The sequence below is a fragment of the Pseudomonas sp. AC169 genome, assembly GCF_979258515.1.
Genome location: NZ_OZ409866.1, coordinates 4,607,761 through 4,838,446, shown reverse-complemented (window position 1 = coordinate 4,838,446; position 230,686 = coordinate 4,607,761). Strand labels below are relative to the sequence as shown.

Sequence of the window (230,686 nt, the reverse complement as noted above, 5' to 3'; positions counted from 1 at the left end):
AGCCCCTCACCCTAGCCCTCTCCCAGAGGGAGAGGGGACCGATCTCGAGCGCTTTTATTGGTTGCGTATGACAGTGACGATGGCGGCGACTGAACCTCGTCGCTTGCAGGCCTTGTGCAAGGCAGTGACGATCTCGACGACTGAACCTGTTTTTCCGGCCCCCACCGATCGGCTCCCTCTCCCTCCGGGAGAGGGCTGGGGTGAGGGCAAGCGGACAACTCCAATGCAAGGGTTTACCCCCTCGACGATGCCATGACCACCCCAATCCCCTGCTACCACTGCGCCCTGCCCGTCCCTGCCGGCAGCCGCTTCACCGCCGTCGTACTCGGGCAATCCCGCGAATTCTGCTGCCCGGGCTGTCAGGCCGTGGCCGAAGCCATCGTCGCTGGTGGTCTGGAAAGCTATTACCAACACCGCAGCGAAGCCTCGGCCAACCCCGAAGCGCTGCCGGTGCAACTGACCGACGAACTCGCGCTGTACGACCGCGCCGATGTCCAGCAACCCTTCGTCCGCCACGAAGGCGAGCTGGCCGAAACCACCCTGTTGATGGAAGGCATCAGTTGCGCCGCCTGTGGCTGGCTGATCGAGAAACACTTGCGCACGTTGCCTGCGGTCGCCGAGGCGCGGCTGAACCTTTCCAACCATCGCTTGCACGTGAGCTGGGCCGACGGGCAATTGCCGCTGAGCCAGATCCTCGCCGAATTGCGCCACATCGGTTACGCCGCCCACCCGTATCAGGCCGATCGCGCCAGCGAACAACTGGCCAGCGAAAACCGCCTGGCCCTGCGCCAGCTCGGCGTCGCCGGGCTGCTGTGGTTCCAGGCGATGATGGCGACCATGGCCACCTGGCCCGAATTCAACATCGACCTCAGCCCCGAGCTGCACACGATCCTGCGCTGGATCGCGCTGTTCCTGACTACGCCGATCGTGTTCTACAGCTGCGCGCCGTTCTTCAAAGGCGCGATGCGCGACCTGCGCACACGCCACCTGACCATGGATGTCTCGGTGTCGCTGGCGATCGGCAGTGCCTACATCGCCGGGATCTGGACCTCGATCACCGGCGTTGGCGAGTTGTATTTCGATGCGGTCGGCATGTTCGCGCTGTTCCTGCTCGCCGGACGTTATCTGGAGCGCCGCGCCCGGGAGCGCACCGCTGCCGCGACAGCACAACTGGTCAACCTGCTTCCAGCTTCGTGCCTGCGACTGGATGCGAGCGGTCAGAGCGAACGCATCCTGCTCAGCGAATTGCGCCTGGGCGACAAGATTCTGGTGCAGGCCGGCTCGATTCTGCCGGCGGATGGCAAGATCATCGACGGCCAGTCGAGCATCGACGAATCGCTGCTGACCGGCGAATACCTGCCGCAACCGCGCACACTGGGCGATTCGGTGACCGCCGGCACGCTCAACGTCGAAGGCGCGTTGACCGTGGAAGTCCAGGCACTGGGCCAAGACACACGCTTGTCAGCCATCGTTCGCCTGCTCGACCGCGCCCAGGCGGAAAAACCGCGACTGGCGGAAATCGCCGACCGCGCCGCGCAATGGTTTCTGCTCCTGTCGCTGATCGCCGCAGCGGCCATCGGCCTGCTGTGGTGGGAGCTGGATTCGTCGCGAGCGTTCTGGATCGTCCTCGCCATGCTGGTTGCCACCTGCCCGTGCGCACTGTCGCTGGCGACGCCGACCGCCCTCACCGCCGCCACCGGCACCCTGCACAAACTCGGTTTGCTGCTGACCCGCGGCCATGTGCTGGAAGGTTTGAATCAGATCGACACGGTGATCTTCGACAAGACCGGTACGCTCACCGAAGGCCGATTGGTGCTGCGTTCGATTCGCCCACTCGGCGCGCACGACAGCGACCAATGCCTGAGCCTTGCCGCCGCGTTGGAAAATCGTTCGGAACACCCGATTGCCCGCGCTTTCGGTCGCGCGCCGCTGGCCGCCGAAGAAGTCCACAGCACGCCGGGGCTTGGTCTCGAAGGCTTGGTCAATGGGCAGCGTTTGCGTATCGGCCAGGCAGAGTTTGTCTGTGCCCTCAGCGGTGCGAACGTGCCCGGCATGCCGAACGAGGCCGGCCAATGGCTGCTGCTCGGCGATCCTCAAGGGCCGCTGGCGTGGTTCGTTCTCGACGACCGCTTGCGTGACGACGCCCCCGCGCTGCTCGCCGCGTGCAAGGCGCGGGGCTGGCGCACTTTGCTGTTGTCCGGCGACAGTTCGCCGATGGTCGCCAGCGTAGCGGCGGAACTGGGCATTGATGAGGCTCGTGGCGGCTTGCGCCCGGACGACAAGCTGCAAGTCCTGCAACAGCTGCACAAGGAAGGTCGCAAAGTGTTGATGCTCGGTGACGGCGTCAATGACGTGCCGGTGCTCGCGGCGGCCGACATCAGTGTCGCCATGGGTTCGGCCACCGATCTGGCGAAAACCAGCGCTGATGCGGTCTTGCTGTCCAACCGCCTCGACGCCTTGGTCCAAGCCTTCACATTGGCGCGGCGGACCCGGCGGGTAATCATCGAGAACCTGCTGTGGGCGGCGCTGTACAATGGCCTCATGTTGCCGTTCGCCGCCCTCGGCTGGATCACTCCGGTGTGGGCCGCCGTCGGCATGTCGATCAGTTCGTTGACCGTGGTGCTCAATGCCTTGCGCCTGACTCGTTTGCCGAGTCCGCCGCCCGCCAGCACACGATCGCAAACCCGCCCGTTGCCGGCCTGAGCCGCGCGGGCGCCTGGAGTACAGATGCCAGCTCTCTACGTGATGATCCCGGCCGCGCTGCTGATCGTGGCCATCGCCGTGTACATCTTTTTCTGGGCGGTGGACAGCGGTCAGTACGACGATCTCGACGGCCCGGCGCACAGCATCCTCTTCGATGATCAGGATCCGCAGCACACCGCTGCGGTCGACGAAGCCAACGCCAAAAAACCGGACGACAAGGCGCCACCCCATGCTTGAACTGGCGCCATTGCTGGTTTCGGCATTGATCCTCGGCCTGCTCGGCGGCGGCCATTGCCTGGGCATGTGCGGCGGCTTGATGGGCGCACTGACCCTGGCGATTCCCAAGGAGCAGCGCAGCCGACGCTTTCGCTTGCTGCTGGCGTACAACCTTGGGCGGATTCTCAGTTATGCCACCGCCGGATTGCTGATCGGCCTCGCTGGCTGGGCGGTGGCGAACAGTCCCGCGGCGTTGTTCATGCGCGTGCTGGCCGGGTTGCTGCTGATCGCCATGGGTTTGTATCTGGCCGGATGGTGGAGTGGTTTGACGCGCATTGAAAGTTTGGGGCGCGGTCTGTGGCGCTACATTCAACCCGTCGCCAATCGCTTGCTGCCGGTGTCGAGTCTGCCCCGCGCGTTATTGCTCGGCGCCTTGTGGGGCTGGCTGCCGTGCGGGCTGGTTTACAGCACGCTGCTGTGGAGCGCGAGTCAGGGCAATGCGCTGGACAGTGCGTTGTTGATGCTTGCGTTTGGGCTGGGCACATGGCCGGTATTACTCGCCACGGGACTTGCGGCAGAACGCGTCACCGCCATTTTGCGCAAACGCAGCGTGCGCATGGCCGGTGGGTTGCTGGTGATCCTGTTCGGGATATGGACCCTTCCTGGTCCACATCAGCATTGGTTGATGGGCCACTAAATCGGCGGCGCGGCCTTCGCGAGCAAGCTCGCTCCCACAGGGGATTTGAGGCGTACACAAAATCTGTGGGAGCGAGCTTGCTCGCGAAGAGGCCCGCATGATCAACACACCTTCTCCCCGGTTGATGCAAATCAAGTGCCCCATCGCCGCCTCCCGATAGACTCGCCACACTGCCAGCCTATCCGGGGGAATGCCCGCATGCTCGACGCCATTCGTTGGGACTCTGATCTGATCCGCCGCTACGACCTGGCGGGGCCGCGCTATACCTCTTATCCGACGGCTGTGCAATTCCACAGTCAGGTCGGCACCTTCGACCTGTTTCATGCCCTGCGCGACAGCCGCAAAGCCCTGCGCCCGTTGTCGCTGTACGTGCACGTGCCGTTCTGCGCGAACATTTGCTACTACTGCGCGTGCAACAAGGTCATCACCAAGGATCGCGGACGCGCCCTGCCCTACCTGCAGCGGCTGGAGCAGGAAATCCAGTTGATCGCCTGCCATCTCGACCCGGCCCAGAAAGTCGAGCAACTGCACTTTGGCGGTGGCACCCCGACTTTTCTCAGCCACGACGAACTGCGCCAGTTGATGGCGCATCTGCGTAAACACTTCAATCTGCTGGATGACGACTCCGGCGATTACGGAATCGAGATAGACCCGCGCGAAGCGGACTGGTCGACCATGGGCCTGCTGCGCGAACTCGGTTTCAACCGCGTCAGCATCGGCCTGCAAGACCTCGACCCGGCGGTGCAGCGCGCGGTCAATCGCCTGCAAAGTCTGGAAGAAACCCGCGCGGTGATCGATGCCGCGCGCACCCTGCAATTTCGCTCGATCAATATCGACTTGATCTACGGCTTGCCCAAGCAGACCCCGGAAAACTTCGCTCGCACGGTGGAGGAAGTCATCAGCCTGCAACCGGACCGGCTATCGGTGTTCAATTACGCGCACCTGCCAGAGCGTTTCATGCCGCAACGACGGATCAACGGCAATGAATTGCCTGCGCCCACGCAGAAACTGGAAATGCTCGAGCGCACGATCGAACAGCTCACCGCCGCCGGCTATCGCTACATCGGTATGGATCACTTCGCCCTGCCCGATGACGAGTTGGCGATTGCTCAGGAAGAAGAAACACTGCAACGCAACTTCCAGGGTTACACCACTCACGGCCATTGCGATTTGATTGGTCTGGGGGTGTCAGCCATCAGCCAGATCGGCGATCTGTACTGCCAGAACAGCAGCGATCTCAACGAGTACCAGAACACCCTCGCCGCCGCACAACTGGCGACCAGCCGGGGTCTGGTGTGCAACGCCGATGATCGCTTGCGCCGAGCGGTGATCCAGCAACTGATCTGCAATTTCAGCCTGGAATTCGCCGAGATCGAGCAGCAGTTCAATATCGATTTTCAGGGTTATTTCGGCGCGCTGTGGCCGCAATTGCAAGGCATGGCCAGCGATGGCCTGATTGAACTGGATCGCGAGCGAATCGTCGTGTTGCCGGCGGGTCGCCTGCTGGTGCGCTCAGTGTGCATGGTGTTCGATGCGTACCTGGAACAGCAGAACCGCCAGCGCTTTTCGCGGGTGATTTAGTTTTTCATCAGCAGCGAACCGACTTTCATATTCTGATCTGCGGTCAGGCCCGACTGCCCGACCACTTTGGACAAGGCAAGATTGGCCGTGATCAACCCGGTGTTCAACGCGGCGATGGCGCCGCGCAGGCTGGCAACCTTGATGATTTTTTCTTCGTTGGAAAGGCGCTTGTCGGCCATGACCGCTTCGATAAGCGCCTTTTTCTCGGCGATCTGTTTTTGCAGTTTGCGGATCATCTTCAGCAATTGCTGGATGTTCTCCGGCAACCCGCTGTCTTCGATGTCGCTGTTTTCGCCACCGACACTGGCGGATTTTTCGATCGATGCACCGGACAGCGACACTTTGACGCCCTCGACCAAGGTCGGGGTTGCCTCTTCGGTCGAGCCTGGTTCGCGTGCATTGGCCGACAACGTTTTAAACGTTTCCGGCATGGCCGCAACATCGCTGCTACCAGGGCCAAGCGTGCCAATGGCGGTCATCGAAGCGTTCCTTGTATGCGTTCTGATACCTGTTTATCGGCTGCTGGCGCTGCGGCTTTATGCCTGTGGGACAAAGTCGCCACAGGCTGGCCTGAATGTCCTCTCGTGGGTTACCCTTACGGCTTATGTGTGTTTTCCCACAAGGATTTAAGAAATGTCCGAGCCAGTCAAACTGCGCGCTCATAACCAGGCCCATTGCAAGGATTGCAGCCTGGCCCCTCTCTGCCTGCCACTTTCTCTGAATCTGGAAGACATGGATGCGCTGGACGAAATCGTTAAACGCGGCCGCCCGTTGAAAAAAGGCGAGTTCCTGTTCCGCCAGGGCGACACGTTCGATTCCGTTTATGCAGTACGCTCCGGCGCCCTGAAGACCTTCAGCCTGAGCGATAGCGGCGAAGAACAGCTCACCGGTTTTCACCTGCCGAGCGAACTGGTCGGCCTGTCCGGCATGGACACCGAGAAACACCCGGTCTCCGCCCAGGCGCTGGAAACCACCTCGGTCTGCGAAATCCCTTTTGAACGTCTCGACGAGCTGGCCCTGCAATTGCCGCAACTGCGGCGTCAGTTGATGCGCGTGATGAGCCGGGAAATCCGCGACGACCAGCAAATGATGTTGCTGCTGTCGAAGAAAACCGCCGACGAGCGCATCGCCACATTCCTGGTCAACCTTTCCGCACGCTTCCGCGCTCGCGGCTTCTCGGCCAATCAGTTCCGCCTGAGCATGTCGCGCAATGAAATCGGCAACTACCTCGGTCTGGCGGTAGAAACCGTGTCCCGCGTGTTCACCCGTTTCCAGCAGAACGAACTGATTGCCGCCGAGGGCAAAGAGATTCATATCCTCGACCCGATCCAGCTCTGTGCGCTGGCGGGTGGCTCGCTCGAAGGCTGATCTCGATCCGCGGTTGAGCGAAGCGTTTCAGCCGCGGGTATACTGCGCCGTTTGCAGCCCTGCCAGGACACCTCGACGATGGTCTTCGACTCCTTCGACATCAAATCCCTTATCCGCCCTGTGATCGACTTTCCGAAACCGGGCGTGATCTTTCGCGACATCACTCCGCTGTTCCAGTCGCCGACGGCCCTGCGCCTGGTGATGGACAGCTTCGCCCACCGCTATGTCGAAGCCGACTTCACCCACATCGGCGCGATGGATGCCCGTGGCTTCCTGATCGGTTCGGTGCTGGCTTATCAGTTGAACAAGCCGCTGGTGCTGTTCCGCAAGCAAGGCAAACTGCCGGCGGACGTGCTGGCCGAAGGTTACGCAACCGAGTACGGCGAAGCGTTCCTGGAAGTGCACGCCGACAGCCTGTGTGAAGGCGACTCGGTGGTGATGTTCGATGATTTGATCGCCACGGGCGGCACGCTGATTGCGGCGGCCAACCTGATTCGCCGCATGGGCGCGCGGGTGCATGAGGCGGCGGCGATTATTGATCTGCCGGAGCTGCAAGGTTCGCAGCGCCTTGAGGACATGGGCATCCCAACTTTCTGCCTGACGCAGTTTGCGTTGACCGATAAGTAAGTAGCGCCCTTCCGGACGCTTTCGCGAGCAAGCTCGCTCCCACAGGGGAACGCATTCCAACTGTGGGAGCGAGCTTGCTCGCGAAGGGGCCGGCAGCCTCACTGCAAAACTTAAAGCCCCATCTGCTTGCTGATGATCTCGTTCATCACCTCCCGCGTCCCGCCACCAATCGACAAGATGCGATTATCCCGATACAACCGCTCCACCAGACTCTCGCGCATGTAACCCAGCCCACCAAGAATCTGCACCGCCTCGGTGGTGATCCGGTCCGAGGTGTCCGTGGCAAAGTTCTTCGCCATGGAAATCTCCTTGATCACACTCTGCCCCGCCGCCATCTTCGCCGCTTGCCGGTAAGTGAACTCCCGCGATACCTCCAGTGCAGTCGCCATCTCGGCGAGCCGATGTTTGATCACCTGAAACTTGCCGATCGGTTTGCCAAACGCTTCACGCTCGCGCGCCCATTTCAGGCTTTGCTCCAGCGCAAGCTGTGAGGTCATGTTGGCCATCAGCGCCAGTGCCAGGCGTTCGCTCTGGAAATTGCCCATGATGCAGGCGAAGCCCATGTTCTCGGCACCGATCAGGTTGCCCACCGGCACGCGGCAATCGTCGAAGAACAATTCGGCGGTGTCCGACGCCCACCAGCCCATTTTTTTCAACTGACGGCCAACGGTGAAGCCCGGCGTGCCCTTCTCGATTAATAACAGACTGATGCCGGCGAAACCCGGCGCACCGGTGCGCACCGCGACGGTGTAGAAATCGGCGCGCACGCCGCTGGTGATAAAGGTTTTGCTGCCGCTGACCCGGTAGAAGTCGCCATCACGCACGGCACGGGTTTGCAGGTTGGCGACGTCGGAGCCGCCGCCGGGCTCGGTGACCGCCAGGGCGCTGATTTTCTCGCCGCTGAGCACCTGGGGCACAACACGATCACGCACTTCGGGACGCGCCCATTTGACGATGGGTGGCAGGCCGATATCCAGCGAGCCGAGCCCCGCCACCAGCCCGCCAGAGCCGCAACGCATCAACTCCTCACTGGCGGCGACCTTGGCGAACAGATCGCCTGCATGGCTGCCACCCAACGCCTCGGGGTAACCGATGCCGAGGATGCCCGCCGCGCCCGCCTTCAGGTACAGCTCACGGGGGAAGCTTTCGGCTTCTTCCCACTGATCGATGTCCGGCAGGATCTCGCGTTCGACGAAACGTCTGACGCTGTCGCGGACCAATTGGTGGCTGGGGTCGAAGTATTCCTGAAAGGCAGGCATGGGCGAGCTCCACGGAAGGGTTCGCCGAACTTAACCGAGCGCTTGCTTGGTTTTCAACTCAATTGTATGAATCAGACAGACCGAGGTGCGCCATTCGCGAGCAAGTTCGCTCCCACAGGGGATTTGTGAACGACACAAAACCAATGTGGGAGCGAGCCTGCTCGCGAAGGCGTCAGTTCAGACGCCGCAAACTCAGAGGGAGATCGGTTTGCGCCCGGCAAACGAATGCGCCAGCGTGCCACCATCGACCAGCTCCAGCTCACCACCCAGCGGCACGCCGTGAGCGATCCGTGAAGCGATCAATCCTTTGTTGTTCAGCAACTGCGCGATGTAGTGCGCCGTCGCCTCGCCTTCCACCGTCGGGTTGGTCGCAAGGATGACTTCGGTAAACGTACCCGCCTCTTCGATCCGCGCCATCAATTGCGGAATGCCGATCGCCTCAGGCCCCAGGCCATCGAGCGGCGACAAATGCCCTTTGAGCACGAAGTAGCGACCACGGAATCCAGTCTGCTCGACCGCATACACATCCATCGGCCCTTCCACCACGCACAGCAACGTGTCGTCGCGGCGGGTATCGGCGCATTGCGGGCACAGATCGTCTTCGGTCAGCGTGCGGCACTGGCGGCAGTGGCCGACGCCTTCCATGGCCTGGCTCAGGGCTTGGGCCAGACGCAAACCGCCGCTGCGGTCACGTTCGAGCAACTGCAACGCCATGCGCTGGGCGGTTTTCTGACCCACGCCCGGCAGAGTGCGCAGAGCGTCGATCAGTTGGCGAATCAAAGGGCTGAAGCTCATGGATAAACAGTCCGACAAAAACAACGAGACGCGGGTTATACCCGCGCCTCTGGCCAGCGTCAAATACTCAGTCCTGCGCGACCTTCACTACCAGTTTGCCGAAGTTGCGCCCCTCGAGCAGACCGATAAACGCCTCGGGCGCCTGCTCCAGGCCTTCGACCACGTCCTCGCGGAATTTCACCTTGCCATCGCGCACCCACGGCACCATGTGGCTGATGAATTCCGGCTGACGATCACCGTAATCGTCGAACACGATGAAGCCCTGAATGCGCACGCGCTTGGTCAATAGTGTGCGTTGCAGCATCGGCAGGCGATCCGGGCCTTTCGGCGCTTCGGAGGCGTTGTAACCGGCGATCAGACCGCACAGCGGGATACGTGCCTTGGGGTTGAGCAACGGCACCACGGCATCGAACACATGACCACCGACGTTTTCGTAATAGATGTCGATGCCATCGGGGCAGGCCTTGGCCAGTTGTTCAGCGAAATCCGCTGCCTTGTGATCGATGCAGGCGTCAAAACCCAGTTCTTCGACCACGTATTTGCACTTCTCCGCCCCGCCGGCCACGCCGACCGTGCGCAGGCCTTTGATCTTCGCCACTTGCCCGACCACCGAGCCGACCGCGCCGGAAGCCGCTGCAACAACGAGGGTCTCGCCTTCTTTCGGCTGACCAATGTCCATCAGGCCCATGTACGCGGTCATCCCCGGCATGCCCAACACGCCCAGCGCCATTGAAGGACTCGGCAGCCCCGCAGGGATCGGGATGATGTTGCGGCCATCGCTGATGCTGTGGCTCTGCCAACCGGTGGCGCCGACCACCAGATCACCTTGATGAAATTTCGGATGACGCGAATCCTCGACACGGCTGACAGCACCGCCGGTCATCACTTCGCCGATCTGCACCGGGGCAGCGTAGGACGGTGCGTCACTCATGCGTCCGCGCATGTAAGGGTCGAGGGACAGGTAGAGGGTTTTCAGCAGTATTTCGCCGTCCTGCAGATCCGGCAGCGCTTCGCGTTCGAGGCGGAAGTTTTCCGGGGTCGGCGCGCCAACCGGGCGTGAGGCGAGGACGAAACGTTGATTGAGGGTAAGAGGGTCGGACATGTCAGCGTCTCCTGTGAAGTGTGAATTCAGCGGGTATAGGGAGCAGACCGTTGAGGCATTTGGGCGTTCGATGTTTATTCAGGTCGCCGGGATTGATCGTTCCCATGCTCTGCGTGGGAATGCCTCAACGGGCGCTCCGCGTTCGGCTCTGTACTTGGGACGCGGAGCGTCCCGGGCTGCATTCCCACGCAGAGCGTGGGAATGATCGGCTAAGAGCCAGAAACAAAAATGCCAGGCGCAATGCCTGGCATTTTGTGTAGCTCATCTGCCGCCGATTGGCGAATCAGAATGGCAGTTTCATACCGGCTGGCAGGTTCATGCCGGCGGTCATGTTGCCCATCTTGTCCTGGCTGTTCTTTTCGATCTTGCGCACAGCGTCGTTGACGGCAGAGGCGATAACCGCTTCCAGCATCTCTTTGTCATCTTCGCTCATGCCTTCGACCAGGCTTGGGTCGATGCTCACGCTTTTGACGTCGTGACGACCGGTCATCACCACGGTGACCATATCGCCGCCGGCCTTACCGGTGACTTCGGCGTTGGCCAGTTCTTCCTGCATCTTGGCCATTTTTTCCTGCATCTGCTGCGCCTGCTTCATCAGGCCGGCCATGCCACCTTTCATCATGGGAATCACCTCAAAAGTACTTGGATCAAAACAGCGCCCGGCCAGCGCGGCCGGGCACCTTCAGTTATTAGCCTTGGGCGACCAAGGCGTCGACAGGTTCAATAGTATCGTGTCGCACCACCGCGCCGAACTGCTGAACCATCTGCTGGATGAACGGATCGCCGTGAATCGACTCCTCCGCCTCGCGCTGACGGTTGGCACGGCGACGGGACGCGGCTTGGGCCGGGGTTTCCTGCTCGGGCTTGATCAGCTCGATGGTCAGGCTCAGCGTGCGACCGTGGAACTGGTTCAACGCGTCGTTGAGACGACGCTGCTGCGTGGCGTTGAACAGCGCGCTGTGCGCCGGATCAAGGTGCATCAGCCAATGGTCGCCATCGACGGCGATCAATGTACAGTTGGCGGCGATACTGCCGGTCATGCCGGAGATCGGCAGTTTCGGGAACAGCTCCAGCCATTGCAATGCCAGACCTGTGGCCGGCGCGGCAGCAGGCTCTGGCTCGGGTTCCGGGGCAGGCTCGGCGGCGTGTTCGCTGGCCAGTTCATCGAGGTAGCTGTAGGCCGAATCCATGTCCGGCTCGATGTAATCCTCGTCCAGCGGCGGCTCGTCGTCGAGGTCCATGCCCGGGGTGGCGGCATCGACGTCGGCGACCGACGGCTCGGGAATCGGTGCGGCGGCCCATTCTGGAGCCTCCGGAACGACGCTGTCCGGAGTCGGCAGCGGCATCGGCGGCAACTCGGGTTGCTCGGCGGTGGTTTCCAGTACAGGTTCGACGGCGGGTTGCTGCGCAGGCTCGGGTTCGGCCTCCGGCTCTACCGGGTCGTTCCACGGCAGGTCGACGGCTGCTTCGGCGGCGACCGGCGCGGGTTCAGGTTCTGGCTCAGCAACGGCAGCAACCGGTGCAGGCTCGGGAGCCGGCGCAGGCGCAGCCACTGGCGCTGGCGCAACCGCCGCAGCGACTACCGGCGCAGGTTTAGGCGCGGCAGCCACGGAGTTTGCGGAATCAACTGTGGCCTGGCTGATCCCCACTGGCTTTAGCGGTTGCCTCGGGGCGTCCGCCGTATCGGCCGGCCGGAAGGCCAGCATCCGCAGCAGAACCATTTCGAAACCACCGCGTGGATCCGGCGCCAGCGGCAAATCGCGGCGGCCGATCAGGCCCATCTGGTAATAGAACTGCACGTCTTCGGCCGGCAAGGCCTGCGCCAGTGCCAACACGCGATCGCGGTCGCCATGCCCGTTGTCGACACCTTCCGGTAACGCCTGAGCGATGGCCACGCGGTGCAGCACGTTGAGAATTTCCGAGAGCACGCCGTTCCAGTCCGGGCCCTGCTCGGCCAGGTGCCGCACGGCTTCGAGCAACGCCTTGGCGTCACCTTCGATCAACGAATGCAGGACGTCATAGACCTGACCATGATCCAGCGTGCCAAGCATCGCTCGCACGTCGGTGGCCAGAACCTTGCCTTCACCGAAGGCTATCGCCTGATCGGTCAGGCTCATGGCGTCGCGCATCGAACCGTCAGCGGCGCGACCGAGCAGCCACAGTGCATCGTCTTCGAACGGCACGTTTTCGGCGGTCAATACGTGGGTCAAATGCTCGACCACACGCTCCGGCGTCATGTTCTTCAGCGAGAACTGCAGGCAACGCGACAAAATCGTTGCCGGAAGTTTCTGCGGGTCAGTGGTCGCGAGGATGAACTTGACGTACGGCGGCGGCTCTTCGAGGGTTTTCAGCAGCGCATTGAAGGAATGGCTGGAGAGCATGTGCACTTCGTCGATCAGGTAGACCTTGAAGCGCCCACGGCTCGGCGCGTACTGCACGTTGTCGAGCAATTCGCGGGTGTCTTCGACCTTGGTACGGCTCGCGGCGTCGATCTCGATCAGGTCGACGAAGCGCCCCTCATCGATTTCACGGCACACCGAACACTCGCCGCACGGGCTGGAAGTGATACCTGTCTCACAGTTCAGGCATTTGGCAATGATCCGCGCAATCGTAGTTTTACCCACCCCGCGCGTACCAGTGAACAGGTACGCGTGGTGCAGCCGCTGGCTGTCCAAGGCATTGATCAGAGCTTTGAGCACATGGGTCTGGCCGACCATTTCGCGGAACGAGCGCGGACGCCATTTACGTGCAAGAACCTGATAACTCATCGAAAACCGTCGCAGCGAAGGAAGCAGAAGCGGCTAATGCTAGCGGAGCAGGGGCAAAATTGCATCCGGTGTCCTCGTCTAATATGGCTAAGCTGCATCAGCAGAGGCTTTTATCGGCTCGGGATGGGGAATTACCGGAGCGTTTATGCGGTGGGCCGTGGGGGCGTTGCTGGGAATCAGCCTGAACGTGACGGCAGCGGAAACCCCGTTGCGCTTTGCCATGCCCGACAGTTGGGCCATGCCCATGGTGCAATACGAACGCGGTCGCCCGACGCAGGGCATCCTCTACGACCTGATGCTCAGTCTGGCTACGCAGGTCGGCGTTCCGGCCGAGTTTCACGTCCTGCCTCGCGCCCGGGTGCAGACGACGATGGAACACGGCGAGATCGACGTGCGCTGCTATGCCGCACAGTCGTGGCTGCCGAATCAGTCCGGGGATTACATCTGGAGTCTGCCGTTGTTCTTTCAGCGCGATCTATTGATCAGCCGCAAGGACCAGCCCGCCAGCGCCGACCCCGCGCATTTGCCCCACCAATCCATCGGTACCGTCCTCGGCTACACCTACCCGACCCTGCAACCGCTTTTTGATGCTGATCGACTGCAACGCGAAGATGCGCGCAATCAGGAGCAGGTGCTGGAGAAGCTACTGGCCGGACGATATCGCTATGCGGTGAGCAATCAGTGGACGCTGGACTGGTTTAACCAGCGCCTGCCCGCCGAACAGCAACTGCAAGGCGTGTCGGTGCTGCAGGAACAGAATGTCGGTTGTTATGTGAGGAATGACCCGAAGGTGCCGGTGCAGCGCATTTTGCGCACGTTGCTGCGGATGAAAATGTCGGGGGAGATTGATCAGATTATCCGGCTCTACACCGGCTCCCCTGAAGCCACCCCATAACCCCTGCGGGAGCGAGCCTGTTCGCGAAAGCGGTCTCACAGTCAACTTATCTCTGGCAGGTCTGACGCCTTCGCGAGCAGGCTCGCTCCCACAGTTAACTCAAGGCGCTGGGCAAATCGCAGGCACAAAAAAACCGCAGTGGGCGAAACCCATGCAGTTCTGGTTGAAGCGTTCGATTGTTCGTTAAGGTGGTAACCCCACCAGCCACACCCCGGCACACAATGTTCCCGCTGTGGCTGCTGCCTTCCGGCTCTGACCAGGTTCACGGGTAATCGTTGCGGGGGGACCGATGGGGTCACCATAACGACGCTTGCCTGTCGGCGAGCCGCGCCATTGTACCTATCTGAGACGAAGTTACAACCGTTGGTTGCAGATTAAAAATATGAACGGGTTCAAGGACATAAAGATCGCAGCCGACAGCAGCCTTTACAGGGCCAACACCTCATCTGCCTTGCCCCCCGCCTGCTGGATCACCAGATGAATGAAGTGCAGCTTGGCAATCGCCGGCGCCGGCAGTACGAACGGGTAGAAATCCGGCTGACCCATGCTCCGTGACAACTCATTGAGCATCCCCGCCAGTTCGATCCACGCGTTGACGAACGACAGGAACGCCTCGCCACCGGGATGCTCCGGGTCGTACAGCGTGCTGGCGGGAAACGGCTGGTAGTCGAAATCCATTTCCCGTGCGCTCATGCCGAAACCCAGCGCGGTGTCCACGGCGTCCATCATATGCAGGTAGTGCGCCCAGGTTTCCGCCCAGTCTTCCCACGGATGCATGGTTGCGTAGGCGCTGACGTAGTGCTGCGGCCAGTCCAGCGGTGCGCCTTGTTGATAATGGCGATCCAGCGCCTCGGCGTAACTGGCGCGTTCGTCGCCGAACAGGCTGCGGAATGAGCCGAGCCATGGACCATCGGCGATCAGGCGATCCCAGTAATAGTGGCCAACCTCATGACGAAAATGCCCGAGCAACGTGCGATAGGGCTCGTGCATTGCCGCCCTCACCTGCTCGCGGTGGGCGTCGTCGGCTTCTTTGATGTCGAGAGTGATCAGGCCGTTGGCGTGGCCGGTCATCGGCGCATTGCCTTCAAGGTCGACGCCGATGAAATCGAAAGCCAGCCCGGTGTCTTCATCGACGGTTTTCGGGATGACTGGCAAGCCGAGAGTGATCAGTTGCGCAACGAGTCGACGCTTGGCGATTTCGACTTTGCGCCAGCGTTCGGGGTTGTCCGGGTCGGACAGGTCGGGGATGGTGCGATTGAGGCTGCAAGCGACGCACAGGCTGTCGTGATCGTTGGCCGGCAGCAGCCAGTTGCACGCGGCGGCTGTGTCGAGGTTGGCGCAGCGGCGGAACAATCCCGAGTCGGGATCTGCGTCGAGCGTCCAGGTGCCCTCGTACGGCCCCGGCTGCAGCGAAGTCAGACGACTTTCTTCCGGTTGATAACCGAGCAAGGCATTACAAGCCAGGCACTGGCTGTTGCGAAAGAACAACGACTGGCCGCAGCGGCACGGCCAGACTTTGCTGTTGCGTGAGGATTCGCCCATGAACGGCGCGATGATGCGGGAACTGAGCTGCTCGAAAAAGCGGTGCATGGCGATCTCTCCCTGGGGCTTGCCAAGACTAGATCATTCTTGCGGGTTGATCGTTCCAACGCTCTGCGTGGGAATGCATCCAGTGACGCTCTGCGTCACAGCGGACGCGGAGCGTCCGGGGCGGCATTCCCACGCGGGAGCGTGGGAACGATCAGACGTTCAGGCCGTGGGTTTTCAGGAACGCGATGAACGCTTCTTCGTCCATCACCTTCACGCCCAGTTCATTGGCCTTGGTCAGTTTGGAACCGGCGCCGGGGCCTGCGACCACGCAATGGGTCTTCGCCGACACGGAGCCGGCAACCTTGGCGCCAAGGCTCTCCAGGTGTTCCTTGGCGACGTCACGGCTCATCAACTCGACCTTGCCGGTCAGCACCCAAGTCTCGCCAGACAGCGGCAAGCCTTCAACAACCTTCTTCTCGCTCTGCCAGTGCATGCCGAAATCACGCAGTTGCTTTTCGGATGCCTCAGCCAGTTGCCGGTTCTCAGGCAGCGCAAAAAATTCGCGAACCGAATTCGCCTGCTTCTCCGGCAACGCCTGACGCATGTCCAGCCAGTCGGCATTCATCACTGCTTCCAGCGAACCGAACTTATCCGCCAGTTTCTGTGCGCCACCGGGGCCGACCGAAGGAATGTGCAGCTTGTCGAGGAAGCCACCCAGCGTGGTGCTGGCAGCAAACTCGGCGCCCAGCTCACCCTGATCCTGAATCTGCAAACCATGGCCGAGCAATTCGGTAATCACCTGCTGGTTATGCGCATCTTCAAAGAAGCTGTGAATCTCGTGCGCCACTTCCAGCCCCACGTCCGGCAGGTAGGTCAGCACTTGCGGCAGCGCCTGCTGTACGCGCTCCAGCGAACCCAGCGAGCGCGCCAGCACCTTGGCGGTCTCTTCGCCGACATCAGGAATGCCCAGCGCATAGATGAAGCGCGCCAGCCCCGGTTTTTTGCTGTCTTCGATGGCCGCGAGCAGCTTGTTGCTCGACACCTCGGCAAAGCCTTCCAGATCGACAATGTCATCGAACTTCAGCGCATACAGATCCGCTGGCGAACTGACCAGTCCTTCGTCGACCAATTGCTCGACGCTCTTGTCACCCAGGCCTTCGATGTCCATCGCCCGGCGCGAAACGAAGTGAATGATCGCCTGCTTCAATTGCGCGCCACACGCCAGACGGCCGACGCAGCGATACACGGCGCCTTCGCTGACGGTTTCCTTGCCCTTGCTGCGTTTGATCAGTTGCGTGCGCTCGACGTGCGATCCGCAGACCGGGCAGCTCTCGGGGATTTGCACCGCGCGTGCATTTTCCGGACGGCGATCCATGACCACTTGCACCACTTGCGGAATCACATCACCGGCACGGCGGATGATCACTGTGTCGCCGATCATCAGACCCAGACGCGCGACTTCGTCCATGTTATGCAGCGTGGCATTGGCCACGGTGACGCCAGCAACCTTGACCGGTTTCAGCCGTGCGACCGGGGTAACAGCGCCGGTACGACCGACTTGAAACTCCACGTCGAGCAACTCGGTGAGCTCTTCCATCGCCGGGAATTTATGCGCGATCGCCCAACGCGGCTCACGGGCGCGGAAGCCCAGTTCGCGCTGATCGGCAATGCTGTTGACCTTGAACACCACGCCGTCGATTTCATACGTCAGCGAGTTACGGCGCGCGCCGATATCGCGGTAGTAATCCAGGCATTCGCCGATACCCTTGGCCAGTTTCAGTTCGTGGCTGATCGGCATACCCCACTTCTGCAACTGCTTGAGGTTACCGATGTGAGTGTCGGAAATATCGTGGGAGACCTGACCGATGCCGTAGCAGCAGAATTCCAGCGGACGGTTGGCGGTGATCTTCGAATCGAGCTGACGCAAGCTGCCGGCGGCGGCGTTGCGCGGGTTGGCGAAGGTCTTGCCGCCGACCTCCAGTTGCGAGGCGTTGAGACGCTCGAAGCCGGCCTTGGACATGAACACTTCACCGCGCACTTCCAAGGTCGCCGGCCAGCCTTCGCCGTGCAGTTTCAGGGGAATGTTGCGCACGGTGCGCACGTTGACGCTGATGTCTTCGCCGGTGGTGCCGTCGCCGCGCGTGGCGCCGCGCACCAATACGCCGTCCTGATACAGCAGACTGACCGCCAGGCCATCGAGCTTCGGCTCGCAGCTGTATTCCACCGCCGCACTGCCGCCGAACAGATCGCCGACCGGCAGATCCAGACCTTCGGTGACGCGGCGATCGAACTCGCGCATGTCGCTTTCTTCGAAGGCGTTACCGAGGCTGAGCATCGGCACTTCGTGACGCACCTGCGTGAACGCGGTCAGCGCCACGCTGCCGACGCGCTGGGTCGGCGAATCGCTGGTGATCAGTTCCGGGTTGGCCGCTTCCAGCGCCTTGAGCTCGTGGAACAACCGGTCGTACTCGGCGTCCGGAATGCTCGGCTCGTCGAGGACGTGATAACGGTAGTTGTGTTGATCGAGTTCAGCACGTAGCTCGAGAATTCGGTTTTTGGCGGCGGTCATGGGTGTTCTCTCATAAAGCAAAAGAGCAGCCGAGGCTGCTCAATCTATATTGCCGACTGCCTCTTGTGCCGAGGCAATCTTTTCAATCAACGCTTCTGGGTCAGGGCGCGGCGTTCGAATTCAACGATGCGCTGACGGTAGTGTTCGATGGTCTGCGCGGTCAAAACGCTGCGCTGGTCATCTTTCAGTTCGCCGTTCAGTTCCTGCGACAGCTTGCGGGCGGCCGCCACCATCACGTCGAAGGCTTGCTTCGGATGACGCGGGCCTGGCAGGCCAAGGAAGAAGCTCACCGCCGGGGTGCTGAAATGGTCGATGTCGTCCAGATCAAAGATGCCCGGCTTGACCGCATTGGCCATGGAGAACAGCACTTCACCGTTGCCGGCCATGCTTTCGTGACGATGGAAGATATCCATCTCGCCGAAACGCAGACCGCTTTCCAGAATGTTCTGCAACAGCGCCGGGCCTTTGAAGCCGGCAGCGTCGCGGCAGATCACGCTGATCACCAGCACTTCTTCAGCTTGCGGCTGGTCTTTGTCGACCACCGCTGGCGCAGGCTTGGTGTCTTCGGCGAAATCGTCATCACGGCTGCTGAAGCTCGGGCCGCCGTCCAGATCCAGGTCGAGGTTCAGGTCGCCCTGCGCCGGACCATTGCTGCCACGCTTGCCACGTTTCGAGCCGGATTCGCGAGGCTCGCGTGCTTCGCGGGCCGGCATGCTCACCGACGGCAGATCGTGTTCGTCCAGTTGCGGTTCTTTATGGGTGTCCAGCACGCGAGCCGGGCCCAACAGCTCCGCGCTGGTGTCCTCGTCCGGCAGGTTGGACAGACTTCGGTCAAGACGGAATTTCAGTTTTCCCTTGCCGCCGCGCATACGGCGCCAGCCATCGAAAAGAATACCGGCTATCACAATGATGCCGATGACGATCAGCCACTCGCGCAGACCGATTTCCATGTAATCCCGTGCCTCTATAAAAAATGCTGAAAAATAAGGGGTTTACATTGTGCAAACCGCTTTAAAACGTGGCGCCAACTCTATGTTCTGACAGGCGTTTTGCCCACGTATACGAAAAATTGACATTAAACTAGCACGACCAAAGACAACTTTACACCGTCTGTCGAAATCGCTGCGCAAATTGTGGGCTCGCTTCGCTCAGGCTTCGAGCCGTAAGCTCTAGCTTGTAGCTCAAAGCTTGTCGCTCAAAGCTGCGCCGCTAGGCGTCCACCATCGCCATCGCCTCCTCTACATCCACGGCTACCAGTCGCGAACAACCCGGTTCATGCATCGTCACACCCATCAACTGCTCGGCCATTTCCATGGCGATCTTGTTGTGGGTGATATAGATGAACTGCACGGTCTGCGACATCTCTTTGACCAAGCGTGCGTAGCGTCCAACGTTAGCGTCATCCAGTGGCGCGTCAACCTCATCGAGCATGCAGAACGGCGCCGGGTTCAACTTGAAGATGGCAAAAACCAGTGCCAGCGCGGTCAGGGCTTTTTCCCCACCGGAGAGCAAATGGATGGTGCTGTTCTTCTTCCCTGGCGGCTGCGCCATGATCGTTACCCCTGTATCGAGTAGATCTTCGCCCGTCAGTTCCAAATACGCCCGTCCACCACCGAAAACTTTTGGAAAAAGTGCCTGTAAACCGCCATTGATCTGATCAAAGGTATCTTTGAAGCGGTTACGGGTTTCCTTGTCGATCTTGCGAATGACGTTTTCCAGGGTCTCCAGCGCTTCGACCAGATCGGCATCCTGCGCATCCAGATAACGCTTGCGCTCGGACTGTTGCGTGTATTCATCGATGGCCGCGAGGTTGATCGCACCCAGGCGCTGAATCCGCGCATTGATGCGTTCGAGTTCTTCTTCGGCTTCGCGTTCACTGGCTTGCGCGGTTAATGTCGCAAGCACGCCGTTGAGATCGTAGCCGTCTTCGAGCAATTGATCCTGCAAGGCCTTGCGGCGCACGGTCAGGGCTTGCCATTCCATGCGCTGCTGTTCGAGTTGGCCGCGAATCAACTGCGATTGCTGCTCGGCCTGCGTCCGGCGTTTTTCCGCGTCGCGCAATTCCCGATCGGCATCTTCCAGAGCGATCTGCGCAGTCTTGAGTTCTTCGTCGACGGTCATGCGCTTGTCGAGCAACTCTTCGAGTTTCAGGCGCAGCTCTTCCAGCGGTGCCTCGCCCTCCTCCAGATTCAGGCTCAACTGTTCGCGTTTTTCCGTCAGGCGCTCGGCCTGCATTTCCAGACGCTCCAGGGCCTGACGCGTGGAGTCGTGCTGCGCGCGCAACGAGCCAAGGCGCACGGCCAATTGATGGGCGTGATCCTTGTGCTGCCGCGCCTCCTGGCGCACGCGGTCGAGGCGTTCGCGCAGACTGTCGCGCTGAGCCAACAGCAATTCGCGTTGCTCGGTGTCCAGCGCCATGGCATCCAGCGCGTCCTGCAATTGCATGCGCGCTTCGCCGATCTGTTCGTGCTCGAGTTCGCGTTGTTCGCCGAGTTCGACCAGCTCTTCATCGAGACGCGTGCGACGCAGAGTCAGCTGTTCGGCCTTGGCTTTGCCAGCGGACAACTGCGCTTTCAATTCGCCTTGCTGGCGCGCTTCGTCTTGCAGCAAGCGGCGCAAATGTTCGCGGCCGTTTTCCTGTTGGCGCTGTTGCGCGCGCAAGGTTTGCAAACGGGTTTCCATGGCCTCGACCGTGGCTTCTTTCTCTTCGCGCTCAAGGTGCAGCGCTTCGATTTCCTGACCACGGGCGAGCATGCCGCTTTCCGCTTCACTGGCCCGGCGCACACGTAAAAAGTGCCGACCGACCCAGTAACCGTCGCGACTGATCAGACTCTCACCGGCGCTCAACTGCCCGCGCAAGGCCAAGGCCTGCTCAAGGCTGTCGACCGGTTTGACCTGGCCGAGCCATGGCGACAGATCGATCTGCGCATCGACCTTGTCGAGCAAACTGCCGGCGACGCGCACGCCATCGCTGGCCGGGCTGAGCAGGCGCAAATCGCCCTGAGTAAAACCGGACAAATCAAAGCCGCTGAAATCGTCGACCAGCACCGCTTGCAGATCAGCGCCGAGCACGGTTTCCACCGCCAATTCCCAACCGGCCTCGACCTTCAGGCCTTCGGCCAGACGCGGACGCTCGGCGAGGTTGTGTTCCTTCAGCCATTCGGCGGTGCCGGTGCCCGGATCCAGCGCGGCTTGCTGCAGAGCTTCAAGGGAAGCCAGACGACCGTTGAGACGCTGCAAATCACCCTGTGCCTGTTGCTGTGCGGTCAGCGCTTGCTGCAATTCCTGGCGCAGTTGTTCAAGTTTTTCGACCTGCGCTTCTTCGCTGGTCTGCAAATCTTCGAGGGTCGCTTCGGACTCGGCGAGCTGCTCGTTGAGCTGCATGATCGCCGCGTCTTCCGGATCAGCCGAGAGCAACGCGCGCTCTTCGCCAAGACGCTTTTGCCGATCAGCGAGACGCTCCATGCTGGTTTCCAGCTGCTGGATGCGCGACTGCTGCACTTCGGCCTGACGGCGCGGTTCGGCGGCGGTCAGGTTGAAGGCGTCCCACTGCTCCTGCCAGCCGTGCATGACCGATTCTGAATCTTCCAGCGCAGCGGCGGCTTCTTCGGCGGCGGCGCTGGTGACTTCCTGCTCGGGGGTGAGCATGTCCAGCTCTTCGCCGAGGGTCAGCAGCAAGGTGCGGTCGTGACCCAGGTGCGATTCGGTTTCCAGACGGGCGCGTTCGGCTTCTTTCAGATCGTCCTGCAACTGCCGCAACCGTTGCTGGCCGTGCTGAATGCTCTGCTCGACCCGGGCGATGTCGCCGCCGACCGAATAGAAGCGCCCCTGCACCAGATTGAAGCGCTCGGACAGGTCATGGTGACCGTCGCGCAGGCGCTCGATGGCCGCGTCGGCATTACGTTGCTCGGCGACCAAGGCCTCGAAACTGATTTCCTGGGTGCCAATGATCGACTCGCGCTGGCCGACCTGATCATTCAGATCCTGCCAGCGCAGGGCCGACAGTTGCGCCTTGAGCTGACGCTCCTCGGCTTTGAATTCCTGATATTTCTTCGCCGCTTCGGCTTGGCGGTGCAGGCGTTCGAGTTGCCGTTCCAGCTCATCGCGCAGGTCAGTCAGACGCGCGAGGTTTTCATGAGTACGGCGGATACGGTTTTCGGTCTCGCGGCGGCGCTCTTTATATTTCGAGATGCCGGCCGCTTCTTCGATGAAGTTACGCAGGTCTTCGGGTTTGGATTCGATCAGCTTGGAGATCATCCCCTGCTCGATGATCGAATAGCTGCGCGGGCCGAGGCCGGTGCCGAGGAAAATATCGGTGATGTCGCGACGACGGCATTTGGTGCCGTTGAGGTAATAGGTGGTCTGGCTGTCGCGGGTGACTTTACGGCGAATCGAGATTTCCGCGTAGGCCGCGTATTCACCGAGCAAGGTGCCGTCGGAGTTGTCGAAGACCAGCTCGATGCTGGCCTGACTCACCGGTTTACGGCTGGTCGAGCCGTTGAAGATGACATCGGTCATCGACTCGCCACGGAGGTTCTTCGCCGAACTTTCGCCCATCACCCAGCGGACGGCGTCGATGATGTTCGACTTGCCGCAACCGTTCGGCCCGACGACCGCCGCCATGTTACTGGGGAAGTTCACCGTGGTCGGGTCGACGAAGGATTTGAATCCCGCCAGTTTGATGCACTTGAGCCGCACGCTTAGGCAACCGTCAGCGCGGAAACTACCAGATCGCAGCTGCGCTGGGCATAAGCCGTCAGCACGATGCGGATCTGCGGCAAATCACGGGCGAGCACAGCGGCCAGCAGGCGTTCGAACAGTTCGAGGAACTCGCTCATTGAGGCCTTGCGCTGTTCGAGGGCGAGGAAGTAGGCACGGCTCATCGCCGGTTGCAGGTTCTCGACAGTCTCCTGCAGGTACGGGTTGTTGGCGAACGGATAGGCGGCGCGCATCACGCTGAAGCTGTCGTCGACGAAGCTGCGGATGTCCTGACGCTCGAAACTCGCGGTCAGGCGCTGCTGGATCTGCACGAACGGCGCCATGTCCGACTGCACTTGCCAGCCATTGGCCACTGAATTGCCGAGCAGGATGTACAGCTCGCTCATCAGCGTGCACAGGCTCTGCACTTTGTGCGGCGTCAGCTCGGTGACGTGCGCGCCACGACGCGGCAGGATCGCGATCAGGTGGCGGCGCTCAAGGATCAGCAAGGCTTCGCGGACCGAACCGCGGCTGACGTTCAGCGCCAGCGTGACCTTCTGTTCCTGGATGCGCTCTCCTGGCTTCATTTCGCCGCGAATGATGCGTTCGGCGAGGTGGTGAGCGATTTGCTCGGCGAGGCTGTCCGGCGCCTTGAACGTCATGGTTGTCCTTCAAACTCTATCGATCTGCACAAGCGGCGCAGTGTAGCGCAAATGCACGGTCATGGCGGAGTGCCCACTCAGCGGTTTTTGGCACGATTCCCGCAAAAAAGCGAGGTGACCGATGAGGGTCAATACTGAATAGACACGTTGTTGATCGACGAAATGCTTTTTCCTGACCTTTAAGTCAGAAAACCATTGACCGAAAAGTCAGACCTGCTAAATTCGGCTCAAGTCGGTTAACAACAATAATGAGTCTGCGAGGCCTTCCGTGATCCAGTTTTTACTTAACCAGGAACTCCGTAGCGAGCACGCCCTGGACCCGAATCTGACTGTGCTCAATTACCTGCGTGAACACGTCGGTAAATCCGGCACCAAAGAAGGTTGCGCCAGCGGTGACTGCGGCGCCTGCACCGTGGTGGTCGGCGAGTTGCAGACGGATGACGCTGGCCGCGAACACATTCGCTATCGCAGCCTCAACTCGTGCCTGACCTTTGTTTCCTCGCTGCACGGCAAGCAATTGATCAGCGTCGAAGACCTCAAACATCAAGGCGAACTGCACAGCGTGCAGAAAGCCATGGTCGAGTGCCACGGCTCGCAGTGCGGTTTCTGCACCCCCGGTTTCGTCATGTCGCTGTTCGCCCTGCAAAAGAACAGCGATGCACCGGATCATGCCAAGGCTCACGAAGCACTGGCCGGCAATCTCTGCCGCTGCACCGGCTACCGCCCTATTCTGGCCGCCGCCGAGCAATCCTGCTGCGGCAAGCAACCGGATCAGTTCGACGCTCGCGAAGCGGACACCATCGCCCGCCTGAAAGCCATCGCCCCGACCGATATCGGCGAACTGAACAGCGGCGACAAGCGCTGTCTGGTGCCGCTGACCGTCGCCGATCTGGCCGACCTTTATGACGCTTATCCACAAGCGCGTCTGCTGGCTGGCGGTACCGATCTGGCGCTGGAAGTCACCCAGTTCCACCGCACCCTGCCGGTGATGATCTACGTCGGCAACGTCGCGGAAATGAAGCGCATCGAAACCTTCGATGACCGCATCGAAATCGGCGCCGCCACCGCCCTCTCCGACTGCTATGAAGCGTTGAACGCCGAGTACCCGGACTTCGGCGAACTGCTGCACCGCTTCGCCTCGCTGCAAATCCGCAACCAGGGCACCCTCGGCGGCAACATCGGCAACGCCTCGCCGATCGGTGACTCGCCACCGCTGCTGATCGCTCTCGGCGCGCAGGTGGTGCTGTGCAAAGGCGAAACTCGCCGCACCCTGAACCTCGACGATTACTTCATCGACTACAAAGTCACGGCCCGTCAGGAAAGTGAATTCATCGAGAAGATCATCGTGCCGCGCGCCAGCGCCGAGCAGTTGTTCCGCGCCTACAAAGTCTCCAAGCGTCTGGACGATGACATCTCCGCCGTCTGCGCCGCGTTTAACCTGCGCGTCGAAAACGGTGTGATCACCGATGCGCGCATGGCGTTTGGCGGCATGGCCGCGATCCCGAAACGCGCGGCCCATTGTGAAGCCGCACTGATCGGTTCGCCGTTCAACAACACCGTGGTCGAACGCGCCTGCGCCGCACTGGCGGAAGATTTCACCCCGCTCTCGGACTTCCGCGCCAGCAAGGAATATCGCCTGCTGAGCGCGCAGAACCTGCTGCGCAAATACTTCATCGAACTGCAAACACCGCACATCGAGACTCGGGTGACCGCTTATGTCTAACCATCACGGCGTAGAAAAAACCCAGGCTGAACTGGCTGAACTGTTCGCCAAGGATCTGACTTCCGGTGTCGGCCGCAGCGTCAAGCACGACAGCGCCGCCAAGCACGTGTCCGGTGAAGCGCAGTACATCGATGATCGCCTGGAATTCCCCAACCAGTTGCACTTGTATGCACGCATGTCGGACCGCGCCCACGCGAAAATCATCAGCATCGACACCTCGCCGTGCTACGCCTTCGAAGGCGTGCGCATCGCCATCACCCACGAAGACGTGCCGGGCCTGAAAGACATCGGCCCGTTGATGCCGGGCGACCCGTTGCTCGCCATCGATGACGTGCAGTTCGTCGGCCAACCAGTACTCGCCGTGGCCGCGAAAGATCTGGAAACCGCACGCAAAGCGGCGATGGCCGCGATCATCGAATACGAAGATCTCGAACCTGTGCTCGACGTGGTTGAAGCCCTGCGCAAACGCCACTTTGTGCTCGACAGTCACACCCACCAACGCGGCGATTCCGCCTCTGCGCTGGCCACGGCTGAACACCGAATCCAAGGCACGCTGCACATTGGCGGCCAGGAACACTTTTACCTGGAGACGCAGATCTCCTCGGTGATGCCGACTGAAGACGGCGGCATGATCGTCTACTGCTCGACGCAAAACCCGACCGAAGTGCAGAAACTGGTCGCCGAAGTGCTCGACGTGTCGATGAACAAAATCGTCGTCGACATGCGTCGCATGGGCGGTGGTTTCGGTGGCAAGGAAACTCAGGCAGCGAGCCCGGCGTGCCTGTGCGCGGTGGTTGCGCACCTCACCGGCCAGCCAACGAAGATGCGCCTGCCGCGCGTCGAAGACATGCTGATGACCGGCAAGCGTCACCCGTTCTACGTCGAATACGACGTCGGCTTCGACAGCACCGGACGCCTGCACGGGATCAACATGGACCTGGCCGGCAACTGCGGTTGCTCGCCGGACTTGTCCGCGTCGATCGTTGACCGGGCGATGTTCCACTCCGACAACTCGTATTACCTCGGCGATGCGACCATCAATGGTCACCGCTGCAAGACCAACACCGCGTCGAACACCGCTTACCGTGGTTTCGGTGGCCCGCAAGGCATGGTCGCGATCGAAGAAGTGATGGACGCGATAGCCCGTCACCTGCACCTCGATCCGCTGGCTGTGCGCAAGGCCAACTACTACGGCAAGACCGAACGCAACGTTACCCATTACTACCAGACTGTCGAGCACAACATGCTCGAGGAAATGACCGCCGAACTGGAAGAAAGCAGCCAGTATCACGAGCGTCGCGAAGCGATCCGTCGCTACAACGCCAACAGCCCGATCCTGAAAAAAGGCCTGGCGCTGACCCCGGTGAAATTCGGCATTTCCTTCACCGCCAGCTTCTTGAACCAGGCCGGCGCGCTGATCCACATCTACACCGACGGCAGCATCCACCTGAACCACGGCGGCACCGAAATGGGTCAGGGTTTGAACACCAAAGTCGCGCAGGTCGTGGCTGAGGTCTTCCAGGTTGAAATGGATCGCGTGCAGATCACCGCGACCAACACCGACAAGGTGCCAAACACCTCGCCGACCGCGGCCTCCAGCGGTGCTGACTTGAACGGTAAAGCGGCGCAGAACGCGGCGGAAATCATCAAGAAACGCCTGATCGAATTCGCTGCGCGTCACTTCAAAGTCACTGAGGAAGACGTTGAATTCCACAACGGCCACGTGCGGGTTCGCGACCACATCCTGACCTTTGAAGCGCTGATCCAGCAGGCGTATTTCAATCAGGTCTCGCTGTCGAGCACCGGCTTCTACAAGACTCCGAAAATCTACTACGACCGCAGCCAGGCCCGTGGTCGTCCGTTCTACTACTTCGCCTTCGGCGCGGCGTGCTGCGAAGTGATCGTCGACACCCTGACCGGCGAGTACAAGATGCTGCGCACTGACATTCTTCACGACGTCGGCGCCTCGCTGAACCCGTCCATCGACATCGGTCAGGTCGAGGGTGGTTTCATCCAGGGCATGGGCTGGCTGACCATGGAAGAGCTGGTCTGGAACAACAAAGGCAAGCTGATGACCAACGGCCCGGCCAGCTACAAGATCCCGGCCGTGGCGGACATGCCGCTGGATCTGCGGGTGAAACTGGTGGAAAACCGCAAGAACCCGGAAGACACCGTGTTCCATTCGAAGGCTGTCGGTGAACCGCCGTTCATGCTTGGGATTGCTTCGTGGTGCGCGATCAAGGATGCGGTGGCGAGCCTCGGTGATTACAAGCATCAGCCGCAGATCGATGCGCCGGCGACCCCGGAGCGGGTGTTGTGGGGGTGCGAGCAGATGCGGCAGTTGAAGGCGGTGAAAGCTGTCGAAGCTGAAACTGCGGTCGTTTGATGATCGTTCCCACGCTCTGCGTGGGAATGCAGCCCGCGACGCTCTGCGTCGCATCCTGAACAGCGGACGCGGAGCGTCCAGTGATGCATTCCCACGCAGAGCGTGGGAACGATCTGAGAGGTGTGTATGTACAACTGGATCGACGCCCTCGCCGACCTGCAAAACCAGGGCGAAGCCTGTGTGCTGGTAACGATCATCGAAGAACTCGGCTCGACGCCACGCAACGCCGGTTCGAAAATGGTCATCAGCGCTAACCAGAGTTTCGACACCATCGGTGGCGGGCATCTGGAATACAAAGCCATGCAGATCGCCCGCGAGATGCTCGCCAGCGGCAAGCAGGACACCCATCTGGAGCGCTTCAGCCTCGGCGCCAGCCTGGGCCAGTGCTGCGGCGGCGCCACCGTGTTGCTGTTCGAACCGATGGGCCAGGTGCAGGCGCAAATCGCCGTGTTCGGCGCCGGTCACGTCGGTCGCGCTTTGGTGCCATTGCTCGCCAGCCTGCCCTGCCGGGTGCGCTGGATCGATTCGCGCGAGGCCGAATTCCCCGAACAGATCCCCCATGGCGTGCGTAAAATCGTCGCCGAAGAGCCTGTGGATGAAATCGATGACTTGCCCGCTGGCAGTTATTGCATCGTCATGACCCACAACCATCAGCTCGACCTTGAACTCACTGCCGCGATTCTCAAGCGCAACGACTTCGCCTACTTCGGCCTGATTGGTTCAAAGACCAAACGCGCCAGGTTCGAACACCGCTTGCGTGATCGCGGCTTCGACAGCGGCGTCGTGCAACGCATGCGCTGCCCGATGGGCATAGGCGAAGTCAAAGGCAAACTGCCTGTGGAAATCGCCATCTCCATCGCTGGCGAAATCATCGCCACCTACAACGCCAACTTCGGCCAGCAGACTGCCAGCGCCGAACCGATTGCCAAACTGCTGCCGGTTTCGCGGCGCAGTCAGGCGACCAAACTCAAAGCCTCAAACTGATTAGAGAACCCTCATGCCTCTGACTCGCAAAGCCTACCGCGCCGCCATCCTGCACAGCATTGCCGACCCCGCCGAAGTCGGGATCGAAGCCTCCTACGAATATTTCGAGGATGGCCTGTTGGTGGTCGATGGCGGCAAGATCAGCGCCCTCGGCCACGCCAGCGAATTGTTGCCGACCCTGCCGGCGGACATCGAAATCGAGCATTACCAAGACGCGCTGATCACCCCGGGCTTCATCGACACCCATATTCACTTTCCGCAAACCGGCATGGTCGGCGCCTACGGTGAGCAACTGCTCGACTGGCTGAATACCTACACCTTCCCGTGCGAAAGCCAGTTCGGCGACAAGGCGCACGCCGACGAAGTCGCTGACATTTTCGTCAAGGAATTGCTGCGCAACGGCACCACCACCGCGCTGGTGTTCGGCAGCGTGCACCCGCAGTCGGTGAACTCGTTGTTCGAAGCCGCCGAGAAACTCGATCTGCGCATGATCGCCGGCAAGGTGATGATGGATCGCAACGCGCCGGATTATCTGACCGATACCGCCGAATCCAGCTACGTCGAAAGCAAAGCGCTGATCGAGCGCTGGCACGGCAAGGGTCGCTTGCACTACGCCGTCACCCCGCGTTTCGCACCGACCAGCACCCCGGAGCAACTGACCCTCGCCGGACAACTGCTGACTGAGTACCCGGATCTGTACATGCAGACCCACATCAGCGAGAACCTCAAGGAAATCGAGTGGGTCAAGGAGCTGTTCCCGGAGCGCAAGGGCTACCTCGACGTTTACGATCACTACCAACTGCTCGGCGAGCGCTCGGTGTTCGCTCACGGCGTGCACCTGTGCGACGACGAATGCGCGCGTCTGGCAGAAACCGGCTCGGCGATCTCGTTTTGCCCGACCTCGAACTTCTTCCTCGGTAGCGGCCTGTTCAATTTGCCGATGGCCGAGAAGCACAAGCTCAATGTCGGTCTGGGCACTGACGTTGGCGGCGGCACCAGTTTCTCGCTGCTGCAGACGCTGAACGAAGCTTACAAGGTGATGCAACTGCAAGGTGCGCGATTGAGCCCGTTCAAGTCGCTGTATCTGGCGACGCTGGGCGGTGCGCGGGCGCTGCGTCTGGAAGACAAGATCGGTAACCTGCAACCGGGTTCCGACGCCGACTTCCTGGTGTTGGATTACAACGCTACACCGCTGTTGAGCTACCGCTTGAAGCAGGCCAACAACATTGCCGAAACGCTGTTTGTGTTGATGACGCTGGGCGATGACCGCACGGTGCAGCAGACGTATGCGGCGGGTGCGCTGGTGCATCAGCGCTAATTTTCCCCCGCCCCATGATCGTTCCCACGCTCTGCGTGGGAATGCAGCCCGTGACGCTCCGCGTCACTGGACGCGGAGCGTCCCCAGAGGCGTTACCACGCAGAGCGGGGGAACGATCAGGCAGGCACAAAAAATCCCCCGCAACTTTTCAGCTGCGGGGGATTTTTCTATTGGTCAGTCAGAGCTTGGCCGCAGGACGCCCCGGCTTCTTGGTCTGCAACAAATGCGAGAACACCGCATGCAGGTCATCCGACGCGCCTTCCTCGTCGAGGTTGAGCTTGCTGTCGATGTGATCCATGTGGTGCATCATCAGATTCACCGCCAGCTCGCCGTCGCGTTTCTCGATCGCGTCGATCAACTGGGTGTGCTCGTCGTAAGAACAGTGCGAACGGTTGCCGCTTTCATACTGGGCAATGATCAGCGACGTCTGCGAAACCAGACTGCGCTGGAAGCTGATCAACGGGGCGTTCATCGCCGCTTCGGCCAGTTTCAGGTGGAATTCGCCCGACAGACGAATGCCGGCGCCGCGATCACCACGGGAGAAGCTGTCGCGTTCGTCGTTGACCATCTGGCGCAACTCGGCGATCTGCTCGGCCGTCGCGTGTTGCACCGCCAGCTCTGTGATTGCGCGTTCGACCAGACGACGGGCGAGAAACACCTGACGCGCCTCTTCAACACTTGGGCTGGCGACCACGGCGCCACGGTTCGGCCGCAACAGCACCACGCCTTCATGGGCCAGACGCGACAGCGCGCGGCGAATGATGGTGCGGCTAACCCCGAAGATTTCCCCCAGCGCTTCTTCGCTCAATTTTGTACCGGGCGCCAGACGCTGTTCGAGGATGGCCTCGAAGATATGCGCGTAGACAATATCGTCCTGGGTTCCGCTGCGGCCGGCTTTGCCTGCTCGCGGTTGTTTCTTGAGGGGTTGCAACTGTTCGTTCATGGGCACTCGAGTCGGGAGAACTGCGGCGAATAGACCGTGACTGTAATACGGCACAGTAGGTCGCTGGCAAGTATCGCGTAAAAAACAGCGCGATTGTACACAATGAAAGGTGGCAACACGACTGTACGGCTGTTTGTGACTTCGGCTGTATTGCAACGATCCGTTACGTTTGAGTTTAGGCTTGATCGCAGAATCCGCCGAATGACTGTGATCCCCTGTGGGAGCGAGCCTGCTCGCGAAAGCCATTTCACATTCAATATGAATGTTGACTGACACACCGCTTTCGCGAGCAGGCTCGCTCCCACATGGTTCTTTGTTGTGGCGGGGATCTTCATTGGTATAAGGAACACCGCCGTCATGAACGACGCCACCCACACTCAACTGCGCCCTCTGGCCGACACTTCGCCGTCGGCCATCGTCGCCGGGTTCATCGCGATGATGACCGGTTACACCAGCTCGCTGGTGCTGATGTTTCAGGCCGGGCAAGCGGCGGGCCTGACCAGCGGGCAGATTTCTTCGTGGATCTGGGCGATCTCGATCGGCATGGCCGTATGTTCGATCGGCCTGTCGCTGCGTTATCGCACGCCAATCACAATCGCCTGGTCGACACCGGGCGCAGCATTGCTGATCACCAGCCTCGGCGGCGTCAGTTATAGCGAGGCCATTGGCGCCTACATCACCTGCGCCGTGCTGGTGACCATTTGCGGGTTGACCGGCAGCTTCGAACGGCTGGTAAAAAAGATCCCGGCGTCACTGGCGGCGGCATTGCTGGCCGGCATTCTGTTCAAGATCGGCAGTGAAATCTTCGTTGCCGCACAGCACCGCACCGGGTTGGTGCTGGGGATGTTCTTCACTTATCTGCTGATCAAACGCCTGTCGCCACGTTATGCGGTGCTCGCCGCGCTGCTGATCGGCACCGCGCTGTCGGGTTTCATGGGTTTACTCGACTTCAGTGGCTTTCATCTGGAAGTGGCGACGCCGGTATGGACGACGCCGCACTTTTCGCTGGCGGCGACGATCAGCATTGGCATTCCATTGTTCGTGGTGGCGATGACCTCGCAGAACATGCCCGGCATCGCCGTGTTGCGCGCCGATGGCTACAACGTGCCGGCCTCGCCACTGATCACCACCACCGGCATCGCTTCGCTGTTGCTGGCGCCATTCGGTTCCCACGGCATCAACCTCGCGGCGATCAGCGCGGCGATCTGCACCGGGCCGCACGCCCATGAAGATCGCAACAAGCGCTACACCGCCGCGGTCTGGTGCGGGATTTTCTACGGGATTGCCGGGGTGTTCGGCGCCACGTTGGCGGCGTTGTTCGCCGCGCTGCCGAAGGAACTGGTGCTGTCGATTGCGGCGCTGGCGCTGTTTGGTTCGATCATCAATGGTTTGAGCATTGCCATGACCGAGGTGAAGGAACGGGAGGCGGCGTTGATTACCTTTATGGTCACGGCGTCGGGGCTGACGTTGTTTTCCATTGGTTCGGCTTTTTGGGGGATTGTTGCGGGGGTTTTGACGCTGGTGATTTTGAATTGGCGTAAAGCTTAAGGTCAAAAGCCCCTCACCCTAACCCTCTCCCGGAGGGAGAGGGGACTGACCGCGTTGGATGCGGGAGTTATAGCGACACGTGACCCCGAGTTGAACTCAGGTGTTGAACAGCTCGCAAATCGGCCCCCTCTCCCTTGGGAGAGGGCTGGGGTGAGGGGCAGCTCCACCGCAAATTCCAAACCGAACACCCAAACACCAGACGAAAAAAAACGGCGACCCTCAGGTCGCCGTTTTTTTCAGTATCACTTAGCCGCGTTGATCGGCTTTTCCGGATACCACACGTCCAGCAGCGGGCTGATTTCAGCCTTGGTCAGCTCGGAACGGTTTTTCAGCCAGGCTTCAACGGCAGCGCGCTGCTCTTCGTTGACCGAGCCACGCTTCTGCAGGCAAACCAGACCGAAGTCGTCGCCGCCAACATAACCCAGACCATTGGCTTCCATGGCTTCTTTGATGAAGGCTTCGAGGAAAGCGTCAATGGCTTCTTCGGACAAGTCTTCTTTGAAGTCCAGGTTCAGTTCGAAACCCAGCTCTTGAAATTCATCAACGCACAGTTTTTTGCGCAGACGCTGGGAACGGTTAGTCGCCATTGGAACAATCCTCTTAAGTAAATACGGCGGGCACTTTACCAGTTTAAGCAACCGATTGCCCGACTCTCTGGACACAGCGACCGACCGCCTGTAAAAAAATAACGTATTGGCCTGCCCGGACAAGGCACAACCTGTTACAGGTTGGGGCATAATGCCGACACTTTCGTGACCACTGAGGACCTTTTCATCCATGTCCTCGTCTTTTTTCCCCTCGGCTGTAGGGTTTTATTTCATATGATCAAATCGTTGCGTCCACTGTTTCTCGCCGGCCTTCTTCTGCCTTTGGCCCTGCCTGTTTCCGCTGCCACCATCAACACTTCCCTCACCCCGAATGTCGAAAAAGCCCTCAAGGCGAGCAAATTGCAGCCTAGCGCCCTGTCGCTGGTGATGGTGCCGCTGGACGGCCCGGGCACGCCGACCGTGTTCAACGCCGATGTGTCGGTCAACCCGGCCTCGACCATGAAACTGGTCACCACTTACGCGGCGCTGGAAATGCTCGGCCCCAATCATCAGTGGAAAACCGAGTTCTACACCGATGGCGACCTCAACGGCGGCATCCTCAACGGCAACCTCTACCTCAAGGGTGGCGGCGATCCGAAGCTGAACATGGAAAAACTCTGGCTGCTGATGCGCGACCTGCGGGCCAACGGCGTGACCCAAATTACCGGCGACCTGATACTCGACCGCAATTTCTTCGTGCAGCCGGTGCTGCCGGAATTCAACGATGACGGCAATGACGAGAACAAACCATTCCTGGTCAAACCCGACTCGCTGTTGGTCAACCTCAAGGCCCTGCGCTTTGTCGCCCGCAACGATAACGGCCGGGTGCTGATCTCGGTTGAACCGCCGATCGCCAGCGTAAAGATCGCCAACACTGTTAAAGCCCTGCCCTCCAAGCAATGCACCGGCGGCGTGCGCTACAACCCGGTGCCTGAGGCCGATGGCAGCGTGACCGTGACCGTGGCCGGTCAGTTGGGCGAAGGTTGCAGCTCGCAGACTTACCTGTCGCTGCTCGACCACGCGACCTACACCGCCGGCGCTGTACGCGCGATCTGGAAAGAACTCGGTGGCAGCATTCAGGGCAAGGACCGTCTGGCCTCGACCCCGAGCAACGCCAAACTGCTCGCGCGTGCCTACTCGCCGGATCTGGCGGAAATCATCCGCGACATCAACAAATACAGTAACAACACCATGGCCCAGCAGCTGTTCCTCAGCCTTGGCCAACGCTTCCGCAACGACGCCGACGGTGATGACGCCAAAGCGGCGCAACGTGTAGTGCGTCAGTGGATGGCGAAGAAAGGCATTACTGCGCCGCATCTGGTGATGGAGAACGGTTCCGGCCTGTCCCGCGCCGAACGGGTCAGCGCCCGCGAGATGGCGAGCATGCTGCAAGCGGCGTGGCACAGCCCGTATGCCGCCGAGTACATCAGCTCGCTGCCGATCGCCGGCACCGACGGCACCATGCGCAAGCGCCTGAAAACCACGGCGATGCGCGGTGAGGCGCACGTCAAGACAGGGACTTTGAACACTGTGCGGGCGATCGCCGGTTTCAGCCGTGATGTGAATGGCAACACCTGGGCGGTGGTGGCGATCCTCAACGACAAGGCGCCGTTTGGTGCATCGTCGGTGCTGGATCAGGTGCTGCTGGACCTCTACAAGCAGCCGAAACTGGCGCAGACCGCTTCGGTTCTGTAACGCGGTTCAAGCAACACCGCAAAAACCTGTGGAAGCGAGCTTGCTCGCGAAGGCGTCAGGTCAGTCAATAAATGTGCTGACTGATACACCGCCTTCGCGAGCAAGCTTGCTCCCACATTGGTTTGGTGCCAGGGTCTAGCTCATCTGCTCGACACGATCGCGCCCGCGCTGCTTCGCCATATACACGCCCGAATCCGCCCTGAGCAACAGCGCATCTGCGCCCTCCCCCGGTCGCCAACTGGCGATCCCGAAACTCGCGGTCACCACGCCGACCACATCCACCGGCGCACTGCGCAAGCCCTGCCACAGTTCAACCGCCAGCATGTACGCATGTTCGCCGTCGATGTCCGGGCACAGCACCATGAACTCCTCGCCACCCAACCGGCAGAACACATCGGTGCGCCGCAAACGATGGCCGATGCGTTCGCACACCGCTTGCAGCACCCGGTCGCCCACGGCATGGCCATACTGATCGTTGATGCGTTTGAAGTGGTCGATATCGAGCATGATCACCGACAGCTCGCCACCACCGCGCTCGACCCGGGCCATTTCCGTGGTCAGGCGTTCCTGGAAGTAGCGGCGGTTATGGATGCCTGTCAGCGAATCGGTCACCGACAGCGCGCGCAGTTCTTCTTCCACGCGTTTCAGGTCGGAAATATCCGAGATATAGCCATGCCACAGCACCCCGCCGCCCGGCAGTTCTTCCGGCGTCGCCTCGCCGCGTACCCAGCGCAGGCCGCGCTCGGGTAGCTGTACGCGATACTCCTCGCGCCACGGGCTGAGGCTGTCGGCCGAGGCGCGAATGGAAGAGCGCACACGCGTAACGTCTTGTGGATGAATGCGCGTGAAGATCGCCTCGGCGTTGAACAACAGCACGTCCGGCTCCAGCTCGTAGATCTCGCGGATGCCGTCGCTGGCGTAGATCACGCTGAAGCGCCCATCGAATTCCATCTTGAATTGATAAATGCCGCCGGGCACGTGGGCGCTGAGTTTCTTCAGCAACACATCCCGCGCCGCCAGCACCTCGTGCACGCGCTTGCGTTCGGTGATGTCGATGCAGATCGCCAGATGCCCGACCCACAATCCCTGTTCATCCAGTACCGGGGTGGCGAGCATGTTCACCGGAATATGACTGCCATCGCTGCGCACCAGCGTCCACTCGCGAGCCTCGTGGCCACCGACTTCGCCACCCTCGACCAGCATCGCGTGGCAGGTCGGGATGCTTTTGCCGTAGCGCGCACCCAACTCGGCAGCGCGGGCCGTGAGCTCACGGGGCAGGTGCAGGTTTTCCAGGGTCATGTGGCCGACGACATCGGCGCTGCTGTAGCCGAGCATTTGTTCGGCGCCGGGGTTGAAGGTATTGATCACCCCGCGCAGGTCGGTGGCGATGATCGCCACCTGCGTCGCCGCATTCAGCACGCCGCGTAACTGGCCGTGGGTGCCGCGCAGTTCCTGCTCGCTGGCATGAAGTTCCTGTGTGCGCAGTTCGACCATGCGCAAGGCGCGCTGGCGTTGACTGACCAACACGTAGAGCAAGGCGCTGAGCAGCAGACTGAGCAAGCCGCCCAGAACGATCACACTGCCGACCGACGAATGATTGGCCTGAACGAAGGCGTCGCTCGGCAGAATATCGACCTGATAGTCGTGATCGGCCATGCGCAACAACCGCGTGGCCGACAGATCGCTCGGCGCCGGCTCGTTGCTCGATTCGAACAACACTTCGTGCTGATCATTGGTCGACATGTCGAGAATACGCACCGATAGATAGTCATGAAAGGCGTCCGGCAAACCGTCGGCCAGTAACTGGCGCATGCTGATCACCGCCACCACGTAACCAAACGACTGCCGCTCGGCGCTGCGGCTCACTGGCGCCACCAGCAACACGCCGCGCGCGTAGGACGGCTCGATGCTGACCAGATGCATGGGTTGCGATACCGCCAGTCCGCCGAGCTTATCGGCACGCTCCAGGACGTCCCGGCGCAGGGGTTGCGCCAGCAGGTCATAACCTAACGGTGAGCCGAGTCGACTCTGCGTCTGGCTGTAGAGCACCGGCACGTATTCATCGCGCACGTCCGCCAGTTGCAGCTCGCCCTGCGCATTCAGCTCACGGATCGTGAAGTTGGTCAGGCCTTCGTCACGCACCCGCTGCTCGAACGCAGCGCGCTCGGCACCGCTGACCTTGAGGGCAAACGAATAGGCCTGAGTACGCATTAATAAGGGTTGGGTGTAACCGTCGAATTCGGCGCGGGACACCGATTCAGAGTTGGCGAAGAAGCGCCGCAGGCCATCGAGGCGTTGTTCCTGATCCTGAAAGCGTTCTTCGATGCGGGTGTAACGTTCGTTGGCCAGCAGTTGGAAACGCTGACGGATCTGTTGCTGGAACTGATTGAGGGTGGCCCAGGCGAGCAGCCCCGTGAGAATCCCGCCGGCGAGCAATACCAGCAGCGCGACCAGCCAGGCCGAGACGTCTTCACTGATGAAACCCAGAATCTTTGGGCGCACGGGGTGCAACGACATAAAGACAACTCACACTACGCCAGCATTTACGGGAAAACCCCATTGACCGTGTGTGAGTTATAGCTATTAGCCACTAATTTAGCTAGCGCGGGCAGATCCACGGAGCCTTTAAAAATCAAGGCTCTGTGGATCCAATTGCGCCAAGCGTCAACGAGCCGTGATTTTCCAGGCGCGGTGGATCTTGGTGTTACGGGCGAAATCCGGATCGATGGTCTGCGCGCTGATTTCCTCGACCGCGTAACGCTCAGCGAGGTTTTCTTCCAACTGGAACTTGCGGAAGTTGTTGGAGAAATACAGCACACCGCCAGTTGCCAGACGCGCCATGGCCAGGTCAATCAACTGCACCTGATCACGCTGCACGTCGAAGATGCCTTCCATGCGCTTGGAGTTGGAGAACGTCGGCGGATCGATGAAGATCAGGTCGTACTCGTCACGGCTGCTTTCCAGCCACGCCATCACATCGCCCTGCTCCAGACGGTTCTTGTCCGAGTAGCCGTTCAGCGACAGGTTGCGGCGTGCCCAGTCGAGGTAGGTTTTCGACAGGTCAACGCTGGTGGTGCTGCGCGCACCGCCCTTGGCCGCGTGCACACTGGCGGTCGCGGTGTAGCAGAACAGATTGAGGAAGCGCTTGCCGGCCGCCTCTTTCTGAATGCGCATGCGCATCGGGCGGTGATCGAGGAACAGACCGGTGTCGAGGTAATCGGTGAGGTTGACCAGCAACTTCACGCCGCCCTCGCTGACTTCATTGAACTTGCCTTGCGCAGCCTGACGCTCGTACTGCTTGGTGCCGCTCTGGCGCTCGCGGCGTTTGACCACCACGCGGCTCTTATCGACGTTGAGCGCCTGCGGAATGGCCGCCAGGGCATCGAACATGCGCGCCGAGGCTTTTTCCGGGTCGATGGATTTTGGCGCGGCGTATTCCTGAACGTGCACCCAATCGTGGTACAGATCGATCGCCATCGCGTATTCAGGCATATCGGCATCGTAGACGCGGTAGCAATCGATGCCTTCGCGCTTGACCCACTTGCCCATGGCCTTGAGGTTTTTTTGCAGGCGGTTGGCAAACATCTGCCCGCCTTCGCTCAAGCGCGGTTGCTCGATCACCGGTGCCGGGGCTGGCGTCGGTTTGATCGGGTTGCCATTCTTGTTGAACTTGCGTTCTTGCGGCTCGTCCGGGGTCTGGTCGTAAGCCGCTTGCTCGCGCTCGGCCTGACGCTGTTCCGGAGTGCGACGCTCGCCGGTGACGAACTGATCCGGCAGCACTTTGATCAACAGCAGTTTGCACGGCAGCGCGCCGTTCCAGAATGAATACTGTTTATGGCTGCGGATGCCCATGCGCTTGCCCAGATCCGGCGCGCCGGTGAACACCGCCGCTTCCCAGTTCAGGCAGGCCTGACGCAGACGCTCGCCGAGGTTCTGGTAGAGATACAACAGGCTGGCTTCGTCACCGAGACGCTCACCGTACGGCGGGTTGCAGATGACCAGACCTTTCTGGTTCTGGTCCGGACGCGGCTCGAAGGTCGCGACTTCGCCCTGGTAGATCTTGATCCACTCGCTCAGACCGGCACGCTCAACGTTGTTGCGGCCCGGTTGAATCAGCCGAGGATCAGCTTCGTAACCACGAATCCACAGCGGTGGCTTGGCCAGACCGGCAGCGGCACGCTCGACGGCTTCTTCGTGGAGTTTTTTCCACAGCGCCGGCACGTGACCCAGCCACGCGGTAAAGCCCCACTGCTCACGACGCAGGTTCGGTGCCATATCGGCGGCAATCATGCTGGCTTCGACGAGGAACGTACCAACACCGCACATCGGGTCAGCCAACGCGCCGCCTTCGGCGGCAATGCGCGGCCAGCCGGAACGGATCAGGATCGCCGCCGCAAGGTTTTCCTTCAGCGGCGCCGCGCCCTGCTGCAAGCGATAACCGCGCTGGTGCAGGCTGTGGCCGGAGAGGTCGAGGGAGAGAATCGCTTCGCCGCGATCCAGGCGCAGGTGAATGCGCAGGTCCGGGTTGAGCTTGTCGATCGATGGGCGGTCGCCCTGTGGGGTGCGCAGTTTGTCGACGATGGCGTCTTTGACTTTCAAGGCGCCGAAGTGGGTGTTGTCGATGCCTGAGCCATGACCACTGAATTCAACGGCAAGGGTGCCGTCGCTGAGCATGTGATCCTGCCAGTCGATGTCGAGCACGCCGTGGTACAGGTCTTCGGCGTCTTTCATCGGGAAGCGCTTGAGCACCAGCAATACGCGGTTGGCCAGACGCGACCAGAGGCACAGGCGATAAGCGGTTTCCATGGTCGCCATGCCACGCACGGCGGAAGTGTGCTCGCGCGCTTCTTCAAGGCCAAGCCCGACGGCTTCCTCGATGAGCAGGCCTTCAAGGCCTTTAGGGCAAGTGAGGAAGAGTTCGAAACGGTCGGACATGGTATTTCCAGAGCCTTTGGCTAGTGAATCGGCAACGCATTGCCGATCCGGTTTTCAATCAGGCGCTTTTCTAAAAGAACGCCCGCGTGGCACGAAGGTGTGCCGTTCCATCCCCGCTGCTCGGGTTAAAAGAGCTTAGATGCCGGGACAGATAAAAAAGTTGATGCAACAAAAAGTCTTAAAGCGACCCTTCGTCGCTTTATACCCCAGCGCAAACGTGGGTCATTCTCACTAAAGAATTAACCCCATCATCCAGCGCGGGGCCGATCATACCGGGGTTTGCTCAATAAACGTTCAATAAATACGCAGTTACTTATCGCTATAGCATCCTTTTCGTTACGTCCTTATGACAAAACGGTCATTCCATCGCTGTGACTCATTGGTTAGAACTGAGCACAGGTTGACGTCGCAACGGCGTCAACACCTTGGCTCGCCACGCCGGCAGCGAGCCGCACCATGGCAGGTTGTTTTCTGCCCGACCTCAGTTGAGGTCAACGCGACACAAACAGTCAACAAGTGAGGGAAACACCCTATGAGAAGACTTAAGCGTGATCCGTTGGAAAGAGCATTTTTGCGCGGATATCAATATGGCGTTGGTGGCAAATCCCGTGAGCTTTGCCCATTTACTCTACCGTCGGTACGTCAAGCCTGGATCAACGGCTGGCGAGAAGGACGCGGCGACAACTGGGACGGTATGACCGGCACTGCGGGAATCCACAGACTCAACGAACTTCACGCCGTCGGCTGACACAGGGCATTAATTCCGACACGACAATCTGAATTTGCAACGACTTACCATGCACGTCCTTCCCGGACGGCGGGCTACGGCCCAGGGGCTCCTTCGAGGAGCCCTTTTTTATGCCTGTCACATTATTTGTGCCTAAACAAAAACCCTGTGGGAGCGAGCCTGCTCGCGAAAGCGGTGTGTCAGTCACAGAAATATTGACTGAACTGGCGCCTTCGCGAGCAGGCTCACTCCCACAAGGGGTCAGCGCAGGGCGGCGATCGCGTCTACCGATTCACGAATCAGCGCCGGGCCCTTATAGATGAAGCCGGAGTAGATTTGCACCAGGCTCGCACCGGCGAGAATCTTCTCAGCCGCATGCTTGCCTTCGGTAATCCCGCCAGCCGCAATGATCGGCAACCGCCCCGCCAACTCACCGGCCAGCACTTTCACAGTATTGGTGCTCTTCTCCCGCACCGGCGCCCCCGACAAACCGCCCGCCTCGTCGCCATGCTCCATGCCTTCAACGCCAACACGACTCAGCGTGGTGTTGGTCGCGATCACCGCGTCCATGCCGGTTTCGATCAGCGCCTGGGCAACCTGCGCGGTTTCTTCATCGGTCATGTCCGGGGCAATCTTGATCGCCAGCGGCACATGCTTGCCATGACGTAACGCCAGTTCGGCACGGCGGGTAGCCAGATCCGCGAGCAACTGCTTGAGCGAATCACCAAATTGCAGGCTGCGCAGGCCCGGAGTGTTCGGCGAACTGACGTTGACCGTCACGTAGCTGGCGTGGGCGTACACCTTGTCCAGGCAGATCAGGTAATCGTCGACCGCGCGTTCAACCGGGGTATCGAAGTTCTTGCCGATGTTGATGCCCAGCACGCCTTTGTATTTCGCCGCAGCCACCCGCGCCAGCAGGTTATCGACACCGAGGTTGTTGAAACCCATGCGGTTGATGATCGCCTCGGCTTCCGGCAAACGGAAGATCCGTGGTTTCGGGTTGCCCGGCTGCGGACGCGGGGTCACGGTGCCGATTTCGACAAAACCGAAACCCAGTTGCGCAAAGCCATCGATGGCCGCGCCATTCTTGTCCAGCCCGGCCGCCAGCCCCACCGGGTTGGGGAATTCGAGGCCCATGACCGTCACCGGTTTCTTTGCCGGCGCCTTGCACAGCAAGCCGTTGAGGCCCAAACGCCCACCCGCGCCGATCAGATCCAGCGACAGATCGTGGGAGGTTTCCGGGGAAAGTTTGAACAACAGCTGACGGGCCAGGGTGTACATGGGCGGCGATGACTCGGGCGGCGAAAAGAGGCGGCGATTATAGCCGGGCATCGACCTGCCGCGCGAGGCGCACGCGCAAATCGCTGTCTCTGGCATATGCCTTGCACCCTCCTTGGCTATCAGCGCGCAGGCCAATGACGGCACGCGGGCAAGGACAATGGCGTCGTCCCGGGTTTTGCCTGTGCAAAGTCTGCGGCGGCGCTTTTTTTTGAGGTAACGCTGGATGAATGAACCTTCGGTAGGGCCACTGGCCTGGGTCAATGGCAGCGATGCCCCGGAAAAGACCGCGATCAACCTTGGCTTCATGGCGCTGAGCGATTGCGCCTCGGTCGTCGTCGCGGCCACGCAGGGCTTTGCTCAACCTTACGGGCTAACGCTGAATCTCAAGCGCCAGGCGTCGTGGGCGAATCTGCGCGACAAGCTGGTCAGCGGTGAACTCGATGCCGCGCACAGCCTGTACGGATTGATTTACGCCGTGCACTTGGGCATTGGCGGCGTCGCTCCGACCGATATGGCTGTGCTGATGGGCCTGAATCAAAACGGGCAAAGCCTCAATTTGTCCCACAGCCTGCAAAACCTCGGCGTGACCAGTCCTGAAGCGCTGGACCGCCACGTGCACCAAAGCCGCGCAAAACTGACCTTCGCGCAAACCTTTCCCACCGGCACTCACGCGATGTGGCTGTATTACTGGCTGGCGAGTCAGGGCATCCATCCGCTGCAGGACGTCGACAGTGTGGTGGTGCCGCCGCCGCAAATGGTCGCGCATCTGCAAGCCGGGCGTATTGATGGTTTTTGCGTCGGCGAACCGTGGGCCGCCAGCGCGGTGCAGCAGGACCTCGGTTTCACCCTCGCGACCAGCCAGACCATCTGGCCCGATCACCCGGAGAAAGTCCTTGGCTGCACCCGTGAATTTGTCGAGCAATACCCGAACACCGCACGGGCGCTGGTGATGGCGATCCTTGAAGCCAGCCGCTTTATCGAAGAGAGCCCGGAAAATCGTCGCAGCACCGCGCAATTGCTCAGTGCGCCGGAATATCTGGACGCGCCGCTGTCGTGCATCGAACCGCGTTTTCTCGGAGATTATGCCGATGGCCTCGGCAATCGCTGGCAGGATCCGCACGCGCTGCGTTTCCACGGCAACGGCGAGGTTAATCTGCCTTATCTGTCGGACGGCATGTGGTTCATGACCCAGTTCCGCCGCTGGGGCCTGCTGCGTGAAGATCCGGATTACCTCGCCGTCGCCCGCCAGGTTCAGCAACTGGATATCTACCGCGACGCCGCCACCGCTGTCGGCGTCGCCGCATGGGGCACCGACATGCGCAGCAGCCAGTTGCTTGACGGCAAGATCTGGGACGGCAGCGACCCGGCCGCTTACGCACGCAGTTTCAAGTTGCACGCGTTGAACGACGATGCTCCCCTTCTCGCCCGCCGCTGACAGGAGACCGCGAACATGTTGCGCATTCTGCTGATCAATGACACGGCGAAAAAAGTCGGTCGCCTGAAAGCTGCGCTGACCGAGGCCGGTTTCGAGGTGATCGACGAGTCCGGTTTGACCATCGACCTGCCCGCGCGCGTCGAAACGGTGCGCCCGGACGTGATTCTGATCGATACCGAGTCACCGAGCCGCGATGTCATGGAGCAAGTGGTGCTGGTCAGCCGCGACCAGCCACGGCCAATCGTGATGTTTACCGATGAGCATGATCCGGGAGTAATGCGTCAGGCGATCAAGTCCGGGGTCAGTGCCTACATCGTCGAAGGCATTCACGCACAGCGTTTGCAGCCAATTCTCGATGTGGCGATGGCCCGGTTCGAGAGTGATCAGGCGTTGCGTGCGCAGTTACAGGCGCGTGATCAGCAATTGGCTGAGCGCAAGCGCATTGAGCTGGCCAAGGGGTTATTGATGAAGATGAAGGATTGCAATGAGGAAGAGGCTTACACCTTGATGCGGCGCCAGGCGATGAGCCGGCAGCAGAAGCTGATTCAGGTGGCCGAACAAATCATAGCCATGAGTGAGTTGCTCGGCTGAATTCGCTGACCGCTTGAAAAGCCCCTCACCCTAGCCCTCTCCCAGAGGGAGAGGGGACCGACCGAGCTGTCTGACGTCAAACATCGACCTGAAAGACCGAGTCGATTATGGATTCACAGTAGAAAATCACAGGTCGGCGTACTTCTTTAGCATCCCCCAATCAGTCCCCTCTCCCTCTGGGAGAGGGTTAGGGTGAGGGGCTTTTGACTTTCCGGCTGTTGGCACAAATCTCGCTAAGTAAAACGCACAGGTAACCAACGGCGGTTGCCCCACCTACGACAAAGACGTCGCTCACCCGTTCGCCCAACCGGCGCATCAGGTAGCGGCGTTTTTGCGTTTTGGCCCCACAGCCCGGGGCCGGTGGTGCGGCCGTGGCGGCGCCCCACCTGCTGTTGCACGACTCCTTTCGAGACTCTTTTCAGCTGAGGTGCGCGATGAATTCAAGCTTCTGGAAATCCGGCCACACCCCGACATTGTTCGCGGCCTTCCTCTATTTCGACCTGAGCTTCATGGTCTGGTACCTGCTCGGCCCGCTGGCGGTGCAGATCGCTGCTGATTTGCACCTGACCACGCAACAACGCGGCCTCGTCGTTGCCACGCCGATCCTCGCCGGCGCCGTACTGCGCTTCGTGATGGGCATGCTCGCCGATCGTCTGTCGCCGAAAACCGCCGGGTTGATCGGTCAGGTCATTGTGATTTGCGCGCTGTTCGGCGCCTGGAAAATCGGCATTCATAGCTACGAGCAGGCATTGATCCTCGGCCTGTTCCTCGGCATGGCCGGCGCGTCGTTCGCCGTCGCCCTGCCCTTGGCTTCGCAATGGTATCCGCCGCAGCACCAGGGCAAAGCCATGGGCATTGCCGGTGCAGGCAACTCCGGCACCGTGTTCGCCGCGCTGCTGGCACCGGTGCTCGCCGCTGCGTTTGGCTGGAGCAATGTTTTCGGTTTCGCCCTGATTCCATTGATCCTGACGCTGGTGCTGTTTGCCTGGCTGGCCAAAAATGCGCCGCAGCGGCCGAAAGCCAAAGCCATGACCGACTACTTCAAAGCCCTGGGCGACCGCGACAGCTGGTGGTTCATGTTCTTCTACAGCGTCACCTTCGGCGGCTTTATCGGCCTGGCCAGCGCCCTGCCCGGCTACTTCAACGATCAGTACGGCTTGAGCCCGGTGACCGCTGGTTACTACACCGCCGCCTGCGTGTTCGGCGGCAGTCTGATGCGACCGCTGGGTGGCGCGCTGGCGGATCGTTTCGGTGGCATCCGCACGCTGCTGGCGATGTACACCGTTGCCGCCGTGTGCATCGCTGCTGTCGGTTTCAACCTGCCAAGTTCCTACGCGGCGCTGGCACTTTTCGTCTGCACCATGCTCGGTTTGGGGGCAGGCAACGGCGCGGTTTTCCAACTGGTGCCGCAGCGTTTTCGTCTGGAGATCGGCGTCATGACCGGACTGATCGGCATGGCCGGCGGCATCGGCGGTTTTGCCTTGGCCGCCGGCATGGGCGCGATCAAACAGAGCACCGGCAGCTATCAGTTGGCGCTGTGGTTGTTCGCCAGCCTAGGCGTGTTGGCATGGTTTGGCCTGCACGGCGTCAAGCGTCGCTGGAGAACCACCTGGGGTTCGGCGGCGGTGACAGCGGCGCGGGTCTGAACCGTCGATGGCACTGCAACTGAATTTTGCCGAAGCCAGCGCCACCGGTCCGCGCGCGGAAAATCAGGACGCTCTGCGTTCGGTGACACCGGCCCCGGCGCTGGCGGCGAGCAAAGGTTATCTGTTCGCCATCGCCGACGGCGTCAGCCAATGTGCCGATGGCGGACTGGCTGCGCGTTCGACCTTGCAGGCGCTGGCGCTCGACTATTACGCCACGCCGGAAACCTGGAGCGTGGCCCAGGCGCTGGATCGTCTGTTGCTCGCGCAAAACCGCTGGCTGCAGGCCAACGGCGGTGGGCAGCCATTGCTCACCACGGTCAGTGTTTTGGTCATGCGAGGGCGGCGTTTTACCCTCGCCCACGTCGGCGACTGCCGGGTGTATCGCTGGCACGGCGATAGTTTGCAGCGGGTCTCGGAAGATCACGTCTGGGATCAGCCGGGCATGCAGCATGTGCTCAAACGCGCGCTGGGGCTGGATCAGCATCTGGTGCTGGACTTCCTTGACGGTGAACTGCGCGACGGCGAGTGCTTTGTTTTGCTCAGTGACGGTGTCTGGTCGACGCTGGGCGATACCGCGATTGCGGCGATTCTGCGTGACCAGCCGGATCTGAGCAGTGCTGCGCAAACGCTGGTCAATGCCGCGCATATGGCAGGGAGTCAGGACAACGCCAGTGCATTGCTTGTGCGGGTCGATGCGGTGGGTGAAGCGAATATCGGCGATGCACTGATTCATTTGCAGCAATGGCCCCTGCCGCCAACGCTGAAACCCGGCCAATCCTTCGAAGGCTGGCAGGTGCAGGGGATTGTCGCTCAGAGCCAGCAATCGCTGCTGTATCGGGTTGTCGATGCACAGGGCCAGACGTGGTTACTGAAAACCCTAGCGTCGCGTTCCAGCGACGATTCCCACGCCGGACAAGCGCTGCTGTCTGAGGAATGGTTCCTCAAACGCGTGGCCGGCCGCCACTTTCCTGAAGTCCATGCCTGCCAGCAGCGTCAGCATTTGTACTACGTGATGCGGGAATATTCCGGGACAACGCTGGCGCAGCTGTTTCAACAGTCCGGCCCGTTGCCGTTGGCGCAGTGGCAGGACATCGCCGAGCGCCTGTTGCGCGCGGTCGGCCTGCTGCATCGGAGGCAGATTCTGCATCGCGACATCAAACCGGAGAACCTGCATTGGGGTGATGACGGCGAATTGCGCCTGCTGGATTTTGGTCTGGCGTACTGCCCGGGGCTGTCCGAAGACGCGCCGTCGACACTGCCCGGAACCCCCAGTTACATCGCCCCGGAAGCGTTTCGCGGCGATCCGCCGAGTGCGCAGCAGGATCTGTATGCGGTCAGTGTGACCCTGTATTTCCTGCTGACCGGGCATTTTCCCTATGGCGAGATCGAAGCGTTTCAGCGACCGCGCTTTGGTGTAGCGGTGAGTGCCAGCCGTTTTCGACCGGATCTGCCGGAATGGCTGGCGCAGAGTCTGGAGCGCGGGGTGGCGGCGGATCCGCAACAACGGTTTGAAACGGCGGAAGAATGGCTGTTGGTGTTGGAACAGGGCGAGCGTCGGAGTTTGAGTGTGCGACCCAGACCGTTGCTGGAGCGTGAGCCATTGAAGGTCTGGCGGACGATGGCATTGGTGGCTTTGCTTGGGAATCTGGTGCTGCTGGTTTTGTTGTTTCACAGTTGAACCGCATCGCGCCATTCACCACAAATCCATCTCCCTGAATGCCCCACGAACGAGCAACCCGCTTCGAATCAGTGCAAAAAAACCATCCTCAAAATCCGTCACCCCCAATAAACCCGCCACCGTCCCCACTTGGCACAACCACTGCATTACCCCATTCAACACACACATAAAGCCCAACCTTCAACGACGAAGGCTGCGCTTCCCGAGAGAACGGGACCAGGACAAAGGCGTCCTCGCTAGGCAACTAGCGGGACGCCTTTTTTTGTTTGCGCAAAATTTCTCGAGCAAGGCCTGACTGCCCAAAAGAGGCCAGCCGCAGCTCCCCGGAGAACCTGATGAAAAAACTCAAACTGGTGATGATCGGCAATGGCATGGCCGGGGTCCGCACCCTCGAAGAACTGCTCAAGCTGAGCAACGAGCTGTACGACATCACGGTCTTCGGCGCCGAACCGCACACCAACTACAACCGCATTCTGCTTTCACCGGTGCTGGCCGGTGAGCAGACCTTCGAGGAGATCGTGCTCAACGACCTCGACTGGTATCTGGAAAACAACATCAAATTGTTGCTTAACCGCAAAGTGGTGGAGATCGACCGGGTCAAACGTCGGGTGATCGCCGAGGACGGCACCGAGGCTGAATATGACCGTCTGCTGATTGCCACCGGTTCGACGCCGTTCATCCTGCCGATTCCCGGCAACACCTTGAACGGCGTGATCGGCTACCGCGATATCGCCGACACCCAGGCCATGATCGACACTGCGAAAACCCACAAGCACGCGGTGGTTATCGGCGGCGGCCTGCTCGGACTGGAAGCCGCCAACGGCCTGATGCTGCGCGGCATGCACGTGACCGTGGTGCACATCGGCGAATGGCTGCTGGAACGGCAACTCGACAAGACCAGCGGCCAACTGCTGCAAAGCGCCCTCGAATCCCGTGGCCTGCATTTCCGTTTGTGCGAACAGACCCAGGCCTTGCACGACGCTGGCAATGGTCGGGTCGGCTCAGTGCAGTTCAAGAACGGCGACATCATCCCTGCCGATCTGGTGGTGATGGCCGCCGGCATTCGTCCCAACACCGAGCTCGCGGAGAAGGCCGGCATCCCGTGCAATCGCGGAATTCTGGTCAACGACACCTTGCAAACCTACGACCCGCGCATCTACGCGATCGGCGAATGCGCCAGCCATCGCGGTATCGCTTACGGCCTGGTTGCGCCGCTGTTTGAACAAGCCAAGGTCTGCGCCAATCACCTCGCGCAACTGGGATTCGCCCGTTATCAGGGTTCGGTGACCTCGACCAAACTCAAAGTCACCGGCATCGACCTGTTTTCCGCCGGCGACTTCATGGGCGGCGAAGGCACGGAAACCATCACCCTCTCCGACCCGATCGGCGGCGTTTACAAAAAACTGGTGATCAAGGATGACGTGCTGGTCGGCGCCTGTCTGTACGGCGATACGGCAGACGGCGGTTGGTATTTCCGACAGATTCGTGAGAATCACGCCATCGGCGAGATCCGCGATCACCTGATGTTTGGCGAAAACGCCCTCGGCGACGTAGGACATCAGGGCCAGGACAAAGCCATGGTCATGGCCGACACCGCCGAAGTCTGCGGCTGCAACGGCGTGTGCAAAGGCACCATCGTCAAAGCCATTCAGGAACACGGCCTGTTCAGCGTCGACGAGGTGAAGAAACACACCAAAGCAGCCAGCTCCTGCGGCTCGTGCGCCGGGCTGGTCGAACAGATCCTGATCAACACCGTCGGCGGCGCGGCGGACGTCAAACCGAAAAGCGAAAAAGCCATCTGCGGCTGCAGCGATCTCAACCACGGGCAGATCCGTCAGGCTATTCGCGAACAGCATCTGCTGACCATCGCCGGCACCATGAGCTACCTCAACTGGCGCACGCCGAACGGCTGTGCAACGTGCCGCCCTGCTCTCAACTATTACCTGATTTCCACTTGGCCCGGCGAAGCCAAGGACGATCCGCAATCGCGCCTGATCAACGAACGCGCCCACGCCAACATCCAGAAGGACGGCACTTATTCGGTGGTGCCACGGATGTGGGGCGGCGTGACCAACCCGTCGGAACTGCGGCGGATTGCCGACGTGGCTGACAAATACAACGTGCCGATGGTCAAGGTCACCGGCGGGCAGCGCATCGATTTGCTCGGCATCAAGAAGCAGGACTTGCCCGGCGTGTGGAAAGATCTCGACATGCCCTCCGGCCACGCTTACGGCAAATCCATCCGCACTGTTAAAACCTGCGTCGGCAGTGAGTTCTGCCGCTTCGGCACGCAAAACTCGACACAACTGGGCATAGAACTTGAGCACGACTTGTTCAACATGTGGTCGCCGCACAAAGTGAAACTCGCTGTCTCCGGATGCCCACGCAACTGCTCGGAAGCGGGGATCAAAGACGTAGGAATCATCGGCGTCGACTCCGGTTGGGAGATGTACATCGGCGGTAACGGCGGGATCAAAACCGAAGTCGCCGAATTCTTCGTCAAGCTGAAAACCGCCGAAGAAGTCCGTGAATACAACGGCGCGTTCCTGCAGTTGTACCGCGAAGAAGCCTTCTACCTCGAGCGCACCGTGCACTACCTGCAGCGGGTCGGCATGGAGCACATCAAGAAAGCCGTGCTGGAAGACCCCGAGCGGCGCAAAGCGCTGAACGAACGCCTGCAATTCTCCCTGTCGTTCGAACAAGACCCGTGGAAAGAACGTCTGGCGCAGCCGCAACTGAAGAAAGAATTCGACGTCATTCCTGTGAAAAATCTGGAGGTGCCAGCATGAACTGGCTGGATATCTGTGCCCTCGACGAGATCAACGCCCTCGGTTCGCGGATCATTGCCGGGCCGAAAGGTGACATCGCGATTTTTCGCACAAGCGACGACGAAGTTTTCGCCCTCGACGACCGCTGCCCGCACAAGGGCGGACCGCTGTCGCAAGGTCTGATTTACGGCAAACGCGTCGCCTGCCCGCTGCACAACTGGCAGATCGACCTCGAATCTGGAGAAGCCCAAGCCCCGGACATCGGTTGCGCGCATCATCATCCGGCGCGGGTCGAGAACGGTCGCGTGCAACTGGCCCTGCGGGACGCGATCTGATGAACCGCCAGACGACCGCCTCGACCTGCTGTTATTGCGGTGTCGGCTGCGGCGTGCTGATCGAGCATGACGGCGAGCGCATCCTCGGCGTCAGTGGCGATCCGGCGCATCCGGCCAACTTCGGCAAACTGTGCAGCAAAGGCTCGACCCTGCACCTGACCGGCGACCTCGCGGCTCGCGCGCTGTATCCGGAACTGCGTCTGGGCAAAGGCCTGGCGCGCAGCCGCACGGACTGGGACACGGCAATGGAACACGCCGCCAACGTCTTCGCCGAGACCATTGCCGAGCACGGCCCGGACAGCGTGGCGTTCTATATCTCCGGGCAACTGCTGACCGAGGATTACTACGCCTTCAACAAACTGGCGCGGGCACTGGTCGGGACCAACAACATCGACAGCAATTCACGCCTGTGCATGTCCTCAGCCGTGGTCGGCTACAAGCGCAGCCTCGGCGTCGACGCCCCGCCGTGCAGCTATGAGGATCTGGAACTCAGCGATTGCGTGATGATTGTCGGCAGCAACATGGCCTACGCCCATCCGGTACTTTTTCGTCGGCTGGAAGAGGCAAAATCCCGCCGCCCACAGATGAAAGTCATCGTCATTGATCCGCGGCGCACCGACACCTGCGACCTCGCCGACCTGCATCTGGCGATTCTGCCCGGTACCGATGTCGCCTTGTTCCATGGGATTTTGCACCTGTTGTTGTGGGAAGACTGGATCGACCGCGACTTTGTCAAGGCGCACACCGATGGCCTCGCCGAACTGAAGAGTCTGGTGCGCGACTACACCCCGCAAATGGTTTCGCAACTGTGCGGGATCAGCGTCGAGCAATTGCAGCAGTGCGCCGAATGGGTCGGTACGTCGCCGAGTTTTCTGTCGCTGTGGTGCATGGGTCTGAACCAGTCCACCGCCGGCAGCGCGAAGAACAGTGCGTTGATAAACCTTCACCTGGCCACAGGGCAAATTGGCCGTCCGGGTGCAGGACCTTTCTCCCTCACCGGTCAGCCAAATGCCATGGGCGGACGGGAAACCGGCAGTTTGTCGAATCTGTTGCCCGGCCATCGCGACGCGGCCAACCCTGAGCATCGCGCGCAAGTGGCGGCTTATTGGGGTGTTGATCGGTTGCCGGAAAACACCGGGCTCAGTGCCATCGAACTTTTCGAGCAGGTGCGCAGTGGCCAGATCAAGGCATTGTGGATTGCCTGCACCAACCCTGCTCAATCGATGCCCGACCAACACTCGGTGCGAGCAGCACTGGAAGCGTGTCCGTTTGTGGTTTTGCAGGAAGCCTTTCGCATCACCGAAACCGCTGCGCACGCCGATCTGCTGTTGCCCGCCGCCAGTTGGGGCGAGAAAGAAGGTTCTGTGACCAACTCCGAGCGACGCATTTCCCACGTGCGCAAAGCCATTCTCCCACCCGGTGAAGCGCGGCCGGATTGGGCGATCACCGTGGAATTCGCACAACGCCTGGAGAAACGTCTGCGCCCCGGTGAACCGAGTCTGTTTGCGTTCACCCAACCTGCGCAGCTGTTCGATGAATTCAAAGGGCTGACGCGCGGGCGGGATCTGGATATGTCCGGGATCAGTCATGCGCTGATCGACGAGATCGGGCCACAGCAATGGCCCTTCCCTGTCGGTGCTCGCGAAGGAACACCACGACTTTACGAGGACGGTATTTTTCCTACGGTCACCGGGCGCGCGCAATTCATAGCCGAGCCGTACCGCGCCGCCAAAGAACAGCGCGACGCACGCTTTCCGCTGACGTTGATCACTGGCCGCCTGCGCGATCAATGGCACGGTATGAGCCGCACCGGCACGGCGGCGCAACTGTTCGGGCATGTCAGCGAAGCGGTGTTGAGTCTGCATCCAGACGAATTGCGCCGTCATCGCTTGCAGCCGGGCGATCTGGTCAATCTGAAAAGTCGTCGCGGCGCGGTGATCGTCGCAGTCGGCAGCGATGACAGCGTGCGTCCAGGGCAAGCGTTTCTACCGATGCACTGGGGCGACCGCTTTCTCAAGGGTGGCGTGAACACCCTGACCTTGCCGGCCTTTGATCCACTGTCGAAACAACCGGAACTCAAACACAGCGGTGTGCGCCTGGAGCCAGTCAATCTGCCGTGGCAGCTTTTCGCACTGATCGAAGGCGATGTTCAACGGCATTTCGAGACGCTTAGACCGCTCTGTGAGGCGTTTTCCTACGTAAGTCTCAGCCTTGTCGGACGTGAGCGATCGGCACTGCTGATACGCGCTGCGAGCAGTGAGGCACCCGATGCGCAATTGCTCAGTGAAATCGACCATTGCCTGTCGCTGATCGACGGCCCGGTTGTGGCCTATGACGACCCCCGCCGGGCCATCGGCAAGCGTGTGCGTATTGAAAATGGTCGGATCACTGCGATTCGCCTGGCTGGCGAGACTCTCGCCCAGCATTGGCTGCAAGGGTTGTGGCTGGAAGGCCGTGCGGACGAACAACTGCGGCGCTGGTTACTGGCACCGATGAGTGCGCCGCCGGGCAGTGCCGGGGCGCAGATTACTGCGGATAAAACCCTGTGCAACTGCAAAAACGTCAGCCTCAACGCGGTTTGCGCCGGTATTCGCCAGGGTCTGGATCTGCAAGGTTTGAAAAACAATTTGGGCTGCGGCACGCAATGCGGCTCGTGTGTCCCGGAAATAAAACGTTTGCTGGCTGCCGACGTGCAGCCAGCCGCCGTCATCTGATGAGGAAAACACCATGAATGCAAAAGTCTGGCTGGTGGGTGCAGGTCCTGGTGATCCCGAATTGCTGACCCTCAAAGCACTACGCGCCCTGCGTGAAGCCGATGTGGTGCTGATCGATGATCTGGTCAACGACGCGGTGCTGGAGCACTGTCCTGGCGCCCGCATCATTGCAGTGGGTAAACGCGGGGGTTGCCGCTCGACACCGCAGGCGTTTATTCATCGCCTGATGTTGCGTTATGCCCGTCAAGGCAAGTGTGTGGTGCGCCTCAAGGGCGGCGATCCGTGCATTTTCGGCCGGGGCGGTGAAGAGGCGCAGTGGCTGCGCGAGCGTGGGGTCGAGGTGGAGTTGGTCAACGGGATTACCGCCGGGCTCGCCGGGGCGACGCAGTGCGATATTCCACTGACGTTGCGTGGGGTCGCGCGTGGGGTGACGCTGGTGACGGCGCACACGCAGGACGACAGCCAACTGAACTGGCAGGCACTGGCGCAGGGCGGCACGACGCTGGTGGTTTATATGGGCGTGGCCAAGCTTGAGGAGATTCGCGATCAGCTGTTGGCAGGCGGGATGGCGGCGGATACGCCGGTGGCGATGATCGAGAATGCATCCCTACCCGAGCAGCGTGAATGTCGGAGTGATCTGCGGGGCATGGGTAACGATGCCTGTGCGTTTGGACTGAAAAGTCCGGCGATTCTGGTGATTGGCGCCGTGGCGGCCGTTGCAGCAGATCAAAAGATCGCAGCCTTCGGCAGTTCCTGCAAAGTGGCGGCTCGCGCCCGGTAAAGCCAAATCGCAGACAAAGAAAAGCCCGGCCTAAGCCGGGCTTTTCTCAGAGCGGCAGCTAATTACTTAGCTTGAGCTTCAACCTGCGCTTCTACGCGACGGTTAACAGCGCGGCCAGCGTCAGTTTTGTTGTCAGCAACTGGGCGGGATTCGCCGTAGCCAACAGACTGAACGCGGGACGATTCAACACCGTACTGGTTGGTCAGAACTTGCTTAACGGCGTTTGCACGACGCTCGGACAGTTTCTGGTTGTAAGCGTCAGGACCGACGGAGTCAGTGTGACCTTCAACAGTAGTGGTGGTGGATGGGTACTGCTTCATGAAGTCAGCCAGGTTTTTGATGTCGCCGTAGCTGTTTGGCTTCACAACCGACTTGTCGAAGTCGAACTTAACGTCCAGCTCAACACGAACAACTTCAGCAACTGCTGGGCAGCCATCAGCGTCAACAGTTACGTTGGCTGGGGTGTCCGGGCACTTGTCAACGTTGTCGCAAACGCCGTCGTTGTCGCTGTCGGAGCAGACTTCAGCTGGTGCTGGAACTGGAGCAGCAGCAGGCTTGGAGCCGCCACCGAAGTTCACACCGATACCAACGCTAGGAGCCCACTCGGTGTCGCCCTGGTCGATGTTGTACTGAGCTTCAACGCCGGCACGAGCGTAGAAGTTGTCGGTGAAGTACAGCTTGGCACCAGCGCCAACGTTGGCGAAGGTGGAGCGGTCACGACCGCCGGAACCGTTCTGACCGATGCTCTGATCGGAGAAACCAGCCGATACGTACGGACGCAGCATGTCGCCTGGGTTGTTGAAGTGGTACAGAGCGTCCAGAGCGGTGTTAGCGCCCTTGATGTTACGACCGTCGTCGGAACGCACGTTGTGCACTTCGTCGTAGCCCAGACGCAGTTCAACGTCGTCGGTCAGGAAGTAACCGATCGAACCGCCGAACAGGTTGCCGTTGTTCTTGAAGTTACGAGCGCTGTCGAATTGTTCTTTCTTTGCGAAGCCTTCGATTTCAACTGCGCCTTGGCCTTGTGCCAGAGCGCCGAACGAAGTGGCGGCAATCAGAGAACCAATGGCCAAGCCCAAGGTGTTTTTCAGTTTCATCCGTTAAATCCCCATCTGGTGATTGTGAAGCAGTCCCGCAAACCGGGGGACAACTCGGCGGCAAGTCTATCAGAACTTGCCTACACGTAAGAGATATTTGCGCTGAACTAAGTTTCAGCAATGCCTGCAAATTTCTCACGCAATTTATCTAGAGCACGTTTGTAACGCATTTTTGTCGCACTCAAACCCATGTGCATGATGTCTGCGATCTCCTGAAATTCCAGCTCTGCGACAAATCGAAGCACCAGAATTTCGCGGTCAATCGGGTTCACATACACCAGCCAGCGATCAAGCCCGCCCTTCTCCTCGGGTTTTGGCGCCTTTTCTTCGGACGCTTCCTCGAGGGGGTCAAGACTCAATGCGTCCATCAAGCGACGCTTTCGCCGTTCCTTCCGATACTGCGTAATACATTCGTTGTACGTGATGCTGTAGAGCCACGTTTTGAACTTCGATTTCCCCTCGAAGTTCTTCAGGCCATACAGCACCTTCAACATGACTTCCTGACAGACATCGTCTGCGTCGCGATCGTTCCCAAGATATCTCGCACAAACGTTAAATAATGTTCGCTGGTAACGCCGCATCAGTTCTTCATAGGCGCGCGTTACGTGAAAAAGCTCGGTATGCGAGCGCGCGACCAACTCCTCATCAGAGAGCTCGCGGGGGTCGTAGCGCGTGGATAGCGTTTGGGCTTTATTCAAAACAAGTCGTGCCGACAGTCAGGTCAATGTCCACCGCAACCAGCATCAGCTGGCATTTTGCGGCGGCATACATTAGCAGGGTTTGCCGGATTAGCGGCTACTCACATGCTGTTCCAGCAGGATCCGATTGGAGAGAGAGACTAGCTCACCCTCATCGGTCAGCAACGTGGTTTTAACCGTGCCGATCTCCTCGATCTGCCCTTCGACCTCGCCAACACGCACTTGTTGCCCAACCTGATACAACTCACGCACATAGATTCCCGCAAGAATCTGACCGGCAATTTCCCGGCTTCCCAAACCCATGGCCAGCGCAACCGCCAGACCAACGGTAATCAATACAATGACAATCACATGGTTCAGCAGGTCGGTTTTGACTTCGAGCTGACTGATTGCCACCGAGATACTGATGATGATCACCAGCCCCTGAGCTATCCGACCAAGTCCCGAAGCGTAGTCCAGGCCTACGCCTTCCGCCGCCCCGCGCACCAGTCCGTTGGCCAGTTGCGCAAGCAAAACACCTACCAGCAACACCAGCGCGGCGCCGAATACTTTCGGCAAATACAGCGCCAACATATCCAGCGTAGCTGAAACTCGCTCAAGTCCAAGGGATTCTGCTGCAGAAACCAAAAATATCAGCAGAACGAACCAATAGACGATTTTTCCGATCAGGGTCGAGATCGGCACCTGCAGTCCGGCGCGAGACATCAATTTGGTCAAACCGGTGCCGCCCATCAGGCGATCGAGGCCGAGTTTGGCGAGCAGTTTCGACAGCAAGGTATCGAGCAGTTTGGCCACGACGAAACCCAACAGCAGCACGACCAGTGCGCCGAACAGGTTCGGGATGAAGTTGGCCACTTTGGTCCACAACGCAGTCATTGCAGTGACGAGGCTCTGAGTCCAGAGGTCGAGTTCCATATTCAATCAGCCTTATCAGCAGTGCGAGCGGTAGGTTTACGAAGACGGGAAACCGGCGAGACATGGGCCGATCCGTTATTCAGGGCGATCATCAGCGCGGGCAGCCAGCGGCCCAGCAGGCTGAACAGATCGCCGGCGCCGACCTGGCGGTTGGCGGTTTTGAGTACGCGGCCCAGGCACGCATCGTCGTCGCGGCTGGACGGTGAAGCGTTGAGCATGTCGCGCAAAGACTGTTCAAACGGATCGTGCATACGCACCTCTCGTGATGTCTGTGAAAGACGCGGGCAGATTTGGTCGGGTCACATGCGCCATGTTCAGACCCAGCGCAAACGACGGAATAACCACCACTGGCCGAAGGCCAGGGCGAGCACCGTCAAGCAGGCGATCAGGAAACCATAGGGGCTGCTGGCGAATGGAATGCCGCCAACGTTTATACCCAGCAGACCGGTGATGAAACTCATCGGCAAAAAGATGCAGGTGATGATGCCGAAGCGGTACATCGTGCGATTCATACGCTCGCTCAAACGCCGGTCTTCAGCCTCCAGCACAAGCCCCACGCGCTCTCGGGTCAATTCGAGTTCTTCGAGGTAGCGAGTCAGGCTGTTATTCAATTCGTTCCAGTAATCGGCGTCGTCTTCGACAAACCAGGGCAGTTTTATCCGCGTCAGTTGTCCGAAAATATCCCGCTGCGGTGCAAGAAAACGCTTCAGCCCGGCAGCCCTGCGGCGGATGTGCAAAATGGCGCCATGCTCGGGGGTATACCGTTCGTCGGCATCCATCTTTTCCTCTTCCTCATCGGCGATTTCCGAGAGGCAAGTGACCAGATCCTGCACCTTGTTGGTGAGGAACTGCGCCAGATAAAGGATCAGTTCAGAGGCCGTTTTCGGGCCGTTGCCGTCCGCCAATTGAGCCAGCAGCTCATCGGTGGCGCGCAATGGGCGCAAACGCAGGGAAATAACTCGCTGGGCCGAAGCGAAAATCCGCACCGAGACCATGTCTTCCGGCTCGGCGCCGGGATTGAGATTGACCCCGCGCAGAAACAGCAGCAGCTCGGAATCCGGCAACGGCAACAGGCGCGGACGCGTGTTCTCTTCCAGCAGCAGATCGCAGGTAAATTCGTTGAGACCGCTGGATTTGCGCAGCCAGGTCTGGGTCTGCGGATGACTGCGATCCCAATGCAGCCACAGGCTTTCATGGGCCTGCAACTGCAAATCGTCGAGCTCAGTCCGGGCTATCGAACGCGCACCGCCTTTTCCGTCCAGCACCAGGGCATGCACCAGCCCCCACTGCGCGTTTTCTTCCTCGAACATCCGCATCCCTTTGTCGAAAGCTTATTCAGGCATCTTCAGCGGACTCGGCGAAACGATCACGCCGTTGTTGTCCGCATAAATGTAGTGGCCCGGGTGGAACGTCACGCCGGCGAAAGTCACCGGGACGTTGAGGTCGCCGATACCACGTTTTTCAGTTTTCATCGGATGACTGGCCAAGGCCTGTACGCCCAGATCGGTCTGGGCGATGACGTCGACGTCACGGATGCAGCCATAGATCACCAGCCCCTCCCAGCCGTTTTTAGCGGCTTTTTCGGCGATCATGTCGCCCAGCAGTGCCCGGCGCAGCGAACCGCCGCCATCGACCACCAGCACTTTACCGTTGCCCTTGAGTTCAGCCTGTTCCTTGACCAGTGAGTTGTCTTCGAAGCATTTGATGGTCACGATTTCGCCGCCGAATGAATCACGGCCGCCGAAATTGCTGAACATCGGTTCCAGCACCTGCACCAGCTCCGGATAGGCGTCGCACAGGTCAGGCGTAAGGTAATGGTTCATCGAAAAACTCCTGTAAAAAGGAAGACGATCAAGGATGCCGCGTTCTGAAGAGACGAGTTCCAGTGGTCGCTGTTTACCTTAGCTCATTGAATGTTCGCTGAATGAACCTGAACAAACGCTGAAACTTAATCGCTAAACAGCCACCGAATATGACCAGAACCGCACAATTCGTCATATCTTAGCCGCAAGCCAACCTGAACGAAATGCCCTTTTCAGTCTCAGCCTGCAGCCGCCAGATCCGCCTTCTCGCCCAGCAACGGCGTGTGCTGATCGTTCAACCAACGCGCCACCAATGGCCACACTTCAGTTTGCGCCGCTTTGCTCACCAACATTTCAACATGACCGAAATTATCGTTGAAGCCCTGCTCGCGCCCCAGATTGATGAACTGCTTGTGCTCGGAACCGATCTGCTCGAACAGCTTGCGACAGGCCCAGGCCGGATCCTGATGATCGCCGGCTGCGGTCACCGCCAGCACTGGCACTTGAACATCGGCCAGCCCCGCCCACCAATCCTTGTCCTTGTCGCCAAAACGGCCGAACAAGCCGTACCAGCGCATGCTTTCCAACGCCAGACCAATCGGCTCATCTTCCGGACCACGTTTGAGGCGTGAACCCGACAATTGCGCGAAACGCTTGAGAATAAAGCGCCCGCTCCATTCCACCGGCGGGATTTTCAGCGGCCAGTAAGTGCGGCTGACCTGGGTGCCGAAAAACGCTGCCGAAGCCACCGCCGGCTCGCCCAAGTACTCGCCACCGAGCGCGGCGGCCAAGGTGATGCCGCCCAGCGAATGGCCGATCCAGTGCGGCACTTGTCCGCTCTGCTCACGCACGAACGCAGCAATCGCCGGCAGATCGTAACGGGCATAGTCGGCGACACGGTTGCGCCGGTATTCCTCGTTGCGTTGCGACAAGCCGTGGCCGCGCATCTCCGGAATCCACACGTCGAACCCCAGTCGCGTCAGATACGCGCCCAGGCCAAGGCCTTTGGGTGAAAACCAGAAGCGCCGATTGGAAAAGCTGCCATGCAGCAAAATGACCGGCACACCGCGAGAGGCCGAGTCATCGGCCATGCCCAAACGGGTCACGGCGATTTCCACGGACCAGTCGGGGCTGTTGCCGGGTTTCAAGCGATACACGTCTTCGCTCAGATCGCCGCGCCGTTCGGCGCTGATCAGGGCGACAGGAAATAGGTTGCTGCTGCTTTGCATAATGCTCTTGCACAAAAAAGGGCGGCATCTACAGGAGCCCGCCCTACTTCAATCTCAAAACCCGCCTCCTGTGGGAGCGAGCCTGCTCGCGAAAGCGGAGTGTCAGCCAACATCACTGTTGAATGTTGCTCCGTCTTCGCGAGCAGGCTCGCTCCCACAAGGAAAGCGGGCCGTTCACATACTCTTTAAGCCGGTGTCTGGCCTTCAGCGAGGAAGAACCAGGTTTCCAGCACGGTGTCCGGGTTCAGCGACACGCTTTCGATGCCCTGCTCCATCAGCCACTTGGCCAGATCCGGGTGGTCCGAAGGACCCTGACCGCAGATACCGATGTACTTGCCGGCCTTGTTGCACGCGGCAATCGCGTTGGCCAACAGCTTCTTGACCGCCGGATTACGCTCGTCGAACAGGTGCGCGATGATACCGGAATCGCGGTCCAGGCCCAGGGTGAGCTGAGTCAGGTCGTTGGAACCGATCGAGAATCCGTCGAAGAATTCGAGGAATTCTTCAGCAAGGATCGCGTTGGATGGCAGTTCGCACATCATGATCACGCGCAGACCGTTTTCGCCGCGCTTCAAGCCGTTTTCGGCGAGCAGATCGACGACCTGACTCGCTTCGCCCAGGGTACGCACGAACGGCACCATGATTTCGACGTTGGTCAGGCCCATCTCGTTGCGCACACGTTTCAGCGCGCGGCATTCGAGTTCGAAGCAGTCACGGAACGATTCGCTGATGTAACGCGAAGCGCCACGGAAGCCCAGCATCGGGTTTTCTTCTTCCGGCTCGTACAGCTTGCCGCCGATCAGGTTGGCGTATTCGTTGGACTTGAAGTCCGACAGGCGCACGATGACTTTCTTCGGCGTGAACGCCGCCGCCAGGGTGCTGATGCCTTCCACCAGTTTGTCGACGTAGAAGTCGACCGGGTCGTTGTAACCGGCGATACGCTTGTCGACGCTGTCCTTGATTTCCTGCGGCAGACCGTCGTAGTTCAACAGCGCTTTCGGGTGCACACCGATCATGCGGTTGATGATGAACTCCAGACGGGCCAGGCCGACACCGGCGTTCGGCAGTTGCGCGAAGTCGAAGGCACGATCCGGGTTGCCGACGTTCATCATGATCTTGAACGGCAGCTCCGGCATGGCGTCGACGGAGTTCTTCTTGATGTCGAAGCCCAGTTCGCCTTCGAAGATGTAACCGGTGTCGCCTTCAGCGCAGGACACGGTCACGCCCTGGCCATCCTTCAGCAGTTGGGTGGCATTGCCGCAACCGACCACTGCCGGAATACCCAGCTCACGGGCGATGATCGCTGCGTGGCAGGTACGGCCGCCACGGTTGGTGACGATGGCGCTGGCGCGCTTCATGACCGGTTCCCAATCCGGGTCAGTCATGTCGGAAACCAGCACGTCGCCCGGCTGGACTTTGTCCATCTCGGAGACGTCTTTGATGATGCGCACTTTACCGGCGCCGATGCGCTGGCCAATCGCACGACCTTCCACCAGCACGGTGCCGGTTTCTTTCAGCAGGTAACGTTCCATGACGTTGGCCTGGGTGCGGCTTTTCACGGTTTCCGGACGCGCCTGCACGATGTACAGCTTGCCGTCGTCACCGTCCTTGGCCCACTCGATGTCCATCGGGCAGCCGTAGTGCTTCTCGATGATCATCGCTTGCTTGGCCAGCTCGCTGACTTCAGCGTCGGACAGGCAGAAACGCGCACGATCAGCCTTGTCGACATCGATGGTCTTGACCGAACGACCGGCCTTGGCTTCGTCGCCGTAGATCATCTTGATCGCTTTGCTGCCCAGGTTGCGACGCAGGATCGCCGGACGACCGGCCTCCAGCGTGCCCTTGTGGACATAGAATTCGTCCGGGTTCACCGCGCCTTGTACGACGGTTTCACCCAGGCCGTAGGCGCCGGTGATGAACACGACGTCACGGAAACCGGATTCGGTGTCGAGGGTGAACATCACGCCGGCAGTACCGGTTTCCGAACGCACCATGCGCTGCACGCCAGCCGACAGGGCGACCAGTTTGTGGTCGAAGCCCTGGTGCACGCGGTAGGAAATCGCACGGTCGTTGAACAGCGAAGCGAACACCTCTTTGGCGGCGCGGATAACGTTTTCCACACCACGGATGTTCAGGAAGGTTTCCTGCTGACCGGCGAACGAGGCGTCCGGCAAGTCTTCAGCGGTGGCGGAGGAACGCACGGCCACGGCCACATCAGGATTGCCGGCCGACAGCGCGGCGAACGCGGTGCGGATTTCGGCATTCAGTTTTTCCGGGAATTCGGCTTCCATGATCCATTGACGGATCTGTGCGCCGGTCTTGGCCAGGGCGTTGACGTCGTCAACATCGAGCGCGTCGAGGGCCTGGTGGATCTGGTCGTTGAGGCCGCTCAGTTCGAGGAAATCACGATAAGCCTGAGCCGTCGTGGCGAAGCCGCCGGGGACCGAAACACCGGCGCCTGCCAGGTTACTGATCATCTCGCCCAGGGATGCGTTCTTGCCCCCCACATGCTCAACATCGTGTTTGCCGAGCTTATCGAGGGAAACTACGTACTCTACCAAGGTGATCTCTCCACTAACTGTGTTGGAAAAGCTCAGAAACCGGCGGCCCGGGGGAGCCTTGGCCGGTTGTATGGCCTGGACCTGGAAAATAAGTGAGAATGCTGGCCATTGGCGGCCAACAAATCGCGCCTATCATATCCAAGAATCGTCACTAGCTTAAGGCCCAAGGTGCAAATGAAACGATCTGCTTTCTTCATCTCCGATGGCACCGGCATCACTGCCGAAACCCTGGGTCAAAGCCTTCTGGCGCAGTTCGAAAACATTACCTTCAGCAAATTCACGCGACCGTACATCGATAGCGTGGATAAAGCGCGGGCCATGGTACAACAAATCAACAAAGCCGCTGAAACCGACGGCTTCCGCCCGATCATCTTCGACACCATCGTCAATCAGGACATCCGTGAGATTCTCGCAACGTCCAATGGTTTCATGATCGACATTTTCTCGACCTTCCTCGCCCCGCTGGAGCAGGAACTGACCGAGCATTCTTCCTACACCGTCGGCAAGTCCCATTCGATAGGGCACAACTCCAATTACATGGAGCGCATCGAGGCGGTCAACTTTGCCCTCGACAACGACGACGGCGCGCGCACGCACTATTACGACAAAGCCGATTTGATACTAGTGGGCGTGTCGCGATGCGGCAAAACGCCGACGTGTCTGTACATGGCCATGCAGTTCGGCATCCGCGCGGCCAACTATCCGCTGACCGAAGACGACATGGAGCGTCTGACCCTGCCTACTGCCCTGCGCGCCCATCAGCACAAGCTGTTCGGCCTGACCATCGACCCGGACCGCCTCACCGCGATCCGCAACGAGCGCAAGCCCAACAGCCGTTATTCGAGTTACGCGCAGTGCGAATTTGAAGTGCGTGAGGTGGAGAATCTGTTCCGCCGCGAGAACATCCCGCACATCAACTCCACGCATTTTTCCGTGGAAGAGATTTCGGCGAAGATTCTGGTGGAGAAAGGTGTGGAGCGGCGGTTCAAGTAGATTTGTGGTGTCTGGGCTGACGCTTTCGCGAGCAGGCTCGCTCCCACAGTTTGATCGCGTTTATCCCGTTGAAATGCGGTCGAATGTGAGAGCGAGCCTGCTCGCGAAGAACGATTACACGGTGTCTGTTAATGCCTTGGCCAGAGCTTCAAAACCTGCCAGCAACAACCGATCATCCCCCACCGCATTGCACACACTTACCCGAATAAACTGCGGCACCGCTGCATGCCCGACCGCAAACGCCTCGGCGGTGGCTACCAGATAATTGTTTTCCTTCAACTCCGCCGCAATCTGCGACGCCCGCCACAGCTCAGGCACTTCCACCCAGAAGTGCGGGCTGTAAGGGTGAGTCTTGTAATTCAAACCCTGCAGAACAGGCGCCACCAAGGTCTTGCGCCGAGCGATCTCGCTGATCTGCTCGTCCAGCAAACGCTCGGCCATGCCGCTTTCGATCCACAGGCTCGCCACTTCCATCGATAACGGATTGGCCATCCAGCACGTTGCGCGAATGGCGGCACTCAAACGCCCGATCAACGCCTGTGGCGCGTGCAGATAACCGACACGCAATCCCGCCGAAACAGCCTTGCTCAGGCTGCCGATCAACACCGAACGCTCCGGTGCGAAATAACTGAGCGGCAATGGGCGTTGACGGTCCAGCACGGCATGGGCTTCGTCTTCGATAATCAGCAAATTGTGCTGGCGACAGAGGTCGGCAATCGCCTCGCGCCGTGGGATCGACATCACAGCGGCCGTAGGATTCTGGATCGTCGGCGTGCAATACAAAGCCGAAACCCGATGCTGACGACAAATGTCCTCCAGCGCCGACGGTAAAAGTCCTTCGTCATCCATCGCCGCGCCGATGAGTTTTATCCCGAGTTGACGTGCGACGCCGATCAATCCCGGGTAGGACAAATGCTCGGTGACCACGGTATCGCCGGCCTTGAGCAAGCCCATCAACGCGCACAACAGCCCATGTTGTCCGCCGTTGACGCACAACACCTGATCGGCGTGCGGAACAAACGCCGCATGCTGCAACCACACCGCCCCGGCCAACCGGTGCCGGGCCAAACCGCCTTCGGCGGTGTACCCGGTCAACTGCTGCAACACCCGAGGATCGCTGGCCAGGTCTTGCAGACTCTGGCTCATGAATGCCGCTTCCTGTGCGGGGATCGGCTGATTGCGGCTCATGTCGAAGCAGGCTGACGGCTCATCGCTGACATTGCGAAAGCCTTTGTCCTGCGGCCGCTCCATACCGCGCTGACAGACGTAGGTGCCATCTCCTACGCGAGCTACCACCAATCCGACACGCTCCAGTTCACCGTAAGCACGGCTGATAGTGCCGATGGTCACCCCCAGGCTGTCCGCCAGCAAACGGTGCGGCGGTAACTTGCATCCCGCATCGATGACGCCCTCATCGATGGCTTGCGCGACTGCATCCGCCAGACGCTTGTACTTCACGCCGACGCCATTGGCGAGGCCGTCGCGGAGGATTGACACCATGGCAATACTTACTTTGACAGTCATTCTCGCCCCGAATAGCGTGCTGAAAACAGGTTCAATCAGAAATAGACCGTTTACGCGACCAGGTCAATTCCACCGTTCGGAGTACGCACATCATGTCGACCGCCGTCAGTCCACCGATGCCCCTCAACAAACCCTGGCTCGCGGGGCTGCTCACCAGCGCCTTGTTTCTGATCGTCTGCCTGAGTTGGGGCACGACGTGGCTGGGGATCAAGATTGCCGTGGAAAGCGTGCCGCCCTTGACGGCTGCCGGACTGCGCTTTCTCATCGCGTTTCCGCTGTTTCTGAGTTTCGCGTTGTTGCGCAAGGAACCGCTATTGTTTCCCCGGCAAAGTCGCTGGTTTTTTGTATTCGTCACGCTGTCGTATTTCAGCCTGCCCTACTACTTGCTCAACTACGGCGAAATGCACGTCTCGTCCGGTCTGACTGCACTGCTGTTCAGTTGCATGCCGGTGTTTATCCTGATCTTTTCCGCGCTGTTCCTGCGCGAGAAAATCTACCCGTCACAAATGCTCGGCATCGCGATTGGTTTCGGCAGTCTGTTCATGATTATCCGCAGTCAGGGTCTGCATCTGGATCAGGCCGAATGGCTTGGCGTGCTGGCGATATTGTGCGCGGCGGTGATGCACGCGCTGTGTTACGTGGTGACGAAAAAACATGGCAGCGCGATCAGCGTGATCACCTACAACACATTGCCGATCGGCATTGCCGGAGCGATGTTATTTATTGTCGGGTTGAGCGTTGAGACGCCGGTGTTTCAGGACATCACAACGCGCTCATGGGGCGCCCTGCTGTATCTCGGGCTGGTGGCGTCGGTGGGCGGATTCATCGTTTACTTTTTGCTGCTTAAACGTTTGAGCCCGATCATCCTGTCGTTCGTGTTTATCATTTTCCCGGTGTTCGCCGTGATCATCGGCGCCTGGTACGAGGGGCAAACCCTGTCCCGGGAGCTGATGATCTATTCGGCGATTCTGTTGAGCGGTTTTGCGATCACCAAATTGCCTGTGGAAAAGTGGTTCAGATAACGAACAGATCCACAAAGCGGTTGACCGGGGTGGCTTCAAGCTGCGCCGGGTCCTTGCACAACGCGAAAATCTCGCCGCTGCGCTGGCCAGTAAAACGTGTGGCCAGGTTGGCTTTGAATTTTTCTTCGAGCAATGGAATGCCCTCGGCACGGCGACGACGGTGCCCGATCGGATATTCCACGACGACGTTTTCAGTACTGCTGCCGTCCTTGAAAAACACCTGCACGGCGTTGGCAATCGAGCGCTTGTCGGCCTCCAGATATTCGCGGGTGAAACGCGGTTCTTCGACGATGACCATTTTCTCGCGCAGCACATCGATGATCGGATGCGCCCGGTGGAAATCGTCTTCGTACTGCTCGGCGACCAAATTGCCGAAGGCCAGCGGCACGGCGGTCATGTACTGGATGCAGTGGTCGCGGTCAGCCGCATTGGCCAGCGGCCCGACTTTGGAAATGATGCGGATCGCCGATTCGTGGGTGGTGATGACGATGCGGTCGATTTCATGCAGACGATTGCGCACTTGCGGGTGCAACGTCACCGCCGCTTCGCAGGCGGTTTGCGCGTGGAATTCGGCCGGAAAACTGATCTTGAACAGGACGTTTTCCATCACATAACTGCCGAACGGCCGCGAGAAACTGAAGGCGCGTTTGTCTTCCGGTTTCAGCGCCAGATCGCTGTTGGTATGGCTGAACAGCACGTCATAAAGGCCCCACTGCCTTGCAGTCAGAACCCCGGGAACGCCCATCTCGCCACGCATGGCAATATCGGCCAAACGCACACCACGACTCGACGCATCCCCCGCCGCCCAGGATTTTCGTGAACCGGCGTTCGGTGCATGGCGATAGGTGCGCAGGGCCTGGCCATCAGCGAACGCGTGGGACAACGCCGACAACAGCTGCTCACGATTGGCGCCCATCAGCTTGGCGGTTACGGCGGTGGAAGCGACTTTCACCAGGATGACGTGATCGAGTCCTACGCGGTTGAAGGAGTTTTCCAGGGCAATCACGCCTTGGATCTCGTGAGCCATGATCATCGCTTCGAGCACATCGCGGATCGTCAGCGGCGCTTCAGCGTTGGCCACGCGTTTTTGCGAAAGATGATCGGCCACCGCGAGAATGCCGCCGAGGTTGTCGGATGGATGGCCCCACTCGGCGGCGAGCCAGGTGTCGTTGTAGTCGAGCCAGCGGACGATACAGCCGATGTCCCACGCGGCTTTGACCGGGTCGAGGCGATAGCTGGTGCCGGGAACTCGCGCGCCATAAGGAACCACCGTTCCTTCGACGATCGGGCCGAGGTGTTTGGTGCATTCGGGGAAGCGCAGCGCCAGCAGGCCGCAACCCAGCGTGTCCATCAGGCAGTTGCGGGCGGTGTCGAGGGCTTCGGCAGAGGTGACTTTGAAGGTGAGGACGTAATCGGCGATGTCCTGCAGGACAGAGTCGTAGTCGGGGCGGTTGTTCAGGTCGACGTTGGCGCTCATTGCGGTTCTCCTGTGCGGGAATGATGAGTGGTGCGGTCTTCCTCAGGGCTTGGCTGGGTTGGTCTGGTTGATTGCAGGTCTGGGGAGCCTGCTTGTTTTGGGTTTCTTCAGTGGGTGGCCCCTCACCCTAGCCCTCTCCCGAGGGAGAGGGAACCGATTGGGGGATGCTGTAGAGGTTCACCGACGTGAGCGATCTCCATTGAATCCATGATCGATTAGATCGATGAACATCCCAGACACCTCGGTCGGCGCTCAAAATCCATAATCGCCTCAATCTCTCAGGTCGATGTACAACCCCAGAAAACTCGGTCGGCCCTTAAAATCCATAATCGCCTCAATCTTTCAGGTCGATGTACAACCCCAAACACCTCGGTCGGCGCCCTGAATCCATAATCGACTCGATCTTTCAGGTCGATGGACAACCCCAGACACTTGGTCGGCCCCCTCTCCCTCCGGGAGAGGGCTGGGGTGAGGGAAAAGGTTCGCTAGTCAGAAAGAATCTCCGGGGATGCGGACGTAGCCTTCCATCAGCACGCGCGCACTACGGCTCATGATGGCTTTTTTGACGATCCACTCGCCATTTTCCAGGCTGGCTTCAGCGCCAACGCGCAGGGTTCCGGACGGATGCCCGAAGCGCACGGCATTGCGTTCAACGCCACCCGCGGCGAGGTTTACCAAAGTGCCGGAAATCGCTGCCGCAGTACCAATCGCCACCGCCGCCGTGCCCATCATCGCGTGGTGCAACTTGCCCATCGACAACGCGCGCACGAGCAAATCCACGTCACCGGCACCAATCGCCTTGCCACTGGACGCCACGTAATTCGCAGGCTTGGCGACAAACGCGACTTTCGGCGTGTGCTGCCGTTTCGCTGCTTCATCGAGATTGGCAATCAAGCCCATGCGCAATGCGCCGTAAGCGCGAATCGTCTCAAACATCTGCAACGCTTGCGGATCACTATTGATCGCGCTTTGCAGTTCGGTGCCGGTGTAACCGATGTCTGCGGCGTTGACGAAAATCGTCGGGATGCCGGCGTTGATCATGGTCGCCTTGAAGGTGCCGACGCCCGGCACTTCCAGCTCATCGATCAGGTTGCCGGTGGGGAACATCGAACCACCGCCGCCCTCTTCTTCCGCCGCCGGGTCCATGAATTCGACTTGCACTTCGGCGGCCGGAAAGGTCACCCCGTCGAGTTCGAAATCACCGGTTTCCTGCACTTCGCCGTTGGTGATTGGCACGTGGGCAATAATCGTTTTGCCGATGTTGGCCTGCCACACGCGCACTACCGCAACACCGTCGTGCGGAATCCGGCTGCTGTCGACCAAGCCATTGCTGATGGCGAACGATCCGACCGCTGCCGAGAGGTTGCCGCAGTTGCCGCTCCAATCCACAAAGGGCTTGTCGATCGAGACCTGACCGAACAGATAATCGACGTCGTGATTGGCCTTGATGCTTTTCGACAGGATCACGGTTTTGCTGGTGCTCGAAGTCGCGCCGCCCATGCCGTCGATTTGTTTGTCGTAAGGGTCGGGACTGCCGATTACGCGCAGCAATAAAGCGTCGCGTACCGGGCCGGGAATCTGTGCCGCTTCGGGCAGATCCTTGAGGCTGAAGAACACGCCTTTGCTGGTGCCGCCGCGCATGTAGGTGGCGGGGATCTTTATTTGTGGTGCGTGAGCCATGATGCTCCTTACCGAGGGCACGGGACTTAAAATCCCCTGCCCACATCAGTTGATTTAAACGGCAACCGCCGACTCTTCCAGGAAGTCCTGAGCGAAGCGCTGCAACACGCCGCCGGCTTCGTAGATCGACACTTCTTCAGCGGTATCCAGACGGCAAGTCACCGGCACATCAACGCGCTCGCCGTTCTTGCGATGGATCACCAGCGTCAGATCCGCGCGGGGTTTGCGCTCGCCGATCACGTCGTAGGTTTCGCTGCCGTCGATGGCCAGAGTGTGACGGTCGGTGCCCGGTTTGAACTCCAGCGGCAACACGCCCATGCCCACCAGGTTGGTGCGGTGAATGCGCTCGAAACCTTCAGCCGCGATCGCCTCGACGCCGGCCAGCCGCACGCCTTTCGCCGCCCAGTCGCGGGACGAACCCTGACCGTAATCGGCGCCGGCGATGATGATCAGCGGCTGCTTGCGTTCCATGTAGGTTTCGATGGCTTCCCACATGCGCATTACTTTGCCTTCCGGCTCGACACGGGCCAGCGAACCCTGTTTGACCTTGCCGTTTTCCACGACCATTTCATTGAACAGTTTCGGGTTGGCGAAGGTTGCACGCTGTGCGGTCAGGTGGTCGCCACGGTGCGTTGCGTAGGAGTTGAAATCCTCTTCCGGCAGGCCCATTTTCGCTAGATATTCACCGGCGGCGCTGTCGAGCATGATCGCGTTGGACGGCGACAGGTGATCGGTGGTGATGTTGTCCGGCAGCACGGCCAGCGGGCGCATGCCTTTGAGCGGACGGGCGCCGGCCAGTGCGCCTTCCCAGTACGGCGGACGGCGGATGTAGGTGCTCATCTCGCGCCAGTCGTACAGCGGCGTGACCTTCGGGCCGGTGTCTTCGTGGACGGCGAACATCGGAATGTAGACCTGACGAAACTGCTCAGGCTTGACCGAAGATTTCACTACAGCATCGATTTCCTCGTCGCTCGGCCAGATGTCTTTGAGACGAATCTCCTTGCCATCGACCACGCCCAACACGTCCTTCTCGATATCGAAACGGATGGTGCCAGCGATGGCGTAAGCGACCACCAGCGGCGGCGAAGCGAGGAATGCCTGCTTGGCGTACGGGTGGATGCGGCCATCGAAGTTGCGGTTGCCCGAGAGCACGGCGGTGGCATACAGATCGCGGTCGATGATCTCTTGCTGGATCACCGGATCGAGCGCGCCGGACATGCCGTTGCAGGTGGTGCAGGCGAAGGCGACGACGCCGAAACCGAGCTGTTCCAGCTCAGTGGTCAGCCCCGCTTCGTCGAGGTACAGCGCCACGGTTTTCGAGCCCGGCGCCAGCGAGGATTTCACCCAAGGTTTTCGGGTCAGACCGAGCTTGTTGGCGTTGCGCGCGATCAGGCCGGCGGCGATGACGTTGCGCGGGTTGCTGGTGTTGGTGCAACTGGTGATGGCCGCGATGATCACAGCGCCGTCGGGCATTTGCCCAGGCACGTCATCCCACTGGCCGGAGATGCCCTTGGCCGCCAGATCCGCCACCGCAACGCGAGCGTGCGGGTTGCTCGGGCCAGCCATGTTGCGTACCACCGAGGACAGATCGAATGTCAGGCCGCGCTCGTATTGCGCGCCTTTCAGACTGTCGGCCCAGAGGCCGGTGAGCTTTGCGTATTGCTCGACCAACTGCACTTGCTGATCTTCGCGGCCAGTGAGTTTCAGGTAATCGATGGTTTGCTGATCGATGTAGAACATCGCCGCCGTGGCGCCGTATTCCGGGGCCATGTTGGAGATGGTTGCGCGGTCACCGAGGGTCAGCGCCGCTGCGCCTTCACCGAAGAACTCCAGCCACGCGCCGACGACTTTCTGTTTGCGCAGGTATTCAGTCAGCGCCAGCACCATGTCGGTGGCGGTGATGCCCGGTTGCAGCTTGCCGGTCAGTTCGACGCCAACGCTTTCCGGCAGACGCATCCACGACGCGCGACCGAGCATCACGCTCTCGGCTTCAAGGCCGCCGACGCCGATGGCGATCACGCCCAAGGCATCGACGTGCGGGGTGTGGCTGTCGGTGCCGACGCAGGTATCAGGGAACGCCACACCTTCACGCACCTGGATCACCGGAGACATTTTCTCCAGGTTGATCTGGTGCATGATGCCGTTGCCCGGCGGGATCACATCAACGTTCTTGAAGGCCTTTTTGGTCCAGTTGATGAAGTGAAAACGGTCTTCGTTGCGACGGTCTTCGATGGCGCGGTTTTTCTCGAACGCCTGCTTGTCGAAACCGCCCGCTTCCACCGCCAGCGAGTGGTCGACGATCAGTTGGGTCGGCACCACCGGGTTGACTTGCGCCGGGTCACCGCCCTGCAGGGCGATTGCATCGCGCAGGCCAGCGAGGTCGACCAGCGCGGTCTGACCGAGAATGTCATGGCAGACCACACGCGCCGGGAACCACGGAAAGTCGAGGTCGCGTTTGCGTTCGATCAGTTGCTTGAGCGAATCTTTTAGCGTGGCCGGGTCGCAGCGACGCACCAGGTTTTCCGCCAGCACGCGGGAGGTGTACGGCAGAGTGTCGTAGCTACCGGGCTGAATCGCTTCGACCGCCGCGCGGGCGTCGAAATAATCCAGAGGGCTGCCGGGCAGGGTTTTGCGGAATTCTGTGTTCATCGGGTCAGGACTCGGGTCACGGTGGTTGCAAAGGGTGATGCCTTCTCGCCGATCCCCCCTGTAGGAGCTGCCGAAGGCTGCGATCTTTTGATCTTTGTTTTCAAGATCAAGATCAACAGATCGCAGCCTTCGGCAGCTCCTACAGGGTTTGCGCTCAGGAGTTGGCACTCACCATTTCAGCGACGTTCGATTGGCACGAACTTGCGCTGTTCGACGCCGACGTACTCGGCGCTTGGACGGATGATGCGGTTGTTGGCGCGCTGTTCGAACACGTGCGCAGCCCAGCCAGTCAGGCGCGAGCAAACGAAGATCGGCGTGAACAGCTTGGTCGGGATGCCCATGAAGTGGTACGCCGAGGCATGGTAGAAATCGGCGTTGGGGAAGAGTTTCTTCTGCTCCCACATGGTCTTGTCGATGGCTTCGGAAACCGGGAACAGCACCTTGTCACCGACTTCATCGGCGAGCTTTTTCGCCCAGCCTTTGATCACTTCGTTGCGCGGGTCGCTGTCCTTATAGATCGCGTGGCCGAAGCCCATGATCTTGTCCTTGCGCTCAAGCATGCCGAGGGTGCCTTTGATCGCGTCCTCCGGCGACGAGAAGCGCTCGATCATTTCCATTGCCGCTTCGTTGGCGCCGCCGTGCAACGGGCCGCGCAGCGAACCGATGGCTGCAGTCACGCAGGAATACAGGTCGGACAGGGTCGAGGCGCAAACCCGCGCGGTGAAAGTCGAAGCGTTGAATTCGTGCTCGGCGTAGAGGATCAGCGACACGTTCATCACTTTGACGTGCAGTTCGCTTGGCTTCTTGTCGTGTAGCAGGTGCAGGAAGTGGCCGCCGATGGTCGGCTCGTCGCTGACGCAATTGATGCGTTTGCCGTCGTGGCTGAAGCGATACCAGTAGCACATGATCGCCGGGAACGCGGCGAGCAAACGGTCAGTCTTGTCGCGCTGCTCGGAGAAGTCTTTCTCCGGCTCAATGTTGCCGAGGAACGAGCAACCGGTGCGCATCACGTCCATCGGGTGGGCGTCGGCGGGGATGCGTTCGAGCACTTCTTTCAGCGCTTGCGGCAGGTCACGCAGCTTGCTCAGCTTGCCTTGGTATTCGTCGAGTTGCGCTTGAGTCGGCAGCTCGCCGTAGAGCAGCAGGTACGCGACTTCTTCAAATTGTGCATCGGCTGCCAGTTCGCGTACGTCGTAGCCGCGATAGGTCAGCCCGGCACCGGCCTGGCCCACGGTGGACAGTGCGGTTTGCCCGGCAACCTGGCCACGGAGCCCGGCGCCACTGAGTACTTTTGCTTCGGCCATTGCTGTCTCCAATTCTTGAATTTGTTAGGGAATCTGCAATTACGGTGTTGTTCGCAAAAGATCGCAGCCTCGTTGCACTCGTCAGCTCCTACAGGGAATGCGGTTCATGTAGGAGCTGCCGCAGGCTGCGATCTTTTGATCTTTATTTCTTCGCGGCAAACAACGCATCAAGCTTCTGCTCGAACGTGTGGTAATCGATGCGATCGTAGAGCTCCATGCGAGTCTGCATGGTGTCGATGACATTCTGCTGCGTGCCGTCGCGACGGATCGCGGTGTAAACGTTTTCCGCAGCCTTGTTCATCGCGCGGAACGCCGACAGCGGATAGAGCACCAGCGAGACGTCGGCGCCGGCCAGTTGCTCGGTGGTGTACAGAGGCGTTGCGCCGAACTCGGTGATGTTGGCCAGAATCGGCGCTTTCACGCGGTTGGCGAACAGCTTGTACATCTCCAGCTCAGTGATGGCTTCCGGGAAAATCATGTCAGCGCCAGCCTCGATGCACGCGGCTGCGCGATCGAGTGCCGATTCCAGTCCTTCCACCGCCAGCGCATCGGTGCGCGCCATGATCACGAAGCTGTCATCGGTGCGAGCATCGACGGCGGCTTTGATGCGGTCGACCATTTCCTGCTGGCTGACGATCTCTTTATTAGGACGGTGGCCGCAACGCTTGGCGCCAACCTGATCCTCAATGTGGATCGCCGCCGCGCCGAACTTGATCATCGACTTGACCGTGCGCGCGACGTTGAACGCCGAGGAGCCGAAACCGGTGTCGACGTCGACCAGCAGCGGCAGATCGCAAACGTCGGTGATGCGGCGCACGTCGGTCAGCACGTCATCCAGACCGGTGATGCCCAGGTCCGGCACGCCGAGCGAGCCTGCGGCCACCCCGCCACCGGACAGGTAGATCGCCTTGAAACCGGCGCGCTTGGCCAGCAGCGCATGGTTGGCATTGATCGCGCCGACCACCTGCAATGGATGCTCGCTGGCGACCGCATCGCGGAAACGCTGGCCTGGAGTGCTGTGCTTGGAACTCATGACTCACCTCGTTCAGTGGCTGTCTTATTGTGGGCGCCGTCCTGGTAGTGACGGGCAATGTTGCGTTTCGAGGCGCCGATGTGACGGCGCATCAACAATTCCGCGAGTTCGCCGTCACGGTCGGCGATGGCATCGAGAATCCGGTGGTGTTCGGCAAAGGCCTGGCGTGGACGGTTCGGCGTGGTGGAGAACTGGATGCGGTACATGCGCACCAGTTGGTACAACTCGCCGCAGAGCATCTGCGTCAGCGTACGGTTGCCGCTGCCTTGGATGATCCGGTAGTGGAAGTCGAAATCGCCTTCCTGCTGGTAATAGCCAACGCCAGCCTGAAAGGCAGCGTCGCGTTCGTGGGTTTCCAGCACCCGGCGCAGCTCGTCGATTTCTTCGACGCTCATGCGCTCGGCCGCCAGACGGCAGGCCATGCCTTCGAGGGATTCGCGGATTTCATAGAGTTCGATCAGCTCGGCATGATTGAGCGAGACCACCCGCGCGCCGACGTGCGGCACGCGCACCAGCAGGCGCTGGCCTTCCAGCCGATGGATCGCCTCGCGCAACGGCCCACGGCTGATGCCGTAGGTACGCGCCAGCTCAGGCTCGGAGATCTTGCTGCCCGGGGCGATCTCGCCTTTGACGATGGCCGCCTGAATGCGCCGGAAAACGTTTTCCGAAAGCGTTTCGGAATCGTCGCCGTGGATGACCGGGGGATCGAGTTGATCCAGCATGATTGTCGACACCTTTAAATCCAATGCGGCAAAAACTAGCCAATTCACCCGCATCAGTCAAAGGATAAATAGACATTGTCGACAATCGTCTAATAACGCCCGCTGACATCCCCAAGGGTTATAGACCGGTGCAGGCGCTGGCGCCATAAAACCACCGTGCTAGAATGCCGCCCGCATTTGCTGGCCATTTGTACGGCTTGTCATAAAAAGCTGCCAGGCACACGAAGGGTCTTGCGCAAGTATTGCCAAGGACCTGAACCGAAAACGGAACGCTGCGCACCAGGATTTATGAGACTCAAGCCTTTTCCCACATTCTTCGCCCTGTTTTGCCTGCCCGGCCTCGCCGCTGCGGGGGAAAAAACCGTGTACGGCCTCAACGAATACGCTTCGCTTGACGGCATCAATCTCGAAGTTGCGGCCAAACTCGACACCGGTGCGAAAACCGCATCGCTGAGTGCCCGCGACATCAAACGCTTTAAACGCAACGGTGAGTCCTGGGTACGTTTTTACCTGGCCATCGACGCCGCGCATTCGCACCCGATCGAACGGCCGATGGCCCGGGTCAGCAAGATCAAGCGCCGCGCCGGCGACTACGACCCGGAAGAAGGCAAGAAGTACACCGCCCGTCCGGTGATCGAGCTGGATATCTGCATGGGATCGGCAATGCGCAGCATCGAAGTGAACCTGACCGACCGAAGTGCGTTCCAATACCCGCTTTTGATTGGCTCCGAAGCGCTGAAACGCTTCGACGCGCTGGTCGATCCAAGTCTTAAATACGCTGCCGGCAAACCCGCCTGCACCATCGCCGCTCATACCGCCGAGTAATTTCCATGCGTTCTCTAACCTTCCACCTGAAAATCCTGATCACCATTCTGGTGCTGCTGGGCGTTTCGGTTACGGCCTATCAGATTTTCGTGCTCGGCATCCCGGTAACCGAAGACGCCACCGACGACTTGTGGAACATCGACGCCAAGGTCGAGTTCGTCGCCAGCACCAAAGATCCGGTGAAGATCCAGATGTTCGTGCCACCGTTGAGCCGCGATTACGTCAGCCTCAATGAGAGTTTTATCTCCAATAACTACGGCGTCGCCGTGAACCGCGTCGATGGCAACCGCAAGGTCACCTGGTCGGCACGTCGCGCCAAGGGCAACCAGACCCTTTATTACCGTCTGGTGCTGACCAAGCGTTACACCGCGGAAAAATCCAAGATCAAGGGCCCGACCTTCCGCGACAGCATCGCCATCGAAGGCCCGGAGAAAATCGCCGCCGAAGCCCTGCTCGCGCCGATTCGCCAGCACTCGGCCGACGTCGAAACCTTTATTGGCGAGGCGATCAAACGCGTCAACAACCTCAACGACGACAACGTGAAACTGCTGCTGGCCGGTGATCCGTCCACCGCGCACAAAGCCAAAATCGTCGAACTGCTGCTGTCCATCGCCCACGTGCCGGTGGAAAAAGTCCACACCATCCGCCTCGTCGCCGACCAGCCGCAAATGCCGGAACTGTGGCTGCGCAGCTTCAACGGCAACGACTGGCTGTACTTCAATCCGGAAACCGGCGAGCAAGGCCTGCCGACCGACCGCCTGCTGTGGTGGACCGGCGATGAAAACCTGATCACCGTCGACGGCGGCAAAAAAGCCAACGTGACCTTCAGCCTGAACAACAGCGAGATGAACGCGATTCGTCTGGCCAAGCTGACCGACGAAAATACCGACGCCAACTTCCTCGAATACTCGCTGTACGGCTTGCCGCTGCAGACTCAGCAAACGTTCATGATCATGGTGATGATCCCGATCGGCGTGCTGGTGATCCTGATCCTGCGCAACCTGATCGGCCTGCAGACCCTCGGCACGTTCACCCCGGTGCTAATCGCCCTCGCCTTCCGCGAGACGCAATTGGGCTTCGGCATTCTGCTGTTTACCGTGATCACCGCGCTGGGCCTGTCGTTACGTTCGTATCTGGAACACCTGAAGCTGCAAATGCTGCCGCGACTGTCGGTGGTGCTGACCTTTGTTGTGGTGTTGATCGCGGCGATCAGCCTGTTCAGTCACAAGCTCGGTCTGGAGCGCGGCTTGTCTGTTGCGCTGTTCCCGATGGTGATTCTGACCATGACTATCGAACGTCTGTCGATTACCTGGGAAGAACGTGGTGCCAGCCATGCGATGAAAGTCGCGATTGGTACACTGTTCGCGGCGTCCCTGGCGCACCTGATCATGACCGTGCCTGAGCTGGTCTACTTCGTGTTCACCTTCCCGGCGATCCTGCTGATTCTGGTCGGCTTCATGCTGGCGATGGGTCGCTATCGCGGCTACCGCCTGACCGAACTGGTGCGCTTCAAGGCTTTCCTGAAGAAGGCTGACGCCTGATGTTCGGTTTCTGGAAGACCTGGAAGGCCCTGGAGGCGCGGGGCATCATGGGCATCAATCGGCGTAACGCCGATTACGTGCTCAAGTACAACAAGCGCAGCCTGTATCCGATCGTCGATGACAAGATCATCACCAAGGAACGCGCTATCGAGGCCGGCATTCACGTGCCGGAGCTGTATGGCGTGATTTCCACCGAGAAGGAAATCGACAAGCTCGACGAGATCATCGGCGGGCGCAACGACTTCGTGATCAAACCGGCCCAAGGCGCGGGCGGCGACGGCATCATCGTGATCGCCGACCGCTTTGAAGGTCGCTATCGCACGGTGTCGGGCAAGATCCTCGCCCATGAGGAGCTTGAGCATCACATCTCGAGCATCCTCACCGGCCTGTATTCGCTGGGCGGCCACCGTGATCGGGCGCTGATCGAATACCGGGTGACCCCGGATCAGATCTTCAAAAGCATCAGCTACGAAGGTGTGCCGGACATTCGCATCATCGTGTTGATGGGGTATCCGGTGATGGCCATGCTGCGTCTGCCGACCCGGCAGTCCGGCGGCAAGGCCAACCTGCACCAGGGCGCGATTGGCGTCGGTGTCGATCTGGCCACCGGTCTGACTTTGCGCGGCACCTGGCTGAACAACATCATCACCAAACACCCCGATACCACCAACGCGGTGGACGGCGTGCAACTGCCCTACTGGGACGGTTTCATGAAACTCGCCGCTGGCTGCTATGAGCTGTGCGGGTTGGGTTATATCGGTGTGGACATGGTGTTGGATCAGGAGAAAGGCCCGCTGATTCTCGAGCTGAACGCGCGGCCGGGGCTGAATATTCAGATCGCCAATGATTGTGGGCTGACGTTGCGTACCCATGCGGTGGAGGCGCGACTGGAAGAGCTGAAGGCGCGTGGGGTGACGGAGACGGTTGAGGAGCGTGTGGCGTTTACTCAGGAAATGTTTGGGCATATTCCTGCTGTGGAAGGCTAAAAGCTGAGAAACTAAAAGCCCCTCACCCTAGCCCTCTCCCAAAGGGAGAGGGGACTGACCGAGGTGGATGTTGGAGCTACGCCGACTTGAAGGTCTTGAGTCGAACTCCGGCCCTGAAAAGCATAAAGATCGGCAGCCTTCCCGAAATTTCGAGTCAAACTCAGGCCTTGAAAAGCATGAAGATCTGCTCCCTTTCCCCCTCGCCCCCTTGGGGGAGAGGGCTGGGGTGAGGGGGAGGCTTTTGACTTTGATCTGGCATCGGAGAGGACTACAATCCCCACCCCGCCTCAACGGCCGATCTGCCCCGCCCATGTTGACCTGTTCCGTACACCCGCTGCCCTACCGCGCCAATCCCGCCGATTACTTTGCGGCCATTCGCAATGCGCCTGGCGCCGTGCTGCTCGACAGTGGCCGGCCAAGTGCCGACCGTGGCCGTTATGACCTGCTCAGCGCCTGGCCGCTGGAGCAATTGGCGGTGTTGCCGGACGAGAGTGGCAGTCATTTCCTCCAGCGGTTGCGCGACAATTTGCAGCGTTTGGGCGAGGCTGATTTACCGTTGGGTTTCGAGCTGCCGTTCGCTGGCGGCTTGATCGGCTACCTCAGCTACGACTTCGGTCGGCATCTGGAACACCTGCCGAGTCAAGCCCGCGATGACCTGCAATTGCCGGACGCGCGCTTCGGGTTGTACGACTGGGCGCTGATCAGCGATCACCACGCGTCGACCAGCCAATTGGTCTTTCACCCGTCCGTGAACGACAGCGAACAACAACGGCTGATCGCGCTTTTCACTCAGCCTCAAATTGATGCGCTGACACCGTTCAAACTGAACGCCCCGATGGCCGCCGATCTTTCAGCCGACGATTACCGTCAGGCCTTCGAGCGCATTCAGCATTACATTCAGGCCGGCGACTGCTATCAGGTCAACTTCGCTCAACGCTTCCGCGCCTCATGCCAGGGCGACCCATGGCTGGCTTATTGCGCATTGCGCGAAGCCTGCCCGACGCCCTTCTCCGGTTTCCAGAGCCTGCCTGATGGCGGCGCGGTGCTGAGCCTGTCGCCAGAGCGCTTCGTCAAAGTCAGCCAGCGCCAAGTGGAAACCCGGCCGATCAAAGGCACCCGCCCTCGCGGCCTGACCCCAACCGAAGACGCCGCAAACGCCGCCGAACTGCTGGCCAGTCCCAAGGATCGCGCGGAAAACCTGATGATCGTCGACCTGCTGCGCAACGACCTCGGGCGCTCCTGCCGCATCGGTTCGGTGCGGGTGCCGGAGTTGTTCAGCCTGGAAAGCTATCCGAACGTGCATCACCTGGTCAGCAGCGTGACCGGTGAATTGGCGGATGATCGCGACGCATTGGACTTGATTGCCGGCAGTTTCCCCGGCGGCTCGATCACCGGCGCGCCGAAGATTCGTGCAATGCAGATTATTGATGAGCTGGAACCGACCCGGCGTGGATTGTATTGCGGGTCGCTGCTATATCTGGACGTGCGCGGCGAGATGGACAGCTCCATCGCGATTCGCAGTCTGTTGGTCAAGGATGGGCATGTGTGCTGCTGGGGCGGCGGCGGGATTGTCGCGGATTCTGACTGGCAGGCTGAGTATCAGGAGTCGATTACCAAAGTCAGAATCCTCCTCGAAACCCTGCAGAACCTCTGAGTAATGATCGTTCCCACGCTCCGCGTGGGAACGCAGCCCGGGACGCTCCGCGTCCCATCCAAAGCCGAACGCGGAGCGTCCGTTGAGGCATTCCCACGCAGAGCGTGGGAACGATCGTCAGGTGGTTGGGTTTACAGGCTGAGGTCGCGGTTTGAGGCCCTCAAGAATTCCTGCTTCAACTCGGCAAAGGTGTGCACCGCAGGAAACTGCGGAAACTCACGAATCACATTCTCCGGCGCATGGAACAGAATCCCCGCATCCGCCTCGCCCAGCATCGACGTGTCGTTATACGAATCCCCCGCCGCAATCACCCGGTAATACAGGCTCTTGAACGCCAGCACCGACTGACGCTTGGGATCTTTCTGACGCAACTGATAACTGGTCACTCGGCCGGTTTCATCCGTTATCAGGCGATGACATAGCAAGGTCGGGAAGCCCAGTTGGCGCATCAGCGGCTGCGAGAATTCATAAAACGTGTCCGACAGAATCACCACCTGAAAGCGCTCGCGCAGCCAGTTGACGAACTCCACGGCGCCGTCCAGCGGCTTCAACGTGGCGATCACCTCCTGAATATCCGACAGCTTCAAACCATGCTCATCGAGGATGCGCAGGCGCTGCTTCATCAGCACGTCATAATCCGGAATGTCCCGGGTGGTGGCCTTGAGGGATTCGATTCCGGTTTTTTCGGCGAAGGCGATCCAGATTTCCGGCACCAACACCCCTTCAAGATCCAGGCAAGCAATTTCCACAAGACACTCCCGTTTGTATTGATTATTTGAGTCGAGCGAGGCCGAACTCTAGCGACTCAAAAGCAGGCGCGCAACGCACAGCGCGCCCCGAGCCCCGCAGCTTTTTGTTACCATCGGCCCCATATAGAGCGCCCAGCGCCACCGACCTGTAGGAAGCCGCCCTGATGAGTGCAACGTTCGACGTCGTGGAACTCGCCACGACCTATGCCAACAAATCCGCGCAAGACATTCTGAAACTCGCGTTTGCCGAGTTCGGCGATGACTTGTGGATATCTTTCAGCGGCGCCGAGGATGTGGTGCTGGTGGACATGGCCTGGAAGCTCAACAAGAACGTCAAGGTGTTCAGTCTCGACACCGGCCGCCTGCACCCGGAGACCTACCGCTTCATCGATCAGGTGCGCGAGCACTACAAGATCGACATCGAACTGGTGTCGCCGGACTACACGAAACTAGAACCGTTCGTGAAGGAAAAAGGCCTGTTCAGTTTCTACAAGGACGGCCACGGCGAATGCTGCGGCATCCGCAAGATCGAGCCGCTGCGGCGCAAACTGTCCGGCGTCAAAGCCTGGGCCACCGGCCAGCGCCGCGACCAGAGCCCGGGCACCCGCAGCGCTGTGGCGGTGATGGAAATCGATACGGCGTTCTCCACACCGGAGCGCACGTTGTACAAGTTCAACCCGTTGGCGCAGATGACCAGCGAAGAGATCTGGGGTTACATCCGCATGCTCGAACTGCCGTACAACAGCCTGCATGAGCGCGGTTTCATCAGCATCGGCTGCGAACCGTGCACCCGCCCTGTCCTGCCGAACCAGCATGAGCGCGAAGGCCGGTGGTGGTGGGAAGAAGCGACGCAGAAAGAATGCGGGTTGCATGCCGGGAATATCATCAGTAAATCCAACAGCTAAAAGATCGCAGCCTGCGGCAGCTCCTACAGATGACCGCATTCCCATGTAGGAGCTGCCGCAGGCTGCGATCTTTTGATCTTGAAAAATGTGTACACACGACTGTCACCATCGGTGCCATTTGTGTGTGCACTTTTTTGTTTCCGCGCCCTGAAAAGTTACATCCCGCCTGAAAACCACTCGCCCTAGCCTCCTCTGAAAACCCTCCATCAAAAATTAATACCTGTTCAAACGGTCAATTTTTAACCACTTATTTTCAAAGACTTAGCGCACATCGATAACTTTTCGAAATGAGCGTGGCTGCGTATAGATCGCTAACTGGCACAAATCTGGCTTGAGTGCATACATGTTTTGTATACAAAACTGCAAAACATACCCACACTTTCGATCCGCAAGCCTGAAGCGCCCTATCCCGTACAGGCTGCAGATGCCTCGTAACCAGTGATGTTTTTCACTGCCGCGACGAAGATTTGTCGAGCCTGACGGCTCACGCACAGTCATCGCGGCCTGAACATCAGGAGCCTGCCGGAATGCGTACAAGTCTCTCCAATAACATCGCGCTGAATCTGCCCGCCTCTCCCGTTACCCAACCGTTACCCCATGACGGACTCAACGAGCCGTTACAACTCAGTCCGCGTCTGCACAACAGCGATCTGGCGCCAACCAAGGCCGAAGGTCGGCGCTGGGGCAAATACAGTATCTTCGCGCTGTGGACGAATGATGTGCACAACATCGCCAACTACTCGTTCGCCATCGGCTTGTACGCCTTGGGCCTGGGTGGCTGGCAGATTCTGCTGTCGCTGGGGATCGGCGCGGCGCTGGTGTATTTCTTCATGAACCTGTCCGGTTATATGGGGCAGAAAACCGGCGTGCCGTTTCCGGTAATCAGCCGAATCAGTTTCGGCATCCACGGTGCGCAAATTCCTGCACTGATCCGGGCGGTGATCGCCATTGCCTGGTTCGGGATTCAGACGTATCTGGCCTCGGTGGTTTTCCGCGTACTGCTGACTGCCGTGCATCCGGGATTTGCCGAATACGACCACAACTCGATTCTTGGTCTGTCATCGCTGGGTTGGGTGTGCTTCGTGGCGATCTGGTTCGTGCAGCTGGCAATCCTCGCCTACGGCATGGAAATGGTCCGCCGTTACGAAGCGTTTGCCGGGCCGGTGATTCTGCTGACCGTCGCCGCGCTCGCTGCGTGGATGTACTTCCAGGCCAACGCCACCATCGCCTGGTCGACTCGCGAACCACTGACCGGTGGCGAGATGTGGCGCAACATCTTCGCCGGCGGCGCGTTGTGGCTGGCGATCTACGGCACGTTGATTCTCAACTTCTGCGATTTCGCTCGCTCTTCGCCGTGCCGCAAGACCATCAAGGTGGGAAATTTCTGGGGTTTGCCGGTGAATATTCTGGTGTTCGCCGCGATTACTGTCCTGCTCTGCGGCGCGCAATTTCAGATCAATGGCCGGATCATTGAAAGCCCGACCGAGATCATCGCCTCGATTCCCAACACCTTCTTCCTGGTGCTCGGTTGCCTGGCGTTCCTGATCGTTACCGTTGCGGTAAACATCATGGCCAACTTCGTCGCCCCGGCCTTCGTCCTCAGCAATCTGGCGCCGAAATACCTGACGTTCCGTCGCGCCGGGCTGATCAGCGCCACCATCGCCGTGTTGATCCTGCCGTGGAATCTCTACAACAGCCCACTGGTGATCGTGTATTTCCTGTCTGGCCTCGGCGCCCTGCTCGGCCCGTTGTACGGCGTGATCATGGTTGACTACTGGCTGATCCGCAAAGGCCGGGTCAATGTGCCGCAGCTTTATAGCGAAGATCCCAACGGCGCTTATTACTACAGCCGAGGCGTCAATTTCCGCGCGGTGGCGGCGTTTATTCCTGCGGCATTGATCGCCATCGTCCTAGCGCTGGTGCCGGGTTTCCACAGCGTCTCGCCGTTCTCCTGGCTGATCGGCGCCGGGATCGCCGGAATGCTTTACCTGATCATCGCCAAACGCCAGCCGCACTACGCCGATATCAGCGGCGAATCGATCGCTGTCGACAACGTCTGCCATTAACTCCCTCGCGGCCCGGACTTCGGGCCGCAGAACTGCCCGCTATAAGGATTTCCCCATGCGTATTCTCGTGGTCAATGTCAACACCACCGAGTCCATCACCGAAGCCATCGCTCGTTCGGCGCAGGCTGTTGCGTCACCCGGTACCGAAATCGTCGGTTTGACGCCGTACTTCGGCGCCGATTCGATTGAGGGCAACTTCGAAAGCTATCTGGCCGCCATTGCGGTGATGGATCGGGTGATGTCCTACGATCAGCCGTTCGACGCGGTGATTCAGGCCGGTTACGGCGAGCATGGCCGCGAAGGCTTGCAGGAATTGCTTAACGTGCCGGTGGTGGATATCACTGATGCAGCGGCGAGCACGGCGATGTTTCTCGGCCATGCCTATTCGGTGGTGACCACGCTGGATCGCACCGTACCGCTGATCGAGGATCGGCTGAAATTGTCAGGTCTGTGGGATCGCTGTGCTTCGGTGCGGGCCAGTGGTCTGGCGGTGCTGGAGCTGGAGCACGAACCGCAGCGTGCGCTGGAAGCGATCGTGCACCAGGCTGAACTGGCGGTGACGCAGGATAAAGCCGAGGTAATTTGCCTGGGTTGCGGCGGCATGGCCGGGCTGGATGAGCAGATTCGTCGGCGTACCGGGGTGCCGGTGGTGGATGGGGTGACGGCAGCGGTGACGATTGCGGAATCGCTGGTGCGCTTGCGCTTGTCGACGTCGAAAGTGCGGACTTATGCAACGCCGCGGCCGAAGAACATTATTGGCTGGCCCGGGCGGTTTGCCCGCTGAGTCCATCTCGTAGACCGAGTCGCCCCATTCGCTAGCAAGCTCGCTCCCACATTTGGAATGCATCTCCCTGTGGGAGCGAGCTTGCTCGCGAAGGCCGCACCTCGGTCTGATGCCTTGCTCAAATCGCACTGAACCGCCGCGCCAACCCTTTCTCCGCAAACTGTTCAATCAAAAAATCCACAAACGCGCGAGTCTTGCCCGGCAACAACTTATGTTCGGCGTAATAGATCGAAATGTTGCCATCATCGACATACCAGTCCGGCAACACCCGCTGCAACCTCCCCGCCTCCAGATACCCCACGGCAAACGGCATGCTCACCAGCGCAATCCCCAAGCCCTGCGCGGCGGTCCTGCAAGCGGCCTCGGAATCACTCATGGTCATTCGCGCCTTGAGCATCAACGGCCGACAGTTCTGCGGATTGCGCCCGGTCAATTGCCAGGAACGCACACGCCCGGTCTGCGGCGAGCGGATCAGAATGCCGTCGTGGTGGCTGAGGTCGTCTGGTTCGATGATCTCGGGATTGGCCTGTAAATAGTCGGCAGACGCCACCAATATCCGGTGCGCCGGGCTCAACTTGCGTGCGATCACGCCTTGCGGCAGTTCGAAGCCGCCACCGATGGCCGCATCAAAGCCCTGGGCGATCAGATCGACCTGTCGATTATCGAAATGCCAGTCCGGGTTGATCGCCGGATATCGCTGCAGAAACTCACCCAGCATCGGCACGATATGCAGACAGCCAAACGCTGCGCCCATGCTGACCTTCAGCGTTCCCGCCGGCAGCCCTTCGACACTGGACAGATTGGCCACGGCATTTTGAATCGTCGTCAAACTGCCACTGACCTGATCGAGGAAAAGTTGCCCGGCCTCGGTCAGCGTCAGGCTGCGTGTACTACGCTGGAACAGCCGCACGCCGAGCCGCACTTCGAGTTTGGCCACGCTCTTGCCGACTGCCGCCGGGGTCAGACTCAAGCGCCGCGCCGCTTCGGCAAAGCTGCCGACCTCGGCACTGCGCACGAAGCATTCAATGCTGCTGAAAGTTTCCATGATCGTCACTATAAACTTCTGGTTTACACAGACTATAGCAATCATGGTCTACACAGTTGTCGATACCAAGCCGATACTCGGCACCAACACCAAGGCATTCCGCCTTGAATAGTCTGGAGATCGAACATGACCACTCAACACCTCGGCGGCAAAGTCGCTCTGATTCAAGGCGGTTCCCGTGGTATCGGCGCTGCCATCGTCAAACGTCTGGCCGCTGAAGGCGCTGCAGTAGCCTTCACTTATGTCAGCTCCGCCGGCAAAGCCGAAGAGTTGCAGAACAGCATCACCGCCAACGGCGGCAGAGCCTTGGCGATCAAGGCCGACAGCGCCGATGTCGCCGCCATTCGCCACGCCGTCAGCGCCACCGTCGAAGCCTTTGGCCGAGTGGACATTCTGGTCAATAACGCTGGCGTACTGGCCGTCGCACCGCTGGAAGATTTCAAACTTGAAGACTTCGACCAGACCGTGGCAATCAACATTCGCAGCGTCTTCATCGCCTCCCAGGAAGCCGCTAAACACATGGGCGAAGGCGCACGCATCATCAACATCGGCAGCACCAACGCCGACCGCATGCCCTTCGCCGGCGGCGGTGTGTATGCGATGAGCAAATCAGCGCTGGTCGGTTTGACCAAAGGCCTGGCCCGCGATCTCGGCCCACGCGGCATCACCGTCAACAACGTACAACCCGGCCCGGTCGATACCGACATGAACCCGGCACACGGTGACTTCGCCGAAAGCCTGATTCCGCTGATGGCCGTCGGTCGTTACGGCAAAGCTGAAGAAATTGCCAGTTTCGTCGCTTATCTGGCAGGTCCGGAAGCCGGCTACATCACCGGTGCCAGCCTGACCATAGACGGTGGTTTCGGCGCCTGATTTTTTTCCGAGTCGCCTGAACGAAAAACGCCGCCCCTCCTTTCACAGAGGGGCGGCGTTTTTTTGTGTCAGATGTTTACGCCCATTCCAGCGCCGGCAAACCACAGGCACTCGGCGTGAACGCTTTCAGGGTACGAAGAATCCCGTCAGCGTGTGCGTACTTTTCATCGGCCATGGCCGCGTCGGGAATGGCGATCGCGGTCATGCCGGCGGCTTTCGCTGCGGTCACGCCGAACGGTGAATCCTCGAATACCAGACAATCTTCAGGCGCGACACCGAGACGGCGGGCAGCGGTAAGGAAGATATCCGGCGCCGGTTTGGCCGCGCCGACTTCCGGATCGTCCGCTGTAACGATGAAATCGAACAGCGCGAACCAGTCGCGGTGCAACGTGGTTTTCTGCCCGAACGATTGACGCGACGAGCTGGTACCCACGGCAATCGGGATGTTGTGCGCCTTGAGATGGCGAATCAGCTCCTCGGCACCGGGCATCGCTTGCGCGCTGGGAAAACGCTCGCGCATCAGCGGCTCGCGGATCAGCAGAAACTCTTCGGCAGTGATCGGCAGATCGAGTGCCTGCACCACGTAGGTCGCCAGATCGTTGGCCCCGCGACCAATGATGTTCTGCTTGATGCTCCAGTCGAAGGTTCGCCCATAACGCCCGGCAATCAGCGAGGTTACCTCTGTGTAAATGCCCTCGGTGTCCAGCAGCAAACCGTCCATATCGAAAATCACGGCCTTGATCGGGCCGAACGCCTTCAGCGGTGCATTCATCATCGGATCCGTTAACAAAGACATCCCAGGCGGCAGGTGGCGCCGCTGCTCGGATCTGATTAAAGGGTTCAGCAGCATAACGAGCGCGACGGACATTGAGCAACGGGCAATGTCCGTTGCAGCGATGAACGACTCGCAACAATTCGGCGAAACATCCTACAGACATTGCCTACTCGCCCGACTTCTTTCCTGATTGATCCCCCGCAAAGTCCTCGCACCTTTTTGATGTGCGCGAGAACTGCGAATGCTTCCAACCGATCAGCTTCTGGCCCTGAACAACAGCATCGGCCTGCTCGTTGTTGCTGCTTTGAATCCCGATGAGCCGGATTTTGACAACCTGATCGGCGAATTCCGCCTGTGCCTGAACAACTACGACGCCTGGGCCGAGCAGTTCTGGACAGGCACCGCGCTGGATGTCGAACAGGTGTTCACCGTCGGCAACGACGTGCGCCTCAGCGCGCCGATCAAGTCGCGCCAACCGCTCAGCTCATCGGTGGTCATGTGCTCGGCCAGTGGGACCCTGACGCTGGTGCATATGTTCGAGGCCGCGCGGTTTGTGCCGATTGGCAACACCCCGGTAACCCTCGAACCGGTGCTTGCCGATGTCGGCGGTGAGCTGACTTTCGGCGAAGCGCTGCATTACACCATCGGCCCCAGCGGCATTCTGCAGGTGACCGATTGCGATCGGGGCCAGCGTTATCGCATCACCTTCTTTCCCGATGTGTCCACCGACCATGTGCGTGCTTTGTATGCCTCTTATGAGGGTGTCATTGCAGGCCTGGAAGGCTGGCTGCGCGCTGAGTGGACAGGGTTTCAACCACAGTGGGCGGAGTTTTCCAGCGCCGGGTTTCTTGACCGTTACGGGCAGTTGCAACAGGCCGACTGGCGTGGATTCGAGAAAGCCCTGAATGGCGTCTGGGACGACATCAAACAGGTATTTGCCCTGCTCGCCGACTTGCAGGCCAACAGCGAAAAATTGCTGGAATACCTCAGCGAGGCCGAGCTTGGGGCGTTGTTGAATGCTTCCAGCGACGCCATTGCCAACGGTCTGCTGATCCTCAGTGACGAACCGCTGCTGTTCATTCATCTGGCCGCGTTTACCAGTTGGTTGAAGATGCTGCCGCCGCAATACCTGGCCGAAGTGGTGGCCGAGGTGCGGGTCGAACTGCTGATCAGTTTTCTGTTGATGGGGATGTCGGGGGGCGTCGGCGTGCCGGTGCGCTTGAGCAGCAAAGTGCTGGCGAAGATCAAGTCGCCGCGGGCTCGGGAGTGGTTGGCGGCTTCGGCGTTGCGACTGGCTGAGCTGACGTCCTCGGCGGATTTGACGCGGCATGCCGGCGTTTTGAAGCCGCTGATGCTCAATGTGCGTGACGTTGAGTTGAAACCGACACCGTCGATACCGCTGAACATTCGTCAGGCCGATTCGTTGGTGTTGACGGTGCCGAATCCGGCGCCTGTTGTGCGGGACAAGTCTGGCGCCTCGAGCCGGATCGAGCGGCATGAGCCGCATGACGACTCGCCGGATCAGGCGAAAAACCCCAACGGTGACAGCGCCGATTGCGTGCCCTTCACCTGCACCAATGGCTGCCCGGTGTCGATGGTCACCGGTGAAGAACTGCTGACCCTGAGCGATGCCGTGCTCGATGGCGTGTTGCCGTTTGAGTTCACCCGGTTGTATCGCTCGAGCGCCGTCGAGATTGATGTTGGGTTGGGTTTTGGCTGGAGTCATTCACTGGCGCATCGGCTGGAGTTTGCTGGGGACGAGGTGGTCTGGGTTGACCACGAGAACCGGCGTACCGGTTTTCCGTTGCCGAGCGTTGAACGACCCGCGATTCACAACAGCCTGTCGCGGGCGGCGATTTTTCTGGGCGACGAGCCGGAGGAGCTGATCCTCGCATTGGCCGGGGAAACGGCGCGCTTTTATCACTTTCGTGCAGGACGGCTGACGGTGATCAGCGATGCCTATGGCAATCGTCTGACGGTGCAGCGCGATCGGTCTGACCGGGTGCAGCGACTGGACAACGGCGCCGGGCGTTCGCTGCTGTTGCGCTATGACCGGGCGCAGTTGCTCGGCGTGGATTACCAGGTGTTTCGCGACGGGGCTTGGGGCACCGAACAAGCGTTGGTCAGTTATCGCTACGACGCTTATCAACACCTGATCGAAGCCACCAACGCCGTCGGTGACAGCGAGCGTTACGACTACGACGACGCCCACGTAATCCTGCAGCGGCAACTGGCCGGCGGCGCGAGTTTTTTCTGGGAGTGGGAGCGTACAGGCAAGGCTGCGCGTTGCGTGCGCCACTGGGCGTCGTTTTCGCAGATGGACACGCGCTACGTCTGGAATGACGACGGCAGCGTGGCGGTGCATTACGTCGATGGCACCGAAGAAACGTACGTCCACGACGAGCGTGCGCGGCTGGTGCGCAAGGTCGAGGCGGATGGTGGCGAACAGCTCAAGGCCTATGACTCCTCGGGGCGGTTGATCGCCGAGCAGGATGCTTTGGGCGCGGTCACCGAATACCGCTACGACGAGGTCGGACGGCTGATCGCGCTGATTCCTGCTGTTGATGCGCCCACGTCCTACGAGTATCGCAACGGTTTCCTTTATCGGCGTTCACGCGGCGACGCGGTGTGGATCTACCGGCGTAATGCCGAGGGTGATGTCACCGAAGCGGTCGACCCCGATGGACAGGTCACCCATTACTACTACGACACCCGGGGCCAGTTGCTGTCGATCCGCTACCCGGACAGCAGCCGGCATCGGCTGGTCTGGAATGCCCTTGGCCAGTTGACCGAAGAGACCTTGCCCGACGGTGGCGTGCGGCGCTTTTCCTACGACTCGCTGGGGCGGCGGACTACCACCGCCGACGAACACGGTGCAGTCACGCGTCAGCATTGGGATGCCGTTGGTCGACTGATCCAGACGACGTTTCCGACCGGAAATACCCGTGCTTACAGCTACGGCGCCTACGGCCAGGTCACCGCCGAGCGCGATGAACTGGGGCGCATTACTCGTTATGAATACGACGATGACCTGCACCTGGTCTCGCGGCGGATCAACCCCGATGGCACGCGGGTGCAGTACCGCTACGACCATGCGCAACTGCTGCTTACCGAGATCGAAAACGAATCGGGGGAAAAGTACCGGCTCGATTACACGCCGACCGGGCTGATTCGTCAGGAAAGCGGTTTTGACGGCCGCCGCACGGCGTACGCCTATGACCTCAACGGGCATCTGCTGGAAAAGACCGAGTTCGGTGATGACGGCTCTTGTTTGCTCACCGCGTATGAGCGCGATGCCGCTGGCCGCCTGTTGGTCAAAACCCTGCCCGACGGCATCAAGGTCACCTACCAATACGATCGCCTCGGCCGACTGATCGGTGTCGATGACGGCCAGCAACACCCGCTGGCCTTCGAATACGACCGCCAGGATCGCTTGATCACCGAGCATCAAGGTTGGGGCACCCTGCGCTACCGCTACGACGCCTGCGGCCAGCTCAAACGCCTGCGCCTACCGGACAACAGCCATCTCGATTATCACCACGCCAAGGGTGGTGCGCTGAGCGGCATCGACCTCAACGGCGCACCGCTGACCCGTCACGTCCACCAGTCCGGTCGCGAGTTGCAACGCCAGCAAGGCCTGCTGCTCAGCGAATATACCTATGACGATCAAGGCCGATTACTCGCCCACGCCGTAGGCCATCAGCGCGATTCGCTGTACCGCCGCGATTATGCCTACAGCGCAAACGGCAATCTCGCCCACATCGCCGACAGCCGCCACGGCCAGCGCACTTACGGCTACGACGCCCTCGACCGGCTGATCCGCGTAAGCCACTCCCGCGACGAACTGCCGGAAAGCTTCGCCCACGACCCGGCCGGCAACCTGCTGATGCAGGACCGCCCCGGCCCGAGCCAGATCAAGGGCAACCGCCTGCTGATGCAGGGCGATCGTCATTACGACTAAGACGCCTTCGGCAACCTGATCCGCGAACGCCGTGGCCGCGCGCAGACACTCATCACCGAATACCGCTACGACTGCCAACACCGCCTGATCGGCCTGACCCGCCCCGACGGCCAGACCGCCAGTTATTGCTACGACGCCTTCGGCCGACGCATCAGCAAAACCGTCAACGGCGAGACCACCGAATTCTTCTGGCAAGGCGATCACCTCGTCGCCGAAAGCAGCGAAAACGAATACCGCAGCTACGTCTACGAACCCGGCACCTTCCGCCCGCTGGCGCTGCTCGACGGCAAAGGCCCGAAAAAAGCCTGCCCGTTCTACTACCAACTCGACCACCTCGGCACCCCGCAGGAACTCACCGACTACAGCGGCGACATCGTCTGGTCCGCGCAATACGACGCCTACGGCAAAGTCGCCGCACTGACCCTGGCCGGCGACGACTACCTGAACCAGCCGCTGCGTTTTCAGGGGCAGTATTTCGATGGGGAGAGTGGGCTGCATTACAACCGCCACCGGTATTACGACCCGAGGCTGGGGCGGTATCTGACACCGGATCCGATCAAGTTGGCCGGTGGGTTGAATCAGTACCAGTACGTGCCGAATCCGACGGGATGGGTGGATCCGTTGGGGTTGAGCTCTAACTGCCCGCCGCCGAATAAACCTGGGTGTGAGGTGCCGGGTGGGGTTGGTGGGGCTAAGGTTGATGAGGGTGAGCCCAAGGTCCCGGCGCTAAAAACACTGCCGAAGGATTTTGGTAGTGACGAGAAGCTTGTTGGACATTTTGAAAAACACGGTGACGAGTTCAGGACTGAACATAAAGAGGAGTATTTACAGATAGCGCGCGACGTTGTCGGTCAGGGAACCCGTGTGGAATATCCTTATAAAGGAGAACTTCGTTCAGGCTTTATTCTTTTTATGGGAAATAATCGAAAAGGAGATGCAAAATTCGCTTTTGTAGGAACCAACAAAAATAACGAAATTACAACACTGCACACCAAAAGCGGTAAAGAGTTTTGGCGAACAATAAATGGTCAGGGACAAGATAAAACAGTGAGGCCGGCGTATGACTAAGAAATATCTTGTACAAATTATTGAAATTGACCCAGTCATCGACGAGTTAATCGTGCTCAGTGTTCAAGGCATCAACATAAGATGTTTCGCAGGTTACTGTCCTTCTGTCATCGAGATTGGTAAACACTACGAGGTTGAGTTCGAAATGATTTTACCTGAAGAGTTAAATATCGCAAAAATAGCGAGTGAAGAAGCACGTATCGAAATGCTCGACAATGGCTTCTCGTGCGACATTTATGGTTACATAGAAGACGACATTTTCCGTTCAATTATTGAGTTTTCAGATCAGGACGTTCACCTTGATCATCCGCACCTCAACGGGCAGTACGTGAAAATCACTGCACAGAGAATTGATGTCTCATTCTGAACCGCCGCAGTTCTCGCGTCGTTCAAAGGGCCTATAAAATTAGGCCCAGAAAACATTAACTGCAGTGATAAAAACTGAGGCGACCCAACTTTCACTGCTCATCCTCATCCTCATCCTCTTCATACTCCATATCCGCCTCATCCGAATCATTCAACGGCACTGTCGCATCGTCCATCAGCGACCCCGGATCTTCATTCCCCGGGTCATTGATAAACGGCAATCCACTCGAACCTTTCTCTTCCTTGCCTTCGGTTTCAGGAGTCATGGCAACCTCTTCATTTCAGGGAGTGTATGACGTTCGAAAAGCCCTACAGCCAATCGTTCCAGAGTCTGACGAGCAAATGCAAAAAACCCGGCAAAATGCCGGGTTTCCGTTTAACCCGCCATCAATGATGGCGGTTTTTATGTTTGTTCTTGTGTTTGTGGCCACCGCCCGAATGAGAGCCACCATCGTCACCCAGGTTATTACCGATCGCACCACCCGCCGCGCCGCCCAACCCTGCGCCGACAGCCGAACCAGTTGACCCGCCCAGACTGTTGCCAACGACCGAGCCGCCCGCCGCACCGAGGCCTCCGCCAATGGCAGCTTCGGTTCGATTGCGTTTATTCGCCCCCACTGCACCGCCGGCCGCGCCACCCACACCAGCACCGACCGCCGCGCCAGTGCTACCACCGAGTTGTCCGCCGACCACATTGCCGAGTACGCCACCCAGTCCACCGCCCACGGCTGCCGAACCATCACCAGCGGCCATCGCCCCTTGTGCTACCAGCAAACCGAAAAACAGTGCAGATAATGACAAGCGCATATGAACCTCACAGTTCCCAAAGCGGGACAGTCCGCCCAGACATGGGCCTATGTGAGATTGGAGACGCAAACGGGAAAAACGTTCAGCCATGAAAAAGCCCGGCATCAAGCCGGGCTTTCTCTGACAAACGATCAATCTCAGTGACGCTTATGCCCTTTGGACAGGTTGCTGCCCACCGCGCCGCCAGCCGCACCGCCCAGGCCTGCACCAATCGTGGCGCCAGTCTTTCCACCGAGGCTGTTGCCAATCACCGAACCACCGGCCGCGCCAACGCCGCCACCAATTGCCGCTTTGGTCCGGCTACCCTTGCGCGCCGTCATTGCGCTGCCCGCCGCGCCTGCTACACCAGCACCAATGGCTGCGCCAGTGCTGCCGCCCATTTTCTGGCCGACGACATTACCCAGCGCGCCACCCAGACCACCGCCCAGCGCAGCGGTGCCATCACCGGCGGCCATTGCACCTTGAGCAACCAGAAGCCCCAGAACCAGAGCAGGCAGTGTTAAACGCATGACGAAAACCTCAAAAATTGGGATGACAAAAAGGGCCGGGATTTAATGCCGTCGTCGCGCGAAAGTCCAGCCGAAATCACAGGTCTGCGCGCACTCGGCGCCGATTGGACAGCGATTCCGGAAAAGGTTTTATGACAGGCAAAAAAAAGCCCGCTGGGGAGACGGGCTGGAGACTTGCTTTCTAACGGATGGCTTCACCCTACCGCGGTAGACGTGAAAAGTTTGTGAAAGCCCAATGCATTCCCGAACAAGGTGCGTAGGACGTGTCCTCATTCAATCAGCCATAAAAAAACCCCGTTCAATGACGGGGTTATGCAGTGACAGATTATTTTCTGGATCGCGCGCTGACCTTGGGCAAAAATTTTGCCTTCGGCCCTCTCGGTGCTGTGGATTTGATCTTGCCGGTCTGCACCCGGTCCTCGCCAAAGCCTGACTGGTACTCGGTCTGGCCGCACCGTACGCAGTTGTTGAAGGAAAATTCAGCGCCATCATCTTCGATATACGGATCAGTCATACCATCGCCCCTTCGCCACCGGTCGACACCGGCAAAAACCCATTCGCCTGAAAAAATATCGACCTCCAAGGCTTTTGAGACTAGCCGGTCATTCCTGGACTTGTTATTCAGATCTCCTGACGCCCGACGAATGGCCTACAAAAACTCAACGCGAAGAATTGCCGTTGGTCCTACACCGCTAAAGAATTGCGCAGACAGGCCGTTGCCCTTTTTCACACAAATGAATCTCAAGGAGAGAACATGCAAATCAACGGATTCCCGAATCTGCCCGTCGTAAAGCTCACGGACGAACAAATCGCAGCCGGAAAAGCCGGAGCGGAAAAACTCAAGGACAAGATCGCTTCGGGTGAAATCACCATCAAAAATCCGGGTCCGGATACGCCGGTTCTGCAGCCTGGCGTCATTTACCATCCGAGCCAGCCGGTGCAACCGAGTCAACCTTCCGACACACCTCCGCTTGTCGCTATCGACACGCCGCTGACCTATGACGATAAAGGTCTGGTGATCCTCAAGCCGCAGGGCTGATGGCGTAGAAAAAGAGCCCACCCATTATCTGGATGGGCTCACATGACCAGCGATCAACATTCAGCGCAATTTCACCGCCGTCCCCGTCGCAAACACCACAACCATCCCGCCCTTCCCGCCAGGCATGCTGATCTCGAAGTCCACCCCGACCACTGCATCCGCCTGCAAAGCACGCGCCCTCTCCCTGATTTCTTCGGTGGCCTGAACACGAGCCTCCTTCAAAGCCCGCTCTAGCGTCTGCGAACGTCCGCCGAAAAAGTCGCGCATACCGGCGAACATGTCACGAATCACATTGACGCCCTGCACCGACTCGGCACTGACAATGTCTAGGTATGCCGTGATTTGCCGACCTTCAATGGTATGAGTGGTGGAAATGATCATGGATGTCGTCCCTATACGGATGAATAAATTCGCGATTGTAATAGCTCAAAGCGGACTTCACGCCGCTGCCAATAAAATCCAGACGGCAGAAACCACAAAACCCCTGACTTCTTTCGAAATCAGGGGTTTTGTGTACTGAATGTGGCGGTGAAGGAGAGATTCGAACTCTCGATACAGTTTCCTGTATACACACTTTCCAGGCGTGCTCCTTAAGCCACTCGGACACTTCACCGTATCTCTTCAAACATGTTCTGTCTGTCGAGGCGCGCTAATGTAGTCGAAAGCTTTTCCGATGGCAAACTTTTTTTCAGAATTTTCATGCGGTTAAGAGAAAAAGTCGTTTCGCCGGCTGACGGGTCATGGCAAACCGGCCAATCTCCGGTGGGCACGACCCTTCTATATAGAAGCAGAATGCCTCGTTGCGCTGGGTGAGCCGGGAAACGGTGACTGGCGAGTCAGTCACGGCGCTTTACCTGGCCAGCGACGGTGGGTAACGTCTGCCGATCTTTCTTACAAGGAATAGCGTCATGAGTGAGTTGATTTCCTACCACCTCGAAGACGGTATCGCGACCCTGACCTTGAGCAACGGCAAGGTCAATGCCATTTCTCCAGACGTGATTGCGGCATTCAACGCGGCGCTGGATCAAGCGGTGACTGATCGTGCCATCGTGATCATCACCGGTCAGCCGGGGATTCTGTCCGGCGGCTATGACCTGAAAGTGATGACCGCCGGCCCTAAAGAAGCCGTGGCGCTTGTCACTGCCGGTTCGACGTTGGCGCGTCGCCTGCTCTCTCACCCGTTCCCGGTGATCGTCGCGTGCCCGGGTCATGCTGTGGCCAAAGGCGCTTTCATTCTGTTGTCTGCTGATTACCGCATTGGTGTCGATGGCCCGTTCAGCATCGGTCTGAACGAAGTGCAGATCGGCATGACCATGCACCACGCCGGTATCGAACTGGCTCGCGATCGCCTACGTCGCTCGGCATTCCACCGTTCAGTGATCAACGGCGAGATGTTCGATCCAAAAAGCGCTGTGGATGCCGGTTTCCTCGACAAGGTCGTTGCCGCCGAGGAACTGCAAGGCGCCGCCCTCGCCGCTGCGCGTCAGCTGAAGAAGATCAACATGCTCGCGCACAAGAACACCAAATTGAAAGTGCGTAAAGCGCTACTGGAAGCCTTGGATAACGCGATCATCCAGGACCAGGAGCATCTGGGTTAAGCCTGGACTCAAGCAAGTGAAGAAAAGCCCGACCGTCGTGTCGGGCTTTTTCTTGCACGCTTGGTTTAAAACGCAGCGACGGCTCTAGGACAGGTCTGACCCTCCATTCTGAAACATGCGCTTAAACATCGGCTATCTCCGGACTCTATAGCGGCAATTGCCGAAAACAGTGCACATCCGTACACTGCGCCACCTTTTGTCCCGGTGGGGCCTGAAAATGCTGTTCGTGTTTCGTATGTTATTGATGGGCCTGCACTTTATTCTGGCTGGTGTGCTCGGAGTGATTCTCGGCATATGCCGCCCGTTCAATCCGGACAACAGCCGTCTGTGCGCCCGTCTCTACGCGCTGCCGGCGATGTGTATTTTGCGTTTAAGAGTGAAGTCCGATGTCAGCGGTTTGATGAACAAACCCGACAGCTGCGTGATCATCGCTAACCATCAGTCCAACTATGATCTGTTCGTGTTCGGCAACGTAGTGCCGCGCCGGACCGTGTGCATCGGCAAGAAAAGCCTCAAGTGGGTGCCACTGTTCGGGCAATTGTTCTGGCTGGCCGGCAATGTGTTGATCGACCGTGGCAATGCGCACAAGGCGCGCCAATCGATGCTTACTACAACCAATACCTTGCAGAACGAAGACACCTCGATCTGGGTGTTCCCGGAAGGCACGCGCAACCTTGGCGAGGAATTGCTGCCCTTCAAGAAAGGTGCATTCCAGATGGCGATTGCTGCCGGCGTGCCGATCGTGCCGGTTTGCGTCAGCAGTTACATCAAGCACATGCGCCTGAATCGCTGGCGCAGCGGGAAAATCCTCATACGCTCGTTGCCGGCAATTCCTACAGCCGGATTGACCATGGACGACATGCCCATGCTCATCAATCAGTGCCGCGAACAGATGCGCGAGTGCATTGAATCGATGGATCGGCAACTGCAAGCCGTTTAAAAACAAACCCGCCCTGTGCGGGTTTTCTTTTGCCGGCTGAACTGTACAGATTTCACTGACTCTCAAGCAGCGACACGGCTAAGCTGAAGCCTTGCATTCCCTGCCACCTGCCAAGAAGAAGTGAATCACCACCATGGGTCGAGTTGTTGCTGCTGCGGTGTACAGCGCAGGCAAGAAAGTCACCAATATTACCCTCGACGAAGGCGCTGCCTGGGCCGCGAAAACCGGTCACTTTGTCTGGATCGGTCTGGAAGAGCCGGACGCTCAGGAGCTGTCCAACCTGCAACGTCAGTTCAATCTCCATGAGCTAGCGATCGAAGATGCCCTGGAAAAACACAGCCGACCGAAGCTGGAAACCTTTGGCGACGCTTTGTTTATCGTCACCTACTCGCCTATCCGTGAAAACGGCGTTCTGCAATTTATCGAGACGCACATTTTCGCCGGCAAGGGCTACATCATTACCGCGCGTAACGGCCACTCGGCGTCCTACGCCCATGTCCGCCAGCGCTGTGAGGCGCGTCCGCTGTTGCTGGAGCATGGGGAAGACTTCGTACTGTATGCGTTGCTCGATTTCGTCATCGAGAACTACCAACCCGTGGGCGAAGCGATCCATGCTGAGATCGATGAGCTGGAGCGCAACGTGTTGTGTAGCGCACTGAATGAGCGTGACATTCAGAAGCTGCATGGCTTGCGCCGTGACGTTGTGCGCCTGCGCCGGTACGCAGCGCCAATGGTGGAGATTGGCGAGGAACTGCAGAAGCTGAGCTTCCCGTTTATCGACAAGAACATGCGCCCGTATTTCCGCGATGTGCAGATCCACGTAACGCGGCAGATGGAGGACCTGAGCACATTGGCCGACATTGCCAGCCAAACCATCGAGATCGGTGTGCTGCTCGAGGCCTCACGGCAAAGTGTGGTGCAGCGCAAATTTGCTGCCTGGGCGGCGATTCTGGCGTTTCCGACGGCGGTGGCGGGGATTTACGGAATGAACTTCCAGAACATGCCGGAGCTGAGTTGGCATTACGGCTATTTCGGTGTGCTTGGGTTTATTACGGTGGGATGTGTGAGTTTGTGGGCGAGCTTCAAGAAGTCGGGGTGGTTGTAAGTCAAACCGGGTTGACCGGACTAATCGCGAGCAGGCTCGCTCCCACATTGATCTCTGTTGAATCGAAGATCTATGTGGGAGCGAGCCTGCTCGAGAAGCTTTTAGCCTTAGGCTGTTTCTGGCTTATGCGCCACAAAGCGCATCATCCATTCCGCTACCGTAGCGCCATGGTGTTCCTGCTCCAGACTCGCCACGCCGTTGCTGTAGATCTGCGAGCCCAGTGCTTCCTGACGCAAATCCAGCAGCGCCCGCGAATAATCGTGGATGAACTCCGGGTGCCCCTGGAAACACAACACCTGATCGTTGATGTGGTACGCCGCGAACGGGCAGAAATCGCTGGAAGCAATGACCGTGGCGTTTTCCGGCAGCGCGGTGACCTGATCCTGATGACTGATCAGCAGCGTCAGTTCTTCACGCACCGGGCTCATCCACGGTGCCTTGGCCGCGAGTTTGTAGTTGTGGGTGCCAACACCCCAGCCCTGCGTCGCACGCTCGCTCTTGCCACCGAGCAGCAGTGCCAGCAGTTGATGGCCGAAGCACACACCAAGAAGCTTGTCGCCACGCTCGTAACGGGTCAGCAGGTATTCCTTGAGGGTCTGGATCCACGGATCGGTGCCGAACGAATCGGCCTTGCTGCCGGTGACCAGGTACGCGTCGAAGGTCAGGTCGTCGCTTGGGTAATCGCCCTGCATCACGTTGTAGACGGTGAACTCGGCGGCGATCGGTTGCTGCGAGAACAGGCGCTGAAACATCTGCCCGTAACCCTGATATTGATCGACCAGTTCCGGACGCAGGATGTCGGTTTCCAGAATGCAGATGCGTAGCGACATAAAAAATACCTGACACGTGATGGGAATAATGAACACCCCAGAGCCTGCCTTGAAACCCCATGGCAAGGCAAGCCCCGAAGTGCAAGCGCCCTTAGAACATTTCACCTTTCGCAGCTTTATCCAGCAGCAGCGCCGGCGGCGCGAAACGCTCGCCATATTGCTCAGTCAGATACTGCGCACGAGCGACGAAATCTTTCACGCCATACTGGTTAATGAACTGCAACGCACCGCCGGTCCACGCCGCAAACCCGATACCGAAGATCGAGCCGACGTTAGCATCCGCCGTCGAGGTCAACACGCCCTCCTCCACACAGCGCACGGTTTCGATCGCCTGCACGAACAACAACCGATCACGCACGTCTTTGGGCGAAATCTGCCCGTCGGACTTCTCGAAGCGCGCCTTCAACTCGGGCCACAAATGTTTCTGACCACCGGCCGGATAATCATAAAAACCGCCACCCGCCGCCTTGCCTGGGCGCTTGTATTCGTTGAGCAGCAAGTCAATCACGGCGAAGGCCGGGTGCTCAATCAGCGGTTTCCCTTCTGCCTGTAAGTCTTTGGCGGTTTGCTGGCGGATATGGCTCATCAGACTGAGGGAAACTTCGTCAGAGATCGCCAGAGGCCCGACCGGCATCCCGGCCTTGCGCGCCTCGGTCTCGATCATCGGCGCACTCACGCCTTCGCCGAGCATGGCGATGCCTTCGTTGGTGAAGGTGCCGAATACCCGCGAAGTAAAGAAGCCACGACTGTCGTTGACCACGATCGGCGTTTTCTTGATTTGCAGAACGAAATCAAAACCTCGGGCGAGGGTTTCATCACTGGTGCTCGCGCCTTTGATGATTTCCACCAGCGGCATTTTTTCTACCGGGCTGAAGAAATGCAGGCCGATGAATTTGCTTTGATCCGGCACCGCCGTTGCCAGACCGGTGATCGGCAGCGTCGATGTATTCGAAGCGATGACAGCTTCGGCACCCACAACCCGTTGCGCTGCCGCAGAAACCTTGGCCTTGAGTTCGCGATCCTCAAACACCGCTTCGATGATCAGATCGCAACCAGCCAGATCCGCATCGCTTTCGGAGGGTTTGATCCGCGCCAGCACAGTCTCACGCTGTGAGGCTGACATCTGTCCGCGAGCGACTTTCTTGTCCAGCAACGCTGCAGAATGTGCTTTGCCCTTCTCGGCAGCAGCCAGATTGATGTCCTTGAGCACCACCTCTATGCCCGCCGAAGCGCTGACAAAAGCAATCCCCGCGCCCATCATCCCTGCGCCGAGCACGCCGACCTTCTGCGTCTTATAAGGCGCAAAACCCTGCGGCCGCGAACCTCCGGCGTTGATCTCATTAAGTTGAAACCAGAACGTGCCAATCAGGTTTTTCGAAATCTGCCCGGTGGTCAGTTCGGTGAAGTAACGGGTTTCGATCAAGTGCGCGGTGTCAAAATCGACCTGAGCGCCTTCGACTGCCGCACAGAGAATCTTCTCCGGCGCCGGCATTGTCCCTTGGGTCTTGCTGCGCAGAATCGACGGCGCAATCGCCAGCATCTGCGCGACTTTCGGGTTCGACGGCGTACCGCCAGGAATCTGATAGCCCTTCACATCCCAACGCTGTACGGCGGTCGGATTGGCAACGATCCAGGCGCGCGCCTTGGCCAGCAATTCATCGCGATCCGCCGCCAACTCATCGATCAAACCGGCCTGCAACGCCTGTTGCGGGCGCACTTTTTTGCCCTCGAGCAGGTACGGCAGCGCCTTCTCGATCCCGAGCATGCGCACCATGCGCACCACTCCGCCGCCGCCCGGCAGCAGGCCAAGCGTCACTTCCGGCAGACCGAGCTGTACCGATGCATCGTCCAAAGCCACGCGGTGGTGACAGGCGAGGCAGATTTCCAAGCCACCGCCAAGCGCCGCACCGTTGATCGCCGCGACCACCGGTTTGCCGAGTGTTTCCAGAGTGCGCAGTTGCGCTTTGAGGGTCAGCACCATGTCGTAGAAGGCTTTCGCTTCTGGCTTGCCGACTTTGATCAGCTCGTTGAGGTCGCCGCCAGCGAAGAACGTTTTCTTCGCTGAGGTGATGATCACGCCGGCAAGGCTGTCTTTTTCTGCCACCAGACGGGCCACGCACGCGGCCATCGCCTCGCGGTAGACGGCGTTCATGGTGTTGGCGCTCTGGCCCGGCATGTCGATGGTCAGCACGACGATGCCGTCCTGGCCTTTTTCGTAACGAATGACTTCGCTCATAACAAGGTTCCTTGAATTCGGGGCTCAGAGGCGTTCGATGATGGTGGCAATGCCCATGCCGCCGCCGACACACAGCGTCGCCAGGCCATAGCGCAGGCGTCGCGCTTCCAGTTCGTCGAGCAGGGTGCCGAGGATCGCGCAACCGGTGGCGCCCAGCGGATGACCCATGGCGATGGAGCCGCCGTTGACGTTGACCTTGTCCGGGTCGACCGCCATGTCCTTGATGAACTTCAGCACCACCGAAGCGAACGCTTCGTTGACCTCGAACAGGTCGATGTCTTCCACGCGCAGCCCGGCCTTGGCCAGTGCCTTGCGCGTTGCTGGCGCGGGGCCGGTGAGCATGATGGTCGGATCGGTGCTAGTGACCGCTGTGGCAACAATGCGCGCCCGGGGTAGCAGGCCCAGCGCACGCCCCTTGGCTTCGGAGCCGATCAACATCAGCGCGGCACCGTCGACGATCCCGGAACTGTTGCCCGGGGTGTGCACATGATTGATCCGCTCGACATGGCTATAGACCCGCAGCGCCGTGGCGTCAAAGCCCATCTGGCCGATCATTTCGAAACTCGGCTTGAGCTTGCCCAAACCTTCAAGAGTCGATTCGGCGCGAATGAACTCATCGTGATCGAGCAGGATAATGCCGTTCTGGTCCTGCACCGGCACCAGCGATTTGTTGAACGAACCATCAGCCCGCGCCCGTGCGGCTTTCTGCTGCGAGTGCAGTGCATAGGCGTCGACGTCGTGACGACTGAAACCCTCAAGCGTGGCGATCAGGTCGGCACCGACGCCTTGCGGGGTAAAATGGCTGTGCAGGTTGGTCTGCGGGTCCAGCGCCCAGGCACCGCCATCGCTGCCCATCGGCACCCGCGACATCGATTCGACGCCACCGACCACCACCAGATCTTCGAAACCGGAGCGCACTTTCATTGCGCCGAGGTTCACCGCTTCCAGTCCCGAAGCGCAGAAACGGTTGATCTGCACGCCCGCGACGCTGACGTCCCAATCGGCCACTTGTACCGCGGTTTTGGCGATGTCCGAGCCTTGATCGCCAATTGGCGTGACGCAGCCGAGCACCACGTCATCGACCTGACTGGTATCCAGCGAGGTGCGTTGTTGCAGCGCCGTCAGCAGGCCGGCCACCAGATTCACCGGTTTGACGCTGTGCAAGGCGCCATCGGCCTTACCTTTGCCGCGGGGCGTGCGTAACGCATCGAATATCAAAGCTTGGGTCATGACGTCCTCGAACCTGTGCGGGGAGTGATTTCTTGTGCCTCCACTCTTGATCCGAGCGGCCATGGATTCAATGACCACAGCGCTCAATGCGGTTGACGCACGCGCTCAGACGGACGGTCATCGGCCGTCGGGTGAACCGGTTCAGGTCGGCGAGTTGTCTAGCCAGCGGGCGGCAAAGAAGCTGGCAATACGCCTCATGCTTTTTTAATCGCGATTGGCTGCAACTCCATATGAAATGGATCTAAGCCATGCGTGACGCGGGCCCTAAGGTAGAACATGTACGTCATGGTCGTCGGGTTTTGCCGAGACAGGCGTTCTTTAACAGGAAGTGCAACGCGTGCCGTCATGGATATGCAGGCAAGCATCAGGAAATAACAATAAAGGCGGTCAAGCCATGTTCAAACAACCGAAAGTTCGTCAAGCAGGGCTCATTCTTTTCGCCACGACGCTGTTGTTGATTTTGCCGAATCTGACCAAAGTCATCGGCTGAATCGAGCGGCAGGTGCTGTTCATCGCCACTGAAAATGTGACTGGCCCGCTACCCGGGCCAGCGTGGCTGTGCCAACCTTGGCGCACTCCCACGACATGGACGGCGATCATTTGAAAGCGCTCATTGTGTTCGGGGCCATGCTGCTGAGCGTGCCCTTGTCTGCCGCACAGTTGGATCTGCAACTGGGCGCAAGCAGCCGCACCTGGCAGACCGAGGAATTGCTCAAGCATCCTCAAGTGCAAACCCTCACGATCAAAAACGATGTGTCCTACAAAAAGGACATGACCTATCGCGCCGTGCCCATGGCCGCGCTGCTGACCGGGATCAAACCGCAGGATCACCTGCAAGCGGTGGCACTGGACGGCTTCGCCGCAGAATTGGCTGCGGCGCCGTTGCTTAATCAACAAGGCGCGCGAGCGTGGCTGGCGATTGAAGACCCCGCCCAACCGTGGCCACCGCTGTCCGAAGGCAAGCACAGCGCCGGGCCCTTCTACCTGGTGTGGACGGATCCTCAGGCCGGCAATATCAGCCCTGAACAATGGCCGTTTGAAGTGGCGAGCATCAAGCGTATGGCGCCGGTGGCCGAGCGTTTCCCTGCCCTGCTGCCGGATCCTGCGTTGAAGGCCGATGACCCGGTGAATCTGGGCTTTGCGCTGTTTCAGAAAAATTGTCTGGCGTGTCACCGGTTAAACGGTGCGGGCGATGCGCAGTTCGGACCGGACCTGAATATCCCTTACAGCCCGACCGAGTATTTCGCTGCAGATTTCTTGAAGCGCTACATTCGTGATCCGCAGAGTTTGCGTCAGTGGCCGCAGGCGAAGATGCCGGGGTTTTCGGAGGCGGTGTTGCCGGAGGGGGATTTGCAGATGTTAGTGGGATATTTGAAACACATGGCCGGGCGCAAAGTTAAGCCGTAACGCCATTTCCCCTGTGGGAGCGAGCCTGCTCGCGAAAGCGGCGTGTCAGACACTGCATCAGTGACTGATAAACCGCCTTCGCGAGCAGGCTCGCTCCCACAGGAGTACGGCGTTTACTGTTGCTGGACGGAGATTACGGGCGTCGGCGAGACGAATACTTTTGCATGCATCTGCTCACACCCCCCACCCCGGCGCATGCCACGCACCGGGCAGGCATCCAGATAATCCAGACCCACCGCCAGTTTCAAGTGTCGCTCCGGCCGCGCCAGTTGATTGGTCACGTCGAAGCTGTACCAGGCGTCATCCAGCCACGCTTCTGCCCACGCATGGCTGGCCAGATGCTCGCAATCCTCGCTGTACAAATACCCCGACACATAGCGCGACGGAATCCCGAGACTACGGGCGCAAGCCAGAAACGCGTGAGCATGATCCTGACAGACACCCGCTCGCCCGGCGAAGGCCTCGGCGGCGCTGGTGTCGACTTCGGTCGAACCGGGCGTATAAGTCATGTGCTGATTCAAACCGTGCATCAGATCGATCAGCGCCGTACGATCACGCCGTTGCTTGCAGGATTTCTCGGCGAACGCACGCAACGCCTCATCGGCCTCGGTCAAACGGGTAAAGCGCAGGAACGGCAGCGCCGACTGGCTCTCATGTTCAGCCTCACGCAATTCGTCGATATCGACCTGCCCGCGCGCGCCGATGATGATCGCTTCGTGCGGTTCGTCCATGGTCAGCACATGCAGGATATTGCCGAACGGATCGAGCTGCGCACGCACCGGGCGCGGCAGGTCGAGCTGCCAGCTCAACACGTGCTGGCGCTCGCTGTCGTGGGGTGTCAGTCGCAGGTACTGGATGCTCGCCCGCACCTGATCTTCGTAGTGATAGGTGGTCTCGTGGCTTATGGAAAGTCTCATGCAGCCTCCAGATAGGAACTGTGAATGGCGTTACCCAACTGGCGCACCAGCGGGATGAATTCGGTCAGCCAGGCGTGCAGGCCTTCCTCGAGAATTTCGTTGATGCCGGTGTAGCGCAGGCGCGCGTCCATTTCCGCCGCCAGACGTTGTGCCGGTCGGCCATTGGCGCCGGGTAACTGCGCAAGAATCTGATCGATCTCTTCGGTGCAGGCCCGCAGCGAGCGCGGCACATCGGCGCGCAACAACAGCAGCTCGGCAACATGCCGGGCGCCCGGCGCGTCACGGTAGATTTCGGTGTAGGCCTCGAACGACGACAGTGCGCGCAGCAAGGCACTCCATTGGTAATACGCGTGGGCCGTGCCATCACTGACCGCTTCGGCCTGATCGCCAGCCATTTCATAACGGGCATCGAGCAATCGCAGGGTGTTGTCCGCGCGCTCGATAAACGTCCCGAGACGAATGAAGCGAAACGCATCATTGCGCATGATCGTGCCGTAGGACGCACCACGGAACAGGTGCGAACGCTCCTTGATCCATTCGCAGAAACGGCTCATGCCATAGCGACTGAGGCCCTGCTCGGCGATCCCGCGAATCTCCAGCCACGTCGCGTTGATGTTCTCCCACATGTCCGCCGTGATACGTCCACGTACCGCATGAGCACTGGCCCGTGCCGCGCCGAGGCAGCTGTAGATGCTCGCCGGGTTGGCTGCATCGAGGGCAAAAAAGTGCAGCAGCCGTTCGGCATGCAACGCGCCGTGACGTTCCAGGTAATCGTCGAGGGTGCCGGTGATGAGCAGCGGCATGGCCAATTCGTGCAGACCGTCGCCGCGACCGTCCTGCGGCATCAGCGACAGCGAATAACTGATATCGAGCATCCGTGCGAGGTTTTCCGCCCGCTCCAGATAACGCGACATCCAATACAGATCCGAGGCAGTTCTACTTAACATGGCAAGCTTCCTTCAATCCTCGACCACCCAGGTGTCCTTGGTTCCGCCGCCCTGGGAGGAATTCACCACCAGAGAGCCTTCGCGCAGTGCGACGCGAGTCAAACCGCCGGGCACCACGCGGGTTTCGCGACCGGACAAGACAAACGGACGCAAGTCGATATGGCGCGGCGCGATGCCGTTTTCGACAAAGGTCGGACAGGTCGACAGCGACAGCGTCGGTTGTGCGATGTACGCGTGGGGCTTGGCTTTGATGCGCTCGCGAAAGGCGTCGATTTCCGCCGTTGTCGACGCCGGCCCGACCAGCATTCCGTAACCACCGGAGCCCTGGGTTTCCTTGACCACCAGATCTGGAAGATTGGCCAGCACATGGGAAAGTTCAGACGGGTTGCGGCACTGCCAAGTCGGCACGTTCTTCAGGATCGGTTCTTCGTCGAGGTAGAAACGGATCATGTCGGTGACAAACGGGTATACCGATTTGTCGTCCGCCACCCCAGTGCCGATGGCGTTGGCCAGCACCACGTTGCCGGAGCGATAGGACGACAGCAGCCCCGGCACACCGAGCATCGAGTCCGGGTTGAACGCCAGTGGGTCGAGGAATGCGTCGTCGAGACGGCGATAGATCACGTCCACCGCTTTCGGGCCGTCAGTGGTGCGCATGAAGACCTTGTCGTCTCGCACGAACAGATCCGCACCCTCGACCAGTTCAACGCCCATTTCCCGGGCCAGGAACGCGTGTTCGAAAAAGGCACTGTTGAAGCGCCCGGGCGTCAGCACCACTACGCTCGGATCATCAATCGGACTTGAGCTTTTCAGGGTGTCGAGCAGCAGATTCGGGTAGTGATCGATCGGCGCGATACGTTGCGCGGCGAATAGCTCCGGGAACAGGCGCATCATCATCTTGCGGTCTTCGAGCATATAGCTGACGCCGCTCGGCGTGCGCAGGTTGTCTTCGAGCACGTAATAGGTGCCATCGCCATCGCGCACCAGATCGACGCCGGAGATGTGCGAATAGATATCGCGGTGCAGATCCAGGCCTTGCATCGCCAACTGGTATTGCTCGTTGGCCAGCACCTGTTCGGCAGGAATGATCCCGGCCTTGATGATGCGTTGCTCGTGATAGAGGTCGGCGAGGAACATGTTCAGCGCCTTGACCCGCTGGATGCAGCCGCGTTCAACGATCCGCCATTCACTGGCAGGAATACTGCGCGGAATGGTGTCAAAAGGAATCAGGCGCTCGGTGCCCTGCTCGTCCCCATAGAGCGTGAAAGTGATCCCGGCGCGATGGAACAGCAGATCGGCCTCGCGTCGCCGCTGGGCCAGCAGTTCGTCAGGCGTATCGGCCAGCCATCGGGCGAACTCCCGATAATGCGGGCGAACCTGGCCGCCGGCATCGTACATCTCATCAAAATAGGTGCGGATCATGCCGTACTCCTTGTCACCCGGACATACAGGCCTTCGCAAGGCCCGTGCCATCGGCATAAACGCTTTGATTTCAATCGGTTGGAAATACACGCCGCAGGCACCGCACCATTCCTGTGCGGCAAATGCCCCAACCGGATTGCCCCCGCTTCATTGCGACGCACTGCATCGCCTATCACCAGCATAGTCAGAGTTGATTTCACTGCCCGGCGGCGCTTGCGGATAATCCGCGCATTCGCTGCAAAACTTGCTCGGCCACAGCGTCGGCAAGCGATCAGCTCAACTGACCTGGACTGCCTGCGCAGCCCACCCAGCCTTAACCCTGACCGGTTTCCTCTCCTTATCGGTCTTCCCTTTTAGCCACCCTCTCCGGTGGCTTTTTTTTGCCTTGGATTCTTGTTTCAGGGTTTTGCCACAACGATTTACGGGCGCCGGAAACGACAACGGCCAACCCGAAGGTCAGCCGTTGCTCAACTGTTGAATCAAGAGATCAGTTCAAACGATGGCGGTTACGCACCTCCTGCTTGACGCCCCAGCCTTCGATGATGCCGCCCAGCGGTTCGACTACGGCAGAGAAACCCTGCTCGAAATCGCCAATATCGTCGTACGTTGCATACATCACTTTGCTCAATTCCAGCGCCCACGCACCGTCATCACGCACGCTGACCTGGGCATTGATGGATTCACCGCGAAATTTGCCTGCTGCCCTGCGCGCCCGCTCCTCGTCGGGGAAAATCGCGTAGAACTCGATGGGATGGAATCGGGAAAAATCGAAACCGCCTTCTTTCATGCGGCGCAGAACATTGCTGCTGATGTCTTCTTGATAGGCTGTGCTCATGAATCGTCCCCCTCGCATAGATGGATAGACTTTCCGTATTCCCGCCCCGGGCCTTTGGCCAAAGTACTACGGCAACGTGGTTGCACGCGGGAAACAAGCATGTAGCTGACAAGACCAGACCTTAGCGATCCGTTCGCTGATCTCGCTTGCAGAGTAGCCCCAAGTCAGAGCCGCTGCCAAGGCCTGGTGTGAAAGGTGACAGGAAGAATGTCAGACGGGAGTAATGCTGCGGATTTCGATGCTGTTCTGGGTTTTCAGGCTTTTCACCCCGGCATCGGCGGTGCGCCCTTCCAGATCGTTCAGATCCAGTTCGGCGGCGACAGGGAGTAGTCGCGCCTTGACCATTCGAGCGGCCTCATCATCAGTGGGGCATTCCGTCTGCTCGAACACCTCATCGACAATTTCACCATGATCGTCCACGAAAGTGACTTTCCACTTTTGCATCGGTGCCTCCTCGATCAAACCCGCAAATGGGCTTACACCTAAATCGACTGGTGCGCCGAAAGTTGGTTCAAAAGGATTACAGCGGGCGAAGATGAAAAAAACGACATCAACTGTAGGTGCAAGCAAATGTGGGAGCGAGCTTGCTCGCGAAAGCGGAATGTCATTCAACATCTTTGTTGGATGACCAATAGCTTTCGCGAGCAGGCTCGCTCCCACAGGGGTTTTGCAGTGCTCTTTTAGTCGTTGCTTGGCTTGTTGATCGCCTGCAGCACGTATTGTGGCAAGGCGAACGCGCCGATGTGGATTTCCGGGTTGTAGTAGCGCGTAACGATGCCGCTGCCGATGAAGCGCTGCTGCAGGGTCTCACGGCTGAGTTTGCGGTAGGCCGGGTTGGTCGAGCCCCAAGCGAAGGTCATCGAGCCGCCGATGTAGGTCGGCACGGCTGCCTGGTAGAAGTGCCAGTCCGGGAACAGGCTGTTCAGGCGACCGGCGGTGGTTTTCACTTCGTCGATCTGCATGAACGGCGTGCCGTTCTGGGTCACGAGGATGCCGCCCTCGTTCAGGCAGCGATGGCAGGCCTGATAGAAGTTCTCCGAAAACAATACTTCGCCCGGGCCGATCGGGTCGGTGGAGTCGGAGATGATCACATCGAATTTTTCAGTCGTGGTGGCGACGAAACGCATGCCGTCGTCGATCACCAGGTTCAGACGTGGATCGTCGTAGGCGCCGCTGGAGTGGTTCGGCAGGAACTCTTTGCACATGTCGACCACGGTGCCGTCGATCTCGACCATGGTGATGTGCTCGACACCGGCGTGCTTGGTCACTTCGCGCAACATGCCGCCGTCTCCGCCGCCAATGATCAGCACGCGTTTGGCGCTGCCGTGGGCCAGAATCGGCACGTGAGTGAGCATTTCGTGGTAGATGAATTCGTCGGCTTCGGTGGTCTGGATCACGCCGTCCAGTGCCATGACACGGCCCATGCGCGGGTTCTGGAAAATCACCAGATGCTGGTGTTCGGTGCGCACTTCGTGCAGCAGTTTTTCCATGCGAAAACGCTGGCCGTAGCCTTCGTAGAGGGTTTCCAGGTACTCGCTGGTTTTGGTGACGGTCATGGTGAAGTGCTCCGATGAATGCGCGGGCGCCAATCGTGGGGACGATTGCCCGGGAAAGGCGCGCATTCTACGTTGCCGAAGATGACAGGTCGAACCTCACAACCACAATCCCTGTAGGAGCTGCCGAAGGCTGCGATCTTTTGATGTTGATTGTAAAAAAACAAGATCAAAAGATCGCAGCCTTCGGCAGCTCCTACAGGGTATGCGGTGTTAGCTGATTCAGATCCGCACGTTGCCCCGTGGCCCGGCAATCGCCCAGATGATCAGGCCCAGTACCGGCAGAAGGATGATCAGCAGCACCCAGACGATTTTCATCCCGGTGGTCGCGCCGCTTTTCAGCACATTGATGATGGCCCAGATGTCGAGGGCAAGGATGATCAGGCCGATCAGACCGTTGAACGTGGAACCCATGGTGTCGCTCCAGAATAGTGGCATGCACTTTTAGGATAGACGGTCGCGCGCAGGGTTCCCTTTTATTGCTCTCAGACGTGAACGGCGATCTTCAAGGCTTCGAGCGAGGGCGCGGCGGCGATGCCGACTTCGGCGCACAGTTCCAGCACCCGAGGCACGTCATTGCCGAAGACCAGGACCATTTGCAGTTCGTCGTCGAGCAACTGGCTGAAGTTCATCAGCGTGTAGCCGCCATTTTCCTTGTTCATGCTGCTCATCTGCACCTGGATGCGATTGAGCGCGGTCAGTGCTTCGGTCTTGGCCAGTTGCTTGGGCTTGAGGTTGAAATCCACGCCCGGGCCGAACGAAGCAACGATCTGCGCGAACAGGTCGACATAGGTGTCGGCCTGGAACAGCACGGTTTCCGGCAGGCTGCCGACCACGACCCACTCACCCAGCGGGATCGGGAAGGTGTCGTCGTAGTTGATGTCCGGATTGGCTGCCAGAAAGGCATCGGCGTCGGCATAGGCCTGTGCCGCTTCGTCGGCGACCTTCAGTATCTCGTCCTCGCCCATGCAGCCGGAGCTGATTTTGCTGATGAGTTCGACGAGTGAGGCTTTCATGAGAGCGGATCCTGTGACGAAGGTAAAATTTGAGGGCGCGAAGGATAGCGCATTCTCCCCTTCGCCACAGTCCATCAGATTGGATTTCAGCCCAACAGTTTTTCCAGTTGCGCGGTGGTGTCGACTGCGCCCATGGTGCGCGCCGCGTCCAGCGCCGTGACGCCATTGGCATCCTTGGCTTGCGCATTGGCGCCTTTGCTGACCAGGTAATCAACGATCTCAACGCGGTTGAACATCGCCGCCATCATCAGCGCAGTCCGGCCATCAAACGACGAACCTTCGATCTCGGCGCCCGCTTCGACCAGCGCCTTGACCACCGCCAGATCGCCCTTGAACGCCGCTCCGGCAATCGGGCTCTGGCCGTTGCCATTGCGCATTTCCGGATCGGCCTTGTGTTTAAGCAGTACGTTCACCGCATCAACATGCCCGTAATAACTGGCCAGCATCAACAACGTGTCGCCCTTGCTGTTTTTCAGGTTGACCGGCAAACCGGCGGTGACCAGGCGATCAAGCATTTCGGCATCACCGTCGCGCGCCTTGTTGAAAACCTGCTCGGTGAATTCGGCAGCTTCTTCAGGGGTCATCTGGCGGCTTTGGTCGGACATGGGCAACTCCACTTTCGGTCAATCGGAAAGCCGACAGTTTCCCGAGCGCGACGCTGGCTGTCACCCCCTTTTTCTCAAGACAGCTCATAGCCAGATTCAATAACGGTGCTTGCCCTGATGAATTTCCGCCAACACCTCGTCGGTGACCCGAACGTAAGTTTGCGTGCCGGGCAGCCATGCGTATATAGGGTCATCGCCCGTCTGGCCGGGGTCGAAACCTTCATTCTTCAGTCGGGTTTTCTGGTATTTGAAGGTGCCTGTGGTTTCCATTTTCACCTTCACTCGCAGAAATAACGGCACCGCGTAAGCCGGCATACGTTCGCGGGCGAAGGTCAGCAACTCAGCGAAATCCAGGGTTGCGAGGGATTCCGCCGGCGTGATCGCCGCCATGCCGGCGCGGCCGTTGGTATTGCGGATCTCTACGCCATACGCCACCGCCTCGGAAATATGCGGATGTTGCAGCAACAGGTTTTCGACCTCAGTGGTCGAGACGTTTTCGCCCTTCCAGCGATAGGTGTCACCCAGTCGATCAACAAATTGTGCGTGGCCGAAACCGATGTTGCGCAGCAGATCACCGGTGTTGAAAAACCGGTCTCCCTTGGTAAACACGTCATGCAGCACGACCTTGGCGGTTTTCTGCGGATCGGTGTAGCCGTCCAGCGGCGCCTTCTCGTCAATTCGCGCCAGCAACAGGCCCTGCTCGCCTTTGCCGACCTTGCGCATAAAGCCGTCGTCGCTGCGGATCGGCTCGCCGCTGTCGTGGTCGTAGACGACCAACTCCCAGGCCATCAGCGAGAAACCGATGGTGTTGTCGAAGTTGAGAATATTGGTGAAGCCGATGTTGCCGTCGCTCGCCGCGTACAGCTCGCAGATGTGATCAACAGCGAAGCGTGTCTTGAATTCGGCCCAGGCGCCGGGGCGCAAGCCATTGCCGATCATCTTGCGCACATCGTGACGGCTGTCATCGGCGCAGGCCGGTTGATCGACCAGGTAACGGCACAACTCGCCGACGTAGCCGATGGTGGTCGCGCGGTAGCGGCGCACGTCGCTCCAGAACTGGCTGGCGCTGAACTTGCGACGGATCGCAAAGCCAGAAGCACCGTTGACCGCCGAGCCCCAGCACACACAGAGACCGGTGGCGTGATACAGCGGCAAGGTGCAATACACGACGTCATCGGGGCTCATATTGAGGGCGATCATGCCGAAACTGGCGGAGCTGCGCATCCAGCGCCCATGCTTGAACACTCCGGCCTTGGGTAGGCCAGTGGTGCCGGAGGTGTAAATGTAGAAACACGGATCGTCGAAAAATACCTGCTGACTGCTCGGCGGATTCTCGCTGGAAGCATCGGCACTGACGCTGATCAGATTGACGTAACCTTCGGGCGCAATGCCCGGATGGCTATAGGTGTCCTGATCGGCGACGAACCAGGTGCGCGGCGTGGTAATCGTCACTTGATCGCGGATCACCGCATACGCCGCAAGCAGCTCTTCGCCCACGACAATTGCCACCGGCGCCACCAGATTCACGCTGTGGATCAGTGTGTCGCGCGTCTGCGAGGTATTGAGCAGCGCGCTGACCGCACCGACCTTGGCCAGCGCCAGAATGGTCACCAGCAGTTCCGGGCGGTTTTCGATAAACACCGCGACCACGTCGCCCTTGCCGATGCCCTGCGCATTCAGATAGTGGGCTATGCGGTTGGCCCACTGATTGACCTGCGCATAGGTCAGCGATACATCGCCCTGCAACAACGCCGGTCCCGCGGGATTGCGCAGCGTCGCTTGCTCGAACGTCCAGCCAAGGCCACAGCTTTGAGTCGGATCCGTGACATTGGCCACCTTCATGCCTTTGACCACCCGTGGGATGGCTTTGGCAATCATCGGCAGTTTGCGGAGCATCATGCCCCAGGTAATCGTGTCGCTTGGCGCGTGACTCATGGAAGCTCCCCGTTCGACCTTGGCGTGCAGGTCGATGTTTTTATTTTTCGGGCATTGGCTTGAAGCAACCGACGCGTTCGAGCGCGGGCCGAGATCGAAAATACGTCAGCGCTTCTCAGGCTGTACACGCGGTTTTTGCAATGTTTTGTATCCGCTGATCGGCCAGCGGTGGTGGTGATCACTGGGCTGACGATTGGTTCCGTGGATTCGACAACGATCCCGCAAAATGCAGGATGCACGATGGCCATTCATGCAGTTTGCACGACACCAGAAATTTGCACGATTTTCAAGTTGTTGATTTATAAGGATTTTATTATTTTCAAATGCTGGCACAATCGCTGCAACCTCCTCTGCATGCTTGCCATTCAAGTGCATACGGAGCTGAAAGACATGAGCCTGATCCAAGAAAAATTTACCTCCCTGTTCTCCAACTTCGACGTCACCACTGCGCCACGCCCCGATGGCGGGATCCTGCTGACCCTGCGCAGCAGCGATGGCAAAGTGTTTAAACGCGCACTGACTTATCAACAACTGCATGCCGGCGACCAACTGTCGTGGGCGATCAGTGCCATTCGTCGCGACTTGGCCGAACAGGCCAGTGAGCTGCCGCAAATTGCAATGCTGCAGAGCCAGCAACGTTTTGCGCTGCCGACGTATCACTCGCTGTAATTTTTAAAGCGCTTTAAACAAAACAGGCCGTGGAGCATGCGCTTCACGGCCTGTTTTTTTGTGTTGATGCAAAACCCTGTGGGAGCGAGCTTGCTCGCTCCCACATTAGATTTGTGTGGATCAGAAAGCTTCGGGTTCTATGCCGGTGAAGGTGTCGACGGTGATGTGGCTGCCCAGCTCCCCGCCTTCGCGAGCCAGGCCGCAGGTTTGCAGGCCGGCAGACTGCGCAGCGTCCAGCTCTTCTACGATGTCCGAGAGAAACAGGATCTCCTGCGGTTCAACGCCAATGGCTTGCTGAATATTGGTGTACGACTGCGCCTCACGCTTGGGCCCTGACGTGGTATCGAAATACCCGCTGAACAGCGGCGTCAGATCCCCCGCCTCCGAGCAGCCGAAAATCAGTTTCTGCGCCTGAATCGAGCCTGACGAGTACACAAACAGTTGATAACCCGCAGCATGCCAGCGCTGCAGCGCTTCAACGGCATCCGGGTAAACATGTCCCTTCAACTGACCGGCGTGATAACCCTGGGCCCAGACCATGCCTTGCAAGGCCTTGAGCGGGGTGGCTTTGCGGTCTTCCTCGATCCAGCTCAAGAGAATTTCAACAACCCTTTCAACATCCGCCTGCGGTGCATTGCTGTCACGGCGCACGGCTTCGAGCTGCTCGGCCACATCGGCGCGTTCGGCGTTCTGGCGGACGAAATCCGGCAGGTGCTTGGCCGCATACGGAAACAGCACGTCAAACACGAAACTCACCGCGCTGGTGGTGCCTTCGATGTCAGTGACAATGGCTTTGATCGACATCGAATCAGTCCTCCAGACGCGGGAAGCGGCCGGCGATGTCTTCGCCGGTGAAATTGGCAACCCAGCCTTCAGGGTTGTTGAACAGGCGAATCGCCACGAAGTGCGGATGCTCGCCCATGTCGAACCAGTGTTTAGTGCCGGCCGGTACCGAGATCAGATCATTCTTCTCGCAGAGTACCGCGTAGACGTAATCGTCGATGTGCAGGGTAAACAGCCCACGGCCGGCGACGAAAAATCGTACTTCGTCTTCGCCATGGCGATGTTCTTCGAGGAACTTGGCGCGCAGTTCGGCTTTTTGCGGGTGATCGCTGTTCAGGCTGATCACGTCGACGGTGATGTAACCGCGCTCGGTCATCAGTCGGTCGATCTGCTCTTTATAGGCGCTGATCACTTCTTCCTGGGTAGCGCCAGGCTGGATCTTGGCGGCGGCTTGCCAGCGGTCGAAGCGCACGCCCTGCTCGGCCAGGGTCGAGGCGATGTCTTCAAAGTGGGTCAACACTTTGTTGGGAATATCGGGGCTGGAAACGTGATAGACGGACAGGCTGCTCATTGGGGCAATTCCTCGGTATCGGCCTTGCCGTCCGGTTCTTGCAGACCGGTCGGGCACAGCATTTCATCAGGCAAATGGGCTACTTCTGGTGAAGTCAGCCTTGGCGGTTCATGACGCTGCGGGTTTTCAACTCGCATTCAAACAGAAATTCAAAGGCCTCGATCTGCCGCAGCGCGTCGTTCATCTGCGCGCCCCAGGTGTAGAGGCCGTGGCCGCGGATCAGATAGCCGACGCAATCGGGATGGGCGTCGAGCCAAGGCTGCACCTTGGCGGCGAGGCGCGCAATGTCCTGATCGTTGTCGAAAATCGGCACCCGCACCCGCGATTCATGGGTCGAGATGCCGCTGAAGGCTTTTTGCAGTTCGTAATCTTCGAACTCGATAAAGTCTTCCGGCGTCAGGCGCGACAGCACCGTGGCATTCACCGAATGGGTGTGCAACACCGCGCCGATCTCCGGACGCCAGCTATACAACTGAGTGTGCAGCAAGGTTTCGGCGGACGGCTTTTTGCCCGGCTCCAGACTGTTGCCGGAAAGGTCGGTGGCGAGCACATCGTCCAGACCCAGCTGGCCCTTGTGCTTGCCCGAGACCGTCAGCAGCGCTTCGCTCGGCGACAGACGTGTCGAGTAATTGCTGCTGGTGGCCGGCGACCAGCCGCGACCATACAGAAAACGCCCGGCATCGACGATTTGCTGGGCGAGTTGTTCACGCGTAAGGCTCATGGCCTGTCCTCTTGCATACGTGTGGCAATGATAACGGCAGCAGCGAGCGCCGCGAGACTGGCAATACTAAAGGTCAATGTCGCGCCGAGGGCATTCCAGCTGTAACCGGAATACAACGCGCCCAGCGCTCCGCCGGTGCCGGCGAGTGCGGCGTACAGCGCCTGGCCCTGGCCTTGCTGACGCGCACCGAAGCTACGTTGCACGAACGCGATGGCAGCGGCGTGAAAGCTGCCGAAGGTCGCCGCGTGCAGAATCTGCGCGAACAGCAACACCCAAAGAAACTCGGCGAACGAACCTAGCAGCAACCAGCGCAGCGCCGCCAGCAGAAAACTCGCCATCAGCACCCGGCGCAGGGAAAAGCGCGCAAGTATTCGACTCATGGCCATGAACATCAGCACTTCGGCGACCACACCCACTGCCCAGAGCATGCCGATGGTGCCGCGTGTGTAGCCAAGTCGTTCAAGGTGCAAGGTCAGAAAGGTGTAATACGGGCCGTGGCTCATCTGCATCAGCGCGACGCAGCCATAAAACGCCAGCACGCCGGGATTGCGCAGTTGTTTGAGGAAACCCTCACCGTTCGGCCGATTGCCTTGCGGCGGTTGCGCGTTCGGCACCCACAAGCTGCTGAGGACGATGCCGGCCATGATCAGCACCAGCGCCGCCGGGTAGATGTCGAGGCTCAGCCATTCGAACAGACGACCGAGCACGACCACGGTGATGATGAAACCGATCGACCCCCACAAACGAATCTGGCTGTAACGCGAAGTTTGCCCCTGCAAATGCGCCAGCGTAATCACTTCGAATTGCGGCAGCACCGCGTGCCAGAAGAATGCGTGCAGCGCCATGACCATCGCCAGCCAGGCGTAGGTCTTGCTGACGAAAATCAACGAGAAAGTCAGCAGCGTACACACCGCGCCGAAGCGCACGATGGCCAGGCGTTTGCCGGTGTAATCGCCGAGCCAGCCCCAGATGTTCGGCGCCACGCAGCGCATCAGCATCGGGATGGCGACCAGTTCACCAATCCGCGCCGGACTGAAGCCGAGGTGATCGAAATACAGCGCCAGAAACGGCGCTGTCGAACCGAGCAAGGCGAAATAGAACAGATAGAAACTGGACAGCCGCCAGTAAGGGAGCGCCGCCACGCCGGTTATGCCGCGACGGCTTTAAAGCCCGCCATCAAAGCTGACCCAGCACCGGCGTGCTCACGCGCACATCGGCGTTCTGCCCACGGTGACGCAGCAAGTGATCCATCAGCACAATGGCCATCATCGCTTCGGCAATCGGCGTGGCGCGGATGCCAACGCAAGGGTCGTGACGGCCCTTGGTGATGACGTCGACCGGGTTGCCGTGGATATCGATCGAACGGCCCGGGGTGGTGATGCTCGACGTCGGTTTCAACGCCAGATGGGCAACGATTGGCTGACCGGACGAGATGCCACCGAGAATGCCGCCGGCATTGTTGCTGAGGAAACCTTGCGGGGTCATTTCATCGCGGTGTTCGGTGCCGCGTTGGGCGACCGAGGCGAAACCGGCGCCGATTTCCACGCCTTTGACTGCGTTGATGCTCATCAGCGCATGGGCCAGTTCAGCGTCGAGACGGTCGAAAATCGGCTCGCCGAGACCCGGCATCACGCCTTCGGCAACGACGGTGATCTTCGCCCCGACCGAGTCCTGGTCGCGACGCAATTGATCCATGTAGGCTTCCAGCTCAGGGACTTTGTCCGGGTCCGGGCTGAAGAAAGCGTTCTCTTCCACCGAATCCCAGGTCTTGAACGGGATTTCGATCGGGCCGAGCTGGCTCATGTAGCCGCGAATGACGATGCCTTGGCTGGCCAGGTATTTCTTGGCGATTGCACCGGCCGCCACGCGCATCGCGGTTTCGCGCGCCGAGCTGCGGCCACCGCCACGGTAGTCGCGCTCGCCGTATTTGTGGTGGTAGGTGTAGTCGGCGTGGGCCGGGCGGAACAGATCCTTGATCGCCGAGTAGTCCTTGGACTTCTGGTCGGTGTTGCGGATCAGCAGGCCGATCGAGCAACCGGTGGTGCGCCCTTCGAACACCCCGGAAAGGATTTCGACTTCGTCGGCTTCCTGACGCTGGGTGGTGTGGCGGCTGGTGCCGGGCTTGCGGCGATCGAGGTCGCGCTGCAGGTCTTCGAGGGAGATCTCCAGGCCCGGCGGGCAGCCGTCGACAATGGCGACCAACGCCGGACCATGGCTTTCGCCAGCGGTGGTGACAGTGAACAACTTGCCGTAGGTATTGCCGGACATGCAGGACGCTCCGTGAAATCAAACCCAAATTCGTGATGCGCGCCAGTATACGCAGGCTAACCGAGTAGTTCATCCTCGAACCTTAGTGGTGCTGGCGAGTCCAACCGGCACCTTGGCGAATGATGGCGTGATGATGCTGCGAGTTTTGATCTTGAGTCTTACCCTGTTTACGGGCTTTGCCCAAGCGACGGTCCTACAACGCCCGGTCACTTTGGATACCGGCACCGGCGAGCTTTTCGGCTCGTTGTTGCTGCCAAAGTCCGACAGTCCAGTGCCAGTTGTCCTGATCATTTCTGGCTCGGGTCCTACAGACCGTGACGGAAACAACCCCGACGGCGGGCGCAATGACAGCCTCAAGCGCTTGGCGTGGGTGCTGGCCAAACACAACATCGCCAGCGTGCGCTACGACAAGCGCGGGGTGGCCGCGAGCCTGGCGGCGACGCCGGATGAGCGTAATTTGTCGGTCGAAGCCTACGTCGCCGATGCTCAGGCCTGGGCGCGCAAGCTCAAGGCTGATCCGCGCTTCGGCAAGTTGATCCTGCTGGGCCACAGTGAAGGGGCGATGATTGCCACGCTGGCCGCTCCGGAGGTCGATGCGGCGGCGGTGATTTCCCTGTCCGGCAGCGCGCGCCCGGTCGATCAAGTGATCCGCGAACAACTGGCGCGCAGCCTGCCGCCGCCGCTGATGCTGCGCAGCAACGAACTGCTCGACAGCCTCAAGGCCGGTCGCACAGACGATAATGTGCCGCAACCGTTGCAGGTGATTTTCCGCCCGAGCGTGCAACCGTATCTGATTTCGCTGTTCCGCCAGGATCCGGCGAAAGCCTTTGCGCAATTGAAGATGCCGGCGCTGATCGTTCAGGGCAGCAACGATATTCAGGTCGGCACCGAGGACGCGAAGCTGCTCAAAGCCGCCAAACCGGACGCCGAATTGGCGGTAATCGAGGGCATGAACCATGTGTTGCGCATCGTCCACAACGACATGAAACGGCAATTGGCGTCCTACAAGGATCCTAATTTGCCGTTGGCGGCGGAATTGGGTAGCAAAATCATCGAGTTTATTGACGGACTTCGCACCCGTTAAGCGCGGTTTACCCTCTAGTCCTGCAAAAAGCGGCCGATAAGCCTTTGTCGCCAGCGCAACAGCTGGCGACAAGCAGGGCTTGGACAGGATCTCGCCGTTATGACTGATACCCAGACTTCACCCGACACCACCGCTGAAAAAGACGCACCGCCAGCGGCCGAGCTGCCGTGGGCGGATGTCCACGTCGAGCACCACAAGATGCTCCGCCTGGCTCCGCTGCAAACCGACCGCAACACCGGCGGGCGGCCGTTGCGCTTCGTTGAATTCGGTTACGCCGAGCGCAACAGCAAAGAAAAAAGCCTGATGCGCATGGCAATCAAGCTGCCGAGCCAGCGGGTGCGCAAAGAGCAGAATCATCTCGATGTGTGGGTCGATCACACCACCAAGCGGGTGAGTTTCGGCCCGGACAGCGGCTTGCAGATCGAACCATTGAACCGTGGCATCGGCCGCTTCATGGCCGCGCAAGGTATCAACTGGGCGAAAAAGCGTTGGCCCGCCTACACCGTCGACGGCATGGACTTGAACAACAAGGACGCGCTGAACGAAGACACCCGTCTGCGTCGCGATCATTTTCTGCGCGTGCACGGCTTTGATGTGGTTTACGCCGATGCCCAGCATTTGAAGGGCAGCATCAAGGATGTGCTGGTCGGTGATCTGCTCGGCGACTGGAACAGCGAAAAGCTGCAGATCGTCGAGATTCTTGAAGCGGCGCAGATGCTCCAGCAGGCCGAGCAAAATCTGGCCGAGCAGGAAGTGAAGCTGAAGAAGCAGGACGAGAAGGTCAGCAAGTTCAAGCGCGAAGACGCGGGATTGCGCTTTACCATTACGTGTCTGGTGGCGTTTGCGGTGTTTCAGGCGGGGTTGTTGATCTGGATTGCCACGCACCGCTGATGGCTTGAGACCGCATCGCGGCTAATCGCGAGCAGGCTCGCTCCCACCTTGGAATGCATTTCCCTGTGGGAGCGAGCTTGCTCGCGAAGCTTTTAATGATTAGACGCGGGAAGCGAACAAGGCCTGATGATCGCGGCACTGTTCGGCGGTCAACATGAACACGCCATGCCCGCCGCGCTCGAATTCGAGCCAGGCGAAATCGACTTCCGGGTACAGCGCGTCAACGTGCACCTGGCTGTTACCCACCTCGACAATCAACAAGCCCTTCTCGGTCAGGTGATCCGCCGCTTCGGCGAGCATCCGTCGAACCAGATTCAGACCATCATCGCCACAGGCCAGACCCAGCTCCGGTTCATGCTGATATTCGTCCGGCATGTCAGCGAAATCTTCCGCATCCACATAAGGCGGGTTCGACACGATCAGGTCGAAACGCTGCCCCGGCAAACCATCAAAACCATCGCCCTGCACGGTGTAGACGCGCTCATCGACGCCATGGCGCTCGATGTTCTGGTTGGCCACTTCCAGCGCTTCGAACGACAGATCGGCCAGCACCACCTCGGCGTTCTGGAACTCGTAGGCGCAGGCAATGCCGATGCAACCGGAACCAGTGCAGAGGTCGAGAATGCGTGCCGGCTCAGTGCCGATCCACGGCGCGAAGCGGTTTTCGATCAGTTCACCAATCGGCGAACGCGGGATCAACACGCGATCGTCGACGATGAACGACATGCCGCAGAACCACGCTTCGCCCAACAGATACGCGGTCGGAATGCGTTCTTCGATACGGCGCTTGAGCAGGCGTTGCAGGTTGACCAGCTCGTCGTCTTCCAGCGCGCAATCGAGATAGCTGTCGGCGATTTCCCACGGCAGGTGCAAAGCACCGAGTACGAGTTGCCGGGCTTCGTCCCAGGCATTGTCGGTGCCATGGCCGAAAAACAGATCCTCCCCATGGAAGCGGCTGACGGCCCAACGGATATGGTCACGCAGGGTACGAAGGCGGGAAGTGATCACGGCGCAGAACTCCAGAAAAAACGACTGGCGATTCTACCAGCCAAAACGCGTAAGGACGACGCAGGAAAAACATCGCGGCGACGGTAGGAGTTTTCTGTTTTTTGCATCGGCCATTGAACAGAACGTGTAACTTGACAAGGCTGCAGGCCAATAACGACGGTGCCTACGATGGTAGCGATTCACAGAACCGCTCAGCCAGAGGACAATGTCGCAAAAGCCCCACCCCAAGGAGCCCCAGAATGTCCGTTCCAAAAACGATGTTTCAACTCAGCGGTCGCGGTTACGCAGCGGCCACACTGAGCCATGCCACCGTGGTCATCATCGATGCCCAGAAAGAATATCTCAGTGGCCCCCTGGCCCTGAACGGCATGGACGCGGCCGTCGCGAACATCAAACAAGTGGTTGCCGCAGCCCGTGCAGCCGGTCGGCCGATCGTGCACGTGCGTCATCTCGGCACCGTTGGTGGCCTGTTCGACCCGCAGGGCGAACGCGGCGAATTCATCCCGGGCCTCGAACCACAAGGCGATGAAACCATTATCGGCAAACTTCTGCCGAGCGCCTTCCACGGCACCGAATTACTCGATCGCTTGCAGAACCTTGGCTCGCTGGACCTGATCGTCTGCGGTTTCATGAGCCACTCCAGCGTCAGCACCACCGTGCGTGCAGCGAAAAACCTGGGCTTCCGTTGCACCCTGGTGGAAGACGCCTGCGCAACCCGCGACTTGCCGTTCAAGGGCCGCGTGCTCAGCGCCGCAGTCGTACAGGAAGCCGAAATGGCGATCATGGCGGACAACTTCGCCACCCTCGCGCTGACTCAAGACCTGATCTGATCGGCTCTGATGAGCGGCTCACGGCGCCGCTCATCCGCAAAATCCTCTCATTTGCCGCAAATGCCATAGCCTCAGGAACAACCCGGTCAACTCCCGGTCGAAGGGCCGATACCCATTGAGGAAGGTCGGAATGAAGTTATCCGATGGATTTGACGCACGCCGCTTGCGGCCCAAAGGCCAAAGCAACTGGCGATTTCGATTCGGCGCAGCGATCGCGGCCATTCTGGCGACGTTCGGTGTGCTGCTGGCGATGGCCGGGGCGGCCAGCCTGCTCGGGCGCCCACCGGCACTCGGTGACTTGAACGCTACGCCGATGGGCTCGGCGATCATTCTGGCGGTCGGTCTGCTGTTTCTGTATTTCGGTGTCGCCCTGTGGCGCCGCTGCCGCCGTCGCGCACGGCAATCGCGGGAACTGAACATGTCCCCGCACCTGATGAAAAAACACGACTGAATCACCGGCCTGGCTTTTTGCCGGGCCGTTTTGTTTCGACTTGGGTAAACTGGCCGCCCTTCGCGGAGGCTGACATGCAAGACGACGATTTTTCCCTGTTCAAAAGTGCGATCCAAGGCGTCAAGCCGATCAAGCACGACCGCGCCGACACTGGCAAACCCAAGGCTGACCGCGCACAGATTGCCAAGCTGCGCCAGTCGGCCACCGTGCGCACCGACACCGCTACCGTGGATGGTCTGTCCGATCAGTTCGTGATCGACGTCGGCCCGGAAGACGAGTTGATGTGGTCCCGCGACGGCGTGCAGGAAAGTCAGATGCGCAAGCTCAAGGTCGGTCAGATACCGTTCGAAGGCAGCCTCGACCTGCATGGCATGAGCGTGGAAAAAGCCCGCGAAACCCTCTGGGCGTTTCTTGCCGAAGCGACCAAATTCGAAATCCGCTGCGTACGCGTGACCCACGGCAAGGCTGTGCGCCTCGACGGCAAGCGGCCAATGATCAAAAGCCACGTCAACACCTGGTTGCGCCAGCATGCCCAAGTGCTCGGCTTCTGCTCGTGCCAGGCGAAACACGGCGGTGCCGGCGCGGTTTATGTGATGCTCAAACGCACCATGATGGAAGGCCGCGACGAATAATCCCGTCACACCGAACTTGCAGGGTTGTGTCCGCCACCGTACCCTTGCCCTTTGCGAAAATCCCCACAGGTAGTTTCATGTCCCTGGAACAGAATTACACCGCGATTCTCGGCCAATTGGGCGAGGACGTTTCCCGCGAGGGCCTGCTCGACACGCCAAAGCGTGCCGCCAAAGCCATGCAGTACCTCTGCCGCGGTTATGAACAGACGCTCGAAGAGGTCACCAACGGTGCCCTGTTCAGCTCCGACAACAGCGAAATGGTGCTGGTCAAGGACATCGAGTTGTACTCGTTGTGCGAACACCACCTGCTGCCGTTCATCGGTAAGGCGCACGTCGCCTACATCCCGAGCGGCAAAGTGCTGGGCCTGTCGAAGGTCGCGCGGATCGTCGACATGTACGCGCGTCGCCTGCAAATCCAGGAAAACCTCAGCCGCCAGATCGCCGATGCAGTGATGCAAGTCACCGGCGCGCTGGGCGTAGCCGTGGTGATCGAGGCCAAGCACATGTGCATGATGATGCGCGGTGTCGAGAAGCAGAATTCGTCGATGATCACTTCGGTGATGCTCGGTGAGTTCCGCGAAAACGCCGCGACCCGCAGCGAATTTCTCAGCCTCATCAAGTAATTTGCTGTACGAAAAAAACCGGCATTCATCGCCGGTTTTTTTTCGTCCGTGAAAAATCGGGTAAGCTGCGCGCCTTTCTCAATCTGCACCGTGAGGCTTTCAACGTGTTCGTCAAAGCGCTTCGTGTCGGCCTCGGCCAACTGGTTATCTTCATCGACTTCATCACTCGCCCGGGCAAGAAAAAACGCCCCGCCGCTGCGCAGGCGCAAGTGGATGCCGCCGCAAAAGATCTGACGCTGTATCAGTTCCACGCCTGCCCGTTCTGCGTGAAAACCCGCCGTACACTGCGCCGCTTGAACGTGCCGGTGGCGTTGAAGGATGCGAAGAACAACGAGCAGGATCGTCAGGCCCTGCTGGATCAGGGCGGCCGGATCAAGGTGCCTTGCCTGCGCATTGAAGAGAATGGCCAGACGACCTGGATGTACGAGTCCAAGGTGATTATTGATTATCTGGATAAGCGGTTTGCGGCGGTCTGATGATTATGTGGTGGGTTGATTGACGCCTTCGCGAGCAGGCTCGCTCCCACCCTTTGGAATGCATTTCCACTGTGGGAGCGAGCCTGCTCGCGAAGAGGCCCTCTCAGCCACCGCTAATCCCAGTCAAAAATAAACCGGCCCACAAGCCGGTTTATTTGTTTTCAGGCCGCTTTATCTAGCTGCGCCTGCCGCACCACCGCCGCCAATCGCTTGAGCCCTTCATCCAGCCGCGCCGGATCGATGTGGCTGAAGTTCAAACGCAAATGCCCGTGATGCTTATCCGGATCCGGGAAAAACGGCTCCCCCGGCATAAACGCCACGTCATTGGCCAACGCCTCATTGAGCAACGTCCGCGTATCCAGCGGCTGCTTCAACGTCAGCCAGAAAAACAGTCCGCCCTGCGGCATGTTCCAATCCGCCAGATCAGAAAAGTGCGTTTCCAGCGCCACTTGAAAGGCATCCCGCCGCTGCCGATAGAAGCCACGCAATTCGCTCAAATGCTGCTGGTACTTCTCCGTACCGATCCATTGCAGCGCCTGCCACTGGCCGATGCGGTTGGTATGCAGATCTGCCGATTGCTTGAGCTTGAGCAGGTGCGGGAACAGATCGGGACTGGCAATCAGGTAGCCAACACGCAGTCCAGGCAGCAGGGTTTTCGACACGGTGCCGGTGTAAATCCAACTCGCCGTCTTCAGACGCCCGGCAATCGGTTTGGCGCTACCGCCATCGAAAGTCAGTTCACGGTAGGGTTCATCTTCAATCAGGGTGACATCGAATTCATCGAGCAATGCGGCGACTGCTGCACGCTTGGCTTCGCTGTAGCGGACCGCGGACGGGTTCTGGAATGTTGGAATCAGATAGATGAACGCCGGACGATGTTGTTCCAGACGTTCGCGCAATTGCGTCAGGTTCGGGCCGTCTGATTCCTGCGGCACGGTCAGGCAATCGGCGCCGAACAGCTGGAAGATTTGCAGCGCGGCGAGATAGGTCGGCGCTTCGAGCAGGATTTCCGTGCCTTTGTCGATGTACAACTTCGCCGCCAGATCGAGGGTTTGCTGGGAACCGCTGACCACCAGCACCTGACTCGCCTCGCATTCCAGGCCCAGCGCCCTCGCCTCCGCTGCCAACGCTTCGCGCAACGCCGGTTCGCCTTCGCTCATGCCGTATTGGCCGAGCGACAGCGGCATGTCGGCCCACTCGACCTTGGGCAGCATGGCTTCGGCCGGCAAACCGCCAGCGAACGACATCACCTGCGGGCGCTGCGCAGCGGCGAGGATTTCACGGATCAAAGAACTTTTAAGGCGCGAGACACGTTCGGAAAAAGCCATGGCGGTCACCGGTAGCAAGGGATGCGAAAAATGAGTCAAACTGGTTGACTGAAATTACGACAGCTTGAGCGAGTACGTCAACATGCTTGACCTTAAAAACCCATCCAGTCAGCAACAGGCGATGGAAGCGTTTTTCTTCGGCTATCAGGCGTTCACTGCCAAGGCTGATGAAATGCTCGAGCGCCGTGGCCTGTCGCGGGTGCATCAGCGCATTGTGTTTTTCATTGCCCGCTACCCGAATTTGAGCGTGAAGGAATTGCTGGGATTGCTCGGGGTGAGCAAACAGGCGCTGAACATGCCGTTGCGGCAGTTGCAGGAAATGCATCTGGTGGACAGCGTGGCGTCGGAGGCTGACAAGCGTAAGCGCCTGCTGGAGTTGACGGCGGAAGGCGCGAAGTTTGAACAGGCGCTGCGGCGGGAGCAGGTGAAATTGCTGGAGCGGGTGTTTGCCGAGGCTGGCGAGGCGGCGGTGAATGGCTGGTTGGCGGTGAATATGGCCCTTGGGAAAAGTCAGACGGCTCTCGATTGACCAGGACTGCCTCTTCGCGAGCAAGCTCGCTCCCACAGGAGAACGCATTTCAAATGTGGGAGCGAGCCTGCTCGCGAAGGGGCTTTCGGAGGCGATATATCCCTATCGACGGAACTTTCGTAAACAAAACCAAAAACAATATTTGCTTTATTTGTACACAAAAGCATAATCCACAGCGTGCGAGTTCCTGACCGCATGGTCAACAAATTCGCGTATGCCTCAAAGGGCCGCTGCCACCCCTCATGGGTCCGGCCCTGGAAATAACAATAAAACTCTTGAGGAGTACTCGCTGTGGAAAGCCGCAAATCCGAAGCATCGACGCTGGACCTCTCGCCGCCATTACGCAGTGGCTTGCTGGAACGTCTGTTTAAACTCAGCTTGCATGGCACCACGGTGAAGACCGAGCTGATTGCCGGTCTGACAACCTTCATCACCATGGCTTACATCATCTTCGTCAACCCGAACATCATGGCCGATGCCGGGATTGACCACGGTGCAGCCTTCGTCGCCACCTGTATCGCCGCCGCACTGGGCTGCCTGTTGATGGGCCTGTACGCCAACTGGCCGGTGGGTCTGGCGCCGGGCATGGGCCTCAACGCGTTCTTCACCTACACCGTGGTCGGCACCATGGGCTACAACTGGGAAACTGCGCTGGGTGCGGTGTTCGTCTCCGGTGTGTTGTTCATGATTCTGACCTTCTCGCGGATTCGTGAGTGGCTGCTCAACAGCATTCCAGTCAGCCTGCGCTTTGCGATGGGCGCCGGTGTCGGTCTGTTCCTCGGCCTGATCGGTCTGAAAACCGCGGGTATCGTCGTCGATAGCCCGGCGACCCTGATCAAACTCGGCTCCCTGCGCGAACCTGGCCCACTGCTCGCCGCCATCTGCTTCCTGATGATCGCGATTCTCAGCTATCACCGGGTCTTCGGCGCAATCCTCATCAGCATCATCACCGTGACCCTCGCCGGTTGGGGCCTGGGCATCGTGCACTACGAAGGAATCATGTCGACCCCGCCGAGTCTGGCCCCGACCTTCATGGCAATGAATGTTGCCGGCGTGTTTAACGTCAGCATGATCAGCGTGGTACTCGCCTTCCTCTTTGTGCACATGTTCGACACCGCCGGCACGCTGATGGGTGTCGCCCAGCGCGCCAATCTGGTCAACGCTGACGGCCGTATCGAAAACCTCTCCCGTGCAATGAAAGCCGACAGTGCATCCAGTGTTTTCGGCGCCGTGGTCGGTGTTCCGCCAGTAACCAGCTATGTGGAAAGTGCTGCCGGTGTGGCCGCTGGTGGTCGGACTGGTCTTACCGCAGTCACCGTAGGTGTGCTATTTATAGCGGCGATGTTTTTCGCACCGCTGGCCGGCATGATTCCGGCCTACGCCACCGCTGGTGCGTTGATCTACGTTGCGATGCTAATGATGGGCGGCATGGCCCACATCGAATGGGATGAGGCCACTGACGCCATCCCGGCCATCGTCACCGCGATCATGATGCCGCTGACCTTCTCGGTCGCCGACGGCATCGCGTTGGGCTTCATTACCTACGTCGCGCTGAAGGCCGGCACCGGTAAATACAAAGAGATTTCCGTGAGCCTGTGGGTGCTCTGCGCGATCTTCATCGCCAAGTTCATCTTCTTGTAAGCGTCACGCGGTTCAAGCGTCAAAACAGCCTCACCCTCGCGGGTGGGGCTTTTGCACATTCTTGAGTACAACAAAAAAAGGAGGAAAGTGATGAGTCTGGAAACCTGGCTGCTGTTCAGTGGCGCTGCGCTGGTGGTGATCCTGATTCCGGGGCCACTGTCGTTGTTGATGATCAGCAACAGTCTGAATTATGGGTTACGCCGTTCTTACCCGGCCTTTCTTGGCGGCGTCAGCGCTTCGATCTGCCTGCTCAGCGCCTCGGCCCTGGGACTCGGTGCATTGCTGCTCGCGTCGGAAAAACTGTTCAGTGCCCTGAAGATCGTCGGTGCCCTTTACCTGTTCTACCTCGCCTGGCAGAGCTGGCAGCAATCGCGTCAGCCCTCGGTTGGCGCCGAAGTGCCGCAAGCGGCGCCGGTGCCACGCTTCCGCACGCTGTTCGGCCGCGCTTTTGTGCTGGGCGCGAGCAACCCGAAGGACATCCTGTTTTTCGCCGCATTCTTGCCGCAGTTTCTCAGCGCCGAAACGCCATTTCTCCCGCAGTTGCTGGTGATGATTGCGACCTGGACTGCGCTCGACCTGCTCTGCAAACTGGCCTACGGACTGGGGGCCCACGGTGCCGCGCGTTATCTGCGCAGTGGTAAAGGCCAGAGTTGGTTCAACCGGATCAGTGCCGGCTTGTTTGGTGGTGCCGGCGCGGCGTCTTTGCTCAGCAGCCATTGAAACTCTGGCGGGCTCATTCCTCCTGAATCAGCCCGCCCCGCTACACGCAACGTTGAGGAGCAACAGCCTCAAACTGCGGTCAGACGGACGCGTCAGGGCAAACAACTTTCTTTTTTATAAGAGAACGTTGATCGCAACTTCCAGACAACAAAAACACTTCGTAACACTTAACATACTGTTATAAAAAATTCTCCACCCCTCGATACAACCATGCACAATCGCTGCACATGGATTCGCCAAAAACAGTGAAGTCATTGTTCTGGATGGGAACACGGATTGTCTCTCATCTAAAATACGCAGATTCATCATTACTCAAGTAGACGGCCTCTATCCTCTTCTTGAGTTGCAACGTTTCAGCTCTTTACTCGTATTACATTTAGTTGTTTCTCTACCACAACATTGCTCCGCCGTTGCAGACTATATTGAACAAGGAAGTTTCAATGTCAAAACCCATACCTGTTGAAAACACCTATGCCCGGGATGACACTGTCGAAGTATCGGACATCGGCATGCAACGCAATGAACGCACCGCCGAGACGATCGACTTCGAAGCGACAAGCGCCGATAAACCGGCAAACACATCAGCCTCGACCGGGCAACGAAAGCCCGGTCAACTCAAGGTGCTCGACGATCTGTTCGGACCGCTGAAAATAGGGTCGTACACCGTGACACGCCGCGCTCTGGATGCCTTGGGGGCGACCATCGATGGCCAGCCGCTCACCGGTCATAACACACAGTTCAGGACGCCCAGTCGATCCTTCGTCAACGCCCTGCAACTCAGTTATGACGCCATCGAAAAACGCATGAAAGTTTCCACGTTCGGTGATGACTATTTACTGCCTTCCTTTCTGTTCGAACTCGCCAGTCTGCGCCCGACCACTGCCCCGCCGGTCATCCGCGAAGACACCGGGGCAAGTGTCGAGGAAAGCGGATACGCGAAAAAAATGTCTCGCCTGTTGAGCTCCGCCCAGACTCTCGATTTGCACTTGGCCTATTCAAGCAAGCGCAGCAATCCCAGTTGGCTCATCATCAAGAACCATTCGATGATCGGCGCCAGCGTCGGTATTCAGGCTTTTGGCATATTCATGGGAATTCGCGGCATTTACGATGCCGTGAAGAAAAATGATCAGGATGAAATCATCTTCAACAGCATCGGGATCGGTACAGAGGTGGGCTCGATTATCACCGACGTCGCCGTGACCAAAGTCGGCCAGCGCATGATCGAGGCCGGCAGTGGTGCCTTGAAGGACTTCACCAAAACCCGCGCCGGGATTCGCCTGGGCCGTTCCGGCGGACTCATCGGCGGCGCACTGACATTGCCGTTCGATATCTACAGCGCCGTCAGAGAATTCAACGCCGCCAGCAATAAAACCGGCAAAGAAGCGATGGATCATTACGTCAGCGCCGGTTTGAACATCGCCAGTGCCGCCATGACCGTCATCCTCGGTAGCGCCGCCATGGCCGGTTTTTCCTTCGCCGGCCCGGTCGGCCTCGCGGCGGGTGCGCTGATGGCGATTGGATCGCAGGTCTACGGCGCCGTACGCATGGTCGATGAAATCGATGACTACATCGAACTCACCGTTGAAGAGCGCTGGCGCACGGGATGGTTTTCCTTTGTGCCGTTGATGGACATAGACCAGGACATCAAAAATCGTTACGAACTGGCCAAAGCCAAAATAGAAACCGCCAAGCGAATGCAAGCGACCGCCAGACAGATACTCGACGAAACGCAGAAGGACAGCATCGAAGCCGTCGTGCAGGGCAGCTATGAAGATCGCCTGAAGAAAAGACGCGAGCGCGTGAAGCACTGGTGGGGTGTCGAAACCATGCCGATTGTCTATGTTCCAGAGGTGGTCGGCCTTGACGATACTATTGATGCGCGCGACGGCATAACGGCTCAAACCCCTGGTGCCGTATTGGGGACGCCGGGGGAAACCAAAGGTATTTTATGGCTGCTCGGTAGCGGCAGGGACACCATCACTGGCGTCGCGCAAAAGCCCAATGCCTTTTATTACGATGAAGGTGTAAAGCATCTTGCGGGGGGTGATAAAGACGACAGATTCATCGTCCAGAATGCGGCGGATGACCTGGCAAGACATATCGAAAGCAGTGAGTTTTCCCGACTCAAGGGCGGTGCCGGCAGCGATACCTTGATAATGGACGGCGTCCAGTCGCATCCGATCACCTGCCGCGGCTACGACATCGATCTGGCGGCGGGCACCTTGCAGGTTTATACGCCGAACCCGGACGCGTCTGTAGTGGATGGCGAGACTTACTCGTTCAAGGCACTGCTCGAAAACTTTGAGAACGTGCAGACGCTGCAAGACGGAAGAAGCGTTGTCACGGGCACCGCAGCATCCAACGTGATGACCTCAAGAGGCGCGGACATCATCAATGCTGGCGCCGGTAACGACTTGATTTATCTGTACAAGGCAAACGCCAGAGCATCCGGTGAATCGGGACTGGATTATTATCACGTGGAATTGGCGGAGGGTGGGGTTCTCATCTCGGAAGATGGTGTAGACGAAAGCAGGATCTCGCTGGGTTGGCGAATGGACCAGATCGAGAAATGGGAGGTGGACAGATGTCGTCTTACCATAGAAGTGAGCTTCGACTTTCATTACGGTCGCACAAGCAAAATAGTCATCGACAACATCTATAAAATAACAGACGGCCGTCGGGTTTTGCACAATGACAAAGTGACCATCATTACCCGGGATGGATATAACCTGAAACCGGATTTGCCTGAATCAATCGAACACAACAATCCCGTTACGATATATGCAGAAGAAGTCCGACGGGGACGCCCTGAAAAAACCACCATTGTCCATTCGCAAGTGTGCAATGTGCCCACCCGGCAAAACACCCACTATTACGTTCAGCGCTACAATCCGCACACCCAATTCATAACGGGCAGCTCCCCCACTTCCATCAATGGCACGCGCATCTTTCTTGATTACGATTATGCCGAAATGACCAGTGCACACGTTGCATTTGCCACCACTCCGTCCATTTTGATGAACGAAGCGGCGGACAAGGACAAGGTCAATGTCTCGTGCGATTTTCTGTTTTACTTTGGCAAGAGCCTGTTGCAGATCGCCGGTTTCGGCCAGTACGCAGAAACGACGCTTGATGCTGCCCTGAAGAACGCTGCAGCCAACGTCTCTACCCACGGCTATATGCTGGTATTTCGCGATGGCATATCCCATACGCTGATCCTCGAAGAGAAATATGCCGTACCTCCAGCGCACTATAAACACAGCGTTGTCGCCAATACGCTGACCAGCCACGACCTGCGTTTCCCGCTTAGAACCAACCCCAACGCGATTTTCGAAATCCCCGAAACCCGCGCCGAGGAACTGGATCACGGTTCTTCCTGTATCCGGTTCTTGCCCGTAAATGAACAGATTGCGATCGAAAACATTGCCGGTGCAGGCGCCACCTATGTGGTCCATTTGGTCGAAAACAGAGTTTTACGGATTTCGACGCCGGGCGGCCTGGCGACCGCTAAAGTTCGGTTGAACAACTCATCGACCTGGGAAATCGATGCGACACAAATCAAAGATTTCAAAATCGTCCTGGCTGGAAATCAGCTGTACATCGGAACGGCCACCCTGCATCTGCCGCAATACGGTTCCGAAGATCTGATTGATCAGATTTTTGTCATCGGGCCAAAAGGCGTGGTACACACCGTGGACCTGACTTTCGATCGGGTTTATATCGACAGCCTCGACGCCAGATATTTTCAACCTCCTTCTACGGCAAGTTTGCCCGAGGAGTTTTCTGCGCTAGCTCAACGCGAGTTGTACGTGCGCAATATTGTATTGGGCGACGGTACTCCGGGCCGGCTGAAGTACAACCTGGCGAACCGAAAATGGATTCTGGACAGTAATAAATCTCGAGAAATAACTTATTCGCAGTTGCAAGTCTTGCGCCGTTGCAACCATCAGAGCAACGCGGCGGCGCCACTGTCGCTGCCCGATAATTAACCTCTGGCCAAACGGCGTCAGCGTACAAATAAACCGTCCTTCAGGCCGGTTTATTGTTTTCATGCCACGTTTTCCAGCTGCGTCCGTCGCGCGCAATACACAGCAACAACCCGTTGATGTACATCGTTAAAAAATCGATCGTACTATCACGCCTCGTGCTAACAAAGACCTGCCAGAACAAGGAAGTTCAGATGGCCACCATGACACCTAAACCGTCACTGGAAACTGCGGAAATCACAGACGCTGTCGTCATCACCGACATGCGTTTTGAAAGCAACGAACATAATGCTTCGACGATTGACTTCAATCACAGCGCTGATGAAGCATCAAGCACAATAGCCAAAAGCAAAGCAAGTCAGTTACAACTCGCCGACTCAGTCTTCGGCCCGCTGCAAATTGGCAGCATTTCAATAACCCGAGCATCTCTCGATGCCTTGGGTGCATCGCTTGACGGCCAGCCATTAAACGGCAGGAATACCTTCTTCCGGGCTCCCAAGCGATCGTTCATCAATTCGTTGCAATTCAGCGCTGCCGATATCGAACGCTATATGAAATCGTCAACGGGGCAGGACAGTTATTTACTGACGACGCTACTTTTCGAAATGGCCAGCGAACGGCCACTAACCGCCCCGCACTTGATAAGAGAAAGTTCGCAAACCACAACAGACCATGGCAATTACCGCAGCAAACTGGTGAAGCTATTAGGCTCCGCACAAAGACTTGACCTGTATCACGCCAACCTCCCCAAACATAACCCCCGCTGGGTGGCAGTGACAAAAAGCTATGCAACCCTCGGCTCCAGTGTCGGCATTCAGGGTTTCGGCATATTCATGGGTTTGCGCGGTGTGGTGGACGCTATCAAAGCTGACAACACCACCGAGGTTGCGATCAACAGTGTGGGTATCGGCACAGAAGTCGGCTCCATCGTGGTTGACATTGCCGTCAGCAAGATCGCATCCAATATGCTCTCGGCGGGGCAAGGCGCCCTGCTGGATTTTGCCAAAACCCGATTCGCACTGAGACTCGGCCGTTCTGGCGGTTTGATCGGCGGCGCACTGACATTGCCGTTCGATATCTTCACCGCCGTCAGATCGATCAATGCCGCTGAAAATGCAACCGGCAAAGAAGCCATGGATCATTACGTGAGTGCCGGGCTGAGTATTACCAGCGCCGCCATGACGATCATCCTCGGCACTGCTGCGTTGGCGGGTTTTTCATTTGCAGGCCCCGTCGGCCTTGCGGCGGGGGCGATCCTGGCCATCGGATCGCAGATTTATGGCGCGGTGCGCGTGGTCGACGATATAGATGACTACATCGAACTGACTCTGGAAGAGCGCTGGCGCACGGGCTGGTTTTCGTTCTGCATGATGGAGCCTGACGATGCTGTGCAGAATCGATATTTGCTGGCAAAAACCAGGTTTCAGCACGCAAAACAACTGAAAGAAACAGCCCGGAAATTGCTGGACGGCCAATTAAAGGACACTACCGAAGCCATCGTTAACGGCCAATTCGAAGTCCACCTGAAACCATCGCGGGTGCGCAAGCGCAACTGGTGGACCAAACAAGACAGTTGGGAAACGATACAAGTCCCCGAGATCAAGGGAATAGATGACGTCATTGACGCCCGCGACGGTGTGACCAAGGACACTCCCGGCGCAGAGCTGGGAACACCTGCCGATAACAAGGGCATTCTGTGGTTGATCAGTGAAGGCCTGGACACCATCACGGGCGTTGAAAACAAGCCAAACAGCTTTCATTACCGGTCAGGAACAAAACAGCTGACCGGGGGTGAAAAAAATGACCGTTTCGTGTTTGAAGGTGCAGGGGAACGTCTTGAACAGCCTGCCCAGGCATCAGAACATTCGACCCTGAAAGGCGGGGAAGGAATCGACACACTCATCCTCGGTGGCGGCTATAACACGCGAGGTGCAGATAACAAAGGCTATGACGTCGATTTAACCGCACAGACCCTGCAGATAATCACAACCGATCCATCTACCGAAGGAGGAGAAAAACGTATCCTCCACAGTGTTCTGGAAAGCATCGAGAATGTTGAAACGGTGAGCGGCGCGCTCAATGTCGTGACCGGTTCTGCACAACGCAATGTCATTAATTCCCGTGGCGAAGACACTATCAATGCCGGATCTGGAAACGATCAAATCCATCTGTCGTATCCAGGAGCCATAGCCTCGGGTGAAAGCGGCATTGACGAATATATAGTCGAGCAAAAACAGGGTTGTATATCCATCATCGAGGATGGCACAGAAGAAAGCATTGTTTTATTGAACTGGAAGTATCGACTGATCGACAACTGGACGATCGAAAATGGCTCGCTGATCATCCGATCACGTTTTCCATTCACGGACGACCCAAACAGCCTGGTAGTCATTCGAGGCATTTATAAGCAACAAGAAAACCATTTCGCGCTTCAAAACAACAAACTGACGTTCCTGAGCAAAGATGGATACTCTTTCAGACTGCCTGATTCGCCAGAACTGCCCGAACATATTGAAAATGACCATGCATTCGAAATCCAGGTCATCCTCGTAAAAAAAGGAACACCGGAAAAGCCGATAATCCTCCACGCAGCTGAGTGCAGGATCGACCATCAGAATGAGGTGAGTTACTACCTGCCCCGATCCGGAAAAGATACAACGTTCTGGCCGACAAAACGCACAGAGGCGGTAATCCGCCTGCACCTGGATTACCACATCAGTGAATTGACAAAGGTTGAAGCGCGTTTTGGTTCGGGCGAGTGGAAAGATAATCGAGAATTTTTTGCAGGCTGCAATCTGCAGTATCACTTTGGCCAAAACACAATAACATTCAAGAACTTCTCCTATGCTGAGGGGGGAGCAGATCCCAGAAACATGATCAGGATCTTGAGAACCATGGCCTTGCGTCCCAATTACAGGGCAGTTCTGATTTTTAAAGAAGGCGTTGCGGTCAATGTCCAACTAACACCAGAAACCGATGTTTGCCCCCTGAAAAGCCACAACCCATATGGCTTTGATCGCTGGACAACGCTGCTTAACCTGCCTTTGCCCCGTCGCAAAGACCAAATCCCTTTTGAACTGCCTGTGACCAAACCCTTCAAGTTCGACAGGGCTGGCTGCGGGTCGCTTTTTTCCTACCCCGAGCAAACCTCGATTCAAAACCTTGAAGGGACGGGTTCCACCTACCTGATTCATCTGGTTGCCGATATCGCGATCAGACTCTCGACACCGGGTGCCCTCGCGAACTCCCCAGCCCGACTGCCCTACTCGTCCACTTGGGATCTCGATGCGACAGCACTGGGCAAGGTCGAGATCAAACTGGAAAACAACCAGCTGCACGTCGGCACCTGCATTGTTCATCTGCCTGAATACGACAGCGAAGACCTGATCGATCAGGTACGCGTCATTACCGAGAAAGGTGTTGTCCACACCGTCGATCTGTCCTTCGACCGGATTTACATGGATGGCCTCGATGCACGTTTTTTTGCAGCGCCCGACCCGACAAAGGCCTTGCCCGAAGCCTTTGCAGCAATGGCCAATAACACAATAAAAGTGAGAAATATCGTCCTGACCGACAACCGGCCCGGGACGCTGAGTTACAACTTTCCTGCATATGGCTGGATCCTGCGCAGCGATAAATCTCGCGTTGAGTATTCCGATCTGCAAGTGATCAATTATTGCAGCCATCAAGGCAGCAACGTCTTTGCGCCGCCGCCCCTGATGAATATGCCCCCCGCTTAACGCAGCACACTTCCGTCAAAACCAATAACCACACGTGCACTCCGAAGTTGAAGTGACCGAACTTCTCCGTCGTCTTCCCAACCTGGATTTTCCGGGATGCAGAGGAGTGCACCTGAAAAAATGCGGCGAGGCACTTCCGTGCGTTGCGCATCACCCCTCAACGAGTAATTTCACATGGCCAAACCACCCAAGAAAGTTCCGGTGACAGTACCCGCCGATTCAACGGTTACAACCAGACCTGCGCAGTCAGGTTCCGGTAGTCGTGTTACCACGAACCTACCTGACCCTCTACTGTCTGGCATCGATTCGACCACGGGATCACAGCCCCCCGGCACCTCCACCCATCGGCCGGCCGCCGTCATCGTCAATGAAATACCTGATACCTACAGGGCCGCCCGCAGTGCAATCGCCTGGCCCCAGGATCGCTTAAGCGAACTGACGCCAATCGGAGAAAATACTGGTCTGTTCACCGGGCCTGATCAGCGAACTTACGCACAAATCGGCAACGAAGGCCGGTTCGTCGTCGAACGGGATCCGCAGGGCAACTATTATGTTCCGCTGACCTTTGCGCCCGGTGTTCCCGGGCCGGTACTGACGAGGGTCGAAGGCCAGGCCAGTTGGCATATCCAGCGCCCTGGCTGGCAATCGACAGAGGCTCGGACCGGAACGTCTGCCACACCCCATTCCCTCGCCTACCTTGCGCCCGAAGACGCAAAAACGCTGACCAGAGCAGAGCTTGCAACAGCTGGACTCCGCTACAACAAGCTCAAACACACCTTCGTCGATACGGCAGAAGGTACGGTCATGGTCCGAAAAAACCAACAAGGCGAGTATCAACTGGCCTCGGCGACCAATAGAGACCTACCCGATGTTTTTCTTCAACAGATTCCCGGAACGGTACTCTGGCGCCTGAAGAATCCAGACTCGCCAACCATTGAAAATCCGCCTGCGAGCAGGTCTCAGCCGAGTGCCGACGCGGATGAATCGCAACCCGGCCCAAGTAAACGTGCACGGATCGACGAGCCCAACGATCCAGTGTCAGCGATTCCCCTCGAACCCGGCGCCCCCGCCGGCCAGACCCCGTTTTTCTGGCTGCCTTGGGGACATTTGAACAAACCATTGCTGGTGGAATCCGTCCAGCTTGGCTGGTTTCATTATCCGATTGTGCCCGTTGGCTCCAACCGCACCCCCAAAGTCTACTTTGTCCAGCATCCTGACTTTGCTCCGGCAGGTTTCGATGCTTTTGAACAAATGCTGCGCAGAGCGCCCTCGTTACAGCCTGTGGCCACGTTTCGCATCGGCAACGATCCCGGAGAAATAAACCCCGGCAAACGTTTTTTTGATGAACCGATCTCGCAATCGGTCGCCAATGCGTTCCCTGACTTTTCCGATGCCACTGCCTATACCGTCGCCAGAAAACTGTTTGAACTCGCGGACAACTCACCCGTGATTACCGGCACCGGGCTGATCAATATTCAGGCCGTCCTGCATCAGTGGAAGCAACGACCGTTTCCCACAGCCCCTGCGTACGCCGACCCACTGAACATGCTATCGGTGGCGCCTTCCATCGAATTCAAAGGAAAAAAACTCATCCGCATGCCCTCGCAGGTCGACGGCGAACTGCAACGACTCACCTTCGATCCACGCCGTTTTCCCATCGAATGGAATCACTACAAAACCTTTCCGACCGATCTGAACCTCAGACGACTGCTCGGCGCTCTGTTGGTGCGCAGCGATTACGACGTCTTTCCCCTGACTTATGAGCATCGCATGCCAACCCTGGTATTCCGGCGCGAACCCCATGACCAGATTTACTTCATGAAACTGGGTGCGGTGGATCATGTTGGCCTGTCCCACACACCAGGCAATGAGCTGGCGGATCCAGACTTGCCGGCCAGGATTGGCAACGAGGCGTTTGCTGCCCTGACAACCGCAGCGGCAGAAAACAAAGTGGTGTGGCTGATCGCAGGCGTATTAAAGGTCGAGTCCAATCCGGATTCGGTGTTCGTTATCAGAGAACGCTGATATCTGCCAACTCGCACCTGCCCTGCCGGCGCGAGTTGGCCCGCCTCCATAACGCCCGGTAACACCGTGCAGCACTTACCCTCATTGCAATACATATGTACCGCACGCCAGAGACTTCTTTTCCCGACCATGGCCCCTCCGGAGTTACTGCCAGGCCACCGCAAATTGACGGCCTGATCATCGGCCCCCGATGCAAACGACTGGATCAACAATCCAAAGGAGTCATTCAATGGCCAAGCCACCCAAGAAAATTCCGCGCACGCTGCCACCCGACTCACACGGGGCATCAGTCGAACATTCAAACATTCCTCATGGGGCGAATGCCGACGAAAGCGTTCATCCAGCTCCAGGCACTGCCAACATGCCTTCCTCAGCCGACCTGTCATCTTCCAGTGCCTTGTTGGCCGCGCCCGAGCCGCGCCCCACCGTCGTTATTCACCACTTGCCGCAAGAGGCTTCACAGCGCCCCTCAGTCATCGTCCACCACTTTCCTGAAGGTTCAGCTCTTTCAAACGCCGCAGAATGGGTCGCCCTGCACTTCAGCGAACACCAGCAGGCTGCCGTTGCAAGTACCTCGACGAGCCAGCGAGTGCAGCACCCGGTCTTTATCAACGCCGAGCTGGCCAGCCAACTGAAACGACAGCCAGACACCGAGGAAGGTTTTCGCTACGACAAACGCAAGAAAGCCTATGTCGAAATGCTCGGCGGTATGGTCATGGTGGGCAAAACCCCGAACGGCTGGCGACAGACGCACGCTGGGGAATCGACACCGACGGGTGAAAGGGTTGAACAGATCCCGGGCACAAAACTCTGGCGTGAAATCGAGGTACAACGACCCCGTCTTCAAGCCGTAACCGATCCGGTATCCACTGAACCGACCGACGCCCTGCCCGGTCCGAGCAGGCCCTCGCGCCACGACGAACACACTCATGTGGCGACGGGTACAAGCGCGCTGGTCGAACATCTTCTCTCCCAACAGAGCGTCGCATTGGACCTTTCCGCAGGCCAGTGGAAAAACTGGGGAAGAAGCACAAAACCCGATTCGGGCGACTCGATAGAAATCGACGGACAACACTTCCCGATCGTCACGCAAAGCGTCAGCGCCGGTACCGAACTGGTGTATCTGCAACATCCGGGATTTTCACTGGACAGCTATGACGCGTTCGAAAACATGTTACGTCATGAACCTTCGCGCCAGCCGAAATGGGCACTGAAACTTCAGGGCCAATGGAAGGTTCTGGACAACCATCCACCTTTCGAATTGTCCGCCAGCCAGTATGTTTCCAGCGCATTCAAGTATTTGTCGGAACAGTCAACCAACAACCTCGCCAGAGCGGTATTCGAGCGGGTCTCCCTGCCTGAAGGTGTGAATGCTCATGGACTTTCGGCGATGACGCTGACGTTTCGCCACTGGGCGGACCGGATGAATAGCGAACCACCGATGCACGACCTGTCGGACCCATTGGTCATGTTGCCAAAACTGCCCATACAGCCCGGCCACCTGCCAGGCGGTGGATTGCTCACCCTGCCTGCGCACAATTCTGCCGTGCTGCAGCGGCTGGATTTCGATCCGCAACGGTTCCCTCAGGAATGGGCCCCTTACGCAGAGGCGCCGACACCAGGAAGGCTGCGAGCCCTAATGGTCAACGTTCTGCAACACAGCGGTTACAACATCAATCCGACCACGCGCAGTCACAGCGAAGGCGCATTGATTTTTCACCGCCCAGGCGTTGCCGCGGTATTTGTCTTGAAACTGCCGCCTATCGCTGGAAATAAGGTCCCTCGCACCAGCCCCGCCGGATCCGAACTCACCGATCCCTCTTATCTGACCAGACTCAGTGCAGAGCACCTACAGAACCTGGACAACCTTCTGGCTCATACCGAAATCATCTATCTGGTAGGGGGCATACAACATGTTTCCACGGATAACCCGATGCTCTTCATTGTGAGAGAAGGTTGAGCCTGTGCCGAACGTCTGACCGCACATCCGCAAGGTCCTGTGGACAAGCCACAGCCTGAACACTTCCTTTTTCAAATAGCGAGATTCACTTAATGGTCAAACCACCGAAGCGAGTGGGCGGGGTTACTGCGCCCGATTTACATCCAAATACCGGGAACACCTCCCTCAGAGTTCCAGGCGAAAGCCGCGCAAGCGCAGAACTCTCCGCAGATCTGCCAGGCGTTTCCGAGCGCCAGGCGTCGGTGCAGGTCAACGAGATTCCTGCCACTCACTCACGGATCGAGGCCGCGCTGCGATCCATCACCTGGCCTGCCGATCAAGTACATCTGCTAAAACGCCTGGATCCCGACAGCGGACTGTTCACCAGTCCGGACGGCAAGTTGTACGCTCATGTAGAAAATGAAGGACATCTACTGATCGAGATCCATCAAGATGGCCGCTACCAGATTCCCTTCAACTTCGCCCCGCACTTGCCGGGCCCCTTCCTGATCAAGACAGAGCGCCAGCCTGTGTGGACGTTCGAGAGACCGAACTGGCTGACGCACCCTTCGGAGGGCGACAGTCCTGATGGCACCGCTGAGAGCGCCTCTGCAGAACATCCGATCTATCTGGCTAGCGACGCCGCAGCCTTGCTCTCCCCCCGCCTGCAGACACCGGACGGCATCCGCTACGACAAGCACCGCAAAACCTATGTCGATACCGCAGAAGGAACCGTCATGGTGCGTAAAAACGCCGACGGTGAGTATCAGCAAACCTTCGCGGCCGCACGCGAGGCATCGGCGTTATTGTTCGAACAGATTCCCCGGACGCGATTATGGCGCCGCAAAACCGAGCCAACCGATGCTGTATCGGAGCGGTCGCAACAGGAAAAACGCAAAGCCTCAACCGATACGCCACAGCCCATGGCCGGCCCAAGCAAGCGAGTTCATCAGGAAGAAGGGACGGATGTCACTCAAGCGCTGACCCAGAGCTTGCTGTCCGCCCATTCCGATGCGATCAACTTGAGTTTCGGCCTATGGCGAAACTGGGGGCACAGGGTTCGACCTCAACTGGGCCAGCATATCGAGATAGACGGGCAGTATTACCGGGTGTTGGAACAGGACCTGAGTGCCAAACCACAATTGGTTTATCTGCAACATCCGTTGTTCTCACCTGCTTTGTATGACGCCTTCGAATACATGTTGCGGGATAGCCCGTCGCTGCAGCCGAAATGGGCGGTTTATAAAAATGATCAATGGACAGTACTGGACAGCAGTGTGCCTTTTGAGATGCCGATCACTCAGTACATCTCAAGAACCTTCAAATACTTGTCGGATCGATCAGTCAATTCACTCGCCAGGACCATGTTCAATCAGGCAAACCGATCCGAGATCATCATTGCCCCCGGTTTGGCGTTGATGAATCTGGTGTTTCGTTACTGGGCCAACAGAGCTCAGCGCAGAGCGCCTCGGCGCGAACTGGCTGACCCGTTATTAATGTTGCGCCCACTTTCCGCAACGGAAGAAACCCTGGCGATTCCCTCCTCGCTGGGTGAAGGTTTGATGCGACTCGATTTTGATCCCGGCCGGTTCTCTCGGCACTGGAACGAGTACGCCACAGCGCCAACAGCTGCCAACTTGCGAAGGCTGTTCAGCCAGGTTCTGGAAGATGACGGCTACGTGATGACGCCCTCGACAAGCACGCTTGCCGAGAACGAATTGCTCTTTTACCGGGAGAAAATCGATCACGTATTTGTGCTGAAACTGCCTCCGCTTATTAACGGCAGGCTGCAGCGTTTTCAGCCTGAGCGCTTTGAACGCAGTGAGATCGTGCTGCAAATATCCGGCAGCGAACCGAAGCCACTGTCGGCTTACAGCAAAAGCAAAAAGATCAGCTACCTGCTCGGTGGAACCCAAACAGATGTTCTGGGGCAAACAACGCTGTTCATTTGCAAAGACCAATGAACGAGCAGGACAGCGAGGAAAGAACATGCAACGTACAGAGACACTTTAATGACCAAACCGACAAAGACCACGGTTCGCCCTGCGTCGCCCGATACCACGAATATCAATAGATCCGAGGCTGGCAACGGCCTATTGAAAAACACCGTCAGTTCTGAAATTTTAGCGCCCGGTACGAATCGACCGGCCGCCACTGCCACGCCCGATGCTTCGGATAACGGGGTGAATGATGGTCCACGCATTATAGTGAGTCACACCTCGGATCCACTGATGGCGGCAGTCGATGCCAGACTGGCCGAGATATCCCTGCCGGTAATACAAACCCGTCTGCTACGGCCGCACCCATCCCTCGACGGGCTATTCGTGACCCCGGGCGGTCAGACTTACGCGCACCTGGAAGACAACCATCATTATCGGGTTGAACTCAACACCGCCGGTGACTACCAGATTCCCTGGCCCGCAGCGCCAGGCGTGACACCCCCGACCGTGAAAAAAATCGACGGTCAGCCACGCTGGCGCGTCGAGGCACAGTGGTACACGGCGCAGTCCACGCAGAGCAACCTGCCAGCGCACCAACAGTCTGCCGAACCGTCACAAGCGATTATCTTCGTCGACCCGGATCTGGCGACCCTTCTCCCTGCCGCGCACGAATCCCCGGACGCCATCCGCAACGGGCCGCGCGCAAGTACCTATGTCGATATCGCCAACGGAACCATCCTGGTCCGCAGGAATGGCCAAGGCGAATACAAACTGGCGTGTGCGACAACGTTCAATGTGCCGGACATCACGTTCGAACGTATTCCGGGGCAATTCGTCTGGCGCCGAAAGTTGCAACCCATCGCAGATACACAACAAGATCCGCAGCCCGGCAGTTCTCGCGCGTTCACTCAGCCAGAAGAGTCCGGCCCGGGTCCGAGCAAACGCCCTCGACTGCCAGAAGACAGTGATCCTCTTGATCCCGTCGTACTCATGGGCATCAGTGAATTATGGCAAGGCTGGGGCACCACGATGAAACCGCCAGCCGGCGACTCCATCGAGATCGGCGGCAAGCACTTTGCGATAATTGACCAGCCGACCCACGCCGTTGACGGCTTTGCCTTCATCAAGCCTCCACTGTTCTCTGCCCGTCGTTTCGATGCTTTCGAACAGTTGCTGCTGTCCAATCCGGAGTCACAACCCAGGGGCGTGGTGAAATCGGCGGACAGTACGGGGCATGGCAGTGAAACATGGAGAATCGTGGAGAGTCGGCCATTTGAAAAAAGCCTGACTCAATATGTCAGTGATCAGTTTCCATACCTTTCTGATCACTCTGCAAGCAAAGCTGCACGAGAGATGTTCAAGCGGGCCAATCATTCCGACAAAATCACAGGGTCCGGGATCAGTGCATTGTTCGAGACTTTCAAATACTGGGAAAATCGCTCTATTGTCCTGAGCGATAACAAAGTCGTTCGTCAAGACTTGAGCGACCCGCTGATGCTCCTCTCGCCGCTTGCGACCGACCTACAAAGCCACATGCGTATGCCGCTACCGTCCGCTGAAGGTCTGCAAAGAATCGACTTCAATCCGAAACTGCTCTCCGGCCCGCAACATCAAAGGAGTCGTGCAACGCGAACACTTTTCAAAGATCTTCTCAGCGCACACGGCTACTACATTGCCCATGATTTTCGTCCCAGCCTGGGGAATGCGTTGTTGATCAAGCGAGCGGGTGTTGATCATGTTTTCATCATGTTCATGGACAAAATTCAAAATGACACTGTTTACCTCCCTGATCCGATTGCCTGGCTCAAAAAAAGAGTCTTTGTCGACAACATGGACGCCCGTGTCAAAGATGACCTGATGGTGCATTTGCACGCAAACAGGATAATTTTTTTGCTGGGCACCAACGAGCCTCTCCCCAGTCACGAACACAACCTTATCGTCACTCGACACAGCTGAACGACCTGACAATCAAGATTGCCCGCACACACAGCAACGCCCTCCAGCGTTCTCTGCAACGTACGCGAGTAGACCTTCACAAAACGCAGGAATAAAAAAAGCCCGCAGTGTGGGCGGGCGAAAGACCAAAGAAGCTATATGCGCAGTCGCTTCCCGGTGGGGGCAGCTGCTTGGGGGTCAGCTGCCCCGGTACGTGGAATAGCTGTACGGCGAAATCAGCAACGGAACATGGTAGTGATCCTGTTCGGCAGAGATGCCGAAGCGCAGCACAACCACGTCCAGGAATGCCGGTTCCGGCAACTGAACACCACGGGCGCGGTAGTAATCGCCCGCATGAAACTGAACCTGATAAACGCCGGTACGATAATCATCGCCTTGCAGCAGCGGTGCATCGACCCGGCCATCGCTGTTGGTTACCGCACTGGCGACCAATTCCAGTTGCGAACCTTCAACGCGGTACAGCTCGACCTTGATCGAACTGCCCGGGCAACCGTGTGCAGCGTCCAAAACGTGTGTTGTCAAACGTCCCATTGATTCTGCGCGCCTGCCTGCGTGGAGCAGTCAGACTTCGCGCCTCCCGAAGTCAGTTGAAAAGGAGACCGCACCGATTCGGAGCACGAAAAGCTGCGGCGAGCGACTGATTAAGACACTTTTCAAAAAAATTGTACACAATAAAAACGACATTTTTCACATCACCCCCGCCATTCGGGGGTTTCCTCGTGTTCTGCCAGCAACACGCCTATTCATTGAACCTCCTGTCCATTAGCTGACTGGTCAGGCAGGTTTCTTGCAGGCTCACGCCGATAACACTAAAAGATGACAGTCGGTGAAAAATGCGAAAATTCAGGCTTACAAATTGCGAATAAAGTTGTATACAATCAGCCCATCGCTGTGACGCCAGCCTGCCAGGCCGCCACACCCATCTGTCAACGAATAAGAAGGAAGACTGCAGTGAGCGCTGACTACCCACGCGACCTGATCGGTTACGGCAGTAACCCTCCTCACCCACACTGGCCGGGCAATGCCCGCATCGCCCTGTCGTTCGTACTCAATTACGAAGAAGGCGGCGAGCGCAACATTTTGCACGGCGACAAAGAATCCGAAGCCTTCCTGTCTGAAATGGTTGCTGCTCAGCCGCTGCAAGGCGCGCGCAACATGAGCATGGAATCGCTTTACGAGTATGGCAGCCGCGCCGGCGTCTGGCGGATTCTGAAACTGTTCAAGGAATTCGACATTCCGCTGACCATCTTCGCCGTCGCCATGGCCGCTCAGCGCCACCCGGATGTGATCCGTGCGATGGTCGATGCCGGCCACGAGATCTGCAGCCACGGCTACCGCTGGATCGACTACCAGTACATGGACGAAGCGCAGGAACGCGAGCACATGCTCGAAGCGATCCGCGTCCTCACCGAAATCACCGGTGAGCGTCCACTGGGCTGGTACACCGGCCGCACTGGCCCGAACACCCGTCGCCTGGTGATGGAAGAAGGTGGTTTCCTCTACGACTGCGACACCTACGACGACGACCTGCCGTACTGGGAACCGAACAACCCGACCGGCAAGCCGCATCTGGTGATCCCGTACACCCTCGACACCAACGACATGCGCTTCACCCAAGTGCAGGGTTTCAACAAGGGTGACGACTTCTTCGAATACCTCAAAGACGCGTTCGACGTGCTCTACGCCGAAGGCGCTGAAGCACCGAAAATGCTCTCGATCGGTCTGCACTGCCGCCTGATCGGCCGTCCGGGTCGCATCGCCTCGCTCAAACGCTTTATCGAATACGCCAAAAGTCATGAACAGGTGTGGTTCAGCCGTCGCGTCGACATCGCGCGTCACTGGCACGAAACCCAGCCGTACCAAGAGGCCGCGAAATGAGCCGCTTTCAAACCCTGCAACCGTCGACCCTGAGCCGCGACGCTTTCGTCAAAGCCTTTGCCGACATCTATGAACATTCGCCATGGGTGGCCGAGAAGGCCTACGACCTCGGCGCGGACGCTTCGATCGACGAGATCGAAACTCTGCACCAGCGCATGAGCGACATCCTGTTGAGCGCCGATCACGCCAGTCAACTGGCACTGATCAACGCTCACCCGGACCTGGCCGGCAAAGCCGCCGTCCAGGGCCAACTGACCGAAGCCAGCACCAATGAACAGGCTGGCGCCGGTATTCACCAATGCACGGCCGAAGAGTTCCAGCGCTTCACCGAGCTGAACGACGCCTACAAAGCCAAGTTCAAGTTTCCCTTCATCATGGCGGTAAAAGGCAGCAACCGGCATCAGATCCTCGCGGCGTTCGAAACGCGCATTCACAATTCGGAAGACACCGAGTTCAAATGCGCGCTGGCGGAGATCAACAAGATCGCCCTGTTCCGTTTACTGACTCTTTAGCAAGCCTGGCCCGAGCATGTCAGACGCGGAGAATGCCCAGGGCCTCGCAAGCATCCCCAGCCACTTATTCAAAGGCAGACAAGAAGAATGAAAGCTTACGCCGTACCTTTCGAAAAATTCGTCAACCTGGCCGATGCCCGTCTGGGCACCAAAATCATCTCGGTCACCGATGACTGGTTCGCAGACGCCAATCGTCTGTTCCAACCGACCCCGGCCGTATGGAAGGAGGGCGTGTTCGATGACAACGGCAAGTGGATGGACGGCTGGGAATCGCGCCGCAAGCGCTTCGAAGGCTTCGACAGCGCCGTGATCCGTCTGGGCGTACCGGGCTCGATCAAAGGCGTGGACATCGACACTTCATTCTTCACCGGCAACTTCCCGCCATCGGCCTCTCTGGAAGCCTGCTTCCTGGCCTCGGGCGAGCCTGATGAAAACACCCAGTGGACTGAAGTGCTGTCGGCCGTCGAGCTGCAGGGCAACAGCCACCACTACCACGAAATCAGCAACGACCAAGCGTTCAGCCACCTGCGCTTCAACATCTACCCGGACGGCGGCGTTGCCCGCCTGCGCGTGTACGGTATTCCGCATCGCGACTGGTCGGCCGTTGGCGACAACGAGCAAGTCGATCTGGCAGCAGCCCTTAACGGTGGCCGCGCCCTCGCCTGCTCCGACGAACACTTCGGCCGCATGAGCAACATCCTCAACCCGGGCCGTGGCATCAACATGGGCGACGGCTGGGAAACTGCACGTCGTCGCACGCCGGGCAATGACTGGGTCATCGTCGCGCTGGGTCACCCAGGCGAGATCGAGAAGATCGTCGTCGACACCCTGCACTTCAAAGGCAACTACCCGGACACTTGCTCGATCCAGGGCGCGTTCGTGAAAGGTGGTACTGACAGCCAGATCGAAACCCAGTCGCTGTTCTGGCGTGAACTGCTGCCAAGCCAGAAGCTGGAAATGCACGCCGAGCACACCTTCGTCGAGCAGATCAAAGCGCTGGGCCCGATCACCCACATCCGCCTGAACGTGTTCCCGGATGGTGGTGTGAGTCGTCTGCGCGTATTGGGCAAGGTCGCTAAATAACAGCGCAATGATCGTTCCCACGCTCTGCGTGGGAACGCATCACTGGACGCTCTGCGTCCGTTTTGGATGTGACGCGGAGCGTCACGGGCTGCATTCCCACGCGGAGCGTGGGAACGATCACTTAACACAGAATTCGGATAAGAAGAACAGCATGCGCACACTAACGATTGAACCGCTGAGCAAAGAAGCCTTCGCCCCTTTCGGTGACGTGATCGAAACCGACGGCAGCGATCACTTCATGATCAACAACGGTTCGACCATGCGCTTCCATAAACTGGCGACGGTCGAAACCGCTCAGCCTGAGGACAACGCGATCATCAGCATCTTCCGCGCCGACGCGCAGGACATGCCGCTGACCGTTTGCATGCTGGAACGCCATCCGCTGGGCAGCCAGGCTTTCATTCCGCTGCTCGGCAACCCCTTTCTGATCGTGGTCGCGCCCGTTGGCGATGAACCTGTATCAGGCTTGGTCCGCGCCTTCGTCACCAACGGCAGGCAGGGCATTAATTACCATCGCGGCGTTTGGCACCATCCGGTGCTGACGATCGAAAAGCGGGATGACTTCCTGGTGGTTGATCGCAGTGGCACAGGCAATAACTGCGATGAGCATTTTTTCAAAGAGGATGAGCGTTTGATCCTCGCCCCCCACCAATAAGAGAAGGTCTGATCACTCGACAACAAGAGTGACAGGCGAGAGGTAAAGACTGTGGAAGCACATCTGTTGGAATGGCTGAACCTGAGCGTGCGCTGGGTTCACATGATTACTGGCGTGGCCTGGATCGGCGCGTCGTTCTACTTCGTCTGGCTGGAGAACAACCTCAACCGCGTCAACCCGAAAACCGGCCTGGCCGGTGACCTGTGGGCGATCCACGGTGGCGGTATCTATCACCTCGAAAAATACAAACTGGCCCCGCCGGCAATGCCGGACAACCTGCATTGGTTCAAGTGGGAAGCCTACTTCACCTGGATGTCGGGTATCGCGCTGCTGTGCGTGGTGTTCTACTCCAATCCAACGCTCTACCTGCTGGCTCCGGGCAGCACCCTGAGCGGCCCTGAAGGCGTGGCCATCGGTATCGGCTCGCTGTTTATCGGCTGGTTCATCTACTCCTTCCTGTGCGACTCGGCCTTGGGCAAACGCCCTGCTCTGCTCGGCTTCATTCTGTTCGTGCTGATCATCGGCGCGGCGTATGGCTTCAGCAAAGTGTTCAGCGGTCGTGGTGCGTACCTGCACGTTGGCGCGATCATCGGCACCATCATGGTCGGCAACGTGTTCCGCATCATCATGCCGGCGCAGCGTGCACTGGTGGCGGCGATTGCCGAGAACCGCACGCCGGATCCGGCGCTGCCGGCCAAAGGCTTGCTGCGCTCGCGTCACAACAACTACTTCACCCTGCCGGTGCTGTTCATCATGATCAGCAACCACTTCCCGAGCACCTATGGCAGCCAGTACAACTGGTTGATCCTGGCCGGGATCGCAGTGTTGGCCGTGTTGGTGCGTCACTACTTCAACACCCGTCATGACAGCCACAAGTTTGCCTGGACCCTGCCGGTTGCAGCCGTGGGCATGATCACCCTGGCGTACGTCACCGGTCCTGCACCGATGTCGACCGCGCCGGAAGTGGCCAAGGCACCAGCGAAAATCGAGTACCAACCGTTGCCGGAAACGGCATTGGGCGGTGGCGCGAAACCGGCTGAAGCGGCGGCACCTGCTGCACCCGCAGAAGCACCTGCAGCACCGGCACAGGCGTCGAATGCTGGCCCGGGTTTCGACAAAGTGCACACAGTGATCCAGGAACGCTGCGCGGTTTGCCACTCGGCCAAGCCAACCAGTCCGTTGTTCAGCGCGGCGCCTGCCGGTGTGATGTTCGACACCCCAGAGCAGATCCGCCAGAACGCGGCGCGCATCCAGGCGCAAGCCATCACCACGCAGATCATGCCACTGGGCAACATCACTCAGATGACCCAGCAGGAACGTGACCTGATCGGTGCATGGATCGCCCAGGGAGCACAGACCAACTAAGCAACAAAGCTTCGCGAGCAGGCTCGCTCCCACAGAGATCGCGCATTTCCTGTGGGAGCGAGCTTGCTCGCGAATGGCCGCAACGCGGTCGACCTGATGCAAAGAAACAGCTGTGAGCAACCCAACAGCTGTTAATCACAAGAATAAAAAGATCCGAGGTGTTGCATGTCCGAGCTGTCCAAAGCGCGCATCCCCGACGCACCCGCCATTCAGCGATTGCCCCTTTTGCAACTGATCCTGGTCGGTTTGCAACATGTTCTGCTGATGTACGGTGGCGCCATCGCGGTGCCGCTGATCATTGGACAGGCCGCTGGCCTGAGTCGTGAAGAAATTGCCTTCCTGATCAACGCCGACCTGCTGGTCGCCGGTGTCGCCACCATCGTGCAATCCATGGGCATCGGCCCGATGGGCATTCGCATGCCGGTGATGATGGGCGCCAGTTTCGCTGCGGTCGGCAGCATGGTCGCCATGGCTGGCATGCCCGGTATCGGCCTGCAAGGCATCTTCGGCGCGACGATTGCCGCCGGCTTCTTCGGCATGCTCATCGCGCCGTTCATGTCCAAGGTCGTACGCTTCTTCCCGCCTCTGGTGACCGGCACGGTCATCACCTCGATCGGTTTGTCGCTGTTCCCCGTGGCCGTGAATTGGGCCGGTGGCGGTGCTGGCGCTGCACAATTCGGCTCACCGATCTATCTGGCCATCGCCGCATTGGTGTTGGGCACTATTCTGCTGGTCCACCGCTTCATGCGCGGTTTCTGGGTCAACATTTCCGTACTGATCGGCATGTGCTTCGGCTACATCCTGTGCGGCGCGATCGGCATGGTCGACCTGAGCGGCATGGCCAACGCGCCATGGATTCAGTTCGTCACCCCGCTGCATTTCGGCATGCCGAAATTCGAGCTCGCGCCGATCCTATCGATGTGTCTGGTGGTGGTGATCATCTTTGTTGAATCCACCGGGATGTTCCTCGCGCTCGGCAAGATCACCGGCCAGGAAGTCTGCCCACGCATGCTGCGTCGCGGCTTGCTGTGTGATGCCGGCGCCTCGTTCGTGGCGGGTTTCTTCAACACGTTTACCCACTCCTCCTTCGCGCAGAACATCGGTCTGGTGCAGATGACCGGTGTGCGCTGCCGTTCGGTGACCATCGTTGCCGGTGGTTTGCTGATCGTGTTGAGCCTGTTGCCGAAAGCCGCATTCCTCGTCGCCTCGATTCCACCGGCGGTACTGGGCGGCGCAGCGATTGCGATGTTCGGCATGGTTGCCGCAACCGGCATCAAGATCCTCCAGGAAGCCGACATCGGTGACCGTCGCAATCAGCTGCTGGTGGCGGTGAGCATCGGCATGGGCCTGATCCCGGTGGTGCGTCCGGAGTTCTTCGCGCATCTGCCGATGTGGATGAGCCCGATTACCCACAGCGGTATCGCCATGGCCACGCTCAGCGCGCTGACGCTGAACCTGCTGTTCAACATTCTCGGCGGTAAAGAGCGCGCAGCAATCAACGACTGCCACGCGCATTAACAGCATTACCGATTATCCCTGTGGGAGCGAGCTTGCTCGCGAAGAGGCCATGTCAGTCAATATCACTGTTGAATGACACACCGCTTTCGCGAGCAAGCTCGCTCCCACAGGGACTGTGCAACACCCTGCCTCAACAATAAAAACAAGAGGGAGCAACAGATGATTCGCACGCAAACCAACGTTCTGTTGAGTGGCGGCCTGCTGGCCGCGAGTCAGGCCATGGCCGGCGATTTACTGCTGTGGCAGACCAACAGCCTCAGCTATCTGTACGGCAAGAACTTCGCGATCAACCCGTCGATCCAGCAAACGCTGACCTTTGAGCACGCCGACAAGTGGAAGTACGGCGACAACTTCCTGTTCGTCGACAAGATCTTCTACAACGGCAAGGAAGACGCGAACAAAGGTCCCCATGCCTTCTACGGTGAATTCACCCCGCGCTTCTCGTTCGGCAAGATCTTCGACCAGAAGCTCGAGTTCGGCCCGATCAAAGACGTCCTGCTCGCCATGACCTACGAGTACGGCGAAGGCGATAGCGAAGCCTACCTGATCGGCCCCGGCTTCGACCTCAAGGTGCCCGGTTTCAACTACGTCACCCTCAATATCTTCCGCCGCCAGACCGAAGGCCCGCGCCCCGGCGACGGCGTCTGGCAGATCACTCCCGGCTGGTCCTACAGCTTTCCTTTAGGCAATTCCGATGTGCTGATCGACGGCTATCTCGATTGGGTGGTCGACAACGACGAGAACTCGCGCGGCACCTACCACGCCAACTTGCACATCAATCCGCAGATCAAATATGACTTGGGCAAAGCCTTGGGCTGGAGCCACAAGCAACTGTATGTCGGCACCGAATACAGCTATTGGAAAAACAAATACGGCGTCGAAAACACCCACAACTTCGACACCAATCAGAACACCGCCAGCCTGCTGGTAAAGGTGCATTTCTAAGATGGCCCGCAACCGTGCCCCATGCCTGTCGTCGGTGCTCTGTTGCGGGGCACTTGAGACCTGGCCGTTGAGTCAGTATTCTCCGCGGCCTCTTGAATTCGGTCTAAAAAAAAGCCCGGATTTAATTCCTGACCGACGGGCCAACTTATCCCGGCCCCGGCCAGTACCGAGGCATCCCGAAAACACGCTCAATCGACTGTTTTTCAGCAGCCGAGAGGGCGTTTTTTGGCTTTTCGAAAGCCTTGGCCCAGCTCTTGCTATATCGCTTGCCACAAGCAGCAAAGCTGACCGTTTGGATGACTTTTGCAACAACGAAAAAAGGCGCCACACCAGAGCGCCGATCTTAAAAAAATAAACGTGGAACACCTACTTTGGGAGCAACCGAATGAAACGTATGTGCACCAGCCTGATGCTCGCGGGATCGATGTTGGCCGGCGGCCAGGCCATGGCCGAAGGCCTGCTGCAGTGGCAGAACAACAGCCTGACCTATCTGTATGGCAAGGACTTCCAGGTCAACCCGCGCATCCAGCAGACCGTCACTTTCGAACACGCCGACGCGTGGACGTACGGCGACAACTTCTTCTTCCTCGACAAGATCTTCTACAACGGTGGCAAGGACTTCAGCAACGGTCCGAACACTTACTACGGTGAGTTCAGCCCGCGCATCTCGCTGGGCAAGGTGCTCGACCAGAAGATCGAGTTCGGCCCGATCAAAGACGTCCTGGTGGCGATGACTTACGAATTCGGCGAAGGCGATACCGAGTCGTACCTGATCGGTCCAGGCTTTGACCTGGCGATCCCGGGCTTCGACTACTTCCAGTTGAACTTCTACCAGCGCCACACCCAGGGTGCTCGCGCCGGTGACAATGTCTGGCAGATCACTCCGGTGTGGTCCTACACCATCCCGGTCGGCAAGTCGGACATCCTGATCGACGGTTTCATGGACTGGGTCACCGACAACGACTCCAACTCCAAAGGCGATTACCACGCCAACCTGCACTTCAACCCGCAGATCAAATACGACCTGGGCAAGGCGTTGAGCTTCGGCGAGAAGCAGTTGTATGTCGGTGTGGAATACGACTACTGGAAAGACAAGTACGGCATCGACGACACCGGTGCGTTCAAGACCAATCAGAGCACCACGAGCTTCCTGGTGAAGTTCCACTTCTGATCCGGCGGCGTCCGTATGGACGCCATCGCGAGCAAGCTCGCTCCCACAGTGGTTCTATGTTGATTGCAAATTGCGCATTCGACACCGAACCCTGTGGGAGCGAGCTTGCTCGCGAATGGCAGCACCACAAATCTCAGGCCGGGGCCACCGCTGCGGATATCCCGAGAAACCGGCACAGCTCCTCGCGCTTGGCCAACGCATCCCTGCGCCCCAGATCAATCAACTCACTGCAATACCCCGCCTCGAACAGCAGATAACTCAACACCCCTGCCCCACTGGTTTTGGTCGCACCCGGCCCGCGCAAAAACAAACGCAACGCCGCCGGCAATTCCTGGCGATGCCGCGCTGCGATCTCGTCGATCGGCTGACTCGGCGAAATCACCAACACCTCCACCGGCGCCACACCAAATTCGCGCGTCGGTGTGCCGGCGGGCATCAAGTGGCTGAACTGGTTGAGACGCTGCAGCAACTCGATGTCGCTCTCGAGGCTGTCAATAAACGTGCTGTTGAGCATGTGCCCGCCGATCTGCGCCAGCGTCGGCTGTTGCCCCGTGTAGGCACGTTCCAGCGGCTGCTGCGGATCAAACCCGCGCGGGTTGCCGCTGACGCCGACCACCAGCACCCGGCTCGCGCCCAAATGCAGTGCCGGGCTGATCGGTGCCGATTGCCGCACAGCGCCATCACCGAAATATTCATCACCGATTTTCACCGGCGCGAACAGCAACGGAATCGCCGAACTGGCCAGCAGGTGATCTACCGACAGCTGCGTCGGCACACCAATGCGTCGATGGCGCAGCCATGAATCGATCGTGCCGCCGCCCTGATAGAACGTCACCGCTTGCCCCGACTCATAGCCGAACGCAGTCACCGCCACCGCATGCAATTGCTTGCGCGCGATGGATTCGGCGATGCCGGGCATATGCAGTTTTTCATTGAGCAGATCGCGCAGTGGCGAACTGTTGAGCAGCGCCACTGGCAGTTGCCGACCGAGGCCGAGCAAGCTGTGGCTGACAAAGCGGCTGGCCTGACGGATGACCCCGGGCCAGTCACTGCGCAGTACGCGATGGCTGCGAAAGCCCTGCCAGAACAAGGTGAGACGTTCGATGGCGGCGCGAAAATCGCTAGCGCCGCTGGCGAGGCTGACGGCGTTGATCGCCCCGGCCGAGGTGCCGACGATCACCGGAAACGGATTGTCTGCGCCCAACGGCAGCAATTCGGCAATCGCCGCCAGCACCCCCACCTGATACGCCGCCCGAGCCCCGCCGCCGGAAAGAATCAAACCTGTGACCGGTTCAGCTGGGCTCATCGCAACGCTCCATGATGCTTAAAGGGATGGGTCAATCAACCGCGTTTGGCGTACAGCTTCGGCTCGCCCGGTGGCCGGCTCTTGAAGCGCCGATGCGCCCACAGGTATTGCTCGGGGCAGGCGCGCAAAGCGCTTTCGACCCACTGATTGATGCGGATGCAATCGGCTTCTTCGGTTTCACCGGGGAAATCTTCCAGCGGCGGATGAATCACCAAGCGATAACCGCTGCCGTCGGCCAGACGCTCCTGCGTGAACGGCACCACCAGCGCCTTGCCGAGACGGGCGAATTTCGTCGTCGCCGTCACGGTCGCCGCCTGAATGCCAAACAGCGGCACGAAGATGCTCTGCTTGGCGCCGTAGTCCTGATCCGGTGCGTACCAGATCGCGCGACCGGAGCGCAGCAACTTGAGCATGCCACGCACGTCGTCACGCTCCACCGCCAGCGAGTCGAGGTTGTGCCGCTCGCGGCCCTGACGCTGAACATAGTCAAACAACGGATTCTTGTGTTCGCGGTACATGCCGTCGATGGTGTGCTGCTGGCCGAGCAACGCCGCGCCGATTTCCAGCGTGGTGAAATGCGCGGCCATCAGGATCACGCCTTTGCCTTCGCGCTGGGCCTTTTGCAAATGCTCCAGGCCTTCAACGTGGGCCAGCTTGGCAAGACGTTCACGCGACCACCACCAGCTCATGGCCATTTCAAAAAAGGCGATGCCGGTGGAGGCGAAGTTTTCCTTGAGCAGACGTTTGCGCTCGGCGGCGGATTTTTCCGGGAAGCACAGTTCAAGATTGCGCTTGGCAATGCGCCGCCGGTCGCCGGCCACGCGATACATCAACGCGCCCAAAACTCGACCGATGGTCAGCAAGGCCGGATACGGCAGCTGCACGATCAGCCACAAAAGCCCCAGACCGCACCAGAGCGGCCAGAAGCGTGGCGATAAAAATGCTTTTCGAAAACGCGGGCGATCCATTAAAGCTTCCGTAAATACAGTGGCCGCGCATTCTACATCGTTCGACCCGGCTTGCGGCTCGCGGGCGTTCTCGTTATAAGTCTCGGCACTTTTAGTGACAAGCCGTTGTATGCCGACATGAGCCAAACCGAACCGTTAGACCAAGATCCCGTATTCCAGCTCAAGGGCAGCATGCTGGCCATTACTGTGCTGGAACTGGCCCGTAACGACCTCGAAAGCCTCGATCGGCAATTGGCCGCCAAAGTCGCCCAGGCGCCGAACTTCTTCAGTAACGCGCCGCTGGTTCTGGCGCTGGACAAACTGCCGCCGAGCGAAGGCGCCGTCGATCTGCCGGGCCTGATGCGCGTCTGCCGTCAACATGGCCTGCGCACCCTGGCGATTCGCGCCAGCCGCATCGAAGACATCGCCGCCGCCATCGCCATCGACATTCCGGTATTACCGCCGTCGGGCGCCCGTGAGCGACCGCTGGAAACAGCCGAAGCCGAAGTCAAAAAGAAGCCGGAAAAACCGCCTGAACCAACGGTCAAACCGACCCGCGTCATCACCACGCCAGTACGTGGTGGCCAACAGATATATGCCCAAGGTGGCGATCTGGTCGTGGTGTCTTCGGTCAGTCCGGGGGCGGAACTTCTCGCCGATGGCAACATCCATGTATACGGCCCGATGCGTGGCCGTGCGCTGGCCGGCGTGAAGGGTGATACCAAGGCACGGATTTTCTGTCAGCAATTGAGCGCTGAACTGATCTCCATCGCCGGTCATTACAAGGTCTCCGAAGATTTGCGCCGCGACCCAATGTGGGGCTCGGGCGTACAGGTCAGCCTGTCGGGCGACGTGTTGAACATCATTCGGCTTTAACGGATACTGCCGCATTTTCCAAGCATCTCTAAAACGTAGCGAAAACGGCTCAAACGAAGTAGGAAAAAGGCTCAACGCCGAATTCCAGCCAAGGCTGTCCGACTGCAGTAGTTTTCAAGAGATGTTTTTCAGGGGCTAAAAAGTCCTTCTTCCTTAGGGGTGAAACACCTTGGCCAAGATTCTCGTGGTTACATCCGGCAAGGGTGGTGTGGGTAAGACCACCACCAGCGCCGCTATCGGTACCGGCCTCGCTCTGCGCGGCCACAAAACAGTGATCGTCGACTTCGACGTGGGCTTGCGTAACCTCGACCTGATCATGGGTTGCGAGCGCCGCGTGGTGTATGACTTCGTCAACGTGGTCAACGGCGAAGCCAACCTGCAACAGGCCCTGATCAAAGACAAGCGTCTGGAAAACCTCTACGTACTGGCCGCCAGTCAGACCCGCGACAAAGACGCGCTGACTGTCGAAGGCGTGGAAAAAGTCCTGATGGAGCTCAAGGAACAATTCGAGTTCGTCGTCTGCGACTCCCCGGCCGGCATCGAAAAAGGTGCGCACCTGGCCATGTACTTCGCTGATGAAGCGATCGTCGTGACCAACCCGGAAGTGTCCTCGGTACGAGATTCGGACCGCATGCTCGGCCTGCTGGCGAGCAAATCGCGTCGCGCCGAACGTGGCGAAGACCCGATCAAGGAACACCTGCTGATCACTCGTTACCACCCGGAGCGTGTTGAAAAGGGCGAGATGCTGGGCGTTGAAGACGTCAAGGAAATCCTCTCGGTAACGCTGCTTGGCGTGATCCCGGAATCCCAGGCGGTGCTCAAGGCATCCAACCAGGGCGTCCCGGTGATTCTCGACGACCAAAGCGATGCCGGTCAGGCTTACAGCGATACCGTCGACCGTTTGCTGGGCAAAGAAAAAGCCCACCGTTTCCTCGATGTCGAGAAGAAGGGATTCTTCGAGCGCCTGTTTGGAGGTAGGTAATGAACCTTTTTGACTTCTTTCGTGCCAACAAAAAGCCAAGTACCGCCTCGGTAGCGAAAGAGCGTCTACAGATCATCGTGGCGCATGAGCGCGGCCAGCGCAGCACGCCGGATTACCTGCCAGCCTTGCAGAAGGAACTGGTCGACGTGATCCGCAAGTACGTCAACATCGGCAACGACGACGTACATGTTGCACTGGAAAGCCAGGGCAGTTGCTCGATTCTGGAACTCAACATCACCCTGCCTGATCGCTGAGTCGATTTAGCAGGAACGACGGCGGTTCAGGGCCATTCCTTCAGTGGAATGGCCCTGAACCGCCGTTGGCATTTGTTACGAGGCTGTTTTAATGCCGCTGTCCAACATCCACATCATCCATCAGGACGCCGCCGTACTGGTGGTGAACAAGCCGACCTTGCTGCTCTCGGTGCCCGGTCGCGCCGACGACAACAAGGATTGCCTGATTACCCGCTTGCAGGAAAACGGCTACCCGGAAGCGCGCATCGTCCATCGCCTGGACTGGGAAACCTCCGGCATCATTCTGCTCGCCCGTGACGCCGACACGCATCGCGAACTGTCGCGGCAGTTTCACGACCGCGAAACCGAAAAGGCCTACACCGCGTTGGCCTGGGGTCAGCCGGAACTCGACAGCGGCAGCATCGACTTGCCACTGCGTTACGACCCGCCGACCAAACCGCGCCACGTGGTCGACCACGAATTCGGCAAGCATGCGCTGACCTTCTGGCGTGTGCTGGAGCGCTGCGGCGACTGGTGTCGCGTTGAGCTGACGCCGATCACTGGTCGTTCGCACCAGTTGCGCGTGCACATGCTGTCGATCGGGCATCCGCTGCTCGGTGACGGGCTCTACGCCCACGAGCAGGCGCTGACGGCATGGCCACGCCTGTGTCTGCACGCGAGCATGCTCAGCTTCACTCACCCGCAAACCGGCGAACGCCTGCGCTTCGAGTGCCCCGCGCCGTTCTGACGGACACCACCGAACCCCTGTGGGAGCGAGCTTGCTCGCGAAAGCAATTGATCAGTCGACATTGATGTTGAAGGTGATACCGCTTTCGCGAGCAAGCTCGCTCCCACAGTTTTTTGCATGCATTTCAAGACCGCATGTCATGCCCCAAGCTTCAAGCCGATGCGTTAAACTCCCGCCCATTGCTGTCTGGAGTTTCTTATGCGCGAAGAGTTGAACCAAGGCCTGATCGACTTTCTCAAGGCCTCCCCTACCCCGTTCCACGCCACTGCCAGTCTGGTTCAGCGTCTGGAGGCCGCCGGTTATGTGCGCCTCGACGAGCGTGAGCCATGGAGCACCGAGCCTAACGGCCGCTATTACGTCACCCGTAACGACTCCTCGATCGTCGCGATCAAAATGGGCCGCACTTCGCCACTGCACGGCGGTATCCGTCTGGTCGGCGCGCACACCGACAGCCCGTGCCTGCGGGTCAAGCCGCAACCGGAGCTGCAGCGTCAGGGCTTCTGGCAACTGGGCGTTGAAGTCTACGGCGGCGCATTGCTGGCGCCGTGGTTCGACCGCGATCTGTCGCTGGCCGGCCGCGTAACCTTCCGCCGCGATGGCAAAGTCGAAAGCCAGTTGATCGACTTCAAGGCACCGATCGCGATCATTCCGAACCTGGCGATTCACCTCAACCGTGAAGCCAATCAGGGCTGGGCGATCAACGCGCAGACCGAACTGCCGCCGATCCTCGCGCAATTTGCCGGTGACGAACGTGTTGATTTCCGTGCCGTGCTCACCGATCAGCTGGCCCGCGAACATGGCCTGAACGCCGACGTCGTGCTCGATTACGAGTTGAGTTTCTACGACACGCAAAGTGCTGCGGTCATCGGCCTGAACGGTGACTTCATTGCCGGTGCGCGGCTCGACAACCTGCTGTCGTGCTACGCCGGCCTGCAAGCCTTGCTCACCGCCGAAACCGACGAAACCTGTGTATTGGTGTGCAATGACCACGAAGAAGTCGGCTCCTGCTCGGCCTGCGGTGCCGATGGCCCGATGCTCGAACAGACCTTGCGCCGCCTGCTGCCGGAAGGTGACGAATTCGTCCGCACCATCCAGAAATCCCTGCTGGTCTCGGCCGACAACGCCCACGGCGTGCATCCCAACTACGCAGAAAAGCACGACGCCAACCACGGCCCGAAACTCAATGCCGGCCCGGTGATCAAGGTCAACAGCAACCAGCGCTACGCCACCAACAGCGAAACCGCCGGTTTCTTCCGCCATCTGTGCATGGCCGAAGAAGTGCCGGTGCAAAGTTTCGTGGTGCGCAGCGACATGGGTTGCGGCTCGACCATCGGCCCGATCACCGCCAGCCACCTCGGCGTGCGCACGGTCGACATCGGCCTGCCGACCTTCGCCATGCACTCGATCCGCGAACTGTGCGGCAGCCACGACCTGGCGCATCTGGTCAAAGTGCTCAGCGCGTTCTACGCCTGCCGCGAGTTGCCGTAAAACTTCGCCAGCAGACTGGCTCCCACCCTGGAATGCATTCCAAACTGTGGGAGCGAGCCTGCTCGCGAAAGCGGCAGTCCAGACAACACAAATTTCATCTTTGGGCTGACTCAGTTCTGATACACATCAGCGTGGCTCAGCCAAAACCGACCTAGACTTACATCATTCATTTCGACAAGGCAGTCTCCATGATCTCGATGTCTTCGTTCCACGCCATGCTCATTCCCATCCTGTGCGGAATGCTCCTGCTGGCAATCGGTTTCAACTTCCGTGACAAGAACGCCGGTGTGTTTGCCATGTGGGTTGGCATGCTGATGATCCTCGCCACTGTGGTCTACAAGATCCTCGCCAAACTCAACGAATAAATCCGCGCCCGGCTCGCATTGAATGGGTGGGCCTCGTACACTCCAGCGAATCCGCCCCTTGCGAGGTTGACCGCCTAGTGTTCGCTCGTCTTTTTGCTTTGCCCAGTCTGTTCCTTGTCTGCCTGATGACGCTGCTGCCGCTGGCGCCTGCCCAGGCGGTCGGTTTGCCGGGGCTGCTCAACACCAACAAAGCCCAACCCGAAGCCCAGGAACCGCTCGGCCAGTCCCTCGACGAAGTCATCAAGTCGCTGGAAAACGACAAGCAACGCGCACAGTTGCTGACCGACCTGAAGAAGCTGCGCGACGCTACCAAAAAGGCTCAGGCCAGCCCCGAAGAAGGCGTGCTCGGCCTGATCGGCGGCACCCTGTCCAACTTCGAAAAACAATTCACCGGCGCCGACAGCCCGCTCAACCGCTGGGGCAACGAGTTCGATCTGGCCAAGGACGAACTGAGCGCGATGATGCTGCCGGCCAACGAGTGGCTGCCGATCATCTTCGGCTTCGCCATGATCCTCGCGGTGTGGAGCCTGCTCGCTGCCGCGCTGATCTGGCTCGGCCACCGGGTGCGCATGCGCTTCGGCCTTACCGAGGAACTGCCGCAACACCCCAAGGCCCTCGACATGCTGCGCTTCGCTTTGCGCAAGCTAGGGCCGTGGCTGATCGCGTTGGTGATGACCGTCTACATGAGCTACGCGCTGCCGTCGTCACTGGGCAAAAGCCTGGCGATGGTGTTGGCCTATGCGCTGGTAGTCGGCACCTGCTTCTCGGCGATCTGCGTAATCGCGTTTTCCCTGCTCGATGGCCCGCACCGCCATCGTGCGCTGTACATCCTGCGTCATCAGGCGTTCCGGCCGCTGTGGCTGATCGGCAGTTTCGCTGCGTTCGGTGAAGCGCTGAACGACCCGCGTTTGATCGAAAGCCTGGGCGTGCATCTGGCGCACACCGCCGCGACCGTGGCCAATGTGCTCGCGGCGCTGTCGACCGGTCTGTTCATCCTGCGTTTCCGCCGACCGATCGCGCACCTGATCCGCAATCAGCCGCTGTCGCGACGCCTGACCCGCCGCGCCCTCAGCGACACCATCGAAATCCTCGGCACCTTCTGGTACGTGCCAGCGCTGGTGCTGGTCGGCATCTCGCTGTTCGCCACGTTCGTTTCCGCCGGCGACACCAGCACGGCGTTGCGCCAATCGCTGATCTGCACCGTGCTGCTGGTGATGTGCATGGTGATCAACGGACTCGTTCGCCGTCATTCCCTGAAACCGCAGCGCGGGCCGAAACGTCATGCGCTCTACTCCGAACGCTTGAAAAGTTTCTTCTACACCCTCGCCCATTTGCTGGTCTGGCTGGTCTTCATCGAACTCGGCTTGCGCGTCTGGGGCCAGTCGCTGATCGGTTTCGCCGAGGGCGAAGGGCACGATGTCAGCGTCAAGCTGTTCAGCCTGATCGGCACACTGATTTTCTCCTGGCTGATCTGGATTCTTGCCGACACCGCCGTGCACCACGCCCTCACTCGTTCGCGCAAAGGCCTGGCGAATGCACGTGCACAAACGATGATGCCGCTGATCCGCAACGTGCTGTTCGTGGCGATTTTCATCATCGCGCTGATCGTCGCGCTGGCGAACATGGGCATGAACGTCACACCACTGCTGGCCGGTGCCGGTGTGATCGGTCTGGCCATCGGTTTCGGTGCGCAGTCGCTGGTCGCTGACCTGATCACCGGCCTGTTCATCATCATCGAAGACTCGCTGGCCATCGACGACTACGTCGATGTCGGCGGCCACCTCGGCACCGTCGAAGGCTTGACCATCCGCACCGTGCGCCTGCGCGACATCGACGGCATCGTTCACACCATCCCGTTCAGCGAAATCAAAAGCATCAAGAACTACTCACGGGAGTTCGGCTACGCGATCTTCCGTGTGGCGGTGCCGTACAACATGGAGATCGATGACGCGATCAAACTGATGCGCGAAGTCGGCCAGAAGATGCGTACCGATCCATTGCAGCGGCGCAACATCTGGTCACCACTGGAAATTCAGGGTGTCGAAAGTTTCGAATCCGGCAGTGCGATACTGCGCGCCCGGTTCAAGACCGCGCCGATCAAACAATGGGAAGTTTCCCGCGCCTTCAACCTGTCGCTCAAACGTCATCTCGACGAAGCCGGACTCGATCTGGCAACGCCGCGCATGAGCGTACAAGTGATCACTGCCGGCGGCGGCGAGCCGAAGGAATAGCACTCAGGCGCGCGGTTACAGTCACAGGCAGTGAAGCCCGACAACAATAATCAAGGAGAAACCGATGCAACTGACGCGCATTGCCCAAGCCGTTCTGCTCAGCCTGTTCGCCAGCCACGCCGGCGCCGCAACGCTGGAAAGCACTCGCACGCAAATCGCCGAACAAGCGCAAAAGCTCGAACCGGAACTGCTGGAAACCCGCCGCGACATCCACGCCCATCCAGAACTCGGCAACACGGAAAAACGCACCGCCGAGCTGGTCGCCAGACAACTCAAGGCCATGGGCCTGGACGTCAAAACCGGCGTCGCCCGCACCGGCGTGGTCGCCGTCCTCAAAGGCGCCCTGCCCGGCCCGACCGTGGCCCTGCGCGCCGACATGGACGCGCTGCCGGTCAAGGAAGTCGCCGACCTGCCGTTCGCCTCGAAAGCCAAAGGCACCTACCTCGGCAAAGAAGTCGACGTGATGCACGCCTGCGGCCACGACGCCCACACCGCAATCCTGCTGAGCACGGCGAAAATTCTCACAGGCATGCGCGACACGCTGCCCGGCACCGTAGTCTTCTACTTCCAGCCCGCCGAGGAAGGCCCGAGCGACTTCATCCCCGACGGCAAGAACACCTGGGGCGCGAAGATGATGGTCGAGGAAGGCGTGATGAAATCACCGAAACCCGACGCCGTCTTCGGCCTGCACGTCTGGGCCGGCGTTCCCGCTGGCCAGATCGCCTACCGCCCCGGCGCCACCCTGGCCAGCTCCGACGACCTGCGCATCAAAATCCTCGGCAAACAGACCCACGCCGGCCGCCCCTGGGACGGCATCGACCCGATCACCGTCGGCGCACAAACCATCGTCGGCCTGCAAACCGTGGTCAGCCGCCGCACCGACATCTCCTCTTATCCCTCAGTGGTCAGCATCGGCACCATCAATGGCGGCACGCGCTACAACATCATTCCCGAATCGGTCGACATGACCGGTACGATCCGCTCCTACGACTATGGCATCCGCCAGAAACTGCATGCCGACGTCCGCCAGACCGTGGAAAAAATCGCCGAGAGCGGCGGTGCGAAAGCGGATGTCACCATCATCGAAAAATACGACCCGACCATCAACAACCCGGCGCTGACGGAAAAAATGCTGCCGACCTTGAAGTGGGCGGCGAAGGATGATGTGGTGAATGCACCCCTTGTGGGCGGCGCGGAAGATTTTTCGTTCTATGCCAAAGAAGTGCCGGGCCTGTTTGTGTTTCTCGGCGTGACCCCGAGAGATCAGGACATGAGCAAAGCTGCGCCGAATCACAATCCGGGGTTCTTTGTGGATGAGTCGGCGCTGGTGGTGGGCGTGAGGACATTGGCGTCGTTGGCGACGGATTATCTGTATGCCAATGCGCGGGTCGACAAATAGAGATGAGATGACTGTAGGGGCGCTTTCGCGAGCAAGCTCGCTCCCACAGGGATTGAGTACATACGACAGAGATTGGTCGGCTGTCAGGCCGCCATCGCGAGCAGGCTCACTCCTACAATTGGATTGAGTACATACGACAGGGATTGGTCGGCTGTCCGGGCGCTTTCGCGAGCAAGCTCGCTCCCACAGGGATTGAGTACATACGACGGGGATTGGTCGGCAGTCCGGGCGCTTTCGCGAGCAGGCTCGCTCCCACAGGGATTGAGTACATACGACAGAGATTGGTCGGCTGTCCGGGCGCTTTCGCGAGCAAGCTCGCTCCCACAGGGATTGAGTACATACGACAGAGATTGGTCGGCTGTCCGGGCGCTTTCGCGAGCAAGCTCGCTCCCACAGGGATTGAGTACATACGACGGGGATTGGTCGGCTGTCCGGGCGCTTTCGCGAGCACGCTCGCTCCCACAGGGATTGAGTACATACGACAGGGATTGGTCGGCTGTCCGGGCGCTTTCGCGAGCAGGCTCACTCCCACAGGGATTGAGTACATACGACGGGGATTAGTCGGCTGTCCGGGCGCTTTCGCGAGCAGGCTCGCTCCCACAGGGATTGAGTACAACCGACAGAGATTGGTCGGCTGTCAGGCCGCCATCGCTGGCAAGCCAGCTCCCACAAGGATTGAGTCCAAACCGGTAAACCTACATCGCCTCTGCTTCTCACCACTCAACACAATGAGCGCAAGCTCGAGTACCGCTCTTGATCTTGCCGTGCTGGCCCCTTCGGCAGGCTGAGTGGAGGGATTGATCCGGGTGTGGGAGCGCAGCGACCGTTCGACGAAGTCGAACACATCGAGAGGAGGTGCAGCGAAGCAAACCGGAGGCGATGCGCCCGGATCGATCCCGGAGCGAAGGAACCCCGAGCCCCAGCGAGCGGGCCGAACGCCGGGGCCCAGCGTTTTGGTTACTTTTGGGCGTCTGCAAAAGTGACCCGCTGTAAGAGCGGAACCGCCACCCGCAACACCCAAAACAACGGATATTCACCCAAAACCCCAAGAGCCTGGTCGGCCCACAGGCCGCCAAGGCCAAAGCCTCAAACCACATCAACCCCAACGTGAATCGCATCATGCCGCCAAAACTCCAGATCACAATCAATCAACCGCTCATGCTGATCATAATTAACCCGAGCAATCCGCAACCCCGGACTCCCCACCGACACCCGTAAAGCCGCCGCCGCATCCACCGACAACGACGTAGGCACAATCTCAAAGCGTACCCGCCCATAGTGCAAATCGTAATGCCGCGCATACAACTCGGTCATCGACTGATTCAAATCAAACTCAAGAATCCCCGGGAAAAACTGCGGATTCAGATAGTGCTCCACATACAACACCAACCGCCCATCAATGCGCCGCGACCGGCAAATCTGAATCACGCTCGACAACGCCGGCAACTGCAACCACGCACACACCGCCGCCGAAGCCGGCTGCAACCGCGCCGAAATCACCTCGGTCGACGGCACTCGCCCCTGCGCACTGACCATCGCGTGAAAGTGACTGCGCTGCATCAGGTTGTACGCCAGACGCGGCGGCGAGACGAACCAGCCACGGCGCTCCTCACGATAAATCTGCCCCTGCGCCTCCAACTGCAACAACGCCTCACGCACGGTAATCCGCGTCGTGCCGAACAACTCACTGAGCTTGCGCTCGGCCGGCAACTTGCTGCCCGCCGCCAGCAACCCGTGATCAAGCTGCTCCTGCAACACCTGACCAATCGCTGTCACCGCTTTCGTTGCCTCATCGCGCATCAACGTTACCTATCTGGACTAGACCAGCACTGTTTCAGGGCAAAAACCCACGGCCGACGAACCGTTTCCGTGTGTTGCAAGCCTAGGCAGTGCAGATGACCGAGAGATGACAAAACTACCGAACGGTCGTCCTCAAGACTTGCAATACATCGGCCAATTCCCTGCTCTGCGGGGCTTTGAGCATGGTCTACGCTTACTTGGCACCCGCCGATACCGGGCAAATAAACGGCCTGCCGCAGGGCTTCCGACATCAAAGTGTCATCCAGCCCCCTTAAATTGGCTCAGGTATTGCTGACCTAGACCAACCCACACCGCAATCGCAGCGTTGAACACGACCAAGGAGCTTCGGAATGAAACAGCTTTTCCTGGCAACACTGTTAGGCTCGACCATTGCAATGTGCACCTCGGCCATGGCCGCCGGCACCGATCTGAAAACCCTCGAAGCCGCTGCGAAAGCGGAAGGCGCCGTCAACAGCGTCGGCATGCCGGATGACTGGGCCAACTGGAAGGGCACCTGGGAAGACCTGGCCAAGACCTACGGTCTGAAACACATTGATACCGACATGAGCTCGGCCCAGGAAATCGCCAAGTTCGCCGCAGAAAAAGACAACGCCACCGCCGACATCGGCGACGTCGGTGCGGCCTTCGGCCCGATCGCGGTCAAGCAAGGCGTGGTGCAACCGTACAAGCCAAGCACCTGGGATCAAGTTCCGGAGTGGGCCAAGGACAAGGACGGCAACTGGGCACTGGCCTACACCGGCACCATCGCCTTCATCGTCAACAAAAAGCTGCTGCACGGCTCCGAAGTGCCGACCAAATGGGCTGACCTCAAGGGCGGCAAATACAAGGTCTCGATCGGTGACGTGAGCACGGCCGCTCAAGCGGCCAACGGCGTTCTGGCTGCGGCACTGGCCAACGGTGGCGACGAGAAAAACATCAAGCCTGCCCTGCTCCTGTTTGCCGACATCGCCAAGCAGGGTCGCCTGTCGATGGCCAACCCGACCATCGCCACCATGGAAAAAGGCGAGATCGAAGTCGGCGTGGTCTGGGACTTCAACGGCCTCAGCTACAAAGCCAAGATGGCCAACCCGGATGACTACGTGGTGCTGATCCCGTCCGACGGTTCGGTGATTTCCGGCTACACCACGATCATCAACAAGTACGCAAAAAACCCTAACGCCGCCAAGCTGACCCGCGAATACATCTTCAGCGACGCCGGCCAGACCAACCTCGCTCGTGGCAATGCGCGTCCGATCCGCGCCGAACACCTGCAATTGCCGGAAGACGTGAAGGCCAAACTGCTGCCGAACGAACAGTATAAAAAGGTCACCCCGATCAAAGACGCCGATGCGTGGGAAAAGACTTCGAAGGCCCTGCCACAGCAGTGGAACGAAGAAGTCATCGTCGAGATGAAATAAAGCGGCTGATCACTACTGCGTGATCTGTTGAAGATCCAAATGTGGGAGCGAGCCTGCTCGCGACGGCGTCGTGTCAGTCGACATCAATGTTGAATGATCCGCCGCATTCGCGAGCAGGCTCGCTCCCACAGGGGATCTCGGCTGAATCTGAAATTTCCTGTTTTCGCGGAGTTTTTGCCCCTATGAAGCACAACGTCATCCTTGTCGTGCTCGACGGTCTCAACTACGAGGTCGCGCGTCACGCCATGGGGCATCTGCAGGCTTACGTTGGCGCAGGACGCGCCGCACTCTATCAACTGGAGTGCGAGTTGCCGGCCCTGTCCCGACCGCTTTATGAATGCATTCTCACCGGCGTGCCGCCGATCGACAGCGGCATTGTCCACAACAACGTCTCGCGCCTGTCCAACCAGCGCAGCATTTATCACTACGCCCGCGATGCCGGTCTGAAAACCGCTGCAGCGGCGTATCACTGGGTCAGCGAGTTGTACAACCGCTCGCCGTTCGTTGCCGCGCGCGACAGGCACACCGACAATCTGTCGCTACCAATCCAGCACGGGCATTTCTACTGGAGCGATCACTACCCGGATTCGCACCTGTTCGCCGACGCGGAAAACCTGCGCCTGCGCCACGATCCGAACTTCCTGCTGATCCACCCGATGAACATCGACGACGCCGGGCACAAACACGGTCTCGACTCTTCGCAATACCGCAACAGCGCGCGCTTCGCCGACATCATCCTCGCCGACTACCTGCAGAGCTGGCTCGACGCTGGCTATCAAGTGTTGGTGACCGCCGACCACGGCATGAACAATGACCGCTCGCACAACGGCCTGTTGCCGGAAGAACGCCAGGTGCCGCTGTTTGTCCTCGGCGATGCGTTCAGCCTCAACGCCGATGCCGCACCGAAGCAGACCGAAATCTGCGGCACTGTCTGCGAACTGCTCGGCGTGCCCCACGACAAACCTGTGTGCCGGGAGTTGCTCAAGTGAACTCAATGACTCGCGGCAAATGGCTCGCGGCGCTGTGCCTGGTGCCCTTCGCGCTGTTCTTTATCGTCTTCGAAATCGCCCCGCTGGTCTGGGTGATGATCAACAGCCTGCAATCGGAAGAGTTCGGCTGGGGTTTCGCCAATTTCAGCAAGATCTTCAGTTCGAAGTTTTATTTACAGGCCATCCAGTACAGCCTCGAAATCAGTTTCTGGTCGAGCGTGTTCGGCATCATCATCGCCGTACTCGGTGCGTATTCGCTGCGCCGCGTTGACTCGAAACTGCGCAACTTCGTCAACGCCTTCGCCAACATGACCAGCAACTTTGCCGGTGTGCCTCTGGCGTTCGCGTTCATCATCCTGCTCGGTTTCAACGGCAGCATCACCATCATGCTCAAGCAGTCGGGGATCATTCAGGATTTCAACCTGTACTCGAAGACCGGGCTGATCATCCTCTACACCTACTTCCAGATTCCCCTCGGCGTGCTGCTGCTTTATCCGGCTTTCGACGCCTTGCGTGAAGACTGGCGCGAGTCCGCCGCGCTGCTCGGTGCCAATGGCTGGCAGTTCTGGCGGCACATCGGCTTACCGGTGCTGACCCCGGCGCTGCTCGGTACGTTCGTGATCCTGCTGGCCAACGCCCTCGGCGCCTACGCCACGGTCTACGCGCTGACCACCGGCAACTTCAACGTCCTGCCGATCCGGATTGCAGCGATGGTCTCCGGCGATATTTCCCTCGATCCGAATCTGGCCAGCGCGTTGGCCGTGGTGCTGGTGGCGCTGATGACCATCGTCACCGTCGTGCATCAACTGCTGCTGAAGAGGAGCTACCATGTCTCGCGCTGAATCCGGCCCGGCCGGCCTCTACCACCGCGTCGTGGTTTATCTGCTGTTCGCCATCCTCTTGCTACCACTCGTGGGCACGCTGGTCTATTCGATCGCCAGCAGTTGGTCGGCAACCATTCTGCCCAGCGGCTTCACCTTCAAGTGGTACATCCAGTTGTGGAGCGATCCGCGTTTCCTGCACGCATTCGGCCAGTCATTGCTGGTCTGCGTCGGCGCGCTGGTGCTTTCAGTCGTGCTGATCCTGCCGCTGCTGTTCGTGGTGCATTACCACTTCCCGAAACTCGATGCGCTGATGAACATCCTGATCCTGCTGCCCTTCGCGGTGCCGCCGGTGGTGTCCTCGGTGGGTCTGTTGCAGTTGTATGGTTCCGGGCCGATGGCGATGGTCGGCACGCCATGGATTTTGATTGGCTGTTACTTCACCGTGGCGTTGCCGTTCATGTACCGGGCAATCACCAACAACCTGCAAGCGATCAACCTGCGCGACCTGATGGACGCTGCGCAACTGCTCGGAGCCAGCACCTTTCAGGCAGCGTTTCTGGTGGTGTTGCCCAACCTGCGCAAAGGCCTGATGGTCGCGCTGCTGCTGTCGTTCTCGTTCCTGTTCGGTGAATTCGTGTTCGCCAACATCCTCGTCGGCACACGCTACGAAACCCTGCAGGTTTATCTGAACAACATGCGCAACAGCAGCGGCCACTTCACCAGTGCGCTGGTCATCTCGTATTTCTTCTTCGTGCTGGTCCTGACCTGGATCGCCAACATCTTGAACAAGGACAAAAGCGAATGAGCTATGTCAGCGTCCAACACCTGCAGAAAAACTACGCAGGCACCACGGTGTTCAGCGACATCAACTGCGAGATCAACAAGGGCGAATTCGTCACCCTGCTCGGCCCGTCCGGTTGCGGCAAATCCACCCTGCTGCGTTGCATTGCCGGCCTGACGCCAGTTGATGGCGGCAAGATCCTGCTCGATGGCGTCGATATCGTGCCGTTGAGTCCGCAGAAACGCGGGATCGGCATGGTGTTTCAGAGCTATGCGCTGTTCCCCAACATGACCGTCGAGCAAAACGTCGCCTTCGGTTTGCGCATGCAAAAGGTCAACGCCGACGACAGCCATAAACGCGTTTCCGAGGTGTTGAAACTGGTTGAACTGAACGACTTCGCCAGCCGCTATCCGCATCAGTTGTCCGGAGGCCAATGCCAGCGCGTGGCCCTCGCCCGTTCGCTGGTTACACGTCCGCGTTTGTTACTGCTGGATGAGCCGCTGTCGGCCCTCGATGCACGGATTCGTAAACACCTGCGTGAACAGATCCGTCAGATTCAACGCGAACTCGGCCTGACCACAATTTTCGTCACCCACGATCAGGAAGAAGCGCTGACGATGTCTGACCGAATTTTCCTGATGAATCAGGGAAAAATCGTACAAAGCGGCGATGCCGAAACCCTCTACACCGCCCCCGTCGATGTATTCGCCGCCGGCTTCATCGGCAACTACAACCTGCTCGATGCCGACGACGCATCGAAGCTGTTGCAGCGCCCGATCAACCACCGCATCGCCATTCGCCCGGAAGCCATCGAGCTGAGCCTGGAAGGCGAACTCGACGCGCAGATCCGCAGCCACAGCCTGCTCGGCAACGTCATCCGCTACCGGATCGAAGCGCGCGGCGTGGAACTGGTGGTGGATGTGCTCAACCGCTCGGCCGCCGACCTGCATCCCGACGGTCAGCGTCTGGCGCTTTCCATCGATCCGACGGCCCTGTGTGAGGTAGCTTAAAAGCAGCTGCAAGCTTCGAGCTACAAGCTTCAAGTTGTAGACTGCGGCGCAGCTGATTCCAATTCTTGCAGCTCGAAGCTTGTAGCTCGCAGCTGTTCTCGGAGAGAACTGATGGCCCTGGCAATTTTTGATCTGGACGAAACCTTGATCCACGGCGACTGCGCCACTCTTTGGAGCGAGCAGATGGGGCGCCTCGGCTGGGTCGATCCCGAGTCGTTCATGCGCAAGAACAACGAACTGATGGACGCCTACAGCCACGGCAAATTGCGCATGGAAGAGTACATGGAGTTCAGCCTCGAACCGCTGATCGGGCGCACGCCGGAAGAAGTCGATCATCTGGTCGGGCCGTGGGTTGAAGACTTTATCGAACCGATCATCTTCAGCGACGCGACCAAGACCATTGCCGCCCACCGCAAGGCCGGCGACCGGATTCTGGTGATCTCGGCGTCGGGCACGCACCTGGTCAAACCGATCGCTGACCGACTGGGCATCGATGAAATTCTTGGTATCGAACTGGAAGTCGCCCATGGTGTTTACAGCGGCCACACCGTTGGCACTCTGACCTACCGCGAAGGCAAGATCACCCGTTTGCTGGAATGGCTGGATGCTGAGGAAGAGAATCTGGAAGGCGCAAGCTTCTATTCCGACTCGCGCAATGATTTGCCGTTGTTGCTGAAAGTGGATTTCCCGCACGTGGTGAATCCGGACCCAGTGCTGCTTGAGCACGCCGAAAAATCCGGCTGGCCGATCCACCTCTGGAAATGACAAAGATTTAATCTGCAATGGCACGCCATCCCGAACCTGAGTTCAACTCGATGCCTCAGGTCGATGTAGCTCGACAGCACAACCCGGTCAGTCCCCTCTCCCTTTGGGAGAGGGTTAGGGTGAGGGGCTTTTTTTCGGTTCTTAACTCAGACTGTCGTCAATCACCAATACCAGCTTTCCGGAAACCTTGTTGCTCGCCAGCTCCGCAAACGCTGCCTCGGCATCCTTCACCGGGAAAGCCTTGGCCAACTGCGGACTCAAGCGCCCTTCGGCAAACAGCGGCCACACCTGCTGACCCAGGTCACTCAACAAATCCGCCTTGAACTGATCACCACGGCTGCGCAACGTCGAGCCCAGCAGTTGCACACGCTTGGCCAACACCTGCGCCAGATCCAGTTTCGCCTCGCGGCCGCCCATCAAACCGATCAACACCCAACGCCCATCCAGCGCCATCAGCTTGAGGTTCAACGTCGAATAATTGCCGCCGACCGGGTCAAGAATCACATTGAACGGCCCGAAATCACGCAGGCTCTCCAGATCATCGCTGCGCAGCACCCCGCCCTGTGCGCCCAGCGCCTCGCAATAGGCCAAACGTTCGGCCGAACCGACGCTGACCCAACACGGATTGCCAAACGCCTTGCACAACTGAATGGCGGCTGAACCGATTCCACTTGCGCCGGCATGCAGGAGAACTTTCTCACCCGGTTTGAGCGCCGCAAGTTGAAACACATTCAGCCAGACTGTTGCATAAACCTCAGGCAATGCAGCGGCCTCGATCAGCGAAACGCCTTCGGGAACCGGCAGCACGTGCCGTCCGTCGACGACCACCTCTTCGGCCATGCCGCCCCCGGCCAGCAAGGCGCAAACCCGATCGCCGACCTGCCAGGCACTGCCCGCGCCGACCTCACTGATGACCCCGGAGCACTCAAGACCGAGCACTTGGCTGGCCCCTGGCGGTGGTGGATAAAGCCCTGCTTTCTGTAATAAATCGGCGCGATTGAGGCCCGCTGCCGCCACTCGAATGCGGACTTGTCCTACATCGCACGTAGGACTCGGCTCTTCAACCCATGCCACTTGACCGTCAACGCCTTGCAATGCCTTCACAGTGCCTCCATAGTGAGTCTGGACTGAGCCCGAAGCTGTAGCGCCGGGCTTTTTGCATTATGCGACCGGCTCTCGTAGAACCGGCGACTTCAAAGACGGCCTAATATGCGTTATCAATTGTCCCCGCGTCGAATCAGCATGAAGCATTTGCTCCCCAGCACCGCCCTCGCTCTTTTCATCGGTATCGGTTTGTTGCCGGTGTCGGGCAATACATTCGCAGCCAACAGCTGGGACAAATTGCAGCCTGATCGCGATGAAGTCATCGCCAGTCTGAACGTCGTCGAGTTGCTCAAGCGTCACCACTACAGCAAGCCGCCGCTCGACGATGCGCGCTCGGTGATCATCTACGACAGCTACCTCAAGCTGCTGGATCCGTCGCGCAGCTACTTCATGGCCAGCGACATCACCGAATTCGACAAGTGGAAGACCCAGTTCGACGACTTCCTCAAAAGCGGCGACCTCAACGCCGGGTTCACCATCTACAAGCGCTATCTGGACCGCGTCAAGTCGCGTCTGGACTTCGCCCTTGCCGAGCTGAACAAAGGCGTCGACAAGATGGACTTCAACACCAAGGAGACCTTGCTGATCGATCGCAAGGACGCCCCTTGGCTCAAATCCACCGCAGAACTCGACGACCTGTGGCGCAAACGCGTCAAGGACGAAGTGCTGCGGATGAAGATCGCCGGCAAAGAGCCGAAGCAGATCCAGGAAACCCTGACCAAGCGCTACAAGAACCAGTTGGCGCGCCTGGACCAGACCCGTCCGGAAGACATCTTCCAGGCGTACATCAACACCTTCGCAATGTCGTACGATCCGCACACCAACTATCTGTCGCCGGATAACGCGGAAAACTTCGACATCAACATGAGCCTGTCCCTCGAGGGCATCGGTGCCGTGTTGCAGAGCGACAACGACCAGGTGAAAGTCGTGCGTCTGGTGCCTGCTGGCCCGGCCGACAAGACCAAACAGGTCGCCCCGGCCGACAAGATCATCGGCGTTGCCCAAGGCAACAAAGAGATGGTCGACGTGGTCGGCTGGCGTCTGGACGAGGTGGTCAAACTGATCCGTGGTCCGAAAGGCACCGTGGTGCGTCTGGAAGTGATTCCGGCGAGCAATGCGCCGAACGACCAGACCACCAAGATCGTGCCGATCACCCGTGAAGCGGTGAAGCTCGAAGACCAGGCCGTGAAGAAATCCGTGCTCAACCTGAAACAGGACGGCAAGGACTACAAACTCGGCGTCATCGAAATTCCAGCTTTCTACCTCGACTTCAAGGCGTTCCGTGCCGGTGATCCGGACTACAAGAGCACCACCCGCGACGTCAAGAAGTTGCTCACCGAACTGCAGAAAGACAAAGTCGACGGCGTGGTCATCGACCTGCGCAACAACGGCGGCGGTTCCCTGCAGGAAGCCACCGAGCTGACCAGTCTGTTCATCGACAAAGGCCCGACCGTACTCGTGCGTAATGCCGATGGCCGTGTCGACGTACTTGAAGATGAAAACCCGGGCGCGTTCTACAAAGGCCCGATGGCGTTGCTGGTCAACCGCTTGTCCGCCTCGGCTTCGGAGATTTTCGCCGGCGCCATGCAGGACTACCACCGCGCGCTGATCATCGGTGGCCAGACCTTCGGCAAAGGCACCGTGCAGACCATTCAGCCGCTGAACCATGGCGAACTGAAACTGACACTGGCCAAGTTCTACCGGGTTTCCGGTCAAAGCACCCAGCATCAGGGCGTATTGCCGGACATCGACTACCCGTCGCTGATCGACACCAAGGAAATCGGCGAGAGCGCACTGCCGGAAGCCATGCCGTGGGACACCATCCGCGCAGCGATCAAACCGGCGGCCGACCCGTTCAAGCCCTTCCTGGCTCAGCTCAAGTCCGAACATGACACGCGCACCGCCAAGGATGCCGAGTTTGTATTCATCCGTGACAAGCTGGCCCTGGCGCAGAAACTGATGGAAGAAAAAACCGTCAGCCTCAACGAAGCCGAGCGCCGTGCCCAGCACAACGACATCGACGCCAAGCAACTGGCGATGGAAAACATCCGTCGCAAAGCCAAAGGCGAAGAACCGCTCAAAGAGCTGAAGAAAGAAGACGACGACGCCCTCGCGGCCGCTGACCCGGACAAGGTCAAACCAGAAGACGATGCCTACCTGAGCGAAACCGGGCGCGTCCTGCTGGATTACCTGAAGCTGAGCAATCAGGTGGCCAAGAAGTAAAGTGATGGCAATTTAATGCTGACGATCCCCGGATCGTCATCAAACAGTCATCATTCTGTCGTGCAATAAAGGACTGGGAGCCACTCTCTTCATCGAGAGCGCTCCCAGTCCTTTTTTTATCGCCAGAGATTGCCATGACCACGACCGAACAGCTGAGTGCCTTGAGCTCGATCCTGACTCAAAGCGGATTACACAGCCTGTTCCAGCCGATCATCAGTCTCTCCGAACGGCGTATTCTCGGCTACGAAGCTCTCACTCGCGGCCCGTCCAACAGCCCTCTTCACTCGCCGATCGCACTGTTCGCTGTAGCGCGTCAGGCTGGGCGTTTGAGCGAACTGGAGATCGCCTGCCGCCAAAGCGCCTGTCGCCGCTTCAACGAGCAGCAACTGCCGGGCAAACTGTTTCTCAACGTCTCGCCAGAATCCTTGCTCGAAGCCGCGCATCAACCGGGGCGCACGTTGCAATTGCTGCAGGATTTCGGCATTCCTCCGAGTCAGGTGGTCATTGAGCTGACCGAACAGACACCCATCGACGATTTCCAGTTGCTGCAAACCGCCTTGCATCACTACCGGGCCATGGGTTTTTCCATTGCGCTGGATGATCTCGGTGCCGGCTATTCCAGCCTGCGCCTGTGGTCAGAATTGCGCCCGGATTACGTGAAGATTGATCGGCACTTCATCGATGGCATTCATCAGGACGCGTTGAAGCGTGAGTTCGTCGGCTCGATCCTGCAAATCGCCAAAGCCTCCCGCGCGCAAGTTATCGCCGAAGGCATCGAACTGCCAGAAGAACTCGCGGTGCTGACGGAAATGGGCGTCGATCTGGTGCAGGGCTACCTGCTCGGCCGCCCTCAGGAACATCCACCCCGCGATGCCCGCGCCTTGATGCCCAAACACGACAGCAGCAGCGTTGCGCTGAACGACGAAGGTAGCGACCTCAGCGCCCTGCTCAACGACCAACCGGCCGTGCATCGCGACACACCCACCGCCAACGTACTGGAGGCCTTCCGCCGCCAGGCCAACCTCAACTCACTGGCAGTACTCGACGAACAAGGCCAACCCTGTGGCATCGTCCACCGCCACTCCCTGTCGGATGCCCTGCTCAAACCGTTCGCCACCGACCTGTTCGCGCGCAAACCGATCAGCCGCCTGATGAACGACGACTTCCTCGCCGTGGAAATGAGCCAGTCATTGCAGCAAGTCAGCCGCCTGATCACCAGCCGCGCCCGGCAACGCATCGAAGAAGACTTCATCATCACCCTCAACGGCGGCTACCTCGGCCTTGGCCGGGTGATCGACGTGCTCAAACTGATTACCGAACTGAAGATCCAGCAGGCTCGTTATGCCAACCCGCTGACTTTGCTGCCCGGCAACGTCCCCATCCAGCAATGCCTGACCCGCCTGCTGCAACAGGGCCGCGAGTCCTTCATCTGTTACGTCGACATCGACAGCTTCAAACCCTTTAACGATATCTACGGCTACGGACGGGGTGATGAAGTTCTGCTGTGTCTGGCGCAGTGCCTCAACGAGCGAGTAGATCCGAGTCGCGATTTCGTCGGCCACATCGGCGGCGATGACTTCCTCCTCGTCCTCGGCCCGGAAGACTGGCGCAAACGCATCAATCAACTGCTTGATGACTTTCAGAGCCAATGCCGACGCTTCTATCGCCCCGAACACCTTGAGGCGAGTTGCTTCATCGCACCGAATCGTCAAGGGGTGCGGCAGGAGTTTCCGTTGTTGTCGCTGTCCATTGGCGTCGTGCATCTACACTCCGAGGCCTGCGCACAGCTGGATGCCAGTCGGCTTGCTGAGATGGCATCGCAGGCGAAGCATCATGCGAAGAGTGTTCCGGGGTATAGCGTGCATGTGATTGATAGTCTCGCCTCTGCCGAACCACATCGATTGCAACTTAGCGTACAACGTTGACTTGATTTTTAGTTTACCAAGCCGACTTATCTTCACTAGCAGCCATCAACAGATCCTCTTTCCAGATTTCTGTCGCTAGTTGATAGACATCTTGAAAAAACCTAAGTGGACTTTCTAATGAATACCATTCCTCACGTGGCCAACTGTTTGTCTCGCATTCATCTATTTCAAATATAGCTTGAAAATCGAAGGTTGGATCCTTAAGCACCGCCTCTAGATTTTCAATGAGAGCCAATTTATGCCTATGTGAGAGATAAGGCTGATTCAAGCAATACTTCTTTATTAGCATACTTCTATCAGCTTGATCATTCGGATCATAAGCCTCGAGTTCTACACCCTTGGTCTCCTCTCTATCATAAACATCAAATATCCCAACGAACCACATTAAGTCAGGTTCAAAACGTTCATTTAAAAATGGGTCTTTCAGCATCATTTCCCCTCCGCGGGGAAGCCCGTAAAAGGCTCCTGTGTATTCACTTTGTCGAATTTAACCTCAAACCAATTCATATCCTCATTAAGCCCCGGATTTTGTGCATCTTTTTTATTGGGTCTGTAACCACGCCCAGCTCCAGGCAGTTCCAACCTAACTATTGGATTTTTCTTCTGATCCTTTCCTGTATGCCTAATCAAACCGTTTTTATCCTTCGTCATCGCTTTATTCAAGGCACCCAAATGCATGCGCCAGCTATGAAACTGAGAGCTTGGATTACCTTTGGCACCTTTCGGGACCTCACCGGTATGAGGATCCGCTCCATTGATCGCTCGCTGTTTGAGAGCTGGATCAGAAATTTCCGAACTATGTTTTTTCACAGTGTGCATGTCATAAATTTTTTCATACTCACTAACACGCCGCTTTGCATTTTCCTCGGCTAGTTCATCAATCCTTGCTCTACGCTCCTGCGCCGTCATCTTCGGCAGCGCTGGCTCCCCCTCATCAACCTTAGCCCCACCAATCCCACCCGGTACCTCACACCCAGGCTTATTCGGCGGCGGACAGTTGGAGCTCAACCCCAACGGATCCACCCACCCCGTCGGATTCGGCACGTACTGGTACTGATTCAATCCACCGGCCAACTTGATCGGATCCGGTGTCAGATACCGCCCCAACCTCGGGTCGTAATACCGATGCCGGTTGTAATGCAGGCCGCTTTCGCCGTCGAAGTACTGCCCCTGAAAACGCAGCGGCTGGTTCAGGTAGTCGTCGCCGGCCAGGGTCAGTGCGGCGACTTTGCCGTAGGCGTCGTATTGCGCGGACCAGACGATGTCGCCGCTGTAGTCGGTGAGTTCCTGCGGGGTGCCGAGGTGGTCGAGCTGGTAGTAGAACGGGCAGGCTTTTTTCGGGCCTTTGCCGTCGAGCAGCGCCAGCGGGCGGAAGGTGCCGGGTTCGTAGACGTAGCTGCGGTATTCGTGTTCGCTGCTTTCGGCGACGAGGTGGTCGCCCTGCCAGAAGAACTCGGTGTTGACGTCGCCGACGGTTTTGCGGATGCGTCGGCCGAAGGCGTCGTAGCGATAACTGGCGGTCTGGCCGTCGGGGCGGGTCAGGCCGATCAGGCGGTGCTGGCAGTCGTAGCGGTATTCGGTGACGAGGGTCTGCGCGCGGCCACGGCGTTCGCGGATCAGGTTGCCGAAGGCGTCGTAGTCATAGTGGCGGTCGCCCTGCATCAGCAGGCGGTTGCCCTTGATCTGGCTCGGGCCGGGGCGGTCCTGCATCAGCAGGTTGCCGGCCGGGTCGTGGGCGAAGCTTTCCGGCAGTTCGTCGCGGGAGTGGCTTACGCGGATCAGCCGGTCGAGGGCGTCGTAGCCGTAAGTGCGCTGGCCGTGGCGGCTGTCAGCGATGTGGGCGAGATTGCCGTTGGCGCTGTAGGCATAATCGCGGCGGTACAGCGAATCGCGCTGATGGCCTACGGCGTGGGCGAGTAATCGGCCTTGATCGTCGTAGGTATATTCGCTGAGCAGCAGACCTTGCTGGCGTTGCAACTCGCGATCGGACTGGTGGACGTGACGGGTCAGCGGCGTGCCGTTGAGGTCAATCCCGCTCAGCGCACCACCCTTGGCGTGGTGATAATCGAGATGGCTGTTGTCCGGTAGGCGCAGGCGTTTGAGCTGGCCGCAGGTGTCGTAGCGGTAACGGAGGGTGCCCCAACCCTGATGCTCGGTGATCAAGCGATCTTGGCGGTCGTACTCAAAGGCCAAAGGACGTTGCTGGCCGTCATCAACACTGATCAGTCGGCCGAGACGGTCGTACTGATAAAAAACCTTGAGGCCGTCGGGCAGGGTTTTGACCAACAGGCGGCCAGCGGCATCGCGCTCATACGCGGTGAGCAAACAAGAGCCGTCATCCCCAAACTCGGTCTTTTCCAGCAGATGCCCGTTAAGGTCATAGGCGTACGCGGTGCGGCGGCCGTCAAAACCGCTTTCCTGACGAATCAGCCCGGTCGGCGTGTAATCGAGCCGGTATTTTTCCCCGGATTCGTTTTCGATCTCGGTAAGCAGCAGTTGCGCATGGTCGTAGCGGTACTGCACCCGCGTGCCATCAGGGTTGATCCGCCGCGAGACCAGGTGCAGGTCATCGTCGTATTCGTAGCGGGTGATGCGTCCCAGTTCATCGCGCTCGGCGGTGACCTGGCCGTAGGCGCCGTAGCTGTAGGCGCGGGTATTGCCGGTCGGAGATGTCGTCTGGATCAGTCGGCCAACGGCATCCCAATGCTGACGCGTGACTGCTCCGTGTTCGTCTGCAGTCGTCGTCCGCCGTCCCAGCGAGTCGTAGGAAAAGCGCCGCACGCCACCGTCGGGCAGCGTTTCCTCGGTCAACTGGCCAAGGGCATTCCAGACCAGCCGATGCCGACTGCTGTCCGGGTAGCGGATCGACAGCAACTGGCCCCGGGTGTCGTAGTAGTAATGGGTGACCTGTCCATCGGGGTCGACCGCTTCGGTGACATCACCCTCGGCATTGCGCCGGTAGATCCACACCGCGTCGCCGCGAGAACGTTTGTGCAGGAAACCGTTGCGATACTCGTAGGACGTGGGCGCATCAACAGCAGGAATCAGCGCGATCAGCCGTCCGACCTCGTCGTAGCGGTATTCGGTGACCGCGCCCAAGGCATGCTGCTCGGCGATCAAGCGCCCGGCATCGTCATACGCCTTGAGCTGCTCGCCACCGTCGGCCTCGACCTTGCGCACCAGCCGCGCACGCTCGTCGTGGACGTACGTTTCTTCGGTGCCATCGACGTAATGCACCGCCACGCTGCCGTCGTCATTCCAGACGTAGCGCGTGTCCATCTGCGAGAACGACGCCCAGTGGCGCACGCACCGCGCAGCCTTGCCTGTACGCTCCCACTCCCAGAAAAAACTCGCGCCGCCGGCCAGTTGCCGCTGCAGAATTACGTGGGCGTCGTCGTAGTCGTAACGCTCGCTGTCACCGACGGCGTTGGTGGCTTCGATCAGGTGCTGATAGGCGTCGTAGCGGTAACTGACCAGCGCTTGTTCGGTGCCCCAAGCCCCGTCGCGAAACACCTGGTAATCCACGCCGAGCAACTGCGCCCGGTCATAGCGCAACAACAACGAACGCCCGGCACCGTTGTCCAGTCGCTGCACCCGGTCAGACCGATCGCGCTGCACCGTCAGACGATTGCCATAGGCATCGCTGATCGCCGTCAGCCGTCCTGCACGAAAGTGATAAAAGCGCGCCGTTTCCCCGGCCAATGCGAGGATCAGCTCCTCCGGCTCGTCGCCCAGAAAGATCGCCGCCCGCGACAGGCTGTTGTGAATCGCGGGTCGTTCAACGCTCGGCAACGGAAACCGTGTTCGCCGGTTCTCGTGGTCAACCCAGACCACCTCGTCCCCGGCAAACTCCAGCCGATGCGCCAGCGAATGGCTCCAGCCAAACCCCAACCCAACATCAATCTCGACGGCGCTCGAGCGATACAACCGGCTGAACTCAAACGGCAGCACGCCATCGAGCACGGCATCGCTCAGGGTCAGCAGTTCTTCGCCAGTGACCATCGACACCGGACAACCGTTGGTGCAGGTGAAGGGCACGCAATCGGCGCTATCGCCATTGGGATTTTTCGCCTGATCCGGCGAATCGTCGTGATGCTCGTCTTTCTTCAACAACGTGTTGCGCTGCGCATCCCAGCGCAATTGCATCCGGCCCTTTTTCACCCCGGCTGCGATGCCACGGGCGGCCACGCTTTTGTATTGATCGACGTATTTGATAAACCCTTCGACGATGCCAAACATCGCCTTCACCAAACGCTTCACCGCCGACAGCAATTGAACGGCGCGATCCGCCAGGCGCAGGGTCAGATAGGCGATGCCTGCACCACCACCGACGAACGTCAAAACCACGCTAATCAGCACATCGATGAGCAACTGCACCATCATCATCGACGCCGCTTCAGCGGTTTTGCCGGCGATTTCACTGGGCGGTAACATCTCCAACCACAGGCTGGCGGTGCGCAGCAATAAACACAGCGCGGCTTCGTCACTGACCAGCAATTGCAGCTTTTCCATGACGTCGGGGGCAGTCGCTGCCAGCGCCATCAACTGCGTGGCACCGTCACCCAACCGCTCGGCGAACGCCCCGGGATCCTTGAGAATGTCCGAGAGCATGCCGATGCTGTCCCACACCCCCTCGATCGCCGCCCAGCTCCCGGCGAGCATGCCGTTGCCTGCCGCCGTCGCCACCGACTGCGACCACTGCGGCTTGAACCCCTTCCATTCACTGCGCAGCCAGCCATCCAGCTCAGTGGTCAGGCCGTCATAGGCTTTGAACAGGACTTCGACCTGATCCGCAGTGACATCACTGTGCACTTGCACCCGGTAGAACTTGCCAGGTATTCCGTTGAATGAGCCCTTGCCTTGCGCATCAAGGGTGATGGGGGTGGTTTCGCCACCGTCCATGGCGATCACATCGACCACGATGTTGCCCAGTGGAATGTCGTAGACCGACTCGAATTTGCTTTCGATCAGCATCGGGCCGTCATTCGGGCACTGGACGACACCGGAGAAAAATTCGCTGTCGCTGCTACTGACGGCAGTGCTAGTGGAGCCAAAGCGAATGATCCGCTCCATGCCCATCAACGACGGCAGATCCGCCGCGTGACTGAATTTATCCGTCGCTCGACTGGCCCAATGCCTGAGCTGTTCGCGGTAAATACTGAGGGTGGCGGGAAAGCTGTCGAGTGCTTGCTCGATACGGGTGACGGCCTCCATCAGCGCACGCGGGTGTGCGAAGTGGACTGAATAAGCGGATCAAACATGAGCGTTCCCTCGCGCAAAAAATTAGGCGCGGGAACTGTGCGGGGGATCAATCAGGAAAGAAGTCAGGCAAGTAGGCGATGCCTGTAGGACTTATCTGTAAAAAACCACCATCAGATAAACAAGTGCGCAGAAACGCAAACGCGGCGTGAGGAAAACCTCACGCCGCGTTTATATGAGCAGACATAACTGGATTTACTGTGTTGAGTCGCGAGCACTCAGCTCTTGCAATTTGAGCTCAGCCAACGGGTGCCCGGCTTTGGCAGCCATGCCCCACCAGCGGGCGGCTTCGACAGGATCCGGCGGTTTGCTCGGTGTCCCGGCCAGGCTTATCACGCCGACCTGATAAGCCGCTTTGCCATCGCCTGCGAGCGCCGCCAGCCGCAATAGGCGCACACCTTCTTCACGCGCACCCAAGCCGACGCCACGAAAGGTCAGGATGTGCCCGTAGAAGCTTTGTGCGCCGACATCTCCTAGGTTGGCCATGCGCGCAAACTGCCCTTCGAGCCAGCGCCAGCCGCGCGGTTGACGGACAAACCACGACCAGTGAAACAGCCTGCGGGCCAGCCAGTAACTGCCCCGCGCCTTGAGTCGTAAAAACACTCAGGCCTCCGCCGATTCCGGGTACTCGTATTCAAAAACACGGACGACTTCCGAGGCATGCCAGGAGGCGGCGGCAACGCCATCGGACGGTCCGGAAAAACGCCCCAAACGTTCAACACACTCGAAGAAACCCGTGCGAGGCAAGCGACTGGCGCCTTGGCTGATCACCAACGAACTGCGCAACGGTTGTTCGGCCTTGGCATCCAGCGCGGCCAGATGCTCAAGTGCGGCAGTCAAGGTTTGCATCGCCGGCGTCGGCAATTGCAACCGTTCGAGCAAGGCCCGATAAGTCAGCAGATGGCGCTGGCGGCGCGCCTGATCCAGTTCCCCGAGCAATCCGTCCCAATGTTGACGACTGATGCGTACGCTCACGATTCATCCCTCCACCCTGGCACCGTCAATTCCCAGGCCAGGCTGCGGCGAATCGCGGCGTCGGGCTGACGCTCGCCACTTTCGATCATGGCCAGATAAGACGGGCTGATGCCTACCGTGCGGGCCAGCGCCTCAATGGCGATGCCCTTCCCTTCGCGCAAACTGCGTAGTTGATCCAGACCTGGAAGAATCGTGTCTGGTGAGGCCGCGAGCGGCGTGGCTGCCGGACGCGACGGTGTTTCATTGATGTCTGCTGCTTTTAGTAGAGCCTGATACTGAGCCCACGGCAGAACCGCGTATTCGGGTTCGCCATCGCGTGCAATTATCTGAATATCCATGACTACCCCGTAGGACAACAACACTTAGCGAGTCGGCACTTTTCCCTAGAAGTGTAATCCTAACAGCGGCCAAGGTCGCGGGGGGTATCTATCTGTAGGAGGCAGTCGAGAATCAGCTTTTTTTCGGCCCCTGAAGTTGCAGTTGTTCGGGGGTATCCGGCAGGCGTTCGACGACTGCCAGTTTTTCCGGCTGCTGACGGTTGCGCCACAAGCGAAATGCATTGAGTTCATCGTCGAGGGTTTTCATCAGCCAGGCGAGGACGGCGATGTCGTCGAGCATGCCGAACACCGGAATGAAATCCGGGATGGCATCGACCGGGCTAAGGAAGTACATCAACCCCGCGACGACCGAAATCAACGCTTTGCCACTGATTGCCCGATACTCGCCACGCCAATAGGCCAGGCACAATGCCTGAAGCAAGCGCATATCATCCTTGAGTTTACCGAGACGATTGCCTTGTGCAGCGCCTTTGCTGGCTACCGCAAAGAGTAAGGTCGGCAACCGGCCGCGTGCCAGTAAGCGGCCGGCCAAGGGCAGGAATCGAGCGAAATTCCACGGAGCTTTCATCTATTCCTCCCGTTGAAATGTTATCCACACAAATTGTGGATAACCTTGTGAACAGAGCTGCATTTCAGCGCTGAAAGCCCCGTTTTATAAGGGCTGCGCTCAGATCGGGCGTTTTTTACTCACATAAAAAACCCCAATATTTCATTGACTTGGCGGTTCAGGGCGGCTAATGCCAAGCGCCTCAAAACTATGACTCCCCTGACCTGCATCCGTTCGCTCTGTTTACCCTTGCCATTCTCCAGATGCAACAACGCCCCGCATAAGCGAGGCGTTGTTGTCGAAACCGATGCTGTTACTTGGCAGCAGCGGCGTCTTCTTTGGCTGGATCCTTGATGGCCAGCAGTTCCAGGTCAAAGACCAGAACCGAGTTGGCCGGGATTGCCGGGCTTGGCGACTGGGCGCCGTAAGCCAGATCGCTAGGGATGTACAGTTTGTACTTCTCGCCAACGTGCATCAATTGCAGACCTTCAACCCAACCCGGAATCACGCCGCTCACCGGCAGATCGATCGGGCTGCCGCGCTCGACGGAGCTGTCGAATACGGTGCCGTTGGTCAGCTTGCCGGTGTAGTGAACGGTCACTACGTCAGTCGGCTTAGGCTGTGGGCCGTCGGCTTTCTTGACCACTTCGTATTGCAGGCCGGAAGCGGTGGTGGTTACGCCAGCCTTCTTGCCGTTTTCTTCGAGGAATTTCTTGCCGGCCGCAGCCGACTCTTCGCTCATCTTGGCCATACGCTCTTCAGCACGCTTTTGCAGCGCGGCAAAGGCTTCGACCAGTTCTTCGTCTTTCAGCTTCTGTTCTTTCTTGCCGACGGCATCTTCGATGCCCTGGGCTACCGCTTTGGAGTCCAGATCATCCATGCCTTCCTGAGCCAGGCTCTTGCCCATGTTCAGGCCGATACCGTAGGAAGCTTTTTGCGCCGGGGTTTTCAGCTCTACGCTGGTCTGCGAATCACAACCCGCGAGGACCAGGCTAACCAGGGCTACCGCCGCCGCCAACCGATGCTGTTTCATGCTATTTCCTTGTTCATGCGCCGAAAGGGCAATCGAGTAAAGCCGCGAGCTTATCAGGCCGCCACGACCAATGGCTACCGGCATGAGAGCAGGAATCTTCCGATAAGTTCAGGGATTAAAACGCATTTGGGCAAAGACACGATGAAGCTTCTGTCATCTCTTACTGACTTCCACTGAAGTGGCTTGCCATGACATCTGGCGTAATGGCCACTTGCCCAGCATGGTTCGGCTCAGGCATAACAGCACAACAATTCGACAAGGATGTTTAACTTGCGCCTTTTATTTCGTGTGCTGACCCTGATCGTGGTGCTGCTGGGACTCGTCCTGGCCGTGGTTCTGTATTACGTCGCCAATCCCAGATTGCCCTTCTACACCCCCGCCGAGCAGGTGCATTACCTGGACCAGTGGAGTGAAGAAGAACGGCAAACCTACTATTTCACGCCCCAGGGCACGCAGGTCAAAGGCCTGCGCTATGAATGGTTTCAGGCGTTGGAGTTGCCCTTCTCGGAGCAACGTTTCGCCTCGCCCGATTACCTCGCGCGTTTCGGTTTTCTGATCGATCCGCAGCAGAAAGCCACGGCGAACAACCCCGGCAACCTCCCCGTCGGTTTTGCCCGCCATCAGAATCCCGGCAGCTCCGAGCAATATCTGGACATCACTTGCGCCGCTTGCCATACCGGCGAATTGCGCTTCAAAGGCCAAGCCGTGCGGATTGATGGCGGTACCGCGCAACATGTGCTGCCTTCCAGTGTTCCTACTTTGCGCGGCGGCAGTTTCGGACAGGCTCTGGTGGCAAGTCTGACCTCGACTTACTACAACCCATGGAAATTCGAACGCTTTGCCAGAACCGTGCTTGGCGACGAATACGACGCCCGCCACAAGCAATTGCGCAAAGACTTCAAAACCTCACTGAACACCTTCCTGAAAGTCGCCTGGAACGACACCCATCGCGGTCTCTATCCAACCGAAGAAGGCCCCGGTCGCGCCGATGCCTTCGGACGCATAGCCAACGCGACATTTGGCGATGCGATTTCCCCGGCCAACTACCGCGTGGCCAATGCTCCGGTGGATTACCCGCAACTGTGGGACATGTGGACATTCGATTGGGTGCAGTGGAACGGCTCGGCGCAGCAGCCGATGGCGCGCAATATCGGTGAAGCGTTGGGCGTCGGTGCCACCCTGAATTTCTTTGATGGCAACGGCCAGCCGCTGCAAGGCGATGCTCGCTATGCCTCCAGCGTGCGCGTGCGTGATCTGCACAAAATCGAAGAAACCCTGCAAAAACTCAAGCCACCCACTTGGCCAGAAGAGCTGTTCGGCGCCATCGACAAACCTTTGGCAGCCAAGGGACGCACGCTGTTTGCCGAGAATTGCGCCGGTTGTCACGTACCGCGCCAGACGCAGGAAGGTGAGCGCTGGGTCCAGCATTTGCACATGCTGCCGGTCGATGTCATCGGTACCGACCCGACCGCCGCCAACAATATCGCCAGCCACCGTTTCGACCTGACCGCCCTGCAGTGGGATCTGAAAGAGCTGGAAAAAATGGACGTCAAACTGCACCCGGCACCCAAGGAGCCACTGGACCTGAGCCAATTGTCGGTGGCCAAAGGGCTGGCTTACGTCACTGCCTTTGTCGAAAACCGCGCCTACCGCGAAGCCAACATCACGCCAGAGGAGAAACCCCGGCTGGACGGTTTCGGCCTGCCGATCGGCGTGCGCGAGAAAGTTGCCTACAAAGCCCGTCCGCTGGCCGGTGTCTGGGCCACTGCGCCGTTCCTGCACAACGGTTCGGTGCCGAGCCTCTATCAATTGCTTTCGCCGCAGGACGAACGCGCCACAACCTTTTTCAAGGGCACCTTCGAATACGATCCGCGGCATCTGGGCTATCGCACCGAAGCGTTTAGCAATGGCTTCCTGTTCGACACGCGCATCACCGGCAACCGCAACAGCGGCCATGAATTCCGCGCCGGCGAACGCGGTAACGGTGTGATTGGCCGACTGTTGCAGCCCGAAGAACGCTGGGCGTTGCTCGAATACCTGAAAGTTCTCGGCGGTCCATTGGAGGCGCAATTGCCATGATCTCGACCTTCAAGAAAGATTTGCCGCTGTTGACCAGAATCTGGGTGTGGCTTGGACGTCTGCTTGGTAAAGCCCTGCTGATCATGGTCAGCATCGGCCTGCTCGGCTGGGCCATTGCCACGGCATGGTTTGCCTGGCAACACCGTGGCCCGGTGTCAGCGCTGGAGCAGATTCCGCCCGGTGAAGCCGCGATGACGCAGGACGTGATCCAGACCGCCGTGCGCATCGTCGATCAGCATCGCGAAGGCACACGTTATCTGCGCGACGCACATGCCAAGGCTCATGGCTGTGTGCAGGCGCAAGTGCAGGTACTGCCGGAACTGACGCAGTCGCTGCGACAGGGCGTGTTCAGTGAGCCCGGCAAAACCTGGCAGGCGATGATTCGCCTGTCCAATGGCAATGCCTATCCACAGTTCGACAGCATTCGCGACGCCAGGGGCATGGCGATCAAACTGCTGGACGTTCCCGGAAAACAGCTGCTCGGCAACCGTCAGGCACAGCCTGAGCAGGATTTCGTGATGTTCAGCCACCCGAACTTCTTTGTCAGCGATGTCGCCGAGTACCGTCAGAATGTGGCGGCGCAGGCTGACGGCAAAAAGGTCATGGCGTTTTTCCCCGGATGGGATCCGCGCACCTGGCAGATCCGCCATGTGTTGATTGCGCTGGCGACCTTGTCGCCAGCGCCGGATAGCCCGGCGGCGGCGACCTACTTTTCGGTTTCGCCCTACAAGTTCGGTGAAGCCAATGCAAAATTTCGTGTAGCACCCGATACCGATCATTGCCCGGCATACACGTTGCCCAAGCAGAACCACGACCTGCCGAATTTCCTGCGCAGCGCACTCAACCAGCAGCTTTCAACGGATCGAGTGCCTGCCTGTTTTGTCCTGCAGATCCAGCGTCAGGACGCCAACAAATATATGCCGATCGAAGACACGAGCATCGAATGGCGCGAACAGGATTCGCCTTTCGAAACCGTTGCGCGGATCACCTTGCCAGCACAGGATTTCGATACGCCGGCGCTGAATCTGCAATGCGACAATCTGTCGTTCAATCCATGGTTTGGCGTCGAAGCGCACCGCCCGATCGGTGGCATCAACCGCCTGCGCAAAGCCGTGTACGAGGCGGTCAGCGACTATCGCCACCAGCGCAATGGTGAGTAATTACTCTGCTGGCTCGGGAATCTGCGTGATCACCTCGGCAGACGGCCTGACCCTGCCGACATTCGGCCATGTCGAACTCGGCAAGAGCACGCTCAGGTTTCCGGCAGCCGCCACTTTGTCGACAAACATCTGTGTCGTGATTTCACCCGAGATCAACTTTTCCTCAAAGTCCGGCGTCAACTCAACAATCAGCGATCGGACTGGAATGTCGGGTTGCGAAAAGCTCAAAACTGCCCCGTCAGGTGTGATCACGAACAAGTGGTGCTGAGGGGCGGCGACCAGCCGATCCAGACCGACCTGCATATCCGCGGTGGAAAAAAAGTTCTTGAAGCGTTCGGTGTCTGCGGCGGGCAAACGGTCTGGAAGCGACGGCTTGCTGGAATGATAGAAACCATAGACCCGGAACCCCTCGGGAAACTGGAGGTTGCCATGCCGATCCTTGGGGAAGATCTCAGGCAAGTCAAAATTGATGTACTCGCTGTATTCGGCAGTCGTGGCAATAAACTCATCACGGGATGTATGTTTGAGAACAATGCCGACATATTGCCCGACCAATGAATTGCGCTGCCTCATACGCCAATAAGACGCAACGCCCGCAATGTCATGGAAAACGGGACTGAAAACCGGCATCAGCTCAACCGACGTACTCCCTGTCTTGTTATTCGGGTCAATATCCCATTTCCAACTGGCTTTCAGTGCGCCTCGGCGCGACCACATCGCATCGTCGACAACGCCTTTGACCACCATCTTGAGTTCACCGGCCCCGATGGCCAACAGAATCCAGATGCTGGCCGGAAAAGCGCCTCTTTCATACAAGCGCTGAAACAAACTGGCACTTTTGTCTGTATTTTTCGCAATCTGTCGGGCCAATTCAGATTCAAAGTCTGATGCGTTTGAAGTGTATGAAACAAGACCGTCCTTACCTGTGGACAGATAGCACCTGGAGTATTGGCGCCGTGGATTCATTACGCTCCACAGATCGGCCCACGAAAAAAAGCGATTGCGATAAGACAACTCCACCGGGATTTCATTTATGCCCCCCTCTGCGCGTGGATGTAAATGGAAACTCGCGGCGACGGTATATCCGACAGGTACGCACAATTGCCCTCTCGCACACTTGGACACGAAGAGTGAATCTTCGAGTGGGGTGCTGTCGTTACTCACTTCCGGTGCGTCTGATTTCAAGAACTCGGCACAAACATACCGTCCCTGGCTATTTTTCAGGATGAACCAGAGAACCTCGGTGTTTGCCTCGAACTTCATGCCATGGAGAAAGGCGGCGGCGTCATCACATTCAAGGAATGGCGGTTTGCGCGCCAGAAACGCTAAGTCCACCGAGTTTTCGGCAGGTTTTGCTGGAAGGGAATCACTCATGAATTCAGTCTCTCGGTAGGCAATTGAACGGGTTCATGACGCGAAATGGGTCATGAACAACGTTGCCATTGTCCGAAAGCGACTTGGCTGGCAGGCACTACATAGATATATGCAGCGAAAAATACTCAAACGCCAGACAGCAAAAAGCCCGCACTAGGCGGGCTTTCTGTGGAATCTGGCGTTCAGTGTTCCAGATTCCGAATATGGCGCAGCGGACGGGACTCGAACCCGCGACCCCCGGCGTGACAGGCCGGTATTCTAACCGACTGAACTACCGCTGCGCAAAACGCTTGAAACGAATGGTGGGTGATGACGGGATCGAACCGCCGACATTCTGCTTGTAAGGCAGACGCTCTCCCAGCTGAGCTAATCACCCTTCGCTTCGTTACGGGACGCATTATGCCACAAGTTTTCGTAAAGTGTTGATTTAATTGAATTTTTTTTCAAATAAATCCGAAAACCAGTAAAACGACACATCCCGCGGGTACAACCTTGGAGCAGAAAAAAACCCGCCTTGGCGGGTTTTTCCGTGGTGACCTGGCGTTCAGTGGTCCAGGTTACCGAATATGGCGCAGCGGACGGGACTCGAACCCGCGACCCCCGGCGTGACAGGCCGGTATTCTAACCGACTGAACTACCGCTGCGCTAAACACTTGAAACGAATGGTGGGTGATGACGGGATCGAACCGCCGACATTCTGCTTGTAAGGCAGACGCTCTCCCAGCTGAGCTAATCACCCTTCGCTTCGGTGTGGCGCGCATTCTACGGAGCGACCCAACCTCTGGCAAGCACTTTTTTAAATAATTTTCTCAGGCCTTCCAAAGGCTTAGAGAAGGGTTGGCCTATGAGACGGCGAAGACAATAATGCCCCCCTTTGTATAAAGGAGAGACTCACCCCATGTGGTTCAAAAACCTGCTTATCTATCGCCTGACCCAAGACCTGCCTGTCGATGCCGAGGCGCTGGAAACTGCACTGGCCACCAAACTGGCGCGTCCATGTGCAAGCCAGGAGTTGACCACCTACGGTTTCGTCGCGCCGTTCGGCAAAGGCGAAGATGCTCCATTGGTGCACGTCAGCGGTGACTTCCTGCTGATTTCCGCGCGTAAAGAAGAACGCATCCTGCCGGGCAGCGTCGTGCGCGACGCGGTCAAGGAGAAGGTCGAAGAGATCGAAGCCGAGCAGATGCGCAAGGTCTATAAGAAGGAACGCGATCAGATCAAGGATGAAATCATCCAGGCGTTCCTGCCGCGCGCCTTCATTCGTCGCTCGTCGACCTTTGCCGCCATCGCGCCGAAACAGGGTCTGATTCTGGTCAACTCGGCCAGCCCGAAACGCGCCGAAGACCTGCTGTCGACCCTGCGTGAAGTGATCGGCACCCTGCCCGTCCGTCCGCTGACCGTGAAAATGGCACCGACTGCGGTCATGACTGAATGGGTCACCACGCAAAAAGCCGCCGACGACTTCTATGTTCTGGACGAGTGCGAACTGCGCGACACCCACGAAGATGGCGGTATCGTGCGTTGCAAGCGTCAGGATCTGACCAGCGAAGAAATCCAGCTGCACCTGAGCACCGGCAAAGTGGTCACTCAGTTGTCGCTGGCTTGGCAAGACAAGTTGTCGTTCATGCTCGATGACAAGATGACCGTCAAACGTCTGAAGTTCGAAGATCTGTTGCAGGATCAGGCAGAACAGGACGGCGGCGATGAGGCACTGGGTCAATTGGATGCCAGCTTCACCCTGATGATGCTGACCTTTGGCGACTTCCTGCCGGCGCTGGTTGAAGCGTTGGGTGGGGAAGAGACTCCGCAGGGGATCTAAAGCCAACCAGTTCCCAATGAAGGAACCGGTACAAATGTGGGAGCTGGCTTGCCAGCGATAGCGGTACATCAGATAGCTGAAAGTTGCCTGATACAACGCCATCGCTGGCAAGCCAGCTCCCACAGTTCGATTTGTGGTGTTCATTTAATAATAAGGACCAGGCCATGCGCGCACTGGCTGCACTCAGCCGCTTTGTCGGCAATACCTTCGCTTACTGGGTTCTGATATTCGCCGTTGTGGCCTTCCTGCAACCGGCGTGGTTCCTCGGCCTCAAAAGCGCGATCGTGCCGCTGCTAGGGCTTGTCATGTTCGGTATGGGCCTGACCCTCAAACTCGACGACTTCGCTGCTGTCGCCCGCCATCCGTGGCGCGTGGCGCTGGGCGTGGTTGCACATTTCGTGATCATGCCGGGTGTGGCGTGGTTGCTCTGCCAGGCATTTCATCTGCCACCGGAAATCGCCGTCGGTGTGATTCTGGTCGGCTGCTGCCCAAGCGGCACGTCGTCCAACGTGATGACCTGGCTGGCTCGCGGTGATCTGGCGCTATCGGTCGCGATCGCTGCCGTTACCACCCTCCTCGCCCCGCTGCTGACCCCGGCGCTGATCTGGCTGCTGGCTTCAGCGTGGTTGCCGGTGTCGTTCATGGAGCTGTTCTGGTCGATCCTGCAAGTGGTGTTGCTGCCGATCATTCTCGGTGTGGTTGCCCAGCGCCTGCTCGGTGACAAAGTTCGTCATGCGGTGGATGTGTTGCCGCTGGTGTCGGTGGTCAGCATCGTGATCATCGTCACCGCCGTGGTCGCCGCGAGTCAGGCGAAAATCGCCGAATCCGGCCTGTTGATCATGGCCGTAGTGATGCTGCACAACAGCTTCGGTTATCTGCTGGGCTACTTCACCGGGCGTCTGTTCAAGCTGCCGCTGGCCCAGCGCAAATCGTTGGCGCTGGAAGTGGGCATGCAGAATTCGGGATTGGGCGCCGCACTGGCCAGCGCACATTTCTCGCCATTGGCGGCGGTGCCGAGTGCGCTGTTCAGCGTTTGGCACAATATTTCCGGTGCCCTGCTGTCGACGTACTTCCGGCGCATGAGTGAAAAAGAAGATCGCGAGACTCTGGCGCAGCAAGCGGCTGACTGACCCGCAAACTTGATCCCCGGGTTAATGCTCGTCACACTATCGCGCAACGCGGGGACGACCCTGCGGCTCGATCGAGTCATTAATCTGGGGACGACCCCGTCAATCGATGGAGGTCTCTCATGTCCTGGATCATTCTGTTTTTCGCCGGCCTGTTCGAAGTCGGCTGGGCCGTCGGCCTGAAATACACCGACGGCTTCACCCGCCCGCTGCCCACCGTACTGACCGTCGCGGCCATGGCCATCAGCCTTGGCCTACTGGGTCTGGCGATGAAGGAGTTGCCGCTGGGCACGGCCTATGCGATCTGGACCGGCGTCGGTGCCGTGGGCACGGTGATTGCCGGGATCATCCTGTTTGGCGAGTCGATGGCGCTGATTCGACTGGCCAGTGTGGCGTTGATCATTACCGGTTTGATTGGCCTCAAGGTCAGCGCTTAAGCCACTACCGCTTTCGCGAGCAGGCTCGCTCCCACAGTGGATCGTATTCCAATGATCGAACGCGGTTGAATGTGGGAGCGAGCCTGCTCGCGAAGAGGCCGTTAAAATCGCCGCTATCTAACTGCCCCGCGCAACTCCCCCACCAACCCCTGCAACTTCGCCGGCTCCGCCGCATCAACCGCTACCGGCGAACCCGCCACCAACGTCACCCGCGACCACAACCGGTGAAACAAGCCTTTGTTCGGGTCGCGACTGAAGAAACTCCCCCAAAGACCCTGCAACGCCAGCGGAATCACCGGCACCGGCGTCTCCTCGAGAATCCGCGTCAGCCCGCCCCTGAACTCGTTCATTTCGCCGTCGGCGGTCAATTTGCCTTCCGGAAAGATGCACACCAGCTCACCTTCCTTCAGATACTGGGCAATCCGGGTGAAGGCCTTTTCGTAGATCTGGATGTCTTCGTTACGCCCGGCAATCGGAATGGTCCCCGCGGTGCGAAAGATAAAGTTCAGCACCGGCAAGTTGTAGATCTTGTAGTACATGACAAAGCGAATCGGCCGACGCACCGCGCCGCCAATCAGCAAGGCATCGACGAACGACACGTGGTTGCACACCAGCAATGCCGCGCCTTCATCGGGAATCGCTTCAAGGTTGCGGTGCTCGACACGGTACATGGAATGGCTGAGCAGCCAGATCATGAAGCGCATGCTGAACTCAGGGACGATTTTGAAGATGTAGGCGTTGACGCCGATGTTCAGCAGCGACACCACCAGGAACAGCTGTGGAATCGACAGTTTGACCACGCTCAGCAGAACGATCGAGACGATGGCCGAGACCACCATAAACAACGCGTTGAGAATGTTGTTGGCGGCAATCACTCGTGCCCGCTCGTTCTCGGCGGTGCGCGACTGGATCAAGGCATACAGCGGGACGATGTAGAAACCACCGAAAACACCGAGGCCGAGTATGTCGACCAACACCGCCCAGGTATGCACAAAGCCCAGCACTTCAATCCAGCTGTGGCCGGTGACGCTGTCGGGAATTCCACCGGAATGCCACCACAACAGCAAACCGAACACGGTCAGACCAAACGAGCCGAACGGCACCAAGCCAATCTCGACTTTGCGCCCGGACAGTTTCTCGCAGAGCATCGAGCCCAGCGCGATACCGACCGAGAACACCGTCAGAATCAGGGTGACCACGGTCTCATCGCCGTGCATCCATTCCTTGGCATAGGCCGGAATCTGCGTCAGGTAAATCGCCCCGACAAACCAGAACCATGAGTTGCCGACAATCGAACGCGATACCGCCGGCGTCTGGCCCAAACCGAGCTTCAGCGTGGCCCAGGATTGACTGAAGATGTTCCAGTTCAGGCGCATTTCCGGAGAGGACGCCGCGGCGCGGGGAATGCTGCGACTGGCGAGATAACCCAGCACGGCAATCCCGACGATGGCGCAGGACACCAGCGGCGCATAGTGCGAGGAAGACATGATGACCCCGGCGCCGATCGTTCCGGCGAGAATCGCCAGAAACGTGCCCATCTCGACCAGGCCGTTGCCGCCTACCAGCTCATCCTCGCGCAACGCTTGCGGCAGGATCGAATACTTCACCGGCCCGAACAGCGCCGAATGGGTGCCCATGGCGAACAGCGCCACCAGCATCAGCGACAAATGATCGAATAGGAAACCGACCGATCCTACGGCCATGATCGCGATTTCCGCGAGTTTGATCAGACGGATCAGCGCGTCCTTGGCGAATTTTTCCCCGAACTGCCCGGCCAATGCCGAGAACAGAAAAAACGGCAGGATAAACAGCAACGCACACAGGTTGACCCAGATCGAACGGTCACCCTCGATGGTCAGCCGATAGAGAATGGCGAGGATCAGCGACTGCTTGAACACGTTGTCGTTGAACGCGCCAAGCGACTGTGTGATGAAGAACGGCAGGAAGCGCCGGGTGCGCAGCAGGTTGAACTGTGAGGGGTGACTCATCTTCCGTGTTTCCCTGATGTTGAAGGTAGCGAGGCCTGGATACTGCTTATTGGAATCTCGAACCGCGTTCCAGGCCACACCTTACCTAAACTTTTCAGGTTATTTCTTCAAACCTGCGATGCACGGCGAGACAAACAGCTCGCCACGCCAGGCGCCTTGCACCGTGCGTTTACCGACGATCAGCCACATCACCGCCAGCAATATCACCAACAGCGTGCCGACAACGCTGAAAAACGTCAGGTTCAGGGTGCTCGCCAGTTTCAGGGTTGCCAGCGAATACACGCCCAACGGGAAAGTGAAGCCCCACCAGCCGAGGTTGAACGGGATGCCGTCACGCAGGTAACGCACGGTGATCAGCAGCGCCATCAGCATCCACCACAGACCGAAGCCCCACAGGGTAATCCCGGCAATAAGCCCCAGACCCGCAGCGATTTCACCGATACCCGGCAGGCCGTTCGCGGCGAAGATCGCTGGCGCATCTCCGCCCAGCAACAACATGCCCAGCGCACCGGTGCCGATCGGGCCGAGGGCCAGCCAGCTCGAGGCGGCCATGTTTTCGTGGGGCAGTTTGTGCAGGGCCATGCGCAGCAGCAGAATCGTCAGAATGCTGAACGCTACGGGTAGGGAAAAAGCCCAGAGCACGTAGCTTGTCGTCAGTACCACCAGTTGCGAGTGGGCATCGGTAAGATGCGGTGCGAGCAAACCGCCACTGGCCGCCGCCACTTCTGCCGCCACGACCGGCAGCAGCCAAACGGCGGTCATCTGGTCGATGCTGTGTTCCTGACGGGTAAACATCATGTACGGAATCAACACGCCACAGGCCAGCGACATGGCCACATCGATCCACCACAGCACTTCGGCGAGATGAATCACGCCGTCGCCCCAACGCGGCAGGCCGAACAACAGAAAGCCGTTGATGATCGTCGCCAGGCCCATGGGAATCGTGCCGAAGAACATCGATACCGTGGAGTGGCCGAAAATTCGCCGCGCTTCATCGAAGAACAGGATCCAGCGCGCGGCGTAGGCAGCGGTAAACAGGCTGAACAACAGAATGTTGAACAACCACAAACCTTCAGCAATGGCGTGCAGGCCTGGGATGGCCAATGGCAGTTGCGCCAGCGCCAACGCCAGCACACCGGTGCCCATGGTCGCGGCGAACCAGTTAGGGGTGAACTGACGGATCACTTCACGGGGATGCTGAAGCTGACGGAACGGCTTGATGCCGGGTTTGGCGCTGTTGGGGCAAGTCATCATGAACTCCTGTCCTCTGGTGAGGTTGAGTCCATGGTAGAACCGAATCGAATATCTATATAACGGGTAATATCTCTAACTGTTATCTGTTTTCCAAATAAGCAATTAAACGCTGCCTTCGCTCTCGATCACCAGAATCCTTGCCGCGCCTTGCGGATGGGCGACGTGCTCGGTGCCGACGCTCGCGTAGAAGATGTCGCCGACATCAAGCTGCACCTGTTTTTCTTCGCCCTGCTCGCGGTAGTGCATCCGCACTTGGCCATCGAGCACCACGAACACTTCCTCGCCGTCGTTGACGTGCCATTTGTACGGCTGATCCGTCCAGTGCAGGCGCGTGGTGATGCCGTTCATGTTGGCGATGTCCAGCGCGCCCCAGGCGCGCTCGGCGGTGAAGGTTTTGCTGCGAATAATCTTCATGAGTCGATCCGTGAGAAGAATGGCCAAGCAAGGCTAACCGAAACTCAGGGAGCGCTGCACACCTTGACTGCGTGGGCGCGCAGGCTGAGCAACAGCGCCCCCACCGCCAACATGATCAGCACTGCGCCGTAACCATCTGTGGTCGCCAGCAAGCCATAGGTGCGAGCCAGATATCCGGCCAACAATGCCGGCAGGCAGAACGCGAGGTAGCTGAGCACGTAATACGCCGACATCAAACCGGCCCGTTCGTGAGGCAAGGCCAGCGGCACCAGGCTGCGCACTGCGCCGAGGAAACCCGAACCAAACCCACAGCCCGCGACCAGCGTGCCGAGGAAGAACAGCGAAAGACTCGCGCTGTGCACGCCGAGCAAGATCAGCACCAGACCGATCGGCAGCAAACTCGCGCCCAGCCGCAAGGCTTGTTTGGCGCTGCGATTGCGCAAGGTGAAAATCATCAACGCACCGGTCAGGGTCAATGCCGCCACGGTCGAGCCGCCGATCAGGTTGGACGTCGAACCGGTGGCCGTGCGCACCAATGACGGTGCCAGCGAAGCGTAAAAACCACCGAGCGCCCAGGTCGCGGTGTTCAGCGGCAGCACTCGCCACAATGTTGAACGCGCCTGAGTCGGTACGTGCAGCGTCGGCTTTAATGATGCCAAGGCCCCGGCTTGCGGCGAGACACTTTCCGGCAGACGCCAGACATAAATCCCCTGCAATACAAACAATCCGAGCAGCAGCCAATAAGTCAGTTGCAACGGCGCAGGAGCGAATTCAGCGAGCAAACCACAACCCATGCCGCCCAGCGCCATCCCCAATAACGGCGCGACGCTGTTGATCAACGGCCCTTGTTGGCGATCCGTATCGAGCAACGTCGCGCTCAACACTGCCGTCGCCATGCCGGTGGCAAAACCTTGCAGAACACGTGCGCTGATCAGCCATGCCACGCTGTCGGCGTAGATAAACAGCAACATCGCCAACGCGTTGAGCAGCACGGCGGTGAAGATCACCGGTTTGCGTCCCAAGTGATCGGACAGCGAACCGACTGTTAACAGAGCCGCCAACAGACTGAGCGCGTAGACGCCGAAAATCAGCGTCAGCACCGCTGCCGAAAAGTGCAGTTGATCCTGATACAGGTGATACAGCGGCGTCGGCGCCGTGGACGCGGCGAGAAAACTGAGTAAGGTGATCGCCAGAAACCACAGGCTGGATCGGTTGGAAGCAAGGCTGGTCATGTGCACACTCCGCAAAAGCTAATTTTTTGCTTTTGCGGAGTGTGCTACCGCCTCGCGCTTAAAGCAAATTCTTTGTGTTAAGGTCTGCCCCCATGGCTATTAAAGAAGGTTTACGCCCCGGCGGCCGCAGTGCCCGGGTGCAAGATGCAATTCATTCGGCAGTCCGAGCGCTTCTGCAAGAACAGGAGCGCTCGACGGTTACCGTCCCGCAAATCGCCGCACGCGCGGGGGTTACACCGTCGACGATATATCGGCGCTGGGGTGATCTTTCGGCGTTATTGGCCGACGTCGCCCTCGCCCGCATGCGACCGGACAGCGAGCCGGCGCAAACCGGCAGCTTGCGCAGCGATATTCGCGCGTGGGCCGAACAGTATCTCGACGAAATGAGCTCCGAGCCCGGGCGCAACATGATGCGCGATGTGCAGGCCAGTGCTACGCCGAGGTATTGCGTGACGATCATTGGCGCGCAGCTGCAGACGATCGTTGAGCGGCACCCGGGTGAAGTGGCACCGAGTGTTGATCGGTTGATCAATCTGGTGGTCGCACCAGTGGTGTTCCGGATTCTGTTTTCGGCGGCGGCGCTGGAGGTGGATGAGCTGCATCGGCTGATCGATATTTCATTGCAGCAGGACTGACGCCTTCGCGAGCAGGCTCGCTCCCACATTTGAGATGCATTCCCCTGTGGGAGCGAGCCTGCTCGCGAAAGGGCCCACCCGGTCACCCCAGAAACCGACGGGTTCCACCCCTGCGACACCCCGCCACGCCACGACCTTGGTCGACACTGACTAACCGCCCCGCGCATGCGAGACTGTCCGCCCGGGCAGGAGTGCCGGGGAGTCTTTTGTCGGGAGTGTTGCATGTCGCTGTCCACCGGGCTGATCGCCGCCGTCGCCCTGGCCTATATGGCCATCATGTTCGCCATCGCCTTCTACGGCGACCGTCGCAGCGCGCCATTGCCGCCGCGCATGCGTGCCTGGGTGTACAGCCTGTCGCTGGCGGTCTATTGCACCAGTTGGACATTCTTCGGCGCGGTCGGCCAGGCAGCGGAACAACTGTGGTCATTCCTGCCGATCTACCTCGGCCCGATCCTGCTGCTGGTCGGCGCGCCATGGGTTCTGCAGAAAATGGTGATGATCAGCAAACAGGAGAACATCACCTCCATCGCTGACTTTATCGCCGCGCGCTACGGCAAATCACAATCGCTGGCGGTGGTCGTGGCGCTGATCTGTCTGGTCGGCGTGCTGCCCTACATTGCCCTGCAACTCAAAGGCATCGTCCTCGGCGTGAACCTGTTGATCGGCGCCGGGGCGGACGCCATGGGCACTCGCGCCCAGGACACCGCGCTGATCGTGTCGCTGGTGCTGGCGTTGTTCACCATCGTTTTCGGCACACGCAACCTCGACGCCACTGAACACCACCGTGGCATGGTGCTGGCGATTGCTTTCGAATCGCTGGTCAAGCTGTTCGCCTTTCTCGCCGTCGGCGCCTTTGTCACTTATGGCCTGTATGACGGTTTCGATGACTTGTTCAACCAGGCCATGCTCGCCCCGCGCCTTGAGGAATACTGGAAAGAAACCATCAATTGGCCGTCGATGGTGGTGCAGACCGGTGTGGCGATGATGGCGATCATCTGCCTGCCTCGGCAGTTCCACGTCACGGTGGTGGAGAACATCGACCCGCAGGATCTGCGCTTGGCCAAGTGGGTGTTTCCGGCTTACCTCGCCCTGGCTGCTTTGTTTGTAGTCCCGATCGCTTTAGCCGGTCAGATGATGTTGCCCAGCGACGTGTTGCCCGACTCCTTCGTAATCAGCCTGCCATTGGCGCAAGCCCACCCGGCGCTAGCGATGCTGGCGTTTATCGGCGGCGCGTCGGCAGCGACCGGCATGGTGATTGTCGCCAGTGTGGCGTTGTCGACCATGGTCTCCAACGACATGCTGTTGCCATGGCTGTTGCGCAGAAATAATGCCGAGCGCCCGTTCGAAGTGTTCCGCCAGTGGATGCTCTCGGTGCGCCGCGTGAGCATCGTGGTCATTCTGCTGCTGGCGTACGTCAGCTATCGCTTGCTCGGTTCTACCGCGAGCCTGGCGACCATCGGCCAGATTGCCTTTGCGGCGGTCACCCAACTGGCACCTGCGATGCTCGGCGCGTTGTACTGGAAACAGGCCAACCGCCGCGGTGTTTTCGCCGGTCTCGCGGCCGGTACGTTTTTGTGGTTTTACACGCTGATTCTGCCGATCGCCGCGCACAGCCTTGGCTGGTCGCTGAATAGTTTCCCGGGGCTGGCGTGGTTGCACAGCAATCCGTTGAACCTGCCGATCACCCCGCTGACACAAGGCGTGGTGCTGTCGCTGGCGGGCAACTTTACGCTGTTTGCGTGGGTCTCGGTGCTGTCGCGCACGCGGGTCTCGGAACACTGGCAGGCCGGGCGCTTTATCGGCCAGGAAATCAGCGCCCGACCGAGCGCACGTTCGATGCTGGCGGTGCAGATCGACGATTTGCTGCAACTGGCCGCGCGATTCGTCGGTGAAGAACGCGCGCGACAGAGTTTTATTCGTTTCGCTTATCGCCAAGGCAAAGGCTTCAACCCGAACCAGAATGCCGATGGCGAATGGATCGCCCACACCGAACGGCTGCTGGCCGGTGTGCTTGGCGCTTCTTCGACACGCGCCGTGGTGAAAGCCGCCATCGAAGGTCGGGAAATGCAACTGGAGGACGTAGTTCGCATCGCCGACGAAGCCTCGGAAGTGCTGCAGTTCAATCGCGCCCTGCTGCAAGGCGCGATCGAGAACATCACCCAAGGCATCAGCGTGGTCGACCAGTCGCTGAAGCTGGTGGCATGGAACCGCCGCTATCTGGAGCTGTTCAACTACCCGGACGGTTTGATCAGACTGGGCCGGCCGATTGCCGACATCATTCGCTACAACGCCGAACGCGGCTTGTGCGGCCCCGGTGAAGCCGAGGTCCACGTGGCCCGGCGCCTGCACTGGATGCGTCAGGGCCGCGCGCACACCTCCGAACGCCTGTTCCCCAATGGCCGGGTGATCGAGCTGATCGGCAACCCGATGCCCGGTGGTGGTTTTGTCATGAGTTTCACCGACATCACCGCGTTCCGCGAAGCCGAGCAGGCGCTGACCGAGGCCAACGAAGGGCTCGAGCAACGGGTCAGCGAACGTACCCAGGAACTGTCGCAACTCAACGTCGCGCTGACCGAAGCCAAGGGCAACGCCGAGTCGGCAAACCAGTCGAAAACCCGTTTTCTCGCGGCGGTCAGTCATGACTTGATGCAGCCGCTGAACGCCGCCCGGTTGTTCTCCGCCGCCCTCTCCCATCAGGACGACGGCTTGAGCGGCGAGGCGCAGAAACTGGTGCAACACCTCGACAGCTCGCTGCGGTCAGCGGAAGACTTGATCAGCGATCTGCTGGACATTTCCCGACTGGAAAACGGCAAGATCAATCCGGATCGCAAGGCATTTGCGGTCAACGAACTGTTCGACACCCTCGGTGCCGAGTTCAAGGCACTGGCCCAGGAACAAGGATTGACCTTCCGTGTGCGCGGCAGTCATTTGCGCATCGACAGCGACATCAAATTGCTGCGCAGGATTCTGCAGAACTTCCTCACCAACGCATTTCGCTACGCCAAAGGTCCGGTGTTGCTGGGCGTGCGCCGACGCGACGGCGAACTGTGTCTGGAAGTGTGGGATCGCGGGCCAGGGATTCCGGAAGACAAACAGCAGGTGATTTTCGAGGAATTCAAACGCCTCGACAGCCATCAGACCCGCGCCGAAAAAGGCCTCGGGCTGGGATTGGCGATTGCCGATGGCTTGTGCCGGGTGCTCGGTCACACCTTGCGGGTGCGCTCGTGGCCGGGTCGCGGCAGTGTGTTCAGCGTCAGTGTGCCGCTGGCTCGCTCACAAGCAGTGGCGGCCAGCGCCGCCGTCGAATTGAATGGCAAGTTGCTGAGCGGCGCGCAAGTGCTGTGCATCGACAACGAGGACAGCATCCTGATCGGCATGAACAGCCTGCTGAGCCGCTGGGGCTGTCAGGTATGGACGGCGCGCAATCGCGAGGAATGCGCGGCGTTGTTGAACGATGGGGTTCGACCGCAAGTCGCGCTGGTTGACTATCACCTCGATCACGGGGATACCGGCACTGAATTGATGGCGTGGTTGCGCACAAGCCTGGGTGAACCGGTGCCGGGGGTGGTGATCAGTGCTGACGGGCGACCGGAGATGGTTGCGCAGGTGCATGCGGCGGGGCTGGATTATCTGGCCAAACCGGTGAAGCCAGCGGCGTTGCGGGCGTTGTTGAGTCGGTATTTGCCGTTGTAGGTGGTGACATTACTGACGCCTTCGCGAGCAGGCTCCCACAGTTTGAAATGCATTCACCTGTGGGAGCGAGCTTGCTCGCGAAGGCGATCCGACGAAGCTTTTGGGCTATTCCGGGAGTTCGACGAGGCCGTCGACATCGGTCATCGCCCGCTCCAGCAAATCCGCCGGCAAGCTCTTGCTCGCCCGCGCGCCGAGCAACTTGAGTTGTTCACTGCGACTGACCAGGTTGCCGCGTCCCTCTGTGAGCTTGTTGCGCGCTGAACTGTAAGCTTTATCCAACTGTTGCAGACGATTGCCGACCTCGTCCAGATCTTGGATGAACAGCACAAACTTGTCGTACAGCCACCCGGCGCGCTCGGCAATTTCCCGGGCGTTCTGGCTCTGGCGTTCCTGCTTCCACAGACTGTCGATCACCCGCAGCGTCGCCAGCAACGTGGTCGGGCTGACGATGACGATGTTGCGGTCGAAGGCTTCTTGAAACAGGCTCGGCTCAGCCTGCAACGCCGCCGAAAACGCCGCTTCGATCGGCACGAACAGCAAAACGAAATCGAGGCTGTGCAAGCCTTCCAGACGCTTGTAATCCTTGCCGGCCAGGCCTTTGACGTGATTGCGCAACGACAGCACGTGCTGCTTGATCGCGATCTGCCCGAGGCTATCGTCATCGGCAGCCACGTATTGCTGATACGCGGTGAGGCTCACTTTGGAATCCACCACCACCTGTTTGTCACCCGGCAGGTAGATGATCACATCAGGCTGAAAGCGTTCGCCGTCCGGGCCTTTGAGGTTGACCTGAGTCTGGTACTCGCGGCCCTTCTCCAGGCCGGCGTGTTCGAGCACACGTTCGAGAATCAGTTCGCCCCAGTTGCCTTGGGTTTTCTGGCCTTTGAGGGCACGGGTCAGGTTGGTCGCTTCATCGCTCAAACGCAGGTTGAGTGCCTGCAGCCGTTCAAGCTCTTTAGCCAGCGAGAAACGTTCGCGGGCCTCGGCCTGATAGCTTTCTTCCACGCGTTTTTCGAAGGATTGAATGCGCTCCTTCAGCGGATCGAGCAGTTGACCGAGCCGTTGCTGACTGGTCTCGGCAAAGCGCTGCTCGCGCTCATCGAAGATCTTTCCGGCCAGTTCGGCAAACTGCGCACGCAGCTCATCGCGCGAGCCTTGCAGGTCGTTGAGGCGTTGCTGGTGGCTTTCCTGTTGCTCGCGCAGCTCGGCATTGAGCGAAGCGGCCTGTGCGTCCAGACGGCGCAGCTCGGCTTCCTTGTTGGCGCGTTCGAGGTTCCAGGCGTGGGAGGCATCCCGGGCGTCGTCTCGCTCGATCTGCAGCAATTCGACTTCCCGGCGCAGAGCGGCCAGATCGGCCTGTTTGGCGGCGTTGGCCTGGCCGAGATCAGCGACTTCATCGCGGCTGGCGTCAAGCTGCGCGTTGAGTCCGTCCTGGGCCAGTTGTGCCATGGCCAGACGTTCTTCGAGCAAAGCGACCTCGGCTTGGCCATTGCTCGCCCGGCGCTGCAGTTGCCAGGCCAGCGCCAGCAGCGGCAATCCCGCTCCTGCAAGCCCCAGCAATACGCTGGTCAAGTCCATCGCCATAGCCACTCCCGCCAATCTTATAAAGCCTGAAGGTTAACCAAGGTGTCAGGTCTTGGACAGCTCAGTCTTCAAGCAGACCGAGTTCCTGTTGCGCCCGACGATCGCCGGCACGGGCGGCCTGGCGCAGCAGATCCTGACCGATGCGCCGATCCCGGGCGTTACCGCACTCGCGGCACATCAACTGACCGAGACGGCTTTGCGCAGCCACAACGCCTTCACGCGCCGGTTGCTTGAGCAGGCGGCCAGCGATGTGTTTGGCGTTATGACTGTCGCTCAGGCGCGGGCTGTCGAGCAGCCATTCGGCAACGCGAACGGAAAATCGTTTGGGCGGGGTAACAGAAGGAGCTTGTGAGGTAACAGAGTCTGATACTGAGCGAAACTTCATAAAGCACTGCGGGACGAATCGGAAGGCGCGCCACTCTACTCTCTTTTTCTTACAGGTAAAGTCGAAAAATAACCCGGCACGCCCGTCCTAGAGCAAGCGCTCGGGACAATCCACAGAAGCTGTGGATAACTCAGTGGACAACCGTCCTCCAACCGTCGCAAAGCCTTATGGAATGGGGCTCGCAGTCAAACTGACGATTTTTTCACCAACAAAAAAAAGCGATGTTTTTCATTGACTTAAACTTTCGATGCAGGCAGCCATCCGGGTCAGGTTTGATGTGACAGCGCCGTTACAGGCTGCGCAACTAATGTGCACAAGTACCTGTTACCTGGTTATATCGATGCGCTTTTTCGGGTCGCTTTCGGTGTTTTCCTGGGGATAAGCAGGCCAGACGCACGACTCGATGAAAAACTCTTCACCGACCGGCGGTCGAAAATCGGGCCAATTCAGTGCGCCCCCCTGACCGGCAAACGTACCCTCCCCTGGTGCGCAATATTTTTTCACCGAGGGTTTGCTTTGTGCATTTCGATCCGTTAGTATCCGCGGCGTTAGTACCAAGCTGAAAGTCAATTCCGGTCGAACACATCCCCACGGTCAACCTTCTTCCAAGAAGCCTTTACCGAAAAAAGCGGGAACGACCCCTCGATGGTTTCCAGGTAAATCTTGCGACAACACAGCCTTCCAATGATGTGAAGGGTGTTGCGAAGACCACTTACTCTGACCGAACCAACCTGCAAATTGATCAGGATCTTCACCCCGGGCCCAGAACCTTTGCCCTCGTTGTGATGCCTGCCCTCCTAAGTACCTACCTGCCAGCCCAAGCGCGCCAACTCAATAGCGCTTCAAACTGGCTGCTTTGTTCCAGTCGGGTTCTTCGTTCGACCAATGGTGGTCGACGTTACTGGAACGTTTTAACGTTGCACGGTTCTTATCCGTGTCATTTGTAGGAACACCTAATAACTATGTCTACTCAAATCCATACTCAGGATGCCATTCGCACCCTAACCAACGCTTTTGCACCAATGAACTGCCTGATCATGGCCGCTCGCAAAGGCTGCTTCAGCTTCACACTGGTCAACGAACACGGTATCGCCCGCCACAGCGAGCGTCTTTACCCTGATCAGTACTCCAGCGCAGAACCGCTGCAGGCCGTGATCGATCGTACCCGTCAGGCACTGGTTGCCTGAAAGCCGAAAAGGCTGCAAAAGCAAAAGCCCCGCACAAAACGCGGGGCTTTTTATTGCCTGATGTTTCACTTTTCACCCTTTGAGCTTAAGCACCATCCGATATAACGGTTATAACTCGAAGCCGGAAATATTTTAAAAACAGGCCTTTACGTCGCGAATATGACACTACACTTCAACTCAAGCGGCGTGATCCGCTTGCGGCGAGCCTGAACCGATCCACTGCTGCCAAGCCCACCTTCAGGACTCGCCATCAATAACAAGAACCGAGGGTTTTATGGGTATCGCCGCCAGCGAACTGTGCCGCTACGTGATCCGTCCCACACTGATCTACCTGGGACGTCACAGCGCGACTGCCGAATCTCTGCTGCTGGGCATTGCCGCCAGCCAGTCAGCCCTGGGTTCCGCCCTGCATGACCGCCGTGGCCACGGCCTCTATCGCATCGCCGAGCATCGCCATCAGGCCCTTTGGGATGATTATCTGGCGCTCGACCCGGAGCGTGCCAGCCTGGTTCGCGGCCTCGCCAGTCAACATGCATTCCTGAGTGGCCCGCACCTCGAACTGACAGTCAATCTGCGTTATGCCACAGCCATTGCCTGGTTGCTGGTAGAAGAGCAAAACCCCACCCTCCCCGATTCGAACGATTTGCTCGGGATGGCGCGTATCTGGCGCCAGACCTTTCACCCCCAGGGTCGTCTGCGCGATTTCACTTACGCCTGGCACACCTGTGTTTCAACGGTGAATCAGGTCGCTTGCTGACCGGCTGGTTTCAGAAGATCGCACAACAGGTCGCGAATCTGGTCGGATTGTCCTACAAAACCGCTCTAAATCAAGGCATACGGACTATAGCGCTGGGACGAAAATGTTGGTAATTTTCGCCCCGGTGATCACCAGGAGTTCTAATAATGAAAAAAGTCATGCTCAAAACCACCCTTAGCCTCGCCGTTACCATGGCATCCACCCAGATCTTCGCAGCTGGCTTTGCCATCAACGAACACAGCATTAGCGGGATGGGTACTGGTTATGCAGGGCGATCTTCTTCTGCCGATGATGCAAGCACTGTTTATGGCAACCCTGCCGGCATGTCGCGCCTGAAGCGCGAACAAGTCACCGGCGGTGTTGCATTTCTCGATGCAAAAACCGATATCAGCGACGCCAGCTCCAGCCCTAACGGCGGCAGCAACAAAGGCGACATGGTGCCCTTCACCTCCGTACCTATGGGCTTCTACGTCAAACCAATCGATGATCACTGGGCATTCGGCCTCGGTGTTTATGTGCCTTTCGGTCTGATCACCGATTACGAAAAAGGCTTTGCCGGCCGTTACTTCGGCAGCAAGTCCGAAGTACAAGTGATCACATTCCAGCCAACTGTCAGCTACGCCTTCAACGACAAGGTGTCGATCGGTTTCGGTCCAACCATCAACCGCATTGACGGCTCGCTGGAGTCCAACCTGTCGATCACTCAAGCCCTGCCGGACGGCAAGGTCAAGATCAAGGGTGACGACACTGCACTGGGCTACAACGTCGGCCTGCTGGTACAAGCCACCGACAGCACTCGCGTCGGTCTGACGTACCACTCGAAAGTCGACTACAAGCTCGAAGGCGACACCAAGGTCAACTACGGCGCACTGGCCGCAGTCGGTCTGGGCGCCAACCAGAAGTACGACGCTTCACTGAAGATCACCACGCCTGAATCGGTCGACCTCTCGGTAACCCAGGCGATCAACGATCGCTGGAACGTATACGCCGGTACTACCTGGACCCGCTGGAGCCAGCTGGAGAAAATCACCGTCAAGAACTCCGGTGTGCAGCCGCTGCTGGCCGGTCAGTTCGGCGAGATCACCGAAGACCAGAACTGGCACGATTCCTGGGCTTATGCCTTGGGTACTTCGTACCAGTTGAACAAGGAATGGGTGCTGCGTACCGGTCTGACCTTCGACCAGTCGCCGACCAACAACGTCGACCGCTCGCCACGCATTCCTACCGGCGACCGGACGATCTTCAGCATCGGTGCCGGCTGGAGCCCGACCGAAGATCTGACCATCGACGTGGCCTACTCGTACCTGAAGGAAGAGTCGGTCAACATCCGCAACCAGAACGATCGTGGCCAGAGCTACAACTCGAAGTATGAAAACTCGGCAAACGGTTTCGGTGTCGGCGCGACCTACCGCTTCTGATGCTGCGTGGCGAGGCTAAGCCCCTCGCCCACAAAAAAGCCCCGCTCTCTTTACAGAGGCGGGGCTTTTTTGGTTTCTGGCATTTTCACCCATTTAACGATAGCCATTGTGGGAGCGAGCTTGCTCGCGAAAGCGGTGGATCAGCCAATGGATATATCCAATGACAGACCGCATTCGCGAGCAGGCTCGCTCCCACAAAGATCCCGGCGCGTCAGGGTTTGAGGGGTTTCGAGGCGATGGCTTTTTCGATCGCGGCGATAAATTCCGGATCATCCGGTTTGGTCAGGCTGGAGAAGTTAGCGATCACCTTGCCCTGGCGATCAACCACATATTTGTAGAAATTCCACTTCGGCGCGCTGCTCTGTGCCGCCAGCACCTGGAACAGATGGGTGGCGTCATCGCCACGGACTTTCTGCGGCTCGGTCATGGCGAACGTCACGCCGTAGTTGGCGTAGCAGACCTTGGCGGTCTCGGCGCTGTCCTTGGATTCTTGCTTGAAGTCATTGGAAGGGACGCCGAGCATTTCCAGCCCTTGACCTTCGTAGCGCTTATGCAGCGCTTCAAGGCCTTCGAATTGCGGAGCAAAACCACAGAAACTTGCAGTATTGACCACCACCAACGGTTTGTCGGCGTACTGCTTGCACAGATCGATGGATTCCTTGGCCCGCAACTTGGGCAGCGAACCTTGCAGCAATTCGGGACAGTCAGCGGCCTGGGCCAGGCCGGTCAACGCCATCAGCAACGCGGGAACAGCACACCAGCGCATCAGCATGTCGAGCATCCTTGAGCAGTCGTCAGAACTCGACGTTACTCGCCACGCCTCGTTCTAGCAAATGCTCATGCCCAACTGCATCAGCGCCAGACCGCCCTGACGCCAGCCCCACCACACCAGCGCCAGCAGAGCGACGCCGAGTGCAGTGATGGCCAATCGTGGCCAGAATCCACTCATGTCGCGCTCGCGGCGACTTGCAGGCGTGCGACCGGACGTTCGCGCACCGGCCAGTTCAGTGCGGCCGCCAGCAGGCTCAAAAGAACAGCCACTTGCCAGATCAAGTCATAACTCCCGGTTCGGTCATACACCACCCCGCCCAGCCAGCCGCCCAGGAACGAGCCGAGCTGATGGAACAGGAACACGATGCCACCGAGCATGGACAGATAGCGCACGCCAAACAAGGTCGCCACCGTACCGTTGGTCAACGGCACCGTCGACAGCCACAGGAAACCCATGGCCATGCCAAACAGGTAAGCCGACGTGGTCGTCACCGGCAGCCACAGGAACAACACGATCACCACCGCGCGCAACAGATACAGCGCGGTCAGCAAGCGTGGCTTGGACATGCGCCCGCCGAGCCAGCCGGCGGTGTAGGTGCCGAAGATGTTGAACAGGCCGATCAACGCCAGCACCGTGGTACCGACAGTCGCCGGCAGATGCTGATCGACCAGATAAGCCGGCAGGTGTACACCAATGAATACCACCTGAAAACCGCAGACGAAAAAACCGAACGCTAGCAACCAGAACCCGGAATGCGAGCAAGCTTCGCGCAGTGCTTCGGACAAAGTCTGTTCATGGCCAAGCACCGGCAACGGCTTGTCCTTGAGCATGCTCACCAACGGCACGATCAGCGCCACCAACAGCCCCAATACCAGCAGAGCGGCGGACCAACCGAGCCAGCCGATCAACCCCAGGGTGCCCGGCAACATGGCGAACTGGCCGAACGAACCGGCGGCGCTGGCAATGCCCATGCCCATGCTGCGTTTCTCCGGCGGGACTGCGCGGCCGACGACGCCAAGGATCACCGAGAACGAGGTGCCGGACAGGCCGATACCAATCAGCAGGCCGGCACTCAGCGACAATGTTACCGCCGAGTCCGACAGCCCCATGCACACCAGGCCCAACGCATAAAGCACGCCACCGATCAGTACTACTTTTGCAGCGCCGAAACGGTCGGCCAGCGCACCGGTAAACGGCTGCGCCAGACCCCAAATCAGATTCTGCAAAGCGATGGCGAAGGCAAACACTTCGCGCCCCCAGCCGAACTGCGCACTCATTGGCGACAGGAACAGACCGAAACCGTGCCGCACGCCCAATGACAACGCCAGGATCAGCGCACTACCGACCAACACCCAACCACACGTACGCCACATCGATGTCATTATTGTTCTCCGCTTGCGGGTATATACCCGCTTAAGTTTGGAAAAAACCGGCCTCAGGCCAGTTCATCCAGCAATCTGAGCAAGGTTTCGCGCTTCTCGGCGCCCAGTCGATCGATCAACCGCTGCTGCGCCGCTTCCCAAGCCGGCAGCGCGGCTGCCAGACGCTGCACGCCGGTCTCGGTGAGTTTGACGATGCGGTTACGCATGTCCTCGCCCTCGGCCAGTGCTACCAGCCCCTCGCCTTCCAGCACCCGTAGATTGCGCCCGAGAGTGCTGCGATCCAGGCCCATGGCTTCGGCCAGTTCCGAGATGCTTGGTTGATCCAGACGCTGCAGGTTGCACAGCAAAGAATACTGGGCAACGTTGATCCCGAAGCCGTCGAGAGCGCCGTCGTAATGCCTGCTGACGCCACGAGCGGCGCGACGCAGGTTGGTGCATAAACACTGAGAAGGAAGCATGATGCGTGTATATACCCGCGACTGTGTTAAATCAAGTTACAGATGAGTTTACCCAAAACATTTGTGCTGCCCGTAAGGCCGTCTTCGCGAGCAAGCTCGCTCCCACATTTGCGGTGCGATCCCCTGTGGGAGCGAGCTTGCTCGCGAAGAGGCCAGCACAGACAACCCATATCTGTCAGACCAAAACCAATCCAACCAACACCACCATCTCCAGCAATTCCAGCAGCGCGCCCGCCGTATCGCCGGTGGTCCCGCCCAACCGCCGCATCATCACCCGCCGCAGCCAGACAAACACGACGACCGAAATCACCAGCGCCACAACCGCGCCAAACCCGGCGATCAACACACAGGCCAGCGCACTCAAGCCAAGCACCCACCACCCGGCCCTGCGCGGCAAATGATCCGCCAACGCCTGCCCCAACCCACCGGCCCGCACATACGGCGTGGTCAGGAACAACCCCAGCAATGCCGCCCGCCCGAGCAACGGCACAATGATCAACGCAAGGCCTTGCTGTTGCTCGATCAGCGCCAGTAGCGCCGCGAACTTGAGCAGCAACACCAACACCAGCGTGACCACCGCAATCGGCCCGCTGCGCGGATCTTTCATGATCGTCAGCGTGCGCTCGCGATCACCAAAACCGCCGAGCCAGGCATCGGCGCTGTCCGCCAGACCATCAAGGTGCAGGGCACCGCTGAGCAGCACCCAAACCGTCAACAGTAATGCCGCATGCAGCAATAACGGTGCGCCCGCTAACGCCAGATTCAACGCCCAGAGGATCACGCCAAACAACAGACCCACCAGCGGATAAAACAGCAACGAACGCCCCAACTGTTCCGGCTCGGGCATCCCCGGCAGACGAATCGGCAGGCTGCTGAGAAATTGCAGGGCGATCCACAGCGGCACCATGTCAGTGACCTTCCTTAAGCGAAACGTCGGCCTCGACCGTCAACGTAAACAACGCGCCGTGAGCGACCTCGACATTGAGCAACTGCTCGCGCGGCAACCCTCGCGCTTGCGCCAACAACAGGCGCATCACGCCGCCATGACTGATCAGCAACACCCGCTCACCGGGGTATGCGTTGTGCAGGCGCGCGACGGCCGCCAGCACCCGCGAGGAAAACTGGCTGACCGGTTCACCCTGCGGTGGCGTGAACGCATACGGATCGGCCCAGAACAGCCCCAACGCCTCGGCATCCGTCTCCATCAACGCTGCGGCGCTCTGCCCTTCCCATGCGCCGAAATGCAGTTCTTGCAGATCCTTGTCCAGATGCACGGACAGGTTCAGTTGTTCGCCCAGTTCGGCGGCGAAGCGTGCGCAACGCTGCAACGGCGAACTGACAATCCGTTCCCACGGCCCACCCTCGACCACCGCCGCACGCATCTGCGCCCAGCCCTTTTCAGTGAGCGCATCGTCGAGGCTGCCGCGCAAACCACCGCCGAGTTCAGTCTCTCCATGGCGCAGCAAGTCCAGATGCAGTGTCATGCCGGACGATCCGCCACCGCCGCTTCGGCGAACGTCGCCATCTGCCTGTGCAGATCGCAGGCCAGGCGCAACAACGGCACCGCCAACGCCGCACCGCTGCCCTCGCCCAAGCGCAGACCGAGTTCCAGCAGCGGCTCGGCGTTCAGCGTTTCCAGCACATGACGATGGCCCGGCTCAGCACCGCGATGACCGAACAACAGCCACTCACGACACGACGGATTCAAACGTACTGCGACCAGCGCCGCAACCGTGCAGATAAAACCGTCAACCAGCACCGCAACACCTTCTTGAGCCGCCGCCAGGTAGGCGCCGACCAACGCAGCGATTTCAAAACCACCGAGATTGAACAGCGTCTGCAACGCATCGCCACGCTGCGCTGCATGCAACGCCAACGCCCGCTCGATCACTTGCGCTTTATGGCTGACGCCTTCGGCATTCAGTCCGGTGCCGGGACCGGTCAGATGCACCACCGGGCAATCGAGCAACGCGCAGGCCAGCGCACTCGCCGCAGTGGTGTTGCCGATGCCCATTTCGCCGCCGATGAACAATTGCGCGCCCGCCGCTTTCGCCCGCAACAGACTGTCGCGACCAGCCTGCAAGGCCAGTTCACCCTGGGCCTGAGTCATCGCCGCGCCCTGAACGAAATTCGCCGTGCCCGCGCCGATGTTCAAGTGGCGCACACCCGGCAGGTTCAGCGAGGGATTCACCGTGCCCAGATCGACCACTTCCAACTCCGCGCCGAGCTGACGCGCCAGCACGCTGATCGCCGCGCCGCCGCTGACGAAGTTGAGCAGCATCTGCCCGGTGACCTCTTGCGGGAACGCCGAAACACCTTCAGCGACCACGCCGTGGTCACCGGCAAAAATCGCGATCCACACCTGCGCCAGCGTCGGTTTGACCTGACCTTGCAGACCGGCCAGTTGCACCGCGACCGATTCCAGACGCCCCAGCGAACCCGCCGGTTTGGTCAGTTGCTGTTGCCGCGCCGTCGCTTGTTCAACGACGTTGAGGTCGACCGGTTTGCACGGGTTCAGCCACCAGGATTGAGTCATAAAGCAGGTCCTTTCAGAGTCAGGGGCAGGCCGGCGACGGTCAGGACAACACGCTGACAGCGCTCGGCCAGAGCTTGATGCAGCCAACCGGCTTCATCGACGTAGCGGCGAGTCAATTCGCCCAGCGGCACGACACCCATTCCGGTCTCGTTGCTGACAAAAATGATTTCACCCGGCAAAGACGCCAGGCAGTCGAGCAAGGCTTCGCGCTCGGCGGCGAGGCGTTCGGCGTCATCGAGCATCAGCAGATTGGTCAGCCACAGGGTCAGGCAATCGACCAGCAGGCAACGCTCGGCACTGGCGCTTTCGCGCAGGACGCGGGCCAGTTCCAAGGGCTCTTCGATGAGTGCCCATTCAGAGGGACGCCGCGCGCGGTGGTGGGCGACGCGGTCGCTCATCTCGCCATCGAGCGGTTGGCTGGTGGCGATGTAGGTGACTGTGAGATTGCTGTCGCTGGCGAGTTTCTCCGCCAGGCGGCTTTTGCCGGAGCGGGCGCCGCCGAGGATCAGTTGGAGCATGGGTTCATCCACAGAATTATGTGTTGAAACAGTTGGCCCCTTCGCGAGCAAGCTCGCTCCCACAGGGTTATGGGGTGTAAACAAAATCCAAGATCAACAGGTCCATTGTGGGAGCGAGCCTGCTCGCGAAGAGGCCATCACAGGCACCTCAAATCCCACAGAGCCGACGCAACAGCTCGGTATCCAGATGCTTCTCCACCAGGTCCGCCAAACGCTCGATATCGCGCTCGCGCAAGCCGTGGTAATCCACCTCCTGCACATCGTTCAACCCGGCCCAGCGCAACAATGCCGCGCTCGCTGCCGGCGATTCGAACAAGCCATGCAGATAGGTGCCGAACACCTGCCCGTCAGCACTTTGTGCACCGTCGCAACGACCGTCATCAAGATGCACCGCTGCGTTTTCCAGCGCCGGTCCCGTGGTCACGCCGGCATGAATTTCATAGCCGCTGACGTCGGCATTTTCCAGCGCGAGCCGCCCGCGCACGTTGCGCAACTGCTTCTCGGCCTCAAGCGTGGTTTCGAACACCAGCAAGCCCAGACCAGCGCTCGAACCGGGGGCACCTTCAAGGCCGAGCGGATCATGCACCTGCTCGCCGAGCATCTGCAGACCACCGCAAATGCCCAGTACTTTGCCGCCGTAACGCAGATGCCGATTGATCGCGGCATCCCAGCCATTGGCACGCAAATACGCCAGATCGCTGCGCACACTTTTCGAACCCGGCAGGATGATCAGATCGGCGGCAGGAATCGCCTGCCCCGGACCGACAAATTGCAGGTCGACCTGCGGATGCAAACGCAGCGGATCGAAGTCGGTGTGGTTGCTGATGCGCGGCAGCACCGGCACCACCACTTTCAGCACCTGTTCGGCCTTGTCGGTCTGGCGCTGATCGATGCCGTCTTCGGCCTCCAGATGCAGATCCATCACGTAGGGCAACACGCCGACCACCGGTTTGCCGGTGCGCTGTTCAAGCCAGTCGAGGCCCGGTTGCAACAAGGCGATGTCACCGCGAAAACGGTTGATGATGAAACCTTTGACCCGCGCCTGTTCACTCGGCGACAACAACTCCAGTGTGCCGACCAGATGGGCGAAAACGCCGCCGCGATTGATATCAGCGATCAGCAGCACCGGGCAATCCACCGCCTCGGCGAAGCCCATGTTGGCGATGTCGCCAGCGCGCAAATTGATCTCGGCCGGCGAACCCGCGCCTTCGACCATCACCAGCGGATAGGCAGCGCTGAGTCGTTCGTGGGAGGCCAGCACAGCTTTCATCGCGATGGCTTTGTAGTCGTGATACGCCACGGCGTTCATCGACGTCACCGCGCGACCATGGATGATCACTTGCGCGCCGGTGTCGCTGTTCGGCTTGAGCAACACCGGGTTCATGTCAGTGTGCGGTTCAAGAAATGCAGCTTGCGCTTGCACCGCTTGCGCACGGCCGATCTCGCCGCCATCGGCGGTCACGGCGCTGTTGAGCGCCATGTTCTGCGGCTTGAACGGTACGACCGCAACACCCTGTCGGGTCGCCCAGCGACACAGCGCCGTCACCAGCGTACTTTTACCGGCATCGGAAGTGGTGCCCTGCACCATCAGGGTTGTCATGGGTGGTCCTTGGTGAAAGCGATTAAGGCGTGTTCGAGGCGTGCCTCTTCAGCCGCATCGGCGGGCAGGCCAAAACGCAGACTGCTGTTGTGGGTAAAGATGCGCAGAAGAATGCCGCGTCGGGCCATGAACTCATATAACGCTGACGCTTGATCGGTGATCAGCCACTGAAACAACGCGCAGCCGCCCTGCGGTTTGAAGCCGTAGCGTTCAAGCAGCGTCGCCAGTCGTTCACTCGCTTCATCGCTGCGAATCCGTTGTCGCGTATGCCCTTCGGTATCTTGCAGGCAAGCCTGCCCCAGCACCCGCGTCGGCCCGCTCACCGCCCACGGCCCGACCTGTTCCGCGAGCAATCGGAGCAACTTGCGTTCTGCCAGCACAAAGCCCAGACGCACTCCCGCCAGACCGAAAAACTTGCCGAACGAACGCAGCACGATCAGCCCGACCTGATGCGTATGGGCTGCCAGGCTCAACTGTGGCGTGTTGTCCATAAACGCCTCATCGACCACCAGCCAGCCACCGCGCTGAGCGAGCCGCGCGTGCCAGTCGAGCAACCGCGCCGGGGTCAGGCTCAGGCCGGTCGGGTTGTTCGGATTGACCACCACCAGCACATCGAGGCTGTCGAGAAAGAATTCGACTTCCTGCTCCAGCACTTCACGCACGATGTAGCCGCTGCGGCGCCAGGCTTCAGCGTGCTCGGCATAACACGGCGACAACACACCGACCTTGCCGGCGCGGCGCAAACGCGGCAGCAACTGTATGGCCATCTGCGAACCGGCCACCGGCAGCACTTGCGCGGCACCGTAGTAATCGCACGCGGCTTGCTCCAGACCGTCATCGGTTTCCGGCAGACGCGCCCAGGCACGCAGCGGGATTTCCGGGATCGGGAATGGCCACGGCGCGAGGCCGCTGGAGAGATCGAGCCAATCCGCCTCGGCGATGCCGTAGTCGTGTGCAGCCTTGCGCAGCCGGCCACCGTGCTCAAGCATAGAATTCAGCCCCCACGCAGAGAATCAGCAGCCATAACCATACGCCGCGCTGGACCAATTGCCAGCCGCGGTCGATGGAATCGGCGTCGGCGGGCGCGCCTTCGCCGAGCTGCGGACGCTCATGCAGTTCGCCGTGGTAAATTGCCGGCCCGCCCAATTCCACGCCCAGCGCACCAGCGCCGGCCGCCATCACCGGACCGGCGTTGGGGCTGTCCCACTTCGGCGCCTGTGAGCGCCAGCACTTCAACGCCAGTCGGGTTTTGCCGAGCAGTGCGTAGGTCAACGCCACCAAACGTGCAGGAATGTAGTTGAGCACGTCGTCGATTTTCGCCGCCGCCCAACCGAAACGCTCAAAGCGTTCGTTGCGATAGCCCCACATCGCATCAAGCGTGTTGCTCAGGCGATAGAGCACCACGCCCGGCGCACCGGCCACGACAAACCAGAACAACGCCGCGAACACCGCATCACTGCCGTTCTCCAGCACTGATTCGGTGGCGGCACGGGCGACGGCGGTGCTGTCGAGCTCATCGGTCTGACGGCTGACGAGATAGCCGACACGCTTGCGCGCCTCGCCCAGATCATCTGCACGCAACGCGGCGGCGACCGGCGCGACATGTTCACCGAGGCTGCGCATGCCGAGGGCGCAATACAGCGCGAGAATCTCGACGACCCAACCCACGTACGGCGCCCAGGAAAATGCCGTGGCGAGCAAGGTCAGCGGCAGCACCGCGATCACCCACGCGGTGACACCATGGCTGCGCCAGCCACGGCCACCGGCGTTGAAACGTTGCTCGATGCGCCCGGCGAAATTGCCGAACGCCACCAGCGGATGCCAGCGTTTCGGTTCACCGAGCAGCGCATCCAGCGCCACTGCGGCGACACTCAACAACGCCACACTCATTGACTCACTCCCCAGTAATTTTCGTACAGCAACTCATTGAGCGGGCGCGCCTGCGCCCACCCTTCGAGTACCAGCATCGGCGCCGGATAGAATTCCTTGACCGGCCCCAGGCATAAAACGGCCAGTGGCTTGGCGCCTGCGGGCAATTTCAGCAAATCCGCCAGTGCCTGCGGCTCGAACAGCGAGACCCAGCCCATGCCCAAGCCTTCGGCACGGGAGGCCAGCCACAGATTCTGGATCGCGCAGGACAGCGAGGCCATGTCCATTTCTGGTAGCGTGCGGCGACCGAAGATGTGCTTTTCGCGATCATCCATCAACGCGGCGACCAGCACTTCGGCGCAGTCATTGATGCCTTCGACCTTGAGTTTCATGAACTCGTCACTGCGCTCGCCGAGGGCTTCAGCGGTGCGCACGCGCTCTTCTTCGACGAGGTTCTGGATCTGCCCGCGTAAAGTTCGGTCGCTGATGCGGATGAAACGCCAGGGCTGCATCAGGCCAACGCTTGGGGCTTGGTGGGCGGCTTCCAAAAGTCGGCGCAACAGCTCCGGTTCGACGCTGCCGCCGATGAAGTGGCGCATGTCGCGGCGTTCAGCGATGGCTTTGTAGACCGCCGCCCGCTCGGTTTCAGAGAATGCGTTTTCTGTCATGGCCTCTTCGCGAGCAAGCTCGCTCCCACCTTGGACGGGGTGCTTGCTCAAGAAACGCGATCCCCTGTGGGAGCGAGCTTGCTCGCGAAGCCGGCCTCACGGTCTGGCGCAAACAATGCGGCAATCGCAGTCGGATTCGACGGAAAATAGAAGTGCACATAAGAAGCCGTCATCCGCCCATCGCGATAAACCGCCTCGGCACCACGCCCGCCATTCGGGCTCAAGCCACGTGCAATCGGCGTCAGTTCGGTGGTGGTCAGCGAATGGTGATAAGTGTGCCCGCGCAACGCACCTTCCGGCAGATCGACGGCTTGCAACGCCAGCGCTGCCAGACGCTTCTGCATCACCGCGTCGCCCTTCAGCAGCCCGACCAGTTCAGCGCGAGTGCCGTCAACATCAGTCAACGAATCGAGCAGATACAACATGCCGCCACATTCAGCGAGCAGAGGTTTGCCCGCAGCATGATGCGCACGAATCGCCTCCAGCATCGCGGTATTCTGCGACAACGCGACGTGATGCAATTCCGGATACCCGCCGGGCAGATACAGACTGTCCGCCTCAGGCAATTGCGTGTCGCGGATCGGCGAGAAGAAGCTCAACTCGGCACCCATCGCGCGCAACAAATCGAGACTCGCGCCATAGGTGAAGGCAAACGCTTCATCGCGGGCGACGGCAATGCGCACATTCTTCAGCAGTGGCTCGACAGCGATGACGTCAGGCGCGGCAAATTCCACGGCCGGTGGCAGCGCTACCTCGCAACTGCTGGCGAGGGCATCGGCAGCGGCGTCGAGGCGCACATCGAGATCATTCAATTCGCTGGCCTGGACCAGACCGAGATGGCGACTCGGCAGTTCAATACCGGTCTCGCGGGACAACGCGCCGTACCAACGCAAACCTTCAGTGAGACTGCCTTCGAGCAACTGCGCATGGCGCAAGGTGCCAACACGATTGGCCAGCACGCCGGCAAACGGCAGATCCGGCTGATATTTGGCCAAGCCCAGCGCCAACGCACCAAAGGTCTGCGCCATGGCCGTCCCATCAATCACGCCGAGCACTGGCACACCGAAATGCCGCGCCAGATCAGCGCTCGACGGCGTGCCGTCAAACAGGCCCATCACGCCTTCGATCAGAATCAGATCCGCCTCGGCGGCGGCTTCCCACAACAGACGACGACTTTCCTGCTCGCCGACCATCCACATGTCCAGTTGATACACCGGTGCACCGCTGGCGCGCTCGAGGATCATCGGATCGAGAAAGTCCGGGCCGCATTTGAACACGCGTACTTTACGCCCCTGATTGCGATGCAAACGGGCCAGTGCGGCGGTGACGGTGGTCTTGCCCTGACCGGAGGCCGGCGCGGCGATGAGTACCGCCGGGCAGTGACGTGGTTGATTCAAAGTTCGACGCCTTTCTGCGCTTTGATGCCGGCCTGGAAGGCGTGTTTGAGCATGCCCATTTCGGTGACCGTGTCGCCCATCTCGATCATTTCCGGCTTGGCCGCGCGACCGGTGACGATTACGTGCTGCATCGGCGGACGCGCCTGCAGATCGCTGAGCACCTGATCGAGATCGAGGTAGCCGTGTTTAAGGGCGATGTTCAGTTCATCGAGCACCACCAGACCGATCGACGGGTCGCGCAGTAGTTCCCGCGAGACTGCCCACGCGGCTTCGGCGGCGGCGATGTCGCGCTTACGATCCTGGGTTTCCCAAGTGAAGCCCTCGCCCATCACATGGAAGCGAACCTGTTCGGGGAAGCGGCGGAAAAACAATTCTTCGCCGGTGCTGTTACGCCCCTTGATGAACTGCACCACGCCGCACTGCATGCCGTGGCCCATGGCGCGGGCGAGCATGCCGAACGCCGAGCTGCTTTTGCCTTTGCCGTTGCCGGTCAGCACCAGCACCAGGCCGCACTCGTCAGGCGAGTTGGCGATGCGTTCGTCGATCACGGCTTTTTTGCGCTGCATACGCGCCAGATGGCGTTCGTCGCGCTCGGGGGAATCAGTCATGGGGGAGCTCTCCGTTGAGGCTGGATAACGGCGGGCAGGCACAAGAATAGACGGCAAAAAGCCTGGCATCGCCCACCGTGATGCCGCTGGATGGATCAGGCCGGTCTCCGGGCTCATGAGCGGCGTTGGCCTGACTGCGCGCCTTCCCGCTTCTTTCGAGGCAGTGGCTCAAGGCGCAGTTTTCACTCATTTACCGTTGCGGGGGCAGCGCCGGGATCGTGGTGGTTCTTCGCTTGAAGACAACCCTCACCGGCTTCCCTGTTTCACTCTGTCGACACCGGTCACAGAGCACCTGAAACAAGCCGCGAAGGTTAGAGGGTTGGGGGTGGAGCGTCAATTAAAGAGGCGGCCAGCGGGCGAATAACTGCCGTCGATCAATTATCCGGCGCCAATCTTGTGCCACACTGATACAAATGATATCAAAGAGCCATGCTTTTTCCCGAAAAGCCCACCACAACAATAAAGGATGATGACGATGCAAGGCATGATCATCAGCAACCCGCGCCTGGAATTCCTGCGCCCGGTGCTTGAACGCTGGTTTGACTGTATCGACCGCTACAACGCCGTGCGCGGCGACAGCGATACCCCTTACTGGCATGACGAGAAAGCCAATCTCGGATTGCTCTCGGCGGCGGCCTGGATGGCCGAGCTGGTGACTTTGAACGACACTGCCACGCGCAAACAGAATGAAGAAGGCGAGCGCAATGCCCGCGCCGATCTGTTTCTCGCCAGCGCCGAAGATCGCGCCTTTATTCAGGCCACGCAACGCTGGCCACGAGTCACGAATCTAAATCTGACCCAAGCCCTGCTCGACATCACCAGCGACGCCAAGCGCATCAGCTATGCCAGCGATCTCAAGCTCGGCTGCCTGTTCGTCGCACCGCAAAAAGCCCAGCACAGCGCCAGCCCCGAAGAGCTGCAGGACATGGTCGACGACCTGCAGAAGGAACACACCTGCGCCGTCGCCTGGTATTTCCCCTACGCCTACCGCAAATTGCGCAGCGAAGCCGGCAACTATCACCCAGGCATTGCCGTGCTGTTCAAGGAAGCCCGCGGCTGAGGTTGAACCATCGGGCTTGCGCCCTCCTCTATGATTAAGAATGCATTCATAGGGAAGATCAGCAATGCGCAAGCCCCAACTCGTTTTTGTCATCGCCTTCGCCGGAGGACTCGCCGCCTGCGGTGAAACCTCCAGCCTGCAAGTCTCCGACGGCACCGGCCCGTCACCGAAACTGCCCGAACCGAACAAGACCCTGATCCCGACAGTGAACATCGCCCCGGCGATCGGCTGGCCCGAGGGCAGTAAACCGACAGCGGCCGCCGGCACCCAAGTCGCAGCATTCGCCGAAGGCCTCGACCATCCGCGCTGGCTCTATGTGCTGCCCAACGGCGACGTACTGGTGGCGGAAACCAATGCCCCGCCAAAGCCGGATGACAGCAGCGGCATTCGTGGCTGGGTGATGAAGAAAGTCATGGGCAAGGCTGGCGCTGGCGTACCGAGCCCGAATCGCATCACTTTGCTGCGTGACGCCGATCACGATGGCGTGGCCGAGACGCGTACGGTGTTTCTGCAGAACCTCAACTCGCCATTCGGCATGACCCTGGTCGGCAATGACCTGTACGTCGCCGATACCGATCGACTGCTGCGCTTCAACTACGAGCCCGGCGCGACCGAGATCAAGTCGCAGCCGATCAAGGTTGTCGATCTGCCCGGTGGGACGCTGAATCATCACTGGACCAAAAACGTCATCGCCAGCAAGGACGGCAGCAAGCTGTACGTGACGGTCGGCTCGAACAGCAACGTTGGCGAAAATGGTCTGGATAAAGAAGAAGGCCGCGCAGCGATCTGGGAAGTCGATCGGGCGACCGGTAATCACCGCATCTTCGCCTCGGGCATCCGCAACCCCAATGGCCTGGCCTGGGAACCCACCAGCGGCGCGCTGTGGACGGCAGTGAATGAGCGCGACGAGATCGGCAGTGATCTGGTGCCGGACTACATCACTTCCGTGAAGGACGGTGGTTTCTATGGCTGGCCGTTCAGCTATTACGGCCAGCATGTCGATGTCCGCGTCTCCCCGCAAAATCCTGATCTGGTGGCTAAAGCCATCGCTCCGGATTACGCCGTCGGGCCGCACACCGCGTCATTGGGCCTGAGCTTCGCCGAGGGCAACACCCTGCCGGCGCAGTTCAAGGAAGGCGCGTTCATCGGCCAGCATGGTTCATGGAACCGCAAACCGCACAGTGGCTATAAAGTGATTTTCGTGCCGTTTACCGCTGGCAAGCCGAGCGGCACACCGGTGGATGTGCTGACCGGTTTCCTCGACAAGGATGAGAATGCGCTAGGTCGGCCAGTGGGCGTGGTGATCGATCAGCAAGGTGGCTTGCTGGTGGCGGATGATGTTGGCAACAAGGTGTGGCGGGTCTCGGCCACGAAGTGATGTTGAATGTGACCTGAAACAACTGTGGGAGCGAGCCTGCTCGCGAATGCGGAGTGTCAGCCCCCATTGAATTGGCTGATACACCGCTTTCGCGAGCAGGCTCGCTCCCACATTAGAATGGCTGCGATTTTTTCTACGGGTTATGCGCCAGATGCTCCGGCTGCAACACCCGCTTGGCACTCAGATACGCCTTCTGCCAATACGCTTTCGACAGGCTGTCGAGCTTCACCGTACCACCCGTGGCCGGCGCATGTACAAAGCGCCCTTCGCCAACATAAATCCCCGCATGACTGACCTGCGAGCCGCCATTGGTGGCGAAGAAGATCAGGTCACCGGTCTGCAAGCCTTCCTTACCGACATTCGGTGCCTGCATGACGATCATCTCGCGCGTGGAGCGTGGCAGCGAAATCCCCGCCGCATCACGGTAGACAAAACCGATCAGCCCACTGCAATCGAATCCCGAATCCGGCGTGTTGCCGCCCCAGCGATAAGGTGTGCCGACCAGGCCAAGTGCGCGAAACAGCACGTCTTCAGCAGCCGGAGAAAAAGCCTGAGAGGGGCCGAACACGACCGGGGCGCGAACCACCGGCGCAGGTGGCGGCGTGCGACTGGCGCAAGCGCTGAGCAGCGCTGCGAAGAAGATCAAAGTGAGGCGGGCCGACATCGTCATAAGCAGAACATCCTGATCTGGCTGCGGCTTTTTCTGCCGATGGACAGAAAACAAAACCGCCTGCGGAGCACGCAGGCGGTTTGCCATCAATATAGATTCAGGATTCTAGCGGCTACGCGGCAAACTTCAAGTAAGACTTTAACTTCACCTTGTAAAGTCTAAGTCTACTCCGTTGCCGGGAGCCTGATTGTCGCCGCGAACGCAGCGACAACGGGATTACTTGCGAGCGGTGACTACAGTCGGAGCGTTGGCCAGAGCGCGTTTGGCTTCGATGAAGGTCTTGCTCCAGTAGCTGTCACCCAGGCTGTCGATGCGAACACCGCCGCTGCGACGACTGCTGGAGTGGATGAACTGGTTGTCACCCAGGTAGATCCCAGCATGACTGACACGACCGCGACGACCGTTGGTGGCGAAGAACAGCAGATCGCCCGGCTCAAGGTTGCTGCGCGAGACCAGCGGTGCATCGACGTTGATCATTTCGCGGGTCGAGCGTGGCAAGTTCATGCCGGCTTCTTCGCGGAACAGGTAGCCGATGAAACCGCTGCAATCGAAACCGGCTTCAGAGGTACCGCCGAAACGGTAACGGGTACCGATCAGGGACATGCCGCGTTCGAGGATGCTGTCGGCCAGAACAGGAAGCTGATAAGGCTTCTTGCCATTGAATTCATTGAGTTCTTTTTCGGTGTCCAGCTCTTCCTGGTAAATAACGGAAGACTGGGCCGTGGCAGAATTTTTAACCTGTTGAGGCTGCTCTTGAACTGGAGAATGAGCAGCGCAACCGAACAACAGGGTGACGAGTGCGAGAGGCACGAGGGGTGCGAAGCGCTTTAGCATGGGCACGACCGTGGCTGATAGTTGTAAAGAAGCCGAGACTATGCCCGCTATCAACCTCATTTGCAAATTCAATCGATCTTTTTGTGACTTCTCGGTTTCTCGTTTACATCTAAGCGCTTAAGCCCATTTGAACCGATACGCGGCCTGCACACCGTGCAGGAAAGCGGATTTTTTGGCGCCCGAAATATGCCGAAACACGCTGAAAGCCGCGCCGTTACCAGCCCAGCGTTTCTTTCAGGAAGGGAATGGTCAGCTTGCGTTGCGCCTGCAACGAGGCCTGATCGAGCTGCTCGAGAAGGTCAAACAGCGCACTCATACTGCGGGTGCCGCGAGTCAAAATAAAATGTCCGACTTCATCGGTCAGGTGCAGACCGCGCCGCGATGCGCGCAATTGCAAGGCACGCAATTTGTCTTCATCGGAGAGCGGGCGCATCTGGAAAATCAGCGCCAGGGTCAGGCGCGATTTCAAGTCAGCCAGTTTGACCGGCAGTTCACGCGGAGAGGTTGACGCGGCGATCAGCAGACGTCGACCGCTGTCACGCAGACGGTTGAACAGATGAAACATCGCCTCTTCCCAGTCAGCCTTGCCGGCAATCACCTGCAAATCATCCAGGCAAACCAGTTCGTACTGCTCCAGGTTGTCGAGGATTTCGACACCGCGATCCATCAACTCGGCCAACGGCAGATACACCGCCGGTTCGCCCATCTGCTCGAAGCGCAGGCAAGCTGCCTGCAACAGATGCGTACGCCCTACGCCGTGCTTGCCCCACAGATAGATCAGGCTTTCTGTCCAGCCAGCGTCGGCTTCGCATAGACGCTCGACATAGCCGAGTGCAGCGGCATTGGCGCCTGGGTAGTAGTTGATGAAGGTGGCGTCGTCACGCAGACGCACACCTAGGGGCAGCTGAATCGGTTTCATGCTGACTGAACAGTTCTCAAGGAACCGTTAGTGGCCTCTGTGTAAAGTTTGCGAAGTTTATACCCGTGAAGCTGAGCGCACAATGCGACAGAGTCCAAGCAAAATCAAAGGTTTGCGTTAACACCCTGGTTTCATGACAGATTCTTTGGCGCCAGCGCCAGCAGGACACGGGCCAACCCGGCTGTTCGCCGGGCCGCCCTGCCCATTACAACTCCGGCTCGTCCATACCGCTATAGATATCAGAATCCTTGTATAAATCGTGGACATGGCGCACCAGCACCATGATCACCGCGGCGACCGGCAATGCCAGCAGCACACCGGTAAAGCCGAACAGCTCGCCGCCCGCCAGAATCGCAAAAATCACTGCCACCGGATGCAGACCGATGCGATCGCCCACCAGCAACGGCGTCAGCACCATGCCTTCCAGCGCCTGACCGACCATAAAAACCGCGACGATCCCGACCATCGGGTACAGATCGCCACCGAACTGGAACAACCCGGCAATCAGTGCCGCGCCAATACCAATCACGAACCCCATGTACGGCACGATCGCCGCCAGACCCGCGATCAGACCGATCAACAGCCCCAGCTCCAGACCCACGATCATCAGACCCGCTGCGTAGATCACCCCCAGCGCCACCATCACCAGCAACTGACCGCGAACAAACGCGCCCAGAACCTCATGACATTCACCGGCCAGCGATACGATGGTCTCTTCCCGATCACGCGGCAGCAGGCTGCGGATCTTGGCCATCATCACATCCCAGTCGCGTAACAGGTAGAAACTCACCACCGGGATCAGCACCAGATTGGCCAGCCAGCCGATCAGCGCCAGACTCGATGCCGTCGCCTGACTCAGGACCACGCTGACGATGTCAGTGGTCTGGCCCATGTGCTCGCTGATCGCTGCCTTAACCTTGTCGAACTTCCAGAAACCATCCGAAAGCCCCAGCTTCGCCTGCGCCCAAGGCAGCGCGGTGTGCTGCAGCCAATCGAGCATTTGCGGCGCCAGCTCGTACAAACGCAGCAACTGCTTGGCGAGCATCGGTACCAACACCAGCAGCAGCGCGGTGACGATCAAGGTGAACAAGGCAAACACCGCGATCACGCCCCAGGTACGCGACAAACCGAGCCGCTCCAGGCGATCCACCAACGGATCGAACAGATAGGCCAGCAGCAGTGCTACCAGAAACGGCGTAAGGATCGGGTGCAGCAACCATACAAATGCGCAAAGCAGGACAACCCCACCGAGCCAGAACCAACGCCGCGTATCGGCCATGTACCACTCCTGTTGCTTCTATATAAGGAAAGACTTACCAACGAAACCGCAACGACGGTGCCGCCGGGGTCGGGGCCGGAGCCGCGACCGGTGCTGCACCTGCAACAGCAGGCTGTGGCGGCACCACCGGAACCGGCGCCTCGGCCGGCAACTCCTGCAACTTCGCCAGCGACAACTGCGCACGCATCTGATCGGCACTGCCATTGACCCGATAGACGATGCGATCGCCGTCAACACTTTGCAGACGCACGCCAAACGGTTCGAGTAACCGCAACAGCGCGGCATAATGTTCAAGATTCATGCCCTGCACTTCCAGGGTCTGCTGACCCGAAGCACCGGGTTTGGCGACAAAACGTGGCGCCAGACGCTCAGCCACTGCCAGCATCACCGCGTCAGCGACAGCGGCCTGATCGGCCCCCTGCACACTGCCCGCCTCTTTCTGATCGCCCAGCCACAAGTGCCACTTGGCCTGCCACTGCCCACCTTCTTCGCGCGCATGCACTGCCAGCAGGGCGTCAGCGTTGTAGCGTTCGGAGGCACCGCGCAACGGCGCCGGATCCGTGCCTTCCAACGCTGGCGCCGTGGCAACCAGTTGCTCGCTCAGGTCCGCCAGCGGCAGTCGCAATGGCAACCCACGATGTTGCGCAGCCGTACGCAATGGCGCAGCAGCGGCCTGACCATCACCGACCAGACTCGACCCTTCAGTCGAATCGTTCAGCCACCAGCTCAGAATCGTCGGGCGACTGGCGCCCCACACCGACAACCCGGCCCGGCGCAGGGCCTGCTCGGTGGTTGCTGGATCGAAATCAACCTTCAGCACCTCCGGCGGCCCGGCATCGAAACCGAACTGACTGATGATCTGCTGCGGATCCTTGCGAATCGCTGCCAGCCCCGGGTTCTGTGCGGCTTTCGGATCGCCCGTCAAACGCAGCACCAACGTATCCAGCGCCGCTTGGGTGGCACGATCACGTTCTTCCGGTGCCTGGCCATTGACCGGCTCACGCACTTGATAGAGGCCTTTGAGATTTTCGGCGTGACTCGCCAGGCTGAGCAGAGACAAACAACCCACAAACAACAATTTACAAAAACGCATGGAGAATTCCCGTCGACAAGAGCGGCTGGAACAGGCCGCGTGAACCGGTTGAGCAAGGCTGTGACAATCTGCCAGCACCAAACATTCACCCGGCGGCGATAAGTTTTTGCACAGTGATAACGATAGACGGTTAATCGCCACACCTTATACAGGCACCCGCAGGCCTTAATTGCAAAAAATTTCCCGAGATATGGCCCTGCCCGTCGGTGCGAGGATGGCCGCTGCCCCTCAAGCCTGATAAAATCGCGCGCCTTCGCAGACCGGCAACAGCCGGGCCCCTCGAAACTCGCGTGAGGCACTCGCCCCGTCGATTTCGAAGTTCCCGCTGAACTCGGTCGTTACCCCTGAATCCCCTCCCCTAAAGGCCTGGATCATGAGCAAGCAACCCTCCCTGAGCTACAAGGACGCCGGTGTAGACATCGACGCCGGTGAAGCATTGGTCGAACGCATCAAGAGCGTCGCCAAGCGCACTGCGCGCCCGGAAGTCATGGGCGGCCTGGGCGGTTTCGGCGCCCTCTGCGAAATCCCGGCCGGCTACAAGCAGCCAGTATTGGTTTCCGGCACCGACGGCGTCGGCACCAAGCTGCGTCTGGCATTGAACCTGAACAAGCACGACAGCATCGGTATCGACCTGGTTGCCATGTGCGTCAACGACCTCGTGGTGTGCGGCGCCGAGCCGCTGTTCTTCCTCGACTACTACGCCACCGGCAAACTCAATGTCGACACCGCTGCCCAGGTGGTCACCGGCATCGGCGCTGGCTGCGAACTGTCGGGTTGCTCGCTGGTGGGCGGTGAAACCGCTGAAATGCCAGGCATGTACGAAGGCGAAGACTACGACCTGGCCGGCTTCTGCGTCGGCGTCGTGGAAAAATCGGAAATCATCGACGGCTCGAAAGTCGCCACCGGTGACGCGCTGATCGCACTGCCATCGTCCGGCCCGCACTCGAACGGCTACTCGCTGATCCGCAAGATCATCGAAGTCTCCGGCGCCGACATCGAAAACATCCAGCTCGACGGCAAACCGCTGACCGACCTGCTGATGGCCCCGACCCGCATCTACGTGAAGCCGCTGCTCAAGCTGATCAAAGACACCGGCGCCGTCAAAGCCATGGCCCACATCACCGGTGGCGGCCTGCTCGACAACATCCCGCGCGTTCTGCCAAAAGGCGCTCAGGCCGTGGTTGACGTAGCAAGCTGGACTCGCCCGGCTGTGTTCGATTGGCTGCAAGAGCAAGGCAACGTTGACGAAACCGAGATGCACCGCGTGCTGAACTGCGGCGTCGGCATGGTCATCTGCGTGGCTCAGGAACACGTTGAAGTGGCCCTGAACACCCTGCGTGACGCCGGCGAACAGCCTTGGGTCATCGGTGAGATCGCTGCCGCTGCCGAAGGCGCTGCTCAGGTTGATCTGCAGAACCTTAAGGCTCATTAATGTCCGCAACCTGTGATGTCGTGGTGCTGTTGTCCGGCACCGGCAGTAACTTGCAGGCTCTGATCGACAGCACGCGGACCGGCGACAGCCCGGTCCGCATCGCTGCAGTGATTTCCAACCGCGCCGACGCCTACGGCCTGCAACGCGCCAGTGACGCGGGTATCGCCACCCGCTCGCTGGATCACAAGGCCTTCGAAGGCCGCGAGGCCTTCGATGCTGCCCTGATCGAACTGATCGACGAATTCAATCCGAAACTCGTGGTGCTGGCCGGTTTCATGCGCATTCTCAGCGCTGACTTCGTTCGCCACTATCAGGGTCGCCTGCTCAACATCCACCCGTCGCTGCTACCCAAATACAAAGGGTTACACACTCATCAGCGCGCGCTGGAGGCCGGCGACACGGAGCACGGCTGCTCCGTGCACTTCGTCACCGAGGAACTCGATGGCGGACCACTGGTCGTACAGGCAGTATTACCGGTAGAGTTGCACGACACGCCGCAGAGTCTCGCGCAGCGAGTCCACGTTCAGGAACACCTGATCTACCCGATGGCAGTACGCTGGTTTGCCGAAGGCAGGCTGGCACTCGGTGAACACGGTGCTTTACTGGACGGCCAGTTACTCGCGGCCAGCGGCCACTTGATTCGAAACTAGGAGATATTATGCGTCGCGCCCTGCTCTTCGCTTGCGCTCTGCTCGCCCTGCCCTTCGCGCAGGCAGCCGAACTTCAACCGTTCTCCGCCAGCTACACCGCCGACTGGAAGCAGTTGCCCATGAGTGGCACCGCCGAGCGCAGTCTGGTCAAGGAAGCCAACGGCGTCTGGAAGCTCAGCTTCAAGGCTTCGATGATGATCGCCAGCCTGACGGAAGAAAGCACCCTGACCCTGGACAAGGACACCCTGCTGCCGCAGTCCTACCACTTTGAACGTGGTGGCCTGGGGAAAGCGAAAAAGGCTGATCTGGACTTCGACTGGAACAGCAAAATGGTCACCGGCACCGACCGTGGCGACGCGGTGAAGATCCCGCTGAACCGTGGCATGGTCGACAAGTCCACCTACCAACTGGCCCTGCAACATGATGTGGCTGCCGGCAAGAAGACCATGAGCTATCAAGTGGTCGATGACGGTGAAGTCGATACTTACGACTTCCGTGTGCTGGGCTCGGAGAAAGTCGAGACCAAGGCTGGCAAGATCGATGCAATCAAGGTCGAGCGCGTGCGCGACCCGACACAAAGCAAGCGCATCACTGTCCTGTGGTTTGCCAAGGATTGGGATTACTTGCTGGTTCGTCTGCAACAGGTTGAAACCGACGGCAAGGAGTACAACATCATGCTCCAGGACGGCACGGTCAACGGCAAAACCGTTAAAGGCAGCTGATCCGTCGTTACAGCAAAGAGCCTCGCGAAATGCGGGGCTTTTTTTCGTCTGCTGATTGGGAATTTGTGCCTGGCTCGCCCCTCACCCCAGCCCTCTCCCAAGGGAGAGGGAGCCGACCGAGTTGTCTGACCAGCTACATCGACCTGAAAAGCCGAGTCGATTATGGATTCACCAAAGAATGTTCAGGTCGGCGTAACTCTCTAATCTCCCACGGTCGGCCCCCTCTCCCCCTGGGAGAGGGAACCGAGATGTCTGGCGTTATGTGTCGACCTGAAAGATCGAGTCGATTATGGATTCCCCAAAGCAAGATCAGGTCGGCGTAACTCGCCAATCTCCCCCGGTCAGTCCCCTCTCCCTTTGGGAGAGGGCTAGGGTGAGGGGCTTTTGAAGGCGAAACTCAAACAGAAAATTTCGCCACCATGCTGTTCAGATCCACCGCCAACCGCGACAACTCCTGACTCGCCGCACTCGTCTGATTGGCCCCAGCCGATGTCTGCATCGCCAGATCACGAATATTCATCAGATTGCGATCCACCTCCCGCGCCACCGCCGCCTGCTCTTCCGAGGCACTGGCGATCACCAGATTGCGCTCGTTGATCAGCGTGAACGCCGAGGCGATCTCTTCAAGTGCAGTCCCCGCAGCCTTGGCCAACTCCAGCGTCGAACGCGCCCGCACATTGCTTTGCTGCATCGAGCTGACCGCCGAATCGGTGCCCTGCTGAATGCCGCCAATCATCTGCTCGATCTCTTGCGTCGACTGCTGCGTACGATGCGCCAGCGCCCGCACCTCATCGGCTACCACCGCAAACCCGCGCCCGGCATCACCGGCCCGCGCCGCCTCGATCGCAGCATTCAAAGCGAGCAGATTGGTCTGCTCGGCAATCGAACGGATCACGTCCAGCACCTTGCTGATGCTGTAGACCTTCTGCGCCAGATCTTCCACCTGACTCGCATTGGCTGTTACATCATCGGCCAGCGACTCGATGGACAGCACCGTTTGATGCACCTGCTCGCGGCCATGCTGGGCTATGCGATCAGATTCACGAGAAGCCTCGGAAGTGGCCACCGCATTGCTCGCCACCTCCTCCACCGCCGCCGTCATCTGATTGACCGCCGTGGCAGCCTGCTCAATTTCCAGACTCTGCTGGTGCAACCCGCGCGTAGCGTCTTCCGTGACGCAACTCAGCTCCTCCGACGCCGAGGCCAATTGGCTGGAGGACTCGGAGATTTGCCGAATCGTGTCGCGCAGGTTGTGTTGCATGCTCTTGAGCGCGTGCAGCAGTCGCGCCGGTTCGTCCTTGCCGCTGATGTTGATATCGCCGGTCAGATCACCACCGGCCACCACCTCGGCGACACCCAACGATTGCGCCAGCGGCAACACGATGCTGCGCGTCAGCAGCAGGGCCAGGCCGATGGTGATCAACGCAGTAACACCGATCATCACCCCGACCCACACCCGCGAGTTGGTAAACACCAGCCGCGCTGCTTCGGTGGCAAGGTTGGCATTGTGTTTGTTCAGCTCGACCAGTTCGCGCAGAAGCACTGCGATTTCATCGGCCAAGGGACTCATCTGACCGTTAAGAATGGTCGCAGCCTCCTCGACCCGATTCTGCGCCGATAACTGCATGACCTGGGCCTGAAATTCCAGATACTGGTGCTCGGCAACCTTGAAGCGGTCGAACAGCTTGCGCTCCTCGGGCAACACGATCAGAACGTCGTAACGTTGCTGGGCTTCACTGAGCACATCGCGTAATTCATTGAGCTTGGCAACATTCTGCTCCAGCGCCTGCGGATCGCGATTGAGCAACAGGCGCATGGTCAGCGCGCGCAGGCGCAGCATGTCCTGACTCATCTCGCCGACAGCCATCACGCTGGGCAGCCAATTGTTGTCGACCTCATCAGACTGGGCGCGCATGTTCGACATTTGCAGCAAAGCGAACGCCCCGAGCGCAAACACCATCAAGGCCAATAGACCAAAACCCAAACCGGCGCGCGGGGCAATATTGAGACTACG

The 230,686-nt window shown here is 59.1% G+C and carries 192 protein-coding genes, 5 tRNA genes, 1 other RNA gene, 1 pseudogene and 1 riboswitch (1 of these 200 cut by a window edge); of the genes and pseudogenes, 95 read left to right on the top strand and 104 right to left on the bottom strand.

The features are described from left to right. Positions 1–252: 252 nt before the first annotated feature. From ACZZ0G_RS21685 to hemN, 4 genes are all read left to right on the top strand, one after another. Positions 253–2,703 (top strand): heavy metal translocating P-type ATPase, encoded by a 2,451-nt coding sequence (locus ACZZ0G_RS21685; RefSeq protein WP_463557461.1) that lies wholly within the window; start codon positions 253–255, stop codon positions 2,701–2,703. A gap of 24 nt (positions 2,704–2,727) precedes the next feature. Further along, positions 2,728–2,940, top strand: a complete 213-nt coding sequence (gene ccoS / locus ACZZ0G_RS21680) for a cbb3-type cytochrome oxidase assembly protein CcoS (protein ID WP_463397041.1) — start codon at positions 2,728–2,730, stop codon at positions 2,938–2,940. Continuing rightward, positions 2,933–3,616 (top strand): sulfite exporter TauE/SafE family protein, encoded by a 684-nt coding sequence (locus tag ACZZ0G_RS21675; protein ID WP_016984739.1) that lies wholly within the window; start codon positions 2,933–2,935, stop codon positions 3,614–3,616. Before ccoS ends, ACZZ0G_RS21675 begins: the two co-directional genes overlap by 8 nt. Positions 3,617–3,814: 198 nt before the next feature. Continuing rightward, positions 3,815–5,197 (top strand): oxygen-independent coproporphyrinogen III oxidase, encoded by a 1,383-nt coding sequence (gene hemN / locus ACZZ0G_RS21670; protein ID WP_463557460.1) that lies wholly within the window; start codon positions 3,815–3,817, stop codon positions 5,195–5,197. On the opposite strand, the gene ACZZ0G_RS21665 is transcribed toward hemN, so the two are convergent. Further along, the gene (locus ACZZ0G_RS21665) at positions 5,194–5,676 is read right to left on the bottom strand and encodes a hypothetical protein (protein WP_463557459.1); all 483 of its coding nucleotides are present in this window, start codon (positions 5,674–5,676) and stop codon (positions 5,194–5,196) included. The two genes, hemN and ACZZ0G_RS21665, sit on opposite strands and share 4 nt — an antisense overlap. A gap of 154 nt (positions 5,677–5,830) precedes the next feature. On the opposite strand from ACZZ0G_RS21665, the gene fnr reads away from it, so the two are divergent. Both fnr and ACZZ0G_RS21655 read left to right on the top strand, forming a co-directional pair. Continuing rightward, positions 5,831–6,565 (top strand): fumarate/nitrate reduction transcriptional regulator Fnr, encoded by a 735-nt coding sequence (fnr, locus tag ACZZ0G_RS21660; RefSeq protein ID WP_003223347.1) that lies wholly within the window; start codon positions 5,831–5,833, stop codon positions 6,563–6,565. Positions 6,566–6,643: 78 nt separating this feature from the next. Then, the gene (locus ACZZ0G_RS21655) at positions 6,644–7,192 is read left to right on the top strand and encodes an adenine phosphoribosyltransferase (RefSeq protein WP_007918333.1); all 549 of its coding nucleotides are present in this window, start codon (positions 6,644–6,646) and stop codon (positions 7,190–7,192) included. Positions 7,193–7,302: 110 nt separating this feature from the next. On the opposite strand, the gene ACZZ0G_RS21650 is transcribed toward ACZZ0G_RS21655, so the two are convergent. The 5 genes from ACZZ0G_RS21650 to dnaX all read right to left on the bottom strand — a co-directional run bounded on the left by ACZZ0G_RS21650 (position 7,303) and on the right by dnaX (position 13,116). Then, on the bottom strand, positions 7,303–8,451 hold the full coding sequence (locus tag ACZZ0G_RS21650) for an acyl-CoA dehydrogenase family protein (RefSeq protein ID WP_463557458.1): 1,149 nt from the start codon (positions 8,449–8,451) through the stop codon (positions 7,303–7,305). Positions 8,452–8,643: 192 nt separating this feature from the next. Then, on the bottom strand, positions 8,644–9,246 hold the full coding sequence (gene recR / locus ACZZ0G_RS21645) for a recombination mediator RecR (protein ID WP_463397045.1): 603 nt from the start codon (positions 9,244–9,246) through the stop codon (positions 8,644–8,646). Between the two features lie 67 nt (positions 9,247–9,313). Beyond that, entirely contained in the window at positions 9,314–10,348 is a 1,035-nt protein-coding gene (locus ACZZ0G_RS21640) for an NADP-dependent oxidoreductase (RefSeq protein WP_463557457.1), read from the bottom strand. 283 nt (positions 10,349–10,631) lie between these two features. Next, a complete protein-coding gene (locus tag ACZZ0G_RS21635; RefSeq protein WP_016984747.1) occupies positions 10,632–10,970 on the bottom strand; it encodes a YbaB/EbfC family nucleoid-associated protein in 339 nt (112 codons plus the stop codon). Between the two features lie 67 nt (positions 10,971–11,037). Beyond that, on the bottom strand, positions 11,038–13,116 hold the full coding sequence (gene dnaX, locus ACZZ0G_RS21630) for a DNA polymerase III subunit gamma/tau (protein ID WP_463557456.1): 2,079 nt from the start codon (positions 13,114–13,116) through the stop codon (positions 11,038–11,040). Between the two features lie 145 nt (positions 13,117–13,261). On the opposite strand from dnaX, the gene ACZZ0G_RS21625 reads away from it, so the two are divergent. Continuing rightward, a complete protein-coding gene (locus ACZZ0G_RS21625; protein ID WP_463557455.1) occupies positions 13,262–14,011 on the top strand; it encodes a substrate-binding periplasmic protein in 750 nt (249 codons plus the stop codon). Positions 14,012–14,206: 195 nt separating this feature from the next. Here the strand turns inward: ACZZ0G_RS21625 and ffs are convergent. The 6 genes from ffs to ACZZ0G_RS21595 all read right to left on the bottom strand — a co-directional run bounded on the left by ffs (position 14,207) and on the right by ACZZ0G_RS21595 (position 23,470). Continuing rightward, positions 14,207–14,303: signal recognition particle sRNA small type (gene ffs, locus ACZZ0G_RS21620), an RNA gene on the bottom strand. A 134-nt stretch (positions 14,304–14,437) separates the two neighbouring features. Next, positions 14,438–15,601, bottom strand: a complete 1,164-nt coding sequence (locus tag ACZZ0G_RS21615) for a zinc-binding metallopeptidase family protein (RefSeq protein ID WP_463557454.1) — start codon at positions 15,599–15,601, stop codon at positions 14,438–14,440. A 151-nt stretch (positions 15,602–15,752) separates the two neighbouring features. Continuing rightward, complete coding sequence (gene ligA / locus ACZZ0G_RS21610) at positions 15,753–18,110, bottom strand: NAD-dependent DNA ligase LigA (RefSeq protein WP_463557453.1); 2,358 nt, start codon at positions 18,108–18,110, stop codon at positions 15,753–15,755. An 86-nt stretch (positions 18,111–18,196) separates the two neighbouring features. Continuing rightward, positions 18,197–19,060 (bottom strand): cell division protein ZipA, encoded by an 864-nt coding sequence (gene zipA, locus ACZZ0G_RS21605; RefSeq protein WP_463557452.1) that lies wholly within the window; start codon positions 19,058–19,060, stop codon positions 18,197–18,199. A gap of 259 nt (positions 19,061–19,319) precedes the next feature. Next, positions 19,320–22,808, bottom strand: coding sequence for a chromosome segregation protein SMC (smc, locus tag ACZZ0G_RS21600; protein WP_463557451.1), 3,489 nt, complete (start codon positions 22,806–22,808; stop codon positions 19,320–19,322). A gap of 2 nt (positions 22,809–22,810) precedes the next feature. Continuing rightward, the gene (locus tag ACZZ0G_RS21595) at positions 22,811–23,470 is read right to left on the bottom strand and encodes a GntR family transcriptional regulator (RefSeq protein WP_008082296.1); all 660 of its coding nucleotides are present in this window, start codon (positions 23,468–23,470) and stop codon (positions 22,811–22,813) included. 268 nt (positions 23,471–23,738) lie between these two features. Here ACZZ0G_RS21595 and xdhA point away from each other — a divergent pair, with 268 nt between their 5' ends. The 4 genes from xdhA (at position 23,739) to guaD (ending at position 29,881) form a co-directional block, all read left to right on the top strand. Next, positions 23,739–25,193, top strand: a complete 1,455-nt coding sequence (gene xdhA / locus ACZZ0G_RS21590) for a xanthine dehydrogenase small subunit (RefSeq protein WP_463557450.1) — start codon at positions 23,739–23,741, stop codon at positions 25,191–25,193. Then, positions 25,186–27,579: a xanthine dehydrogenase molybdopterin binding subunit gene (gene xdhB / locus ACZZ0G_RS21585; RefSeq protein ID WP_463557449.1), complete on the top strand. Its 2,394-nt coding sequence runs from the start codon at positions 25,186–25,188 to the stop codon at positions 27,577–27,579. The genes xdhA and xdhB overlap by 8 nt, the downstream gene beginning before the upstream one ends. A 126-nt stretch (positions 27,580–27,705) precedes the next feature. Beyond that, positions 27,706–28,563, top strand: coding sequence for a xanthine dehydrogenase accessory protein XdhC (xdhC, locus tag ACZZ0G_RS21580; protein WP_463557448.1), 858 nt, complete (start codon positions 27,706–27,708; stop codon positions 28,561–28,563). A 13-nt stretch (positions 28,564–28,576) separates the two neighbouring features. Next, a complete protein-coding gene (gene guaD / locus ACZZ0G_RS21575; protein WP_463557447.1) occupies positions 28,577–29,881 on the top strand; it encodes a guanine deaminase in 1,305 nt (434 codons plus the stop codon). Between the two features lie 178 nt (positions 29,882–30,059). On the opposite strand, the gene ACZZ0G_RS21570 is transcribed toward guaD, so the two are convergent. Continuing rightward, a complete protein-coding gene (locus ACZZ0G_RS21570) occupies positions 30,060–30,824 on the bottom strand; it encodes a GntR family transcriptional regulator (protein WP_007918375.1) in 765 nt (254 codons plus the stop codon). A gap of 357 nt (positions 30,825–31,181) precedes the next feature. Here ACZZ0G_RS21570 and ACZZ0G_RS21565 point away from each other — a divergent pair, with 357 nt between their 5' ends. After that, complete coding sequence (locus ACZZ0G_RS21565) at positions 31,182–32,372, top strand: benzoate/H(+) symporter BenE family transporter (RefSeq protein WP_463557446.1); 1,191 nt, start codon at positions 31,182–31,184, stop codon at positions 32,370–32,372. Positions 32,373–32,614: 242 nt separating this feature from the next. On the opposite strand, the gene ACZZ0G_RS21560 is transcribed toward ACZZ0G_RS21565, so the two are convergent. Further along, positions 32,615–32,959, bottom strand: coding sequence for a YggL family protein (locus ACZZ0G_RS21560; protein ID WP_095189455.1), 345 nt, complete (start codon positions 32,957–32,959; stop codon positions 32,615–32,617). 234 nt (positions 32,960–33,193) lie between these two features. Here ACZZ0G_RS21560 and dacB point away from each other — a divergent pair, with 234 nt between their 5' ends. Next, positions 33,194–34,654 carry a D-alanyl-D-alanine carboxypeptidase/D-alanyl-D-alanine endopeptidase gene (dacB, locus tag ACZZ0G_RS21555; protein ID WP_463557445.1) on the top strand — a complete coding sequence of 487 codons (1,461 nt, stop codon included), beginning with the start codon at positions 33,194–33,196 and terminating at the stop codon, positions 34,652–34,654. A gap of 135 nt (positions 34,655–34,789) precedes the next feature. Here dacB and ACZZ0G_RS21550 read toward each other — a convergent pair whose 3' ends face one another. Both ACZZ0G_RS21550 and rlmKL read right to left on the bottom strand, forming a co-directional pair. Then, positions 34,790–37,171 carry a sensor domain-containing diguanylate cyclase gene (locus ACZZ0G_RS21550; protein ID WP_463557444.1) on the bottom strand — a complete coding sequence of 794 codons (2,382 nt, stop codon included), beginning with the start codon at positions 37,169–37,171 and terminating at the stop codon, positions 34,790–34,792. A 147-nt stretch (positions 37,172–37,318) separates the two neighbouring features. Next, positions 37,319–39,589 carry a bifunctional 23S rRNA (guanine(2069)-N(7))-methyltransferase RlmK/23S rRNA (guanine(2445)-N(2))-methyltransferase RlmL gene (rlmKL, locus tag ACZZ0G_RS21545; protein ID WP_463557443.1) on the bottom strand — a complete coding sequence of 757 codons (2,271 nt, stop codon included), beginning with the start codon at positions 39,587–39,589 and terminating at the stop codon, positions 37,319–37,321. 532 nt (positions 39,590–40,121) lie between these two features. Here rlmKL and rmf point away from each other — a divergent pair. Continuing rightward, positions 40,122–40,337 (top strand): ribosome modulation factor, encoded by a 216-nt coding sequence (rmf, locus tag ACZZ0G_RS21540; protein WP_003223300.1) that lies wholly within the window; start codon positions 40,122–40,124, stop codon positions 40,335–40,337. Between the two features lie 240 nt (positions 40,338–40,577). Here the strand turns inward: rmf and ACZZ0G_RS21535 are convergent, their stop codons facing one another. After that, positions 40,578–41,597: a quinone-dependent dihydroorotate dehydrogenase gene (locus ACZZ0G_RS21535; RefSeq protein ID WP_034152862.1), complete on the bottom strand. Its 1,020-nt coding sequence runs from the start codon at positions 41,595–41,597 to the stop codon at positions 40,578–40,580. A 223-nt stretch (positions 41,598–41,820) separates the two neighbouring features. Between ACZZ0G_RS21535 and ACZZ0G_RS21530 the strand changes: the two genes are divergently transcribed. The 8 genes from ACZZ0G_RS21530 to cobA all read left to right on the top strand — a co-directional run bounded on the left by ACZZ0G_RS21530 (position 41,821) and on the right by cobA (position 53,545). Continuing rightward, positions 41,821–43,032 (top strand): CmpA/NrtA family ABC transporter substrate-binding protein, encoded by a 1,212-nt coding sequence (locus ACZZ0G_RS21530; protein ID WP_463557442.1) that lies wholly within the window; start codon positions 41,821–41,823, stop codon positions 43,030–43,032. Positions 43,033–43,047: 15 nt separating this feature from the next. Then, entirely contained in the window at positions 43,048–43,623 is a 576-nt protein-coding gene (locus tag ACZZ0G_RS21525) for an ANTAR domain-containing response regulator (RefSeq protein WP_007916390.1), read from the top strand. A 434-nt stretch (positions 43,624–44,057) separates the two neighbouring features. After that, positions 44,058–45,269, top strand: coding sequence for a nitrate/nitrite transporter (locus tag ACZZ0G_RS21520; RefSeq protein WP_463557441.1), 1,212 nt, complete (start codon positions 44,058–44,060; stop codon positions 45,267–45,269). Positions 45,270–45,276: 7 nt separating this feature from the next. Then, a complete protein-coding gene (locus ACZZ0G_RS21515) occupies positions 45,277–46,947 on the top strand; it encodes a protein kinase domain-containing protein (protein WP_463557440.1) in 1,671 nt (556 codons plus the stop codon). 335 nt (positions 46,948–47,282) lie between these two features. Further along, the gene (nirB, locus tag ACZZ0G_RS21510) at positions 47,283–49,736 is read left to right on the top strand and encodes a nitrite reductase large subunit NirB (protein WP_463557439.1); all 2,454 of its coding nucleotides are present in this window, start codon (positions 47,283–47,285) and stop codon (positions 49,734–49,736) included. After that, positions 49,733–50,050, top strand: coding sequence for a nitrite reductase small subunit NirD (gene nirD / locus ACZZ0G_RS21505; protein ID WP_016985592.1), 318 nt, complete (start codon positions 49,733–49,735; stop codon positions 50,048–50,050). The genes nirB and nirD overlap by 4 nt, the downstream gene beginning before the upstream one ends. Beyond that, positions 50,050–52,764 (top strand): nitrate reductase, encoded by a 2,715-nt coding sequence (locus tag ACZZ0G_RS21500; RefSeq protein ID WP_463557438.1) that lies wholly within the window; start codon positions 50,050–50,052, stop codon positions 52,762–52,764. The genes nirD and ACZZ0G_RS21500 overlap by 1 nt, the downstream gene beginning before the upstream one ends. A 13-nt stretch (positions 52,765–52,777) precedes the next feature. Continuing rightward, complete coding sequence (gene cobA, locus ACZZ0G_RS21495) at positions 52,778–53,545, top strand: uroporphyrinogen-III C-methyltransferase (RefSeq protein ID WP_463557437.1); 768 nt, start codon at positions 52,778–52,780, stop codon at positions 53,543–53,545. Between the two features lie 62 nt (positions 53,546–53,607). Here cobA and ACZZ0G_RS21490 read toward each other — a convergent pair whose 3' ends face one another. The 8 genes from ACZZ0G_RS21490 to ppsA form a co-directional block, all read right to left on the bottom strand. After that, positions 53,608–54,642, bottom strand: coding sequence for an OmpA family protein (locus tag ACZZ0G_RS21490; protein ID WP_463557436.1), 1,035 nt, complete (start codon positions 54,640–54,642; stop codon positions 53,608–53,610). Between the two features lie 107 nt (positions 54,643–54,749). Then, positions 54,750–55,340, bottom strand: a complete 591-nt coding sequence (gene sigX, locus ACZZ0G_RS21485) for an RNA polymerase sigma factor SigX (protein ID WP_011333251.1) — start codon at positions 55,338–55,340, stop codon at positions 54,750–54,752. A 90-nt stretch (positions 55,341–55,430) separates the two neighbouring features. After that, the gene (locus tag ACZZ0G_RS21480) at positions 55,431–56,255 is read right to left on the bottom strand and encodes a mechanosensitive ion channel family protein (RefSeq protein ID WP_007916401.1); all 825 of its coding nucleotides are present in this window, start codon (positions 56,253–56,255) and stop codon (positions 55,431–55,433) included. A gap of 2 nt (positions 56,256–56,257) precedes the next feature. Next, positions 56,258–56,506 (bottom strand): hypothetical protein, encoded by a 249-nt coding sequence (locus ACZZ0G_RS21475; protein ID WP_008076827.1) that lies wholly within the window; start codon positions 56,504–56,506, stop codon positions 56,258–56,260. 63 nt (positions 56,507–56,569) lie between these two features. Then, positions 56,570–57,565, bottom strand: a complete 996-nt coding sequence (locus ACZZ0G_RS21470; RefSeq protein ID WP_463557435.1) for a zinc transporter ZntB — start codon at positions 57,563–57,565, stop codon at positions 56,570–56,572. Positions 57,566–57,586: 21 nt separating this feature from the next. Further along, a complete protein-coding gene (gene rraA, locus ACZZ0G_RS21465; protein WP_095120045.1) occupies positions 57,587–58,078 on the bottom strand; it encodes a ribonuclease E activity regulator RraA in 492 nt (163 codons plus the stop codon). 218 nt (positions 58,079–58,296) lie between these two features. Continuing rightward, positions 58,297–59,286, bottom strand: a complete 990-nt coding sequence (locus ACZZ0G_RS21460; protein WP_463557434.1) for an alpha/beta fold hydrolase — start codon at positions 59,284–59,286, stop codon at positions 58,297–58,299. 185 nt (positions 59,287–59,471) lie between these two features. Further along, a complete protein-coding gene (gene ppsA / locus ACZZ0G_RS21455; protein ID WP_007916410.1) occupies positions 59,472–61,847 on the bottom strand; it encodes a phosphoenolpyruvate synthase in 2,376 nt (791 codons plus the stop codon). Positions 61,848–62,021: 174 nt separating this feature from the next. Here ppsA and ppsR point away from each other — a divergent pair, with 174 nt between their 5' ends. Further along, positions 62,022–62,840: a posphoenolpyruvate synthetase regulatory kinase/phosphorylase PpsR gene (gene ppsR / locus ACZZ0G_RS21450; RefSeq protein ID WP_122605888.1), complete on the top strand. Its 819-nt coding sequence runs from the start codon at positions 62,022–62,024 to the stop codon at positions 62,838–62,840. A gap of 114 nt (positions 62,841–62,954) precedes the next feature. Here the strand turns inward: ppsR and ACZZ0G_RS21445 are convergent, their stop codons facing one another. Further along, positions 62,955–64,364: an aminotransferase-like domain-containing protein gene (locus ACZZ0G_RS21445; protein WP_463557433.1), complete on the bottom strand. Its 1,410-nt coding sequence runs from the start codon at positions 64,362–64,364 to the stop codon at positions 62,955–62,957. 116 nt (positions 64,365–64,480) lie between these two features. On the opposite strand from ACZZ0G_RS21445, the gene ACZZ0G_RS21440 reads away from it, so the two are divergent. Then, positions 64,481–65,386 carry a DMT family transporter gene (locus tag ACZZ0G_RS21440; RefSeq protein ID WP_463558873.1) on the top strand — a complete coding sequence of 302 codons (906 nt, stop codon included), beginning with the start codon at positions 64,481–64,483 and terminating at the stop codon, positions 65,384–65,386. Here the strand turns inward: ACZZ0G_RS21440 and prpD are convergent. From prpD to ACZZ0G_RS21410, 6 genes are all read right to left on the bottom strand, one after another. After that, on the bottom strand, positions 65,379–66,863 hold the full coding sequence (gene prpD, locus ACZZ0G_RS21435; RefSeq protein ID WP_463557432.1) for a 2-methylcitrate dehydratase: 1,485 nt from the start codon (positions 66,861–66,863) through the stop codon (positions 65,379–65,381). The two genes, ACZZ0G_RS21440 and prpD, sit on opposite strands and share 8 nt — an antisense overlap. A 489-nt stretch (positions 66,864–67,352) precedes the next feature. Beyond that, positions 67,353–68,543: a 2-methylaconitate cis-trans isomerase PrpF gene (prpF, locus tag ACZZ0G_RS21430; protein WP_463557431.1), complete on the bottom strand. Its 1,191-nt coding sequence runs from the start codon at positions 68,541–68,543 to the stop codon at positions 67,353–67,355. Positions 68,544–68,597: 54 nt separating this feature from the next. Beyond that, positions 68,598–71,192, bottom strand: coding sequence for a Fe/S-dependent 2-methylisocitrate dehydratase AcnD (acnD, locus tag ACZZ0G_RS21425; protein ID WP_463557430.1), 2,595 nt, complete (start codon positions 71,190–71,192; stop codon positions 68,598–68,600). Positions 71,193–71,368: 176 nt separating this feature from the next. Beyond that, a complete protein-coding gene (gene prpC / locus ACZZ0G_RS21420) occupies positions 71,369–72,496 on the bottom strand; it encodes a bifunctional 2-methylcitrate synthase/citrate synthase (protein WP_463557429.1) in 1,128 nt (375 codons plus the stop codon). Between the two features lie 142 nt (positions 72,497–72,638). After that, entirely contained in the window at positions 72,639–73,529 is an 891-nt protein-coding gene (gene prpB, locus ACZZ0G_RS21415; RefSeq protein WP_034152882.1) for a methylisocitrate lyase, read from the bottom strand. Then, complete coding sequence (locus ACZZ0G_RS21410; RefSeq protein WP_463558872.1) at positions 73,526–74,248, bottom strand: GntR family transcriptional regulator; 723 nt, start codon at positions 74,246–74,248, stop codon at positions 73,526–73,528. The genes prpB and ACZZ0G_RS21410 overlap by 4 nt, the downstream gene beginning before the upstream one ends. A 291-nt stretch (positions 74,249–74,539) precedes the next feature. Here ACZZ0G_RS21410 and rloA point away from each other — a divergent pair, with 291 nt between their 5' ends. From rloA to pabB, 4 genes are all read left to right on the top strand, one after another. Beyond that, positions 74,540–75,076 carry a retropepsin-like aspartic peptidase RloA gene (gene rloA, locus ACZZ0G_RS21405; RefSeq protein ID WP_463557428.1) on the top strand — a complete coding sequence of 179 codons (537 nt, stop codon included), beginning with the start codon at positions 74,540–74,542 and terminating at the stop codon, positions 75,074–75,076. 5 nt (positions 75,077–75,081) lie between these two features. Continuing rightward, positions 75,082–76,617, top strand: a complete 1,536-nt coding sequence (gene rloB / locus ACZZ0G_RS21400) for an osmotic stress tolerance membrane protein RloB (RefSeq protein ID WP_134175033.1) — start codon at positions 75,082–75,084, stop codon at positions 76,615–76,617. Beyond that, on the top strand, positions 76,617–77,603 hold the full coding sequence (locus ACZZ0G_RS21395; protein WP_160057043.1) for an alpha-L-glutamate ligase-like protein: 987 nt from the start codon (positions 76,617–76,619) through the stop codon (positions 77,601–77,603). Before rloB ends, ACZZ0G_RS21395 begins: the two co-directional genes overlap by 1 nt. A 310-nt stretch (positions 77,604–77,913) precedes the next feature. Next, positions 77,914–79,257 carry an aminodeoxychorismate synthase component I gene (pabB, locus tag ACZZ0G_RS21390; RefSeq protein ID WP_463557427.1) on the top strand — a complete coding sequence of 448 codons (1,344 nt, stop codon included), beginning with the start codon at positions 77,914–77,916 and terminating at the stop codon, positions 79,255–79,257. A gap of 131 nt (positions 79,258–79,388) precedes the next feature. Here pabB and thrH read toward each other — a convergent pair whose 3' ends face one another. Beyond that, a complete protein-coding gene (thrH, locus tag ACZZ0G_RS21385; RefSeq protein ID WP_463557426.1) occupies positions 79,389–80,006 on the bottom strand; it encodes a bifunctional phosphoserine phosphatase/homoserine phosphotransferase ThrH in 618 nt (205 codons plus the stop codon). Positions 80,007–80,170: 164 nt separating this feature from the next. On the opposite strand from thrH, the gene ACZZ0G_RS21380 reads away from it, so the two are divergent. The 3 genes from ACZZ0G_RS21380 (at position 80,171) to ACZZ0G_RS21370 (ending at position 83,761) form a co-directional block, all read left to right on the top strand. Beyond that, positions 80,171–80,911, top strand: coding sequence for a phosphoadenylyl-sulfate reductase (locus ACZZ0G_RS21380; protein WP_440095661.1), 741 nt, complete (start codon positions 80,171–80,173; stop codon positions 80,909–80,911). A gap of 527 nt (positions 80,912–81,438) precedes the next feature. Next, entirely contained in the window at positions 81,439–82,977 is a 1,539-nt protein-coding gene (locus tag ACZZ0G_RS21375; protein WP_463557425.1) for an NCS1 family nucleobase:cation symporter-1, read from the top strand. 55 nt (positions 82,978–83,032) lie between these two features. Then, positions 83,033–83,761 (top strand): aspartate/glutamate racemase family protein, encoded by a 729-nt coding sequence (locus tag ACZZ0G_RS21370; RefSeq protein WP_007916448.1) that lies wholly within the window; start codon positions 83,033–83,035, stop codon positions 83,759–83,761. A 118-nt stretch (positions 83,762–83,879) separates the two neighbouring features. Here the strand turns inward: ACZZ0G_RS21370 and ACZZ0G_RS21365 are convergent, their stop codons facing one another. Beyond that, positions 83,880–84,806, bottom strand: coding sequence for a LysR family transcriptional regulator (locus ACZZ0G_RS21365; RefSeq protein ID WP_463557424.1), 927 nt, complete (start codon positions 84,804–84,806; stop codon positions 83,880–83,882). Between the two features lie 126 nt (positions 84,807–84,932). On the opposite strand from ACZZ0G_RS21365, the gene ACZZ0G_RS21360 reads away from it, so the two are divergent. Next, a complete protein-coding gene (locus tag ACZZ0G_RS21360) occupies positions 84,933–85,679 on the top strand; it encodes a 3-oxoacyl-ACP reductase family protein (RefSeq protein ID WP_463557423.1) in 747 nt (248 codons plus the stop codon). A 76-nt stretch (positions 85,680–85,755) separates the two neighbouring features. On the opposite strand, the gene ACZZ0G_RS21355 is transcribed toward ACZZ0G_RS21360, so the two are convergent. Continuing rightward, on the bottom strand, positions 85,756–86,451 hold the full coding sequence (locus ACZZ0G_RS21355; RefSeq protein ID WP_463557422.1) for an HAD-IA family hydrolase: 696 nt from the start codon (positions 86,449–86,451) through the stop codon (positions 85,756–85,758). 244 nt (positions 86,452–86,695) lie between these two features. On the opposite strand from ACZZ0G_RS21355, the pseudogene ACZZ0G_RS21350 reads away from it, so the two are divergent. Then, positions 86,696–91,483, top strand: a pseudogene (locus ACZZ0G_RS21350) (RHS repeat-associated core domain-containing protein). Beyond that, the gene (locus ACZZ0G_RS21345) at positions 91,476–91,850 is read left to right on the top strand and encodes a hypothetical protein (protein WP_463557421.1); all 375 of its coding nucleotides are present in this window, start codon (positions 91,476–91,478) and stop codon (positions 91,848–91,850) included. The pseudogene ACZZ0G_RS21350 and the gene ACZZ0G_RS21345 overlap by 8 nt, the downstream one beginning before the upstream one ends. 91 nt (positions 91,851–91,941) lie before the next feature. On the opposite strand, the gene ACZZ0G_RS21340 is transcribed toward ACZZ0G_RS21345, so the two are convergent. The 4 genes from ACZZ0G_RS21340 to ACZZ0G_RS21325 form a co-directional block, all read right to left on the bottom strand. Continuing rightward, positions 91,942–92,115 (bottom strand): hypothetical protein, encoded by a 174-nt coding sequence (locus tag ACZZ0G_RS21340; RefSeq protein ID WP_174244440.1) that lies wholly within the window; start codon positions 92,113–92,115, stop codon positions 91,942–91,944. 121 nt (positions 92,116–92,236) lie between these two features. Next, complete coding sequence (locus tag ACZZ0G_RS21335) at positions 92,237–92,656, bottom strand: YMGG-like glycine zipper-containing protein (RefSeq protein WP_463557420.1); 420 nt, start codon at positions 92,654–92,656, stop codon at positions 92,237–92,239. Between the two features lie 137 nt (positions 92,657–92,793). Then, positions 92,794–93,165, bottom strand: coding sequence for a glycine zipper domain-containing protein (locus ACZZ0G_RS21330; protein ID WP_463557419.1), 372 nt, complete (start codon positions 93,163–93,165; stop codon positions 92,794–92,796). Between the two features lie 325 nt (positions 93,166–93,490). Next, positions 93,491–93,679 carry a hypothetical protein gene (locus tag ACZZ0G_RS21325; protein WP_463557418.1) on the bottom strand — a complete coding sequence of 63 codons (189 nt, stop codon included), beginning with the start codon at positions 93,677–93,679 and terminating at the stop codon, positions 93,491–93,493. Positions 93,680–93,919: 240 nt separating this feature from the next. On the opposite strand from ACZZ0G_RS21325, the gene ACZZ0G_RS21320 reads away from it, so the two are divergent. Further along, positions 93,920–94,204: a hypothetical protein gene (locus ACZZ0G_RS21320; RefSeq protein ID WP_008080979.1), complete on the top strand. Its 285-nt coding sequence runs from the start codon at positions 93,920–93,922 to the stop codon at positions 94,202–94,204. Positions 94,205–94,264: 60 nt separating this feature from the next. On the opposite strand, the gene ACZZ0G_RS21315 is transcribed toward ACZZ0G_RS21320, so the two are convergent. Next, on the bottom strand, positions 94,265–94,585 hold the full coding sequence (locus ACZZ0G_RS21315; protein WP_007914076.1) for a YbjQ family protein: 321 nt from the start codon (positions 94,583–94,585) through the stop codon (positions 94,265–94,267). A 142-nt stretch (positions 94,586–94,727) separates the two neighbouring features. Continuing rightward, positions 94,728–94,817, bottom strand: a tRNA-Ser gene (locus ACZZ0G_RS21310). 295 nt (positions 94,818–95,112) lie between these two features. Between ACZZ0G_RS21310 and ACZZ0G_RS21305 the strand changes: the two genes are divergently transcribed. The 3 genes from ACZZ0G_RS21305 (at position 95,113) to ACZZ0G_RS21295 (ending at position 97,847) form a co-directional block, all read left to right on the top strand. Next, a complete protein-coding gene (locus ACZZ0G_RS21305; protein ID WP_095120025.1) occupies positions 95,113–95,802 on the top strand; it encodes a crotonase/enoyl-CoA hydratase family protein in 690 nt (229 codons plus the stop codon). Positions 95,803–96,019: 217 nt separating this feature from the next. After that, positions 96,020–96,742, top strand: coding sequence for a lysophospholipid acyltransferase family protein (locus ACZZ0G_RS21300; protein ID WP_463557417.1), 723 nt, complete (start codon positions 96,020–96,022; stop codon positions 96,740–96,742). A 133-nt stretch (positions 96,743–96,875) separates the two neighbouring features. Beyond that, positions 96,876–97,847 carry a magnesium and cobalt transport protein CorA gene (locus ACZZ0G_RS21295; protein ID WP_141129874.1) on the top strand — a complete coding sequence of 324 codons (972 nt, stop codon included), beginning with the start codon at positions 96,876–96,878 and terminating at the stop codon, positions 97,845–97,847. A gap of 107 nt (positions 97,848–97,954) precedes the next feature. Here ACZZ0G_RS21295 and ACZZ0G_RS21290 read toward each other — a convergent pair whose 3' ends face one another. From ACZZ0G_RS21290 to ACZZ0G_RS21280, 3 genes are all read right to left on the bottom strand, one after another. Then, positions 97,955–98,677 (bottom strand): amidotransferase, encoded by a 723-nt coding sequence (locus tag ACZZ0G_RS21290; RefSeq protein ID WP_463557416.1) that lies wholly within the window; start codon positions 98,675–98,677, stop codon positions 97,955–97,957. A gap of 91 nt (positions 98,678–98,768) precedes the next feature. Further along, entirely contained in the window at positions 98,769–100,913 is a 2,145-nt protein-coding gene (locus ACZZ0G_RS21285) for a 3-hydroxyacyl-CoA dehydrogenase NAD-binding domain-containing protein (protein ID WP_463557415.1), read from the bottom strand. Positions 100,914–100,937: 24 nt separating this feature from the next. Continuing rightward, complete coding sequence (locus ACZZ0G_RS21280) at positions 100,938–102,143, bottom strand: acetyl-CoA C-acetyltransferase (protein WP_463557414.1); 1,206 nt, start codon at positions 102,141–102,143, stop codon at positions 100,938–100,940. Positions 102,144–102,728: 585 nt separating this feature from the next. Here ACZZ0G_RS21280 and ACZZ0G_RS21275 point away from each other — a divergent pair. Then, on the top strand, positions 102,729–103,550 hold the full coding sequence (locus tag ACZZ0G_RS21275; protein ID WP_463558871.1) for a c-type cytochrome: 822 nt from the start codon (positions 102,729–102,731) through the stop codon (positions 103,548–103,550). 113 nt (positions 103,551–103,663) lie between these two features. On the opposite strand, the gene ACZZ0G_RS21270 is transcribed toward ACZZ0G_RS21275, so the two are convergent. The 10 genes from ACZZ0G_RS21270 to ACZZ0G_RS21225 form a co-directional block, all read right to left on the bottom strand. Beyond that, entirely contained in the window at positions 103,664–104,467 is an 804-nt protein-coding gene (locus tag ACZZ0G_RS21270) for a transglutaminase family protein (RefSeq protein ID WP_034151732.1), read from the bottom strand. Continuing rightward, positions 104,464–105,414 carry an alpha-E domain-containing protein gene (locus ACZZ0G_RS21265; protein WP_007914063.1) on the bottom strand — a complete coding sequence of 317 codons (951 nt, stop codon included), beginning with the start codon at positions 105,412–105,414 and terminating at the stop codon, positions 104,464–104,466. The genes ACZZ0G_RS21270 and ACZZ0G_RS21265 overlap by 4 nt, the downstream gene beginning before the upstream one ends. Before the next feature lie 12 nt (positions 105,415–105,426). Next, positions 105,427–106,836, bottom strand: a complete 1,410-nt coding sequence (locus tag ACZZ0G_RS21260) for a circularly permuted type 2 ATP-grasp protein (protein WP_016982906.1) — start codon at positions 106,834–106,836, stop codon at positions 105,427–105,429. Between the two features lie 487 nt (positions 106,837–107,323). Then, on the bottom strand, positions 107,324–107,671 hold the full coding sequence (locus ACZZ0G_RS21255) for a ribonuclease E inhibitor RraB (protein ID WP_007914059.1): 348 nt from the start codon (positions 107,669–107,671) through the stop codon (positions 107,324–107,326). Between the two features lie 210 nt (positions 107,672–107,881). Next, positions 107,882–108,115: a hypothetical protein gene (locus ACZZ0G_RS21250; RefSeq protein WP_463397090.1), complete on the bottom strand. Its 234-nt coding sequence runs from the start codon at positions 108,113–108,115 to the stop codon at positions 107,882–107,884. Positions 108,116–108,351: 236 nt separating this feature from the next. Further along, positions 108,352–109,227 (bottom strand): polyamine aminopropyltransferase, encoded by an 876-nt coding sequence (gene speE / locus ACZZ0G_RS21245; protein WP_016982904.1) that lies wholly within the window; start codon positions 109,225–109,227, stop codon positions 108,352–108,354. Between the two features lie 219 nt (positions 109,228–109,446). Further along, positions 109,447–109,638 (bottom strand): PLDc N-terminal domain-containing protein, encoded by a 192-nt coding sequence (locus tag ACZZ0G_RS21240; protein ID WP_007914053.1) that lies wholly within the window; start codon positions 109,636–109,638, stop codon positions 109,447–109,449. Positions 109,639–109,709: 71 nt separating this feature from the next. Then, positions 109,710–110,240 (bottom strand): hypothetical protein, encoded by a 531-nt coding sequence (locus tag ACZZ0G_RS21235; RefSeq protein ID WP_463557413.1) that lies wholly within the window; start codon positions 110,238–110,240, stop codon positions 109,710–109,712. Positions 110,241–110,326: 86 nt separating this feature from the next. Beyond that, a complete protein-coding gene (locus ACZZ0G_RS21230) occupies positions 110,327–110,845 on the bottom strand; it encodes an ankyrin repeat domain-containing protein (RefSeq protein WP_463557412.1) in 519 nt (172 codons plus the stop codon). 96 nt (positions 110,846–110,941) lie between these two features. Beyond that, positions 110,942–112,780 (bottom strand): long-chain-acyl-CoA synthetase, encoded by a 1,839-nt coding sequence (locus tag ACZZ0G_RS21225; protein WP_463557411.1) that lies wholly within the window; start codon positions 112,778–112,780, stop codon positions 110,942–110,944. 390 nt (positions 112,781–113,170) lie between these two features. Between ACZZ0G_RS21225 and ACZZ0G_RS21220 the strand changes: the two genes are divergently transcribed. Further along, complete coding sequence (locus tag ACZZ0G_RS21220) at positions 113,171–113,449, top strand: DUF3509 domain-containing protein (RefSeq protein WP_008080936.1); 279 nt, start codon at positions 113,171–113,173, stop codon at positions 113,447–113,449. 120 nt (positions 113,450–113,569) lie between these two features. Here ACZZ0G_RS21220 and mtnC read toward each other — a convergent pair whose 3' ends face one another. The 5 genes from mtnC to aroC all read right to left on the bottom strand — a co-directional run bounded on the left by mtnC (position 113,570) and on the right by aroC (position 117,792). After that, positions 113,570–114,253, bottom strand: coding sequence for an acireductone synthase (mtnC, locus tag ACZZ0G_RS21215; RefSeq protein ID WP_463557410.1), 684 nt, complete (start codon positions 114,251–114,253; stop codon positions 113,570–113,572). 4 nt (positions 114,254–114,257) lie between these two features. Further along, positions 114,258–114,803 (bottom strand): 1,2-dihydroxy-3-keto-5-methylthiopentene dioxygenase, encoded by a 546-nt coding sequence (locus ACZZ0G_RS21210; protein ID WP_053118683.1) that lies wholly within the window; start codon positions 114,801–114,803, stop codon positions 114,258–114,260. Between the two features lie 94 nt (positions 114,804–114,897). Beyond that, positions 114,898–115,524: a methylthioribulose 1-phosphate dehydratase gene (locus ACZZ0G_RS21205; protein WP_034151739.1), complete on the bottom strand. Its 627-nt coding sequence runs from the start codon at positions 115,522–115,524 to the stop codon at positions 114,898–114,900. Further along, complete coding sequence (locus ACZZ0G_RS21200; protein ID WP_311886294.1) at positions 115,521–116,666, bottom strand: MFS transporter; 1,146 nt, start codon at positions 116,664–116,666, stop codon at positions 115,521–115,523. The genes ACZZ0G_RS21205 and ACZZ0G_RS21200 overlap by 4 nt, the downstream gene beginning before the upstream one ends. Positions 116,667–116,700: 34 nt before the next feature. Further along, entirely contained in the window at positions 116,701–117,792 is a 1,092-nt protein-coding gene (aroC, locus tag ACZZ0G_RS21195; RefSeq protein WP_008080929.1) for a chorismate synthase, read from the bottom strand. A 130-nt stretch (positions 117,793–117,922) separates the two neighbouring features. On the opposite strand from aroC, the gene ACZZ0G_RS21190 reads away from it, so the two are divergent. Beyond that, a complete protein-coding gene (locus tag ACZZ0G_RS21190; protein ID WP_463557409.1) occupies positions 117,923–118,876 on the top strand; it encodes an alpha/beta hydrolase in 954 nt (317 codons plus the stop codon). A 99-nt stretch (positions 118,877–118,975) separates the two neighbouring features. After that, a complete protein-coding gene (locus tag ACZZ0G_RS21185) occupies positions 118,976–119,767 on the top strand; it encodes a hypothetical protein (RefSeq protein WP_463557408.1) in 792 nt (263 codons plus the stop codon). A 99-nt stretch (positions 119,768–119,866) separates the two neighbouring features. Here ACZZ0G_RS21185 and prmB read toward each other — a convergent pair whose 3' ends face one another. After that, on the bottom strand, positions 119,867–120,775 hold the full coding sequence (gene prmB / locus ACZZ0G_RS21180) for a 50S ribosomal protein L3 N(5)-glutamine methyltransferase (protein WP_401393082.1): 909 nt from the start codon (positions 120,773–120,775) through the stop codon (positions 119,867–119,869). Positions 120,776–121,014: 239 nt separating this feature from the next. Between prmB and ACZZ0G_RS21175 the strand changes: the two genes are divergently transcribed. The 5 genes from ACZZ0G_RS21175 to ACZZ0G_RS21155 all read left to right on the top strand — a co-directional run bounded on the left by ACZZ0G_RS21175 (position 121,015) and on the right by ACZZ0G_RS21155 (position 123,787). Beyond that, positions 121,015–121,605, top strand: a complete 591-nt coding sequence (locus tag ACZZ0G_RS21175; protein WP_463557407.1) for a cysteine hydrolase family protein — start codon at positions 121,015–121,017, stop codon at positions 121,603–121,605. A gap of 130 nt (positions 121,606–121,735) precedes the next feature. Beyond that, a complete protein-coding gene (locus tag ACZZ0G_RS21170) occupies positions 121,736–122,056 on the top strand; it encodes a hypothetical protein (protein WP_007914024.1) in 321 nt (106 codons plus the stop codon). Positions 122,057–122,130: 74 nt separating this feature from the next. Continuing rightward, entirely contained in the window at positions 122,131–122,688 is a 558-nt protein-coding gene (locus ACZZ0G_RS21165; protein WP_038366959.1) for a Smr/MutS family protein, read from the top strand. Positions 122,689–122,765: 77 nt separating this feature from the next. Next, complete coding sequence (gene folE, locus ACZZ0G_RS21160; RefSeq protein ID WP_003442011.1) at positions 122,766–123,311, top strand: GTP cyclohydrolase I FolE; 546 nt, start codon at positions 122,766–122,768, stop codon at positions 123,309–123,311. A 104-nt stretch (positions 123,312–123,415) separates the two neighbouring features. Next, on the top strand, positions 123,416–123,787 hold the full coding sequence (locus tag ACZZ0G_RS21155) for a glutaredoxin family protein (protein WP_463557406.1): 372 nt from the start codon (positions 123,416–123,418) through the stop codon (positions 123,785–123,787). 161 nt (positions 123,788–123,948) lie between these two features. On the opposite strand, the gene ACZZ0G_RS21150 is transcribed toward ACZZ0G_RS21155, so the two are convergent. Next, positions 123,949–125,115 (bottom strand): aminotransferase-like domain-containing protein, encoded by a 1,167-nt coding sequence (locus tag ACZZ0G_RS21150; protein WP_463557405.1) that lies wholly within the window; start codon positions 125,113–125,115, stop codon positions 123,949–123,951. 82 nt (positions 125,116–125,197) lie between these two features. Here ACZZ0G_RS21150 and ACZZ0G_RS21145 point away from each other — a divergent pair, with 82 nt between their 5' ends. The 9 genes from ACZZ0G_RS21145 to ACZZ0G_RS21105 all read left to right on the top strand — a co-directional run bounded on the left by ACZZ0G_RS21145 (position 125,198) and on the right by ACZZ0G_RS21105 (position 143,591). Further along, entirely contained in the window at positions 125,198–125,644 is a 447-nt protein-coding gene (locus tag ACZZ0G_RS21145) for a MarR family winged helix-turn-helix transcriptional regulator (RefSeq protein WP_277761309.1), read from the top strand. Positions 125,645–125,935: 291 nt separating this feature from the next. Further along, positions 125,936–127,285 (top strand): NCS2 family permease, encoded by a 1,350-nt coding sequence (locus ACZZ0G_RS21140; RefSeq protein WP_007914003.1) that lies wholly within the window; start codon positions 125,936–125,938, stop codon positions 127,283–127,285. Positions 127,286–127,375: 90 nt separating this feature from the next. Beyond that, complete coding sequence (locus ACZZ0G_RS21135) at positions 127,376–128,005, top strand: LysE family translocator (RefSeq protein WP_397482698.1); 630 nt, start codon at positions 127,376–127,378, stop codon at positions 128,003–128,005. Between the two features lie 440 nt (positions 128,006–128,445). After that, positions 128,446–131,994, top strand: coding sequence for a calcium-binding protein (locus ACZZ0G_RS21130; protein ID WP_463557404.1), 3,549 nt, complete (start codon positions 128,446–128,448; stop codon positions 131,992–131,994). Positions 131,995–132,185: 191 nt separating this feature from the next. Beyond that, positions 132,186–135,731, top strand: a complete 3,546-nt coding sequence (locus ACZZ0G_RS21125) for a calcium-binding protein (protein ID WP_463557403.1) — start codon at positions 132,186–132,188, stop codon at positions 135,729–135,731. Positions 135,732–135,905: 174 nt separating this feature from the next. Continuing rightward, entirely contained in the window at positions 135,906–137,756 is a 1,851-nt protein-coding gene (locus tag ACZZ0G_RS21120; protein WP_463557402.1) for a hypothetical protein, read from the top strand. A gap of 229 nt (positions 137,757–137,985) precedes the next feature. Further along, entirely contained in the window at positions 137,986–139,716 is a 1,731-nt protein-coding gene (locus ACZZ0G_RS21115) for a hypothetical protein (protein WP_463557401.1), read from the top strand. A gap of 92 nt (positions 139,717–139,808) precedes the next feature. Next, positions 139,809–141,659, top strand: a complete 1,851-nt coding sequence (locus ACZZ0G_RS21110; protein WP_463557400.1) for a hypothetical protein — start codon at positions 139,809–139,811, stop codon at positions 141,657–141,659. Between the two features lie 48 nt (positions 141,660–141,707). Further along, a complete protein-coding gene (locus ACZZ0G_RS21105) occupies positions 141,708–143,591 on the top strand; it encodes a hypothetical protein (protein WP_463557399.1) in 1,884 nt (627 codons plus the stop codon). Between the two features lie 177 nt (positions 143,592–143,768). Here ACZZ0G_RS21105 and uraH read toward each other — a convergent pair whose 3' ends face one another. After that, entirely contained in the window at positions 143,769–144,122 is a 354-nt protein-coding gene (uraH, locus tag ACZZ0G_RS21100; RefSeq protein ID WP_008080901.1) for a hydroxyisourate hydrolase, read from the bottom strand. 420 nt (positions 144,123–144,542) lie between these two features. Between uraH and puuE the strand changes: the two genes are divergently transcribed. The 8 genes from puuE to ACZZ0G_RS21060 all read left to right on the top strand — a co-directional run bounded on the left by puuE (position 144,543) and on the right by ACZZ0G_RS21060 (position 152,718). After that, entirely contained in the window at positions 144,543–145,469 is a 927-nt protein-coding gene (gene puuE, locus ACZZ0G_RS21095) for an allantoinase PuuE (RefSeq protein WP_283437162.1), read from the top strand. Then, on the top strand, positions 145,466–145,981 hold the full coding sequence (uraD, locus tag ACZZ0G_RS21090) for a 2-oxo-4-hydroxy-4-carboxy-5-ureidoimidazoline decarboxylase (RefSeq protein WP_108226900.1): 516 nt from the start codon (positions 145,466–145,468) through the stop codon (positions 145,979–145,981). The genes puuE and uraD overlap by 4 nt, the downstream gene beginning before the upstream one ends. Before the next feature lie 87 nt (positions 145,982–146,068). Further along, complete coding sequence (gene alc / locus ACZZ0G_RS21085; protein ID WP_463557398.1) at positions 146,069–147,064, top strand: allantoicase; 996 nt, start codon at positions 146,069–146,071, stop codon at positions 147,062–147,064. 151 nt (positions 147,065–147,215) lie between these two features. Beyond that, on the top strand, positions 147,216–147,719 hold the full coding sequence (locus ACZZ0G_RS21080) for an ureidoglycolate lyase (RefSeq protein ID WP_034151759.1): 504 nt from the start codon (positions 147,216–147,218) through the stop codon (positions 147,717–147,719). A gap of 51 nt (positions 147,720–147,770) precedes the next feature. Further along, positions 147,771–149,084, top strand: coding sequence for a urate hydroxylase PuuD (locus ACZZ0G_RS21075; RefSeq protein ID WP_463557397.1), 1,314 nt, complete (start codon positions 147,771–147,773; stop codon positions 149,082–149,084). A gap of 165 nt (positions 149,085–149,249) precedes the next feature. Further along, a complete protein-coding gene (locus ACZZ0G_RS21070; protein ID WP_463557396.1) occupies positions 149,250–150,602 on the top strand; it encodes a nucleobase:cation symporter-2 family protein in 1,353 nt (450 codons plus the stop codon). Between the two features lie 159 nt (positions 150,603–150,761). Continuing rightward, positions 150,762–151,547, top strand: a complete 786-nt coding sequence (locus ACZZ0G_RS21065; protein ID WP_016982869.1) for an outer membrane protein OmpK — start codon at positions 150,762–150,764, stop codon at positions 151,545–151,547. 385 nt (positions 151,548–151,932) lie between these two features. Continuing rightward, positions 151,933–152,718: an outer membrane protein OmpK gene (locus tag ACZZ0G_RS21060; RefSeq protein ID WP_397484198.1), complete on the top strand. Its 786-nt coding sequence runs from the start codon at positions 151,933–151,935 to the stop codon at positions 152,716–152,718. A gap of 133 nt (positions 152,719–152,851) precedes the next feature. Here the strand turns inward: ACZZ0G_RS21060 and ACZZ0G_RS21055 are convergent, their stop codons facing one another. Next, entirely contained in the window at positions 152,852–154,024 is a 1,173-nt protein-coding gene (locus tag ACZZ0G_RS21055; RefSeq protein ID WP_463557395.1) for a patatin-like phospholipase family protein, read from the bottom strand. 35 nt (positions 154,025–154,059) lie between these two features. Continuing rightward, positions 154,060–154,992: a lipid A biosynthesis lauroyl acyltransferase gene (locus tag ACZZ0G_RS21050; protein ID WP_095114336.1), complete on the bottom strand. Its 933-nt coding sequence runs from the start codon at positions 154,990–154,992 to the stop codon at positions 154,060–154,062. Between the two features lie 117 nt (positions 154,993–155,109). On the opposite strand from ACZZ0G_RS21050, the gene minC reads away from it, so the two are divergent. From minC to ACZZ0G_RS21010, 8 genes are all read left to right on the top strand, one after another. Beyond that, complete coding sequence (gene minC / locus ACZZ0G_RS21045) at positions 155,110–155,847, top strand: septum site-determining protein MinC (protein ID WP_095114357.1); 738 nt, start codon at positions 155,110–155,112, stop codon at positions 155,845–155,847. A gap of 169 nt (positions 155,848–156,016) precedes the next feature. Beyond that, complete coding sequence (minD, locus tag ACZZ0G_RS21040; protein ID WP_007913953.1) at positions 156,017–156,829, top strand: septum site-determining protein MinD; 813 nt, start codon at positions 156,017–156,019, stop codon at positions 156,827–156,829. Continuing rightward, positions 156,829–157,083: a cell division topological specificity factor MinE gene (gene minE / locus ACZZ0G_RS21035; protein WP_003223146.1), complete on the top strand. Its 255-nt coding sequence runs from the start codon at positions 156,829–156,831 to the stop codon at positions 157,081–157,083. Before minD ends, minE begins: the two co-directional genes overlap by 1 nt. Before the next feature lie 91 nt (positions 157,084–157,174). Further along, positions 157,175–157,810, top strand: coding sequence for an RluA family pseudouridine synthase (locus ACZZ0G_RS21030; RefSeq protein ID WP_463557394.1), 636 nt, complete (start codon positions 157,175–157,177; stop codon positions 157,808–157,810). Positions 157,811–158,008: 198 nt separating this feature from the next. After that, positions 158,009–159,298 (top strand): M18 family aminopeptidase, encoded by a 1,290-nt coding sequence (locus ACZZ0G_RS21025; RefSeq protein WP_463557393.1) that lies wholly within the window; start codon positions 158,009–158,011, stop codon positions 159,296–159,298. A 188-nt stretch (positions 159,299–159,486) separates the two neighbouring features. Then, on the top strand, positions 159,487–159,663 hold the full coding sequence (locus ACZZ0G_RS21020) for a hypothetical protein (RefSeq protein WP_397484201.1): 177 nt from the start codon (positions 159,487–159,489) through the stop codon (positions 159,661–159,663). A 77-nt stretch (positions 159,664–159,740) separates the two neighbouring features. Next, positions 159,741–161,894, top strand: a complete 2,154-nt coding sequence (locus ACZZ0G_RS21015; protein ID WP_463557392.1) for a mechanosensitive ion channel family protein — start codon at positions 159,741–159,743, stop codon at positions 161,892–161,894. Positions 161,895–161,958: 64 nt separating this feature from the next. Next, complete coding sequence (locus ACZZ0G_RS21010; protein WP_463557391.1) at positions 161,959–163,293, top strand: amidohydrolase; 1,335 nt, start codon at positions 161,959–161,961, stop codon at positions 163,291–163,293. Between the two features lie 1,086 nt (positions 163,294–164,379). On the opposite strand, the gene ACZZ0G_RS21005 is transcribed toward ACZZ0G_RS21010, so the two are convergent. After that, positions 164,380–165,093, bottom strand: a complete 714-nt coding sequence (locus tag ACZZ0G_RS21005; RefSeq protein WP_007916338.1) for a UTRA domain-containing protein — start codon at positions 165,091–165,093, stop codon at positions 164,380–164,382. A gap of 350 nt (positions 165,094–165,443) precedes the next feature. Here ACZZ0G_RS21005 and ACZZ0G_RS21000 point away from each other — a divergent pair, with 350 nt between their 5' ends. The 6 genes from ACZZ0G_RS21000 to ACZZ0G_RS20975 all read left to right on the top strand — a co-directional run bounded on the left by ACZZ0G_RS21000 (position 165,444) and on the right by ACZZ0G_RS20975 (position 170,880). Then, a complete protein-coding gene (locus tag ACZZ0G_RS21000) occupies positions 165,444–166,511 on the top strand; it encodes an ABC transporter substrate-binding protein (RefSeq protein WP_463557390.1) in 1,068 nt (355 codons plus the stop codon). Positions 166,512–166,693: 182 nt separating this feature from the next. Further along, complete coding sequence (locus ACZZ0G_RS20995) at positions 166,694–167,500, top strand: alkaline phosphatase family protein (RefSeq protein ID WP_449123254.1); 807 nt, start codon at positions 166,694–166,696, stop codon at positions 167,498–167,500. A gap of 5 nt (positions 167,501–167,505) precedes the next feature. After that, a complete protein-coding gene (locus tag ACZZ0G_RS20990; protein ID WP_172604543.1) occupies positions 167,506–168,342 on the top strand; it encodes an ABC transporter permease in 837 nt (278 codons plus the stop codon). Then, positions 168,329–169,129, top strand: coding sequence for an ABC transporter permease (locus ACZZ0G_RS20985; protein WP_007916333.1), 801 nt, complete (start codon positions 168,329–168,331; stop codon positions 169,127–169,129). The genes ACZZ0G_RS20990 and ACZZ0G_RS20985 overlap by 14 nt, the downstream gene beginning before the upstream one ends. Then, positions 169,126–170,115, top strand: a complete 990-nt coding sequence (locus ACZZ0G_RS20980) for an ABC transporter ATP-binding protein (protein ID WP_016983773.1) — start codon at positions 169,126–169,128, stop codon at positions 170,113–170,115. Before ACZZ0G_RS20985 ends, ACZZ0G_RS20980 begins: the two co-directional genes overlap by 4 nt. Positions 170,116–170,226: 111 nt before the next feature. After that, positions 170,227–170,880, top strand: a complete 654-nt coding sequence (locus tag ACZZ0G_RS20975; RefSeq protein ID WP_463557389.1) for an HAD family hydrolase — start codon at positions 170,227–170,229, stop codon at positions 170,878–170,880. A 141-nt stretch (positions 170,881–171,021) separates the two neighbouring features. Here the strand turns inward: ACZZ0G_RS20975 and ACZZ0G_RS20970 are convergent, their stop codons facing one another. Then, positions 171,022–171,984 (bottom strand): zinc-binding dehydrogenase, encoded by a 963-nt coding sequence (locus ACZZ0G_RS20970; protein WP_463557388.1) that lies wholly within the window; start codon positions 171,982–171,984, stop codon positions 171,022–171,024. 138 nt (positions 171,985–172,122) lie between these two features. Here ACZZ0G_RS20970 and ACZZ0G_RS20965 point away from each other — a divergent pair, with 138 nt between their 5' ends. Both ACZZ0G_RS20965 and ACZZ0G_RS20960 read left to right on the top strand, forming a co-directional pair. Further along, positions 172,123–174,207 (top strand): carboxy terminal-processing peptidase, encoded by a 2,085-nt coding sequence (locus ACZZ0G_RS20965; RefSeq protein WP_463557387.1) that lies wholly within the window; start codon positions 172,123–172,125, stop codon positions 174,205–174,207. A 134-nt stretch (positions 174,208–174,341) separates the two neighbouring features. After that, complete coding sequence (locus ACZZ0G_RS20960) at positions 174,342–176,132, top strand: bifunctional diguanylate cyclase/phosphodiesterase (RefSeq protein WP_463557386.1); 1,791 nt, start codon at positions 174,342–174,344, stop codon at positions 176,130–176,132. Positions 176,133–176,145: 13 nt separating this feature from the next. On the opposite strand, the gene ACZZ0G_RS20955 is transcribed toward ACZZ0G_RS20960, so the two are convergent. The 7 genes from ACZZ0G_RS20955 to ACZZ0G_RS20925 all read right to left on the bottom strand — a co-directional run bounded on the left by ACZZ0G_RS20955 (position 176,146) and on the right by ACZZ0G_RS20925 (position 184,284). Beyond that, a complete protein-coding gene (locus ACZZ0G_RS20955; RefSeq protein WP_463557385.1) occupies positions 176,146–176,565 on the bottom strand; it encodes a hypothetical protein in 420 nt (139 codons plus the stop codon). Beyond that, complete coding sequence (locus ACZZ0G_RS20950) at positions 176,562–181,346, bottom strand: RHS repeat-associated core domain-containing protein (protein ID WP_463557384.1); 4,785 nt, start codon at positions 181,344–181,346, stop codon at positions 176,562–176,564. The genes ACZZ0G_RS20955 and ACZZ0G_RS20950 overlap by 4 nt, the downstream gene beginning before the upstream one ends. A 240-nt stretch (positions 181,347–181,586) precedes the next feature. Continuing rightward, a complete protein-coding gene (locus ACZZ0G_RS20945) occupies positions 181,587–181,994 on the bottom strand; it encodes an SEL1-like repeat protein (protein ID WP_463557383.1) in 408 nt (135 codons plus the stop codon). Further along, positions 181,995–182,366: a hypothetical protein gene (locus tag ACZZ0G_RS20940; RefSeq protein ID WP_003223109.1), complete on the bottom strand. Its 372-nt coding sequence runs from the start codon at positions 182,364–182,366 to the stop codon at positions 181,995–181,997. It abuts the gene before it with no gap. Then, positions 182,363–182,704 carry a helix-turn-helix domain-containing protein gene (locus ACZZ0G_RS20935; protein ID WP_463557382.1) on the bottom strand — a complete coding sequence of 114 codons (342 nt, stop codon included), beginning with the start codon at positions 182,702–182,704 and terminating at the stop codon, positions 182,363–182,365. The genes ACZZ0G_RS20940 and ACZZ0G_RS20935 overlap by 4 nt, the downstream gene beginning before the upstream one ends. Positions 182,705–182,816: 112 nt before the next feature. Next, positions 182,817–183,272 (bottom strand): YkvA family protein, encoded by a 456-nt coding sequence (locus ACZZ0G_RS20930; RefSeq protein WP_463557381.1) that lies wholly within the window; start codon positions 183,270–183,272, stop codon positions 182,817–182,819. A gap of 292 nt (positions 183,273–183,564) precedes the next feature. Then, the gene (locus tag ACZZ0G_RS20925; protein ID WP_103306955.1) at positions 183,565–184,284 is read right to left on the bottom strand and encodes an FKBP-type peptidyl-prolyl cis-trans isomerase; all 720 of its coding nucleotides are present in this window, start codon (positions 184,282–184,284) and stop codon (positions 183,565–183,567) included. A gap of 270 nt (positions 184,285–184,554) precedes the next feature. Between ACZZ0G_RS20925 and ACZZ0G_RS20920 the strand changes: the two genes are divergently transcribed. Both ACZZ0G_RS20920 and ACZZ0G_RS20915 read left to right on the top strand, forming a co-directional pair. Next, on the top strand, positions 184,555–186,363 hold the full coding sequence (locus ACZZ0G_RS20920; RefSeq protein WP_463557380.1) for a di-heme-cytochrome C peroxidase: 1,809 nt from the start codon (positions 184,555–184,557) through the stop codon (positions 186,361–186,363). After that, positions 186,360–187,523 carry a catalase family protein gene (locus ACZZ0G_RS20915; RefSeq protein WP_463557379.1) on the top strand — a complete coding sequence of 388 codons (1,164 nt, stop codon included), beginning with the start codon at positions 186,360–186,362 and terminating at the stop codon, positions 187,521–187,523. Before ACZZ0G_RS20920 ends, ACZZ0G_RS20915 begins: the two co-directional genes overlap by 4 nt. On the opposite strand, the gene ACZZ0G_RS20910 is transcribed toward ACZZ0G_RS20915, so the two are convergent. The 5 genes from ACZZ0G_RS20910 to ACZZ0G_RS20890 all read right to left on the bottom strand — a co-directional run bounded on the left by ACZZ0G_RS20910 (position 187,524) and on the right by ACZZ0G_RS20890 (position 189,636). After that, positions 187,524–188,897, bottom strand: a complete 1,374-nt coding sequence (locus tag ACZZ0G_RS20910) for a hypothetical protein (RefSeq protein ID WP_463557378.1) — start codon at positions 188,895–188,897, stop codon at positions 187,524–187,526. Positions 188,898–189,101: 204 nt separating this feature from the next. Beyond that, positions 189,102–189,178, bottom strand: a tRNA-Asp gene (locus ACZZ0G_RS20905). 19 nt (positions 189,179–189,197) lie between these two features. Then, positions 189,198–189,273 (bottom strand) — tRNA-Val (locus tag ACZZ0G_RS20900). 191 nt (positions 189,274–189,464) lie between these two features. Then, positions 189,465–189,541: transfer RNA gene (locus tag ACZZ0G_RS20895), tRNA-Asp, on the bottom strand. A 19-nt stretch (positions 189,542–189,560) separates the two neighbouring features. After that, positions 189,561–189,636 (bottom strand) — tRNA-Val (locus tag ACZZ0G_RS20890). Between the two features lie 159 nt (positions 189,637–189,795). On the opposite strand from ACZZ0G_RS20890, the gene rdgC reads away from it, so the two are divergent. From rdgC to sugE, 3 genes are all read left to right on the top strand, one after another. Next, entirely contained in the window at positions 189,796–190,716 is a 921-nt protein-coding gene (gene rdgC, locus ACZZ0G_RS20885; RefSeq protein ID WP_127926381.1) for a recombination-associated protein RdgC, read from the top strand. A gap of 164 nt (positions 190,717–190,880) precedes the next feature. Next, positions 190,881–191,846 (top strand): bile acid:sodium symporter family protein, encoded by a 966-nt coding sequence (locus ACZZ0G_RS20880; RefSeq protein WP_463557377.1) that lies wholly within the window; start codon positions 190,881–190,883, stop codon positions 191,844–191,846. A gap of 119 nt (positions 191,847–191,965) precedes the next feature. Further along, positions 191,966–192,280, top strand: coding sequence for a quaternary ammonium compound efflux SMR transporter SugE (gene sugE, locus ACZZ0G_RS20875; RefSeq protein ID WP_003223093.1), 315 nt, complete (start codon positions 191,966–191,968; stop codon positions 192,278–192,280). 113 nt (positions 192,281–192,393) lie between these two features. On the opposite strand, the gene ACZZ0G_RS20870 is transcribed toward sugE, so the two are convergent. From ACZZ0G_RS20870 to ACZZ0G_RS20855, 4 genes are all read right to left on the bottom strand, one after another. Further along, complete coding sequence (locus ACZZ0G_RS20870; RefSeq protein ID WP_463557376.1) at positions 192,394–194,268, bottom strand: MFS transporter; 1,875 nt, start codon at positions 194,266–194,268, stop codon at positions 192,394–192,396. 99 nt (positions 194,269–194,367) lie between these two features. Beyond that, complete coding sequence (locus ACZZ0G_RS20865) at positions 194,368–195,519, bottom strand: TDT family transporter (RefSeq protein ID WP_463557375.1); 1,152 nt, start codon at positions 195,517–195,519, stop codon at positions 194,368–194,370. A gap of 105 nt (positions 195,520–195,624) precedes the next feature. Continuing rightward, positions 195,625–195,936 (bottom strand): cupin domain-containing protein, encoded by a 312-nt coding sequence (locus tag ACZZ0G_RS20860; protein WP_463557374.1) that lies wholly within the window; start codon positions 195,934–195,936, stop codon positions 195,625–195,627. A 44-nt stretch (positions 195,937–195,980) separates the two neighbouring features. Then, positions 195,981–197,168, bottom strand: a complete 1,188-nt coding sequence (locus tag ACZZ0G_RS20855) for an MFS transporter (RefSeq protein WP_463557373.1) — start codon at positions 197,166–197,168, stop codon at positions 195,981–195,983. Between the two features lie 92 nt (positions 197,169–197,260). Here ACZZ0G_RS20855 and ACZZ0G_RS20850 point away from each other — a divergent pair, with 92 nt between their 5' ends. Next, a complete protein-coding gene (locus tag ACZZ0G_RS20850; RefSeq protein WP_463557372.1) occupies positions 197,261–197,803 on the top strand; it encodes a TetR/AcrR family transcriptional regulator in 543 nt (180 codons plus the stop codon). Positions 197,804–198,025: 222 nt separating this feature from the next. Then, the gene (locus ACZZ0G_RS20845) at positions 198,026–201,496 is read left to right on the top strand and encodes a hybrid sensor histidine kinase/response regulator (RefSeq protein WP_463557371.1); all 3,471 of its coding nucleotides are present in this window, start codon (positions 198,026–198,028) and stop codon (positions 201,494–201,496) included. Between the two features lie 105 nt (positions 201,497–201,601). On the opposite strand, the gene ACZZ0G_RS20840 is transcribed toward ACZZ0G_RS20845, so the two are convergent. Both ACZZ0G_RS20840 and ACZZ0G_RS20835 read right to left on the bottom strand, forming a co-directional pair. Then, the gene (locus ACZZ0G_RS20840; RefSeq protein WP_163013634.1) at positions 201,602–202,966 is read right to left on the bottom strand and encodes a DNA recombination protein RmuC; all 1,365 of its coding nucleotides are present in this window, start codon (positions 202,964–202,966) and stop codon (positions 201,602–201,604) included. Between the two features lie 175 nt (positions 202,967–203,141). Continuing rightward, complete coding sequence (locus ACZZ0G_RS20835; protein ID WP_463557370.1) at positions 203,142–203,465, bottom strand: sel1 repeat family protein; 324 nt, start codon at positions 203,463–203,465, stop codon at positions 203,142–203,144. Between the two features lie 962 nt (positions 203,466–204,427). Between ACZZ0G_RS20835 and ACZZ0G_RS20830 the strand changes: the two genes are divergently transcribed. From ACZZ0G_RS20830 to ACZZ0G_RS20820, 3 genes are all read left to right on the top strand, one after another. After that, the gene (locus ACZZ0G_RS20830) at positions 204,428–204,652 is read left to right on the top strand and encodes a hypothetical protein (RefSeq protein WP_003214941.1); all 225 of its coding nucleotides are present in this window, start codon (positions 204,428–204,430) and stop codon (positions 204,650–204,652) included. 274 nt (positions 204,653–204,926) lie between these two features. Continuing rightward, positions 204,927–205,409: a hypothetical protein gene (locus ACZZ0G_RS20825; protein ID WP_463557369.1), complete on the top strand. Its 483-nt coding sequence runs from the start codon at positions 204,927–204,929 to the stop codon at positions 205,407–205,409. Positions 205,410–205,555: 146 nt separating this feature from the next. Further along, positions 205,556–206,827 (top strand): OmpP1/FadL family transporter, encoded by a 1,272-nt coding sequence (locus tag ACZZ0G_RS20820; RefSeq protein WP_463557368.1) that lies wholly within the window; start codon positions 205,556–205,558, stop codon positions 206,825–206,827. Positions 206,828–207,038: 211 nt separating this feature from the next. Here the strand turns inward: ACZZ0G_RS20820 and ACZZ0G_RS20815 are convergent, their stop codons facing one another. The 14 genes from ACZZ0G_RS20815 to cobO form a co-directional block, all read right to left on the bottom strand. Next, entirely contained in the window at positions 207,039–207,599 is a 561-nt protein-coding gene (locus ACZZ0G_RS20815; protein WP_007919788.1) for a glutathione peroxidase, read from the bottom strand. Positions 207,600–207,653: 54 nt separating this feature from the next. Continuing rightward, a complete protein-coding gene (locus ACZZ0G_RS20810) occupies positions 207,654–207,776 on the bottom strand; it encodes a hypothetical protein (RefSeq protein WP_463557367.1) in 123 nt (40 codons plus the stop codon). Beyond that, a complete protein-coding gene (locus ACZZ0G_RS20805) occupies positions 207,773–208,981 on the bottom strand; it encodes an MFS transporter (protein ID WP_463557366.1) in 1,209 nt (402 codons plus the stop codon). Before ACZZ0G_RS20805 ends, ACZZ0G_RS20810 begins: the two co-directional genes overlap by 4 nt. Positions 208,982–209,034: 53 nt before the next feature. Then, the gene (locus ACZZ0G_RS20800; protein ID WP_007919794.1) at positions 209,035–209,439 is read right to left on the bottom strand and encodes a MarR family winged helix-turn-helix transcriptional regulator; all 405 of its coding nucleotides are present in this window, start codon (positions 209,437–209,439) and stop codon (positions 209,035–209,037) included. 175 nt (positions 209,440–209,614) lie between these two features. Beyond that, positions 209,615–210,346, bottom strand: coding sequence for an adenosylcobinamide-GDP ribazoletransferase (locus tag ACZZ0G_RS20795; protein WP_463557365.1), 732 nt, complete (start codon positions 210,344–210,346; stop codon positions 209,615–209,617). 1 nt (position 210,347) lies between these two features. Further along, on the bottom strand, positions 210,348–210,923 hold the full coding sequence (gene cobC, locus ACZZ0G_RS20790) for an alpha-ribazole phosphatase family protein (RefSeq protein WP_463557364.1): 576 nt from the start codon (positions 210,921–210,923) through the stop codon (positions 210,348–210,350). After that, complete coding sequence (gene cobT / locus ACZZ0G_RS20785) at positions 210,920–211,975, bottom strand: nicotinate-nucleotide--dimethylbenzimidazole phosphoribosyltransferase (RefSeq protein WP_463557363.1); 1,056 nt, start codon at positions 211,973–211,975, stop codon at positions 210,920–210,922. The genes cobC and cobT overlap by 4 nt, the downstream gene beginning before the upstream one ends. Further along, on the bottom strand, positions 211,972–212,493 hold the full coding sequence (gene cobU / locus ACZZ0G_RS20780) for a bifunctional adenosylcobinamide kinase/adenosylcobinamide-phosphate guanylyltransferase (RefSeq protein WP_463557362.1): 522 nt from the start codon (positions 212,491–212,493) through the stop codon (positions 211,972–211,974). Before cobU ends, cobT begins: the two co-directional genes overlap by 4 nt. A gap of 148 nt (positions 212,494–212,641) precedes the next feature. After that, positions 212,642–214,093, bottom strand: coding sequence for a cobyric acid synthase (locus ACZZ0G_RS20775; RefSeq protein ID WP_463557361.1), 1,452 nt, complete (start codon positions 214,091–214,093; stop codon positions 212,642–212,644). After that, on the bottom strand, positions 214,090–215,082 hold the full coding sequence (gene cobD, locus ACZZ0G_RS20770; protein ID WP_463557360.1) for a threonine-phosphate decarboxylase CobD: 993 nt from the start codon (positions 215,080–215,082) through the stop codon (positions 214,090–214,092). Before cobD ends, ACZZ0G_RS20775 begins: the two co-directional genes overlap by 4 nt. Next, positions 215,075–215,983 (bottom strand): adenosylcobinamide-phosphate synthase CbiB, encoded by a 909-nt coding sequence (cbiB, locus tag ACZZ0G_RS20765; RefSeq protein WP_463557359.1) that lies wholly within the window; start codon positions 215,981–215,983, stop codon positions 215,075–215,077. The genes cobD and cbiB overlap by 8 nt, the downstream gene beginning before the upstream one ends. After that, positions 215,980–216,630, bottom strand: a complete 651-nt coding sequence (gene bluB, locus ACZZ0G_RS20760; RefSeq protein ID WP_463557358.1) for a 5,6-dimethylbenzimidazole synthase — start codon at positions 216,628–216,630, stop codon at positions 215,980–215,982. The genes cbiB and bluB overlap by 4 nt, the downstream gene beginning before the upstream one ends. 47 nt (positions 216,631–216,677) lie before the next feature. Further along, positions 216,678–218,027 carry a cobyrinate a,c-diamide synthase gene (locus ACZZ0G_RS20755; RefSeq protein WP_463557357.1) on the bottom strand — a complete coding sequence of 450 codons (1,350 nt, stop codon included), beginning with the start codon at positions 218,025–218,027 and terminating at the stop codon, positions 216,678–216,680. Further along, positions 218,024–218,635 (bottom strand): cob(I)yrinic acid a,c-diamide adenosyltransferase, encoded by a 612-nt coding sequence (gene cobO / locus ACZZ0G_RS20750; RefSeq protein ID WP_463557356.1) that lies wholly within the window; start codon positions 218,633–218,635, stop codon positions 218,024–218,026. The genes ACZZ0G_RS20755 and cobO overlap by 4 nt, the downstream gene beginning before the upstream one ends. Before the next feature lie 81 nt (positions 218,636–218,716). Continuing rightward, a riboswitch (cobalamin riboswitch) is annotated at positions 218,717–218,946 on the bottom strand. A gap of 164 nt (positions 218,947–219,110) precedes the next feature. Here cobO and ACZZ0G_RS20745 point away from each other — a divergent pair. Next, a complete protein-coding gene (locus tag ACZZ0G_RS20745) occupies positions 219,111–219,695 on the top strand; it encodes a hypothetical protein (RefSeq protein ID WP_463557355.1) in 585 nt (194 codons plus the stop codon). 64 nt (positions 219,696–219,759) lie between these two features. Continuing rightward, positions 219,760–221,073: a PQQ-dependent sugar dehydrogenase gene (locus tag ACZZ0G_RS20740; RefSeq protein WP_463557354.1), complete on the top strand. Its 1,314-nt coding sequence runs from the start codon at positions 219,760–219,762 to the stop codon at positions 221,071–221,073. A gap of 133 nt (positions 221,074–221,206) precedes the next feature. Here the strand turns inward: ACZZ0G_RS20740 and ACZZ0G_RS20735 are convergent, their stop codons facing one another. The 5 genes from ACZZ0G_RS20735 to ACZZ0G_RS20715 form a co-directional block, all read right to left on the bottom strand. Beyond that, positions 221,207–221,743 (bottom strand): C40 family peptidase, encoded by a 537-nt coding sequence (locus ACZZ0G_RS20735; RefSeq protein ID WP_034156233.1) that lies wholly within the window; start codon positions 221,741–221,743, stop codon positions 221,207–221,209. Between the two features lie 216 nt (positions 221,744–221,959). Further along, a complete protein-coding gene (locus tag ACZZ0G_RS20730; protein ID WP_150774388.1) occupies positions 221,960–222,577 on the bottom strand; it encodes a C40 family peptidase in 618 nt (205 codons plus the stop codon). A 214-nt stretch (positions 222,578–222,791) separates the two neighbouring features. Then, complete coding sequence (gene hda, locus ACZZ0G_RS20725) at positions 222,792–223,496, bottom strand: DnaA regulatory inactivator Hda (protein WP_007919828.1); 705 nt, start codon at positions 223,494–223,496, stop codon at positions 222,792–222,794. Positions 223,497–223,701: 205 nt separating this feature from the next. Continuing rightward, positions 223,702–224,775: an AI-2E family transporter gene (locus ACZZ0G_RS20720; RefSeq protein WP_034156235.1), complete on the bottom strand. Its 1,074-nt coding sequence runs from the start codon at positions 224,773–224,775 to the stop codon at positions 223,702–223,704. Between the two features lie 34 nt (positions 224,776–224,809). Next, positions 224,810–225,868, bottom strand: coding sequence for a DUF2066 domain-containing protein (locus tag ACZZ0G_RS20715; protein ID WP_463557353.1), 1,059 nt, complete (start codon positions 225,866–225,868; stop codon positions 224,810–224,812). 373 nt (positions 225,869–226,241) lie between these two features. Here ACZZ0G_RS20715 and purM point away from each other — a divergent pair, with 373 nt between their 5' ends. Genes purM through ACZZ0G_RS20700 form a run of 3 tightly spaced genes read left to right on the top strand, consistent with a single transcriptional unit; the run spans position 226,242 to position 228,672 of the window. Next, positions 226,242–227,300 carry a phosphoribosylformylglycinamidine cyclo-ligase gene (gene purM, locus ACZZ0G_RS20710; RefSeq protein WP_463557352.1) on the top strand — a complete coding sequence of 353 codons (1,059 nt, stop codon included), beginning with the start codon at positions 226,242–226,244 and terminating at the stop codon, positions 227,298–227,300. Then, positions 227,300–227,950 (top strand): phosphoribosylglycinamide formyltransferase, encoded by a 651-nt coding sequence (gene purN / locus ACZZ0G_RS20705; protein ID WP_095119952.1) that lies wholly within the window; start codon positions 227,300–227,302, stop codon positions 227,948–227,950. The genes purM and purN overlap by 1 nt, the downstream gene beginning before the upstream one ends. Positions 227,951–227,958: 8 nt before the next feature. Next, positions 227,959–228,672 (top strand): DUF3108 domain-containing protein, encoded by a 714-nt coding sequence (locus ACZZ0G_RS20700; protein WP_102900814.1) that lies wholly within the window; start codon positions 227,959–227,961, stop codon positions 228,670–228,672. Positions 228,673–229,069: 397 nt separating this feature from the next. Here ACZZ0G_RS20700 and ACZZ0G_RS20695 read toward each other — a convergent pair whose 3' ends face one another. After that, a protein-coding gene (locus ACZZ0G_RS20695; RefSeq protein ID WP_463557351.1) for a methyl-accepting chemotaxis protein crosses the window boundary here: on the bottom strand, positions 229,070–230,686 show its 3' portion. Its footprint extends 9 nt past the window's final position; the window shows 1,617 of its 1,626 coding nt (coding positions 10–1,626); its start codon lies off the right edge, out of view; the stop codon is at positions 229,070–229,072.

What these genes read in the sequence shown, in the direction of transcription:
- cobC (WP_463557364.1), bottom strand. Translation starts at nt 210,923, where the DNA reads ATGACACTGCATCTGGACTTGCTGCGCCATGGAGAGACTGAACTCGGC.
- ACZZ0G_RS20825 (WP_463557369.1), top strand. Translation starts at nt 204,927, where the DNA reads ATGGGTATCGCCGCCAGCGAACTGTGCCGCTACGTGATCCGTCCCACA.
- ACZZ0G_RS21190 (WP_463557409.1), top strand. Translation starts at nt 117,923, where the DNA reads ATGATGCTGCGAGTTTTGATCTTGAGTCTTACCCTGTTTACGGGCTTT.
- ACZZ0G_RS21535 (WP_034152862.1), bottom strand. Translation starts at nt 41,597, where the DNA reads ATGTACACCCTGGCCCGTCAGCTGTTGTTCAAACTTTCCCCGGAAACC.
- ACZZ0G_RS20990 (WP_172604543.1), top strand. Translation starts at nt 167,506, where the DNA reads ATGACTCGCGGCAAATGGCTCGCGGCGCTGTGCCTGGTGCCCTTCGCG.
- minE (WP_003223146.1), top strand. Translation starts at nt 156,829, where the DNA reads ATGAACCTTTTTGACTTCTTTCGTGCCAACAAAAAGCCAAGTACCGCC.
- ACZZ0G_RS21005 (WP_007916338.1), bottom strand. Translation starts at nt 165,093, where the DNA reads ATGCGCGATGAGGCAACGAAAGCGGTGACAGCGATTGGTCAGGTGTTG.
- ACZZ0G_RS20735 (WP_034156233.1), bottom strand. Translation starts at nt 221,743, where the DNA reads ATGACGATGTCGGCCCGCCTCACTTTGATCTTCTTCGCAGCGCTGCTC.
- ACZZ0G_RS21230 (WP_463557412.1), bottom strand. Translation starts at nt 110,845, where the DNA reads ATGTCCGACCAAAGCCGCCAGATGACCCCTGAAGAAGCTGCCGAATTC.
- ACZZ0G_RS20720 (WP_034156235.1), bottom strand. Translation starts at nt 224,775, where the DNA reads ATGGCCGATACGCGGCGTTGGTTCTGGCTCGGTGGGGTTGTCCTGCTT.
- ACZZ0G_RS21440 (WP_463558873.1), top strand. Translation starts at nt 64,481, where the DNA reads ATGCCCCTCAACAAACCCTGGCTCGCGGGGCTGCTCACCAGCGCCTTG.
- ACZZ0G_RS21315 (WP_007914076.1), bottom strand. Translation starts at nt 94,585, where the DNA reads ATGATCATTTCCACCACTCATACCATTGAAGGTCGGCAAATCACGGCA.
- ACZZ0G_RS21445 (WP_463557433.1), bottom strand. Translation starts at nt 64,364, where the DNA reads ATGACTGTCAAAGTAAGTATTGCCATGGTGTCAATCCTCCGCGACGGC.
- ACZZ0G_RS21360 (WP_463557423.1), top strand. Translation starts at nt 84,933, where the DNA reads ATGACCACTCAACACCTCGGCGGCAAAGTCGCTCTGATTCAAGGCGGT.
- ccoS (WP_463397041.1), top strand. Translation starts at nt 2,728, where the DNA reads ATGCCAGCTCTCTACGTGATGATCCCGGCCGCGCTGCTGATCGTGGCC.
- alc (WP_463557398.1), top strand. Translation starts at nt 146,069, where the DNA reads ATGAAAGCTTACGCCGTACCTTTCGAAAAATTCGTCAACCTGGCCGAT.
- ACZZ0G_RS21165 (WP_038366959.1), top strand. Translation starts at nt 122,131, where the DNA reads ATGCAAGACGACGATTTTTCCCTGTTCAAAAGTGCGATCCAAGGCGTC.
- ACZZ0G_RS21030 (WP_463557394.1), top strand. Translation starts at nt 157,175, where the DNA reads ATGCCGCTGTCCAACATCCACATCATCCATCAGGACGCCGCCGTACTG.
- ACZZ0G_RS21205 (WP_034151739.1), bottom strand. Translation starts at nt 115,524, where the DNA reads ATGAGCCTTACGCGTGAACAACTCGCCCAGCAAATCGTCGATGCCGGG.
- ACZZ0G_RS21320 (WP_008080979.1), top strand. Translation starts at nt 93,920, where the DNA reads ATGCAAATCAACGGATTCCCGAATCTGCCCGTCGTAAAGCTCACGGAC.
- ACZZ0G_RS20870 (WP_463557376.1), bottom strand. Translation starts at nt 194,268, where the DNA reads ATGAGTCACCCCTCACAGTTCAACCTGCTGCGCACCCGGCGCTTCCTG.
- ACZZ0G_RS21110 (WP_463557400.1), top strand. Translation starts at nt 139,809, where the DNA reads ATGGTCAAACCACCGAAGCGAGTGGGCGGGGTTACTGCGCCCGATTTA.
- ACZZ0G_RS20980 (WP_016983773.1), top strand. Translation starts at nt 169,126, where the DNA reads ATGAGCTATGTCAGCGTCCAACACCTGCAGAAAAACTACGCAGGCACC.
- ACZZ0G_RS21125 (WP_463557403.1), top strand. Translation starts at nt 132,186, where the DNA reads ATGGCCACCATGACACCTAAACCGTCACTGGAAACTGCGGAAATCACA.
- ACZZ0G_RS21285 (WP_463557415.1), bottom strand. Translation starts at nt 100,913, where the DNA reads ATGAGCGAAGTCATTCGTTACGAAAAAGGCCAGGACGGCATCGTCGTG.
- ACZZ0G_RS21120 (WP_463557402.1), top strand. Translation starts at nt 135,906, where the DNA reads ATGGCCAAACCACCCAAGAAAGTTCCGGTGACAGTACCCGCCGATTCA.
- ACZZ0G_RS21565 (WP_463557446.1), top strand. Translation starts at nt 31,182, where the DNA reads ATGAACGACGCCACCCACACTCAACTGCGCCCTCTGGCCGACACTTCG.
- guaD (WP_463557447.1), top strand. Translation starts at nt 28,577, where the DNA reads ATGCCTCTGACTCGCAAAGCCTACCGCGCCGCCATCCTGCACAGCATT.
- ACZZ0G_RS20800 (WP_007919794.1), bottom strand. Translation starts at nt 209,439, where the DNA reads ATGCTTCCTTCTCAGTGTTTATGCACCAACCTGCGTCGCGCCGCTCGT.
- ACZZ0G_RS21335 (WP_463557420.1), bottom strand. Translation starts at nt 92,656, where the DNA reads ATGCGCTTGTCATTATCTGCACTGTTTTTCGGTTTGCTGGTAGCACAA.
- ACZZ0G_RS20950 (WP_463557384.1), bottom strand. Translation starts at nt 181,346, where the DNA reads ATGGAGGCCGTCACCCGTATCGAGCAAGCACTCGACAGCTTTCCCGCC.
- cobA (WP_463557437.1), top strand. Translation starts at nt 52,778, where the DNA reads ATGAATGCAAAAGTCTGGCTGGTGGGTGCAGGTCCTGGTGATCCCGAA.
- ACZZ0G_RS21275 (WP_463558871.1), top strand. Translation starts at nt 102,729, where the DNA reads ATGGACGGCGATCATTTGAAAGCGCTCATTGTGTTCGGGGCCATGCTG.
- ACZZ0G_RS20715 (WP_463557353.1), bottom strand. Translation starts at nt 225,868, where the DNA reads ATGCGTTTTTGTAAATTGTTGTTTGTGGGTTGTTTGTCTCTGCTCAGC.
- dnaX (WP_463557456.1), bottom strand. Translation starts at nt 13,116, where the DNA reads ATGAGTTATCAGGTTCTTGCACGTAAATGGCGTCCGCGCTCGTTCCGC.
- ACZZ0G_RS21305 (WP_095120025.1), top strand. Translation starts at nt 95,113, where the DNA reads ATGAGTGAGTTGATTTCCTACCACCTCGAAGACGGTATCGCGACCCTG.
- ACZZ0G_RS21055 (WP_463557395.1), bottom strand. Translation starts at nt 154,024, where the DNA reads ATGAGCCCAGCTGAACCGGTCACAGGTTTGATTCTTTCCGGCGGCGGG.
- ACZZ0G_RS21250 (WP_463397090.1), bottom strand. Translation starts at nt 108,115, where the DNA reads ATGCAAAAGTGGAAAGTCACTTTCGTGGACGATCATGGTGAAATTGTC.
- nirB (WP_463557439.1), top strand. Translation starts at nt 47,283, where the DNA reads ATGAAAAAACTCAAACTGGTGATGATCGGCAATGGCATGGCCGGGGTC.
- ACZZ0G_RS21170 (WP_007914024.1), top strand. Translation starts at nt 121,736, where the DNA reads ATGAAGTTATCCGATGGATTTGACGCACGCCGCTTGCGGCCCAAAGGC.
- ACZZ0G_RS21665 (WP_463557459.1), bottom strand. Translation starts at nt 5,676, where the DNA reads ATGACCGCCATTGGCACGCTTGGCCCTGGTAGCAGCGATGTTGCGGCC.
- ACZZ0G_RS21300 (WP_463557417.1), top strand. Translation starts at nt 96,020, where the DNA reads ATGCTGTTCGTGTTTCGTATGTTATTGATGGGCCTGCACTTTATTCTG.
- ACZZ0G_RS21000 (WP_463557390.1), top strand. Translation starts at nt 165,444, where the DNA reads ATGAAACAGCTTTTCCTGGCAACACTGTTAGGCTCGACCATTGCAATG.
- ACZZ0G_RS21635 (WP_016984747.1), bottom strand. Translation starts at nt 10,970, where the DNA reads ATGATGAAAGGTGGCATGGCCGGCCTGATGAAGCAGGCGCAGCAGATG.
- rloA (WP_463557428.1), top strand. Translation starts at nt 74,540, where the DNA reads ATGAGACTCAAGCCTTTTCCCACATTCTTCGCCCTGTTTTGCCTGCCC.
- ACZZ0G_RS20960 (WP_463557386.1), top strand. Translation starts at nt 174,342, where the DNA reads ATGACCACGACCGAACAGCTGAGTGCCTTGAGCTCGATCCTGACTCAA.
- rdgC (WP_127926381.1), top strand. Translation starts at nt 189,796, where the DNA reads ATGTGGTTCAAAAACCTGCTTATCTATCGCCTGACCCAAGACCTGCCT.
- rmf (WP_003223300.1), top strand. Translation starts at nt 40,122, where the DNA reads ATGAGAAGACTTAAGCGTGATCCGTTGGAAAGAGCATTTTTGCGCGGA.
- folE (WP_003442011.1), top strand. Translation starts at nt 122,766, where the DNA reads ATGTCCCTGGAACAGAATTACACCGCGATTCTCGGCCAATTGGGCGAG.
- ACZZ0G_RS20730 (WP_150774388.1), bottom strand. Translation starts at nt 222,577, where the DNA reads ATGCTAAAGCGCTTCGCACCCCTCGTGCCTCTCGCACTCGTCACCCTG.
- ACZZ0G_RS21685 (WP_463557461.1), top strand. Translation starts at nt 253, where the DNA reads ATGACCACCCCAATCCCCTGCTACCACTGCGCCCTGCCCGTCCCTGCC.
- ACZZ0G_RS20850 (WP_463557372.1), top strand. Translation starts at nt 197,261, where the DNA reads ATGGCTATTAAAGAAGGTTTACGCCCCGGCGGCCGCAGTGCCCGGGTG.
- ACZZ0G_RS20820 (WP_463557368.1), top strand. Translation starts at nt 205,556, where the DNA reads ATGAAAAAAGTCATGCTCAAAACCACCCTTAGCCTCGCCGTTACCATG.
- rlmKL (WP_463557443.1), bottom strand. Translation starts at nt 39,589, where the DNA reads ATGTCCGACCGTTTCGAACTCTTCCTCACTTGCCCTAAAGGCCTTGAA.
- nirD (WP_016985592.1), top strand. Translation starts at nt 49,733, where the DNA reads ATGAACTGGCTGGATATCTGTGCCCTCGACGAGATCAACGCCCTCGGT.
- hda (WP_007919828.1), bottom strand. Translation starts at nt 223,496, where the DNA reads ATGAAACCGATTCAGCTGCCCCTAGGTGTGCGTCTGCGTGACGACGCC.
- ACZZ0G_RS21235 (WP_463557413.1), bottom strand. Translation starts at nt 110,240, where the DNA reads ATGAAAGCCTCACTCGTCGAACTCATCAGCAAAATCAGCTCCGGCTGC.
- ACZZ0G_RS21395 (WP_160057043.1), top strand. Translation starts at nt 76,617, where the DNA reads ATGTTCGGTTTCTGGAAGACCTGGAAGGCCCTGGAGGCGCGGGGCATC.
- prpB (WP_034152882.1), bottom strand. Translation starts at nt 73,529, where the DNA reads ATGAGTTCCAAGCACAGCACTCCAGGCCAGCGTTTCCGCGATGCGGTC.
- ACZZ0G_RS21595 (WP_008082296.1), bottom strand. Translation starts at nt 23,470, where the DNA reads ATGACGTTCAAGGCGCCGGACAGCCTCGCCGAGCAAATCGCTCACCAC.
- uraD (WP_108226900.1), top strand. Translation starts at nt 145,466, where the DNA reads ATGAGCCGCTTTCAAACCCTGCAACCGTCGACCCTGAGCCGCGACGCT.
- recR (WP_463397045.1), bottom strand. Translation starts at nt 9,246, where the DNA reads ATGAGCTTCAGCCCTTTGATTCGCCAACTGATCGACGCTCTGCGCACT.
- ACZZ0G_RS21025 (WP_463557393.1), top strand. Translation starts at nt 158,009, where the DNA reads ATGCGCGAAGAGTTGAACCAAGGCCTGATCGACTTTCTCAAGGCCTCC.
- ACZZ0G_RS21340 (WP_174244440.1), bottom strand. Translation starts at nt 92,115, where the DNA reads ATGACTCCTGAAACCGAAGGCAAGGAAGAGAAAGGTTCGAGTGGATTG.
- cobT (WP_463557363.1), bottom strand. Translation starts at nt 211,975, where the DNA reads ATGACTCAATCCTGGTGGCTGAACCCGTGCAAACCGGTCGACCTCAAC.
- ACZZ0G_RS21570 (WP_007918375.1), bottom strand. Translation starts at nt 30,824, where the DNA reads ATGAACGAACAGTTGCAACCCCTCAAGAAACAACCGCGAGCAGGCAAA.
- ACZZ0G_RS21550 (WP_463557444.1), bottom strand. Translation starts at nt 37,171, where the DNA reads ATGTCGTTGCACCCCGTGCGCCCAAAGATTCTGGGTTTCATCAGTGAA.
- prpC (WP_463557429.1), bottom strand. Translation starts at nt 72,496, where the DNA reads ATGGCCGAAGCAAAAGTACTCAGTGGCGCCGGGCTCCGTGGCCAGGTT.
- ACZZ0G_RS20745 (WP_463557355.1), top strand. Translation starts at nt 219,111, where the DNA reads ATGCAAGGCATGATCATCAGCAACCCGCGCCTGGAATTCCTGCGCCCG.
- ACZZ0G_RS21490 (WP_463557436.1), bottom strand. Translation starts at nt 54,642, where the DNA reads ATGAAACTGAAAAACACCTTGGGCTTGGCCATTGGTTCTCTGATTGCC.
- ACZZ0G_RS21375 (WP_463557425.1), top strand. Translation starts at nt 81,439, where the DNA reads ATGCGTACAAGTCTCTCCAATAACATCGCGCTGAATCTGCCCGCCTCT.
- ACZZ0G_RS20865 (WP_463557375.1), bottom strand. Translation starts at nt 195,519, where the DNA reads ATGACTTGCCCCAACAGCGCCAAACCCGGCATCAAGCCGTTCCGTCAG.
- ACZZ0G_RS21480 (WP_007916401.1), bottom strand. Translation starts at nt 56,255, where the DNA reads ATGGAACTCGACCTCTGGACTCAGAGCCTCGTCACTGCAATGACTGCG.
- ACZZ0G_RS21080 (WP_034151759.1), top strand. Translation starts at nt 147,216, where the DNA reads ATGCGCACACTAACGATTGAACCGCTGAGCAAAGAAGCCTTCGCCCCT.
- xdhC (WP_463557448.1), top strand. Translation starts at nt 27,706, where the DNA reads ATGTACAACTGGATCGACGCCCTCGCCGACCTGCAAAACCAGGGCGAA.
- ACZZ0G_RS21065 (WP_016982869.1), top strand. Translation starts at nt 150,762, where the DNA reads ATGATTCGCACGCAAACCAACGTTCTGTTGAGTGGCGGCCTGCTGGCC.
- ppsR (WP_122605888.1), top strand. Translation starts at nt 62,022, where the DNA reads ATGAAACGATCTGCTTTCTTCATCTCCGATGGCACCGGCATCACTGCC.
- ACZZ0G_RS21520 (WP_463557441.1), top strand. Translation starts at nt 44,058, where the DNA reads ATGAATTCAAGCTTCTGGAAATCCGGCCACACCCCGACATTGTTCGCG.
- ACZZ0G_RS21265 (WP_007914063.1), bottom strand. Translation starts at nt 105,414, where the DNA reads ATGTTAAGTAGAACTGCCTCGGATCTGTATTGGATGTCGCGTTATCTG.
- ACZZ0G_RS21105 (WP_463557399.1), top strand. Translation starts at nt 141,708, where the DNA reads ATGACCAAACCGACAAAGACCACGGTTCGCCCTGCGTCGCCCGATACC.
- cobD (WP_463557360.1), bottom strand. Translation starts at nt 215,082, where the DNA reads ATGCTTGAGCACGGTGGCCGGCTGCGCAAGGCTGCACACGACTACGGC.
- ACZZ0G_RS21280 (WP_463557414.1), bottom strand. Translation starts at nt 102,143, where the DNA reads ATGACCCAAGCTTTGATATTCGATGCGTTACGCACGCCCCGCGGCAAA.
- ACZZ0G_RS21225 (WP_463557411.1), bottom strand. Translation starts at nt 112,780, where the DNA reads ATGAGTCACGCGCCAAGCGACACGATTACCTGGGGCATGATGCTCCGC.
- ACZZ0G_RS21130 (WP_463557404.1), top strand. Translation starts at nt 128,446, where the DNA reads ATGTCAAAACCCATACCTGTTGAAAACACCTATGCCCGGGATGACACT.
- ACZZ0G_RS21010 (WP_463557391.1), top strand. Translation starts at nt 161,959, where the DNA reads ATGCAACTGACGCGCATTGCCCAAGCCGTTCTGCTCAGCCTGTTCGCC.
- ACZZ0G_RS20845 (WP_463557371.1), top strand. Translation starts at nt 198,026, where the DNA reads ATGTCGCTGTCCACCGGGCTGATCGCCGCCGTCGCCCTGGCCTATATG.
- ACZZ0G_RS20700 (WP_102900814.1), top strand. Translation starts at nt 227,959, where the DNA reads ATGCGTCGCGCCCTGCTCTTCGCTTGCGCTCTGCTCGCCCTGCCCTTC.
- ACZZ0G_RS21650 (WP_463557458.1), bottom strand. Translation starts at nt 8,451, where the DNA reads ATGCCTGCCTTTCAGGAATACTTCGACCCCAGCCACCAATTGGTCCGC.
- ACZZ0G_RS20775 (WP_463557361.1), bottom strand. Translation starts at nt 214,093, where the DNA reads ATGACAACCCTGATGGTGCAGGGCACCACTTCCGATGCCGGTAAAAGT.
- ACZZ0G_RS21115 (WP_463557401.1), top strand. Translation starts at nt 137,986, where the DNA reads ATGGCCAAGCCACCCAAGAAAATTCCGCGCACGCTGCCACCCGACTCA.
- fnr (WP_003223347.1), top strand. Translation starts at nt 5,831, where the DNA reads ATGTCCGAGCCAGTCAAACTGCGCGCTCATAACCAGGCCCATTGCAAG.
- ligA (WP_463557453.1), bottom strand. Translation starts at nt 18,110, where the DNA reads ATGACCGCCGCCAAAAACCGAATTCTCGAGCTACGTGCTGAACTCGAT.
- ACZZ0G_RS20835 (WP_463557370.1), bottom strand. Translation starts at nt 203,465, where the DNA reads ATGAAGTTTCGCTCAGTATCAGACTCTGTTACCTCACAAGCTCCTTCT.
- ACZZ0G_RS21255 (WP_007914059.1), bottom strand. Translation starts at nt 107,671, where the DNA reads ATGAGCACAGCCTATCAAGAAGACATCAGCAGCAATGTTCTGCGCCGC.
- ACZZ0G_RS20985 (WP_007916333.1), top strand. Translation starts at nt 168,329, where the DNA reads ATGTCTCGCGCTGAATCCGGCCCGGCCGGCCTCTACCACCGCGTCGTG.
- ACZZ0G_RS21145 (WP_277761309.1), top strand. Translation starts at nt 125,198, where the DNA reads ATGCTTGACCTTAAAAACCCATCCAGTCAGCAACAGGCGATGGAAGCG.
- ACZZ0G_RS20935 (WP_463557382.1), bottom strand. Translation starts at nt 182,704, where the DNA reads ATGGATATTCAGATAATTGCACGCGATGGCGAACCCGAATACGCGGTT.
- ACZZ0G_RS21615 (WP_463557454.1), bottom strand. Translation starts at nt 15,601, where the DNA reads ATGCACCGCTTTTTCGAGCAGCTCAGTTCCCGCATCATCGCGCCGTTC.
- hemN (WP_463557460.1), top strand. Translation starts at nt 3,815, where the DNA reads ATGCTCGACGCCATTCGTTGGGACTCTGATCTGATCCGCCGCTACGAC.
- ACZZ0G_RS21370 (WP_007916448.1), top strand. Translation starts at nt 83,033, where the DNA reads ATGCGTATTCTCGTGGTCAATGTCAACACCACCGAGTCCATCACCGAA.
- ACZZ0G_RS21050 (WP_095114336.1), bottom strand. Translation starts at nt 154,992, where the DNA reads ATGGATCGCCCGCGTTTTCGAAAAGCATTTTTATCGCCACGCTTCTGG.
- ACZZ0G_RS20995 (WP_449123254.1), top strand. Translation starts at nt 166,694, where the DNA reads ATGAAGCACAACGTCATCCTTGTCGTGCTCGACGGTCTCAACTACGAG.
- ACZZ0G_RS21500 (WP_463557438.1), top strand. Translation starts at nt 50,050, where the DNA reads ATGAACCGCCAGACGACCGCCTCGACCTGCTGTTATTGCGGTGTCGGC.
- dacB (WP_463557445.1), top strand. Translation starts at nt 33,194, where the DNA reads ATGATCAAATCGTTGCGTCCACTGTTTCTCGCCGGCCTTCTTCTGCCT.
- ACZZ0G_RS21530 (WP_463557442.1), top strand. Translation starts at nt 41,821, where the DNA reads ATGAATGAACCTTCGGTAGGGCCACTGGCCTGGGTCAATGGCAGCGAT.
- ACZZ0G_RS21470 (WP_463557435.1), bottom strand. Translation starts at nt 57,565, where the DNA reads ATGTTCGAGGAAGAAAACGCGCAGTGGGGGCTGGTGCATGCCCTGGTG.
- mtnC (WP_463557410.1), bottom strand. Translation starts at nt 114,253, where the DNA reads ATGTCGATCAAAGCCATTGTCACTGACATCGAAGGCACCACCAGCGCG.
- prpF (WP_463557431.1), bottom strand. Translation starts at nt 68,543, where the DNA reads ATGGCTCACGCACCACAAATAAAGATCCCCGCCACCTACATGCGCGGC.
- ACZZ0G_RS20975 (WP_463557389.1), top strand. Translation starts at nt 170,227, where the DNA reads ATGGCCCTGGCAATTTTTGATCTGGACGAAACCTTGATCCACGGCGAC.
- ACZZ0G_RS21345 (WP_463557421.1), top strand. Translation starts at nt 91,476, where the DNA reads ATGACTAAGAAATATCTTGTACAAATTATTGAAATTGACCCAGTCATC.
- acnD (WP_463557430.1), bottom strand. Translation starts at nt 71,192, where the DNA reads ATGAACACAGAATTCCGCAAAACCCTGCCCGGCAGCCCTCTGGATTAT.
- bluB (WP_463557358.1), bottom strand. Translation starts at nt 216,630, where the DNA reads ATGACAGAAAACGCATTCTCTGAAACCGAGCGGGCGGCGGTCTACAAA.
- ACZZ0G_RS21460 (WP_463557434.1), bottom strand. Translation starts at nt 59,286, where the DNA reads ATGCAAAGCAGCAGCAACCTATTTCCTGTCGCCCTGATCAGCGCCGAA.
- ACZZ0G_RS21220 (WP_008080936.1), top strand. Translation starts at nt 113,171, where the DNA reads ATGAGCCTGATCCAAGAAAAATTTACCTCCCTGTTCTCCAACTTCGAC.
- aroC (WP_008080929.1), bottom strand. Translation starts at nt 117,792, where the DNA reads ATGTCCGGCAATACCTACGGCAAGTTGTTCACTGTCACCACCGCTGGC.
- ACZZ0G_RS20860 (WP_463557374.1), bottom strand. Translation starts at nt 195,936, where the DNA reads ATGAAGATTATTCGCAGCAAAACCTTCACCGCCGAGCGCGCCTGGGGC.
- ACZZ0G_RS20830 (WP_003214941.1), top strand. Translation starts at nt 204,428, where the DNA reads ATGTCTACTCAAATCCATACTCAGGATGCCATTCGCACCCTAACCAAC.
- ACZZ0G_RS21355 (WP_463557422.1), bottom strand. Translation starts at nt 86,451, where the DNA reads ATGAATGCACCGCTGAAGGCGTTCGGCCCGATCAAGGCCGTGATTTTC.
- ACZZ0G_RS21295 (WP_141129874.1), top strand. Translation starts at nt 96,876, where the DNA reads ATGGGTCGAGTTGTTGCTGCTGCGGTGTACAGCGCAGGCAAGAAAGTC.
- ACZZ0G_RS20855 (WP_463557373.1), bottom strand. Translation starts at nt 197,168, where the DNA reads ATGACCAGCCTTGCTTCCAACCGATCCAGCCTGTGGTTTCTGGCGATC.
- purN (WP_095119952.1), top strand. Translation starts at nt 227,300, where the DNA reads ATGTCCGCAACCTGTGATGTCGTGGTGCTGTTGTCCGGCACCGGCAGT.
- ACZZ0G_RS20815 (WP_007919788.1), bottom strand. Translation starts at nt 207,599, where the DNA reads ATGCTGATGCGCTGGTGTGCTGTTCCCGCGTTGCTGATGGCGTTGACC.
- ACZZ0G_RS21060 (WP_397484198.1), top strand. Translation starts at nt 151,933, where the DNA reads ATGAAACGTATGTGCACCAGCCTGATGCTCGCGGGATCGATGTTGGCC.
- ACZZ0G_RS21135 (WP_397482698.1), top strand. Translation starts at nt 127,376, where the DNA reads ATGAGTCTGGAAACCTGGCTGCTGTTCAGTGGCGCTGCGCTGGTGGTG.
- ACZZ0G_RS20915 (WP_463557379.1), top strand. Translation starts at nt 186,360, where the DNA reads ATGATCTCGACCTTCAAGAAAGATTTGCCGCTGTTGACCAGAATCTGG.
- ACZZ0G_RS20805 (WP_463557366.1), bottom strand. Translation starts at nt 208,981, where the DNA reads ATGACATCGATGTGGCGTACGTGTGGTTGGGTGTTGGTCGGTAGTGCG.
- ACZZ0G_RS20880 (WP_463557377.1), top strand. Translation starts at nt 190,881, where the DNA reads ATGCGCGCACTGGCTGCACTCAGCCGCTTTGTCGGCAATACCTTCGCT.
- purM (WP_463557352.1), top strand. Translation starts at nt 226,242, where the DNA reads ATGAGCAAGCAACCCTCCCTGAGCTACAAGGACGCCGGTGTAGACATC.
- ACZZ0G_RS21330 (WP_463557419.1), bottom strand. Translation starts at nt 93,165, where the DNA reads ATGCGTTTAACACTGCCTGCTCTGGTTCTGGGGCTTCTGGTTGCTCAA.
- ACZZ0G_RS21270 (WP_034151732.1), bottom strand. Translation starts at nt 104,467, where the DNA reads ATGAGACTTTCCATAAGCCACGAGACCACCTATCACTACGAAGATCAG.
- ACZZ0G_RS20930 (WP_463557381.1), bottom strand. Translation starts at nt 183,272, where the DNA reads ATGAAAGCTCCGTGGAATTTCGCTCGATTCCTGCCCTTGGCCGGCCGC.
- cobO (WP_463557356.1), bottom strand. Translation starts at nt 218,635, where the DNA reads ATGACTGATTCCCCCGAGCGCGACGAACGCCATCTGGCGCGTATGCAG.
- ACZZ0G_RS21365 (WP_463557424.1), bottom strand. Translation starts at nt 84,806, where the DNA reads ATGGAAACTTTCAGCAGCATTGAATGCTTCGTGCGCAGTGCCGAGGTC.
- ACZZ0G_RS20965 (WP_463557387.1), top strand. Translation starts at nt 172,123, where the DNA reads ATGAAGCATTTGCTCCCCAGCACCGCCCTCGCTCTTTTCATCGGTATC.
- sugE (WP_003223093.1), top strand. Translation starts at nt 191,966, where the DNA reads ATGTCCTGGATCATTCTGTTTTTCGCCGGCCTGTTCGAAGTCGGCTGG.
- uraH (WP_008080901.1), bottom strand. Translation starts at nt 144,122, where the DNA reads ATGGGACGTTTGACAACACACGTTTTGGACGCTGCACACGGTTGCCCG.
- cobU (WP_463557362.1), bottom strand. Translation starts at nt 212,493, where the DNA reads ATGCTCCAACTGATCCTCGGCGGCGCCCGCTCCGGCAAAAGCCGCCTG.
- ACZZ0G_RS21260 (WP_016982906.1), bottom strand. Translation starts at nt 106,836, where the DNA reads ATGATCCGCACCTATTTTGATGAGATGTACGATGCCGGCGGCCAGGTT.
- ACZZ0G_RS20810 (WP_463557367.1), bottom strand. Translation starts at nt 207,776, where the DNA reads ATGAGTGGATTCTGGCCACGATTGGCCATCACTGCACTCGGCGTCGCT.
- ACZZ0G_RS21515 (WP_463557440.1), top strand. Translation starts at nt 45,277, where the DNA reads ATGGCACTGCAACTGAATTTTGCCGAAGCCAGCGCCACCGGTCCGCGC.
- ACZZ0G_RS20955 (WP_463557385.1), bottom strand. Translation starts at nt 176,565, where the DNA reads ATGATGCTGAAAGACCCATTTTTAAATGAACGTTTTGAACCTGACTTA.
- ACZZ0G_RS21675 (WP_016984739.1), top strand. Translation starts at nt 2,933, where the DNA reads ATGCTTGAACTGGCGCCATTGCTGGTTTCGGCATTGATCCTCGGCCTG.
- ACZZ0G_RS21185 (WP_463557408.1), top strand. Translation starts at nt 118,976, where the DNA reads ATGACTGATACCCAGACTTCACCCGACACCACCGCTGAAAAAGACGCA.
- ACZZ0G_RS21240 (WP_007914053.1), bottom strand. Translation starts at nt 109,638, where the DNA reads ATGGGTTCCACGTTCAACGGTCTGATCGGCCTGATCATCCTTGCCCTC.
- ACZZ0G_RS21640 (WP_463557457.1), bottom strand. Translation starts at nt 10,348, where the DNA reads ATGTCCGACCCTCTTACCCTCAATCAACGTTTCGTCCTCGCCTCACGC.
- ACZZ0G_RS21380 (WP_440095661.1), top strand. Translation starts at nt 80,171, where the DNA reads ATGAGTGCAACGTTCGACGTCGTGGAACTCGCCACGACCTATGCCAAC.
- ACZZ0G_RS21070 (WP_463557396.1), top strand. Translation starts at nt 149,250, where the DNA reads ATGTCCGAGCTGTCCAAAGCGCGCATCCCCGACGCACCCGCCATTCAG.
- ACZZ0G_RS21475 (WP_008076827.1), bottom strand. Translation starts at nt 56,506, where the DNA reads ATGCACGATCCGTTTGAACAGTCTTTGCGCGACATGCTCAACGCTTCA.
- pabB (WP_463557427.1), top strand. Translation starts at nt 77,914, where the DNA reads ATGTTGACCTGTTCCGTACACCCGCTGCCCTACCGCGCCAATCCCGCC.
- ACZZ0G_RS21290 (WP_463557416.1), bottom strand. Translation starts at nt 98,677, where the DNA reads ATGTCGCTACGCATCTGCATTCTGGAAACCGACATCCTGCGTCCGGAA.
- minC (WP_095114357.1), top strand. Translation starts at nt 155,110, where the DNA reads ATGAGCCAAACCGAACCGTTAGACCAAGATCCCGTATTCCAGCTCAAG.
- ACZZ0G_RS20910 (WP_463557378.1), bottom strand. Translation starts at nt 188,897, where the DNA reads ATGAGTGATTCCCTTCCAGCAAAACCTGCCGAAAACTCGGTGGACTTA.
- prpD (WP_463557432.1), bottom strand. Translation starts at nt 66,863, where the DNA reads ATGAGCGCCAACGTCGACCTGAACAACCGCCCCGACTACGACTCTGTC.
- ACZZ0G_RS21560 (WP_095189455.1), bottom strand. Translation starts at nt 32,959, where the DNA reads ATGGCGACTAACCGTTCCCAGCGTCTGCGCAAAAAACTGTGCGTTGAT.
- ACZZ0G_RS20925 (WP_103306955.1), bottom strand. Translation starts at nt 184,284, where the DNA reads ATGAAACAGCATCGGTTGGCGGCGGCGGTAGCCCTGGTTAGCCTGGTC.
- ACZZ0G_RS20795 (WP_463557365.1), bottom strand. Translation starts at nt 210,346, where the DNA reads ATGGTGCCGCTGTGGATCGCCCTGCAATTTCTCAGCAGCCTGCCGATT.
- ACZZ0G_RS21020 (WP_397484201.1), top strand. Translation starts at nt 159,487, where the DNA reads ATGATCTCGATGTCTTCGTTCCACGCCATGCTCATTCCCATCCTGTGC.
- cbiB (WP_463557359.1), bottom strand. Translation starts at nt 215,983, where the DNA reads ATGAGTGTGGCGTTGTTGAGTGTCGCCGCAGTGGCGCTGGATGCGCTG.
- ACZZ0G_RS21625 (WP_463557455.1), top strand. Translation starts at nt 13,262, where the DNA reads ATGCGGTGGGCCGTGGGGGCGTTGCTGGGAATCAGCCTGAACGTGACG.
- rraA (WP_095120045.1), bottom strand. Translation starts at nt 58,078, where the DNA reads ATGAACCATTACCTTACGCCTGACCTGTGCGACGCCTATCCGGAGCTG.
- ACZZ0G_RS20740 (WP_463557354.1), top strand. Translation starts at nt 219,760, where the DNA reads ATGCGCAAGCCCCAACTCGTTTTTGTCATCGCCTTCGCCGGAGGACTC.
- xdhB (WP_463557449.1), top strand. Translation starts at nt 25,186, where the DNA reads ATGTCTAACCATCACGGCGTAGAAAAAACCCAGGCTGAACTGGCTGAA.
- speE (WP_016982904.1), bottom strand. Translation starts at nt 109,227, where the DNA reads ATGACCGTCACCAAAACCAGCGAGTACCTGGAAACCCTCTACGAAGGC.
- ACZZ0G_RS21325 (WP_463557418.1), bottom strand. Translation starts at nt 93,679, where the DNA reads ATGACTGATCCGTATATCGAAGATGATGGCGCTGAATTTTCCTTCAAC.
- ACZZ0G_RS21175 (WP_463557407.1), top strand. Translation starts at nt 121,015, where the DNA reads ATGTCCGTTCCAAAAACGATGTTTCAACTCAGCGGTCGCGGTTACGCA.
- ACZZ0G_RS21655 (WP_007918333.1), top strand. Translation starts at nt 6,644, where the DNA reads ATGGTCTTCGACTCCTTCGACATCAAATCCCTTATCCGCCCTGTGATC.
- rloB (WP_134175033.1), top strand. Translation starts at nt 75,082, where the DNA reads ATGCGTTCTCTAACCTTCCACCTGAAAATCCTGATCACCATTCTGGTG.
- zipA (WP_463557452.1), bottom strand. Translation starts at nt 19,060, where the DNA reads ATGGAAATCGGTCTGCGCGAGTGGCTGATCGTCATCGGCATCATTGTG.
- ACZZ0G_RS21210 (WP_053118683.1), bottom strand. Translation starts at nt 114,803, where the DNA reads ATGAGCAGCCTGTCCGTCTATCACGTTTCCAGCCCCGATATTCCCAAC.
- ACZZ0G_RS21525 (WP_007916390.1), top strand. Translation starts at nt 43,048, where the DNA reads ATGTTGCGCATTCTGCTGATCAATGACACGGCGAAAAAAGTCGGTCGC.
- ACZZ0G_RS21150 (WP_463557405.1), bottom strand. Translation starts at nt 125,115, where the DNA reads ATGGCTTTTTCCGAACGTGTCTCGCGCCTTAAAAGTTCTTTGATCCGT.